Source organism: Sporosarcina sp. FSL K6-5500, assembly GCF_038005665.1.
GTDB lineage: Bacteria > Bacillota > Bacilli > Bacillales_A > Planococcaceae > Sporosarcina > Sporosarcina psychrophila.
This window is the reverse complement of record NZ_JBBOTP010000001.1, coordinates 2,525,519-2,735,000: the sequence shown is the minus strand read 5'-3', so window position 1 is coordinate 2,735,000 and position 209,482 is coordinate 2,525,519. Positions and strand designations below refer to the sequence as shown.

Sequence of the window (209,482 nt, the reverse complement as noted above, 5' to 3'; positions counted from 1 at the left end):
GGTTACATCTCTATCTTTTTAGACAATAGATAGTTGTAAGTATAACATGGTAATTAAGAGAGGACATTACTAGGGGGGAACGATTATGACTTGGATTGCAAATGAAGCGATGTATCCCGAAGTGTTAATTAAAATCACGCTCGCTTTAGTTTTAAGTTTAGTTATTGGTGTGGAGAGGGAAATAAAGAAGAAACCGATTGGATTAAAAACGAGTGCTGTTATCGCCACTTTTAGCTGCCTTCTGACTGTCGTCTCTATAGAAGCAGCTTATCTCGTTCCAGCGCGGAATGATATTAACGTAACGATGGATCCGCTCCGCTTAGCTGCCCAAATTGTCAGCGGTATCGGATTCCTCGGAGCTGGAGCCATCCTGCGTAGAGGTAATGACAGCATTACTGGGTTAACGACGGCAGCTATGATTTGGGGAGCGGCAAGTATCGGGATTGCTGTTGGGGCCGGTTTTTATATTGAAGCTGCGTTTGCTGTACTAGCCGTGATGTTTGTCATCGAAGTCCTTGCACCTGCACTTGATAAATTGGGGCCAAAGAGACTTCGTACAAAAGAAGCTTCCTTCATTGTAGTGTTATCGGACAAATCAAAGATTGAAGATCTCATTACTTACCTGAAGATAGAAAGCATGACAATCGAGAATTTGCGGATTCGGCAAATTCTATCAAGGGATCTTCAAGTACAGCACGAACTTCATTTTCGAATCTCAGCACTTCCCAAAAGACATACGTCTAATTTGTATATCGAGTTGTCGACACTACCTTATATCGAATCGGTTGAAATCGAAATATTCCCATAACGGAGGAGAATTATGAGAGACATACTAAAACTTTTAAAAGAAGGCAACAAGCCCTCACTACTCGCAGCAATTGTTAACACAGTAATCGCTTGTTTAAAAGCCATTGCATTCTTCTTCACTGGAAATGTGGCTATGTTTGCAGAAATGATGCACTCATTTGGTGATGCAGCGAACCAGTTTTTCGTTTTCGTTGGTTCTGCTCTTTCGAAAAAAGCACCCACCCCGAAATATCCTAATGGATTCGGCCGTGTCGTAAATTTAGTTTGTCTGGGCGCTGTCATTATAGTTGGAATCATGTCCTATGAGGCTATCATAGGCGGGTGGCATCATATCGTAAATCCATCTGAGTCAGGCGGAATGAGAAATTTAATTATAAATCTCTCTGTTCTTGGTATAGGTATCATTTTGGAATGCATTGTACTTTACAAGGCGGGGAAAGAGATACTTCATGAAGCAGGGATTGATAAAGGTGGGATGGCTCCCATTACACTAGGTTTTAAAAACCTCAATCGTGCTAAACCCGCAACAAAACTCGTATTCATGGAAGATTTTGTCGCAACACTAGGCGGACTTCTCGCATTTTTCGCTGTCCTGTTGGCTCATTTCCTTGGGCTACTTGTAGCGGAAGGCATTGCATCCATTATGATTGGTATGATGATGTTCTATGTGGTTGGTAAAGTATTTCTCGAAAATGCACGTGGTGCAATCGGGGAAACGGACGAGGAAATGCTCAATCACATTTCCCTACTCGTTGCTGAAGATCCCGATGTAAAAGATATTCAACGTATTGAAGTTATCAAAGAAGGCGAATTCCTTCATGTTGAAATTGTCGCAGAAGTTGACCCATCCCATACAGTCGCCTATGTCGACGATGTGCGGGACCGACTCATGACTATTATCCTCAATCAAAAAGGTGTACAGGACGTTTTAATTTCTTTTGATGAAGATGACGGTGTGTCAACATGGAAAAAGTCCAATTCCACTGATGCAATTAAGCAATTCGGTTCAAAATTCCCTGAATAACAAAAACGTCACGCCGGAGATAACCCCGGCGTGACGTTTTTAATTCTCTTATAATGAAGCTTTTAAAATTGATAGTACATCCTCTTTATTTAGATTGCTGAATTGCCCAAGTGGCTCGTTGACTGTTGCTTTTTCTGCCATCAAATCCAGTTTCGAATCATCGATGTCATAATGGGCAAGCGTTTCAGGCGCTCCAATAGACGTCCAAAATGCTCTTAGACGTGCGATCCCTTCAAACGCGACCTCATCCTGCGTCTTACCTTCTGGTGCAACTCCAAATACGTTGACAGCAAGCTTGGCAAATCGCGCAGGATTAACGTTAACATTATGATTCATCCAATGTGGGAAAAGAATCGCAAGCCCACCTGCGTGCGGGATATCATAAACCGCGGACACAGCATGTTCGATATCATGTGACGCCCAGTCTCCTTGATAGCCCATTTGAAGGAAGCCATTCAACGCTATAGTACCCGCAAATAAAATCGTCTCACGTAAATCATAATTCTCCAAGTCTTCGACAAGCTTTGGTGCATTATCCATTATTGCACGTAGCACACCTTCACACATCTCATCTTGTACAGGCGTGTTCTTTGCATTATTGAAGTATTGTTCAAAAATATGGGACATCATATCAACAATCCCATAAATCGTCTGGTCTTTGGGTACAGATAATGTATAGGTTGGGTCAAGAATAGAGAATTTCGGGTAATTAAACGGACCGCCCCATCCATATTTCTCTTCCGTTTCTTCATTAGTAATAACAGATCCGGCATTCATTTCCGAACCTGTTGCTGCAAGTGTCAAAACTGTACCAAATGGGATTGCATCTTCCGCGAACGCTTTCCTTGTTACAAGATCCCATGCATCACCTTCATATTTCGCTGCCGATGCAATAAGTTTTACACAGTCGATAACTGATCCTCCGCCAACTGCTAAGATAACGTCGATGTCTTTTTCCTTACAAATCTCCGCACCCTTTCGCGCAGTTGACACACGCGGATTTGGCTCAACGTCTGAAAGTTCATGTACCTCCATATCATTCTCTTTTAAAATCGCCATTACTTCATCATATAGACCATTTCTCTTGATGCTGCCGCCGCCATAAACGACAAGCACCTTTTTACCGTAATTCGCTAGTTCTTGTGATAATTTCTGAAGTTGGCCTTTTCCAAAAATAAGCTTAACTGGATTATGGAATACAAATTCATTCATTCTATATTGCCTCCCTTTATTCTTTCATTATCCGAAACAATAAACCATTTTGCAAAAATAAAGGTGCGCGTATGAAAATCAGTCTTCTGGGCATAGTAATTTAAGGAGGTGTTGCAAAATGAGTAAAGTTCATAAAATAGCTCTAGCACTGACAATTATCGGTGCACTCAATTGGGGAGTAGCAGGAATATTCCGTTTCGACGTTGTTGCACAATTCGCAGGTGGTTCCGCGGAACCGCTCGCACGATTTATTTATATCATCATAGGAGTTTCAGGTCTCATCAACCTTGGCTTGCTATTTAATCAGCGGCAGGATCACGATGAGGTAATTGTTTCGGTTCCTGAAAAAGTATAAAGGCATCTCCCGTTTAAACCGGGAGATGCCTTTATTGTTTTGATTATGCCCAACCACGGAAACGTGATGCTTCCGCAGTTTTACGAACACCAATCATATATGCTGCTAGGCGCATGTCGATATTACGAGTTTCCGCAGTTGTATATACGTTCTCAAATGCTTCAACCATTTTTTTCGTCATTTTTTCGCGCACTTCTTCTTCAGTCCAATAGTAGCCCATGTTGTTTTGGACCCACTCAAAGTATGAAACTGTTACGCCGCCCGCACTTGCAAGAACATCGGGAACAAGTAGAATTCCACGTTCTTTAAGAATTCTAGTTCCTTCAGTTGTAGTCGGCCCATTTGCTGCTTCAACAACAATCGTTGCTTTGATATTATGTGCATTTTTTTCAGTAATCTGATTAGAGATTGCCGCAGGCACAAGAATATCGCAATCGAGTTCAAGTAATTCTTGGTTCGAAATCGTGTTATCGAAAAGTGTAGTAACTGTTCCGAAGCTATCGCGACGGTCTAGTAAGTAATCGATATCAAGACCCTCTGGATCATGAAGGGCACCATAAGCATCGGAAATTCCGATTACTTTCGCGCCAGCATCATGAAGGAACTTAGATAGGAAGCTACCCGCGTTTCCGAAACCTTGAATTACGATACGTGCACCTTTCATATCAATTCCACGACGTTTCGCCGCTTCCTCGATAATGATTGTTACCCCTTCGGCAGTCGCACGGTCACGACCTTGCGATCCACCAAGAACGATTGGTTTACCTGTAATGAAGCCAGGTGAGTTGAATTCGTCAATACGGCTATATTCATCCATCATCCATGCCATTATTTGCGCATTTGTGAAGACGTCTGGAGCTGGGATATCTTTGTTAGGTCCCATTACTTGGCTTAAGGCACGGACATAACCGCGGCTTAGTCGTTCAAGTTCACCCATAGACATTTCACGTGGATCACAAACGATTGCACCTTTACCGCCGCCATATGGTAGGTCGACGATGCCAGCTTTTAATGTCATCCACATAGAAAGTGCTTTTACTTCTTCTAACGTTACTTGCGGGTGATATCGTACGCCACCTTTTGTTGGTCCAACTGCATCGTTATGCTGTCCACGGTAACCCGTGAAGACTTTTACTTTGCCATCGTCCATTTTTATAGGAATACGTACTTCAATCATACGAAGTGGTTCTTTTAGAAGTTCGTACATTCCTTCATCGTAGCCTAGTTTATCAAGTGCATCTTTAAAAAGAGCTTGTGTAGACGTAAACAGATTCAGGTTTTCAGTCATTTAATGATTCGCCTCTTTGATTCATAATGTTTTCTATGCATATATTGTAACATATCGGACACTTATATTGTTAAGTATTTTAGTTAACGAAAACTTTTTTAATTTTACCTATTGCCCAGTCCAATTCTTCTTTTGTGATAATGAGTGGCGGAGCAAAACGAATCACTGTATCGTGTGTTTCTTTACATAGTAATCCAAGCTCTTTCAACTCTTCACAATATGGACGAGCAGCTTCAGTTAACTCAACACCTATGAACAATCCGCGTCCGCGTACTTCTTTAATCGACGGATGTTCAATTTTCTTTAACTCTTCCATGAAATAATTTCCGAGTTCAAGAGATTTTTTCGCCAGTTCTTCTTCTTCCAGCACTTCTAAAGACGCGATTGATACTGCACAGGCCATAGGATTTCCACCAAAAGTTGAACCGTGTGATCCTGGATTGAATACTCCAAGAACAGATTTGTCAGCAAGTACACAAGATATTGGGAATACGCCGCCACCTAGTGCTTTACCTAGGATATACATATCCGGATCCATGTCTTCCCATTCACATGCAAACATTTTTCCAGTACGGCACAGGCCGGCTTGAATTTCATCTGCAATAAATAGAACGTTATTCTTTTTACAAAGTTCACGTGCTGCTTTCATATAACCTGCTGGCGGAATAATAATACCTGCTTCACCTTGAATCGGTTCGATAAGGAATGCAGCAGTATTTGGTGTAATTGCTGCTTCAAGTGCTTTGATATCTCCGTAGGGAATAAGGTCGATGCCTGGAAGCATTGGACCAAATCCACGTTTATATTCAGCATCTGAAGATAGTGAAACAGCTGTCATTGTACGACCATGGAAGTTGCCTTCACACGCAATGATTTCTGCTTGGTCTTCTGCGATCCCTTTAACGTCATAAGCCCAGCGGCGTGCTGCTTTAATAGCTGTTTCAACAGCTTCAGCTCCTGTGTTCATAGGAAGTGCCATTTCTTTGCCTGACAGTTCACAAATCTTTTCATACCATGGACCAAGTTGGTCATTGTGGAAAGCACGGGAAGTAAGCGTTACTTTATCAGCTTGGTCTTTCAATGCTTGAATAATTTTCGGATGACGATGCCCCTGGTTTACTGCTGAATACGCGGAAAGCATATCCATAAATTTATTACCTTCAGGATCTTTTACCCAAACCCCTTGTGCCTCAGAAATAACGATTGGCAGTGGATGATAGTTGTTTGCCCCAAATTTCTCCGTTTGAACAATTACTTTTTCTGATACCGACATACATTTCCCTCCCCTTTATATGTAAAGACAGACCCACCCAAATAGATGGGTCTGATAAATCAGTGTCTAGCTCCGGGCGCCAGATGCTCGGGTCATAAGTCAGCCCAGCTATGCGGGGAGTTCACCGCTTCGCCGGTCCGCCTTATGCCTGTCGCGGGCCTACAGGATGTAGGTCATGCAGCTGTTGCCACAGGAAGTGGCACACTTAGGCTGCATTCCTTTTTGTGCAGGCGCCCTCCGCTTTTCTTAGTGTCTAGCTCCAGCGCCTAGCTCCTCGAGTCGCTTCAATCCTTAAGTTAAAGGCAAAGAGCGCATTTATCTTCAGGCCCTCCAGCGCTTTTCGGGTCTACCAAGGCGCTTACGCTTTTCTTATAGTGTTTCTGAAGTTGTTTTACCTTGCATATGAAGTTGTAGGTAATCCGGTCCGCCAGCTTTTGAATCTGTCCCCGACATGTTGAATCCACCAAACGGTTGGTAACCAACGATTGCACCAGTGCAATTACGGTTGAAGTACAAGTTACCTACATGGAAATCTTCACGAGCTTGTTCGATGTGATGACGGTTGTTTGTGATGACAGCGCCAGTTAGGCCGTAATCCGTGTTGTTTGCAAATTCGATAGCTTCAGTGAAGCTCTTCGCTTTCGACAAACCGACAACTGGGCCAAAGATTTCTTCTTGCATAACGCGCGCTTTTGGATCAAGATCCGCAATAACCGTTGGTGCAACGAAGAATCCTTTCGAACTGTCGCCTGTTCCTCCTGCGATTAAACGACCTTCTGTTTTACCGATTTCGATGTAGCTCATAACTTTGTCGAATGACGCTTGATCGATTACTGGGCCAGTGAAGTTTGATAGCTCAGTTGGATCACCGTACGTCAATTCTTTTGTCAATACGCCAACACGTTCAACAACTTGGTCATAAACGTCTTCGTGAATGATCGCACGTGAACAAGCTGAACATTTCTGTCCACTGAATCCGAATGCAGATTTCACGATTGATTGTGCAGCAAGTTCTAAATCTGCTTCATTATCAACAACAATTGTATCTTTACCGCCCATTTCAGCGATAACGCGTTTCAACCAGATTTGGCCTTCGTTCACTTTAGCCGCGCGTTCGTAGATGCGTGTTCCTACTTCACGTGAACCAGTGAATGACACAAAGCGTGTTCTTGGGTGATCAACTAGATAGTCGCCCACTTCAGCACCAGAACCTGGGATGTAGTTGACAACGCCTGTTGGCATGCCCGCTTCTTCAAGTACTTCGATGAATTTGTATGCAACAACTGGTGTTGTCGATGCAGGTTTAAGAAGTACTGTATTTCCTGTTACAAGAGCAGCAACTGTCGTTCCCGCCATGATTGCGAATGCAAAGTTCCATGGAGAGATGATAACGCCAACTCCAAGAGGAATGTAGTCAAAACGGTTGAATTCGCCTGGACGGCTTTCAACAGGGATACCATTTTTAAGTTCAAGCATTTTACGCGCATAGAACTCTAGGAAATCGATTGCTTCAGCTGTATCAGCATCTGCTTCATTCCAAGGTTTACCTGCTTCTTTAGTAAGTAATGCTGAGAATTCGTGTTTGCGGCGGCGGATAATTGCAGCAGCTTTGAATAATACGTCTGCGCGGAATTCAGGTTTAACTTTCTTCCACGTGTTGAATGTTTCGTCAGCAACTTTCATCGCTTTTTCAGCAAGGTCTTTGCTTGCTTTAGAAACGCTACCGATTACTTCTTCTTTGTTCGCAGGGTTTGTTGATACTAATTTTTCTTCAGTCATGATGCGCTCTCCACCAATAATAAGTGGATAGTCTTGACCAAGGTATCCTTCAACTTGCTTTAAAGCTTCAAGGAAAGCTTGTTTATTCTCTTCTACCGTGAAATCTGTGAATGGTTCGTGTTTATATGGAATCATATTATTCCTCCTCTTTAATTATGAAACGCAAATATTATTTGCACTTAGTAATTGATTACATATATAATAATGCAAAAGATTGTTGCAGATATCAAGCATTATTCATTAGTTTTTCAAAAAAAGTATTTGGAAGGTGATTATTTTGAAGAATATAGACGATTCACTCTTCCCTTTTTATGAGTTTGCAGTGCGTCGTGCCGCGGTTGGTATACATGCCGTTGACAACAATGGTCGAACTGTCATCTATAATGAAAAGATGAAAGAAATCGAAGGACTTGCACTCGAAGATGTGGGTGATCGTTCAATTTTAGAACTTTTCAATTTCGACCAAGAAGAAAGTACACTGTTAAAAGTTTTGCAAAGCGGCAAAGAACAACTAAATGTAAAACAAACGTACTGGAACCGAAAAGGTACAGAAATCACATCCATTAATGACACATATCCAATCTTTAACCAACAAACTCTCATTGGAGCTGTTGAATTAGCCCGTGACGTAACAGCTCTCGAGAAATTCGTTCTTCAGCCATTTCGAAAAAGTAGTGATCCTGTAACATTCAATCAAATAATTGCTTCCTCCCCGCCTATGAAAGTGGTTATTGCGACTGCAAAAAAAGCAGCGAAAGCAAAATTACCGGTATTGTTAATCGGTGAAACAGGTACAGGTAAGGATCTTATCGCTGAAAGCATACATAATGAATTATCACCTTCCAGCACCGTACTCTATACCCTGTTCTGTCATAGTTCAGACCCAATCCTTATAGGACGCTTAGATAAAGATTTAAATGTAGAGGATCCTCTTACATTATTTTGTGAAAGAATCGATTTATTATCCATTCCATTACAGCAAAAATTGCTATCGATTCTTTTGAAATCACCTAACAGTAATAAGCAATTCATCGCAAGTATCGGGGATGACCCTGTCGAATTAATCGCTTCGGGCACATTATTAAAAGACTTATATTATTTCTTTGCTTCATTTACAATTCGAATTCCGCCTCTGCGAAAACGAAAAGAAGATATATTACCGTTCATTTCTGCTTATTTGGAACGGCGCAATGAACGCTACGGTTCCACACTTAAAGATATTACACCCGAAGTTGAACATCTTTTCCTCGGGTATGAATGGCCTGGAAATACCCGGGAGCTCGAGTTTCTTCTCGACGAAATCTCTTCTCTAGCGATGACCGAGACTGCCATTACCTATGATTTGCTTCCATTCCATTTCAGGATGAAAAGCGCGGATATCACCGACGAACCGACGCAGGCTGCTGATTTCATCGTCCAACCTGGCAAAGAGCTACTACCGCTTGAACAGTTTTTGCGTGAAGCGGAAGCCTATTACTTACAAAAAGCGATGAAACTCAATGATAAGAACGTCACAAAAACTGCAAATGCGCTTGGTATGAGCAGGCAGAATTTGCAGTACCGACTGCGGAAATTAAAAAAGTGAGGAAAAAGGCGATTATGCCTTTTTCCTCACTTTTTATTGTCTAGCTACAGCGCCCAAACGCTCGGAGGCTCACAGGATGTGAGTTACGTAGCCATTGCCGCAGGACGCGGCGAACTTAGACTGCCTTCCTTTATCTGCTTATGCCTGTCGCGTCTGAGCGGCCGCCTCCGCTTGGGCCTACAGGATGTGGGTCATGCAGCCATTGCGACAGGACGTCGCGAACTTTGGCTGCGTTCCATTACTGCCCAGACTTTTCGATCCAGTCTTGAAGTTTGTCTTTCAATGAATTGAATCCTTCTGCATCACTTTCGTCAACACGCGCTTGCAGTGACTTGCGCGGATGGTCTTCTTTTCGTGTTGCAGCCGGTGCTTCTTGAAGAGCACGAATTGATAGACTAATCTTACCTGCAGCTTCGTCGACTTCCAGTACTTTCACTTGGACCTCTTGCCCCACAGTTAGATATTCATTAATGTCTTTTACGAATCCGTATGTGATTTCAGATATGTGTACAAGTCCTTGTGTTTCACCATCGAGTGCAACAAATGCACCATACGGCTGGATACCTGTCACTTTGCCCGAAAACTCTTCGCCTACTTCATATTTTCGCGCCATTTAAAACAGCTCCCAATCTATTTTGTTATCGATTCTGCCCTTAAGGCCACTTAAAATTATATCATGTTTGCAAGTCTCGAGCAAAAAGTAGATGAAAATATTTGGTAGTTTTTTCCTGAACTACTCAAAGTTCTCCCTCTTCGATGACGATTTTTTCCACTTGCCATACTTGGTCTTTCGCATAAGTCATCCAAACATTGTAATACATTTTTCCATTTCGTTCGAATTCAATTGGCACAAGTACTTTGTGGCCATCATCCATGATCAATGACGGATTGTATCTGATTGAGTCAGTGACATCCAAAAGAGCAATTTCCTTCACCCAATCGTTTGTTTCATATTCATCTAGACTCGCCTCACGGGATGCTGGCTCAGTTAAATGCCACATCATGACTGAATCTTCCTTGTCGTTTGCGTAATAATATAGATCCAAGATTAATAGGGGGTGAACATTTTTCAGGACATCCCTGTCATATGCATCCGAAAATTCATTAAATAAATTTTCAATCTCGACATTGAATTGATCGTTGGGCAGCCTAAAAGTCAAATCATCATACATTTCCTTCAAAGGTTTCATACCAAAGTGTTCCAAGTTCCCCTCTACCGCAAGTGAATAAGCTTCATAAACTCTCCAATCGTCTAGCGAACTATACAATTCAGAGCGTTTCCAATCGGACTCCTCCATCTCCTCGACAACCTTTGCCATGATTACCCCTAATCCCGAATCAGGACCGAGCGACGCGAGCTGTTTCCATGCGTTGCGATGTACTTCACTAATTGAACCATCGCTACTTTTGAATTCTTCAATTGTTCTGCCTTGAAGTATCATTTCAAGGAGGTTAATCATGGTTCCTTCTACGACATGTCCCAACCATTGATTTTGCCTCGCCGCGACAAGTGTTTTTTCCATTTCCTCCATAATTTCAATGGTTTCATCAAGTGAATACAACAGTTTTTCGTTCATGATAAACGGTTCCTTCTCGTATTGCGTAAGATAGCTACCGGCCGCTTCATGCAGTGCAGCTCGAAGACGTCCAATGAATACACTATCCATTAGTCGAATAGTGCGTTGTGTCGTTGAAGTGATAGGAAGTTGAGGTAACGCTAAATCTTGATTTATTAGAGCCGCAATTGCACTACGGGTACTTTCAGAGTACTCGTCTTTTTGAGACAAAATGACTTCGGCATCAAATGTTCCATTTGCAAGCGATTCTTGCAGCTTATCGTAATCATCAGCGAATAATTCGTAAAGTGAATATTTAATTCCATCTGCTTTTCTAAGATAATGTTCAGCAAACATCATACTTTTTTCTACATCGTTTACGAGAGGAGCCGCAAATAATTCGTCTGCAAGCTCTGATGGCAATTTCATCATTTCATTTACCTCAAGCAACTTGTCATCCGCTAATTGGCGGTCGATTTTTCCACCTTCACGATTTTTATTCTCAAGCCCCACTAGCATGGTATTTACTTGTTCATTAGCGTCCGCAATAAAAGGGATTTGGTTAAATATATCCTCACTTACGCCTAAAATTGCTTTCTTTTCATCAACCTTCTTAGCATATTCTTTTTTCAACTTGTCAATATACTTACGGTCCGACCGTAGTTCCCATTCTTCACCTGTAAAATATGTACTCCCCACTATACCAATCAGCAGGAAACCAAGAATAATGACAGTGATCCATCCTTTTCGGCTTAACTTCTTGCTTTCATTAATGACTGGAGTATGTTCCCCCCTACTTACATTGACCACATTAAAAAGTAGAGGAAGACGATCATATGACATCCAAAGAAACTCGACGCGTTTTTTGAAAACATCTTGCGGCGGATAGCCTATTGCTTCTCTTAGCAATTCTCTCGCGGCTTGAATATTCGCTACTACTTCATCAAGTGGAATAGCCATAACTTCATTAATCTCTTCAAAGCTAAATTCATGGAATAAATGAAGAACAAGTGGCACACGGTATTTTTCATCAAGCTTTATTATTTCCGAATGAAATTCAGCGTCTTCCTTAAATGGAATAGGACTAGCCAGCCGTGGATTCGTTTGTTCAACTTGCCCAAGCTTTTCCAAAGCAGTTTTATAAATGTATCGCTTACCATCAGCCAGTTTCTCTAAATTGGTGTAAATTGTATGAAATGTTTCCTCGGCTACTTCTGCAGCTTCCACTAAAGAACATCCATACTGAAACGCAAAACGTTCAATGTCAGGTGAATACATATCCACCCACTCTTCAAACATAACCAAATCTCCATCTTTTACCTTTTGAATAAAATTTGATTCCTTAATACAGAGTCAACTCCTTTTAAAAAGTACACAGGTAACTTATTCAGACTTCATAAAGTTTAAATCAATATGTTTAATTTTCCATCCAGCAGTCTCATCCAATACCATCTCAGCATCAAAAAAATTCATACTTCCTCGCTCAAATCCGATTGAACCCGTCGAAGATTCCCTTCCGTCAAACAATAGACTCTTCATTTCGTAAAGATTGACATCCACTTTTCTCCATCCACTTATATACTCTTCGAGAGTATGTAAATCATCCTCGGGATTATACAGATGCCACATCGTTTCCGGATCTTCATGGTCATTCGCAAAACAATAAACTGCAAAAACGACCAATGGATGTACATCTTTTAACACAGCAGAATCATGACCTGTTGAGTAAAGTTCGTAAGTCTTCTCAACTAAATCCTCAAAAGAAGAATCGGGAAAAGTGACACTACTAAGACCCCTATCCGATTGTAGAATTCCGCTCATCTCAAAGGTATGAAGTCTTCCCTTCCTGGCAAGTTCCACTGCATAACCAAGATGGTATAGATTTAAATGGCTTTGTGTTTCAGATTCTGTCCATCCGCTCGCTTCCATTTCGTTTATAACTTTTTGCATTATAAAAGCAGATGGCGATCCTTCTCCATTAGCAGCAACTTTCATCCAAATAGATTTAACTTCTTCTGTTACCTTTCCGTCGAAACCAACGATCTGATTCGTTTCAGAGCCGACGACCATTAAATAAACTAACCAAGAGTAATAATCCTCCAGCGATGTATAAGGAATTTCAATTTCCACATTTGCTAGCAGTGTGTTTTCTATTTCTACCAAATTAGCCATTAGTTCAATATAGGAACTAGCCGGCTTCGAATAATAATCGATTGATGAGGATTCTAAAAAAGCTATATAGCCTTTAAAATCTTTATGAATCGAAGCTTTAATTTGAGCACTTAACTCAGTTTTGGCATAACTCGAATAAAAAGGTAACAGATAAAGATTTTGTTTCTCCATACTATTTAACGCCTTCTGTAATTCTTTAGGGTAGGACTCTTTCATTTCAAGATACTTTTCAATATTAACGGTTTCGTCAACTGTAGCTTCATCAATAAATTGATGATATCTAAAAAAAAATGTACTGTAGGCATTTTGTATTTCATTAATCTGTTTCACGTACTCAATTATAAATTCCGCACTTTTTTCTTTATCACTTGTGAGAGGACTTTTAACGAGCTGTTCGACCATTTTAGATGGCAATGTCAGTGTTTTAACGATTTCGTCATACTGTTTACCAATACTTTTTTTATCAATCCTGCCAATTTCCGCAATAACTCGTTCTTCTCTTTGGATCATCACTTCAAAGTCCTCCCGTGCTTGTTTGCCATATCCAAAATAATAATACTCTTGTTTATCTTCTTCAGTTGGTTCCGTCAAACCCAATACAGCATGGCGACTCGCTATTTCTTCCTCAAAAGATACTTTAAGCTGTTCCACGTATTTTTCGGCTGACGCTTTTTTATACTCCTCCCCCGTCACAGCAGGAAGCATAACAAGTAACAATAAGACAATAATTCCGGCAATCCATGAAACCATAGCTTTCTTTGATATCTTTTGTTTCAATTTCTTAGTAGCTTGTATTTCCTTTTGTGGTTTCGCGAAAACCTGATCTTTTCTGAATGAAGAACTAATTCTCCCATATGATTTATGAAGGAATTCCAGCCGTTTCTCCAAAAGTAAGCTGTCAATTTCAACAGTCAGTTGTTTGACCCCTTGTGCGATGGACTCTTCGACAGCATCTGCGGAAATACCCGTAATCGTTGCTATCTCTACTTCATTCATTCCATGAAATTGGGAAAGAATTAACGATAGCTTAGCTTTTTCTTCAAGATTCATAATCTTTTCATGCAATTGCTGATCCTCTTCAAACGACAAAATGGACTCTTGTAAAGGCTCCCTCCGTTGAATATGTACAAGCATTTCTAACACCATTCTATATAAGTCATACCGGAGCCATTCCTCATCATTCAATTTTCCCAAATCCGTAAAGAACGTTCGAAACGTCTCTTCCGTAACCTTCCCTGCCGATTCTCGTGTACAGCCACATTGAATGGCAAACCGTTCTAAGTTGCCTGAATGAAGATCCATCCATTTTTCAAATGCCGCAAGATCTCCATTCTTTGCTTCTTCAACCCCACCGGATTCTTCCATGTACGAAGTCCCCCCTTATTCAAAAAAACATCAAACTTAAAATAATCTGCTCGATTTCCCATACGAAATCTTCATTCAAAGCCATCTGCGTACTAACAGAAAGAGTATTTCCACGCTGAAATCCGATTGAACCCGCCGTTTCTTCGCTACCATCAAATTGCAGACTATCGAAACTATAAAGATCTATATCAAATTGACTCCATTCATCAACGAATTCTTCAAGTTTGACTACATTTTTTGTTTTACTATAAAGATGCCACATCGTCTCTGGATCTTTTTGTTCATTCGCGTAAAAGTAAACACCAATAATAACCAAGGGACTGACTCCTTTTAATTTAGAAAGATCATGATACAAGGAGAATGAATAATATGTCTCTTGAACTACGTTCTCAAAGCTAGGATTGGGAAGCGTCACAATTTCCATACCCGTTTCAGTTTGCATAATCCCGCTTATGCTAAACGATTCAAGTTTTCCTGCTTTCGCAAGCTCCAATGCTTGATGAACGTCATATATTCCTAAACGATTGAGGCTTTTTGACTCCGTCCAATCTGTTGCATCCATTTCGGAGATGATCATTTGCATAATATAAGCTGCTGGAGAGCCTTCACCGGCAGAAGCGATTCGTTCCCATCCTTCGCGAAACTCCGTTTTCACCTTGCCATCATCGCCAAATATACGATCAAGTTCCGCCGCCCCGACGATTACATAAAAGAGTTCGTTGTAAGTCCAACTGAGCATGTTAGTCTTTTCATCATTGATAGTTGTTGACAACAATGTTTTTTCCATGTCCAATAAAAAAGCAACCGAGTCTTCTAAGGAATGCGCTAGTCCCGGATACGATACGAAAGGTGCAGATTCCAATAATGTGAAAAAACCACCAAAATCTTCGTGGATTGAAGATCGAATCTTTGCGCTGAAGTCATTCTTACCGTAACTTGGAGCTAATGTGCCAAATCCCTTAATAAAAGTTGGATAGATGTTTTGTTTAATCATCCCATCTAATGCTTGTTGCAAGTCTTCAGGATATGTATCTTTCTTCTGAATAAACTTATCGGCAGCAAAAGATTCGTTAGCGATTGCATCTGCGGTAATCTGTTCATGTTTGATAAATGTCATGAAATAAGCTTGTTGGAGTACGTCATACTTTTCCAAATAGCCCTTCATGAATTCTCCACTTTTCGCTTTATCGTTCGCAAGCGGTTTTTTTACTAATCGGTTAGCCATTTCAGATGGTAATTCCAATTTGTTAATTATTTTTCCATACTCATCCTCTATCTTCTTTTTATTCAAAGTACCAGTTTTGTCAATAACGCCCTCATATCTTTTTATCATCGACTCAAAATCAGCGCGTGCTTGATTGCCATACCATATATAGTTATAGTCTAGTTTGTCTTCCTCGGTCGATTCAATAAGGCCCAGTTCAGAATAGCGGCCCCCTATTTCTTGCTCAAATGACTCCTTCAACCGTTCTACATATTTTTCAGCTGAAGTTTTTTTGTATTCTTCCCCTGTAACTATAGGAATTATTACAAGCGACAGCAGCACTATGATTCCGGCAATCCAGGAAATCATGGCCTTCTTTGATATTGTTTGTTTCAATTTTCCAGTTGTCCGTATCTCCTGTTGAGGCTTTGCAAAAACCTGCTCTTTTCTGAACGAAGACTTCATGCGCCTATATGACTTATTGAGGAATTCCAACCTCTTTTTCAATTGCGCATCTCCCAAATCACGGAATGCCACCGTGATAGCTTGTTCAACTGTTTCTAGGGAGGTGTCTGTAATTTTCACAATCTCTGAATCATCCAGCTTGTGGAATTGTGAAAGAATGAACGGTACTTTATATCCCATTTCAAGGTTTACAATCTGGTCATGCAATTCCTGATCCTCTTCAAATGGAAATATCGTTTCATTCGGCGCATCAGTTTGTTGAACAAATGCCAGACTTTTTAATGCCTTTTTATATAACGTGCACACGAGCGACTCTTCATTGCTAATGGAATCTAACTGGCTATGTAAATTTCTAAACGTTTCTTCCGCTAAATCAGCTGCCTGTTTTAACGTACAACCATACTGGATGACGAAACGTTCAATGTCTCCTGAATAAATGTCCATCCATTTTTCAAAAGCATCCTTCTCTCCAGCTCTCACCTTTTGCATCAACTCAGATTCTTCCACAGGCAACCCACTCCTTCATTACAAAATGTCTAATTATTTCAATTATACCAAAGATAGATTGACATCGTAATTTGTTTCAAATTACCATGGTATTCGTTTTTAGTTAGTGTACAATTAGAAAATCTGTATCCTAATGAAATGAGTGAATATCTATGAAACAACGTGATCAATGGTCGTCAAAAATTGGTTTCGTTCTCGCTGCTGCCGGCAGTGCGATCGGACTCGGTGCAATATGGAAATTCCCATACATGGTAGGGATGAACGGCGGAAGTGTTTTCATTCTACTGTTCATTATTTGTACAATTGCAATCGGACTTCCAATTTTGCTTGCAGAGTTCGTCATCGGACGTATGGGTCAGGCTGATGCAATTACATCACTAAAACGATTGGCGCCAGGTAAAAAGTGGCCTTTGATTGGCTGGATGGGACTTGCAGTTTCATTCATTCTCCTGTCATTTTATAGCGTGGTCGGGGGTTGGATTCTTTCCTATTTAACACGAGCTATTTTCTTCAAACTCGATGCTACGAATCATGGCGATCTTTTCAATACAATCATCGCCAATCCAGTAGAAGTTCTATTTGCTCAGGCCGTGTTCATGGGGCTGACAATTTGGATTGTACAAAGTGGTATTAAGGGAGGTATTGAGCGGGCGAGCAGGTGGATGATGCCAATGCTGTTCATATTCTTCATCATTCTTGCAATCCGTTCATTAACATTGGATGGTGCAATGGAAGGTGTTCGATTCCTATTTGTGCCTGATTGGTCTCACTTGACAGGTTCTACGTTTTTACTTGCACTTGGTCAAGCTTTCTTCTCACTGAGCGTTGGGGTGACAGCAATGATGACCTATGCATCTTATTTACCGAAAGAAGAAAAGTTAGGGCAATCGGCAATGAACGTTGCGATTTTAAATATTACCATTTCAATTTTAGCTGGTATTGTTATATTTCCCGCAGTGTTCGCACTCGGCCATTCACCTGAAGAAGGACCGGGGCTAATTTTCGTCGTTTTACCAGCCATTTTTAGCCAGATTCCGTTTGGCAATATGTTTATGATTATTTTCTTCATCTTGATGCTTTTCGCTACACTTACTTCATCGATTGCGATGCTTGAAATTGTCGTGTCAAGTGGGATCCGCGAGAAAATCGAGCGTAGAAAACGTGCTGCATGGGTATTTGGAATTCTTATCTTCATCGTTGGTATTCCAAGTGCGCTGTCATTCGGTGTCCTGTCTGACGTGAAAATATTCGGCGGTTCCATCTTTGACTTTGCAGACACATTGACGAGCAAAATCGGTATGCCTTTAGGTGCGTTATTCGTTTCGATATTCGCGGGCTTTGTGTTGACGAAATCACAAACAGACGACGAGCTGCGCATGCATCCTGTGATGAACAGCCTTTGGAAATTCCTTGTCAGGTATGCCGCACCTGTCGCCATCATCGTCATTTTCATCGTATCGATTTTCGGACTTTAATGGTACTGCAAACACCCGCAAATCCAGTTACTGGATTTGCGGGTGTTTTTCACGTCTGTTGATTAACCATTTAGCTGCATAAAATACTGGTGAGAAGGACTTGACGACCTTCATTTTCACTGGATCATTTCCGGTACGCTTTCGGCGAACTATTCATGACAGATTTACTGAGGGGTCCTAGTGTAGCTCTGTTGGGAATAGTTACCTGCCACGTTCCTGCACTATTCAAGTGAAAAACGCAGTTGTTTTGGAAGAAAAAAGTAGATGATATTCTATAAAAAAATATGTAGGGATGCGACTTTGTCGTATCCCTACATATCCAGACATCTCGGTAATCGTATGGAAGTCATTCAATCCAAAGCAACCCAAAGTCAACTATACACGTAGCGCCCAGTTGGTAATCATGTTATTCACTGGTTACTTTTGGTTAATCAACAGGTTTCGTGTTTTATTGTATAAAAAGACTGTACCCGTATTAAAATGGGTACAGCCACATCAAAATCAGACGATACATTTCGCCTCGTATTTAATCGCTAACAGCTTATAAGAAATTTGAACACACTTTTCGATTGGAATCCATAATTTATAAGATTGTTCGTAAATTTCCCGAATTCGTTTTGCAAGGTCGGTTGGGTGATCAAGACGTTGTAAGTCCGATACGACATCAACGATTTCGTGTGCATACGCTTTTGGTCCTACGTCAAATGGGTCCCATTGTTCAAGAAGTGCTACTGCCTTTTTGTTCATTTCTATAGTTTGCACAATGAGTCACCTTATTTTTCTCAATAGTCTAGATTATGATAACATAGTAGAGAAAAAAGGAAAGAGGAGATTTCCATGAATAACTTTGAACAAGTAATTGAACGACGTAAATCACGTTCTGTAAAATGGGACCGAATGGAAATGATCTATGGAATCGAAGATGCATCCGATATTTTACCGATGTGGATTGCAGATATGGACTTTGCTGCACCGGAAGTGGTTATCGATGCGCTGAAAGAACGTCTCGATCATCCCGTTTTCGGCTACTCATATATTTGCGAAGGCTGTAAAGACGCAGTAAGTACATGGCTTGCTGAACGCCATGCATGGGAAACCAAAAATGAATGGATGTTATTCCACCATGGTGTAGTTCCGGCAATCGCTTCAGTCGTTGAAACGTTTACGAATCCAGGTGACGGCATTCTTGTCACATCTCCAGTCTATCCGCCCTTTTTCCAAGTCCCTAAACGTCAAGGACGAAATATGGTCGAATGTATTATGAAAGAGGACAACGGTGTGTACTCCATCGACTTTGAAGAATTCGAGAAATGCCTGCAACAAAACGTAAAGCTATTCATTTTATGCAATCCGCATAATCCTGGTGGAATTGTCTGGACTGCAAGCGAATTGAAAGAAATGTTACGACTGTGTACAAAATATGATGTCTTGATTTTATCGGATGAAATCCACGCCGATCTAGTCTTCTCAGGGCATAAACATATTCCGCTCGCAACGCTTGCTGACGAAGAAGCAGGACGTATCATTACGTGTGTTGCACCTACAAAATCGTTTAACCTCGCAGGTATCCAAGCAGCATTAATGATCGCTACAGATGAAGGTGTGAGAGAGAAACTTACGTTGAATGCAATGGCACATGGTCAAATGGATTTGAGCTCTTTTGCAGCCGCAGCTTTGACTGCCGCCTATAAAGATGGAGGCCCATGGCTAGCACAATTACTGGAAACAGTTTCTACCAATATGGACTATGCAATTCATGAACTAACAGCTGCAATTCCTGCCTTAAAAATTGCTAAGCCGCATGGTACATACCTTCTGTGGATTGACTACCGTGGTACTGGATTTACCGAGTCGGAAATAATGGACAAGTTGTTGAATAAAGGTAAACTCGCCCTTGATCCAGGTACAAAATACGGCGAAGCAGGACGCGGCTTCCTTCGCATGAATGTCGCAACACCGCTTTCAGTTGTTCAAGACGGCGTTAACCGTTTTATCACTGCATTAAATGAGTGATTTAGCACAGTTGTGATTACAATCACGGAGTTGACGTTACGATCGCGACGTTGACGTTACAATTTTTTAAAAGAAAACGAGCATCCTCAATTTTGAGGATGCTCGTTTTCTTTTTGTTCGCGGCGTTCACGTAAAATACGTTCTTCAAATTCTTTCGCTTCTAATTCCTGTTTCTTCGACTTGCGTCGAATCCACATGAATGTAAGTACCAATAGAATCGCAAAGAAAAACATTGAAATCGCGGCTGGTATATATTCTGATTTGTCTTCAGGAAAGTAAAGGAACGGCATTAATAGTGCGTTCACTTACATCCACTTCCTCACATTGTAAATTTCTATATGATTCGAATTACTTTTGAAGGATTTCGATTGATTCAATAGAAATATCTTCAACAGGCTTATCTTGACGCCCTTTTTTAACTTTAGCAATTTTGTCGACAACATCCATGCCTTCAATAACTTGGCCGAATACTGTATGTTTTTGGTCTAAGTGAGGAGTTCCGCCCATTTCGCCATATGCTTCAGCGATGTCTGCTGGATATCCACCTTTTTTCAGTTGATCAACTGAAGCAGGTACTTCTGAAGCATGAACGATGAAGAACTGGCTGCCATTTGTTCCTGGACCAGCGTTCGCCATTGAAAGAGCTCCTTTTAAGTTAAATAGATCCATAGTAAATTCGTCTTCAAATGTATCGCCGAAAATACTTGCTCCGCCCATACCAGTTCCTGTTGGGTCGCCGCCTTGAATCATGAAGTCTTCAATAACACGGTGGAAGATAATACCGTCATAATAGCCGTTTTCTGCATGTGTTAAGAAGTTTTCAACTGTTTTTGGTGCTTGTTCAGGGAAAAGCTTGATTTTGATTGGCCCCATTGTTGTGTTCATAATAACTAATGCTTCAGTTGCTGCTACTTCTTTTGATAATTGTGGATACATTGTTGTTGCCTCCTCTGAGTTCTTCGTGCTATTTTCTTCCACTGGCGCTTTGCCAGCAGACACTACTTCTTCTGTTTTTTTGTTCTCAGACGTACTATTTCCGCAAGCGGAAAGTAAGACGAGACCAACGATTGTCAGAAGGGAGAAATACATTTTCCTCATTAACATTCACCCTGAATCAGTTTATCATATTGAACAATCTATTTCGACGAATAAGCATGATACTTCCTTCGTTTTCCGAATTGTTTTATACTGAATGAAAAGCACGACACAGAAAGAAGGTTTTCTAAATGGACGTGCAAAAACGGAATTTCATCATCATTTGGATTTCCAACGTCCTCGTTGCAGGGACAATGACGATGATCATGCCCTTCCTATCCCTTTATATCGAAACATTTGGCGATCATCCCGAAGCATATGTTCAAAAATGGTCTGGCCTTATTTTCGGCGCTTCATTTGTCACGGCTTTCATTATGTCACCGATTTGGGGCCGAGTTGCCGATAAATATGGCTTTAAGCCTATTCTTATCATCAATGGCTTCGGGATTGCAACATCCGTTTTTCTAATGGGATTTGTAGATTCCGTAGAGATGTTCTTCGTGCTTCGGCTACTGAATGGTGTTGTCACAGGTTTCATACCAACTTCACTCGCGTTTATCTCTTCTCAGACTGCGAAGAAGGAAGCTGGAAAAATGCTAGGGACTCTGCAGATGGGCAGTGTGACGGGCACATTATTCGGCCCTGTATTTGGAGGTTTACTGGCAGATGCATTCGGTTTCCAATATACCTTTGTCATTACATCCATCTCCGTAATTGTCGCTACACTTATCGTTCTCTTCGGCATCAAGGAACAAAAACGGGTAAAAAATCCGAAAGCTATCCAGTATTCCCGTAAAGCGATTATTAGCGGCTTGCTACATCACCGGCTCATGTTGAACGTTATGATTGTTACGGCACTTATCCAAGTAGGCAACTTCAGTATCCAGCCGCTTCTGTCGCTTTACGTTTCTCATTTGACGGATGCAAAAGACGTAGCTTTCCTAGCTGGGATTACCTTCAGTGCAGCAGGGGTCGGCAATCTATTATTCGCACGCCGCTGGGGCAAGCTTGGTGACGACATTGGCTACGAAAAAGTGTTGTCAATTCTGCTACTCCTATCATTTATCTTTATCATCCCACAAGCTTTTGTAACACAGCTGTGGCAACTTATCTTTTGGCGATTGCTGTTCGGTATTGCGCTCGGTGGAATGATCCCTATAACGACTGCACTAGTTAGACGTGAGGCACCAGTCGATATTCAAGGGGAAGTCATGGGTTATAATACCAGCTTCCGTTTTCTCGGGAATATTATAGGTCCAATGTTTGGCGGAATCGTCAGTGGTTTCATCGGTATTTCGTCTGTCTTCATCGTCACTGGCGTTCTATTCCTGGTTGGGTTTGCCTTTCTCTATTATGCCAAACGAAAACCCGTACAGGACTTTGAGGACTTTCTTGCTGCTGAGGATAAACGGACACATAGTTAAGAAACAGCACACTTCACTAGACGGAGTGTGCTATATTTTTGTTAGTGAATGATTTCTTGAACGGAGTGCAAATCCATTGAAACATGTTATTGGTTTCATCTTTATTCTTCTAACCATACCAATTCTCTTTATTGTCCAAGAAGCCATTGCAGTCGAATTGAAAAGCGCTGGATCCTTCAATGACCAGATCAATGATTCCATTGAACTGTCATCCCCAAAGATCAATGTCCCCGTGACGTTGAAAGATGGCAATGGGCTCATTTTTGCAGAAGAATATATAGAGTGGCGAGATCCACTCCCGCTGTCGTCCATTCCCTTATTCGCGCGTCAACTGTTCCTAGAAAGTGAAGACACGGGTTTTTTCGAGCATAAAGGCTATGATGTAGCCGCAATCGTGCGTGCATTCGCTGTCAATACCGCAACGGACGATGTCAGACAAGGTGCTTCTACCATTACACAGCAAGTCGTGCGAATGCGTTTTCTATCGACTGAAAAGACCTATGAACGTAAGTTGACGGAACTTTTTTACGCAGCCGAGCTTGAAAAACAATCGACAAAAGATGAAATCTTGGAAATGTATATGAATGAAATGTATTTTGGCCATCAAGTGTACGGCATTGGTGCCGCTGCGACATATTACTTCAGCAAACCCTTAGATGCACTGAATGAGGCGGAGATGGCCTTCCTTGCGGCGATCCCAAACAACCCTTCTTTATATGATCCACTGAAACATTTCGATCAGACAAAAGTAAGACAGGAACGCCTATTGTCTATACTGACAAAAAATAGAGTTCTGACTTCCGAGGAATCTAAAGTGCATAAAAACACAGCTATCCAATTAAATCTGAAGGAAAAAGCGAATGCCTTTCCTGCCTACAGTACATATGTACTTGCGGAACTTACTGATCTCATAGCACAGTCCGAAGGTTTATCTGAAAAAATGACGTATGCGAAAGATGATGCAGAAAAAATAGCCCTTGAAGCGATTATTAAACAACGGACAGCTGAAGTGTTGTCCAAAGGATTGATTATCGAAACGGCACTTAACCCTGGAAAGCAGCGCCGAAATGACCAAACGATCTCCTCCCTTTTACACCCTAAAGGCGTGCAAGCAGGTGCCGCGGTTATCGACAATGAAACCCGTGAAATCATCAGCCTATTCGCCGGTAAGAACTATAAAAAAGCTGATTTTCACCGTGCATTCCAGGCTGTCAGACAACCTGGTTCGGCTATGAAACCACTTCTGGTCTATGCTCCACTGTTTGAAAGTAGTTCCTATACAGAAAACACCCCCATTAACAGTGGTGCTATTTGTATCGGCTCGTACTGCCCGACAAATATCGGCGGTTACGTTTATGGCAATGTTACGGTAAAAGAGGCTTTTCGACAAAGTCATAATACAGCAGCGGTCAGATTGCTTCAAATGATTGGAGTGGAAGAGGCATTCAGCTATATAGCACCATTCGGATTCAAATCAGTTACACAACAGGATATGAACTATGCAGCTGCTCTCGGTGGGTTTGCAAAAGGGATGACGCCGCTTGAACTTGCGGGGGCTTATTCGAGTTTCATTGATGGGCAATATACCCCTCCCCATGCCATACGCGCTGTAAAGGATAGAGCTGGGACTATTTTATACGAATGGCCTGATGACAAAGAGGACGTTTGGTCTCCTACTACTGTTACCAAAATTCGCGGCATGATGTCAGATGTCGTATTGAACGGAACTGGCCGGGGTATCCCCTATACAACTTCGTATACGGGAGCAAAAACCGGCACCACAGATCATTATAAAGATCTATGGGTTGGAGGGTTGAACGATAACTATACAACCGCTGTCTGGGTCGGCTATGATAGTCCGCAATCTCTAAAGCTCTTGAGCGATCAGAAACTTCATTTGCGTATATTTTCCACACTACTCCAGGACTAGCCATTCACAAGGCTAGTCCGTTTTACTACCAATGAAAGGCAAACTCGCAATTACCCCATTATAAAGCTTCAACAGAATATAGATGATGGTTGAAACTAGTATCGCCCAAACCAGAATTTCAAAAACGAGAAGTCCAATCGTGCTGACGATTGTCATGTATTTGCTTAATTTGAAAACGACATACACGAAGTAGATGAACGTTGTCAGTAAAAATACAGCTGTTAATAGGCTAATCGAATTGATGCCACCTACCGATGCAAGCGCGCCGAAAAAGTAGATGACATTGCCTCCGCGAGCTTCGCTATACGATTTCCCCTCCACATCCTTCGAAAAGAATAACATCGCGGTTTCATGAATCGTTTCCGCAATCAATTTTAACGCTGAAAAAACCATAAAAAATAACAATGCATAGATAACTAGCAGAAAAATACGTAATTGTATATCGGTCAAAAACTCTCGCATGCCGGCATACAAACCAATTCCTTTAAATAGTTCCACTGACACGCCAACTGTGTATACTCCGAATGTTAAACTGAATAAGACAATTGTTACAAACGGTAAATAACCAAATATGTATGGATTTTTCATTTCTAACACCTCAAACGCAAATTAGTTCTTCGTTTCTATACTATAAGAAGAGAGACCGAATAGGCAACAAAATCCAGAATCGTCCCACACTTACTATTTTTCAATTAGACAACTTCCGCATGCTGTGATATAGTTACCTCAATCAAATAAATGAACGTACTTGGAGGAGTCTGTCACCAGGGGGTATCTATGCCCTTTTGTGATGGACTTTTTGCATTTTTTGATTAAAACAATGAAAGGAAGAAAAGATAAGGTAATCGTAACAATTTTAAAATTTACCGTCCCGACGTTGAAAATGATGTATGAATTCAGAACAGCCAATGACTATTAGATCCCTTTTGCTTAGCATCACGTTTATACATAACTGTTTCATTCATTAGGAAGGAGGATTTTCTTGAATTTTGTATTACTGATTTTCCTGCCGATTGTGGCAGCCCTATTCGTTCCATTGCTAGTTAGGAAACTGAAAGACATACACACTGGGTGGTTCGTTTTACTCGTCCCTGTCTCCCTCTTCATTTTTTACATAGGATTTCTTAAAACAACAATGGACGGCGGGCATGCTATAGCAGAATTGCAATGGATTCCTTCACTCGGCATTTCGTTCGTGTCGTATATTGATGGACTCAGCCTGCTGTTTACCTTGCTTATTACAGGCATCGGTGCACTCGTTGTGCTCTACTCCATCTTTTATCTTGATAAGCGTAAAGAAAAGTTGAATCACTTTTACGTTTACCTGCTCATTTTCATGAGCGCCATGTTAGGTGTTGTCCAATCTGATAACGTTATATCCCTTTATTTATTCTGGGAGCTAACATCCATTTCGTCATTCCTACTTATTGGCTATTGGAATACACGTGACGGTTCACGATTTGGTGCATTGAAATCAATGATGATCACTGTATTTGGTGGACTAATGATGCTTGGAGGATTCGTTCTGTTAGGGATTATGGGAGATACGTTTTCCATCCGCGAACTTATCGCTAACGCCCCCACTTTTGTAGGACATGAATTCTTTACATTGGCGCTCGTTCTCGTACTACTTGGTGCTTTTACAAAGTCAGCACAGTTCCCGTTCCATATTTGGTTACCGGATGCAATGGAAGCGCCTACACCGGTCAGTGCCTATCTACATTCAGCAACGATGGTGAAAGCAGGTCTTTACCTCGTCGCCCGATTTACACCTATTTTCGCTGTTTCTGAAGTTTGGATTTGGCTCGTAGCTGGTATCGGACTTCTGACATTATTCTGGGGATCTTTCTTTGCAGTGAAACAGACTGATTTAAAAGCGATTCTTGCTTTCTCGACAGTCAGTCAGCTTGGACTTATCATGTCTCTGCTCGGAGCAGGTGCGCTTGCCTATCACTCGGATGACCCCATTTTCAAATTCGCAACATTTGCAGCGATCTTCCATTTGATCAACCACGCAGTCTTCAAAGGGAGCTTGTTCATGATTGCCGGTATTGTCGATCATGAAACGGGTACGCGCGATATCCGAAAACTCGGCGGATTGATGAGCATTATGCCCGTCAGTTTCACGGTTGCGTTCATCGGTTCAATGTCGATGGCAGGTCTGCCGCCATTCGGCGGTTTCCTGAGTAAGGAAATGTTCCTTCAGTCGATGCTGGCCATTCGCCATTTTGAACTGTTCAACTTTGCAACATGGGGAATTATCTTCCCTGTTATCGCTTGGATTGCCAGTGTTTTCACATTCATTTATAGCTTTTACTTTGTATTTAAGACGTTCGCTGGAAAACAAAAAAGTGAACCTCTTCCTACTAAACCGCATGAAGCGCCTGTCGGGATGCTTGTATCTCCCGTCATTCTTGCTACGCTCGTTGTTGGCATCTTCTTCATACCGAACTTGATTGGAAAATGGTTTGTAAAACCAGCTGTCATGGCTGTCCAGCCTGATTTATACAGCCATCCTTCTGAAGTTGCCGTTCACGTCGCAGCATGGCACGGAATTGCTGCTCCAGAATTATGGATGACGGTTTCGCTTGTCGGAGTCGGTCTCGTTCTATTCTTGACCTTGGCGAGATGGCAGAAACTGTATGACATTCAACCTGAATACTTGTCATTGAATGCCCTGTATGACTCAGCCATGTTCGTTAGTGAAGGTGGAATGAACAAACTTTCCCGCTTCTATATGACTGGTTTAATCCGCACATATCTGATTTATATATTTGCTTTTATTGCTGCCATTACAGCGGCGACGTTATTCATCAAAGAAGCTTTCATAGTTGATATGGAGAGTTTTGCCCCTGTCAACTTATATGGAGTTCTGACTGCTATTGTTCTGGTTATCGCAGTTTGTATGGTTCTACTTGCGAAGACAAGACTGTCAGCAATCATTGCTCTAGGTGCCGTCGGTTATTCGGTTGCTTTATTCTTCGTTATTTTCAAAGCACCGGATTTAGCGCTTACACAACTCGTTATTGAAACGATATCTGTTGCTTTATTCTTGTTAGCCTTTAAACATCTACCGTCTCTGAACAATCACGGCCAAACAAAACGCAACAAGATTGGCAATTTGATTATTGCGGCTGGTGTCGGAATAACGGTGACATTGGTTGCCTTATCGGCTCATTCACAAAAATTGATTCCATCTATCTCGCAGTATTACAAAGATACAGTTTATACAGAAGCGGGTGGCGGGAATATCGTCAACGTTATTCTTGTAGATTACCGTGGATTTGATACATTATTTGAAATCACCGTTCTATCAATCGTCGGAATCGCCGTCATTGCAATGATTCGCCTGAAATTGTCAAAAAAGGAGGAGAATACGGATGAAAACAAATGATGTCATTTTACAAACTACAACAAAAATCGTATTCTTCATCATCTTCCTTTTTTCAATCCACATTTTCTTTGCGGGACATTATACACCAGGTGGCGGTTTCGTTGGAGGATTGCTTACTACTGGAGCAATCGTTCTTCTCTTACTCGCTTTCGATTTGAAAACGGTACAAAAAGCACTGCCTTTCAACTTCACGATTATGACAGGCATCGGCTTATTGCTTTCTCTAGGAACGGCAGCAGGCTCAATTTTTTTCAACGTTCCTTTCTTTACACATGCTTTCGACGATTTCACTTTGCCGTTGTTCGGAACAACTTCCCTTCATACAGCAATGATTTTTGATGCAGGTGTCTACCTTGTTGTCGTTGGGGCAGCCGTTACAATGATTCAATCGATTGGAGGAGATGCGTAATGGAGTTTATAATGGCCATCGTCATCGGAATTCTTTTCATGGCAGCTGTCTATCTGATTCTTTCCAGGAGTATCCTCAAAATCATACTCGGGACAGGCCTATTGAGCCATGGTGCTCACTTGCTCATTCTTACAATGGGCGGTCTTGGTGGCACCTCTCCGCCAGTCGTGGCAGAAGGCGTAACAGATTATGCAGATCCTTTGCCACAGGCGCTTATTTTAACAGCGATTGTTATTAGCTTCGGTGTGACAGCATTCATCCTTGTATTAGCTTATCGGACGTATGCTGAGCATCAGACAGACAATATGAATCTTATGAGGGGAAATGACGAACATGATTAATCTACTTCTATTTCCAATCATTTTGCCATTCCTGTTCGCAATTATTCTTCTGTTTTTCAAGGAGAACGTCAGGGTACAACGATCATTAACATGTGTCGGCCTGCTTATTAGCTTGGTTGCTGCACTTTTCCTAGTTGCAAAAGTGAAAGCGGATGGTGTTCAGGCAATTACACTTGGAAGCTGGCCCGCACCTTTCGGAATTTCAATGGTTTCCGATATGCTGTCTGCATTACTTGTTACCACAACAATCTTGATCACACTTTTTGTTGTACTATACAGTTTCACTGCAATTGGCGAAGAGCGGGAGCGCTTCTTTTATTACCCCGCCATCCTGTTCATGATTACAGGCATCAATGGCGCATTTACAACAGGTGATATTTTCAATATGTTCGTATTCTTCGAAGTACTGCTCATCGCCTCTTACCTATTAATCGTTTTAGGCGGCGAGAAAAAACAACTTCGTGAATCAATGAAGTACATACTCGTCAATGTCATTTCATCTGCATTATTCGTTATTACAGTTGCTTACCTCTACTCTGTTATTGGTACATTAAATATGGCCGATATTTCAGTGAAGATTGCAGAGATTGGACAACCCGGTATTATAACCGTGATTGCAGTGCTCTTTTTAATCGTATTCGGCGTAAAAGGATCCCTGTTCCCGCTTTACTTCTGGCTACCAGGATCTTATGCAGCGCCTCCAATACCGGTGCTGGCACTATTCGGTGCATTGCTGACTAAAGTCGGTATCTATGCAATCATCCGAACGTATACGCTGTTCTTCGTACACGATATCGGATTTACACATGGTTTATTATCTGCACTGGCATTGCTCACGATTATTGCCGGCTGCATTGGTGCCCTTGCCTATTTCGATGTAAAACAAATTATTATTTACAATATCGTCATTGCAGTGGGTGTTATTTTATTCGGTGCTGCACAAATGAACGAGGCTGGTTTAACGGGTGCCGTTTTCTATTTGATCCATGACATGCTCATTAAAGGGGCTTTGTTCCTTCTGATCGGCATTATTGTTTACGTAACCGGAACCTCTAACTTACGTAAGATGGGTGGGTTAATGAAAACCCATGCGCCACTTGGCTGGATGTACCTAATTGCTGCATTTGGACTAGCGGGCATTCCGCCATTAAGCGGTTTCGTCGGTAAGCTTCTTATTGTTAAAGGGGCATTCGAGGCAGGCAATGTCTTGGGGAGTATAATCATCCTGGCATCCAGCCTTGTGGTCCTGTTGTCTGTCATCCGGATTTTCATCTATGCATTCTGGGGAGACCCCACAACTGTGGAATTGCCAACGACAAACCGACGGACATACCGGAAGATGATGATACCTGCTGTAGCATTAGTCATTCTCTCTGTGCTCTATGGGGTTGGTACTGAATGGCTCATTCCCTATATGACGGACGCAACAGACGTATTACTACAACCATCCATCTATATTGATGCGGTGTTAAAGGAGTAGATGAACGATGGCATTTCAACTATTATTGAACTTTTTCATCGCTCTCGTCTGGATGTTCATGAGCACCTCATTCACCGCTTCAACATTCATCATTGGGTTCTTGATTGGTCTGCTTTTGATCATTATGACGAGACGCTTTTTCCCTGGTAGACTTTACATCTGGCGACTTTGGGCAACGTTTAAACTAGCACTACTCTTCTTCAAGGAGCTGACTTTGTCTAATATTTCAGTGCTGCAAGTCGTCTTACGGCCGAAGATGAATATTCAACCTATGATTTTCGCTTTGCCAACTGACCTTGAACATGACTGGGAGATTACATTGCTATCGAGCCTGATCACATTGACACCGGGAACAATTGTGTTGAACGTTTCTGATGATCAAAAAACGCTTTATATCCATGCCATTGACGTCGATGATGTTGATGACGCAATTGATTCAATCAAAAATTCATTCGAAAAAGCCATTAAGGAGGTAAGCCGACCATGACGACATTCATATGGGTTTGTCTAATCCTTGTCCTGCTGTCGATTGCCGGTATGTTGTACCGTGTGTTCCGCGGTCCTTCTATTCCGGATCGGCTCGTCGCACTGGATGGGATTGGTGTCATGCTTATTTCAGCAATCGCTCTACTATCAGTCATCTTCGATACCGGATTTTTCATGGAAGTCATCTTGCTTATTGCGATTATGTCATTCATTGGAACCGTATCATTCTCAAAATTCATTGAGAAAGGAGAGATAATCGAACGTGATCGTACTAGCTAATAGCCTCATCGTCCTTACAATCGTCGTTGGCATCGTTTTCACTATCGTAACCGTCATTGGCATCATTCGTTTACCGGACGTCTATACGAGGGCGCATGCCGCTTCTAAGAGTGCAACTTTGGGTGTGCTTAGTATTCTGCTAGGTGTGTTTTTTCACTTTTGGTTGAAGGAAGGCCATTTTAGTATTCAACTTCTACTGGCAATTGCATTTCTGTTCATTACCTCTCCGATTGGCGGACATCTTATGAGCCGCGCAGCTTATATATCGGGCGTCAAACCGACAGAACTAACTGTTGGTGATGATCTTGCAGAAGTTATCAAGCAAGCTAAACTAAAGAATCCTCCAACTCATCAGAAGGAAGACTAAGCTTTGAATGAGTGAAAAACGCACCCCTTATTAGATAAGGGGTGCGTTTTTTGGATGATGATAGTTATGCTCGGCATGAGGTGGGTTATGCTCGCCATGGATGACTTTATGACCGTCATACCGATTTTCCCCACTAAAAAAATGCCTGCCAGCCGAAAACTCAGTTGACAGGCATTTTCATCTTTTTAGTATGGCCCGTAATATCCGTATGGTTGATACGGATAGTATGGGTATGGATACGGTGGGTATGGATAGGATTGGTATCCGCCGCCATATCCGTATCCGCCACCAGGAAACAATGCACTTCCTAATAAACTACCAGCAAATCCGCCAATGAAAGGTCCGCCAAAGTCACCAAAACCGAATCCTCGACCGAAGCCACCGCGACCAAAACCACCACGGCCAAAACCTCCACCTCGACCTCGACCATATCCGCCACCACCGTGAAATCCTCTAGTCATAATCATTCCCCTCTCCTACTTATCCTATTCAAATAAGACTAATAGGAAAGAGGCAATCGCCTATTACACTTCTCTATCGGTTTCGGCTAGCCGTTCAACAAGCGTCGCTAGCGTCCGTACCATGACTCCAGTTGCACCTTTAGGCCCTAAATCATGTGCAGCAACCGCATCCGATGTCCCCGCAATGTCAAGATGTATCCAAGGCGTGTCGCCAACAAACTCCCCTACAAATCCACCGCCAAAGATCATATGTCCGTCTCTTCCTGGCGAGTTATTCAGGTCTGCCACATCACTTTTACGTAGTCTTTTCTTATCGTTTTCCGTTAACGGAAGTCTCCAGACGAATTCATCCGTTTCCATGGATGCCTGCATGAACTCTTCGAAGAATTCTTCATCATTTGTAAGCGCCCCTGTCTTGTCCATACCAAGCGCGACGATAACGCCGCCTGTCAGTGTCGCAACGTCAATCAGACAGTCTGCGCCTGCCTGCTTAGCGTATGTAACCGCATCTGCAAGAACAAGACGTCCTTCAGCGTCTGTATTGAGCACCTCTATCGTCTTCCCACTAAGTGATGTGATAACATCATCTGGTTTAAAAGCATCCCCGGAAACCATATTGTCCGTTGACGCGATCACAGCGATGACATTTTTCGCAGGACGCAGCTCTCCTATGATTGTCATTGCCCCTAGGACTGCAGCCGCACCGCCCATATCACCTTTCATACCAACCATTCCGTCTTTCGTTTTCAATGAATAGCCGCCTGTATCATAGGTAATTCCTTTGCCAACAAGACCGATAACATCTTCCCATTTTTCAGTTGCAGCATACTTCATGACGATTAACTTAGGCTCTTCCACTGAACCTTTATTGACTGCTAGAATAGCGCCCATACCGAGTTCTTCCATTTCTTTCTTACCAAGTACCTCAATTTCAAAATCATATTTTTCAGCGACTTCACGTGCATAGTCAGCCATTTTAGTCGCCGTTAATATATTAGGCGGCATATTAACTAGATTTCGTGCTTCATTAACCGCGTATGCATGTACTTTCCCTACTTCAAAGGCCGCTTTCAGCTCATCTTCATCAAATGAAGATAAGAATGACAACGTTTCAAGTGCAATATCGCGTTCATTTGAATCCGTGCGGTATCCTTCAAACTTGTACATGCCAAGTCCAATACCCTCCGTTGCCGCAAAAACAACATCCTCACACGTTAACTTGTCATTCGTGAATGGAGCCGTCCAAATAGCGGCAGAGGCCGCTTTCATGCTTGCAAGCTCTTTTCCGACCGCCGCAAATACTTGACGCAAACGATCCTCCGTCAATTCCTTATGCAAACCAAGTCCGATAAATATTACACGCTTGTAGCCTCCAGTTTCTACGGATGGCATTTTAACAATACTTTTGAACTCAGTTTTAACATCTCCAGATTTAACCCATTCTGGTAAACGGGAACTGAATGAACTGACGAAGCCGTCCCAGCCTGTTATATTTTCCGGATGTTCGGGTACACCAATTACAAGTACTTCTGCTTCTACATTATCAAAATTCGGTTCCAATATTATTGTTTTCATTTGACAACCTCCAATTTTACCTACATTCTTTAGTATAGCCTAAATTTTCAGCCCTTCGTAGTAATTCATTCGGAATCCGTACTAACTTGTTTTTATAGCACGTCATTATGGTATACTGAATACACAATTTTTGTACATTATAGAGGAGTCGAAGTAAATGGCCTTATTACAAAATACCCCGTTAATTGCGGCATTATTCGGTATTATCTTTGCTCAATTCGTCAAAATCCCGATTCATTATTTCCTGGAAGGTAAACTTGACTGGAAATTAATGACTTCAACAGGAGGGATGCCCAGCTCTCATTCGGCTGCAGTTACATCATTGACGACTGCAATCGCTTATGAAGAGGGATTAGATTCACCTATGTTTGCCGTGTCTGCCATCTTTGCTGTCATCGTCATGTTTGATGCAACGGGAATTCGTTACCAGGCAGGACAACAAGCACTGATTATCAATCAAATGCGAGTAGACTTCCAAACGTTCGTTCAAGAAGCAAAAGGCTGGCAGCAGAAAGATGGACAACAAAAAATTCAAGAGTTAAAAACGTTGCTAGGTCACAAACCAAGTGAAGTGTTTGCAGGAGCTGTAACTGGTATCCTTATCTCTGTTATTATCTATTCATTCATTATCTAACTACGAAAAAAGGTGTGTTCAAGCATAATCGCTTGAACACACCTTTTTCTTAAAACATTTGGTAACCTTGTTTTCTTAATAACTTAATAACAAAACCTGAAATAATCGCTCCGACAAGTCCACTTGCTAAAATGAGGATATCAGCTGTATGAAGTGCCATAGCTTTGTCACCAAGAAGCTGGAACGCGTATTTCGGTTTCGTGACATATTCATATACACGTACTTCATCAATAATTAGTATGACGACAATTGGATAAATGATGGCCATCAACCATGTCATTCGAAGAAGCATATTCAATAAGAATCCTATTCCAAAAAACATTACTATGAAAATCATTATAGATAAAACGACGTGCGTTAATGAAATCGTTCCCAATGTGACTACCTCCGTTTTCCATTCACTATTTTACAGGAACGAATGAACGCTTTCAACATTACACGACTCGTTCAATAATTTGTCGATTTTATCCCTGTTGTAATAGATCACTTTTTGAAAAATAGTTTATAAGAAGTATAACCGAATTGATCGCCCGGGTTGATATTTTCAATTTCATCAAACCCTGATTCGATCACCTTTTCCGCAATTTCATGAATCATCACAGAGACGTCCTTATCTTCCTTTAAATCGAATGGACTCTTCCATGCGACTTCTGAAATCTCTCTTAACTCCGGAATTAATATCTGTCCTTTAGTAGTAGGCGTCAACAAGAATATGGCCATGTTGTCGCTCACCTCTCCATTCAATACGCCTGTACGAAACCCAATCATTCCTTCGAGCTGACAGACAACACCTGTTTCTTCCTTTACTTCACGAATCGCTGCGCAATCTGCAGTTTCATCACCATCAACAAATCCTGCCGGTATGGACCATAAACCTTTTAAACCACCGTAGTTTTTCCTAACAACAAGCCACTGTCCTTCGCTATTCACAACAAGCCCTGCCGCGCCAAGCCATACATTACCTCGCATTTTTCGTGACATTTAGGATCCTCCTCATAAGAAAAGCGTAAGCGCCTTGGTAGACCCGAAAAGCGCTGGAGGGACAGAGGAAGGCAGCTTAAGATCGCAGCATCCTGTCGCAACAGCTGCATGACCCACGTCGTGTGGGCCCAGGGGCTAGGCGCTGGAGCCTAGACACCTAGAAAAGCGCAAGCGCCTGGTAGACCCTCGAGTCGCTAGAGTCTAGACAATAAGAAAAGCGTAAGGCGCCGTCCGTCCCCGACAGGCATAAGACGGTTTGCGAGGAGGCGTATTTCTGCCTCCACAGCAAAACGGCTTATGACCCGAGGGGTTGGCGCCTGGAGCCTAGAAACCACTCCAAGTGAATAACTAATACTTTCTTATCTTTTAAAAAAGCACCCGCCGTCAAGGACGGGCGAGTGCTTCAGAAGTGTTTTATTTAAGTAAGTTGAATTTACCTTTTTTCAGTGTAAGACCTACTCCGCCAATCATGAAGAGCGCACGATTATCAATCATTTTCTTCATGAATGAAGCTTTAGTACCCGTTACTTTTTTACCGAATACGACACCAATTGCATCGCTATCTCCAAGTGAACAAACGCTACCTTTTAAATCAGGTGTAAAGTCAGAAGTTGGTTCACCTTTCATAAGTGCGATGATGTTATTCGCACACATGTCACCTTGTTGCATAGCAATTTGTGCAGTAGGTGGGAATGGACGGTTCACTGCTTCGTTAATCATAAGTGCGCAGTCTCCAACGATGAATACATCGGAATGACCCGGTGCACGAAGATCTTTGTCTACTTTAACACGAGCACGCATGTTTTCGATACCCGTTTCTTCGATTAGACGGTTACCACGGACACCTGCAGCCCAAACGACTGTGCCAGCTTTGACGAATTCAAATACGTCTTCGCCTTTTTTAATATTAACGCCTTCAGGAGTAGCTTCTACAACTGGCGTACCAATCGAGAATTCGATTCCTTTAGAGTTCAAATGCTTAACAGCATAATCTACAAGCTCAGGGTCAAATCCTGGAAGAACCATTGGCGCTGCTTCTACGCATAGTACGCGTACCTTTTCTTGTGGAACGTCGAACTCTTTGCAAAGTTCAGGTACACGGTTACCAAGCTCGCCAAGGAACTCGATGCCTGTGAAGCCCGCTCCTCCAACGATAATTGTCAGACGGCTATCGTCTTTAACTTCTTCAGTTGACCAAGTCGCAAATTGATATTCGATATGTTCGCGAATTTGACGTGCTGCTTTAACGTTGGCAATAGAAAATGCATATTTATCAAGACCTGGAATACCAAATGTTTCGCCTTCAAAACCAAGTGAGATAACAAGGTAATCGTATGTATGTGTACCAACATTTGTCGTTACGACTTTCCCAGTAACGTCGATTGCTTGAACTTCAGCTTGGACGAATTTTACTTTATTACTGTTAATAACATCTTTGATATCATAACGCACTGATTCAGGAGACATTGTTCCTGCAGCTGCTTCATGAAGCCATGTCGATTCATAGTGATACTCATTTTTGTTTATAAGAACGATATCTGCATCGTCTGCTCCAAGAGATTTTTGCAAGTTAACAACTGTTGTTAAACCGCCATAACCCGCGCCTAATACTAAAATTGTCGGTCTTTTCACGAAGATCGAAACCACCTTTGATTTTTTTATGTGCCCGGCCCACGTGAAATCGGTACACCGACGATTTACACAGTCCCGGCCTTTGTCATTTTTTCGACAAACTTCTATCTCTTATAGTAGCCCTTTTGATGGGGCTTTTCAATAGTATATTTGAAATAGCAAATATTTGAAAATACTGACTAAAAAAACACAACTATAATTCGACAAAAAAAGCTCTCCTAAGTATGATTTAGGAGAGCTAGAAAAGGAATCAGCAGTCCGCTGGAGTTCCTTCTTTCTTAGCTGTTCTGAATGACGTTCCACAACCGCAAGAAGCAATTGCATTGGGATTATTTATGGTAAATCCGCCCCCCATAAGGGACTCTTTATAATCGACTTGTGTGCCTTCAAGAACGCCGGCATCTTCACTAGAAACGAGAATTTGTAAACCATGCTGTTCAAGCAGAAGATCATCCGGTGACTTTTCAGTTTCAAAACCCATTCCGTATGTCAAACCACTACATCCTCCGCCGTTCACAGCGACACGCAGGAATGACCCTTCTTCCTCATTATGACGCATCATTTCTCTTACATGAATTGCTGCAGCTTTAGTAACCTCAACAACTTGTGTCATTCGTGTTCACCTTCCCTTTGTTTTCTTCCTTCTATAATAGCAATTAAATCGAGCAAAACGCAATCATATTAACTCCAGTGTTGAAGGATATACGCTATAATGAGTTAACTAGTACGAAAGGTGGGTCTACATGGAAATCAGCCCTTTTTATGATAAAAAAGTTGCATGCATTTATTGTAAGCAAAACTTCACTACCACAAAAATTCGCTCAAGATTCATTCGGGTTTCATCCCACGAAAGTGACTTCAAACCTGTCTACTCAAATCCAGAGGTAAATCCAATCTTTTATAACGTTGCAGTCTGCCCTCACTGTGGCTTCTCTTCTACCGATGATTTTTCCTCTTATTTTGCTCCTGGCACAGAAGAAGACATAGCTGCACGAATCACATCTCAATGGAATGGCCGATCTTTCAGTGCAGCACGTGATATCAATGAAGCCATTGAAACTTATAAACTTGCCTATTTAAGCGCCATGTTCAAAAAGGAAAATGTTCTTACACTGGCAGGACTTACCTTACGAATTGCTTGGTTATATCGTGATAAAGGAGCGGAGGTAGAAGAACAGCGTTTTCTAACAATCGCACGAAATTTCTATACTACAGCGTTTTCAGAAAGAGATTTCACTGGAACCCAAATGTCAGAAACAAGGGTATTGTATTTGATTGCAGAATTATCTTGGAAAATCGGTGATGAGAATGAGGCAATAAAAAGCTTTTCGCGCATTCTAGAACGCCAACGCACATCCTCTGAACCGAAGCTCATCGAGATGACAAAAGAACGATGGCAAGATATTCGGGCAATAAAATAGAAAAGACGGACCGAAATTCGGACCGTCCCACTTAAAATCAAAATACTTGTTCTACCTCAACGACACCTGGAACTTCTTCCAAAAGTGCTCGTTCGATCCCTGCTTTTAGTGTAATCGTCGAGCTTGGGCATGTACCGCAAGCACCAAGAAGGCGAAGTTTCACGATGCCATCCTCGATATCCACAAGTTCACAGTCTCCCCCATCACGTAGGAGGAATGGACGTAATTTATCTAATACTTCTTGTACTGGTTCAGTTAACGCTGTATCTGTCATTGTTTTTTAACTCTCCTTTCCTTATACTTATTATAAACTGGAAAGAAGAAAAAATCCAACAATCAATCGGGAGGGGACAATTAATATGAGTATCACTACTACAATCATTGAAATTTATGGTGCAGATATCATCTGTGCAAGCTGTGTCAATTCACCTTCATCCAAAGACACATACGAATGGCTTCAAGCTGCTATCGATAGAAAGTACCCGAATCAGCCATACGATATCACTTACATTGATATCGAGTCTACTGTTTCCGACGACAAACACAAAAAAGTTGTCCAGCAAATACAGGACGATGAGTTCTTCTATCCGCTAGTCATGATCAACGACGAAATGATTGGTGAAGGCTATATTCAATTAAAACCGGTATTTGCTGCGCTTGAAAAGAACGGCTATATAGCTGAATCTTAAACTGATAAAATTTCAAGATAAATGAGAAGAACAAAAGCGCTGAAGTCTATATGGTCGGTGCTTAATAAATAGAATGTTCTTCCAACACCGCTTTGTCGCTTGGTGATGGCCTCAAGCAATAAGCCCGCCAGAAGATCCCTTGGGAGGGATTGAACTGCATCCCTCCTTGGTCTTATTGCTTCGACTCACACTTGTCGCTCCTTCGCTAGATTTGTTCGTTATACTGATGAGGTTTATCACCTAGTTAATTCTAAATAAGTAGTGACGAATATATAGACGTAAAATCTCTACGTTACAACTTGCCCACAATACGAGATTTATAATTTCCTAGACAATAAAAAAAACCTTATTCGCGACTATGCGAATAAGGTTTTTTTGTCAACCATTATGCCATTTGTACATCCAGAGCACACCAGACTTCAACAATCGTGCAATACGGCCTGTTACAGTACGGTCAGCAAGGTATGCAAATCCTTGCTTCTTACCAAGGGATCCGAGGAACCCTTTCAGCTTGATTTCCGGCATAGTTTCCGGAAGTGGTTCGTTGTTCCAAACGTTACGTAATATGCGTACAATCTGTTCCGCCTGTTCCTCAGCTACTTGCGCACTTGGAGCATAAGGAAGCGCCGCACAGTCTCCTACGATATAGACATCGTTAAATTCAGGCAACTGATGATACTTGTTCAGTACAACCCGACCTGATCCGTCTTTTTCCGTATCAATTTTTTCCACAGGTGCAACCGGGCGAATCCCAGCTGTCCAGACAACCGCATCAACCGCGATTGTTTCTTCGTGGTTAAATAGGGTCGTCGGTTCCACTTTTGTAATGTTAGAACTCGCAACGACGTCTACATTATGTTCGTCAAACCACCCTTTAACATAATTACTAAGTCTCTCAGGGAAGTCCCTCAAAATCCGGGGGCCGCGATCGAACAGCTTAATGTTCAAATCGGGTCTACTTTCCCGGAGTTCGCTAGCAAGTTCGATCCCACTTAAGCCGGCTCCAACAATACCAATCGTTGCACCACTACCAAGACCAAGAAGTTTTTCGTACGTAACCCTGGATTTACCAATCGTCTGAATACTATACGTGTACTCTGCCGCTCCTGGTACGTCATGATAGTTATCTTCACAGCCAAGCCCAATTACCAATTCGTCATACATGATTTGCACGCCATCATCAAGATAGACGCACTTCTCATCCGGCCTGATTTCTATTATTTCTCCGCCAACAACTTTCAGCCTATCATGTTCCGGAAGTGGAACACGCACGACTGAGTCCGATACAGTTCCAGATGCAAGCGCATAAAATTCCGTCTTCAAACTATGAAACGGAGTCCGATCGACAAGCGTTATTTCGACATCACTCGGCAATTCTTTTGTCAATAAACGTAGTAAAATGCGCATATTCCCATATCCGGCACCTAATAATACAAGTTTTCTCATAAGTTTTCTCCTTCGTAATCCATTAATCCGTTGTTTTCCCAATTACGATTATATCAGTTTGTGACATGCTTCACAATGATTCACGGTAAAGTGCAATTTTAATCAACATGAATAATTTCTTTATGATTTTAAAAAACCTTTAAATCAGCTTCGACTCCCCCATACAAGGTCATCTACGCTGAATTTATGAAGGTATTCACACGTTCAACACATATAATTATTTAGTCTCACCCCATAGAACGTGGTTAATTTAGTCGGTCCATCCGGTAATGCCAGATTGTTGACGTGCGAAGAAAAAAAGAGTAGGATTTCAAATAGGTGAGGTGATCATCGTGAATCCGATTGTCGAATTTTGCATGAGTAATATCGCAAACTATTCGCAAGAAACATTTGAAAAATTGGAGAAAGATCCAAATCTTGATGTTCTTGAGTATGGTTGTTTAAGTTACTGTACAAAATGTTCAGAATCGCTGTATGCAATTGTCAATGGTGAAATCGTCGAAGCAGATACAAACGACGAGCTGACCGAGCGCATCTATCAATATATAGAAGACAATCCGCTCTTTTGAGCATTATGGCTAACCGCCCTTTTCAGGCGGCTAGCTTTTTTATATTATCCAATCAAGTAATGTCTGGTACGAATAAGTCGGTTGCTGCGATTTCAAGAGTACTTCTTTTGGCGAAGTGACGCCTCCTGCAACATGTATCGTATCAATGCCAAAACGAATTCCCGCTTGTATATCCGTATCGTAGTTATCACCAATCATAACCATCTCTTCTTTTCGAAAGCCGTTTTCTACCTGAATGAATTCAAGCATATGCGGCTCAGGTTTCCCAACAAATAGCGGCAATACCCCAGTTGCACTTTCCATTAAGGTGACAAACGATCCATTCCCCGGAACAAGTCCTCTTTCCGTGGGAAATGCTTTATCACTGTTTGTTGCAATGAAATGCGCGCCTCCCCGTAACGCCAGACAAGCATCCGCCAATTTCGCATACGTTATACTTCGGTCAATCCCCATGATAACAACATCGGGATTCGTTGCTGTGATTGCTATCCCTTCAGACGCTAATGCTTCTTCCAACCCTTTTTCACCAATCATCATAACAGATGCACCGCTATAATTTTCTTTACAGTACTTTGCGGCAGCAATCGCAGATGTCATGATGCGGTCAGAATCTGCGATTATTCCGAATGATGCCAGTTTCTCCCGAAGCTGCACACGTGTCATTGAAGAATTATTTGTGATGAAATAGGGATCGATTCCATTTTGTTGCATATTTCCAATGAAAGAGACCGCTTCCGAAATCGGTTCAGTCCCACGGTAAACAGTTCCATCTAAATCAAGACAGATTGCTTTGTATTTATCCATAATCATTTCTCTTCCGGTAAGAAGGCAGATACTGGACCAAGCTCATTTTCAAGATAATGACGCACTTTTTTTGGAAACTCAAGGAGTTCATCCATTGAGGCATTCAATACTTCGATTATCATCCCAACGTCTACCTTAGTGAACTCACGCACAATCATTTTTCTAAGTTCAATTACCACTTTTAACGGTCCTGCTATTTCGGAAGTGATAACACGCTCGTCTTCCATTATGTCAATAATATCTTCGTAACTCCCTGGGTCACGCATGATAAAACCGTCAATCATCGAATTTCCGACGTCAATAATCGACTCGATAAGTACATTCGCTATCCGTTCAAGCGCAAGTGAATGGATAATATCCTTCTGCCACTCTTTTTCATTTCTGTACAATTTAAGTAAAACTTCCATATGATTTAGCGATTCACTGATTTGGTTTCGGTCAACAAAATACATGGACTTTCCCTCCTGATTGTTCAACTATTTTCATCTTATGATACCATATTTGCGATACTAGATATTTTGAAATACAGATATCCCCTTGTAAGGCGCCTCCGCTCAGTATATATAGGTATTCATTTGTTCTATATATAGGGGATAATGAAAGCGTAAGCGAGACTAATTTTATATATCCCGCAAAACGAGCATTAACATACCGAGAGCAATCATATATACACGCAAACGAGCATTAACTTCCCGCGACCAATCATATACACACAAACGAGCATTTACGTCCCGCGACCAATCATATATACATTCCAACCTAAGAACCTCCAGGCGCAGGATTCTGTTCGTGGACTATCATTTTTCAAAGGTTATCCATAGGTCGTGAATTTTATCATTTTCTATACAACAAAAAACTCGCGGGCAGATTCAAGATCCACGCGCGAGCCTAGTTATTCAGATACTTCAGGAGTTTCGGGAGTCTCTGCTTCCAGTTTAACCCGGCCTGATTTTTTCAATACAAAATAGGCACAGCCAAAATTACAGTATTCGTAAAGATAATCCTGTAAGGTGCTGATTTTTGTTTCATACGTTGCTTTCTGGTTTGTATCTTCGAAAAACCCTTTTAAACGGAGTTGTCCGTATCCCCAGTCCCCAAGTATGTAGTCGTATTTGAGGAGAACATCACTGTATCTTGCAAGCAAAGCCTCTTCATTAAATCCCTCACGGTAGTCTGTCAGTATATCAAATTGCCAGTTTTCTAAAATTATCAATCAACTTTCACCGCCAATTTAACTTTGCAGTGTTGTTTCAAGTTGTTCATCACCTTGACGCTGCCTTTCTTTTGCAGCCGCGTTCACCTGCTCATCAGCATGGTAACTCGAGCGTACGAGTGGACCTGCCTGACAGTGTGAGAACCCTTTGGACATTGCAATTTTTCTCAACTCGCCAAATTCTTGCGGCGAATAATACTTTTGTACTTTTAAATGTTTTTTACTAGGCTGTAAATACTGGCCTATTGTCATTATATCAACTTTATGCGCAATAAGGTCATCCATTGTCTCGAGAATTTCTTCATGTGTTTCACCAAGACCAAGCATCAAAGAAGATTTTGTAGGAATATCAGGTTGCATTTCTTTTGCACGAAGCAATAGTTCAAGTGAACGGTCATATGTCGCTCGCGCACGAACCCTTGGTGTTAGGCGACGTACCGTTTCGATATTGTGATTCAAGATATCTGGTTTAGCATCCATGAGTCGCTCAAGGTTCTCATAAACGCCGCCCATATCAGATGGCAGAACTTCAACTGTTGTAAATGGATTTTTTCTACGAATTGCACGGATTGTTTCTGCAAATACCGCAGATCCTCCATCTTTCTGATCATCACGCGCTACTGCTGTAACAACTGTATGCTTTAAATTCATAAGCGCAACAGAATCTGCAACGCGTTCTGGTTCTGCAAGATCTAGTTCTGTTGGTAAACCTGTTTTAACGGCGCAAAAACGGCATGCACGTGTACAAACTGCACCAAGAATCATAAATGTAGCAGTACGGCGCTCTCCCCAACATTCATGGATATTTGGACAACGAGCTTCTTCACATACAGTATTTAAATTATTCTCACGCATAATTTTTTTAAGGCCTGTATAGTTATCATTCGTATTTAGCTTGATTTTCAACCAATCGGGTTTTCTAACGTGTTCCGTTCTGTTTCCCTGTTCCGGTTTGCATGACACGACGACCGACTCCATTCCTACAAACTTATAAAGTGTTTTCACTACTGTTGCTAATGTATCATATATTCAGACTTCAAACAACCATCCCTAGGGTCTAATTCGATTACCTTTACAAAGAAAGAGACAGTGCCAGTTACCAAGCACTGTCTCTTTTCAATTAATGGCCACCTAAGTAAGCATTCTTGATTTCTTCACTGGCATGCAGCTCCTCAGCAGTCCCTGAAAGAATGACACGCCCCGTTTCAATAACGTACGCACGGTTAGCAATTGACAAGGCCATATTGGCATTTTGCTCTACGAGGAGAATCGTTGTTCCCTCTTGATTAATATCCTTGACGACTTGAAAAATCGTCTTAACCATTAGTGGAGCCAGTCCCATTGAGGGCTCATCCAACAACAACAATTTCGGTCTTGCCAGGATAGCCCTACCCATCGCTAACATCTGCTGCTCTCCGCCAGACAGCGTTCCCGCTGATTGTTTGCGTCGTTCATGCAAGCGTGGAAAAATCTCATAGACTTTTTGGAAATCTTGTTGAATACCCGCTTTATCTTTTCTTAAAAAAGCACCTAATTCAATATTCTCTTCAACGCTCATATCTGCAAACACTCGTCTTCCTTCAGGTACATGGGAGATTCCTGCTTTTACAATGGCTTGGGCTTGCTTACCCGCTATTGAATCATTCAAATACTCTATAGTGCCTTCTTTTGGTTTTAATAAACCTGATAATGTTTTCAACAACGTACTTTTCCCAGCACCATTCGCACCAATCAATGTCACAATTTCTCCTTGATCTACATGTAATGAAACACCTTTAAGCGCATGAATACTACCATAATAGACGTTGAGGTTGTCAACTTTTAGCATACTCATTCGTCAACTTCCTCCCCTAAATAAGCCTCGATTACTTTCGGATTATTACGGATTTCTTCAGGAGTTCCTTCAGCAAGAAGTACACCATGATCCAATACGTAAATACGTTCACAAATCCCCATTACCAAATTCATATCATGTTCAATTAATAAAATAGTTAGATTGAATTTCTTACGGACAAATGCGATTAACTCCATTAGCTCTTTCGTTTCCTGCGGGTTCATCCCAGCAGCTGGTTCATCAAGTAGTAACAACTCCGGGCCTGCGGCTAATGCCCGTGCAATTTCAAGCCTCCGCTGCTTCCCATATGCAAGATTTTTTGCATCTTCATCTTTATATTTATCCAATTCAAAAATCTTGAGGAATTCCATTGCTTTTTCTTCCATTTCTTTCTCCCCAGAAAAATGGGATGGAAGGCGTAGCATAGAACTTAGAACTGAATGCTTCGCTAATGAGTGATAAGCAACTTTAACATTATCCAAAACGGATAGTTCATTGAACAACCTAATATTTTGGAATGTCCGACTAATTCCCCTGCGTGTTACCTGGTAAGGAGCCATACCATTAATGCGTTTCCCTTTGAATAAAATATCGCCTTCCGTAGGCTTATAAACACCTGTCAATAAGTTGAAACTCGTTGTCTTACCCGCTCCATTTGGACCAATGAGCCCAATAAGTTCACCTTGATTGATTTCCATATTGAAATTCGAAACTGCCTTCAGCCCGCCAAACTGTATACCTACATCTGTCACTCTCAGTAACGGTTCACTTGTCATGCTGGCTGCCTCCTTTCGAACCTCTCCATAACTTGAAGTAATCCGTTATTTCCATTGTGCCCATTAAGCCTTTTGGACGATAAAGCATAACAATGATAAGTACTAGACTATAGATAATCATGCGTGTTTCAGGATAACTTTGTAAGAATGTGGAAACGATTGTTAATAATATTGTTGCAACAATTGCTCCTGACAAACTTCCTAAACCACCCAACACAACATAGATCAAAATATCGATTGACTTTAAGAATCCAAAGTTAGCAGGTTGAATAATGTAAAAGTTATGTGCATACAAAGCCCCAGCAACTCCCGCAAAGAAAGAACCAATTGCAAACGCTAATACTTTGTAATACGTTGTATTGATTCCCATAGCGTCCGACGCAATTTCATTCTCTCGAACTGAGATACACGCGCGGCCATGCCTTGAATTTGTGAAATTGACGATAACTACTATTGTAACGAAAAGACAGATAAACGCAGAGGTCCATGTAGTTAAATGCGTCACTTGCATCCCTGCCGCTCCACCTACATATTCAATATTCAAGAAAACAATACGAATGATTTCCGCAAATCCAAGTGTAGCAATTGCTAGATAATCGCCGCGTAGCCGTAAACTTGGAATCCCAATGATTAGCCCTGCAATTGTAGCAATAACCCCTGCCGCTAAAATTGCAACTGGAAATGGCAGTTGGAATTTCATCGTCACGATTGCCGAAATATAGGCTCCCACTGCTAGGAATCCTGCATGACCAAGTGAAAACTGTCCTGTAACACCAATTACTAAGTGCAAACTGACGGCCAACATAATATTAATTGCCATAAAGATTAATGTATTAGAATGAAAATCATTTAATATACCTACACTGATGAGCACTTGAATAACCGTATAAACGATTAGAGATGAAGCAATAAATGACCAAAACTGTTTTGACTTTTTCATGATATTGTTTCACCTACACTTTCTCACGTGTATTTTTACCAAAGAGTCCCGACGGTTTGAAGATGAGTATTAAAATCAAAATGACGAATGCCGCAGCATCTCTCCAAAGAGAGAAACCAAGCGCACTGACAAATGTTTCTACTACTCCAAGCACAAGACCTCCAGCCATGGCTCCGGGAATAATTCCAATTCCACCAAGGACAGCTGCGACGAATGCTTTCAAACCAGGAATAATACCCATTAACGGGTCAATCTTTGTATAATAAATACCGAAAATAACGCCCGCTGCACCAGCCAAAGCTGATCCAATCGCAAACGTAGCCGAGATTGTGTTGTCAACATTAATTCCCATCAGCTTAGCTGCTTCAGCATCATAGGAAACAGCTCGCATCGCTTTTCCGATTTTCGTTTTATGTACAACAAATTGAAGAATGATCATCAATGTGACAGAAACAGAAAGAATTAGGATTGACTGACTGCTTATTTGAGCACCGAAAAAATCAAATGATTTATTGCGTAGTACTTCTGGATACGCATTAGGTTGCGCACCACGCATATAAATGACACCATTTTGAATAAGAAGTGACACCCCAATTGCAGTAATCAACGCCGCGATTCTTGTCGCATTTCGTAATCTTTTGTAGGCTATTCGTTCGATAAGAACGCCAATAACTGCGCAGGAAGCCATTGATAATAGTAGGGCAGGGATGAATCCAAGACCCCAACCCGCGATGGAGTAATACCCAATAAATGCACCAATCATAAAGATTTCACCATGTGCGAAGTTTATGAGTTTGATAATTCCATAAACCATTGTATAGCCTAGTGCAATTAACGCATAAATACTGCCGAGTGAAATACCGTTTATTAGCTGTTGTAACCATTCCATTAACTTTTCACTCCTTTTCCAGCTTTAAAATAAGGCTTAAAAAAGGAATGAGGGGAGGACATCCTCCCTCCATTCCTACAGTTTTAACTTCATTCAGCAGAAGTTTACCACTTCTATTAGTTGCGTGATTGATTTAAGGATTAACTTTTGTATTGAAGACTTGTTCGCCGTCTTTGTATTCAAGAATAGTAGCCGATTTGACAGGGTGATGGTTTTCATCAACCGAATACAAGCCAGTTACAAGCTCAAGATCTTTTGTTTCAGCTAGAGCATCTTTAATCTTCACAGAATCTGGACCGCCTGCACGTTTAATAGCATCAGCTAATAGATAAACCGTGTCATAACCAAGGGCATTAAATGCGTCAGGTGATTTACTATATTTGTCATTGAACTTTTTGTTGAATTCTTGAATGATACCGTCTGGATCTTCAGATGAATAGTGATTTGTTGTAAATGTGTTATTCAATGCTTCTGCACCGGCAAGTTCAAGTAGAATTGGAGAATCCCAACCATCTGCTCCCATAAGTGGAACAGTGATACCCATTTCACGAGCCTGTTTAACAATCAATCCTACTTCTTCATAGTATCCAGGGATGAAAATGAATTCAGGATTTGCTGCTTTAATGCGTGTAAGAGTTGAACGGAAATCAGAATCTTTACCTACGTAAGATTCTTCAGCAACAATTTTACCACCTGCAGCTTCAAAATCTTTTTTGAACGATGATGCAAGACCTTTTGAATAATCGCTTGCATTATCAGAGAAAATCGCTACGTTTTTAACACCAAGATCATTCGCTGCAAAGTTTGCTGCAACCGTTCCTTGGAATGGGTCAATAAATGACGTACGGAATACGAATTCATTAACGTCCCCGTTATCTTTAACTGTTACGTTCGGGCTTGTCCCAGATGGGCTGATAAGTGGAGTTTTGTTGCCATTAGCGATTTCAGCCTGTGCAACAGTAGCACCACTTGTAGCTGCTCCGATGATTGCAATTACTTTATCCTGAGTGATCAATTTAAGCGCTGCACTCGTTGCTTCGGCAGGCTCAGACTTATTATCGACTTTGACAAGTTCAATTTCCTTGCCATCAATACCGCCTGCAGCGTTAATTTCTTCAACTGCAAGTTCAATTCCCGATAGTTCGGAAGTACCGTAAGAGGCAACAGCACCTGATAATTCAAGGTTGACTCCGATTTTAATCGTATCGCCGCCCTTAGATCCACCTGTGCTTCCTTCCTCAGCTTTGTCCCCTGCACCACACCCTGCCAACAATCCGACTGCTAGAGCGGAAGCGGCAAATACACTTGCAAACTTTTTCAATTTCATATAAAATCCCCCTTTTGATTGATACTTCCGACAATTTAAATCGAACTAGTACGACAAACGATTTAGCATTCCGAAAGATATCATTTTGTTTCCGCTTACATGCTTATTGTAAAACAAACTTTCTATTCGGTCTATAGAGAGTTTTCAGTTCTCATCTTTCGAAGTTTAATTTCTTCGAATAAGTCTAACAGTTAATAGAAAGATCAGTTATACAATATCATCCTTTCCTAATACTTTTAACTAATCATTGAATGGAAGTTCACCATTTTCTGATTACTTTAGTCTTAACGCCTAGTATATATACCTATCTGACTATTGTCAAAACATTTTTTTGTTAGAAAACTATTTTAAACATAATAAAGAAGCGGTAAAAAGTTCACCGCTTCCAATCATTTACTATTATAAAGACAGCTGTGTTGCCTCTTTTTTAGCTTTCATCGTCCAAACAGAAAACAATACTACAAGAATAACAATAACACCAACTAGACCTATCCATATGGAGCCTGTGATACCTAAGATGATATAGCCCATTGTGGCCACCAATGCACAGATTAATGCATAAGGAAACTGTGTCGCAACGTGATCTATATGGTTACAGCCTGCACCTGTAGAAGATAGAATCGTTGTGTCAGAAATCGGTGAAGCATGATCGCCGAAAACTGCTCCCGCAAGTACTGCTGCAAGTGCTGGCAGTAACATTTCCGGTGCCGCGTCAATCATTATGGTGCCTGCAATCGGCATAAGAATACCAAATGACCCCCATGAGCTACCTGTCGAAAAGGCCATAATACAAGCAAGGATAAACATGATGACCGGCAGGAATGAAACCGATATATTCGATTTCAACACAAGCTCTGATAAATATAAGCCTGTTTCCAATTTTCCTATCAGGAATGATAATGACCACGCAAAAATAAGAATCAGCACAGGTGGCATCATTGCTTTCAATCCATTTATAAAGGCACTGCCAATAAGAGAATAGCTTGCCGTTTCATTATTTTTCATCTGTTGCATATATAATACTACCGCTATTAGCGTGGCGATAATTCCACCCGACAGTAATGCAAGAGAGACATCCGTATTTTCAAAAATTGACAAAAGGTTCATTGATCCGCCGGCTAAATAACCTGTCCAAATCATAACCGCAAATGTCACTGCAACAAGTGTGACGATTGGTGCGACTAAATCCCGAACGCGGCCATGTGCGTGTACTGGGAAGTCTTCTTTTAACTGACCTGGAATTGTTTTAGCAGGATCAAATAATTGACCTGTTTCTGTAGCAAGTTGTTCATGTCTCTTCATTTCGAATAGATCGAAATTGGTCCACGCAAGGAAAAACACCATTGCAAGTGTTGCAATAACGTAAAAATTCATAGGCGCCATCATAATGAAGGCAGATAGTGGTGAATAGCTAATCGCTGCAGCACCACCAAATATAAGTGCAAGTTGGCCTATTAAAAAGGCACCCCAACTTGAAATTGGTGAAATGACACAAATCGGTGCTGAGGTTGAATCGATAAAATAAGCTAGTTTTGCTCTTGAAACTCGATGCTGATCTGTAATCGGACGAGCAATTTGGCCAACTGCCAATGCATTGAAATAGTCATCCACAAAAATAGCTATACCGAGAAATACTGTGAGCAGTTTTGCACCACGTTTTGTTTTGATGTGCCGCACTGCCCATTCTGCAAATGCCCTGCTTCCACCGGATAAACTAACAAATGCAGTGATAACCCCTAATAGAAGGATGAAAAGGATAATGTAAATGTTCCCTGTATTCAGTCCACCATCCCAAAATGTAGCCTTAACTGACTCCCATAAATTTTTTAATGATTCAACAGGTCCGAACGACGCCGCCAGCAGAGCACCTGAGACTATTCCTGCTCCGAGCGACAACAGCACCCGTTTAGTTGCAAACACCATAATAATTGCGATTAGTGGTGGTAAAATTGATACCCATGTTCCTATCATCTACTATTCCTCCATTTAGTCGGGTTGAGGCCCTGTATAGGGGGAATAAAAAAACGGCTACTAATTACACTCAGCAGAGTGCATCAGGAGCCGGCTTTATCTACGTTTCGTTTGTTGGATAACTAATACTGCTTATCTAACTCACGACTTGTAGCTCATCATACATGTTCAAAAATGTATGACAGTGTTATCCCTATTCGGAATAACCCCAGCCTGATAGATCCCGACGATCTTACCAAACTTCGGCAAAGCTTCCTTTTACACACGGTCATCGGTGTCAATCTCGCGTGTGTGACTAATAAGCAATGCAGCCTCTACCCAATCGATATTTCAATCCTCTACTAGCCTATCAGTTATCCACACCATTTTCAAGTCCCTTTTCATTCCTCTATCGCGGGAGGGGCTGGAACTTCGACCGATGGCGGATCCCCACCACCAGTCGTATAGATTTGAGGTACTGTTGATTGAATTAGTCCCATAGCTACCGGAATCTTCTGTGTCACTACACTTTGCTTTGTTGCAAGTGGGACAATGATTTGGACATTTACTGTTAATAATATATTCACTTCAACAACGGCATTGTTAATACCAAATTCACTAATTTTTGTATCTATAGTCGCTTGTACTTGACCTATGACATGAAAACGAATCGGTATTTTAGGCCCTAAGTTCCCTAGTAGTGGAATATTTGCCGCTTGAGCAAGAGGGACAAAAAAGACAATTCCCTCTTCACGTTTCATTGCTTGCGAATCAAATTCTATCTCATCTGTTGGTAATAAAGCTAGATTGCCCGCTTCAGCCTGTTGAAGATGGGACTCGACAAGACCATGTGTCTCCGCTAATACTCTGTTGATGATTTCAGTGTTGAATTTCACCATCCCTTTAGAATCGTTCGGGACGTTTACAATGATATCATTGACATCAAGTACATTGGCAGTCCTGGAATTGATGGCTTTATTGATAACATGGGCCGCGATTTTTTCTGTCTGTACCTCTGCATATTGAATATAAATTGGGGCAAGCCTTGCATTAATAATGTAAATAAAAAGGGCAATTGCGATAAGAATTGCAGGAATAAGAAGGGGTAACAATTTGCGTTTTTTCTTCCTGGATTTTCTAGTAACTTGGCCGTGAAATCTCAAGACGACTCCTCCTACTATACGTTATGCAGGAAGGTAGTCGTTCATTCTTTAATTAGTGTGGTTCCGTACCAACCAAGCACATCCCTGATTAATTCAGGCATATAGTACTCTATTTCTGCATGTTTAAGCGATGGAAAGAAAAAACCGAAAGTAAACATATCCAGTGTTGCAAGTGTATATTTTTGACCTGATACAACCTCCCGATTGCCCGCAAAAAGCTGATCATTTCTATTTTTATAAAGTCTTTCATGAATCATCGCACCCATTAACGAGCCACGGAAACCAAGTCCTTTGATTTCAATTTGCGGCCACTCTTTCGTTAATGACAGCTCATAGACTTCTTTCAATTCTGATCCATCGAGTGTAATGAGACATAAATTGATTGGATGAGGTAGAAGTGAATGTAAATCCTCTTTTGTCACCCACCCCTTTTCGAGACTACCTAGAAATATTCCTGCGTTAAACATGGCACAATCCGATTGAGAATACGCAATGAGCGCTCTACCAAAGAAAGAGGACAGCGAACTAACATCAAATAGATTTTGAGATAAGTGAGAAGGATTATAAAAAACTTGTTCCTCCATTGCCTGCTTTCCTATTTTGATTAGATCATTTACTTTTTCAATATCTTTTTCATTGCTTTCAATCGAATCTGTCCTGACAAGTTCCGCATCCATTTGTAAAAGTTCTTTAGCATCCGTGTTAAATTTCACGGTTACATGACCAACATACTCACCGTATTTACCTGTTGCAGCCAAAAGTGTATTACCAATCAATTTGCCGTCATGAAATAGATGATGCGTATGCGCGCCTAAAATGACATCGATTTCTGAACATTCTTCTGCAAGCTTTTCATCTTCATGGATTCCCATATGTGATAGACAAACAATTACATCCGTCTCAGCAGCAATGCTTTCAGCAACAAGCTTTAAATTTTGGCGAGGCGCCGTCACTTGCCAGCCGAGCTTCAAATAGAAGGCTTTATATTCTGCAGTAGCTCCTATAACACCAATTCTTGTCCCTTGCTCAGTAACGTAGATTCTATAAGGTAACAACCATTTTGGACGACTACCATCTTCTTCGTATAAATTACTTAGAATGACATCGAACTTGGCATCCTTATAAAGAGTAGATAAAGCCTCTTTCGACATGGTAATTCCTTCGTTGTTGCCGATTGTTACCGCATCATAGCCTGCTTCATTCAACAATCGGATGTTTCCTTGACCTTTCGTCCCTTCCGTAAATGGATGAGAACGATCAACGTGATCTCCGATGTCAAAATGATAACAAGCATCTCCTTCTATTAAATGCTCGCGCTTTTTGTCACAAAGAAGCCTACTAATTTGCGGCCAGCTTTCAAAATGACTGTGGATATCATTTGTATGATAGAAATGAATTGTTTCAACCTTGTGATTCATATGTCACCCCATAAGTCCGTCAATAATCGATCTGATTCCTAGTAAGAGCAGGATAATTCGCAGTGCAACAACAAGCGTTTCCGATTTCATCTTTTGATTTAACCGAGCACCTATTTTAGCCCCGATATAAGCTGCTGGAATGACTGGAATCGTATAAAGCCACGGTACATTGCCAAGAGAAATATGCGTGATTGAATTGACGAGAGCTGATAAAAACACCATGAACATAGATGTACCGACTGCGACATGCGGTGGGAATAAGAAGAGTAGAATCATCGCTGGTACGAGGATTGAACCTCCTCCGATGCCGAAAAGACCCGATGCAAATCCGACGCCAAATGTCAGCAATAATGCAAACCAAACAGGGTACCCATAAATAAAAGTCTGATCTGTATTATCCGTGAAAGTTCTTTTTTTGCCGTGATTGACAAACCAGCTGACCGGTTTCAAATATTTACGTACCAGAAGAAGCGTCGATAATAGAATAAGTAAAATACCAAAATAGAGATTGAATGATGGCAGGTCAAGTCCTTTATTCACAAATGCACCGATAAGTGTCCCGGGAACACTTCCTAAGAAAAAGATGAACCCACTTTTGAAATCAATTGTTTTTGTCTTCATATAGGAAATTGTCGACGCCAAGCCCGTAAAGATCATCATAATAACAGATAGCCCAACGACGGTTTGCGGTGTAATTCCATCGATTAAGCCAAGGTTAATGCCAACGTAAAGTGTTGCTGGCACCAGAATGATACCACCACCTAATCCGACAAGTGCCCCAACAATTCCAGATGCTAGACCGATAACGGCCAATAAAATAAATTCCATCAAAATTCTCCTTCAAAAAAGTCAAGCTGCTTCGGCGTCAGACTTTCGTAGTTGATATTGAGCATTTTTTGAAAATGTTTCGCGTTTTGTGCTGCATGTCCGCCGGAATTATTGTTAAAAATGACGAAAACCTCATTCGTTTCTTGTTTTAATTTTTGAACAGCTGATTGAATCTCCTTCAGCTCAGTGTCATTGTAGTTATACAGATATCTAACTTTACGCCATGCTTTATCATCACCCGTAGTGTTGCGCCACCCTGCTACATTACGGCCGTGCAATCTAACAAGAACCTTATCCGGACGAGTGGTATTTGCTATTAGCGGAATACTCCCATGCCCTGCTTGCGGTTCATCGCACACCGAGTGAATTACGTTCAGTTTCTTCAAAAAAGACAGAGTTTCTAGTTGAAATTTGGGTGAATACCATGACTGATGCCTAAATTCAACGGCGATATCGAATCCATGCAATTTAGCGCAAACGAAGCGAATTTCCTCAACATTCTCTTTTGTACAGTCAAACCATGGAGGGAATTGGACAAGAATCATCGCTAGTTTGCCTGCTTCTTGAAGTGGTGTAACCGATAGCCGGAAAAGATTGTACATTTCATCCACAGATGCATACGGGAGTTCACCCCGATGATGCCCAGTCATACCCTGGTATGCCTTGACAATGAATCGGAAGTTATCTGGCGTTTCTTTAATCCATTTGCGAATATTACGCTCCGGCTGAATGGCATAAAAAGTAGCATCCAGTTCGACGATTGGAAAGTGTGCACTATAATCAATTAATTTTTCTTTCTTCGAAGAGGAAGAGTTATATACGTCCGGATGGTCACCCCAACCGGTTAATCCGATTTGGATCATTCCTCTGCCTCCTTTCAAATGAATCGGTACTATCTATATTAACATATTTAGACAACAGATTTGATGAAGTATACCACCTAGTTAATTCTAAATAAGTAGTGCCGAATATCACGTCTGTTGATTAACCATTTATTTGCATGAAATATTGGTGAGTAGGGCTTGGGAAAATCCATTTTCACTGGATCATTTTCGGTTCGCTTTCGGTGAATTATTCATGACAGATTTACTGAGGGGGGCCTAGTGTAACTAGAAGTGACTCCGTCACTTCTAGTTACACTTTTTTCAGTAATCTTGTTGTGAATAGTTGCCTGTCGCGTTCCTACAATGTTCGAGTGAAAAGTGCAGTTATGTTTGAATGAAACGAATAGTTGACTTTCTATAGTGATTGTAAGTGCCCGAAGATGCAATTTCGGGCACTCTTGCACATTGTACAATGCGTTTCTTGCTTACTTTTAGTTAAGAGTATAGAAGTCATTCAATCCAAAGCATTCTAAAGCAACTATACACGTAGCGACTATGGTGTGGCCGAATATATATGTAAAGACGAAAAAACCGACCCTAGTGGCCGGTTTTTCGATATGATAATTACCCGATTGAACCTTCCATCTCAAACTTGATAAGACGGTTCATTTCTACAGCATATTCCATCGGCAATTCTTTTGTGAATGGTTCGATGAAGCCCATAACGATCATTTCAGTTGCTTCAAGTTCAGGAACTCCGCGGCTCATCAAGTAGAAGAGCTGTTCTTCTGATACTTTAGAAACTTTCGCTTCATGTTCAAGTGAAATGTTATCATTCAGGATTTCGTTATATGGAATCGTGTCAGATGTCGACAAGTCATCCATAATCAGCGTGTCACACTCGATGTTCGCGCGTGCGCCATCTGCTTTACGTCCAAAGTGAACGATTCCGCGATACGTTACTTTACCACCGTGTTGTGAAATTGATTTCGACACGATTGTAGAAGACGTATTTGGTGCAAGGTGATGCATTTTCGCTCCAGCATCCTGATGCTGACCTTTTCCTGCTAGTGCGATAGAAAGTGTCATACCACGTGCGCCTTCGCCTTTAAGAATGATTGCAGGATATTTCATCGTCAATTTAGAGCCGATGTTCCCGTCAATCCATTCCATTGTTGCGTTTGCGTCACAAACTGCACGCTTCGTTACAAGATTGTAAACGTTATTTGCCCAGTTTTGGATTGTTGTATAACGGCAATACGCATCTTTTTTAACAATGATTTCAACGACAGCACTGTGAAGTGAATTCGTTGTATAAACAGGTGCAGTACATCCTTCAACGTAATGGACGCTTGCTCCTTCATCAACAATAATCATAGTACGCTCGAACTGACCCATGTTTTCCGAGTTAATACGGAAATAGGCTTGAAGTGGAGTTTCAACTTTAACGCCCGGTGGTACATAGATGAACGAACCGCCTGACCATACAGCCGAGTTCAATGCAGCGAACTTGTTATCTGAGTTTGGAATGATTGTTCCCCAATACTTTTTGAACAGTTCTTCGTCTTCCTTTAGTGCTGAATCTGTATCTTTAAACACAATTCCAAGGTCGACAAGTTCTTGTTTCATATTATGGTAAACAACTTCAGATTCGTATTGTGCAGAAACACCTGCAAGGTATTTTTGTTCAGCTTCAGGAATACCAAGTTTATCAAACGTACGCTTGATTTCTTCTGGTACTTCATCCCAAGAGCGTTCCGCCCCTTCAGAAGGTTTAACATAGTAAGTAATCTCGTCAAATTTAAGGGAGTTTAGATCTCCACCCCATTGTGGCATTGGCATTTTGTAGAACATTTCCAATGATTTCAGGCGGTAGTCAAGCATCCATTGAGGTTCGTTCTTCATACCTGAAATTTCTTCAACGATTTCCTTTGTCAAACCACGTTCCGAACGGAAAATGGAAACGTCTTTGTCAGCAAACCCATATTTGTAATCGCCGATATCCGGCATTTTTTTAGCCATTACTATTCCTCCGTCCTTTTAGTTACTGTTCGGAGTCATTTCCGACTCCCTTTTCCATCGCCTTCCATGCCAATGTTGCACATTTAATACGGGCAGGAAATTTCGATACTCCCGCAAGTGCTTCAATATCACCTAGGTCGATGGAGTCGTCAACATCTTTGCCCAGCATCATGTCCGAAAAGATAGAGGCCGCTTTTAATGCTTCATCTACTTTTTTACCTTTAACAATCTGCGTCATCATCGACGCAGATGCCATTGAAATTGAACAGCCATCGCCTTCGAATTTTGCATTTTGAACAATGCCATCATCTATTTGTAAAGTCAGATGGATCACATCGCCACATGTCGGATTATTCATATCGACAGTTATGCTACTTTCTTCGATGACGCCTTTATTTCTAGGGTTTTTATAATGGTCCATGATGACCGAACGATATAACTGATCTAATTTGTTAGTAGACATCTGCGAAATACTCCTTTGCGATACGGAGTCCGTCCACGAGGCGGTCAACGTCAGCTTCCGTATTATAAATATAGAAGCTTGCGCGTGCCGTGGATGATACATTGAGCCATTTCATAAGCGGCTGAGCACAGTGGTGACCTGCTCTGACGGCAATACCATGCATATCGAGCACGGTTGCAACGTCATGTGGATGGACATCGTTCAGATTAAAAGTAACAAGTCCGGCACGTTTCTCAGGATCGAGTGGACCGTAAATCTTAAGTCCATCGATTTCCGACATCCGTTCCATTGCATATTTAGCAAGTTCGTGTTCATGCCGTTCAATGTTATCTAGCCCGATTTCTTCAAGAAAGTCGATTGCTGCGCCTAAACCAATTGCACCTGCAATTATCGGCGTACCGCCTTCAAACTTCCAAGGAAGCTCTTTCCATGTCGATTCATACAAACCAACGAAATCAATCATTTCGCCGCCGAACTCGACCGGCTCCATTTTGTTAAGTAAATCTTTTTTACCGTACAGAACACCGATACCGGTAGGACCGCACATCTTATGTCCCGAAAAAGCGAAAAAGTCACAATCTAGTTTCTGTACATCGATTTTCAGATGCGGAGCAGCTTGCGCACCATCGACAACCATAACAGCTCCATGTGCATGTGCAATTTCTGCAATTTCTTTAACTGGATTCATCGTACCAAGTACGTTCGATACGTACATGATGGACACGATTTTGGTCCGGTCTGTAACAACTTCTCGGACTTTTTCAAGTGATAGTGTGCCGTCTTCCTCAAGGTCGACGTACTTCAACACTGCCCCTTTTTCTTTTGCCAGCTGTTGCCATGGAATAATGTTTGAATGATGCTCCATGTATGTGATGACGATTTCATCACCTTCACCGACATTCGCCCGTCCATAACTTTGTGCAACTGTATTTAAAGCCGTTGTCGTACCGCGCATGAATATGATTTCTTCAGTCGACTTCGCATTGATGAAGTTGCGCACTTTCTCGCGCGCTCCTTCATACCCTTCCGTCGCACGATTACCAAGCGTATGCACACCACGGTGGACGTTTGAATTATCAAAGCTATAATAATTGCTTATTGCTTCTATTACTTGGCGCGGCTTTTGAGAAGTCGCAGCACTATCTAGATAAACGAGCGGATGCCCGTTTATCTCTTGGTCCAATATAGGGAAATGTTTGCGGATGTCTGTACTGAGCATTAGCGCACTTTCCTTTCGATAACCTCCGTCAATTGTTTCTTAACGCCTTCAATCGGCAATTTGCTGACTACAGGCGCAAGGAAACCATGAATGACAAGGCGTTCTGCTTCATGTTGAGTAATCCCACGGCTCATCAAGTAAAATAGTTGCAGTGGATCAACACGACCAACAGATGCCGCGTGTCCTGCTGTTACATCATCTTCGTCGATAAGAAGGATTGGATTTGCGTCTCCGCGTGCCCTTTCACTTAACATAAGGACGCGTGACTCTTGGACAGCGTTCGCTCTTGTTGCACCTTTTGCGATTCTTCCGATACCGTTAAAGATACATGTAGATTCTTCTTTAACAACACCGTGTTTCAAGATGAATCCTTCTGTATCCGTTCCCCAGTGAACGATTTCAGTTGTGAAGTTTTGGCGCTGTTTACCGCGTCCAACAACAACTGTCTTCATGTCGCAATGAGATCCGTTACCAACAAGATGCGTGATATTTTCAGAAATCGTATCACTGTCATTCATCAGTCCAAGTGCCCAATCAATTCGGCTATCGCGTCCTGTAACTCCACGACGATTCACATAAGTTGTAAATCCTTTCGCAAGTACATCAACCGCACCGTAAGTAATTTGTGCATTATCACCTGTGAATACTTCAGATACGATATTAGCTAATCCTTTTGCTTCTTCTACAGTCGATAAATAGTTCTCGACATACGTCACTGAACTATTCGCTTCTGCCACAATAAGAACGTGGTTAAAGAGTGAAGCTTGTTCATCATCATGTAAAAACAACACTTGAATTGGCTCTTCTACAACAACATTTTTCGGAACATATACGAAAACGCCACCGTTTATAAGTGCTGCATGAAGTGCAGTCAGTTTATGCTCGTCTACCTTCACACCGTCTGTCATGAAATATTTTTTCATAAGATCACTATGTTCACGTGATGCTGTGAAAATATCTGTCATGATGACACCTTTAGCTTTCAACTCTTCAGATAAAAACAAGTAAGCTGGTGTGTTGTTGTGCTGTACATAAATACTGTTCTGTTGCTCTTTATCAACAAGTGCACGCGCTTCTTCAGAAAGCTCGTCCAAGGAAGCATACACAGTACTCTCTACCGTATGGGCAGGGAATTCCGTAAAGTTCCATTTGTCAATTTTCGTTTTATCTGGTCTTGGCATTGGAAGCTGTTCCGCTCTCACTAATGCGTCTGCGCGGAAATCCGCCATCCAATCTGCTTCATTCATCTTAGCGGAATAGGAACGGACGTCCTGTTCGGTTAATGCCAACTTTGTTTCAACCGTCATTTTGAATCGTCCTCCTTTCTTAAACTTCCTGCCCGACAGTTTCGTCTTCGATGCCAAGTTCTTCTTTAATCCAGTCATATCCTTGTTCTTCAAGTTTATGTGCTAATTCAGCTCCACCGGATTTAACAACTTTACCTTGCATCATAACGTGAACTTTGTCTGGTGTAATATAGTCAAGAAGACGTTGGTAATGAGTGATGATTAGGCAACCAAAATCTTCGCCGCGCATTTCGTTGATGCCTTTTGAAACAACTTTCAATGCATCGATATCAAGACCGGAGTCAATTTCATCAAGCACTGCAAATTTAGGCTTCAACATTGTAAGCTGAAGAATTTCGTTACGTTTCTTTTCTCCACCTGAGAAACCTTCGTTTAAGTAACGTGTAGCCATGTCTTCGTCCATTTCAAGGAATTCCATTTTGCTGTCGAGTTCACGGATGAATTTCATCAATGAAATTTCGTCGCCTTCTTCACGTTTAGCATTGATTGCAGAACGAAGGAAGTCAGCGTTTGTTACGCCTGTAATTTCGCTTGGATATTGCATGCCAAGGAAGATACCCGCTCTAGCGCGCTCGTCCACTGCCATTTCAAGTACATCTTCACCATCAAGTTTGATTGTGCCAGATGTCACAACATATTTGGGATGCCCCATAATCGCTTGCGCGAGTGTAGATTTACCTGTACCATTTGGACCCATGATTGCATGGATCTCATTTGTATTAATCGTCAAATCGACGCCTTTCAATATTTCCTTGCCTTCAATTTCAACGTGAAGGTCTTTAATTTCTAAAGTAGCCATTCCAATACCTCCAATATATTAAAGATGAACGGATATCCATTCTCAATTTAGTATCATTCTAATCTTAACGTAATAAGCATTGCCTTGCAAATCATTGAGAATCGTTTCATTTGAAAGGAATGCCCTTAATTCAAGACTTGTATGCATACATTCTTCTAGACTTCGCTCATTTTCAATTATCCAGTTTTAATGAGAAACCACACAATTCAAAAAACCGGCACGTAATGTACCGGTTCAAACTCGAATTATTAGTATTGATCTGGCTCTAAATTTGTTTTAGCATCGTCACTATCCGTGAATCTGTCAACGATAATAGCGAGTGCGCCATCACCTGTGACGTTCGTTGCTGTTCCGAAGCTGTCTTGTGCCATATAAAGTGCAATCATAAGTGCAACCATCGTCTGATCAAAACCTAGCATCGAAACGAGTAGTCCAGTTGCCGCTACTACTGCACCTCCTGGGACTCCAGGAGCTGCAATCATTGCAACACCTAGCATGAAGATGAATGGAAGATAATCACTGAATTCAACTGGCATTCCATTCATAAGCATGACACCGATTGAACATGATACAAGTGTGATTGTACTTCCCGATAGGTGAATTGTCGCGAAAAGTGGAATCGTGAAATCAGTCACCTTGTCCGACGCACCTGTTTTACGTGCTTGACTTAACGTAACCGGGATAGTCGCTGCAGACGATTGTGTCCCTAGTGCAGTGAAATAGGCAGGTGCCATCGTTTTCATCAAGAAAAACGGATTGCGTTTTGAAAGAGAACCAGCAATCGTATATTGAATCGTTAGCATGATGAAATGAAGAACGATAATCATAACGAATACCAGCGCAAACACGGAAAGAACCTTCGCAACTTCACCGGTATATGTCATATTTAGAAAAATCCCGAAAATATGGAATGGTAACAGCGGAATGATAACGAATGCAATCACCTTTTCTATTAGAACATTCAATTCCTCGAATACAGAGAGCATTGCCTTACTACCAATGGATGCCATACCTATACCTAGTACGAATGCGAGAAGGAGCGCTGACATAACACCCATAATCGGTGTCATTTCAAGTTCAAAAAAGGATTCCGCGGCAGCTCGACCTGCTTTTTCTACCTTGCCGTCTCCAAGACTTCCGATAAATCCTGGCAATAATGCTGTTGCCGAAAAATATGCAATAATACCAGCTACAATTGTAGATATATATGCAAATGCTGTTGCCAGTCCAAGGAGCTTACCAGATCCCTTGCCAAGCTTAGCGATTCCGGGCGTGATGAACGCAATAATGATTAGAGGCACTATAAAGTTCAGGAAACCTCCAAAAATCATATTAAATGTTGCGGCAAGACTGACAAACCAGTCCGTAAAGGCTGCTCCGATTGTCGGTATCTTCGGTAGAAGTACACCGAGTACAATTGCTAATCCAATGGCAATAACGATACGCCATATTAGACCAATTTTGAACTTCAAAACCATATCCCCCTATGATAAATATATGTATTTAAGAGACAACAATACCATAATATTTTTGCTATTGGAACATCTATTTGTGATTAACATCTATTGGAAAAAAGAAAACTCCACCGAGTTCAAAATCTTCGGCGGAGTTTTCTTCATACTTATTTTACCGGAACGACTGTGCCATCCCATTCTTTTAAAATAAAGTCTTGAATTTCTTTTGACTTCAATACTTCAATCAAAGCTTTGATCGAATCTTTATCTTCATCACCTTTTCTTACAGCGATGATATTTACATAAGGTGAATCCGCGTCTTCGATAGCAATAGAATCTTTAATCGGATTTAAACCCGCATCGATTGCAAAGTTCGAGTTGATCAGCAATGCATCGCCTTCATCATTTGAGTAAAGCTGCGGCATTAATCCCGGCTCATAGTTTGCGTCAAATTTGATGTTTTTAGGGTTTTCAACGATATCTTTCAGTTCAGCAGCTGTTTTATCTATACTTTCGTCAAGTTTGATAAGCCCTTTTGATTCAAGCATCGCAAGCACTCGTCCGTGATCAGAAATAGAGCTACTCATTAAAATCGTCGCACCATCTGGAAGTTCATCAAGTGATTTATACTTTTTCGAATAAACGCCGATTGGCTCAATATGAATGCCGCCTGCATTTACAAAGTCATATCCCGCATCTTCAATTTGTAATTCGAGATAAGGAATATGCTGAAAGTAGTTTGCATCGAGTTCGCTGGATTCAAGATCTTTATTCGGCAACACATAGTCTTGATATGTTTCGATTTGAAGGTCATAACCTTTTTCCTTCAACAATGGTTTTGCTTGTTCTAGAATGATCGAATGCGGTGTATTGGAAGCTCCGACAACAATCTTAGTTGTTTCTTTTTCGCCTACATTATTGCTGCCGCTAGTGTTTTTTGTTCCGCAAGCTGCAAGCGCGAGTATCAGTACTGCTAATAAAACACCTGTTAGAAATTTCTTCATTTCATAATCTCCCTTTTTTCTAAGATGACAATCTAGGTGATGGGTAAAGATAGTTGTCCACTTTCATCATCAAATCACTTCACAGGAATGACGTCGCCGCCCCACTCTTCGAGAATGAAGTCTTGGATTTCTTTCGATTTCAACACGTCAACCAAAATCTTAATTGCTTCAGTATTTTCATCGCCTTCTCTTACTGTGATGATGTTTGCATATGGCGACTCTGTCTCTTCAATCGCGATAGAATCGTCAAGTGGATTCAAACCTGCATCGATTGCATAGTTTGCGTTGATAACTACTGCATCGCCTTCATCATTTTTATACAATTGTGGTAAAAGTGATGGTTCGTAATTCGCATCAAATTCCAGATTTTTAGGGTTGTCAACAATGTCTTTCACTTCAGCTGTTACTTTATCTACTCCGTCAGCCAATTTGATTAACCCAGCCGACTCTAACAAAGATAGGACACGGCCATGTTCAGCTACTGAGTTACTAAAAATAATAACTGCACCGTCTGGAAGTTCATCAATTGATTTATATTTCGTCGAGTAAACAGCCATCGGTTCGATATGGATAGCTCCTGCATTCGCAAACTTATAACCGTGGTCAATTACTTGTTGATCTAAATAAGGAATGTGCTGGAAGAAGTTCGCATCCAATTCGCCTGATTCTAGATCTTTATTTGGCAAAATATAGTCTTGGTATGTTTCAATGACAAGTTCAATTCCTTTTTCTTTCAATATCGGTGCTGCCTTTTCTAAAATGATTGCGTGCGGTGTGTTAGATGCACCAATGACGATTTCCGTTTCTTCAACAGTTTCTTTGTCAGCTTTGTCTTCCCCACTTGTACTTTTATCATCGCTGTCATTTTTCGCTCCGCAAGCTACCAATGCCAATACAAGTACTGCTAATACTATTCCCCCTAAAAGCTTTTTCATGATTTTTTCTCCCCTTTTTCTATGTTTTTATATAATTTACAGGCTAGGCCTGATATTACTGTACTAACTATTATCTCTTGTCGAATTTCCTCACCGCAAAATCCCCGATGAATTGAATGATGAAAACGATAATTAAAATAAGGATTGTTGCAGCAAGTGTAACGTCTTCCCGGCTACGCTGGAAACCATCTAAGTATGCAAGAGTCCCAAGTCCACCTGCTCCGATAATCCCAGCCATAGCAGTGTACCCGACGAGTGCAATCGCTGTTACAGTAATTCCTGAAATAAGTGCAGGCATCGATTCCGGTATAAGAACTTTAAAAATAATCGTTCTCGTTTTCGCTCCCATTGACTTCGAAGCTTCAATTACACCTTTATCAATTTCCTGTAATGCAATCAACACCATTCTTGCATAAAACGGAGCCGCTCCAATAATAAGTGCCGGCATCGCTGCATCCGGTCCGCGGATTGTACCAAGAAGAAATTTCGTAAACGGAATAAGTAAAATGATTAATATGATAAACGGAATGGATCTAAAAATATTGACGAATGCTCCTGATATAATATTGACCAACTTATTCGACCAAAGTTGACCGGGACTAGATAGGAAGAGTAAAATTCCAAGTCCTAACCCAATAACTAAAGTGAACAATGTAGAAACCGCAGTCATATAGAGTGTTTCCACTGTTGCTTCCCACATTTTAGTCCAGTCGACATTCGGAAAAAGGTTTTCAATCATTACCGATCACCTCCGTCTGAACATCATTTTCATTGAGGTATTGAATTGCTTCCTCAATGATTGAGGAATCTCCAAGCAACTGAAGTATCAGTGTGCCGTATGCCCCGCCATGTGTATGGGATATGTTTCCCTGCACGATATTCACATCGACAGTGAATTTCCGAATAAGACTTGCGAGCACAGGTTGTTCTGTCCGCTCCCCTACAAATACAAGCTTGATAAGCGTGCCGGCAGGAAATTCTTCCTTAATATGCGCCATTGCCTGCTTCGCCTCCACGGGTTCCGTCACTTGAGAGACAAACCGCTTTGTGATCGGTTCCTTCGGTGATTGGAACACATCCAGGACATCTCCCAACTCAACAACTTTCCCTGCCTCCATAACTGCAACTCTGTGGCAAATTTTCCGGATAACGTGCATTTCATGTGTGATAAGCACAATTGTCAGTCCAAGTCGTTCATTAATTCCTGTTAGAAGGTCTAGTATTGAATCCGTTGTTTCTGGATCAAGGGCTGAAGTCGCTTCGTCACAAAGAAGGACTTCAGGGTCGTTTGCAAGCGCACGAGCAATCCCTACGCGCTGTTTCTGACCTCCAGACAATTCGGATGGATATGCATTTTCACGACCAGCCAAACCAACTAATTCAATCAGTTCCGCCACTTTCTTATCACGCTCGGCTTTTCGTACACCCGCGATTTCAAGAGGGAAAGCGATATTCTCCTTCACTGTTCTAGACCACAGTAAGTTAAAGTGTTGGAAAATCATACTCACTTTTTGTCGTGCTTCCCTTAGCTCTTTCCCTTTAATTGCTGATATTTCTAGACTTCCTATTTTAACACTACCTGACGTTGGCATTTCAAGACCGTTCAGTAGTCGAATCAACGTACTTTTTCCTGCCCCACTATAGCCGATGACTCCAAAAATCTCACCGTCAGTAATTTCAAGCGATACATTTTCGACTGCTGAAATACTGCCTGGCCCTTCACCGTATCGTTTATTTATATCCGTTAAATAAATCATTTTTTTCACCTCAGAAAAATTGTTTTGTTACTAATTTCGTCTAGCTTCAGACGCCAGATGCCTTCTGCTTTTCTCGTTGTCGAGCTGCAGGCACCTTCCGCTTTTCTTGCTGTCTAGCTTCAGGCGCCACCCCCTCGGGTCACAAGGCAGTTCGCTGTGGTGGCTTAGGTACGCCCCCTTCGCAATCTGACTTGTGCCTGTCAGGGCTGAGCGGCGCCTTCCACTTTTCAATACAAAAAAGCCTTCCTGCAGACGGGCAGAAAGGCTTGACGTTATCGAAAATAAACGTTGTCCAATCTCTCATCTTTCAAAGCGTATGCTTTGTGTGACTTGGCACCATTTCACTTACGTGACGGTTGCCGGGCTTCGCAGGGCACTATCCCTCCACCTCTCTTAATAAGAGCGACCTATTCAATTGAATGTTAAGACGAAGTATATCAAAGTTCCATATCTATTGTCAATCTATTTCTTCAAGTAGATACGGTACTGATTGAAATGCATAAATTTTATGGGTTAAAACGCCATCCTTTTGTATAAGAAGGCAAGGAACGCTTTCGATTTCATAGTCAATTGCAATATTTTGTACGTAATTCAAATCTGCTTTCCCGATTGGTATTCCCGGTCTCATGACGGTAATAACTTCCATCATTTTAGATGCGACTGCACAAGTTCCACACATTGGTGTATATAAATAAAACGCTGCCACTGAAGACTCTTTCAAAGCCATCTCCCATTGTTCGCGTGTCCAAGTTTCCATTAATTCTACATCCTTTAAATTAGAAATTCCGGTCTGATTTTAAAATCCGCACCTTGTAGTATTGTAGCCAACACTTTGTATGGGGTCGTCTCCACTTCCCGATAAACCTTTTCTGTGTACAAATGGATTGCTGCCGGGAACTCTCTTTTGAATAAAACACGGGTCTTTTCTCCATCTTCATCCGCATCAACGAAGACAAATAGTTCATGTTCTTCGTAAGGTGCAAGCAATTCTTCAAGCCGATAAGGACTTACTGTGCCGTTCGTACAAATAATTTCGACAGGCTCAACAAGTATTCGTGCCAAACGTTTCTTATCCGAACCGCCCTCGACGATAATTACTCTTTCATCCGACACAAGAAGCCCCTCCTTCGCTCTTTTTTATATAAAGATGCAAAAAACGCCGAAAAAGTACCGGCGCCTTGTCTTAGTTATTCTCCGACAGTCATTTTTTCATACGCTTCAGCTGACATAAGTTCATCCAGTTCAGAAACATTTGAAGGTTCAACAACGATCATCCATGCATTTTCATACGGTGATTCATTGACAAATTCAGGGCTGTCTTCAAGTCCTTCATTCACTTCAATTACTTTTCCGCTGATTGGTGCATAAAGTTCTGATACTGTCTTAACAGATTCAACGCTTCCGAAAGGCTCGTCCGCTTTGATGTCATCTCCGACAGATGGAAGTTCAACGAATACGATATCGCCTAGTTCAGATTGTGCAAAGTGAGTAATACCGATGCGGTAGTTACCACCTTCGTCTTTTACCCATTCATGCTCTTCAGAATAACGCAGATCTTTTGGTGTGCTCATTCCGTATCCCTCCAAATAAATAGTTTCATTCTCTTCAATTCTGTCATATTTCTCGAATAAAGACAAGATAGGAAATCAGTTAGTCCATACTTTGTCGAACTCTTCTTCCTTGAATCCGACAGTCACCTTACCATCACCGAAGACAATTGGTCTCTTAATCAACATACCGTCAGATGACAGCAAGCTAATTTTCTCTTCATCTGTCATTGTGAGCAATTTGTCTTTCAAGTTTAGCTCTCTATATTTCGTCCCACTAACGTTGAAAAACTTTTTCAACTCCAAATCCGATGCCGCAATCATTTTGCCAAGTTCTTCTACTGAAGGAGGAGCTTCCGCTATGTTCACTTCCTGAAAGTCCAAGTTGTTCGTCTCAAGCCATTTTTTTGCTTTCCTGCATGTCCCGCACTTTGGATAACCGTAATAAACTAATCCCATACCGCAACGCCTCCATTTTCGCCATTATAACAGAAAAAACACCTTGGCGCCTATTGGTACCTGGACGTCAAAGTGAGATCGGCAATTTTACTTCATTAAACAATCAAGTCTGTCGATTAATTATTGACTTGCATAATACGATAGCGAGCAGGGCTTGAAAACCGCTATAACCCTTTACTATTTTCGGCCCGCTTTCGGCGAATTAATTACGATATTATTACCGTGGGGCAGGTGCTTTGAAAGAATAGAAAAGATGACTTTCTATAGAGATTGTAAGTGCCCGAAGATGCAATTTCGGGCACTCTCGTACGTTGTACATTTCGTTCTTTGCTTACTTTTGCAAAGATTATGTGATGCCTTATAGGAAATTGACACTTCCTTAAAATAAATATGGAGATACTATAGAGAAGGATTGAGCGGTCAAAATTATATCTTTGACCGCTTATCTTTAGGTGAGAAGCTAGCCATTCTTTCGTCCAAAAAAGCTTCGGCACTTCTTGTATCAATGTCTTTCGAGAGCGGCAAATGAACAAAAACCATGCGATTACCGAAAGAATAAGTAGGGATGCGACAGAGTCGCATCCCTACTTATCAATACATCTCGATAATGGTATTGAAATTGTTCAATTCAAAGCGATACAAAAACAACTACACGTAACGCCCAGTGTGTGATCAAGGTAATTTTAATCTACAGACGTGTTATACGATATACTTCTCCGCTTCGATTAGCTTAACTGAAGCTTCGCGTTTTTTAGCGATGATATTATACGGATTCGAGCGAGTCAATTTACGCAGCGCTGAAATCATCATGCGTTGATTATCACCATCGACAGCCGCAAGAAGTGTTTCTTTTGCATCTCTTTCAATCTCTTCAAATGCTTCTTGGCAGAAGATTTGTGTGTAAAGGATTTTCTGTTGCGCTTTTTCTTCTCCGCTGCGTGCAATTGCTTTTTCTGTACGTAGAAGTGCAGACTCCATCGCAAAAACATTATTAGCGATATCTGCAATATTTACAAGTACCTCTTGCTCTGCTTCAAGCTTCGTGCCAAAACGTTGTGCAGCAAGACCAGCAGCAAGCAAACCGATTTTCTTAGCATTTTTTACAAGTGCTTTTTCTTGTGCAAGTGCTTCGTCACCGATTTCTTCAGGCATCATCATAAGAAGTTCTTCTTGAAGTGCTTGCGCCTGTTGAAGCAATGGCAATTCACCCTTCATTGCTTTTTTCAGGAATGTACCTGGTACTAGCAGACGGTTGATTTCATTCGTCCCTTCAAAAATACGATTGATGCGTGAATCACGATAAATGCGCTCTACTTCATATTCTTGCATGAAGCCGTATCCGCCGTGAAGCTGAACTGCTTCGTCAACGATGTAATCCAATACCTCAGATCCCACGACTTTATTGATAGAACATTCGATTGCGTATTCTGCGATTGCTGCCGCAATTGCTTTACCATCTTTTTGCTCTTCAAGACTCAACTGGCTTTGACGCTCTTCAAAGTAACCAACTGTACGGTAAATCAAGCTTTCAGCTGCATACAGTTTAGATGCCATTGTTGATAGTTTTTGTTTCGTCAAGTTGAATGAAGAAATTGGTGTTTTGAACTGTTGACGTTGATTTGTATAAGTAATTGCAAGCTCAAGCGCACGTTTAGATCCGCCCATTGTGCCGACTCCTAATTTGTAGCGACCGATATTCAAGATATTAAATGCAATAATATGTCCGCGACCGATTTCACCTAGCAAATTTTCAACTGGTACTACTGCGTCTTGTAAGATTAGCGTACGAGTAGATGAAGATTTGATACCCATCTTTTTCTCTTCGGCTCCGACAGATACACCTGGGAATTCTTTTTCAACAATAAAAGCAGAGAACTTATCGCCATCGATTTTCGCGTAAACAACAAAAATATCTGCAAATCCTGCGTTCGTAATCCACTGTTTTTCACCATTTAAGATGTAGTGTGTTCCAGCAGCATTCAATTTTGCATTTGTTTTCGCACCCAATGCATCAGAACCAGAGCCTGGCTCAGTTAGTGCATATGCAGAGATTTTGTCACCTGATACAGAGTTTGGCAAGTACTTTTTCTTTTGTTCTTCATTTCCGAAAAGTACGATTGGTAGGGTTCCGATACCAACGTGTGCGCCATGAGTAATCGAGAATCCACCTGCTACGGACATCTTTTCAGAGATAAGTGCAGACGCAATTTTGTCGAGTCCAAGACCACCATATTCTTCTGGTACATCCGCTCCTAGAAGTCCAAGATCCCCCGCAGTTTTCAGTAGTCTTACAGAGTGCTCGAATTCATGGTTTTCAAGATTTTCGACAACAGGTTGAACTTCATTTTTCACGTAGTCTTCTGCTGTTTTCGCAATCATTTTCTGTTCATCAGTAAAATCTTCAGGCGTAAATACACGGTTTGCTTCAATGTCTTCCGTTAGAAAAGCTCCACCTTTAATCAGTTCGTTTGTTTTTAATTCAGTCAATGTTGTTTCCTCCTTTTAATCTTAAGGGTTTATATGTCCACTATTAATATAAAATTCACTGGTTTGTTTACTAGATAGTCAGCACTTAATAAATAGAATGTTCTTCCTACACCGCTTTGTCGCTTGGTGATGGCCTCACGCAATAAGCCCGCCAGAAGAGCATTGTCGGTCTGATTGCTTCGGCTCACACTTGTCGCTCCTTCGCTAGAATTGTTCGTTATACTGGTGAGGTATATCACCTAGTTAATTCTAAATAAGTGGTGCCGAATATATAGTGTTTACAAAAGCTCAAACACGCCGGCTGCGCCCATTCCGCCGCCGATACACATTGTAACGACTCCGAACTGTTTACCTTGACGTTTTAATTCACTCATCATACGAATTGTTAAGATAGATCCTGTTGCTCCGAGTGGATGCCCGAGGGAGATTGCTCCGCCGTTGAAATTCACCTTATCTATATCAAGGCCTAGATGACGGATAACTTGAAGTGACTGAGACGCGAACGCTTCGTTTAACTCCCATACATCGATATCCTCAATAGAAAGCCCTGCAATTTTAAGTGCTTTTGGAATGGCTACAATTGGGCCGATCCCCATCACTTCAGGTGGCACGCCGCCTACAGCAAATGACAGGAATTTCGCGATTGGCTTCAAGCCTTGCGCTTCTGCCACTTCGCGGTCCATCACAAGTACTGCGCCTGCTCCGTCTGATGTTTGTGACGAGTTACCTGCCGTAACAGTACCTGTTACGGAGAATGCCGGACGCAATTTCGCTAATCCCTCTACGCTTGTTCCGTGACGGACTCCTTCGTCCATTTTAAATGTGAAATTCTTCTCACTATATTTTCCGTTATCATCTACAGAACGCTTTACGACTTCGACTGGCACGATTTCATCATCAAATTTTCCAGCTGCAATCGCTGCACCTGCTTTTTTGTGAGACAGCACAGCAAATTCATCCTGTTCTTCACGCGTGATACCGTATTTTACTGCAACTTGCTCAGCAGTGTGACCCATTCCCATATAATATTGTGGAGCCGTTTCTGCTAAGTGAGCATTCGGTCGGATTGTATTCCCCATCATCGGTACCATACTCATTGACTCGACACCGCCTGCAAGTATCGCTTGCGAGTGACCGAGCATGATGCGTTCAGCTGCATAAGCAATTGATTGAAGACCTGATGAACAGAATCGGTTTACCGTAATTGCAGGCGTCGTATCAGGAAGACCTGCAAGTGCACCAATATTTCGCGCAACGTTCATCCCTTGTTCAGCTTCAGGCATCGCACAACCAATAATTAAGTCATCAATTGGGCCATCATAGCCCCCAGCACGTTTCAACGTTTCTTTAATTACAAGTGCCCCTAAGTCATCCGGGCGTACGGTTACAAGAGAACCTCTACCCGCTTTTCCCACCGGTGTCCGTGCACCGGCTACTAGTACTGCTTCACGCATTGAATTTCCTCCTCTTTGCTATGCACTTTAAATCAGTTACGTAACGGTTTACCTTTTACGAGCATGTGTTGCATACGCTGTTGTGATTTTGGTTCCGCCACAAGGCTAAGGAAAGCTTCACGTTCAAGGTCCAACATATATTGTTCGTCAACAAGTGTTCCGTATGGTACTTTTCCGCCGGATAAAACAAACGCCAGCTTCTTCGCGATTTTCAGATCATGCTCGCTGATAAAGCCAGATAGGAACATGCCCTCTGCCCCGAGAAGCATCGTTGCATAACCCGAATCACCTGTAACAGGGAATTTCTCACGTTTAGGCGCTTTATAACCCATGTCAAACAATGCAATAGCTGCCTGTTTCGCATCATAGATTAAGTGATCTGCATTGACACTAATACCATCTGCGAAATCGAGGAAGTTATTTTCACGTGCTTCGTCTCCCGAAGTAGACACTTTTGCAGTCGCGATTGATTCGAAAACTTTATTGGCAACAAATTGATAGTCAATGTGAACGCCCTTTGGCAATCCTTTTAAATGTTTCGTATAAAGTCCTACGTTTCCGCCACCACCCGGTATCAAACCAACGCCGACTTCAACAAGTCCCATATACGTTTCCATTGAAGCTTGAATATGAGCTGCCGGTAGACAAACCTCAGTCCCTCCCCCAAGCGTCATTGCAAATGGCGCTGCAACAACAGGTTTTGAGGAATACTTGATTTTCATCATGGCGTTTTGGAATGAGCGAACAGTGAAATCAAGTTCAAAGATATTGTCATCCTGCGCTTCCATAAGAATCATTCCTAGGTTTGCACCCACACAGAAGTTTTTGCCTTGATTTCCAATGACAAGCCCTTTGAAGTTTTTCTCAACTTCATCAACGGCGAAGTTGATCATTTGAATGATGTCAGGACCAATTGAATTCGATTGTGAATGGAATTCAAGAAGTGCCACACCATCGCCAAGGTCGATTAAACTAGCGCCTGAATTCTTTTTGATAACACCATGTTTTTGCTTATAGCGCTTCAAGTCGATTACTTTTTCATTAACAGGAACAAGCTTGTAATCTTCTCCATCGAAGAAGTAAAGTTCATTGTCTTCTTCTTTATAGAAAGTTTCATAGCCTTTGTCGAGCAAACTTTGAACGAATGCTGGAACTTTCCCGCCTTCATCTTTCATCTTCTCAACAGATTTTGCTACGCCGATTGCATCCCAGATTTCAAATGGTCCTTGCTGCCATCCAAATCCCCATTTCATGGCATTGTCGATTGCAACGATATCATCTGCAATTTCACCGTTTAGTTCTGCAGAATAAAGCAATGTTGGTGACAGGATACTCCACAAGATTTCACCAGTGCGATCATCCGCATAGACGAGCGTTTTCACTCTATTAGCAAGTCCTTTTTGTTGTTTAGCCATTTCAATAGAAGGTGTTTTCAACTTTTTAGCTGGACTGTATTCAAATGTCTCTGTATCTAGTTCAAGAATCTCTTTACCTTTTTTGAGATAAAATCCTTGTTTTGCCTTGGCACCAATCCAGCCATTATCAATCATTTTCTTCATGAATGGCGGCAATTCAAACACTTTTTGCTCTTCGCCTTCCGTCTTGTCGTAAACGTTTTTCGCCACATGCATGAACGTATCTAGTCCAACAACGTCAAGCGTACGGAATGTTGCCGATGTCGGACGGCCAATCAAGGTACCCGTCACCGAGTCAACTTCTCCAATCGAATAGCCGCGTTTCTCCATCTCGCGTAATGTGATAAGAAGGCCATATGTACCGATTCGGTTCGCGATGAAGTTCGGCGTATCTTTTGCAATGACAACTCCCTTACCAAGCGTATCTTCACCAAAACGGGTCATAAACTCTATAACTTCCGGAGCCGTTGTGCTCGCTGGAATAATCTCAAGTAATTTCAAGTAACGCGGTGGATTGAAAAAATGTGTGCCCATGAAATGTTTTTGGAAATCTTCCGAACGTCCTGCCGCCATCGCTTCAATACTAATACCCGATGTATTTGAAGTGATGATTGTACCCGGTTTACGAACTGCATCTATTTTTTCATACAAACCTTTTTTAACATCAAGATTTTCAACAATCACTTCAATAATCCAGTCAACATCTTTTAATTTATCCAGATCATCTTCGAAATTCCCTGCTTCTATAAGGGACAGATTACTTTTCTTCGTTAGGGGTGCAGGTTTTTGTTTCACTAGTTTCTGCAAAGCACCTGCTGCAATTTTATTTCGTACAATGCCATCTTCAAGCGTAAGCCCTTTTGTAGCTTCCTCTTCAGTTAACTTTCCAGGAACGATATCCAAAAGTAAAACTGGAATTCCTATATTAGCGAGATGAGCTGCAATACCCGAACCCATAACGCCTGAACCTAAAACTGCCGCTTTTTTAATTTGATAAGTCACTTGCGAAGCCTCCCTTTTTTCGTTTGAATGAACACTCATTCATTTAATGGGCAAAAAAAATAGAAACCGTTTCTATATCTCTCAGTGTAGAACATATTGCTAGTTTTCGCAATATTTAAATCTAAATTTTTTCAACTTCCTATCTGAAACATATCATTACCCGACTAAAGTGATTACGTTGTACACTGTCCATATAAAGGGGGTCAATATATATTATGAAACCAATTACAACAGTTGAACAGTTTAATGAAATTATTGCCGGCGATTCTAAAGCACTTGTAAAATTCCAGGCAGGATGGTGCCCTGACTGCAGACGTATGGATATGTTTATTGATCCAATCGTCGAGAAATATGATGAATACACATGGTATGATGTCGACCGTGACGTGCTGCCGGAAATCGCTGATAAGTATGACGTCATGGGAATTCCTAGTTTACTGATTTTCCAGAACGGTGAAAAGCAAGCGCATCTGCATAGTGCAAATGCAAAATCGCCATCACAAGTGACGGATTTCCTTGAAGGCGTAAAAGCGTAACTGTATAGAAGCTTTACCTAAACGGATGGACTTATGTCTATCCGTTTTTTCATTTTCGGTGCACCTTTTATCTAGATGAAGTATACTAGAAAAAATGATAACGGGGTGTGTATTAGTGGACTACGAGAATGAAATCCAACTGCTTAAAGCTAAAATTGCTTCCTATGAAAAGATTATACTAGAAACATCAGCACCAATCATTCCTTCAATCGTCGAAAATACGATTCTCGTCCCGATTTCGGGTCACACCGGCCAAGATCGTTTTAATTTGATCCGCACCCGCGTCCTCGATTATGTTGGAATTCATAGAAGTACGGTGTGTGCAGTATTCGATTTCACCGGGGTAGGCCACAAAGACGTTGAGGAATATGATTTTAATATACTTACTCTTGAAATCAATCAACTGAATAACACGTTGAAACTGATGGGGGTACGTCCAATTTTTGTCGGTTTTAATCCGAGGATTGTCAGAGAAATCGTATCCGCCGGCATCCACTTGGAAATTGAAACCTATGTAAACTTCAGAACTTCATTAGCAGTACTACTTAACGAAACAGAAAACTCACTTCAATTGTTTTAATGAAGTGAGTTTTTTTCTACCAAATTTGAATACCTTCACTTGCTACCAGGAAGACTATACTGTATTGCAATAAGTATTTCAACGTACAAACTTTCGTGTTATCACCGTGAGAGCTACGGTGATAATCTACTAACTATATATGTTGAATTACAGAATCCTATTGAATCTGCCGTGGCGCTCAATTAATGAGAGAGATGTTATTCGGTTTTTGGATTGTAGATCGCTTGGCGCTTTGGGGATGCCTCTCGCCCTAAGCCTGGATTAGCGCTTCGCATCCAGTCTTACGGCTTCGGCGACCCCTTTGCCGCGCCTGCGCTAGGGTATTCATTATCGAGAGAAATGTGATTTTGAGATGTATATACCGAGACTTTAATGTGATTTCTAGTTGATACTCCTTATAGTCAAGAAAGATGCACTCCAAGGTTGCAGATTTTATCACAGATATCGAAATGCGCTTTCGCACATAGTTAATCCTGCGAAGGCGCGTCTTCGTGGTAGCCGGAGCGATAAGACTGAAAGCGTTCTTCTTTCTGGCCTATCGCGGGAGGCATCCACAAAGCGTCAAAGCGGTATTGGCAGGAATTCTAATTAGTTCTAAGTATTAGAACTTTTTCAGTGATCTCACGCTAGGTAGAGCTCTTTTTTTCTGGAGGCAGATGAATGAAAACTATATTGAACGTCAAAGGAAAATCCCAATTTGATGAGGATGTTGAACAATCGATTCGATCATCAGCATGCGGACCGGTAACAGCATTTGTAATGACTCAACATCTTTTTCCACAGGGGTGCCCTTACACAACAAATGAATTATATCGTCTCCTAGGTAGCACAAAAATTGGTTTATTCAAATACCGCTTCATCCGAAATATGCGCAAAGTGCTTGGAGTAGAATGGACAGTTGCGGGGTGCACTATTGATGAAGTGAAAAGACAACTCGACAACGGCCGGCCCGTCGCTGCAAAATTTGATAAATGGTTTACATTTCGTTGGCGCGGCAAGTATGGATTCGACTATCATTGGGTACCTGTCATAGGCTATGAAGAGACAGCTGACGATATTTTTCTCTTTATTCATGACAACGGGGGAAGAAACCGGGATAGCCAGGTCCGGCATATTTCATATAAGATGAATAGGTCAATTTTATCTTTTATAAAGATTGAGCCTACTGAATAGTAAATCCAAAAATCCCTACCCGAATCAGTTTCCGACTCGGATAAGGATTTTTTCATTTTTCTATATACGCTAAAGTCTGCTTCAGCGTGGCCAAACTTTTGATCCTAGCTGTACGAGCGTTTTATGGTTGCGGGAGGCATCCACAAAGCGGCGAAGCGGCATTAGTGGGAATCCTAATTCATTCTAATTACTAGGTCTTTTTCAGTGGCCTCCCAAAAGCCCTTGTAAAGCGTATACGTCGTATTCATTTGTTTAACATATATAGTTCCTACCTTTTTTAAATTAGTTAACCAACTGATCATGAGTTACTACAACACTATCCTGACATTATTTCACATAATGCACTATTTACTATGTATTTAATTGTTAAATTTAGAAATATATTGATTCATTGACGACCTTAAATAGTTAATAGGTTTAACGCATCTAAAGAAATTGTAAATATAAATATGGAGTATTGTGTTAGATTTGAAAGTGCTCTAATTCCAGTTCGAATGCTGCATCCCCCCTAGTAGACATAACACCCGTTCTCGGCAGTATTTAGCTTTGTTACTCAATAAGAAAAACATCAATTTGTATAGTACGATTAGGTAAATACCCCAAAAATTGCTATAATAATCTTATAGTGATGATGGTTATGATGAAAAAAGGTGGTAATTATAGTAACAATTCTATTAATCGTTTCTATTTTAATAGTGAATTATTCCGCATTAGTCGAGGGACAAGTCAATTCACCTAAAAAACTATCATTGAACATTTATCAGCAGCTTTTGAAGTGAGTCCAACAAATAATGAAAATCAAAACGACTTTTACATCATTGTTTCAAATGTCACGAGTGGTTTATATAAAGTCATTATTACTGCCACAAATGACTACACTTATGAAAGTGAAGAACTAAATCGCGATATCATAGTACCTTCAACAAACATCGAACCTAATGAGAAGCGACTGACCTTATTAGATTTCGTGATTCTATTACAGTAGGTTAAACAAGTAATGTCTTCAAGAAAATATGATAGTAATGCTATTTGTGAAAAGCGAATTTTTAATTTCATAGGCAAAAGAATATTTTATAGTAGATTCGGATAATCTATGCTTTTCAATTAAAACAGATGAGGAAGTACTAATTTTTATGAAAAATAGTAAAATTAAACTTATTTTAGTATTATCTGCTATCTTGTTATTGTTGTTTACAAGTTTAAATGTCTTTACCTCTTATGTGAAGATAAAAAAGACAGTTGAAGAGTCAATCGCCAATCAAAGTCTTGCAGCAGCAGAATCCATTGCGTCTGCGATAGACAAAGAAACGTATCAGAAATTTTTGAATAATCCTGCAAAAAACGACTATTATTGGGAATTAACAAACTACCTAGTTGATGCAAGAGAAAAACTGGGTGCATTATTTGTGTATACACTGAAAATCGATAATCCAATAGTATCGAACTCAATGATAGGCGGATTACCCAAGGAATTAGAAGAGAGCTATAGCATTGGATCGGTTGGTACAGTGCCCGAAAAGCAGGTCAAAATAGCCTTTGAAGGAAATACATATATTACAGATGTAATTGAGGATGCCGTTTATGGCACTTTTCTTTCTGTTGGAGTGCCTATAAAGGATGAAGCAGGAATTGTCATGGGATACTTAGGTATCGATATTAGTGTTGATACACTTGATTATATTAAAGGGACAGTACTGAAAAATAATATCCTTCTCTTCGTCTTTAATGGTGCCTTTATTTTGGTCGTAATCGGATCTTTTTTATTTTTGCAAAGATGGTATCAACAAGAAGTGGCAAAGGAAGTCGGCTATACAGAAGATACATACCAAGCTGAACTTAAAACGTTAATCACTTCCATATCTTCTTTAAGACATGATTTCACCAATCATATTCAGGTTTTACACGGACTACTTCAACTAGGGGAATCTAAGCAAGCTCAGCAATACATATCATCTTTGTCTAAAGAAGTTCTGGCGCTAGAAACTCTAAAATTAAATATAGATCATCCTGGTCTATCAATATTACTGCAAACAAAGAAACTGGCTGCACAAAATTATCATATTGATATGAATTTTACGGTTTCTCATGATGCATTCGATAAAATAAAAACAACAGATTTAATCATAATACTGTCGAATTTAATTGATAATGCAATTGATGCAACAGTTGCATTACCTGTAGCTGAACGTAAAATAACAATTAGCTGTCAAACGGATGTTACGCAGTATCTATTTAAGATAACGAATACTGGACCTAAAATTAGTGAGAATGAACATATTTTTAAACAAGGATATTCAACAAAAAATGCAGAACAAGGAAAGATAAGAGGGCAAGGTTTATTTATAGTGAAGGAAGTTGTGAATAGATATAATGGGGAAATCTCAATTGATTCAATAAATGATTTAGAGACTATAGCTCTTGTGGGAATCCCTCTAAAGTAAATTTGAATGAAAGTGTAAACTCCCTACTACTAGTTGTGGGGAGTTTTTTCATTTATCTCGCTGGTTTATGCTACTAATTTTCTTATTTTGTGCTTTCTTAATTCGAATGATTATTCATATGTATTCCGTATTCAATGTGTAGACATAACACCAATTCACGGAAGTATTTAGCTCCATTTCTTAAACTAAAGTAATCCTTTAGTTACTTCTCTTTTGGCACGGATTAGTGTACTCTTAACAGGATGGCCGCATAATAATCGAAGTGAACGAGCAATTAAGCCCTTCGTGATTGGTCGAAAAAATTGCTTTTCTCTCAATCGAAGAAAGACGCAAAAGCAATCGCCTATAGTATCGTGGAAGCTGCCAAAGAAAATCACTTAAATCCGTTGATTTACGTAACCTACGTATTTGAACAGTTGCCTGTAATCAATCTAACGGGTTCCAAAGCGCTTGATCAACTGCTCGCCAAAGACCCTACCAACAGATTGCCACGTCCCAAGTAAAAACAAAACAAAGCATATCACGGTACGCATGACAAATAGCCGTCTATACGATTTTTTTAATCGTATAGACGGCTATTTTATTTAGTGCTACAAGTGGCTTTAATGTTTTTCGTTGAGGGCAAGTACTGAACTAAAACCTCATCATTTGTTGAATACTTAGAACCGTTAAAATTTTCTTAACATCCTCATAGAATTCGATGCCCTTGCTTTTAACCGTTTCTGCAATGCTCAAACAAATCGCGTTCGCTTTTGCACCATGGCGAAATTCCTTCAGTGGGTCGACACTTCGCCTTTCTTTGTAGAAATGCCCTCAGACAAGTAGCCCAAGCTTGAACTATTTTCTTGGCTTCCGCCGCGATTTTTATGCGCATATATTGTAAACTTTTTTCACACGCATCCCCCTCGTATATTTATAGCAATAGCGAATCCGCTTGTCTAACAATCATGGAATAACCTTCTCTATCTATCAGTTCCCTTACAACTCCATCATAAACAGGTATTTTCAGGGTTTCGATTGGATCATCCATTTTTAATTCACAATGGATTTCTGCAAGTTTTTTGGATAATAAGAGCATGTCCATCTCTTCCTCGATTTTCTTGCGTATTGCCGGCGTCAACTCATGCAATGATTGAATCACGCCTTCCACCGATCCATATTCTTTAATGAGTTTAAGTGCAGTTTTTGGTCCGATGCCTCTCACTCCAGGATAGCCGTCACTTGTATCCCCAGTGAATGCTTTTGTGTCAATAAACTGGATAGGGGTAATTCCATACTCTTCAATGAAACGTTCCTCTGTGTAAATATCGTAAACATTAAAACCTTTTTTCGTAAATGCAATACGGACACCCGGTCTAAGCAATTGCAACATATCTTTATCGCCAGTCACGATTGTAATCTCCGCTTTCCCCTCCCAAGCCTGAACGAATGAACCAATCAGATCGTCTGCTTCCATGCCTGGCACTCCGTAGTTTTTCCAACCAATTAATTCAGAAACACTTCTTGCCATATCAAACTGCGGTACGAGCTCCGGCGCCGGTGCAGGCCGGTTTGCTTTATATCCTTCAAATAAGTCATTGCGGAACGTTTGCGCGCCCATATCCCAACAAACCGCCATATGTGTAGGTTTGAATATCGAGGTCGCTGTCATAGTATGACGGGCAAACCCCTGCACTGCATTCGTCGGAATTCCAGCGTCATTCGGGAAATAATGCCCCATCGCCGAAGTTGCAAAAAAGGAGCGGAATAAGAGTGCCATTCCGTCGATTATTAAAATATGTGGTTTTTCTTCTATAGTCATTTAATCTTCTTCCTCCATCTGCCAAACTTTATTAGTAGAACTTCATCAATGATAACATGCTTTCAATCAGTAGTTTGGGGGTAAAGAATAATAGATTTCATAGAGGAGGTTGTAAGTATGCATATTCACGAAGGTTCATTGTATTGGCCAGAAACGATGCCAATTCCCCCCGAACGAAAAAAAGTAGAAATCGCGTCACATTATGATGTCATTATTGTAGGTGGAGGGATGTCGGGAGCTCTTTCGGCACTTGCATTGGCTGACAAAGGTCATTCGATCGCAGTGCTAGACAAGCGGCAGATGGCTACTGGCAGCACAATGGCAAATACGGGATTGCTTCAATATTCAAATGACATCATGCTCCATGAATTAATCGAACAAATTGGAGAAAAGGATGCTGTACGTTTTTATCAGTTATGCTTGGAAGCAATGGAAAACCTAAAAAAGACAGCTGAACGACTGCCGCTTAACCCTGATTTCATCAGTCGGCCAAGCATTTATTATGCAAGTGACGAAAATGATTTAAAACGCATTAGGAAAGAATATGATACATTAACGCATTATGGATTTCCTTGCGATTTTTGGGACGAGGTAGAAATCTGCAAGCATCTGCCGTTTTCGAAACCGGGAGCAATCGTGACATACGGTGATGCTGAAGTGAACCCTTACAAATTCGTCAACGGACTATTACAATTGGTCGAATCAATGGGCGTCCATCTCTTCGAATTTACAGAAGTGACGGACATAAACGACGAAAATGGACTGTTGCACATTTCCACATCTGCAGGGGATTTTTATGCGGATAATGTTCTTTTTACAACTGGATACGAGACCCTTCCTGTAGGAAAACGAATTGGTGCCGACATTAACCGTTCGTACGTCATTGTCACTGAGCCACTAGATGCTTCCCCGATTTGGCATGAAAATGCGCTCATTTGGGAATCAAAGCGTCCGTATCTCTATATGCGGACAACGGAGGACAACCGAATCATTGTAGGTGGGCTCGATGAGGACGAACCCCAAGCCCCTCTTTCAAATGAATCGATTATGAAGCACGGTGCAATCTTAAAAAAACAGCTGCAAGAACTTTTCCCCGAACTTCCGATTGAAATTAACTACGCTTATTGTGCAACATTTGGAGAATCTCTGGACAACTTACCATTCATCGGAGAGCATCCATCAAAAAGAAATCATTATTATCTACTTGGCTATGGAGGTAATGGAACTGTTTACAGTATGCTTGGTTCAAAAATTCTCGCTGATATTATGACGGGCAAAGCCAATTCTGATGCGCATATCGTTCAACTCGAACGCTTCGCAACCGCTTTAGCTGGTGGAAGAAGCGGGATTGCCTGACCAATGAACATGATGATAACGAGTAAAAAGTTCAAAGTTCTCAAAGAGAGACAATACAAAAAACCGAAGCCTCCTAAAATCCGCTTCGGTTTTTTGCTAGTTATCAGACTAGAAATTGAGCAAGCTTTTCAATATCCGGCGTAAAAATACGATCTTCTTCAATTGGTCGCACGATTTCCAGCAATTGATCGAACTTGACACGGGTTTTTGGTGCCATTTGTTCTGCCCCTCTAATGGAACAGCCTGTCAGTGCGCAAAGCGCTTCAATTGCGAGTACATTTCTCGCATTTTTTATGATGGAATGTGCATGCCTGGCACCGATTGTTCCCATTGATACATGATCTTCCTGGTTGCCAGACGATGGAATCGAGTCAACGGACGCCGGGTGTGCAAGTGTTTTATTCTCAGAAACAAGGCTGGCTGCTGAATATTGTAAAATCATTGCACCCGATTGTAACCCCGGTTCTGGACTTAGGAACGGCGGCAATCCTTCATTCAACTGTGGATTAACGAGCCGTTCAATACGGCGTTCGGAAATACTTGCGAGTTCTGCCACGCCCAGCTTCAAGAAGTCCATCGCAAACGCAATCGGTTGACCATGGAAGTTACCTCCAGACACAACCGTATCTCCATCATCGAAAATAAGTGGATTATCCGTCGCGGCATTCATCTCAATCTCTAGCTTCTCTTTTACATAACCAAGTACTTGCCAACTCGCGCCGTGCACTTGTGGAATACAACGAATTGAATAAGCGTCTTGGACACGTTTTTCGCCTTGAATGGTTGTCAGACGACTCCCTTTCAACCAATCCAGCATCCTCGCCGCCACATCCACTTGTTCCGGATAACCGCGCGCTTCGTGAATCGCCGGATGAAATGCGTCCGTAATTCCATGGAGCGCTTCCATTGTCATTGCCGCAATCCACTCGCTAGCATACGCAAGTGATTCTGCCTCCAAATAATTGACAACGCCTTGCGCAGTCATTGCTTGCGTCCCGTTAATAAGCGCTAGCCCTTCTTTCGCTTCGAGCACAATCGGCGACATGCCATGTTCATTCCAAATAGTTGCAGCTGGAACGTGCAAGCCCTCTTGCCAGACAAATCCTTCGCCAAGTAAAACAAGCGCGAGATGGGACAATGGCGCCAAATCACCTGATGCACCAAGTGAACCTTGCTGTGGAATGACCGGGTGAATGCGATTATTCACCATATAAGCAAACCGTTCTAGCACTTCTGTACGGATTCCGGAGAAACCTTTTAAAAGCGCATTCAGGCGAAGAACGACCATCGCACGCGAAACGTTTTCAGGAAACGCTTCTCCAACGCCGCATGAATGCGATCGGATCAAGTGTAATTGCAATGCTTTCGTATCCTTTTCATCGATTTTAACGTCGCTGAACTTACCAAACCCCGTATTAATCCCGTATACGGTCCGGTCTTCCCTAACAATTTTCTCGACCGCAGCCCGGCTTTTATTGACACGTTCCAAGGCTTCATCGTTCAATGAAACCCCGATTTTTTTATATATGATGTCGTTCATTTGAGCCAGATTTAGTGACGATCCTGTTAATTCAATCATGACAACCATCCTTTAATTAATATTAATCATCCAACGACTTTTACACCTTTTTTCCAGACGGACTTAACATGGTTCACCCCGAACAAGTATTGAAGTTCTTGGTAGTTTGAAATATCCCATAGAACGACATCCCCTTGTTTACCTATTTCCAATGATCCTGTTTTATCTGCCATTTGGATTGCACAAGCCGCGTTATACGTCGCGGCAGTAAGCGCTTCTGCCGGTGTTAGTCGCATCGATATACACGCTAAGTTCATAACAAGTGACATCGATGTCGTCGGTGAAGATCCGGGATTACAATCTGTCGATATCGCGACCGGTACGCCAGCGTCAATCATCTTGCGCCCTTGTGCTGCTTGCTCCCTAAGATATAAGGCGGTTGCTGGCAATAAACAAGCGATTGTTCCGGCATCTGCCATCGCTTTAATTCCTTCATCAGACGCTTTCAATAAATGCTCTGCTGAAATCGCTCCAACTTTCGCCGCCAGTTCCGCGCCGCCATAGGGTTCAATTTCATCCGCATGGATTTTTGGTATCAGACCATACTTTTTCCCTGCTTCTAAAATCCGTTGTGATTGTTCAGGTGTGAAAACACCGACTTCACAAAATACATCATTGAAGACTGCTAGCTTTTCATTGGCAACGGCAGGAAGCATTTCATTGACGACAAGATCTATATACTCGTCTTCCCGTCCTTTGAATTCTGTCGGCACTGCATGTGCACCCATGAACGTTGGCACAAGGTCAATCGCATGTTCTTGCTGCAAGCGTTTCATGACACGGAGCTGTTTTAGTTCCGTTGCCAAATCTAAGCCGTACCCACTTTTCCCCTCGACAGTTGTGACGCCGTGTTTCAGAAACGAATCAAGGCGTTTCTTCGTCTGCTCAACAAGTTCATCTTCAGTTGCTTCACGAGTCATTTTTGTTGTCGCATGAATACCGCCACCTGCATTCATAATTTCCATATAGGTCGCGCCTTCAAGTCGCATTTCAAATTCACGTTCGCGACTGCCACCATAGGCGACATGTGTATGCGGATCGACGAGGCCTGGAGTAACGAGATGACCAGTTGCGTCTGTGATTTCCGCTTCATGGGCGCGGTCTTTGAACTGCTCTTCTAATTGTTGAGTCGTGCCGACTGCTCTTATGATCCCATCTTCTATCCAGATACTGCCGTCTTCTATAATTGATAAATCATTCATCGCTTCTTTTATTCGCGGGGCTGTACCAGCTTGGGCTAACGTCGCAAGTTGCGCTGCATGTTTAATCCATATAATTTTTGTCATTCTTCAATCGCCTCTTTTGCCATCATCGGAATGTTGACCCCTTTTTCCCACGCCGTTTTTTCGGCAAGTTCATAGCCCGCATCAACATGACGGACGATACCCATTCCTGGATCTGTCGTTAATACACGTTCGATTCGAGCTTCTGCTTCTTTGGTTCCATCCGCGACAATAACCATACCTGCATGAACCGAATAACCCATCCCAACGCCGCCTCCATGATGAATGGAAACCCAAGTAGCTCCGCCGACTGCGTTAATCATTGCATTCAACAGCGGCCAGTCAGCTACTGCATCCGAACCGTCTTTCATCGCTTCCGTCTCACGGTTTGGCGATGCAACTGATCCCGAGTCGAGATGATCTCGCCCAATGACAATCGGTGCTTTTAATTCGCCCGAAGCGACCATATCATTAATGATTTTTCCAAAGCGGGCACGTTCTCCGTACCCTAGCCAGCAAATCCGTGACGGCAGTCCTTGAAACTGAATTTTATCTTGCGCCATTCGAATCCAGTTGCACAAATGTTTGTTATCACTAAATTCACGTAAAATAACTTCATCTGTTTTATAAATATCTTCAGGATCTCCTGATAGAGCAACCCAGCGGAATGGCCCTTTTCCTTCACAAAACTGTGGACGGATATAGGCGGGAACAAATCCTGGGAAATCGAATGCACGAGTTACACCTTCATCTTTCGCCACCTGACGGATGTTGTTACCGTAGTCGAACGTAATCGCACCTTTATCCATCATGTCTAGCATTGCTTCGACATGTTTTGCCATCGATGCTTTCGACCGTTTGATATACGCCTCCGGATTTTCCGCTCGCAGTTTCGCGGCTTCCTCTAGTGACATACCAGATGGGATATAACCGTTTAACGGATCATGTGCAGATGTCTGATCAGTTAACACATCTGGGATAAATCCAATCGCAAGCATCGCAGGAAGCACTTCCGACGCATTACCTAACAGACCGATTGACAGTGCACGGCCCTCTTTTTTTGCTTCTTCAGCAAGACGGATCGCCTCTTCAAGTGAATCTGTTTTCACATCGGTATAGCGTGTTTCAATTCGGCGATCAATTCGCGTTTCATCTACTTCGATACCGATACAGACTCCCCCGGCCATCGTTACCGCTAGCGGCTGTGCAGCCCCCATCCCCCCGAGCCCAGCAGTTAGTGTAATCGTGCCTTTCAGCGACTCTCCAAAATGCTGTTTCGCCAGTTCCGCAAACGTTTCGTATGTCCCTTGCACGATTCCTTGTGAACCGATATAAATCCAGCTTCCCGCCGTCATTTGTCCGTACATCATAAGTCCTTTTTTATCGAGCTCATGGAAATGTTCCCAGTTGGCATAGGCCGGGACTAGATTCGAGTTCGCAATCAATACTTTTGGTGCGTCTGTATGTGACTTGAATATCGCAACTGGTTTCCCCGATTGCACAAGTAATGTTTCATCATTTTCAAGTTCTTTCAACGAGCGGACAATTGCGTCAAACGACTCCCAATTTCGTGCCGCCTTTCCAATGCCACCGTAAACAACAAGGTCATCCGGATGCTCAGCCACTTCCGCGTCTAAGTTATTCATCAGCATACGAAGCGCCGCCTCCTGCTGCCACCCCTTCGTGTTCAATTCAGTCCCACGGTAACGAATAACCTTTTCAGATGCTTTCCCCACTATGAACCCCTCCTTACTATTCTACTAGTATCGTACACGATGAAAGCGCTTTATTGTTCGGTATTCAGAAAATTTAGTCCGTGCTAATAGGGTGCTATTGTAGTGAGATAAAGCAGTGAAGTTACTATATTGTCGGCACTTAATAAATAGAATGTTCTTCTAACACCGCTTTTTCGTTAAACTAGCGAGGTATGCAACCTAGTTAATTCCAAGTAGGTAGTACCGGATATATAGTTGGAGTGGCTTTGATAAACTGAGTAATCCATAGCACGCACCGTGCAACAGGAGTTGGATACTCTACAACAGCGACAATTCTATATCGACAAAACACGTCTGTTGATTAACCATTTTCTTTCAAAAGATACTAATAAGGTAGGCGCAAAAATTTTCATTTGGACCAGTACGTTTTCGGCTCGCTTTCGGCTAAACTAATCACGACAGTTTTACCAATTGGGGAGGAATTGCAGTTCATTCCTCCTTGGTCGTCTTGTCGCGTACCTACAACGTTCAAGTGAAAATTGCAGTTGCTTGCTATATTCAAGAAAGACGCACTCCAGGTTGCGAATTTGATCACAGCTAATGAAATGCGCTTTCTCAAATAGACCATCCAGCGAAGGCGCGTCTTCGTGGTAGCCGTAGCGATAAGACTAAGGAAGGATGCAGTTCAATCCCTTCCAAGTGGTCTTCTTTCTGGCTTATCGCGGGAGGCATCCACAAAGCGGCGAAGCGGTATTGGTAGGAATTCTATTTCATTCCAAGTATCAGAACTTTTCAGCGACCTCTGGAAAGCCCTTGTAAAGCCCAAACGCCGGATTCATTTGGTCAACATCTATAGTAAGCATTATCATTTCCCGCAATCTCTTTTCCCACCAATTCCAAGTCAGTCCAAACCCACCCCCATTCCCTTTGTCAGATTAGTCCGGCGAAACTAAAAAACCTTCCGAAAAAAAAAGTCCATTCCCTTTCACCCATCGTCGCATAGGATAAAGAGAATCGCTTGGAAGGAGTGAACGAATGGTCAACATGCAACCAGGTGGTCAAGGGGAACAGCAATGGTACCCTAAATTACCTGAAGGATATGAAGCAAACCGGGCGCAAGATACGTCTGGGTATGCGAATGATAGCTGGTCACCAGGTATGGGAATGTCCGGACAGGGGATGCAAGGTTTTTCATCTGGGCAAGGGATGTCTGGACACGATATGCAAGCTTTCTCTCCAGGGCAAGAGATGCAAGGTTATGACATGCAAGCTTTCTCTCCAGGGCAAGAGGTACAGGGCTACGACATGCAAGCTTTCTCTCCTGAGCAAGAGATGCAAGGTTATGACATGCAAGCTTTTTCTCCAGGGCAAGAGGCACAGGGCTACGACATGCAAGCTTTTTCTCCAGGGCAAGAGGCACAGGGCTACGACATGCAAGCTTTTTCTCCAGAGCAAGAGATGTCAGGTTACGGGATGCCTGAACAGGAAATGGTTGCTTTCCACTCAGGACACGACATGCAGGGGTTTGCTCCGCCAGGACGGCCGCCGGGCCAAGGAATGCCCGGATTTGGTCCGCCGGGACGACCACCTGGGCCAGGAATGCCCGGATTTGGTCCTCCAGGACGACCGCCGGGCCAAGGTAGTCCTGGATTTGGTCCTCCAGGATGGCCACCGGGACCAGGAATGCCGGGATTTGGTCCTCCAGGACGACCACCGGGCCAAGGACAACCGGGCGGACAACAAGCCCCATCATCTCCGCCACCAAATACCATACCAGCTTATCCAAGTACCCAGTTGTTTGCAGTAGATCCAGGTGCAATCCGTGGTTGTCTCTACCGCTATACCTATGTCTGGCTATCCAGAAGACAAGGTTTTTGGTTTTTCCCAGTCTTTGTCGGACGTACTTCTGTCGCCGGTTACAGATGGCGTAATAGGCAAAGAAGATGGGAATACATGGGGATCGACCTTAATCGAATCGACAAGTTCTCCTGTTTTTAATTAGCTACTTTCTATTATCTATGCTCACTTAATGAAAAAAACGATTCCATCACCGATGGAATCGTTTTTTATTGAGCTTATCTGTTTAACAATGACAGAGAGAGGGAATGTAATTAGAGGTGCGTGCATGGTAATGAAGAATAATGGACAAGATTAGTCTAAATGATGTGTACCATTATCTTATAAGAAAAATAGGTGATTTGATGAAAAAGGTATCAGGTGTTTTTTGGATTTCGGTCGGTCTAATAGGTTTGATAGTTTTATTCGGAGCATTTGCACCTGAAAGCTTCGAAAACGTAACAGAGAATATGAAAAACTTCATAACTTCATCATTCGGCTGGTATTATTTACTCGTTGTCACTGGAATTGTACTGTTCTGTCTGTTCTTTATCGTCAGTCCAATTGGTCAGATTACGCTCGGAAAGCCTGATGAGAAGCCTGAGTATTCTCGAATGAGCTGGTTCGCAATGCTGTTTTCAGCAGGAATGGGGATTGGACTTGTCTTTTGGGGAGCAGCCGAACCTTTATCCCATTTTGCTATAGACCCCGCAACTGAACTGCCAGGAACCGACGCTGCTTTTCGTGAATCGATGCGCTTCACATTTTTCCATTGGGGTATTCATGCATGGGCGATTTACGCTGTAGTTGCCATGTCACTTGCGTATTTCCAATTCCGTAAAGGGGAACCTGGATTGATTTCCTCAACTTTGAAGCCGCTTTTTGGAGATCGGATGAACGGTCCTTTAGGCACATTGGTCAATCTACTCGCTATCTTCGCGACGGTAGTAGGGGTTGCAACGACTTTAGGATTTGGAGCTATTCAAATCAACGGCGGATTATCTTATGTATTCGATATCCCCATCAATTTTACCGTTCAAATTATCATCATCATTATCGTAACAATTTTATTTGTTGCTTCTGCTTGGTCAGGTATAGGTAAAGGAATTAAATATTTATCTAATATCAATATGGTACTTGCGGTCATCTTACTGATACTTGTTATCATACTTGGACCTACTATGTTAATCTTCAATACATTTACCGATACAATCGGTCTTTACTTGCAAAACTTACCCCGTATGAGTTTCCGGGCAGCACCGCTTGATGATGCCAATCGTACGTGGATTAATGGTTGGACTATTTTTTATTGGGCGTGGTGGATTTCATGGTCCCCATTTGTTGGTATCTTCATTGCCCGCGTATCACGTGGAAGAACCATCCGGGAATTCTTAGTTGGTGTCTTGATGCTCCCCACATTGCTTAGCTTTTTCTGGTTTTCCGTTTTCGGTGCCACGGCAATGGATGTACAAATGAAAGGAACTGACTTATCTGGATTGAAAACGGAAGAGACACTTTTCGCCATTTTCAATGGGATGCCAATGTCAATGTTTCTATCGATTTTAGCAATTATCCTCATTGCCATCTTTTTCATCACATCCGCAGATTCTGCCACATTCGTGCTCGGAATGCAGTCAACTTACGGATCGCTTAATCCGCCAAATATTGTGAAACTGACATGGGGTGTTGCACAAGCAGCAGTTTCCATCATTCTGCTCTCTGCCAACGGGCTAACCGCACTGCAGAATGCATTGGTTATTGCTGCATTCCCCTTCTCCTTCGTCATCATTTTAATGATGATTTCGTTTTATAAGGCTCTTGATAAAGAACGAACGGAGATGGGACTGATGGTGAGACCTTATTCGAAGAAGAGGAAATAGTAATTTGAAAAGCCAAGACTGAGCCGTGTGCTCAACCTTGGCTTTTCTTTTTATGTTCTCCAACTTATTTAAACGCCTCTCCCACATTATTGCTTTGAAAGTTGTACTTCATAGATGCGAGCAATCTGCATATATTTCGTAGAGAGGTTTTACGAATTATAATGGGTAGGTGATGAAAGTGAGTGCAATATTACTTGGCAGTTTTCTTTTTTTAAGTGTAAGCTTCGGAGGTGGAATTGCTTGGCTAGTATCTAAACTATTCCACAATTCAACCGCAGGATTATCACTCCTATGCGGTGGATTTTTAGTAGGATTACTGGCACTTGATATCATTCCAAGCGCATTGAAGATGTATAAGTCTTTCGGTATCATACTGGGGGTATTCATTGGATACCTATTTTTTCTAGTGCTTCGCAATTTATTCCACTCATCTGCAGGTCAAAGTCCTTCCGTTTACTTGCTCATGCTTGCCATACTCATCCATACAATCCCGCTAAGTATGACCATTGGCAGCTTAATGGAGAGTTCAATAGTCGGCATCACAATTACGGCTTCTGTAATTCTGCATCATCTTCCAGAAGGTTTTGCACTTACAACTGCTTTTCTTTCGCAAAGGAAAAAGCCATGGAAGTTATTTTTAGGTTTCCTCAGCTTATCGCTATGCTTTAGCCTATTCATCTGGATCGGGCATTACGTAAATCTGTCTACCAAAGAGCAAGGTGTTCTAATGGGGATCTCCATTAGCCTCATTGCAACTACAAGCATTAGTGAATTCATCCTGCATAATCTAAAGCTGGTACCTCCAAGATCTTTTATCACCTATATTTTTACGGGTTATTTACTAAGTACTCTATTTCATCTGTTGTTATAATTTTAGGCAATATGGATGAAAGATAGCCGACTCTTCACTTAAGCACCTGTTAGTTAAATGAGAAATTATTCAGAAAATATATCAGCTACTAAATTACTAAATTCTCTTAAATAATAGAGATAATTTTTCCCGTCAATTCCTTCATAGTTATATCTTTTGTTATACATCTTTGCAACAACAACATTATATTCAGGTATTACTAATAAAGTTGGACCTGTTACCCCTATTATTTGAAAAGCACCTTTAGGCACTCGGTCTCCAATCTCGCTTTTTAATGACGGAGTTCCTTGAACAAACCAAAACGCACCATTCAATGGAGTTTCTTCATTTTTATATGTAGGGCTTTGAACTTGTGTTGCAATTTCAATTACTTCTTTTGGAACAACTTGTTCTCCATTTATATTTCCTTTTCTTAAATGAAGATTGCCCCAATGTGCAAATTCTCGAGCAGAGACATAAAGGTTAGACTCAGTTCCATCATTTGAATTGCCCAGTTTAGATGTTGCCTCTTCGTTAGGATTAACAATAACTTTAACTAAATTTTCATTTTCTTTTGTTTGCCAAGCTGTTTCCTTATAACCTAAAGGTAAAAAGATTCTTTCGTGTAACAATTCAGAAACACTTTGGTTGTATAGTTGTTTAATTAATTGTGTCATCATTAATACATTAATCCCTCTATACGCCCACCCTTGACCTGGGTCAAACTCCCTATAAACCATTCCATACTCGTCCTCATTTAAACCATGAGAATGCGTAATTAAATTTCTAATGGTTGTTCTACCAAGTAATTCTTTATCAAATTCTTCAAAGTAATTTACTGCATAATCATCAAGACTTTTAATTTTACCTTCATGGATTGCATATGCAACAGCTAGCCCTAAATAACTTTTTCTCGCCGATGCAACATTAAACTGTGAAAATTGCGTTATAGGCAATGAACCTTCTCTATTAGAGTGGCTTCCACTGTAATGCTCTAGTACCATTTCATCATCCTTAAGTATAAGCAATGCCGATGCGGAGCAGTGATTTAGCTCCTTTATATCTTCAACCCATGAGATTAATTTTTGATATCTAATATCCAACTTTGTGCCCTCCTTTCTTTTGTCAAATTCAACAAAAAATAGATTAAACCATGTTGAACGAACCTACCCCGTTAGTTACAATAAGCACCTATTAATTAAGTGTGAATTCTTTTTCAAGAAAAGTAACTACATCTTTCCAATCTACTATTGGTGAATGTTCTTCATATTCAAATGCTCCCAAATTCACATTAGCATCTGGTTCATCTTCATAAAGTGAAAACTCTCTTATTAACGTACCATTTTTTATTACTATAAGTTCTGCATTTAAATCTTCATCATAGTAAGCATAGATAACAGATCTACCATTTGCCAGTTTCGTCCATGCCTGATTCGATAAACCAAAGAATGCTCCTCCTTCAAAGTCCACAAAATATGTCCATCCATCTTCAGTTTCAGAAATGTGTACTGATTTATCAACACAATCCCCGTACTCATCCAACTCAAATTCAATCTCTTCATTCATCCAACTACAATATTTTTTTTTAGCTTCTTCTAAAGATAAATTAATTTTAAAACAACATTCTTTCATTTTTATTCATCAGCCTCACTTCACTTTACAATGCACCTTAACTTTTCATTCTTATTAAACAACCCTACCTGTTAGGCTAACTCCAACGACCATGATGCATCACAGACTGTCGCACCCAATACGAGTAGCGCTTACGGGCGATTAATCCTCCCTTGCTTATTGCACCAGCCTTGCCTATATTCTCTGAAGAATGGGGCTGTTTTTTTATTTTCATGGGAGTTTAGTAGAATACTTCACAAACTTTTTTCTCCTCCAACTTATCATTTCCTTTTACTTTTAAGCGTTTTTGCAAATACATAACCACTTAATCCTAGTGACGCACTAATCACATAGCATTTATAATTATTCTTTTGTAAGTATTTTTCGAGTTCATTCGTATCATCGTAGCAAATCGGCCAAGCATATAATTTATGGGACTTAAATTGTTCTCTGTTCCCTACGAAAAATGTATTCAAATCTACTTCTTCAATATCAAATAAAATACTTCCCGCCTTTACATGATCGAAATAATGTGCTAAGTAATCCTCGAATGTAACTGTTACAATTTCATCTGCCACCGTTTCGATATCTAATAGCAATTCATTTTCAAGAAAATTTACTGAGTACCCAATTAACACACCATCGTGAATAGATATTGTCATTCACTTCCTCCTATATACTGCCGCGTTGTATGAAAAATCAATTAGAATTACCCATGGCAATCCTACGATACTTTACTAAAAAACCTGGATTAAATGCTTTTCTATTTTAAATTTAAATTCTCTAATACTTAAGTTTGTTTCTGCGTCGAGAATACTTATTTCTATTGTTATCGTATCCCAACTTTCCAAATATGTACGCTTCACAAAGCTTTGAAAACCTCTTATTTCAGAGTATTTCTCCATATACTGGGGCTTTTCATGGGATAAATCATTAATACTTTCATCTATTTCCCATTTGCCGAATTGAATATTTATGTCTCGATCAAGTTTATTTTGTGTATCAAAACCAAAAAACATGTCTCCTGTTTCTTCGTTATAATAAATCCCCATTACTTTCAAATAAAACTTAGTATCATTAATCAACAATAGTTGAATTCCTATATTATCCTCTGGATCCCCAACCCATTCCTTCCACTGTTCTTTAGTCCACATGTCCATTTTACTTGTATCAAATGTGTTCATAGTGAAATCAACATTAATATTTTCTTTTGTCATTTCCTTCGCACCCCTTAATTATCTTAATATAGTTAACCCTTTCAGTTAACTTGCTGCGTTAGTTGAAGTAGAAGGTAAAGGATTGTCTCCATGAGATCAAACCTTATACATCTCCAATCCAGATCAACTTAAAATCCGTTCATGGAAATATTTAACTTCATTACTCAATAAGTTATGACACATGCAATAGATAAAAGTCTTCCTATGTAAATGAAAGAGGGACTTTTCGCAAATCTAACATATTTATATTGTGTTTGATTCATAACTTTTTCAAGCAGATCTAGTAGACGCAATGCCCGTTTTAGGAAATATTTAATTTCATTAAGAAAAAGCTGCCCTGTAAAGGCAGCCGATTGTTTAACTAAAGTAACTTGTTAGTTGAAGAAATTATATTTCAAGAAAAATATTCTCAGATCAAAATTATGTCTATCATTTTATTTAGGTGGATTTAGTTGCCACGAAAATCCAAGCTATTTTTATTTAATGTGTAATTCTACCGAAAAGGGGTTTTTGCTGTTTTTGGAAACCTTAATACTTGAGCTGCCCATTTTTTGGATAATCTCGAAAATAACCTGCCCCTTTACATTTGACACGTCTATTCTATAGACTTTTTCTGCATCAGGATCTAGGGTATCTATATGTGCAGGTTGATTATCGACATAAACAGGTAATAATTCCTTTGTCGGTGAATTTTTACTGTATGCATTTATGGTGAATTGACGACTAAGTTCTTGGTTCTTATTTTTAACTTTTACATATAGGTTATCGCTATCTTCCTCCGTAGAAATCATACAGCGTGAGACATTTGTTTTTGTCATGTAGCCTCCTCCGATTCTTTTCTATTCTTTTTTGAGAGAATTAATAGCGTCAAGGATAGCTTTGCGATTACTATATTCACTTTGTAATAACTCATTCATTATATTAGTGAATTTAGAAACTAGAGGTTCTATATTGTCTGAATTCTGGTTACCCATTAAGCTTTCCATCATAATAAGATTAGATAGAGTCATAGCCATAAATCCAGCACTATTATCGGTTACGTTGATAACGGTATTGTTTCCATTTGTAAAGGTATTGTTTCCAGCGTTTGCGGTAGCAGTTGAGTCAGCATCTCCAGTTGCATCGGAATCGGCGGTTGCATCGGCATCTCCAGTTGCATCGGAATCGGCGGTTGCGTCGGCATCACCAGTTGCATCAGCGTCTCCAGTTGCATCGGCGTCTCCAGTCGCAGTTGCATCACCAGATGCGGTTGCATCGGCGTCTCCAGTTGCATCAGCATCACCAGTTGCATCGGCGTCACCAGTTGCGTCAGCGTCACCAGTTGCATCGGCATCTCCAGTTGCGTCGGCGTCACCAGTTGCGTCGGCATCAGCAGTTGCATCGGCGTCACCAGTTGCGTCGGCGTCACCAGTTGCGTCGGCATCAGCAGTTGCATCGGCGTCACCAGTTGCGTCAGCGTCACCAGTTGCGTCGGCATCAGCAGTTGCATCGGCGTCACCAGTTGCATCGGCGTCACCAGTTGCATCGGCGTCACCAGTTGCATCGGCGTCACCAGTTGCATCGGCGTCACCAGTTGCATCGGCGTCACCAGTTGCATCGGCGTCACCAGTTGCATCGGAATCGGCCGTTGCGTCAGCATCTCCAGTTGCGTCAGCATCTCCAGTTGCATCAGCATCTCCAGTTGCATCGGCATCTCCAGTTGCATCGGCGTCACCAGTTGCATCGGCGTCACCAGTTGCATCGGCGTCACCAGTTGCATCGGCGTCACCAGTTGCATCGGCGTCACCAGTTGCATCAGCATCTCCAGTTGCATCGGCGTCACCAGTTGCGTCAGCGTCGGCAGTTGCGTCGGCGTCACCAGTTGCGTCGGCGTCACCAGTTGCATCGGCGTCACCAGTTGCATCAGCATCTCCAGTTGCATCGGCGTCGGCAGTTGCGTCAGCGTCGGCAGTTGCGTCGGCGTCACCAGTTGCGTCGGCGTCACCAGTTGCGTCGGCGTCACCAGTTGCGTCGGCGTCACCAGTTGCATCGGCATCTCCAGTTGCATCGGCATCTCCAGTTGCATCGGCGTCGGCAGTTGCGTCAGCGTCGGCAGTTGCGTCGGCGTCACCAGTTGCGTCGGCATCTCCAGTTGCATCGGCATCTCCAGTTGCATCGGCATCTCCAGTTGCATCGGCATCTCCAGTTGCATCGGCGTCACCAGTTGCATCGGCGTCACCAGTTGCGTCGGCGTCGGCAGTTGCGTCGGCGTCACCAGTTGCGTCGGCGTCACCAGTTGCGTCGGCGTCACCAGTTGCGTCGGCGTCACCAGTTGCGTCGGCGTCGGCAGTTGCGTCGGCGTCGGCAGTTGCATCGGCGTCGGCAGTTGCATCGGCGTCGGCAGTTGCATCGGCGTCGGCAGTTGCGTCGGCGTCAGCAGTTGCGTCGGCGTCGGCAGTTGCGTCGGCGTCTCCAGTTGCATCAGCATCTCCAGTTGCATCGGCGTCACCAGTTGCATCGGAATCGGCCGTTGCATCAGCATCTCCAGTTGCGTCGGCGTCACCAGTTGCGTCGGCATCAGCAGTTGCGTCGGCGTCACCAGTTGCGTCGGCGTCGGCAGTTGCGTCGGCGTCGGCAGTTGCATCGGCGTCGGCAGTTGCATCGGCGTCGGCAGTTGCATCGGCGTCGGCAGTTGCATCGGCGTCGGCAGTTGCATCGGCGTCGGCAGTTGCATCGGCGTCGGCAGTTGCGTCGGCATCAGCAGTTGCAGTAGCGTCGGAGTCACCAGTTGCGTCGGCATCAGCAGTTGCGTCAGTGTTAACTATCCATGGATACCGAGCATCGCATCGTCTGCAAAATTTATCGAGATTTTCACTCTTGTATTGACAATATTCACATTTCCAATTACTCATTTTGTATCTCCTTTCTAAATAATGATCAAGTTAAAAAATAATAATTAACCTGTCTCGATAGCATATGACTTAATAAATTATTGAACTAGTTAATCTGACTAACTAACTAAATCAATAATTTATTAGTGTGAACTCCCTCACTTAACAGACCTTACGTTCTATTTGAAGTGGGGGCTTCTCGACTTACCATTTCTTTTACTAGCCAACGAAAACAGACCGAGCTAACCCTCTTGTTCCAAAAGTTTATATTTGTATGATTTATTTGGCAGCCAACAAACGAATTCCTTCCTTTTTGATATTTAAGGCAGAGTTATAGTCTCTATTAAGCACAGAACCGCATGAGCAGTTATAGACTCGCTCCCGTTTGCTTAATAAGATAACAGCTCTCTTGTAAGTGAATGCTTTACGAATGAACCTCTTTCATAATTATCATCCTTTTAATTTCTTTTGATTTTCAATAAAATGGCCTGATAATGAAAATCCAGGCCCTTCTTTCTTCCATTAAAAAAACTCCCTTTTACGGGAGATCCTTTATGTTGAACTATTGAAATTAAGACTTCAGTAGTTGAAAAAAACAAGTTTCTGTATAACTAGTTAGGATAAAAAAATTAAAAATCAACGGTCTCTTTGATAGTTGACCATTGAATTTCGGGATTAAATTCATTGCTAGTCATCATCGTTCCAACAAATATATCATCGGTATTAGTTATGTTATTCAAATAGTGTTCAATAGTTGAACTGATAACTTTTGAGGTGTATAAACCTGATAATTCATTCTTAGAAACCCAAAATAATTCCCCTTCGTCTGAAGGAATAAAGTTCATATGCTTTGTTTCTCCAAAGTAGACATATTGCTGACGTATTTCCCCGCTATTCTTCTCAAGCAGTATGTATTCAAGCCTGAAATTTTTGATGTCATCCTTTTTAAATCCTGTCTCTTCTTCAATTTCCCTGTAACTTGCCGTCATTGGAGAATTAAGTTCATCGGATTCCATATGACCTCCAATTCCACCCCAAAATTCAAAATTAAAGATTTTACTTTTTTTCTTTTTCATCATTAGTACACTTCCTTGATGAATTAAGAATGCAGTAGCCATTTGTCGGACTTCCAATAATACCATCCTCTCTAATTCTACAATTATTTTTTAAACTAAAAGAGCATTATACGATCAAAAATCCTACTACATATAATGGCCCTTCAATGGAATAACATTATTATTACTTAACAGGTACCTGATCTACAGGTAAAACCGAAATCCCTTCTATATAGAGATAGGAAATTCCGGTTCACCTTTTTCATAAAAAATTTGATCATTTCAATAAGCCTTCTTCAACTGAACTACCCCTTTAGTCTTCCCCGCCACTTCGATAAGACCGGTAATTCAGACTTTTATAATACTGAGTTCCCAGGTTATTCATTTTAAATGATGATTTTTCTTATCCAAAATGCCATGTACTACAACTAACACAAGAATTGTTATGATTAAAATTTTGTATATCAACCGTTGATCTAAATAAAAATAAGCTATTAAAGACAAAATGCCTAAACAAATTGCCAAAATCTCTAACTTCTTTGGCTTACTCAGCAGACTCCCTAACAGAGCAAGAGTTGAACCACTTATCATAAGTATAGGAAGGTAGTTTGCATACGTATCTTCTAAGTCAAAAAACGGTCCTAAAGCAATAAGAATAAAACCTAACCATTGAAGCACTTTTCCTAATTTGTTCATCCTTGAGAACCCCCGGTCATTTGACACTTTTCTTCAACTAACCGCCATACATGTAGCGCAAAATCAGCGCTACACCACAGAAGTTGAAAATATGTGCAGAACTGTTATTGGATACTACGGCTTGCGAAGAAGGTCGATGAACTATGGTGCCATAGAACCCTATCCGTTAGTTATACTCCAACGACCACTGTGGCATCACAGACTGTCGCACCCAATACGGGCAGTATTTCCGGAAAATAAATCCTATTATAGTTAATGTACCAGCCTTGCCAATATCGAACAAATTTTGTAAAAAATTCGATATAATTACGTAGACAAGACGAACTTTGACAATTCAATAATCGGGCTATTTGATTTAGTATTCGGTATTCAGGAGGGGTAAGATAGATGAACTCAATCTATTCTAAATCGTTGTTTGTAAACCTGCTTTTACTATTGCTTACAGCTTGCAATGAAATAACGGAAATAGAAAAAGAATATATGGATGCGGAACCAGCTACGAAACTATTAAGAGACTACTTGACAGATCACCGCGCTGAACTAGTAGAGGAAAGAGTAATTGTAACAGCGTATGGTCCTGATGAACTTAATAATGTTCTCGAAGTAAATCTCATAAAATTGAACAGGAAGAAGGAGAAATAATTTAAAAAGATATTGCATCAGGAAGTAAGACGGAAACTGGAACAGGGAGGATACCTCATAAGGCAAGAAACATTTACAACAAATTAGAACAAACGAATGTATGATCTTCCAGAGATGAAAAATTATTGGAAATGTATAACTTGTTAAGCTATCAGGCGCAATTGTGGCACAACATAGCTATAAAATGAGCAACCTTCATTTTAATGCCTCACCTCACGCATTTTAACGCCCCCCCAATCTAACTTAAGTTAATTCTAAAATGCGTTAAGTTAGATTCAAATGAGCACCGAAAAAAATGGATGGCTAAAAAACAGCTTCATCCCCTATGTAGCAAGAGCTGAGGCAGTCTTTATGAATCTAACATAGTTCTATTGTGTTAGATTCGCAAGTTTTTTTAAATACACTTATACCGATGTTTTATTTCAATAAATCGTTCGGAATCCGAATCCTTCCTATAATTAGTGTTATACATTAAAAAACGTGTAGCCATTAAATTCTGTTTTTGGTAAGGGGTTCAATTTTAATCCAATCGTTTGATGATCAAAAGCGATTCGTACCAGTCCACGAGTCATATCAGCAACATTCATTGATTCCATTTCCTCCAATGAGAAAAAGCCTGCACCATCTACTTCAACTTCATCTGGTTGTGGCTGCCCTTCTAAATATTCCATCAAAAATCCAATATAAATATTATGTACTCGACCTGGATAATCCCCCAACATTACGATCGATTTCACTTTTGTAGTTACACCTGTTTCTTCTAATACTTCACGTATGACACTTTGTTCAATAAGTTCTGTTTGACCAATATAACCACCGGGGTTTGTCCATTTCCCTTTCCCAGGATTATCTTTACGGCGAACGAGTAACATTTTTTCATCTTTTATGACTAAAGCTCCAACACTTACACTGTAATTTCCCCAATGAATAAATGAACAGCTTGAACATGCTTTATACTCTTTATCATTAATGACACGTATTTCTAACACTTCTCCACAGTTCGAGCAATAATTCATTCCCATATAAAAACCTCCATATAATTTGTCATAACTATTTTTTCAGATAAATAACAAAAGCCCGAGGATACTATGCTCCAAGGACTTTTATATTTATTTAGCGTTGTTACTTTTTGATTGAAATAAATTAAGATAAATAGTCGGGCTATAAACCAATATAAAGTTTGAATATATGCTTCCTCATTCAGATACTTTGATTACGATTTTACCGAATGCTCCACGACCCAGATGCTCATAGGCTTGGATTGCATCAGAAAAGGGATAAACTGTGTCAATCACGGGTTTAATGTTCAGTTCATTAAATGCTTTGTTCATTTCATCGAAAGCTTTCCGATGCCCCACAAAGATACCTTGTATACGCGCTTGTTTGGACAACAATGAAAACAAATTTACTTCTGCCATCATACTCTTCAGGAACCCAATGACATAGATATTTCCTTGTTGTGCAAGAGCATCAATGGAACGGTTAATACTATCTCCACCAACAACTTCTAAAATATGCTGAGCTCCCTTACCATCCGTGAGCTTTAATACTTCTTTTTCCCAATCCGGTGTTTTCACATAGTTTATAACTTCTTTTGCTCCTAGAGCCCTTACTCGTTCGCCCTTTTCGTCACTGCTAGTTGTGACAATAACTCTTGCCCCTAGTGCAGAAGCGATTTGAATCGCATAGATTGATACTCCCCCCGTACCAAGAATAAGTACTGTATCGCCGGCTTTTATTTTTCCATATTCAACTAAAGAAAACCAAACTGTTAAGGCTGCAATCGGAAGTGTAGACGCTTCTTCATCTGTCATATTAGAAGGTGTCATTACCGCTGCGTCTTCGTCTAGGAGCATATATTCCGCAAGACCACCATCATTAGGTCCACCCACTGCAGTTGGGCCATAGTCCTCGGTTGGTGCTCCATCAGTCCATTTTGTGTAAAGATGGGAAACCACCCGGTCACCTTCATTAAATTTTGTTACCTCTGAACCCACACCGATTACAACTCCAGCTGCATCCGATACGGGTGTGAAAGGTTTACTCATTAAGTCTGGTAAATAATCACCATCCATAATTGATTTATCCCGGAAATTGAGGGATACAGCCTTCACACGTATCAACAGTTGTTTAGGACCTGGTTTCGGAATATCCACATCTACTAATTTTAAGTTTTCCAATCCTACGCCTTGCTTTTTCCATGCTTTCATATTCATCTTTTCCTCTTTCCTTAAATATATATTTGCAATAAGAATATTATTTATAACCACTTATTAGTCTAAACGACTCGCAACACAGAAATACATATCCCGAATTGTCGATGTGTAAGTGATAACAATAACCAAATTCATAACGGAATTTGGTTATTGTTATAGTTCTGTTTGAATGAATATACCAAGGTTTCTTATGGCTTCCTCATCCCTTTTGTAATAAGTCCATTTACCTAACCTTGTGGCCTCAATTAAACCCGCTTTTTGTAAGGTTGACAAGTATTGGGAAGCAGTAGATTGAGTCATGTTTAACTTATTTGTTATTTGACTAACGCAAACACCAACTTCAACTAAATCAATCCCATCCTGTGGTTCAAAATGATCCGAAGGATCTTTAAGCCATTCTAGGATTTGCAGCCGAGCATCATTTGAAAGTGATTTAAAAATATTTATCTTATCCATGTTCACATTATACATCGACAAAAACCAATTTGTCAATTTAATAAACATTAATATCTCTATAGGTTGAAATCTATCTCCCCCCAAAACCGTTCCTGACCTTTTATCGGTCTATTTATGACACCTCCAATAATTTAAAAAGTCCCCCTTTCTTAATAAAAGAGACTATTTACAAATCGATATAAGCTAGGTAAAAGAAGTACGATAAAAACAGCAGACAGTTTAGAATTAGCAAAAGAACTACAAGTAGCAGTTAAGGCTGGTGAAGAAGAACTATTAATGTTTAATGGTCAAACTGTAACCGTCAAGTAGAATTGAGCAGTTTTCACAAATTAAGTTTGATCAATTTTCCACAATTAAGTTTGAGCACTTACTTCGGGAAACAAAGTCTTTCTGTACTTCATACGCATACTTTCTTCGTCTTCTCCGAAGGAAATCACCTCACTTCGATGTAGAAGGCGATCCAATATAGCGGTTGTCAGTGAGGTATCTCCTAAAAATTTACCCCATTCATTTGGACCCTTATTCGAAGTTAATATAAATGCGGTTTTATCATACATGTCATATATAAACTGGAAAAACAGGCTTGCTTCCTTTGGATCTACAGTCATATACATAACATCATCAATAATTATTAAATCTGATGTTGTAATACGTTTATAGCGTGTCTTTGATTTACTAACGTAATCACGGCTTTTTAAAATATATATTAGTTCTCCCATTGAAACGAAGGTCACTTGATATCCATGTTCAATAGCCAAAGTGCCTAGTCCTACGGACAAATGTGTTTTGCCTGTCCCAGGTGGGCCCATTAGAATTAGGGTAAACATCTCTTCAATCCAATTTAAATCTTTTAATAATTTAAACTGTCTATCGCCAATCGCATTTTGTTCTTCCAGTCGATAATCTGCCAGTGTTTTTGGATAGGGAAAGTCTGCCCATTGCATTAGTCGATGAATGGTCTTTTTTTCTCTGCACACCATTTCATGGGTAAGGAGTTCATTAATAAACTCGTGATAAGTCCAACTGCCCGATTCTGCATTACGCAAAAGAGCGGGAAGCTCTTTTGCGGTTTCAGCGAGTCTCAGGGTTCTACATTTTTCTTGTAATAGTTCAATAGGAGAGGTCATGACCTTTTACCCCCAGATAATAAATCGGTGTAGTAATCTTCTGATCGTTCTGCTGCCTTATATTCTTGATATTTTGGTGAATTGGTACTTACTTCTTTTACTTGCGTCTGTGATTCTTTATGTAGCGTGAAAGCGACATCTCTGAAGTCATTAGCACTAATCATATGCAAAGTTTTCACAGTTTCCAGCGCTTCATTTATATGCTCTGGATGATTTCGAATGACCATTTGTAATACTTTCAACTGGTCTAATAAGTGTCTTGGATACTTCTTATTCAATTCATCTAAAAACCAACAAATCAATTCTTTATTAGAAAACCTAATCACAATTTCGTCTCTCAATAGCGTTTTCTTTGGACTTGGTTTCTTATGATGAGTTGGATCATAAACTAACTGTCCTTTCGAACTACAGAGTAAATGTCTCGCGATTATTGCTCCAGATGTCTGTAATCGAATATTTAGGTGGTCATCTGCGGTTACTTCTAAATATGCCATGTTTTTAGTTTTCGCATCGTACGTACCTGTAGGTACGGAATAACGATTGGATTCAAAGCGTATGACATTGTCCTTTTGAATTGTTCTTGTTATACTTTCTATTAGGGAATTCTCGAAAGAGAATTTTGAAGAGACTTTTCTTAAGTGCAGTTTTTCGACTGTATGCACTTCAGAAGGTCTTTTTTTTGTATTATGATGCACTTTGTAGTTTCCGGTTCTCTCAAGCCATTGAATGGCTTGTTGATTCCACAAATGGATGTCTTGAAATTCACGATTCTTCATGAAGTTATGCTTCACGAACTTGACGACTTGTTCTATTTTCCCTTTTGATTCGGGATCGCTTTTTCTACATAAATAAATAGAAAATTTTCTTAGTTTACGGTAATTATCAAATTCCTTGGTAAATAATAAGTCACCCGCATTTTCACTTACAGCTAGTAAAGCATCTTGGTCATATACCATTTCTTCAGGCATGCCTCCAAAAAACTCAAAAGCATTTTCATGACAGCGGACTAAATCTCTTGTATGGAAATGTCTATCTAAGAATTCAATGTACTTATACCTAGAATTGGATAATACAAACCCAATAAAATAAAGCCTTCTTCTCATTCCGTCATTACAAGTCACCAAATCTTGACCGAAATCTACTTGTGCTTGAAAACCCATCGGACTATCCGGAACTGCTTCATAAACTCTTTGTTCAGACACTTTCGGTATATGGTATGCAGTACGTAACTCATTCACATAATTCCTAGTAGTATTCTCCACAATATTATCTTCATTCAACCCCTGATTCTCTTTCAACCAGTCGTAGACCTGGGCACTACTCATATCAGGGTATTTCTTCAACCATCCAACAATGACATCCCTGTAGGGATCCAACTTCTTTTTACGTGATTGTAAGGAGACTAAATAATCCTCAAATTCTTCAGATGTACTCTTTAGATATTTAGAAACGGTATTTCTTGAAATGTCCAACTTTCTCGCAATTGCCGACTTAGAAAAGCCCATTTCGGATAACTCGCAGATTTTCATATAAACCATGATTTTCTTCACTCCAGTTTCCTCACTTCCTTTTACACGTTTAGTATAAAGGAAGTGAATTATTTAGAGGGAAACTGCTCAATCTTATTTGTGGAAAACTGCTCACTTTAGTTTATCGTTTACACAAACTTTTAATTACCCAAATGAAAAAGGTGACCATTTAATTGAGGTAAATCTTACTGCTGATTTTGGAACGGCTAAATATGTTGGAAATATTTTAGTGAAGTAATATTAAATACTTTAGAAAAAACTACTATGTAGAGGCAGTCCCTTCTTCAACTAAAGCCCCTGTTAGTTGAAGAAGGTCTACATAAAAAAACTTACTTTATTTTTAGTGTACTATTTTTTCGATACAAACTTTGCACAAACCAGATGCTCCATTTAATTACCTCAATAAGCACTTTCTATAATTAACTAAAACTAAAACTATAGCCACTAATAAATATATTACAGAGGTAACTGTAAGAGTATTAAGTACGTTTCCAACTTGAATGACCAAAAAATAATTGAAAAGTTGGTGAATCACAATAGGAATAATGAGATTATGATTCAAGTTATAAAATGCAGTTATGATGATTGATACAGCAACAATGCCACACAAGAAACAAATGATATATTGCACCAATTGTAATCCTGAGTATCCTGACATAAGCCATAACGGTGTATGCCAGAAGCCCCAAGCCAATCCAACGATAATGGCTGATTTTAATGGACTGAATCTTTTTTGCAAATCATTTAATACAAATCCCCTCCACCCTAATTCTTCCCCGAGTGGTCCAAGAATTAAATTGTAGCCAAATAAGATAAGAAGTGAAGTCCATGAAGCAGTAAATTGTTCATATACGGGCACATTCCATACTTTGTTTGTCATTAATAAACTACCAATTAAAAGCAAAAATTGAATAAGAACGACACACAATACAGTCGATATTCTGATTCTTTCCCTAAATTGGCTTTTTATAAAGTTCCATAGGTTCCATTGGGGATAGATTTTACGGAACATTGTTACGAAGACAAATGTAGACGTCCATGATGATAGCACGAGTAATATATCTACTACGGGCTGAGACTTAAAAAAAAACATCGTCAGCCCTATGACAAGAAGAAATACAAAGAACATGACATAGGTCCATATAATATACTTTTTTACCATTCCACTCAAACCAAACACCCTCCTATATATATAAATAACCAATAGAACAGTTTGCACTTGTTCCATTGGTTATAAAGATAAACTATGGTGTTACCCCCAGGTCAATATCAATAAAAAGTATTTTACTCTTCTTCAACAGGAACATATATTTCTAAGAAGGCTCGTTCTTTGTTATCAAGATATGTAATAAGACGAGTATTAACAAAAGCAACCCCTTTTGGTTTAAGTCCTTGTTCGTTTCCCCATTCCACAGTAGATTCAAAAACTTTATATTTAATATCACTATTTCCATTTTGATACCTGCCATCCTCAACAATTGTATAGATGCATTTAGAATATTGTAAATAACATCCGATATTTTCCTTATGTATCGTTTCATGCTTTTCAACAATATACATCTTGGAATCTAGAAACCCGTTTTCATCAAAAGTAAATTTCCTCATGATTTTGCTAAGAATATCATCCTTCATCATATCCATATTTTGCAATAAAGCAGGATACTCCAGAAAGGAATAAAAGTCAGAAAACTCATCAATTACTTCATAGGTTGGGAATTTCCTTATGGAGTATTGGTTTAAGTGTTCTTTTAATTCCTCACAGAATACTTTTGTTTCTTTTATTTTTTGAAGCATGAATTTTTTATTTCGTATGGTTTCTTCTAATTGTTCGGCTTTTACTTCTAATAAAGTTTCCAGTTCTTCTATTGCTCTTCCTTCTTGTAGTTTTCTAACTTCTTTCATCGATAAGTTTCTCTTTATATAAAAATCCGCTACCAATAATGTATATATATCATAATCATTATACTGTCGATAATTATTTGATTCATCATGGTTTGGTTTTACAATTCCTTGTTTCTCGTAATACCTAAGTGCATCTCTTGATACACCTAGAATTTCAAATAATTGACTTGTTCTATAAGTATTCCTTTCCATTCCATATTGACCTCCTAAAGATATAATATTCATTGAGTAATTTTAAATAATTACTATACAATCACGGACCTTATTAATATGACCGAATATTTATTCTCAATCTTCATAATTATGTTAACATAAATATTCAATTAAAGTTTATCTCCCCTCTAAGCCATCCTTTAGAGGGGAGATAACTTTAATCATTTTTAAAAAATAATAAATCTTTATTTATATAATCAAAATTCGTATTAAATGAATAATCTTTTTAAAAACTATAAGTAGGTTTTCTTTTTATTCTTGTTCAACTAACCTGCCCAGTTAGTTGAATAAAAAAAAGCTTTACTCATTAATGAAGTAAAGCACCTGTTAGTTCAACATTCAGTATTAGGTTATCTATTTTACTTCACACAAGAAAAAGCCAGTACAATAGGAATTCGTTGTCTTCTAACAAATTCATCTTCACTACTAAAATGTTCACGCTTTGGTGTACCCTCGCGTAAATCTAGAACTGAAAAACCAGCTTGTTTAAGTGCTATAAAATAATTTTCGATTGTTCGATGATACTTAACCACTATTTGGTCAATCCAAGGCTCTTTTCTTTCCCCCTCCTGGAAGTAGTCATCGACAATCCAATTACCGCGTTTATCTCCAGATTGCTTACTAGCAAAAGACGAAGTTGTAAGTGGATGCTGGATACTAAAAACAAATCTCCCGTTTTCTTTAAGTGTTTTATGAACATCTCTAAACAGGCGATTAATGTCTGAAACATAATGGATTGCAAATCGAGATGTCACAAGATCAAATACTTCTTTTGGATAATCATAAGATTCCATTGTTTCAAAGTGTATTGTCCCGTTTTGTTGAAGTATGTTAGAGCGTGCCACTTCCACCATTTGTTTCGAACCTTCTACTCCTGTGTAGTTTTTTGCTCCTAAATGTAAGAGTTCTTTTCCAAACGATGCATCACCACACCCTAAATCTAAGACGCTACTATCTTGAAAACTCCCAATTAACTCATAGATAATTGGTCCTTCAATTGCATTATTTGGACTATCGTTTCTCTTTCTTCTAATCATATAATTTTTCAAAAAATCGGTTTGATCATAGACGCTAGGTCCTTTAAATTCCATCGAAACGTCTCCCTCTAAAACTTGAGATGTCGGGCGAATCATCGCCACATACACAAATTAATTTATTCTATCAGTTGTTTTCTAGAATTGACAATTAGGCAGTTATTTACTTTTCAATAAAATTTATATAAAAAATTTCGCTATAACGATTCCTTATTGAACTCACCTGCCGCGTTAGTTCCAGAAGAACAAAGAGCTGCATTTGGTTAGGATACGCTAACATAGAATGGCATTATAATGCTTTTGGTGTTTTTTCCAATAACGACCAAATTAACAGCTATCTATTCGATTTGTGGTGTACTTATGTATATACTTGTTCTTTTATTGTTTCTCGGATATCTAAGGACTTTAAAAATCGTAAAGAACGCAAATAAATAAGAATGAACGTTATTTTTTTTCTTATTGGTTAAAGTAAACAGTCTGCCCTTAACGGACGCGATTGTCGAACAATGTACATGCGCCTTTTTACTAGCCAGATCCGAATAGTTCTTTAATAATTGGATGTAAATATATACAAAACCCAGCAAACTTCACATGAGATTTTTGCTGGGTTTTAAAGTTGGATGTGCAAAATGACGCCAAAAGTGACAGCCATAGCTTCTACACTATCTTATTTTTTAAATAGATTTTTTTTATGCCACTTGAAATAAGGCTTGTTCTCCTCAGTTCGGGCGATTTTCATTTTTGAATGCATACTGTACTTTTCATAATCCTCTTCCGAAATCTGTGATGAAATATGCAATCTACCTTGTCCATCGAATGCGATAAATCCATTCTCATAGAGCGCATCATGATTACAACATAGAAGGACACCATTATAAGGATCCACTCTTTCAAAACTCGTACCGTCTTTCCATGGCTTAGAGTAGCTTGCGCGAAGCAGTGCAGGTAACTCAATCTCACAAAGAACACATTTGTGATCCCAGAGTGGTAGTAAACCTTCCCTAAACTTTTGTTGCCCTAAACGAATCTTTGTTTTCAATTCCGATTCTGTTTCAGCAATCATGGGAATGAATGTGTTACGTTCTGTTTGAAGCACCGTACCAATTGCTAATTCGAGCTGCTCTTCATCTACTTGATAAATATTAAGGTCGCCAATTAATTCTATTAACTTTATTGCTAATTCCTCATTGCAAGGATATAAATACCCTTGATTACCATTTGCATCTGTTTGAAATGGTGAATACTTAATTGGCAGAAGCGGCAAAATGTCATCAAATTTCGAGAGTACATTCACAGGTACTTCAAGTTCATGATAGTCCAATTCCACTAAATACCCATCATCAATCAAACGTTCTTGATTTTGCATAGTTGACGGATTACTCGCTATCAAGCATCCTGTTTTAGCAACACTAATCGCCACAATATTTCCTTTTACATAATGAAATATGCGATCCCCTTCATTTACCTCTATCATTCGTAGCCGTGAATGACGTTCTTTCCCACTACTGTCTTGTTGCAGTGACCAAATGATTCCTAATTCTTTTTCTTCTTGATATGTCTGACCTTGCATCACAACGAAACTTTGCATGTATGGAACACTCCCTAAATCGCAATTCAACTAGCTCTATACTCATTATAGCTGTTTTTTTCCTTTAGGCTGCTTATTGTAGTTTCAAATTGACCTGAATGAGTAAAAAAATGATTTCTGCACAACCAAAAGCCACGATCGCCGAATCATCTTCGGTAATCGTGGCTTTTAATTTTTCATCGTAATTCTTAAGACTTCACAGTAACTACTTTACCCTCTTTACGTTCCTTAGCATATTCAGCTGTAGCTGTGAACAGTACGTCAGAAGATGAATTCAGTGCAGTTTCACAAGAATCTTGAACAACACCGATGATAAAGCCTACGCCAACCACTTGCATAGCAATATCATTTGGAACTCCAAATAAACTACACGCTAGCGGGATAAGCAAAAGTGATCCGCCTGCAACACCTGATGCACCTGCTGCAGACACAGCCGCAACAACAGTAAGAAGAAGTGCAGTCACAAAATCAACTTCAATCCCAAGCGTATGGACTGTTGCGAGAGTTAGTACAGCAATTGTAACGGCTGCACCTGCCATATTAATAGTAGCACCTAGAGGAATTGATACTGCATAAGTATCCTCATCTAAGCCAAGTTCTTCACATAACTTCATATTTACAGGAATATTTGCAGCTGAACTGCGTGTAAAGAATGCCGTGATACCACTGTCTTTTAAAACCTTGAAAACAATTGGATAAGGATTTCTGCGTATATAGACATATACGATTAACGGATTCACTACAAGTGCGATAAACAACATACATCCAACTAAAATTAAAACTAATTTACCGTATACAAGTAAAGCAGAAAAGCCAGTTGTTACAATAGCATCAAAAACAAGCCCCATAATACCAAGCGGTGCTAAATTGATCACCCATTGCACGACTTTAGTAATTGCATCTGAAAAACTACCTAACACATCTTTTGTATTTTGATTGGCATTTTTCAATGCAAGTCCAAGAACAACTGCCCACATTAAAATACCTAAATAGTTAGCATTGAGTAATGCATTAACTGGATTCGCAACTATGTTAAAGAGTAATGTTTCAAGAACTTCAACAATACCTTCTGGTGGAGAAAGCCCTTCTGCTCCTGTTGTCAATGTTAGTGTAACCGGGAACATAAAACTCACAGCGACAGCGACAGCCCCTGCTAGGAGTGTACCAATCGCATAAAGCCCAAGAATCGCTTTCATATTCGTTTTCGTACCGCTTTTATGCACGGAAATTGCGTGCATAACTAAGAATAATACTAAGACTGGTGCCACTGCCTTTAATGCACCGACAAATAAAGAACCGAAAATGGATACCCAACTTGCTGCAGTAGGAACGATTAAAGCTAAAATAAGACCGGCAATAATACCAATAACTATCCTTTTTACTAGACTTATTTGATTCCATTTAACAAATAAATTTTTCATTATACTATCCTCCAGATTTTTCTTTAAACTCGTATTATAAAAAATGCACAATCACTTCTCCACGTTGAGGCAAAATGTACTTATTTCACCTTGAAGTAGACTGAAACTTTATTTTAACACATCCTTTTTAGAATTGTGCATTATATTAGAATACTTTTTGTGGTTTACTATTAAAATCGTTTGGGCGCTAGTCAAAGATTTTGGATCATATGGACAGTGTAGGTACATAATGAAAACAAAAAAACAACAATCACTGAATTTCCTTCAGTAATTATTGCTTTAAATCCCATAAATTACATTCAATTTCACGAATGTTTTTATGGATATGGTGGGAATTGGGCCCGCCTAGGACAGTAAAAAAGAGAGCCATTATAACTCTCAAAAATACGATTAATAACCAGATCAAATAATATTTCGAGTATCGAATCTTTGAAATCTCACCCACTTAACCTATTTAACGCTACTCTATGACATCTCATTCGATAAGAGCAATCTGTACAGGTTCTACGTGTAGTTCATCATAAATGATTCTAAGACACTTAAACCTGCTCGTCTCGTTGAAATAACAGGTAAACAAACTGGCTAGGCTTACTCACTTCCCTACACCAATATTTGTAAATAAGTTATACTATATCATGAACTGATATGCCCGTTGTTCAACTAACGAGGCACGATAGTTCAACAAGGATAACATATGAACAGTGGTGGATTATTGAATGTTAGAAAACCTTAAAGGGGGCAGGGATTAAATTATGTGGAAGAATTACATTGAGAAAATATCGAAAGAATATCATTTCAAAGCACCAGCAACCAATTCTGAAATAACTTTTATAAAAAAAGAATTAAATATTGAATTACCAAAAAAATTATTAGACCTATTAAATGAAACAAATGGAGTATTTGACAAATTTGATTGTCCTTTGATTTGGTCAACTGGAAAAATAGTAGAAGACAACTTGTTTTTTAGAAATTTTGATGACTATAAAGATATTTATATGCCATTTGATAATTTAATGTTTTTTTCTGATGGGGGAAATGGGGATTTGTTCGGTTTTGCCATATTAAATGGGAGTATTCAAAAAGAGGACATATATGTATGGAATCATGAGGATGATAGCCGAACTTGGATTGCTTCTTCGTTAGAAGATTTTATAAAAGGTTGGATTACTTCCGAAATTTCTATATAAATAGGAGGTTTCGTTCTTAACCAAACGGGTGTTTTGCTTCAATTAGGGGTTAAGCACCCTTTTCTTATTCAACTAAAAGAGCAGAATAGTTCAATAAGTGGATTGGATTTATGTGGTGAAATTAATTATTCAACTTACATGGCAAGGTAGTTTAATAAGAAGGAGACAAGGTAGGATAGACTAATTACGATGAAAAGGGAGGACTATAATTATGGATCGAATTTATTTTGTAGACAATCCTTGGCCTAATGGTCATCGAATAATCAACTTTAAGTGGAGTGCACATTTCAAATATGAAGAAGAGGAAGTATTGAAAGAAAGAACAGGATTGTATTTCGATTTACATTTGGAAACTACAGATTATTATGAGGAAGATTTAGATTTAGATGAGAATGACGATGAAGAAGTAGACGATTGGCGCGCTAAGATTGTATGGAACAACTATCATAGTTGTACTATGTCATCTCAAGAATGGGATTATAAAGGTTTTCATGTAGGAAGTGATAAGGCACCATTTGACCTAGAGACACTAGATGGAAAGGCATATGAAATTGACTTTCTATCCAAGGATGAACAGAAAAACTTGAATCTAGATTTGACTGCATTTGATGTTTATTTGCTCGGTCACGATGCGACAGCCTATCATATTATTAAGTTTACTAAGGAAGAAGGCCAGTCTTATCAAATTGATTGGAAAGGTAAGTTGGCGCTGGCTTATACAGGTGATTACGAGTTCAGATATGATTTTCATGCATTAATTTCTTCTACGTCATTTAGCGGAATTACTATTCCTGATGAAATAACGGATTATAGGGCCTATGAGCTTCTAGAGCGCTTCGTTAGTAAACCAACATTATTTGAATTGCAGAATGACAATGGTAAGAGAAAATTTATATTTAAATAACGATATGACTTGAATATTTATGGGATGTTACGTTTTATAAAGGCTTTTCGTTGCTATTAGGCAGTATTAGCAAAGGGGATCGATAGTAGCTCAAAGGTGAAGCGATTGAGCTTATCCGGTCGTCTGCTGTTACGGTCAATCTATCTCGTTGAATATCTTCTTTTTATTTACCTTGCCGTAGTTTTTGTAAATAAGAAAGTCACAGTTTAATAGGGGTGTAATTTATGTTAAGAAAATGGATTTTATTAATTGGTGGAGCTGCATTAACTTCTTTAATACTTAGTTTGTTTTTTGTTAATAGGGCTAGTGAAGATCCCATGCTCGCTAGAAAGATTTTAGAGCAGGCGGAAAGTGGTACAACAGAAATCTCACTGTCTACTTTAACTGATTTTGACTGGGAGAAGGCATCAGTCTATGGACCATATACAACAGTAGATGTCATAGAAGAATCATTGAATGTTGAATTTAAGGGTAGTATCAATGGAATTGATTTTAGAGAAGATATTTTTCTACTCGTATTTGCTAAGGGAAACCATGCTATAAAAACGGTGGTACTTTCAAGAAAAGTAGGTAATTATTACGAAAAGAACGGTATGCTGACACCAAAGAATGATCTATTAATTATTAAAAAATAGCTGATATTGACACTTTACTGGTCTGGTCTGGTCTGGTCTGGTCTGGTCTGGTCACGCCCCACCCCCAGCCGCCGCAGCAGACTGGGCTGCTTTTGCGCAGTCAATCGCCACAACAAGCGACACGAGAAGTGGTTCCATCTCATCCTCTACAATTATTAACTGGTAGCTATCGCCCCATGTGAACCACTTTTTGCTGACAGCACCAATCAGTTCCCCATTTCGGTATACTTCGAAATCCATATCCCACCAATTCCCCTGTACTTCTATCCCTGCCACGTCAATTGAATACCGTGCTTTTAAAAAAGAAAATTCCTTCTTTATCGTTACCATTTCTTGGCCATGTACTTCGACAAAAAAAGTCGGTAGAAAACTAAACGTTTTTTTCGTGATCATCGCCACTTCTTGACAAGCCACATCCATAATCGAAAACGTCTTCGGTATTTGCATAAAGCTTCCTTCTACGAAATACACTTCATTCTCTTCTTGATCCTTCACCGAAAACTTGCCGCTCAAACTAAATACCTTTTGCTTAATATACAACTGTCTCATGTAATCCCCCCTGTACTAGAAACCCCTTTTCAGTAAAACCCGTTCTCTCTACTACGTATCGGATGACAATACGTTTCACTTTCTCCATAAATATATGGGGAAAACATATAGTCTTGCTACTCTACTCAAGCCCGCATCCGTGCCAACACCCGCTCCCCCGCCCTAGCATGTCCTAAATAATTCGGATATGCGACAACTTTGTTACGGTGGAAGTATAATATATTCGCAGCATCCATTTCATCGAAATGAAAAAGCTTCGGCATTAAATGGGAGGCATTGGTCATTCGTTTTGGCGTCTCTCGGAACATGTCCTGATGGAGTGCGTGCGCTTCCAAAACATTCTCACTGTAATAAAATGCGAATAGTTCTGGCTCTCTAGTTTCAATGACGTACAGCTTAATCTTGCCAATACTTAACTGATTTCGTGCAACCATTTTCGAAATTGCCTCGTCGTCATAGTCGATGGCATCCAGTAATTCGGAATCTTCCTCCACTTTCACTTCCCCCTCGGCAATTGCCCAAAAAGTCCGATGGGCCAACTGAAACAGGTCTTGTACAGTTGCGATGTTTTACGATATTTATTTCTAATAGGCCCGGCATATCTGTTTCTTTATTATAGTAATTGTAACGGTATAAAAAACCGATCACATCCGCATCATTTCTCACAATGTAAATATCATTATCAGAATACCCCTGTGTTTTTAACTCGTCGATCTTATTCAAAACCTCAGTTTCATTTTGGAATGTGCCTACAAACTTTTTGTAAGCCATATCAATTTGCCTTCTAAGATTTTTATTATTTTACGCTTACCATGGTTCCATCAAAAGCCGGGAGTTATTCAACAAAAATCCAGTAATATATCATCATGAAAAGCCCCCAGCTGAAATATTCAATAAAAAAGTGTTAGTGTTGGATAGAGAAATTGAGTAAGGAGCAATGGTAAATCGTAGGATTGTTAGAGGCTGTGTATAGCTTTCTTATGATGAAAATGTTATTTTGAATAAAATAAATTTAGTTTTTGTGAAAAGTTTGGGATAGTGTTTAGATTATTAACATTGATTTGATCAATATTGCATACATATATATGAAAACTTAAAGTAGAGGTATTGATTAGTATGAATGAGAAGTTACTAAAAAATGCCGATGCATGCTATCGGTTGGCTGAGCAGGAGGCTGCTCATTATTTTAAATCACTTTCTGAACAGCTCGTGCAAAACATGGTTGCCCCTGTTTTGATAAAAGATATACAGTCTTGGAAACAGAACCATATTCATCCTTTCCCGTTATTATCTATTTTTTCGCGTGGAAAGGGAAAAACTGGTTCAGAGGGGTATCACACTTATATCCAATGGCTGGATTACACAGGTAAACTAGATAATTATTTGGATCGGAGCATTTCCTATATTTACATGCGAGATTTGGGTAAAGCCTTGGACTCACCTGACACACAGGCCAGGGTTCAACGTACAGTTGATAGTTTAAAAAATCACCTAATTGATTCCAATCCGAAAAACCCTGGAAGTAAATTGGAGATGTTTACTATGGCTGGGATGTATCGGCTTGCCCAGAAGGAAGGCGTTGAATCCACCATGATCTGGGTGATGGACAAATTAAAGACTGTATCATCCCATATTCCAGAGGGGATGGATGCTGAGGAAGCCAAGCGGAAACTTATCAAAATCATAGTCGGGGTCATCCTGCATGTGGTTGAAGAGATGGACGCTGAGATTACGCCTGAAGAACGTACCCGGAAGCTCGAAGAAGCGATTAGGCTGGGGTATTCCTATGGTCTGACGTATCCATTCATTGACGACCTTCTGGATGCCGGTGTTTTATCAAATCAAGAGAAAAAACGATATTCCGATTTAATACGGTCCACACTTATCACAGGATCTGTTCCTGAATTGGATCAGTGGACTGGAAAAAACGCGGAATTCATCAGATTTGCCCATTCGGAACTCCGAGATGCCTTTGAGTATATTAAGAGCCTTCAACGACCAGAGACAAGAAAAAGTTTTTTCGAGCAGTCTTATGTGTTTTTCAATTCCCAGGAAGTGGATCGCGTAAAGGTTCTATCCAATGCGAATTACACCAATGAAGAACTTTATATACCTGTCATTTTAAAATCCTCTTCTTCACGCTTGATTACCCGTTCAGTCATAAGTGCTCCTGAGGATGAGGGCTTCCATAACCGAACATTTTTATATGGCATTTACAACCAGCTAGCGGATGATTTTGCGGATATGTTTGATGACTTAAATGAAGAAAGAGTAACACCCTATACCTATTATTTGAAATATCACGATAAGCGCTCGGACCTCATAAATCCCTTTGAATTGTACTGGGCAGTCATCTATAATTTGATCCATAATGTCTATCGCTCTGATAGCAAGACGCGTGAGGTGATACTCGATCGTGCCATAAACGGGCTGAAACGATTTAAAAAACGAATGGGCACTAATAAATACAACGAAGTTATGAAGTTATTTGCTTCGGGAAATCCTACATTCAACAAAGTCATCCAACGTATGGTTCGAAAAGCGGATGATGTGGATTTCTTTGATAAACTGCTTCGAGATCATATGATTACGAATCTGAAAAGTGAACGGAAAGAGCAGGAAGCCTTTTTAGATACAATCGAAACTGTACGTGACCAGATCAACGACGTATTATCTATTTCCGAAATAGGAAATACCTCTTCGATGAGTGAACCGATAATCGATGCGGCAAATTACAGTCTGAAAAGTGATGGAAAGCGACTAAGGCCAATCATGACTTGGGTCATGGGTGTGAACGAATATGGATTGGATAAGTCATCAATCGTCCCGCTTCTGAGATCATTGGAATATATGCATACGGCATCCCTCATTTTTGATGATATGCCATCCCAAGATAATGCGCCCAAGCGTAGAGGGCGTCCAACCTTACATCAGGTGTATGACGTTGCCACAGCTGAATTAACTGGACTTTTCCTGACCCAAAAAGCGGTTGAAGAACAAACATCTCTTGACCAGTACGATCCAAAAACGGTGCTACGCTTGATTCGATATTCGTCCCAAATTGTAGGGGATATGTGTAGAGGACAGGCGATGGACTTGGATTCCAGAGGGAAACAATTGACGCTGGAACAATTGAATACGATGTGCTTTTATAAGACCGGAATCGCATTTGAAGCTTCTCTTATAATGCCTGCAATTCTGGCCCATGCAACGGAGTTGGAAATGGAAGCTTTGAAAAGATTCTCCCGTCATGCCGGCATTGCATTTCAGATTAAGGATGATCTGCTTGATGTGGAAGGAGATCAGAACGTACTCGGGAAACCCATTGGAAAAGATGCTGAAAACAACAATACGACATTTGTATCAATCCTAGGTGCTATCGGTGCCAGAAAAGCGATGTGGGAACATTATTGTTTTGCAATGGAAACGTTACAAGAAATTCCACGTAATACGACTTTTTTGAAGCATTTATTGAATTATCTCGTGAACCGAGACCGTTGAGTTTGTTGGTTTCCAACAAACTCTTCGAAGTCTTCAACCAAAGCCCTGAGCTGTCCAACGAACTCAGCCGAGTGTCCTACCAACAACGAGGTTTCCATCAAACTCTTCGAAGTCTACAACCAAAGCCCTGAGCTGTCCAACGAACTTGGCAAAGTGTCCTACCAAAGCTTCAAAGAGCCCTACTAACAACGAGGTTTCCAACAAACTCTTCGAAATCTACAACCAAAGCCCAGAGCTATCCAACGAACTCGGCCAAGTGTCCTACCAAAGCTTCAAAGTGTCCTACTAACAACGAGGTTTCCAACAAACTCTTCGAAGTCTACAACCAAAGCCCATAGCTGTCCAACGAACTCGGCAAAGTGTCCAACCAAAGCTTCCAAGTCTTTAACATGGAGGGGGAGAATTGTCCCTTAAGGTTTTGATCATTACCTGCTGTGGCCAAACTATAAACATTAAAGTACAGCAAGAAAAAAAAGCCGTCTCCTCGATTTTTAAAAATCGTAGTAGACGGCTTTTTTCATAATTCGGTCTTACAGTTCAGTCTCGCATCTCAAGATAAGATAGGGATACTTTCAAATTCGCGTTGCGTACACGAATTTCATTCAGCAAGTCCTGATCTTTTGTATCGGTCTTGCTTCGGATGGCAAATGTATAGAGAATCATCGTCCCCAAGTTCGTTGTTTCAACTTGTCGAAGTTGGAAGTATTCGGTTTTTTCATTCAAGATATCGTCGAATAAATTTTCGTGATTTAGATTTTCAGGGACAGTTACTTTAAGGATTTGCATATCTTTCCCTTTTCCATAGTCCACTTTGTATAGTATATAGAAAATCAGACTGGAGAATAACGTCAATGCAATGGCCAGAGGGAATTGAAACAGTCCTGCTGTCATCCCGACACATAATCCGAAAAAGATGTAGGCGATATCCTTGGCGTTCGTCACGGCACTTCGGAAGCGGATGAGGGAGAATACGGCGAATAAACCAAACGCCACACCGGCATTTCCGCTTACTACGTTCATAACAACTGACACGACAACACTCATCATAATGATTGTATGGACGAACGCTTGTGAATAGCGCTCTCCTGTAAATGTAATTTGATACACTTTCGTAATGATTAAACTGAGGACCGCAGCAAGTGCCATCGCGGTAATACTCATCCACATGGTCGGAGTGGCTCCTTCCAATCCATTAGATGAAAACAAGTTCGTGATCTGAGCCATTTTCTATTCCTCCTGTTAGTTGTTTTTCCAATTCTTTCGGTTCAAAGTATCCTACCTGCGGTAATACATCTCCACTCAGCAGTTCCATACTGGTACAAAACTTTGATGCACTGCGCTGCTCACACTGAAGCTCCTGTAAAATACGTGTTAGCCAAAGCGGCACACTGTGATCGACTTTCACTTCTAACACGACGAGATCTGGATCGATGAAATGCGTTCCGTACGAACCATTCTCGATATGCAGATCTTCTTTACGGCAACGTAAGTCGAAATCGAAGGTAATTCGCAGTTCTGAATCATGAATACCGTGCAATGCGTGACGGCTATACGATACGACCATTTCGGGACGTAACTGATAGAACTTACGGAAGTAATCAATTTCCTTCATGACTTGCGAATTGGAAGTTTTGTAGTGATCCAAGCCCGCTTGACCGTCTTCCTCTAAATAGCGATACGCCTCCCCTAGCGGCAAAAGCATCCGTCTTTTATTGACGACTTTCTTATGTTTCTGCTTCACTTCAAAAAATGCCACGCTTTTAAGATTTGCATCGTCGTATACGCGTAAACGTAATTTCTGGCGGTATTTTAGTTTGTTTTTGGTCTCAAAATAAATGCCTTTCTCCGCATTGTCAAAGTACAGGCTAGTGACTGAATATTTTCCATCGACGCCATTCTTATCATTTCGCATCTCTGGTCCAATCCGTTCCACAAGTTCTTCGTATTGGCGGCGAGTGATTAAATACTTTTGCTCTTTCCGACTGAAGATTTCGATCGCCATATCTATCTACTCCTTTTTGCTGTCGCTCTATGAACTAAATACTAAAAGAAGAACCTTAAACAAACCTTAAAACAATTTAACAACACAAAAAAAGAGATCACGATGATGTGATCTCTTACTTTGGAAGTTTGACTATAAAAGTGGTTCCTTTATTCTGGTTACTTATCACATGAATCGTTCCATTGTGCATCGATACGATCCACTGGGCGATGGACAATCCTAAGCCCATGCCTCCAGTTTCCCTAGTTCGGGCTTTGTCTTCTCGGTAAAAGCGATCGAAAATATATTGGATATTTTCTTCTTTGATCCCGATCCCCGTATCGCTCACTTCAATTACAACTTTCTGATCCTCGCCATATGTTTTCACACGAATACTATCGTTTTCGCTCGTATATTTTAAAGCATTGTCCACTAAAATTACTATCAGTTGATGCAGCCGAGTTTCATCTGCTTCTATAGTAAAAGGGCTTTGACAATTTAGCGAAAAATGCTTATCCTGCGACTCAGCAATTTCCTTATAAGGCGTACATACGCTTCGGATGAATGTATCGATATGAATGGATTGCTTCATAATCTGTGTTTCTGCCGAATCTGCTCTTGCCAAGGTCAATAAATCCGAAGTGAGTTTGGACAAACGCCTTGTTTCAGACAAGCTTAGGGCTATATTTTCAAACCTATCTGAAATTCTTTCTTGCGGTGCTGTTAGGAGAAGCTCCAGCTTATTTTGAATAATCGTCAAAGGCGTCCTGAGTTCATGTGAAGCATTTTCAACAAACTCCGCCTGCTTATTCCAAGAATGAATAATTGGTTTCATCATCTTTTTAGATAAGATGAAACTTGCAGAAATAGAGAGGACGATGAAGATGACCGACCAGATAATGAACAGTTTCTCAAAGTTGGAAATGATGGTTTGTTCAGCATCCACGTTGATCATCAGTTGTGTATAGGCAATTTCATCCTCATCATTATGGTATTCAAAAAGAATATATCTAAAGTGATACAGTTCACTGATTTTCGTCATTGTAATTTTGTCCATAGTTGTTTTATCCAGCTTATAATCGGTTAGATAGTTTTCATAAAATAAGGTTCCGATTTCATTTTCATTACGTATATTTCCTGCGTTATCCCAATGCATGACAATCACCCTGGGATTTGGTGCATTTTTCCGTCTTTCTTCATCCGGCACAGGCTGATCTAAGTCTCCATCTTTAAGAGGCGGCCGTAACCCCTTTGGATTGTTATCCGTCATCATTTCTTGAAATGATAACAGTTCCTCGTCTGTCTTCGAAAATAATGTATTTTGAACTTGGCCGAAAATGATAATACTAAAGATCGTGAAAATCACAGTAAAAGCAATCAAGTTGAAAATCATAAATTTTAGCTGCTGTTTCTTGAAAATTAGTTTATTAAACATTCCCTTCACCATGGTCTTCCAGCATATAACCTAGCCCACGGAAGGTTTTGATGTATTGATCATAACCAAACTTCTTGAGACTTTTTCGTAAATTACTGGCGTACACCTCTACAACTGTTGTAGAAGTATCAGACTCAAATCCCCAAATTCGATCAAAAATCTGTTCCTTAGTCAAAATAGCGTTTTTATTGTTCATCAAATACTCCAGTAAATCAAATTGTTTTCCATTCAATTTAAGTGTTTCCCCATTAATTTCCACAGTTTTATTTTTGATATTCAAATGTAGTTCCTTAAAAGTTAGAATATTTTCCTTTAATAAACCTCCTGATCTCCTTATCATTGCCTCTAGCCGAACTAATAGTTCTTCTCGATGGAAAGGTTTCACTAAATAGTCGTCTGCTCCCATTTTAAAACCCTTAATCTTGTCATCAATTCCATCTTTGGCTGTCAGCATAATGACAGGAGTCGTGATATTTTGCTTTCTCAAATTTTCTAATACCTCATAACCGTTCATATACGGAAGCATAATATCTAAAATAATTACATCAAAAATATTTTGCTGTGCAAGAAACAGTCCTTCCTCTCCATCGAAAGCCTGCTCGGTATCGAACATTTCCTTTGTTGTTTCACATATTGATTCAGAGAGATACTTGTCATCTTCAATGATTAGTAATTTCATATAGTGCCCCCCTTGTATCATTTATCAACGTTTTAACTTAATTCAACAGAAGTCCCCCACTTCTATAAGTGGTGAGATGAATGCTAGATATGCCTTCAAAATCTGGACGCAATCACGCCGAGGCGTGATTGATATCGTTACGATAGATTATAGGTCCAACTGAAATAAAAGCAAACTTTAATTTCGCATTTCCTTTTTTAAGCTTTGTTTAAGGTTCATCCTAAATAATAGGGTTCTTAGCAAAACATCATCTGAAAAACGGATGAAATTTCATTTGCAAGAAGGAGCTTATGTTGAAAAAACAAAATTCTAAATTTATGAAGGTAGCCGCCTCTCTTATGTTCACCGCATCTTTGTTTGCTTGCAGCAATGATTCAGAAAAGGTAAGTACCAATAATGCGTCTACTGCAAAAGGTGAAAGCTTAAGTACGATTGGGGATCAAGAAATAGCTAGTGTTATTAGCGAGTATGTAAGCTATTCCGATGAAGATTTTTACGAGGATTGGGAAAACGCAACGTCTATTCAGTTGAATGGAAGTGGTGCCAGCTTTGAAGGGGATGGCGGAGTAGTCATCGACAAAAGCATCGTCACGATAACAACTTCAGGCGTGTATGAAATCCAAGGAAAACTGGATGATGGGCAACTCATTGTGGACACAGAAGACGATGGCATCGTTCGGCTCGTTTTGAATGGTGCGGAAATCCATTCTTCCTCTACTTCAGCAATCTACGTGAAACAAGCAGAAAAAACGATTGTTTCATTAGAAGAAGGGACTGAAAACGTTTTATCCGACGGATCTAAGTATGTTTATGAGAATTCAGAGGAAGATGAGCCAAATGCAGCGTTATTCAGCAAAGACGATCTCACCATTAACGGCAGTGGGAAACTAATCGTGCAAGGCAATTACAACGACGGAATCACCAGTAAAGACGAATTGAAAATTACAGGAGGAACAATCCAAATTAATTCAGCTGATGATGGATTAAAGGGAAAAGACCTCCTCGCTGTTAAAGATGGCAATATCCGTATCGAAGCGAGTGGCGACGGCATGAAGTCCACGAATGACAAAGATGCTTCAAAAGGGGTCATCGCCATTGAAGGAGGCAGTTTCGATATCAAGGCAGCTGATGATGGCATTCAGGCTGAGACTTCACTTCTAATCGCAGACGGAGAGTTCAACATTTCATCTGGCGGCGGCAGTCCTGAAAAAATAGCAAATGCTGAAATGGGTCGGCCTACCCCTGGAGAAACGGAAACAAGCACAACTGACGCTAGCTCTGAGACATCTAGTGGCAAAGGGCTTAAGGCAAATGAAGAAGTGGCAATTGGCGGGGGAAGCTTTCAACTGGATTCATTAGATGATGCGATACACAGCGACAACTCGATCACCATAACTGGTGGCGATTTGAAAATGGCTACCGGCGATGACGGCATTCATGCAGATACGTCCATTCTGATCAAAGGCGGGAACATCGACATCACGAAGAGTAATGAAGGGATAGAAAGTAATTCAATCACAATCTTGGACGGGAAAATTCATGTTAAAGCAACTGATGATGGCATTAACATTAGCGAAGCCGACGATAATTCTGACACGACTACTGAACAAGCGAAAGATCCTCTGCTTTCAATAAATGGTGGCTATGTTTATGTCGATGCAGCCGGTGATGGACTCGATTCAAATGGTTCCATATCCATGACAGGCGGTACCGTGATCGTTAATGGACCTACGAATAATGGCAATGGTGCTTTGGATTATGACGAAGACTTTGAAATAAGTGGCGGAGTTCTCATCGCTACTGGAAGTTCTGGTATGGCGATGGCCACTTCAGAAGACTCATCACAGCATACGATCTTGATGACTTATCCGGAGACACAATCTGCAGGAACCAAACTGCATCTAGAAGATAGCGAAGGAAATGAGATTGTGACATTTGCGCCCGCAAAAGACTATCAATCGGTCGTCATTAGTTTGCCAAAACTAACGAAAGATGCTTCCTATACCCTTTACTCAGAAGGGACAACGTCTGGTAAAGAAAGTGATGGTCTTTTTGAAGATGGTGACTATCAAGGCGGCACGAAAGTTGTGGAGTTCACAATTTCCGACACCGTAACATGGCTTGATGAATCTGGAATCACCACTGCAAAAACTTCTGGTCCTGGCGGTATGGGAGGTCCAGGTGGTAAGGGAGCGCACGGGGATATGGTACCACCGGAAGGGATGGAAGCTCCCGAAGGTATGGAACGACCAGAAGGGATGATGGAGCCATCAGAAGGGATGAAAGCTCCCGAGGGTATGGAGCCAGAAGGAAAAGGAAATATAAAAAGTTCTATAAAATAAATTAAAGGGTTCTCTTCAGAGGTCCAAACCATTTAGAAACAATAGAAAAGGGACTCAAAACCGCGATGGTTTTAGTCCCTTCTTTTTATTGTTATAGCAATGTTTACAGTTATTTCATGCTTAATTGGTATGTGAATTAACAGGCTAATTAACATCGTTACATAAAAATGGTTTACCGGAGTTTGATAAGCCAATTCCATACATCTTGTATTATTTTGATAATGCAATTTTTATATGGGCTAAGTGGTGCTCTTCGTGCCAAGCTAATTTTGCAACTTTTGTTGCAACTGTTATTTCACCGTTCTTCTGGTGTGTAAAAGCTCGATTTAATTGCTCTTCAGTTAAACTATATCCTAAAGATACGATGCGCTCATTTATACCTTCTAACATTTTAATCGAACTTTCTATTGGAAGCTTTGTATCCGGTTGAATGGCCCACTTTTCTTGATCAAAATCTGGTACTGTTGGATTCTCATCTGTTAAAGCCAGCTTCAAACGTTGATACATGTTCAACTGAGAGTCTGCAATGTGATGAACAAGTTGACGAACTGTCCAGCTACCATCCCGATATGTTCTGCTTAACTCATCATCACATAATGGATCAACAGTTTCTCTTAATCGAATCGTGTAAGTTTCGATTTCCTTTAGCCATTCTTGACTATTTTCTACTGTACCTTTTTCAGGAACTTGTAATTCTCCAATTGGAAATCTTACATCCATTTTCAATCCCCTTTTCCAAATTCGTTATTTCTCTTTCTATATATGTTGACATAAAGAATCCTCTCAACATCGCTTGGGGATGCCTCCCGCAATTAAGCCAGACAGAAAACCGTTGTCAGTGTTATTCAAGAAAATGGCCCGTTTGTGGAAGTTTAGCCTTGTACGTTAGTTTGCTTTAGAACTGGACATTTTTATGTATTTTATCAACCTCCGTGTTCTTCAATTATCCGCATTGCAATGCCCGTTAACTCCCCATGTTCAGTAAATCGTTCACTAAGCATATCCGTAAGAATATGTTCTAGGAAGTATTCTACACAGTTCATATCTTGAAACAGCAGTATTGTCCTTAATGCTTCTTCGTATATCTCTAAAAACAATGGTTCTGGATTATCCTTTTGAATCTCACCAAATGCTTCATAAAGCAAATCAACTTTATCAGCCACAGATAAAATGCGCCCCTCCAATGTCTCATCTTTACCTTCTTTAAGTCGTTCCAAATAAATGGCTTGAAACTCAATTGGAAGTTCCTTTTCTACAAACTTTCTTGTCATTTCTTCCTCTACTTCACTGAAGAGTTGCTTCAACTCTTTCGATGCATATTTTACAGGCGTCTTAATATCTCCTGTAAAAAGTTCCGCGTAATCATGGTTCAATGCTTTTTCATACAAGATTCTCCAATCCACTTTCTGCCCAGATTCCTCTTCGACTGTTCCAAGAAATTGCGCAATTTTTGTCACCTTAAATGAATGACTGGCGACGGAATGCTCCTGATATTTGAACTTTCCTGGACAACGAATAATTTGTTCTAAATCAGATAAACTTTTAAAATATTGATGTACACCCATCCTACTCATCACCTTTCTATATTTTTCAGGGCTTTCGTATAAAAAAATAGTCACACAGACGTTCATATTTACGACTAGAATAACACGTTTTTTTAAAAAAACAGAGCTATGTTCACTTTAAGCACTGTCTATAATTACTTTCCCTAATTCTAACTAAATTATGCAGGAAAGGGATTAACAACATACAACAAAGAATTTAATCGGTCAATTTAGTCAAATTGACGTGCTTCGGTAGTCTGTTCTGCTACTTCTCACTATTATGATTAACTGGGGCATCTGGATTGTTTCCTTTTTACAAATACAAAAAGACCAACTTCTATTTTTGATTATTATTGCCATTTTTTCAGAATCTTCACTCCTTCTCAGTATTTTAAAAGGACTATCTAACCCTTTAACTTTCAATAGGAACCTTCTAATTCCCTTTTTTCTTCGACTATCTGGCCCGAATCTGAAGGACGTAGTTTTTATTCAGTTACCCCACTATTATTCCGGATTAACAAATAAAATAGTATTAACAATTCTTTACACTATCAATATATAGGGTTAACAAACCTTATATATTAAAATGTTATAGTGAAATTACTGTCCATGAGGATGGACTATTACAATATAATTGGAGGATGATCTTCTTGAAAATCAAAAAAAAAATCATCTCAGTTGCCCTAGCTTTATCCATAGTGGGCGGAGTTGGCAGTACGCTCTCTTTTGCAACAGATAGTCCAAATCATACTGAAGTCAGCAAGGTAACTGTCACATTTAAAGGGGATACGACCAATTCTAAGGGACTCACTTGGTATACATCACTAGATTACAAGAATAGTGATTTGCAGGTAGTGAAAAGGAAAGGAGCGAAGAAACCTGATTTTAATAAAGCCTTGAAATTTTCAGGTACTGCTTCCCTCTCTACTAATTCCAAGAAAGAGTATGTACACAAAGCTGAAGCAACTGGGCTTAAAGCAGATGCTGAATACTACTTCCGTGTTGGAGATGAAGAACTCAATAACTGGAGTGAAATGGGTTCATTTAAGACATCTCCAAAAGATGGAACTTTTACATTTATTGATTTGGCTGATACCCAAGCTAAAACAGAAGATGAAGCAATTCTTTCATCCCAGACTATCTCTAAGGCTCTAGATACTGTCCCTAATGCTGAGTTCATTGTTCACAATGGCGACTTAGTTGACGATGGAGTCAAAGAGGAACAATGGGATTGGCTTCTAGGACATTCACAGGAAAGTTTGCTAAACACGACGTTTGCACCATCCGCAGGGAATCACGAGGATGAAAATTTTGCTTTTATCGATCATTTTAACTTTGATACACCTGAAAATTCTGCAACTGAGACAGGTGCTTATTATTCTTACGATTATAGTAACGCTCACTTTGTCGTACTTAATAGCAACGAAGACTCCGAAAAATACGCCAATTTTTCAGAAGAGCAAATTGAATGGTTGAAGGATGATGTGAAGGCAGCCAAAGCTGATGGAGCTAAGTGGGTTATTGTCAATATTCACAAGGGTCCTTACACGACATCTAACCATGCAACAGATGATGATATCCTAGATCCAAACGGTGTGAGAAATCAGGTGGCACCACTCATGGCGGAACTAGACATCGACTTTGTTCTTCAAGGACATGACCATATCTATGCACGTACTAAGCCTATCAAGAGTGATGGTACGGCTTCAGAAACCGAAAAAATTATTTGGACTAAAAAAGGACAAACCGTAGAATATACCGTAAATCCAGATGGTACGATTTATTTGATACCTGCTACAGCTGGACCAAAAGTGTATTACAAAAATCAAGCGCCCGAACTTGGATCAGCTTACTATAATCTCTTTGAAGTGGCAGATGAGAATCATGCAGCTATCTATGGTCCAGATCCGAACGATAACCGCCGTCCAGTACGCGGCCAAATTCAAAACTTCGTCGGTATCACTATTAATAAAGACAAATTGACTGCAATAACTTACGAGATCGATCAAAGCAAAAATAATGCAGAACCTTACATTGTCGATCAATTTGGGATTATCAAGAAATAATAACCCTTTAAACATACAATATGAAACTGTGTATAAACACCGACTTTTTTTCTTGCTTGCTATATTAATTCTTGATTTCTACAACAAATTCTTTCATTAACGTAACTGCTTTTTAGTTGAAGAAGAAAAGAGTGCTTCAATCCTATTACTTAGCGGTTTTTATTGTCGCCTCCAATACAACTGATTATTCTAACAGTTCATTGACATATATCAGCATAAACATTACTATAAAAAAGAACCTAATGTTCATTCTTGATTTCTAAGGAGGATTAAAGGACAATGATACTGTTTTTACAAAACCACTTTCAAAATTAATAAATTCCCCGCGAGTATTGTGATTACATCGTCACTTTGCCATTTGCAGTACTACATTTGAGGGAGTTAAAAAAATGAATGATAAAATAGTAAATAATACGGATAAAACAAATTTGCGTTTACTTTTAGACAAAGCTATTGAATTGCGTGAAGATGGGCGTGCTAAGCAAGACCAAGACATTCTGAAGGAAGCACGTACTCTCCTTTTAGAAATGGTTGCTACCTATCCAGATCATGCTGAAGTCAACTATCAGGCGGGAATTGCTCATGATAATTCTGGATTAGGCAAGGAAGCTATCCCCTATTATGTAAAGGCTCTCGAGCAAGGTCTCGCAGGACCAGATCTTCAAAGATGTTTACTCGGTCTTGGCAGTACCTACCGTGCTTTGGGTTACTATCAAGAAGCAGTTGAAACTTTACGTCGAGGTGTGACAGAGTTTCCTGAACACCGCGGCCTTCAAATTTTTTACTCAATGGCTCTGTACAATTCAAAAAACTATAAACAGGCAATGGAAATTGTTCTGACTAATTTGATGGAAACAACGTCTGATGAAAATCTTCAATACTTCAAAAGAGGGATTTCGTACTATGCTGATCACCTTGATGAAACCTGGTGATGATTGAAAATTATTAAGACTAGATGTTCTGATTTGAATCTAATTCGTTCTCTTTTAGATTGTTAAATAACTTATTTTAAAATAATTAAATTAAAACGCAGTGCAATTCATGAATGAATTCCTACTGCGTTTTTTTATGTATACAAAAGTTTTATAAGGGTTGTTTTCAACAAACGTATCGAATTAAAACCACTATTCCACAAAATGTCCCGTTTGTTGAACAAGAATATAATTATCTTCATACGCGAACCATCGATTCGCTCGCTGAATGACCTTGCATACGCTATGCACACCAGGTAAACATAACACCGAATCACAGAAGTAGTTAACTCCAATACGCAACAAGAAAAAAGTGTCTTGTAAAGGTAGTCAACTCTTCAACTAAAGCATTCCGTTAGTGCAATAAGAACACGAGTTACCTACGCAGTCCGTGTTCTTCGGCTAAAGACCATTCTTCCTAATCCCATGCATGAAATCATGATTATAATTGAAATAATGTATCCCAGTTTCCAACTATCAGGACTTTTGATTAGCATGAAAGTGATTAGGACAACTAAGAATATTCCTATTAAAAATAAGGGTATTCTTAATTTTGGTTTGTAGTTTTGTACAGTTATCATATCACTTGCAAGAAAAATATTGCTAATTGTCAAGTAACTTGCAGCCTCCACTAAATGAAATAAGGCAAAAGAATAAAAAAAGAAAATTAAAATAGAGTTATTAAACTCAATGTTTAGGAAAAGGAAGGATATAGGGATACCAATAAGAAGATTCACTATTATTCCCGCTATACCAACATTAAAATACTGTTTACTAGTTAGAGTTTGTGCCTTTTTTTCATCAACAGGCTGGGGAGTAGAGAAGAATAAATAGAATGGCACATGAACTTTAAAAGGATTGTCTTTGCATTTATATTTTGCATATACGACCCCATGTCCAACTTCATGTAACCAAATCACTAAATATAAAGCACAATAGCCAACTATAAAATATAAGAAAGTCATTTATTATCACCTACTCCGTATGCATACTATTATTTCTTCATCCTAAATAAAGTACTTCGACACCAATCTAAATATAACCTGCTTGTTCAACTAAACTGTCCCGTAAGTTAAGAAGGAAAAAGAGCTCGCTAAGGAGCTCCTGTTGTTGAACTAAAGCTACGGTTAGTTTAATAAGAACAGGAACTAACCAATCCTTTTAGAATAAAATCACGAGGAAACGGAATGCTCTTTCTTCTGTTTCCTCTTATAAAAATAAAGCCAAATAAAAAAGATTGTCCAAGATATTGAAGGAAATACTGGAATTACAGTAAATTGCATAATTAATATTTCTGCTATTACAGCTGGCACCATAATAATCAACCACATTCTAACTACCTTGTTTTTAAAACTTAGTTCAAATCGGTCACTCATATACCTCACCCCTTTTATCTTTAACTGAACTGTCCGTTACTTGAATAAGGTATCTTTCTACTACTAATACGTTCATTGCGACTGGAAAGTTTCACCAATTCAAACTAAACAGTTACTCTCTCATAAGTTGAACAGGGCTATTTTTTAATAGGGGGTACACCGTTGCAACGGCTGGAGTACATACTTTTCTTCAGTTGAATGACGAAAGGGCTGCCGTACGTCCTACAACGCCAACTGAATAGACAGAAAGGATGTTAGTCAGCATTTTGTAAAGTTTGTACAATAATTGAATTACAACAAAAAAGTCGAATTCCTATATATTGAGGAATCGACTTTTCTTATTGAATCTTGTTACAGTAACCCCCCCGTTAGTTGAACAACCTCGATAATTATTAAATCATAAATTTTGTAAACCATGCTACATATTTAGCACCGGGTATAAATAATACCTGTGCAAGTAGAGTTCCAAATAATCTTGAAGCAATCATCATTAAAGAAATGCTCTTTAGTGTAAAGTAGCTTCCCCTTTGATTAACTACATCGTCAGCATGAACAGAAATTTTGGGGTCAATAAATATTACAAGAAGAATAGTCGCAACACCATTTATGAGTCCAGATGCCATAATGGCTGTTGAAGCTCTATCTGGTGCCAATAATGATGCGTACAAAGCAGATAGTACCCCAATGGTATATATTGCAGTGATTATCATATTTACAAAAAATAATTTTAGAGGAATTTCTTTTATCCTAATATCTTTCAAATAACTTAGCTTAGGTAAACTAAAATGTTTTATCCCACGCTTTATATATTCAAAGGATATTCCCTTTTTAACTAAACTTGGAATTGAACCTCTTTCTTCTGATAAATGGATTATAGCTCTTGAAAATATGGCAATAAAAGTGGGTAATAAAAGGATACCAACTAATGTCCCAAATGTTGAAGCGCTTATAAGTATTCTATATTGGCTCTCTACAAATTCTAAAGTATTTTCAGTAGGTGCAGTATCTATAAGGCTTCCTGTAAAAGGTTGCTGCATCATATTAGCTAGTCTTGAAATAATAACCATTAAATTAAATAGAGATAGAGCAGAAGCAATCAATCTTACTCTTGCACCTGATAACCTAACAGCATAAGCGAGGGTTTCTATTGAGTGAATTACAAAAATAAACAAAAATATAAACAATAACTTTTCTGAAATAAATTCCAAATAAATTCCCCTACTTCAGCTTTTATAATTACCTAATAATACCACATAATCAAATTTCTTGTTTAACTCAACTGCCCAGTTAGTAAAAATGCGCCTCTACTTGTTGTAGAAGCGCACCCGTTAGCTTACTAGTTAATGATTACAACCTGCTACTTCTCCCAAAGCTCGATCAATCGACCTTCAGGATCTTTAATCCAAATGAACTTTCCAAATTCACTAATCTCTTTTTTCTTTGCAAGAGGTACACCAATATGTTCAAGATGCTTTATAGTCTCGTTTAAATCATGTACTTGGAAATTTAACATCACTTGTTGTTCTGTTGGAAAATAACTGTCATTCTCCGTAAAGAATGAAAAGATAGTCTCATTTCCTAATTGAGGTTTTATCACAGCCCCATTCCAATTGTCTATTTCAATTTTCAACACTTCACTGTACCATTTTTTCACAATTTCAAGATTATTAGTTCTCCAAAATATTCCTCCGAAACCTTTAATCATCGTCTCTAACTCCTGTCTGTCATCAAATTTTAGCTAACCGATTACATTAGATATACGAGATTTAAATTATAGTTCCTTTTTCTACAATACTGCCCCTGTAGTTGAATTGAAAAGGGTGTTTAGCCCCTAAATGAAGTAAAGCCCTCGTTTTTTTAATAACTAATCTTACGCATAACTCCCTCGTAAAAGCAGATAATATGGTGAGGTGATTAGAATATGTTAAAAACAAGGATTGGTTATATTGTTTGTTTTTCAATTATTTTAAGCTTATTTGTTTACAGTAAGTCCATAAATACAAAATCGATGGAGTTATCTTTTTCGCAACCGAATAGTGATAAAAATGAACAGGAACGAATTCACGAATTGGAACAACGTTTAGATAGTCTCGAACCACCCGAGCCTACCACAATTCTTGATTCACCTTTTCCATTCGAAAAAGGAACAGAGGTGCATTTCCCTACTGATGTCATCCCTATTTCACAAGTGTTAAAAGAAGGAACAAAAATCCCTTTTAAAGTAATTAAAAGCGCACCGAACTATATTAGACCAATATATGAAGAAAACTGGCATAGCACATATTGGGGTGGAAGATGGAGCTATATTCCTTCTCGAATACACTATTCTCTCCACCGGATATTCCCTTTTTATGCCATTGGTATTTCAGCTGAATTAAATTTCCAACAGGATGTAGGTATTGCTTTTAATACTGCTACAAATGAATCAGACCTTGATCTGTATATAGTTGTGTTCCAAACAAATATCACAGATGTTTATACAAAAGGAAATCAAGTTGTTGTTGTTGGGACACCTAAACGAACAGGAGTTGAGGTTATAAACATTAAAACAGCAGATATATACCCGAGTAATAAGGAGAAATATTTGTTAGTTCAGTTAGCAACTAATGGAGCCGAACTCGATTATTCTTTAATTAGTTATCAACCACCCGATTTTTGGTTAAAGCTAAAACAAAAAAATGAACGTGAAAAATCTAAAAAACAGTGAACCATTGCCTTATCATGTAAGTTGATAAGGCTGTTCTTTTACTCGGACTAAAATAGATTGCAATAAAATCAATCTCCTTAACTCTTTCCTCTAACGCTACCGCACTTTTACCTCCACTCTTTGTTAACTCAGAGTCGCTCCAACCTTGCATCCTTTTTTGTGGATTCCATATAGTCTCTCCATGTCTGGTATCCTTTAGAACAGTCCCATTGCCTTAAGAAAATCTATTCGATTTTCGCACTCTTTAACGGAAATTCGCCTACCGGTAATCTGATTTTTATAGCTTAAGTACAAGTTTTGACAACAATCTTCCTTTCAAAGTAAGTAAAATGACGCATTACTTATTTTTATTGATGAATGTATCTAACATCCATTCATTAAATTTTTCTTTCTCTTCAAATTGTGGATAATGTGCTGATTTCTCGAAAGAAATAAATTCCTTATGTTCGGCTTCAATCATATCAAAATACTTCTTTGCTGCATTAGAGGAAGTCATATAATCGTATTTACCCATGACGAAATACAAAGGAATTTCAAGTTTTGTTACAATGGTAGGTATTGGATTTTCTAATAGATCACTTAACAACTTTTCTTGGGAATACCCCATACCATAGTTGTGACGAATAACGTCCAATAAGTTATACTCGCTGCTCAATAAAACACCTATATTATCACCATCGGGGTTATCAATGAGTCTAACAGCCCCGCCGTATTTCATAACATAGTTTCTTGGTGTAACCGTATCGCCATTTTTAATTTGCTCGGTGAGTCCTTGTAAATCTAAAACATCATCCGCATTACCATCCTTTTGGGCCTGGCTAATAGAGTATTTTAAACTTTCAATCTCACTTTCCTTTGTTTCACCCATTTGCCCAATCCCAATATATGCTTCATATTTTTTGGGGGATTTATAAGCAGCTTGTATTCCAATGTATGTACCAGAAGAATGCCCCATCAGTATAACCTTTTCTTTTTCAAGCCGTTCTGATATATATTCGGTCAAAGCTAATAAATCATCTACCAATAAGTCTGTTGAAAGAGTAGAATAGTCCTCAAAAAAGTGATATGATTTTCCACTTGCCCTTTGATCGTAATTAACAATTGTGAAATTGGCTTCCAATAAGTCTGCGTATTTAGTGGCATATGGTATTTCCGGAGCCCCAGGTCCTCCATGTACGACAATGATGACAGGATTATCCTTATCGTTGCCACGTATCATAATTTCGTGACCACTTCCATTTATCTCTACTTGTTCTAATGTACTTATACTGTTATCTCCTTTTATATTGGGTGTCCATGTAGGAAAGAAGAGCGCTATTACGAGTACTGTTACGATAGTGATTGCAATATATTTCATTAATTTCTTTATACGTTTCATCTAATTTAGTTTATTCCCTTCTATTTAACACCATCCCAATATACGATTGAACAAAACTTGCTCTTAATAAATGTGATGGATATTGATTATTTTTGAATTTCTTTTGCAAAAGGTGCCATAATTTAATAAAGAGTAATTTGTAGCTGATTGAACAGAGTTAATTAGAATGATTGGTAAGCCTTTGAATTTATCACCAGTTTTCGCCGCTAATAGCCTAGCTTATACCACGCAATATCTTACCAATCAGTGTGCTACTCGACGCAAGAGGAGCCTTTCAGAGCGTTACCTCTTCATTCGACTCCTCGACATCCCCCTTCAGTTTTAGAACACTATAACTGTCTAACCTTTACCGAAATTGTGTGACCACATTTCATTTGAGCCAGGAACGTTTTGCACCCAGAATCGCGTCCATTTTTTGAATTTCGCTATTCAAACAGGCTAAATATTATATCTGCAATGTAAGTTTCTGAAAATGCAGCCATAATAATTAACGGTAAAATTAAAATGGTGTAAATCTTTATAGTCTCTAGAACTTTTTTAATAAGAGATGTTCCTACTTCCTCTGCCTTAAATACATTTCTTATTTTGCTACAGCGAATATAAAAAAAATAATTGATCTTTTAAATCCAGTTTCACGAATTATATTTGCTATAGTAATCACCCCACTCAATTGATTTTTACTCAACCTTCGTACCCGATTGTGGAAGATTATCGTACTCGTCTTGTTCAACTAACAGCGTAATTTTAATGAGCAATACCGTTATTACTAATTTCCATAGGACCTAAAACTCTACACAAAATGGTTGAATACTGTTATCAAGACAGTGTTCTATTCTTTGCCTGAAGTTCCCAAAAGTTACCATTTCAAAAACTTGCTCAATAGGGAAGAATCCCACTTCTAAACTTTCTGGCGAAGTTGTTAATTTACCACCAATCGGCTTAGCTAAAAAGAGTGTATTACAAATTGACTTATCCACGTTTTGAAATATTCCGCAGAATTTAAGAACTTCAATATCAATACCTGACTCCTCTTTAGTTTCCCTAATTGCGGCATCCTTCAGAGACTCACCTTCCTCGACTATTCCACCTGGCATTTCCCAACCTCTCTTTGGTCCTTTAATTAGCAGAATTTCCTTTTGATCGTTGAGTACAATCGTTGCAGCTGAAACAAAGTGCTTAGATGGTGTGTAAATATGTGATGTGTTTTGTCCCAAAACGTTGCCCCCTCTTTTGTGTTAGTTAACTTTTCATCTCCATCAGTTCAATAATTCTTCCTCCAGTAACTGCTCTATTCAATTGAAGTAAAAATTACTCAAACTTAAATTCATAACCTATATAGTTAAATACATTTCTGAATCCTATACTCTTTGCGACCGCAATTGAAGGTTTGTTAGATTCCATACAATCCCAATAAGGAACAAGATTATTTTCCAAACAATCTTTTACAAAAGCAATGGCTACTTTTTGTGCTAACTTTTTACCTTGATGCTCTTCCAAGGTTTCAATATCAACACCATGTACATTATCAACTACAAAACCCGAAAAACAGACGCTAACAATTTTACTTTTACAAACTATACCGTATCCAAAGCCTTCATTAAAGAACCTTTCGGGTGAAGACCAGAACTCTACTATTTTGGAATGTAAAAACTCAATATTTTCAATTGATTTATCACTGTTTTTAAAAAGTGTTTTACTAATTTTCACAATTTTATATCCTTCTTCAATAGTAAGTTTGAAGTTGCCTTTATAATCTTTTTTTTGTAACGTATAAACCCTCTGATTCCAACTTCCTAAATTGCGGTTTTCAAACACCTTTATAATAGTCTCATCCCACTTATTATGATTACCAATCCCCTCAAACCAAGTTAATCCCACCTTCTTTGCTTCTAGAATGATTACTGTATCAATAAAATGATTTAATTCGGTATTGAACCCTTCGTTTCTTTCATCTCCAATAAAGAAAAAACCGTCATTATTACCTAACCAAATAAGTCCCGAAGCAGGAGATTCAATATCATCTACAAAAATACGACCTGGATTTATCCCTTCGACGACTGCTTTAGCTTCTAATTGACCTTGCTCATATAACATATATCTGCATTTAAAAAATTCTGACTTTTTTAATTCTGATATCATTACTTACCTCCTTATCTGCCGGAAATTAACTAATTCAGGAACCTTTTCTTTTTTAACAATCCTTCTTTGTTTGTTTAAGTACATCCCTTCACTTTACAATCTACCTGTTCTTCAACAATATGGCCCATTTGCTTTATACGGTTCGCTTTAGGGCAGCCCCATCGCCGAAGATGTTCTATTCAATAATCACGCCCGTTCATTTAATAAGCTGCTAATCCATAGTTAGCCAGTAAATATACAGAAATGAGATAGGCATGTCCTATGAGGATGAAGCCTTTCAAGAAAAGATATTAAAATATCAGATCGTGTACTTCCCCAGTAATAACCATGATTAAGCCGATCAATGAAAGCATTATACCTACGTAAAAAGGCCAAGGATTATCTTCTTTTTCTTTATCAAATGTAAAAAAGGTAACTATGCAAAAGATAAGGGTAATAACAGGAATAAAACCATACTGAGGTCCAAATGTGAACGCAATTCCACCCAATATCATTCCTATAAGCCCATAAGGATTTTGAGATTTTTTTCTGTCTATATATTCTTTATCATCATTGGATAAGCCCTCGTTTCTGTCCCCCCATATGTCGATGACTTTCATTCTATTTAGGAATTCGATAATTTTTTTAAATGCCTTCATAAATCGCACCTACTTTCCCGTTAATCCAGCCTCTATCATTTAATTACAATCTTTTGCACTCGTTTTGTTCATTGACATTCCTTAACTCTTTCAGTTCATTTCGATAGTCCTTAAAAAAGATAGGATCCGGTTTAAAGGCAATTGGCTTATATATACTAAAAAAAGAATACGGAAAAATCAACGTCATCAAAACTAAGCATATGATTACAATTAACCCTAACGTTCTTTTTCTTCTCAATTTGAAGCCTCCTTGAAGTGCCAGGCACCCGTTCGATTCTGGTTGTTCGGTTGCCTAGTGTTTTTCAAACTACGTTTTCAATAATCGCGCCCGATTGTTCAATGTTGGCACTAACCTTTATCCAAGGATTTCTCCCTGTTAGTTAAGTTAGGATATACTCCTTTGTTTATACTCTTCCGAAAAATTAGTCCAATATAAAATGAAAAACTGTTAATTTGTAGGAGTTTCGATTTTCTGCATATTTCCACTCCATATCTATTCTAGCTAATTCTGTCCAAATACTAAGTATTAACAGCAAAAACCACGTTTCAAAAAACCAAATCGAATCCATTGGTAATCTGGAGATACTAATAATAAACGATAATGATGAGGACTATGAAGGTAATTCTAATTTTCCTACCTATTTTCGATTGTTTTTCATTGACATGGTAATTTCAAGTCCCCGATAGCATTGCTCGACAGTAAATAAAAGTAATTACAACCTTTATAAGTATAGTAATCTATATGAGTATACAGTAAAATGCTCCTTCTGTAGAATAGATACTGACAACAATATCAGTTCCCTACACTATAAATGAAGGAGTATTTCATATGTAATGTGTAATGTGTAGACCAAGACATAGTCTTTCGTCAATACTAATCTCTATTGCCCCGAGGCGTATTGGCGTGTCCATTAGTCAATTATGTCTATGACAAGTTATCTGAATACACATTAGTCAAATCCTTGATTCTTGCAACTATATTCCGTTGGAGAAGTTGTGAGGAAATTGAACAAAGAATCCGCGCTAAACTGGCTACCTTAATCGAAATGGAGCTGGATTCTGTCACGCGCTTTGACCTTGTCTCCATACTAACTCGCCCGGAAATACTGCGACTGTTTAAGTTTACGGACAAGGAAGGTTCCATATATAGCCTGCTAACCAGTCGATTGGAATTGACTGAGAAATAGATATTGGACATGTTTAAAAGTCGTTGGTATATCGAGCTAGATCATCTGTTCAGCCACTCACCTAAAGGGATCTAGAACCAGCTTTTCATTGCTTTAATTACGGTAGGATTGGTTGAAATCATGCGCGTCGAAAAGCAATCTAAGAATACTGCATGAGAATTTCATCAACTTATCCAACACTATTTATTAGAGCCATGGGAAAAGACTCTAGAGGAATTAAACCGTAAAATAAGCCTAGTAGTGGAATATTTGTCAATAGTAAGTCCGTTTTCTAAAGTCCCTTTATTTCATCCATGTTCATCTGTATGTCCTCCCTTAGTTTGTGGTAGAACTGTTTTGTTAATTTCAGTGCAGTATGTACTGATGGTAGCAGTGAACTTTCAGCCGGACCGGTAACACGCATTACGAAAAGCAGACATGCTGAGCATGTCTGCTTTTTTAGTAGTCCTCATTCAATCACATATACGTGTCGATCGATTCATATATCTCGACATGAATAATGGGACCCAATTCCTGAACACGTACACCGATATTTATAAGATCAGTCTTTTTGTGGTCTGGTAGCTTAATATCGAAGGAGCCTGTTTTCTTTGCTACTGCATGGAACAAGTTGGTTCCCGCGTCTCTTGTGACCGTGGCAATTTGCTCAGCATCTTTCGGTAGTATATGCTTTCCTATGTTGTATGTCGCTCCCAAATCTACTGACGCAGTCGGCTTCTCCTCCAATACTTGGAGGTTATAGTAAAAGTTCGGAGCAGAACTTATCGCTTCGATCCCGTACCTTACTTCTTCTCCGCCAGCGAAATGGACAGTGGCAATATATAGACCTGGCTTATCGATCGGAATGCGGATATTATTATACTTACCCTCAGTATCGGTCTGATCGGTATCGCGGCAAACAGAGCGATTGGTCGAAAGACATTTTCTGAAATCCACATTGTCAGACAGCTTCTTTCCGTCCATTGTGGAGAGCGAAACGTTCTGGACTTGTTTTTTAACACTGATTATAGCTGGTGTAGTTAGAAAATCGTCTGTCTCTTCCAGTGTCAACTTCAGCTCGCCATCCACTTCTTTGATGTGCACATAATACTTTTGGTAGTATTTCTTATCCGGATTTCCCGTATACACTAAAGCGACACTAAATGTTCCCGTCCCTTCTTGGAGCGGGACTAAATGGATTTTATCCGCAGTATAGCTATTTGCTGTATCGCGTCCTACAACCGCATTGAACAAACCGTAATCCTCATGATTGGAATCGTACATTTTAAATTCTTCCCATTGGTAGTCGCTAGCCCGCAACGTAACAATCGGCGACTTTGCTTCCTCTGTAGCCTTCAGCATTTTAGCCGCTTGTCCTCTTGTGATGGACTCGTTCGGGCTGAATCTGTCAGTAGACGTTCCTGTCGTGATGCCGAGTCTATAGATGATAAGAATGTTCGGATCATGACCTGCCCCTCGTTTAACATCCTCGAATGGACTTTTATACGACGTGAAGTCATAGCGTGGCAGATCGAACGCTTTGACAAGTATCGAAGCCATCTGTGCCCGCGTAATAGGATCGTTCGGACCGAAACGTCCATCTCCATAGCCGCTGATGATGCTTTTTTCTGCCATAGCTGCGATGGCTTTGTAGTAGCCGTTCGCTTTCGAGACGTCTTTAAACCCCGGATTCTTTGCATTCGAAGTGTCCAATTTAATCATTTTTGCGATGATTGCGGCCGCCTGTCCTCTCGTGATAGAATTGCCGGGTCTATATGTGCCGTCCGGATAGCCTCCGATAATATTGCGTTCTGCCAGATCATAAACAGCTTCTGCAAAATGCTTTGATGACGGTACATCTGAAAATCGCTCTGTGCTTGCAGCGAACGTGCCGGATAAAGGCAGGCTATATACCAACAATAGTGCACAGAATAGAATAAGTAGTTTCTTCTTCATTTGCTCATATCCTTTCAGTCCTGTAAGTAGTTTTCATTGTATAGGAGGCTGCCGTCTAAAACGACTGCCTTTCAGACTAGATTGTGGTACTATGTATTCGTTCACTCTATTCATCTAACATATCACTGGTGTAATTAAGTATCGCCAAAATAGAGTAAGCGCATATTTGACGCTTACTCATCAAGGTTCTTAAGGTATATAACTCCAGGAAATACCAGTCTATTTTTTCATCAATTAGCACATTTCTTTTTATATTATCAATTAAAACTTCTTGAACTTTCATCAACATCACCTCAAGAACTGATAATAATTTATTTTAGAAAACCTTACTTATAAAAACTATAAATACTGTAGATCATCACTGAATATAAGCTGTTTTTAAACATAAAAAAGAAGTAGTGCTTAACTTTGCAAGCGTTAAGCACTACTTCTTTGTATACTGTATATAAGCATCTGTTGGCTTAGTAGGAATATATATGTTGAAAATAACATAACGAAATTCAGCAACCGGGCAGAAAGTTGAGCAATTAAGGGAGGAAAAATTATGTCCAATAACGTAAGAACAAGAAAAATAATTTTAGATTTAGCAGTTACTTTAGATGGTTTTATTGAAGGGAAAAATGGGGAAGTTGATTGGTGTGTCATGGATCCTGATATGGGGCTTAATGATTTCCTAAATCAAATTGATACTATTTTATATGGAAGAAAAAGTTACGACTTATGGGGACAATATACTCCAAAAAATGAAGATACTAATACTGAAAAAGAAATGTGGGAATTGGTTCACAGTAAAGAGAAATATGTGTTTTCCAGAACACAAACAGGGATTGATAATAAAGCAATATTCATAAATGAAAATATACCAAGGGAAATAAACAAATTAAAGAATAAACCCGGTGAAGATATCTGGTTATACGGTGGAGCAAGTCTTATTACAACTTTTATCGATTTAGGACTTGTTGATGAATTTAGATTATCTGTACATCCTGTTGTTTTGGGAGAAGGAAGACCGTTGTTTATTGATATAAAACAGAGGTTGAATTTAAAATTGATTAATACAAGAACTTTCTCCTCCGGCGTTGTTCAACTAATCTATCATTTGAATAGAAATTAATAATCTATTTCATAAGGAAAAAATCCATTTTGATCATTTTTTTCAAAATGGATTCTTTTTATTTTCCCCAGAATGAGTTTTTTCGGGATACTATTAATTAAATTTTATTCCAATGCTACAAGTGTTTCTTCATATTCAATTATTATGTCCGCAAAATTTTCTCCATCGTTTTGCCATTTGCTAACTCATCAATCAGCTTATCCAAATAGCGAATTTCCCGCATAGTTGGTTCTTCGATGTACTCCACTCGGACACCGCAGACCACACCTTCGATCAAAGCCCGCGAAGGATTCAGTTGGGGAGCTTCTGCAAAGAAGGTCTCAATGTCTGGCTGATTTTTTAGCTGCGCTTCAAACTCTTCCTGGCTATACCCTGTCAACCAACGGATGATTTCGTCGACTTCTGTTTTCGTACGTCCTTTTTTCTCCGCCTTCGTAACATAACAGGGATAGACTCTTGCGACACTCATTGTATAAATCTGATGTTTCGCCATGATACATCCTCCCTAAATGATTTCTATAAATGAAAAAGAGCGCTGATCTTTATTCGAGATAAGCGCCCGTTTGTAAAATATCTCACACTCCATTGGCAACCAGATTACTCTGGCAAGTTCAACTGCCAGGATATGCCAAATTGGTCATTCAGCCATCCGAATTTTTTGCTGAACCCATAGTTATTGATAGGCATGAGTGCTGTGCCATTTTGCATCATTTTATCGTAAAGGCTGTCAATTTCTTCTTCGGTCTCACAAGTAAGATAGATAGAAAAAGACGGGGTAAACGAAAACTCATGGTCAACATGACTGTCGATACACATGAACTCCTGCCCCTTTAACGAGAATACAGCATGTATAACTGTACCTTCTTTACCAGGTCCTTCAGCCCCGTATCGAGCAATGCTTTTAATTTCTGAATCCTCGATGAGTGATATGTAGTATTTCATAGCTTCTTCTGCAATACCGCCTTGAAACATTAAAAATGGTGTTACGTTTTTCATATTTAACTTCCCCTTCTTCACATAAATTGTAATGTTGCCTCCCTATTTCAACTAATTACTCAAACGGTTTTTAACCTGTATAGCTGACTTTCCCTGTCTCAACTAATTCTTTAAGTCCCATAAACATATAATTCCAGCCATGTTCAGAGCCATCATGCGTTTCGCCAAGAGCTTTTTCTACATCTGACTCTGTCCAATTCTCTTCTTGAGAAACATGGATCACTTGTGTGAACGTCATCTCACAGCCTTGCTGGAGTTCTTGTAGTTCAACTGTAATCGTATCTTCTAATTCGCTAAATTGTGGCATCTTAAAAGTAAACGCAATTTTTTTCGGAGGATCAATTTCGAGATATTCCCCAATCGCACGGTAATCTTGTCCTTCCCGATGGTCAACAATTTCCCAAGTACCGCCTACTTGAGGATTATTTCGTGTCACCTTATTCGTGCCTTCCAATGTAAAAAACCATTTTCTCATCATTTCTGGGTTCAGCCATGCGTCGAAAACCCTTTCACGTTTTACATTGAATTCTCTTTTCATTATTAATGTTCTTGTTGAGATGTTGTTCATAAAATTCCCCTTCCCATGATTTAGTGTTCTCTATTCTTGGCTTTCAATAACTCACTTTCCAGAATATCAAAACGATTACTCCAAAATTTTTCATAAAAACGGAGCCATTCAGAAGCTCGAGACAGTGACTCTGCATTTATGCTACATATATGCGTTCGTCCGGTTATGTTCCTTTCTACTAAATTTGCTCGTTCAAGAACCTTTATATGTTTAGAAATAGCTGCTAAAGACATATCAAAAGGCTCTGCTAACTCTGAAACTGTTCTTTCTTTTTGAGCCATCATATGAATGATTTCTCTTCTTGTTGGATCAGCTAAAGCATGAAATATTTCATTTAATTGATTTTCATTATGGTTAACCATGTAGTTTAATATATCAGTTCCCACTTTCACATTCAACCATTTAGTTAAATGATTTCAATATAATACATTCTACCTTATCAAAATTATTACCCTTTTAATAAAGTGTTATGCATTTTGGTTCCTTCACAGTGTCGAGTGCCAGGTTCTTAAGCAATTCAGAATTGAACGAGAACCTGGTACCTTTCACTATAGCCAATATAAACAGTATCCCTAACCAAAATTTTGGTCCAATACCATACATACATCTCTTCATAAACTCCAATTATCTTTCTATATAAATGTGAGAAAGCTTTCCCCAACAATCGTGCCGTTTGTTTAATACAGATAAATATAAGCGACCATTCCGAATATCCCCATGGCAATCATAGCAATACTTTTCAACGTACTTTTATTTCTGTTTACCAATTCCTCCACCCACGCTACACACCAACCAAGGAACACTAAACCCATTCCCGAATGTTGTAAGACTTTTATTCCCGGTGCCGAAACAGAACCAGTAAAAAACACAAGCAAACCAATAGTTATAGGTGCAGCTCCAAAAATAAATAAAGGTTCTTTAATTTCTTTTATAACCACGCGCCGTTTCTCTTCTTCCATTTTGTTGAAAGAACGCCACGCAAATAGAATGGGTAGCCCCCATAGTAACACTATATATACAAACTGAATTAGTCTCATATCAGTACCCTTTCTGATCTCCTGATTTCCATTTATAATCTGGGCCAATTCTAGATGTCCCAGTTATTATCCAGTTATCGCACCCCATTGCGAGATAGCGAGATATTCTATTTATTATCTTTCTTTGCTGATTTGTTCATCCATGCGAAGAAAATATAACCAAAGAACGCAAATATAGAAAGTCCAATATTGTCTACCCAGTTTATCTCTGGTTTGAATAAAAATTGTAAAACTGTTGGGAATATAAAAAACGACACACTATAAACTAAAGCCTGCTTGATCATACTGTCCTCCTATATTTTTAATTGCACCCTTAGTGAATCGACACTTTCTTTTACAAATAATTATATCATAGTTATTTTTTGGTTGTTTCTGTGATAAAATCCCCCTCTGCATCGCAGTTTTTTTCAATTAGCACGCCCGGTACACTATAACACCATTTGAAATATCTCCCATATACAATACCGTGCGAAAAACGACTTCTCTTTTGGGTTCATATTTGGGAAGTGTATCAGTGCATCCAACTACAAGAAATGATAATATGTATAATGGGCAAAGGATTATGCAATCGATAAATATGGTTTTTATTTGTTGCAACAGGAGGATATAGAATGAATAACGAAGATAATTTTTGGCTTGATTTACCGAAGCCGTTTTTTATATTAGCACCAATGGAAGATGTCACAGACGTGGTGTTTCGCCACGTCATTAGTGAAGCAGCAAAACCCGACGTATTTTTCACGGAATTCACAAATACAGAAAGTTATTGTCACCCTGAAGGAAGAGACAGTGTACGTGGTAGGTTAACGTTTACAGCAGATGAGCAACCGATTGTCGCTCATATTTGGGGCAATAAACCAGCATTTTTTGAACAGATGAGTATTGATATGAAAAAACTAGGGTTTAAAGGTATCGATTTAAACATGGGATGCCCCGTACAAAACGTCGCAGCCAATGGTAAGGGTGCTGGATTAATACGACATCCTGAAGTTGCAGCAGAAATTATTCAAGCAGCAAAAGCAGGTGGATTACCAGTTAGTGTTAAAACAAGGTTGGGTTACACAAATGTTGACGAGTGGCTCGATTGGTTAGGACATGTATTGAAACAAGATATTGCGAATCTTTCCATTCACCTTCGTACAAAAAAAGAGATGAGTAAAGTAGATGCACACTGGGAACTAATCCCTGAAATCAAAAAACTACGCGATGAAATTGCTCCAAATACGTTGTTAACCATTAACGGAGATATTCCTGATCGCGCAACAGGATTAAAATTAGTGGAACAATACGGCGTTGATGGTGTCATGATTGGCCGCGGCATTTTCACCAATCCATTTGCTTTCGAAAAAGAACCTAAAGAACATAGTGTGAAAGAGTTTCTCACTTTATTACTTTTACATTTGGATCTTCACGATAAATATTCAAACGAAATCGAACCTCGTTCATTTAAACAACTTCATCGCTTTTTCAAAATCTACATTCGAGGATTTGAAGGCGCAGCTGAATTAAGAAACCAATTAATGAATACAAATTCAACAGATGAAGTCCGTCGTTTAGTACAGCCAGTTTTAGAATTAGACTAAGTCAAGCACGAGACACGGAGACAGGTTCCGCGTCCCAAATAATACTAACTAAATACATTGGAAGAGTAACTGGAGGCGATGACGATGCAAAAGCTCTATTTTGAACCTGCATGGGACAAAACAATTGCCCCTGCTGATCGCGAAAAAATTACTCATCATTTCCGCCAACAAACAAAACAGCTACATGACGGTGTCCATTTGTCATTTTTATGGAACGCACGCAATTATAAAGGTGAACAACTGATTGCCGTACTCATTCACAATTTTGAGGACATAAATCTCCGCTTACACAATACAGTCATTTCCTATTTTGAACAAGGCAAACAACGGGCCAATGCTACGTTTAGCTTACCTTGTGAAATTGCCGGCAATACTTCTATGCCATGGACGTTTATATTTTCAGAAACGGATGAAACAAATGCAGACCCGCAATATATAATTTGGAATTAATACAAAATGGGGTCTACTAGGTTGCACTTAAAATAAAAGCTAAACAAATTTACACTAGTAGCACAAACCACGGACATGGTTTGTGCTACTATTTTTAAAATACTCAATGAAATTGTATGATATAAAAAACGTCAAAAGCCTTGCTGAATCAAGGGTTTTGACGTTAATTGAAAATCAATGAAACAAACTATGCAGACGGCGCGGGGGGCGAACCAATACCTCATGAAAACATTGCACAGCACTTTTCATAAGGTTTTCTACTTGGAATTAAAAATCGAGGGGATATCGACAGAGCGTTATATAATCGATATCCGCCGTTTATTTTATGAAATCGTGATGAATATCCTCTCACAGGCACTTTCCACTATCGAATTCTTTTTGCAAAAAGTTTTTTCTTTATGTTTAAGTAGTTTTTCATTTCAAAAATCAAATAAAATAGATTCGCCCGTATTTCAAATTCTTCTCTTGTCTTCGGCAACTCCATCTCGCGAATTAAGGCATTTAATTCCTCTAACTCATTTAATGAAATGTCCGTTGTATCTCCCGAATGAACGTTTCGACTTAAGTTCTCCAAGAACTCTGCAAACATTTCTTTCTGTTTAACGTCTAGGCTGAATGAAGAGAAAATAGCAACGATTTTCATCATATGTTTTAGAAGTTCCAGTTGATCCTCTCGCATTTCCAGATAATAATAATCTATATTTTGTTTTCGCAGCAGACGATTTTCTACATCTTGAATGGCAATGCTTTTAGATTGATTAATCAAATCTTCTACCTCAAGAATCTCTTTCCCATCCCACTTCCGCATACTATCCCTTAAATGGGCAGAGAATTCAAAGAGAATAATTTCAAACTTTTGTTCAATCTCCTTCTTAAAGTTTTCAATATCTCGCTTGAAATTTGGCATGAAACTATTGACGAGAAGAGCAATTCCCATACCGATGAAAATAATATAGACCTCATTCAGAAACAGAACCCAGGTAGCATCCTTTACCGTATAAACATGTAATACGACAACCATACTTGTGACAAAACCAGCCTGGATGTGAGCTCTTACAAGGATTGGAACAAATAATAAAATAAATAAGGAAAAAACAATGGGATTATAACCTAATACTTCAAAAAACAAAGCACCAAGAATCAAAGATAAAAGAGAGGCCAAGAATTTATCCTTCATTGTAATTAATGTCTTTTTCTTCGTTTTCTCGATACACATAATAACAATAATTCCTGCAAATGTTGCAAATTCCAAATCCAATAAACTCGCAATCCAAATGGCCAGCCCTGCTCCTACAGCAGTCTTTATCGTCCGATAGCCCATACCAATCATGGAAGCACCATCCTATTATTTTCTCTGTAAATCCTTGCAGGTTTCCTGTTTTTACAAATATACGCGTTAATTCACATATATGTACAAGCATAGACACCATAACAGGATGGAATCAACTTTGATGAATATCAAACCATTTATAGTGTATTCTAAGAATATTTTTTGGACTATACCTCGAAATTCATCTGCCTATAGTTTAACACGTTGCTAATGAATCGTGATATCTATCTGACGCATTAAGAAGGATATTCGCACCTTCTGTTGTCTTTATGTAGAATGTCCGAGCTTAGGAATTTCCAAATTTTCAAAGTACCTGGTTATAAATAATCTGAATTGCTTTTAAAAACAGTGGTCGACCCAAAAATTAAGGTGAACAGCTGATTAGCGTACTCAATCACAATTTCAAGGAAATAAATTTCTGCTTACACAATACAGTCAATTCCTATTATGAACAAGGCAAAAAACCGTCCTAGGATAAATTTAGTGTACCTTGTGAAATTGCCGGAATTGTTATAGAGGACATGCTAATCAAGATTGAAACGATGTTTCTTGTAGGAAGTGAATTGGTCATGACGTTAGCCGTTATGTTACGTGGAGTACGGTGGCGACAAGGAGAGTACCGAAGCTTTATCTGAGTGCGTAATACAGTTGGTTATCGAACCGTCTGGAAGAGTACCCCTAGATATGAAAGAAGTAATTGTAGAAACCGATTCGGCGGCTGTGAAACTTTTGTTGGTGAACAGTTTTAAATTCCATGAAATTGACGATGCAGGGAAGTAAATTCTATAAAATCATTGAAGGTTCCATGCATTGACAGCGACAGCTGTTGTAGCGATGATTGCATAATCCATCAATAGAAAAAGTAACCACTCCGCTTCCGACCAAGAAGCTGAATGATTACTTTCTGTGACATTTTTTAACTATCCGCACTTCATTTAAATGTCAGCCACATTATATAAAAGGATCCGTCACCTCAATAAGTAAAACCTTCTTTACCGAACCGACAACTTTTCCTGTTTAACTTGGCGTGCAATTTTCTCTGTTAAGCGTGTTGTCACTTTCGGCAACACCATTTTAATAACAGGTGTCAACACAGCGCCTGTTAAGCCGCCTGCATTTACTTCAACTGTCCCTGTCATCGTTGTTTGCCCTGCCGTTTCATCGGCAGTAAACTGGCCACTACCTGTAAAGTTGTCCGTTAAACCTTTTAACTCGAACCGAATCATCGATGGCTCATGAAATTCAGTGATGTTTAACTCCATTTTTACAGCCTTTTTAAATCCTTTAATATTCCCTTCGAATGTCCAAACCGACTTTTGTTCATCGATTTGTTCATGCTCTTTATAGGCAGGAACCAATATTGCCCAGTTTTCAATTTGACTAACGTATTCCCATACGTTCTCTTCAGGTGCTGGAATGATTACAGAATGCGATGCAATTGCCATACATTTCACTACTTCCTTCTTTATGTATTTATAATGTGAATCTACTACTAACATAATAGCATTTTTACTGTATTGATCCACATTTAATCCCCTTCCCAAAAGAAGTTTAATAAGTTAAATAATGAGTAAGGAAACCTTAAAATTGAAGGTTTCCTTTTTAGGTGAGCCCAAGATGGACATTATATATAATTTTTTAAATGATACCTACATCTGCTGGGTACAAAATGGTACCTATTAATAACTTCATGTAAAATGATAAATATTGGAAGGGGTATGTAAAAATGAAAAAAAGATTTAAAGTAAAATTAAAAGAACATCTAAGCGGAGGCCTTATTAAAATTGTAGTGGATACTGAAACAGGTGTAAATTATCTCATGACAAGTGGTTTGGGATTGAGTGGAATGACTCCTTTACTAGATAAAGATGGGAAGATAGTGATTGATTAATATCTAAATAAAAGTTTCTTTGGATTCTTCTCTTGGCTACATTAACGCAAATTATAGATGGTTTCACTCGTCGCATTTAGCATCAGTTAGAAGCTAGAAATTCCGAGTACTAGCGCTAAAATAATTTAGAATTAAATGAGAACCTGGTCACCTTCACTACCACTGGTTGACAAAAAGTGTACCAATGAATGACAGCCTTTTTACCATTTAGTACCTTCTAGATGATCAAAGATGAAAACTCATATTTCAGGAATAACAATGGTAGACTTGTGATATAATTTTGACTAGTTTTCAATAAAACCCCTCTTCCGCAACGAACCAGATTTCTTAGTAAGACCCATAGAGTTACCTATAGCAGGATAGTTGCGGGAGGAATTGCCCACTTATAAATTAATTACTTCTATACGAAAGAGATGATGTTATGACAAGATTTATTATGTTCTTTATCGCTATTGGGCTTTTATTAGTTGGGTGTAGTCAAGATAAAACAAATGGTAACTACGATAAAAATTCGCCTGTAGTCTCGGAAGATAGCAGCACGGAACAGCATGTAGTACCAGATTCCCCCGAATATTTAGCTAAAAATGAAGGAGAACTATCTGTTGAGGATTCTGAAACGGCTTATGAAATGTGTGTGAGGGCGCTGACTGACTATTATAAAGCGGTCTGGAACGGCTCGGATATCGAATTGGATACATTTATCGATAACGATCACCTTAAACAGTATACGCAAAAGAAGATTCAATCCCAATACGATCTGTATGTAAATATTTCAAAGAATTCTGTTCAGGATATTGATATTGGCGCTTGGGAAGTGGAGTATACGGATGCTGGGGATGGAGGTTTTCTCTATTTACATCTACCTGTGGAAATTATTCAAAGTGTAGGTAGTTATGGTGAAGGTACTGAATTTCTTGTACGTAATGTAAACGACAAGTTAGTCATTGTTGATTGGTATAATGGTGCAAAAGATAGTTATGATTTCATGGTGCGTGGAGAAAATCTAACGATTGACAACCCTACTATTTGGAATGATAGTGAATGGCTAAAGAATCTAAATAGTAAACAGCTTGAATTTTCTAGCTCGACTCGATAGTAAGTTATTTACAGCTAATTTAGCAATCAAAGTGAAGTGGGCAGCAATAAACAAGTTATTGCCCCTCCCATTCTTAGCAAACACTCCAAGCATAAGTACCGTGTTTGCGTAGTAATATACCTGGTTTGAAAATATATGAGGTAAAAATGTCAACACCGGGGAAATCATAGTTACCACTCACTGAAAAACACCTTTTAATACTCAAGAATAGGACATGATTGCGTATATCCCCTACAATCAGCCCGGATTATAGTGAAATTTGCCATTTGCATTAATGATGTAGGTTAACTGCTTATAGAGGAACACTTAAACTCGCCTGCCCCTTTACTTTAATATGTTTAAACGAATAAATGTTCCAATTTTCCCCTTATTGAACTAAAGCTCCGCTAGCACAATAAGAAAAGCATTACTGTTGTTACACCAAAATACCAGTTAGTTGAACTTTACTTCTATTAAATTAATCATAATGCATTAACTCCAACGAATAAAATGAATAACGAAGTGCATAAATAGAAGATCCCCCACATTAAACTCTGTGTTTTTTTGTATTCTCGTATTCCTATTATAAGGAACATTACACTCATAACTATTAAAGTCAACGGTAGTAAGTTGTATTTTTCCGTAACCTTACTGTAAATAATAAGGAACATAAAAAGTATTGCAAAAAATATTTGAAATAACTTTAAAGTATCAAATTTTCTTTCTTCCATTTTTATACCTCCACTGATAATCTATCAACTTCAATAGATACCTTTTTAAGCTAAACTACCGCGGTAGTTGAATGATAAAATGGATATTTAATATATTTCCAATTCATCAATCTTTTCGCATATATCTTTAGCTCTTTTAGACCTAAGGAACTCATCTATACACCAAAATAGACTTGATGATAAAAGAGCGGTAATTAAAACTAAGCGATTAAAACTCCTTTCCATTTCTAAGATTGGCATTAAAACAAACGAAGCAGCAAAGAATAAATGAATGAATAGCGCCAAACTGCCTCTGAGCAATCCTCTTAGTCTTTTTGTAACGAAATCAGAAAGAATAGATACTAGCACTCCATAAATCAAAAGAATGGGTAAGAGATAAACACCTATTAAGAGGACAAATCCAGACTGTTCTAATAGAAAATAAATTAACATGAGCAAAATACCAGCAATTAATCCCGAAAAAAGTTTTCTAATAATCAAGTAGATCCCCACAATCAATTTATTAGTGAAATTCTCCAATAGTCTACTTCTTATTGAACTAATCTGTCCGATAGTTTAATAGGATAAAAACTGCCTGAGTGTATGGTACCTGCGCAATAAAAAACAAGTAACAACTCACACAATTTCTTAAAAAATCAATAGAGATTAGGTTATCATGTACCTATCTAATCTTCAGTTCATAAATATGTAATTTAAATTAATTACTACAATAGTTTCGCACACAGGTACCTGAAATTTTTAAAAATATAAATAGAATATATTTTGTTTGGGTCTTACAATAATCACCAGTTTAATAACTATCTTATCACTAAATCACATCAACCCAAATACAATAAACATCATGACGATTACAAGGGCAAAAAATATAGATAGAATGCCTAATAACCTTGGATTTTTTATATCCTTTCCTTCGTGTAAATTTTTCATATACGTCAACTGACACACGTAACCACTTGTTCCCAATAATGCCCCTAGTACAATCCAAAAAAATTCCATACAAAAACCCCCTCGTACTTTTATTAGAACGAATAAGTATTTACCAAAGAAATAACTACTTATAACCCATCGGTAAAATGATAGACACCATCCATTATATACCTATACGTAGGAACACCATCATAGGGTTGCGATTCCAGTGTTTCATCTGTGGAAAGATCTTTACCGTTCCTACTGATCGCAATTCCGCTAATTGATTGGAAAACAGCACCGAAACTGAAATAGATGACATCTTTATCTACAAAATCATAACCATATACGCCAGCGGACTGTTTTAATTTTTCCATTTTCTTCACAATTTCATTGCTAGAAAAAACAGAATCCGTGTTTTCTAAATCGCTTGTGTTAGATGACCATGAAGAAAAATGATCTCCAACTGATACTTTACCATCGTCGTACGCTTGAAAAACCGCATCTGAAACGGCATAAAAATCGTTTTGATATAATTTGAATTTACCCTCTGATTTTAATGACGGTACAAAAACAATGATAATTGTCATCGTTATGGAAAATACAATCGCACGAACTATTTTCTCACTATCTTTTCCTCCATTACTTTTCACAACAATAATAATCAACCCAATTACGGGAATTCCCACCAAAATCATCGCAGGTAAATAAATAATTGACGTTAAGAAGGGGTCACCCACTACAAATTTTGCATACAGAAACAAGAAATCGCCTGCCCATAACATAAGAAACAGAGCAATCATCCCCTTGAAATTCCCTTTCCCACAAATCAATACTACCGCTGCTCCAAGTACTAACGATAGTGTAATAATAATAGCTAGAGCCATATCTTTCACCTCGCAAAAATGTATTTTAAAGGATAGCATTCCATCACTATATCCATAATTGTCTAAAACCCTTATTTAAACTATGTTTTCAGAAGGTAAACAACATCATACTCTTCCAACTCACTCATATGACCATCAACATCTTTATAAAAATCGTTAGGAAGGCTACTCATAACACTTTCATCACTTGAAAACTATCCCCACGAACATCCACTTTAGGCGTTTGATAGCCTGTGTCATTCATGAATAAATCCTTGATTTCCTGCATGTCTAATCCCGTACGCTCTTCCTTGATTTCTGCACAAATCATGCGTAATTCTTCGTAGCGTTCGATATCGTAAATATTACTTAAAAAGGCTAAGCTGGATTGCGATAAGGCTTGAATGAGTTGTGCCCATCCCAACCATTGATAACCCATGAAGTGCACCTGCTTTCGTTGTTTGATCCGTTATCTAGACGATTCACTCATTTCTAAAGTTGCAAACTTTTCTTGTAATTAAGCGCCTCATAAAAAATGAGCTGAATTTTATAGATCTCAGCCCTTTAAACTATTCGTATAATCCGACAATATACGGAGATCTTGAATTTCTCAGGTACCTGTGCGCAGAACTAATTAGTTAATTCACTATAATTGTATTATAATATAGTAAAAATCAGAAAAATTGTAGAACGTCTGCTTTTTTTATATTAATTCAGAGGTGTGAATTGCTTGTATCTGTGTGGCGCACAGGCACCCGATTTATTATACTTTTATATTGGCTTTTTCCTCTAACTCTTTCGCTAGATTTTCTTCGTTTATTCTTTCCCAACAAGCATTACATCTATTAGTCTTCTTGCCTTTTTCATTCAAGTGAAGGTCATTATGCCTTGTAGTTTTACCACAAATGGAACAATTCTTATACAGAGCGCAAATTATTTGAGTAAACGGATCTTCAGATGTAGTGGCTACGATATTTTTTATGTTTTTCACAAGAAGTTTTGCTGTGTTAACCGCATCATCACCAGCAGAGTGAAGTTCTCCATCTTGTTCAATTCCACTCATCGTTAATGCTTCTTTCAGTGAAATTTGTCTATTTTCTTGAAAAACATCCACACATATAGGTCTTTGTATATCATTAAAGTTTTTTACCCACGATAAATCAAATCTTTCCTTCGCATAGTGATTGACAAGGAGTCGAAGGTCGCTATTGCTCCAACTACATAGATAGTAATCCTCCTCTCCTATCCACTTACGAAATCTTTGCATTGCCTCTACCATGTTCGGTGAATCAATGAACTGATCAGTAGTTAGCCCTACAAACTTCAATGTTCTCTTATCAAGTAAATCCATTTGTGGGGGTTTTACGTAAGACTGAAACCTATCAATGATTTTTAATTCACCTTCGACATCCGAGACTTTGGCAGCTCCAATTTCAATTATATACTGTGGCATATCTGTTGTATGTGACATCGTTGCCTCTAAATCGAAAACTATATATTGCATAATAATACCTCTTTCATTTTAGCTTGTAACAAGCATATCTCTTTTCCAGATATAATGTTAGGTACGCTGTGCAACTGACAAATAACAAACAATTCACACACTTATATAAAAAAACAATAGAGATTAGATTATCATGTACTTTTTTTCCTTGGAGTAAGAAGTCACTTTCAGTAGAAGACGAATTTATTATAGAGCTGTGAAAAGTACTAGGTCTCGGATTAACGCCCACTTAATTACAATAAGTATAAAAATATAAAGAAGCACTTGTCGCCTATTACAGACAATCAAGTGCTTTAAGTTCATATTTTTTCTAAGTTTATTAATATCTTCAAGTTTTTATTATGTGATTTCCATGTTTTTCATATTGACAATACGACATCATGACTGATCCTGTCTAGTAAAATGTCATCTCGCCTTATTCTCGTTCCTATTGCCTTAATATTAAATACCATTGCCACTCCTTGAGGAGGCATAACCTTTATGTGTCATTAATTCAAATTCCAGGGTATATTTAACAGTAAACAATTTAAAGGTTATTATTTTTTATCTCCTCAAACCACTCATTAGCAATATCATTAGCAGTTTTAATATCGTCATTAGTATAAACTAAATCATACTTGTATTCAGCTTTGAAGCTTCCGCTTTTAACATCATATATTAATTTCATCTCAGTGGGCATATCTTTTTCATATTCTTTGCATAATTCTTCGATTTTTTCGATATCATCATTGATTATATCTAGTACCATAAACTGTCTTTTTGGAGACACATCATATCTTTCGTCTCCATTCTCCAATGCATCATTCACTTTATGACGCTGTACATACTCATTATTAATTAAATAATAGAAACTACTCGAAATAACTCCTTCTTCACATGATGCATAAACATACACTTTATCCGCTCTATCTGCCACATATTCCATACATATGGATATCATATCTGCTTGCAATTCACTAAATCTAACTTCATACTTTTTCATACTATTTTTCACTCCTTGGATTAATTTTTAAAATCTATAGAGTCCGACATACCATCAATAGTGTATTTGACTTTAAATTTGTCTGGACGCATATTATCCCCGTCGTATTTGATTTCAACATCAACAGTTACTTTTTTGGGAGGTGTTTCTTTTAAAGCCGCAGCCCATTTATCTTCAACTTTCTTATATCGCTTCAAATTAACATTTGATAATTGTGAAACCAAATTGTCAATTTTAGGTGAGCCTCCACACCTATCAGCTGCAAAATGCCCTGCATGGTCTTGCCCTTTTACTTTACCTGGTGTATTTCTGCTGTGTGACAATCTGTCATCTCTCTTTGTTAACTGCAAATTATCTGTTTCAAATTTAGAAATCCTACCCAAATGAGTACCTGGTACCCGATACTTATATAAGCCTTGTAATTCATACAGCTAGTCAGAATTTTAGATATTTGGATTTTATCTCTTCCCATTTTTATTATTTACATAATTTCGCACAAACTGTCTGTTTATCTCACTTTGAGGTAGCAACCCTAAATGTTGATTTTCAAAAACCATTTGTCGCTGTGTTGGAGATATAACCGAATTTATTACGTCTTCATAATCATAATTAATTTTTATCTTTCCAGGATACTTCAATATTAGTGTTATATTCGTCCAAGGCTCTTGATTATTATCAATAAATATCTGTCTTAAATCATGAAATTTAGTTTGTAATTCTAATAACAAGCTATCATAGTTTTTTTCACTTACATTATATTTTGCAGGAATATAATGAGAATATATAAAATCTTCATTCTCGTAAGTATTGAAATAAAAGAACACTTCTCTAGAACCATCCAAAATTTCAGCATATAAGTAAATCTCATACCAATTACCATCAGGTATCATACCAAGGATATCCTCTGCTATCACGGGGTACATCTGATTCATCAGTTGTTCCATAAGTTTACTAAACCCCATTCTGATTTTGGACTGTTACCTTTTTACCCTACCACCATCGATTGAATACTCGACTATAAAATTATCTGGTCTAGCGGAACTACCAGTGTATTGAGGTTTTATTTTCACTTTCGCGCTACCTCCTTCTCTACCTAAAGCTGATGCCCACTCTTGTTCCATCTGATGCCATTTCCCACCTGCTTCATTTATTTGGGAATTCATAGGCACCAAATTATCAATATCTCCGGTACCTTTAAATTGACTACCAATTAAATGACAGCCATCATCTCTCTCTGGATAATTACCTCGGATTCGGTCTTTTTCCCCCACATTACTTTGAGCATAACGATTTCTCGTTCCTTTGCCAAGTTGTAATTCAGCATCGACACTATCAATACGACCAAATTCATTTGTTTCATAAGTGTATCCTTCTGTTGTTTTGTACTTTACATTCGTTTCTAATACCTTTCTATTACCAACTTTACCAATGTGCGCTCCATAAGGAACCTCAATTCTACTACCTTTAGCCGCACCTATACTCGGGATCTCTGTTTTTGCTGGTGGCATATTGATTGCAAGGGCATTTGGCGTACCCAATTGGTAATGAGTGTTAGTTAAGAGATCTAGTTGATTTTGAGTTTTGCCCAGCGGACTGTTGACGACATCTTTGTAAATTGGAGAATAGATGGACTCCCTCTTCTCTGTACTTACCACTTTTCTTACTTGATTTAAATCGTTTCCTTTTAAGGCTAATTTTCCACCCGTACTTGCCCAGCCAGCAACTGGAATCATCGCTCCAAAAGAAAGGGCCGCATTTAATGTATCCCCTCTCGCCGTATAGATGACACCATTTACGCCATCTGCTGCTTCACCAATAACAGGGACAAGCCCTGCAATATCTAATCCAATCTGAAAATAATCTAGTACTTTGTTTTCTTTGGGTTTGCAATATGTGTACATTATGATACAACCATTTCCATCTCTAGTGATTGCTTGGGGTCACTATTTATCCCCAACTAGACTCACAGAGGTGCAGTAGTAAATTATTATCCAAATAGAGTGAGTTACATAAAGAACCAATCCCTAGTTAATGAGGTAATATGTTACGAAAATACCGCCTTAATTGATTATTGTTGATTATTTCCCTGTTTTCTTACTTTTGAGTGTAGCCGACGTTATAGCGGTATTTTACGTCTTAACAGGTGTTGTTTCTGTTTATTAATATCGGGAGTGTTTTTGTCTCGTGGAATAACAGAACTCAATATGCATAGGAGTTCTGCTCTGATCTGTTTATATATATAATAAAGAGCGTATCCGTGATGGGAGTACACTCCATTGTTGAATTACCGTCGACAATGATTCAATTATTTAGCTAACGCATCCTTGTTGCTACCAACAACTAGGAATTTTTTTATTGCGTTTATATCATGCAAGTTACCATTTACCGTAACCTTACCCGCAACGTCACCAATACTATCACTTTTCTTCTCTACAACATCATCAGCTATTGTAATATTGGTGCCAGAGCCCTCTTCTATAAAAAAACCTAGATTAGCATTAGCCATTTAATGCTTTAATCATCATTGTGTAAGTTGTTTTCTCACTTTATGTGTTTCTAAATCTGCTAATCTAACAGGAATAGGTAAACGACTCTCTTTATTGATACAGTTCATAACCATTTCGGTGCTTGTATCTAAATCAATCCAGTTTCCACAAGAAACAAAGATGAGTTTAACACTTTTTGTCATCCTTAAGTGTTCTAAGCTGTATAACCTATAACCCTTGCTCTTCCTCTTCTCCCTCAAGTTGTGCATTAAAATAATCAGCATAGGTCTCCCATTCATCTGGTTTTGAGGTAAAAGATTTTTTTTCTAATTCAGAAATTTCCACTGCATCAAACCAAATAACTGAAGGAGTATTTTTTGTATCCATGACTATAAGACTTTCTGATGGCTCAGCTAGAACGACAAATCTAGTTGGCAAATTTACAGACTCTCTCAATCTAATCGTTTCATCGATGATATTTAAGCTGTTACCTACCCTGGAAAAAGAATAATTACTTATACTACCCAAATATCCCCCACTAAAAAATGTTGATACTTCGCAATAATTTTCTGGCAATTCTATTTCTAACATTTTTTCTATTTCAATTAACTCTTCATTGTTAATTCCATCATCAGAATAAAGAGCTTCGTATCTTTTTTTCATTTCTAAATTTTCTTTATTCATAATACAATCCCTCTCTACAATTTATTTATTTTCTACTCTCAATTTCCAATATTCTCTTGTATCTGCATTGAAATTTTTTCGCTCTATAGGAAAACTAGGATTAGGTTTACTTTTACCAAACCGGCTGTGTAACTAGATTATGGTATCTACTAGGCATCTCAATTATTGGTCCCTCAACTTTTTGTTCAGTTACCATTAACAATACCCTTCATGAGTTCTGAATTTCAAGCTGGTCTCATTCATTGTTTTATACTTAAATTTCTCACAAAAAACAACACCTGCTGCCTAATGAACTGAACCCCAAATGGTAGACACTTTTAAAAAGTGACACCATTTGGGGTTTTCTCTGTCTAAAAGCTTAGGTATACTGAAGATAAATATCCTGACAGGAGTGTTTTCAATGAGTAAAATACTTTTCAATGAACACCAGCGTAGATTATTAGAAGCGAATCCTAATGTGAACTCAGTTTCAGATCGCTCTATCCAATATAAACCTGAATTTAAAGTATTAGCTGTCAAAGAGAATCAGAGAGGTAAAGGTCCTTCTCAAGTTTTTATTGAAAATGGATTTGACTTAGAAATGATTGGTACGAAGAAAGCGAAAGAATCACTTAGTCGTTGGAGAAAATCCTATCAGCTTCATGGAGAAGACGGATTCTTTGAGGAGCGTCGCGGAAAAGGAAGTACTGGTCGTCCATCAACTGAAGGATTATCTCCTGAGAAAAAACTTGAAAAAGCTGAAGCCCGTATTAAATATCTTGAAGCCGAGGTCGAATTGTTAAAAAAGCTCGAGGAACTAGAGAGGCAGGCGAAGAAATAATACTAACATCAGCCGAAAAATATCAGGTGATTAATGAAGTGATTCGTAAGTTTCAATTACATAGGTTCACAGCTCACCTATGTAAAGTCGCAAAAGTACATAGAAGTGGCTACTACGCATGGCTCGAAAAAACTGAGGTCCATGCTATACGTGAGGAAAATGATTATCAAGACTACCTTTTACTTAAATGTGTTTATGATGCGTTCAAAGGGAAAATTGGATATCGTGGCCTTTACATGGCGTTAGTGGAATTACTCGAGATCCCCATGAATCATAAGAAGATTCTTCGTTTAATGCGCAAATTTAATCTCTTTGCTAAAATACGAAGAAAAAACCCTTATAAGAATATAGCTAAGGCTACCCAAGAACACCATACGGTGCCAAACCTCTTGAATCGGCAATTCACTCAAGATGAACCTGGCAAAGTTTTTGTTACCGACATTACTTATCTACAAATGAAAACTGGACAGACTGCTTATCTTTCCTGTGTGAAGGATGTAGCTAGCCGTGAAATTATCGCTTACGAACTTTCGGTTAGCTTAAGTATGCGTATTGTCTATCGAACTTTGAGGAAGCTTAGCGAAGCATTAGCAGGAAATGTACATCCAGAAGCGATGATTCACTCTGATCAAGGTTTTCATTATACGCACCCAGAATACCAGACACGTGTTAAAGCGATGCAGCTCACACAGTCAATGTCCCGAAGGGGAAATTGTTTGGATAACGCACCTATCGAATCATTTTTCGGTCATTTTAAAGACGATGTAGACTACAAGGAAGCATCCAATCTGTTAGAGTTGAAAAAAATGGTAGATGAATACATGGAACACTACAACTGTACGCGTAAGCAATGGGATTTAAAAAAGATGACTCCGGCTCAATACCGAAGTCATCTCATAGCAGCATAGACTAAAACGTCGCTTTTTTTAAACTGTCCATTAAATGGGGTTCAGTTCATAAAAGGCAATCAGGTGCTTTATGGTTAGCTATATAAAGTAATTCATTACTAATTCTATCTGTAAACCCACGAACTTATTTAATTACGTAAGTTTTGGCTGGTTCCCTGCAACAATATTTCGTATGTTTCAAATGTCATATCGCCAGTTATCATATTTATTTTTCATAACCCAAGTATTCTTTGGTACAATCTACATGAGTTATTGATTTTGACTAACCTCAGTAAGATTACTTTGTGAGTGGTAGACTAATAGAATATTGCTATTTCTAATTATTTGCATGATTTTTTAATTATCTTGAAGCCCTATTACAATCCATTCATCTACAATATCCCAAAAATCCACATTATATTCAGGCTTATCATTGGTAAACCATAATGTCGCTACATCATCGATACAGTTGTTTAAATCTATAGCAACATATCCTCCCATGCCGTTTTCAAAAAAACCATATGTTGTAGCCATATTAATTCCTAATGGTTCATCTAATTCTTCAAGTATTCCCCATTCATAATCCTCAAAATGAGTACTGCATTCCACTGGTACTAGCCCCATAGCTCTACTTGGCAGATAATAAAACCCATTGTGTAACTTTTCATAGAACCTCTTAATAGATTCTGGAACATTTGACCAATCTTGTTGCATTTCTGAAATATCAATAGAACTGGTCGGTATACCACCTTCGTAATAAAGAATTTCTTCATTTTCACTCTTTACGCTGTATAGTACTGCATATTGTCCATTATCTACAATTAGTTCAAATTCTAATAAATTCTCTTTCAAGTACGAAATAGTATTGCTCAATTCTTTTTCACACACATCATTCCATAAAGCTATTAATTTATCTTTCTTTCTAGTTTTATCTGTTTCTTTAAATATCTCCATCCATTTTTTAGGAATATTTTCCTTTTCTATATTGAGTAAGTCTTTGTTAGATACAAACTCTATACTTTTTCTGTATTGTTTTAATGAAGATAGCTTATCCACCCGAAATCACTCCTTTTTATTTATCCTATTAAATTCATCTGTCATCTTTTGTATCTCAATTTCTAGTTCTTTTTCTTTTAATATCATTTTTTCCCTAAATACAGGATTTACTAAAATATTTTCTTTTTTGTAGATGTTCCAATCTGCAAATGATTTTGAACCTTTAGATGTATTAGCTGCTTCACTAAGACCTTTAAAATTCTCTACAAAATTGGAAATTTCCTTCTGTTGTTGGTAAGTCAATGTCTCAAAACCTTCCAAACGAGCTATTTTCTTTAGAGAAACAATATGATCTGCATGCAGTTTTTTTTCAATTATTTTTCCGGGTAAAGCAAAATCCTCAGTTCCAATAATATCATCAATATTTTTATTAACTTCTTTTTGTATTTTAGAAGATGGCGATGCTCTTCTTAATTTAGCATATGTCTCATCGGAAATTTTCCTTTCCCCATATCTTGCACCTTGCGTAATGTTTTTACCCGTCCCCTTAGCCCCAACATCCACATTCTTCACTTCAACCTTAACATCTCCAACTTTGATACTCGTAGGAATATCTGTTTTTGGGAATGGCATATTGAATGCAAGGGCATTTGGCGTACCCAATTGGTAATGAGTATTAGTTAAGAGATCTAGTTGATTTTGAGTTTTGCCTAGTGGACTGTTGACGACATCTTGGTAAATTGGCGAATAAATGGACGCCATCTTCTCTGTACTTACCACTTTACTTACTTGATTTAAATCGTTTCCTTTTAAGGCTAATTTCCCACCCGTACTTGCCCAGCCAGCAACTGGAATCATCGCTCCAAAAGAAAGGGCCGCATTTAATGCATCCCCTCTTGCCGTATAGATAACACCATTTACGCCATCTGCGACTTCACCAACAACAGGTATAAGCCCTGCTAAATCTAATCCAAACTATAAAGAATCAAGTAATTTGTTTTCTTTGGGTTTGTCGACTTTAACGGTCTCTTCTTCCCTATAGTCAACTTTGGAAACAACTTCATAGAAAACTGTTTGGCCTACAACATACTCTTTAATGAGTAAACCATTTTCATACATATGGTATTTTATATTTTCATCCAGATTCTCTTCCACAGTGTTCACTTTTTTCCCTTCAAGGGTTTGAAAAGTCGCTGGAGTAATCATCGTACCAATCAGCTGTTGATGTTCCTTTACCCATAAGTCATTTGGATTTAAGTACACTTTTGGGAACAGTTCTGTTCTAATTTCACTTCTAAATGTCAGAACATTCCATTGGCTCGGCACGAAGCTGATGTCCTTTACTCCTGCTTGGAACAGTCCCTCCATATCCGTAAGCCACGTGTTCATCGTCTGCAAATCTTGTTCAATGGGATGTAGTGTAGTAGTCTGAGTTGCATCAAATTCATACAGTTGTGAGTTGGTATCATCACGTTTTCTCTTAGAACGAATGACTCCCTCCTGCACTCCGCTATCATCTAAGTGGGGCAGTCCGACAATATCACTCACCTGATCCATGATACTGTTTGCCTCATCCGTCAAACTATCCGTGAGATGACCAATAAGCGTAAGGCCCTGTTCTAGCTCTCCCTCAAGGAATTGTTCTACTATGTACCCAGATGAATCAGGTTCGAGTGAATGAAGTGCTGCCTCCATCTGCTGAAGCACTTGTTTGAACTGTTCGGAAAACAACTGAAAAAAATGAAGAAATGGTAAATGACATTCCTGGTAAAAGGAACGGATGGCATTACCCCCGGCTCCTTTAAATTGTTCCTCCATCTGCACTAGACCCTCCACTGCATGGTGGATCGCTTCCATCTCACCGCTTAACCTGTCTAACATAGTAATGTTGCGCTGCAGCCCTTCTTGAAATAAATCTACGTCCAATATTTTCATAGGCATTGCCTCATCAAGCGTTTAAAAAAGATGGAGTTATTGTTCATATCTATTCAAAGCGGATTCACGCGATCATTAATGGAACAAACAAGTTTGTGTGAACTTTCATGATTGAATGAGTGACTTGTCCCGTAAGCGTCAAATAGGCGCTTACATACTTATTGTACTCGTTTGATTGAATTTCAAGAAGAACTGTCTTCAATAATCGGGCTAAATTGTGGTATAATTCGGATAAATTTGAATGAAGGGGATGAGTTTTTCTATGTTATGGATTTCTACACAAGATAAGCACAGTTTGATAAATGTAAAAGAAGTTACTGTAAACGGGAAAAAAATAAAAGGTTTTGTTAGCGGTTCGTCTTTAGACGAATGGAGTAAAGATTTAGGGAAGTATGAATCAAATGAAAGAGCATTAGAAGTTCTTAATGAAATATTTAAGAAAATCGAGGAAATCAATGGTATTTCTGCGACATACGCTATGCCTAAAAAGTAAGTTTCAACTTGTTCGATAAATAGGCTCTTTTCTAGAATGAGGTACTGCACCGAATTAGTAATAGAGTCATTTTGTTGAATAACGCAGGAGTTTCTCAAAAACGTGCACGATAACGAAATAAATTTGTGCAGTAATAGGACCATTTAATGGAGAATGTATGTTATATTTCACGAAAAATATTTCCAATACTCAAAAAGGGGTGTGTATGTTGAATAAATATCAAGAACGTACGGTTTACATTTCAATTGTAGCACTTGCTTTTTTCTTAGTATTATCTTTAATTACACATAATTGGGGATTCTTTTTATGGAGTATATTGCCTGTTTTTATAGTTTTGATGTCTACATTTTTCACCAATAGGGACAAGAAAGAAAATAGGTGAGGAACATACTTATTCAATCATCGGGTGCTATTGTTGAAAATGATAAGCCTTAGTTTTGTCTGCCTGTGCATCACTAACTAAGGGAAAACCGCAAACAACACAAAAAAAGAGTAGCCAAAGCTCCCCTTTCAAAAAAGTATTTAGCCAACAATCGCGCTCATTTGCTTTATTTAATCTACTTAAAGTAATTGTTCCTATGAAAAATATTCTAACCAGAAGATGAATCCAAATAAGGTAACAAAAGTTAAGGTAAGCTGGATTAGTGTTACCTGAAAGTCTTTTCTGTTATCCGAAAATCTCCATTCTATATATGCTTGAACACCTATTTGAGTTAGAATGAAAAACCAAAATACTATATATGTTATAAAGGGCTGACTAGTAAAAAGGGGTGCACCAGTTATTAATAAAATCACAAAAACTATACGGAGTGTCCAATCGACTTTTTTATGAAATTCATTTATATGATTATATGAAAACCATTTCTTATTACTTGCACCCATTCTATAACGAAAAACAGCTGGAATAACGCCAACCAGTAAAATAGCAACTGATAGTATTTTAATAAGTTCTACCCAAAACCCGGGTGGCATTCCAGGGTACCCCATTTAAAATCATCTCCATTCTAAATTCCTTCCACATCTACCACTAACTATATTATTACAACGTACACAGGCAGCACTTACTCAATATGCCAATGGTTCAGGAATAATTGCAAGGGGAATAGCCCCGTACCGCCTACCCCAATATATGAACTTGCTAAAACCACATTTATAGGGGTTAAACGGGTGTCACAAAGTGCTATTATCGCTATAAAATGTTACTTTTATTTTCTATTAGATAACTCTTTCCCCTCCCATAAATTCAGCTTTTTAATATGTATCCTTTTCAGAATCTTTATACTCTGTAATAAGAAATCCAACTTTAGATGTTTGATGGTTTCGACCTTTAAAGTCTCTTCCATCAATACCATAGGCTGACCATCCTTCTTTCCCAATGTAAAAAGTCAGTATGTTCTTGTATCCGAACTTTTTAGCTACTTGATCTTCACTGATGAATTTTAACTTGTTTTGAGTTAGAAACTTACAGATTCTCTCTTGTGAATTATCCATTTTTACTCATCCTCTCATTTTTAAATGAAATGTTCTTTTATTGTTTGGTGGGAAAAGAGTTGCGGATTGACTCCTCTTCTACAAGAGTACCAGTTGCCCACTAGCGTTGCATAGCAGTAAAATAACGTAAAAAATGATTGGGATTAGAAATAAAGTTAAATTAATACGAAAAAAAGGGCTCCTCCTGTAAAATGAAACTGTCGACTAATCAGTTATCTATTCTACAGAAAGGAGCTTTCTTATGATATGTGTAGACGAAAACTTAATCTTTCGTCAATATTTATCTCTATTGCCAGTTAACATTTTGGCTTGTCCATTGATGTAAAGTTTTGTCTGCCTGTGCATCACACAATTCGAATTAATTCTGAATCGTGTCTGAATTTAACAGTGCACAGGCAGCACTCACTGAATTTGTGAGCATATTCATCAAAATCCAGATTTTTATAAGGGAAGAATCCTTGATAGATTATTTATAACTCGCTTGTATAAACATTTATACGAGACGCTCCAAGTAAGCTTTAAAAATGAAGCACTTTCAACCTTTACAGCATTCGGAACAATCGGGTACTTAACGATATGGATTGATGAAGATTTCCATACATCCGTTGAAGACACGGCAGCAGGCTTAACAAGCATTAGTAAAATGGCGTATCGAGTGAATGGTATATAAGATTTTGTCGCATTTCAAAACGGGAAACAAAACGAGTGCCAGGTACCGCAAAATTTCCAAAACAAAAAACGACCACATCAAAAGATGAAATCGTCTTTGTTATATATGTTGTTGCCATAATGATGCCACACATCGCTTAAACGTTGCTGTGACATCAAATATGTAGACAGCGGGAGTCGAACCTGCCTCTAAAGACTTACATATTTAAATAAATATACTTGCAAATGTTGACTATCCACTACGCTAAAATCAAATCGCATTTTTTAAAAACTGTCATAAAAGTTTCTTGCACAGATATGCAATATTCAAAAAAGAAATGCATGGCTAAACCAGCATATCCGCATCCTATCCATTTGCCTATCTTACTTTTTATCGATCTTCCTATTAAACTTTTGCCAAAACCTTTTTTTCCCTTTATGATCATCAAGAAAAGCCCAAATAGAGAATGCACTCACAGCAATCAAACCAATATAAACAGACAATTCCCAGTATGTAAATAACAGAAGGTAATCCCATATAGAATTCCCTCGAACAAACACATCATACGGATCGGCATTTCGATAGCTAATTGGTAGTTTGTCTCCTATGCCATATTGCCGATAGGTGTGTCGCGTTACGTCTTTGGCCATTTCAAAAGTTCTGCCCGTATGATCTTTATAAGAGATGGTTAAATCCCGAATTGAGTCTTCGTATTTCCTATAAGTCGTATACTCGAATCGGTCAACGATTGTAGCTTCCGTTTTTGTCTTTCCGAATGGCTGCACTGTTCGAATCAGGTTCACTACAAAACTTTTGGCAATGAAAAGAAAAATTGCAATGACAATACCTGCATTTCTCCAAGCCCTTTGTCTCGAATCTACTTTTTTCTTTCGTTTCTTTTTCCTCATTCTTTTCCTTTTTTTAAATCGCTCAGAAGATATCTTCTCTTCTAAGCGCTCCAATGCAGGAATGGATAAGAAAAAGGCCACGAGTAAACAGAAAGCTATATACGCAAAAACAAAAATAGCAATAAAGTAATAGAGGCCATCAATGAGTATATCGCGCAGTGTCGAAAAGGTTGTAGCACCTGTCAAATAACCATTAATCGTATCGCCAATTTCAATGTTCTCTATCTGACTTTTGGAAACACGGTTGCGATATTTAATCTCTTCTCCGCCGGCAAGTTCGACCCAAACAAAATAGGTAGGAGGGGTGAATAACCCTTTGCTTGCTGTTTTTTCAATGACTGTCGCTTCCGCTGATCGAATTGAAGCTAAATCGTACTCATCCAGATAAGAATCGATCATTACCCAAGTGAAAAGGCTGAAAAATAAGCCTAAAACTAGAAGCCCAACTAATTCTTTGATGTTTGTCATAATTTCCTCCATAACCATCCTTCCACCACCATATCAAACAGACGTTAAAATACAAGCATAAATAAACTACCAGCAAATGCTCTGATGGCAGGTCTACTTAAAATTCACCGTAGGGTTATTTCAAAACTTCTGCACTATAGAATCATCCTTTACAAGAAGTTCTACTTCTTTAGTGTCATGACCATAACCGTCTAGAATGATATTCAGAGAATAGTTACGATTCACTATTGAAGTAGCACCCTCACTTGCATGTTGAATGATTTCTTCATCTTTTAGTTCGTTCATTTCTTCAATTGTTAGCGTTGTGTAGCCAGAGTATGTTGTTAGATCTTGATTCGCTATGAACCAAACTGGATACTTTTCAAAACCCTTACTTAACAGTATAAATTCATTTTCTCCAGCTTCATTTACTTTTGTAGTGTCTGTTTTCGTTGTATTTTCAGTGCTTCACGTCTCCGCCTCCACAAGCTGTTAAAAACAACGTAGTAGTAATAACCATCAATAGCGCGAACCTTCTTTTCTTTAAATACATTTCACGCCCTCCATTTTTCAACAAGCTAAGCTTCATAACTCGTTACATAAAACACATTAATTAATGCCCCGAAGCCTTCATACCCATTATGTCAGAGTTGCCCCATTCAACTTTGTCACCCAGTTTATTATTAACAAATTAACGTGCCACAAAATGTGTTTCTTTTCCTAAGCAATAAAAATAGGGATATTGCACAGGAGTTTACCTCCCGTTCAATATCCCTACTCTCTAAAACCGTTAATACGACTACATTATCAGCCATATCTCTATGGAGACGGCGGGAGTCGAACCAACCGTCTCGTAAAACGCTATAATACCAGTGTTTTCAAGGGTTTATAGCTACTATTGTAAATGTATGACTACGCTTTTGACTACGTTTAATAAATAAATGCGTTGCGGGGGCAAAAATTATAGATTTCAACTTTGCAATTCTTCAAGTATATTCTTCTCAACCTAAAAGAGAGAATATTTTTAGTTTATCATCATCCCACATCGATAAAGACAGTCGTTTATTTAAATAATTTTATAAGTTATTATTCATCATTGATTGAAGTAAAATCGATATCTTTTATAAATCTGGATGGTACTTTACTATACCCATGCAAACTTTTTGACATCAAGAAATAACATATTGACTTAGCTCTTGTCAACGAAACAAAAAATATTCTTTTTTCCTCTTCGATATCAGATTCTTTTACTTTATAAAATGGAAATGTGCCTTCTTCCATAGCAGGCATAATAACAACTTCATATTCCAACCCTTTAGAACTGTGCATAGTAAGTAATGATACAGTATCGCCTTGAACACCTAAATTCGAAAATTTTTCAATATCCATTTTATCTTTATTCTCTTTTATATAATATACAAAATCCCTTAAATCTTTAGCATCATCTATATGTCTTGAAGAATTTATAATGTTTTCTTTTATATTTAGTTTAATATAGATAAATTTTATCCAATTCATAAAATCTGCTATTTTCTCTTTAGAACTTACTAAGGATAAGTATAAGAACACTCTTTCTTTATTAAATGTATTATTCGGTGGGGTTGTATCATATTTAATAGAAATCCATTCATTTAATAGATCTTTAAAGTAAATTTTACGGTTATTTAAAATCCAAGCAGCACAGTCCTCTAAAAACTTAATAAAATTGCCTCTGTTAAAGTCAAATACCATCACATAATGTGGAATACCATTTTGTTCAAGAATTTTTTGACATTCCAATACTTTATTTTTTGCTCTAATAAGAATTGCAATCTTGCTGTATTCTATGCCATTTTTTATACAAGTAGGAATTATTTCATTCGCAATATATTGATATTGAGCAATATGATTCCCTTTAAGTTTTATAAGGTTAATTTCCGGCTCTTTTTCCATCGTTTTTTTAGCATTGAAGAACCCAACAGGTAAGTTCATAGTATTTGACGATATATCTAGTATTTTTTGATGGCTTCTATAATTATTTTTTAATTCTACACTTTCCAATTTATCTATCTTTTCGAGTTCTAATAAATATGTAGGTTTAGCCCCATTAAACCCATAGATAGTTTGGTTTGGATCACCTACAACAACTATTTTTATATTTGTTTTTTTTATCAATGTTAAAACCATCTCGTGAAGAGGTTTTCCTAAGTCTTGATATTCGTCTATCAATATATAAGGAAACTTTGCTTCTAAACATTTCCTGAGATAGGGTTCTTCTTGTATCATATTTGTAGCTATTTTTACCATTGAAATAAAATCAACCATATTGTTATCTAAAAGCTTCGCTTCATAAGCTGTTGCAACTTGTAATGCAATATCAAAAATTTCAACAGTTACTTGGCTTTCGCCTTCTATCATATAGTTTCTTTCTCTATCGACCTCTGTAACACTCAACAAATCTGGGCGAATTGATAAATTGTTTTTAATTTCTTCAATCCAATTTTTTTTATCTTCCTTAGAAATAATTTTAAAATCTTTGCTTATACCATAATCAAATAACTTTATATATGGTTTTAATATTTTTGATAAACAAAAAGAGTGAATAGTACCTATGAAAAAGTTATTTTCATCATAATCGATTAACTTATTTACACGTTCTTTAATTTCCTTAGTCGCTTCATTGCTGAAAGTTATGCAGGCAACTTTTCTAGGAAACTTTACTTTTTCCTTTAGTAACTTAGCCATCTTTAAAGTTAAAACGTTAGTTTTACCGCTTCCTGGTCCTGCTTTAATAACAATTGATTTGTCAGAGTTATAAGCTATTTTTTGTTCTAAATCATTTTCTAGCATTTTTAGTTTTTTTAAGTAGATACCATTCACCTTAATCACCTGATATTTTTGAAATTAGATTTTTTAAACCGTTCTCAATATACGATGGAACCAGCATGTTGGGGTATGTAGATAGCCTTTGGGCATATCTTCCTTTACCCACTTTATTTTGGCTACTTTCGATTTTCCTTAAACAACTATAGAAATCTCCAGATTTGTATTCTTTTTCGAAATTTTTCTTCTGTTGTATTCCTCCTATTGTTAATTCATTAAATGTTTTGCAAATAAAACTGGAGGCATTAGCATCTGTAGAATTTTTAATCATTAAATCAATTTCTAAAGTATAATCACTAAAATAATAACCTTCCCTATTAAATTCATCTTCTGTATAATCTTCTTCTAATTTAAATATCTTCAATTCTTGCAATGTAGTTAGAGCTAATTCTAAACCTAAAAATCCATGATTCTCATGACTTTTTTTATGTAATTCGTGATATACCCGTTCAGTTTTGGTCTTTCCATCATCTTCAACTTCTATTTCATAAAAATAATCACCATCTGTAAAAATTATATAAGGTATATCAAGTTCTTTAAGCAGTACAATAAAAGGTTTAAAATTTGTAGAATTAATATTACAGCATAGAATTCCATAAAAATCTAAATCTATTCCCAAATTTAAAGCTAATCTTGGTACCAAGTACTCTTCTGCTATTCCTTCGACTAAAATTACACCTTTTCCGAAATATAATTCACTTCTTTTTACATCCATATATCTTTCTAAATCTAACTCTTCTTTTTCACTTAAATTAATATTTTTAGTAGAATTTATAGCTACTGAATCCTTTTCAAATCTTAAATGGACAATAGAGTTAATTGGAGATACAGAAGTTATATCAGTAGAATGAGTTGTTAGAATAATAGACATTGGCTTACGCATAACATCTCTAAAAATACATCTTTGTAGAATTGGATGTAAATGCGCCTCAGGTTCTTCAATCACTAGAATTGTGTGACTCTTATCAGCATCATAATAATTACTAAAGAATTTATATAAATCAAGAGAGATTTCTTTTTTTTGAGATAATTTATAATATCTTTCACCTTGCACTTCATAATACTCATCTAGGAGATTTTCTGAATCTATTTCTTTTAATTTATCTAATTCTTCCTTAAAAATTAAAGTAGGAACAGTTTTATCCTCTAAGGAAAGTAACACTAATGATATATAGAGAATATTTGTAACACCTAAACTTACTTCTGAGGTAGGACGTTGTTTACTAGCGCCAATCATTAACTTTAAAGTATTTAAAATTTTATCAGGATTAATATCAACAGTTTCTAAAGAAATATTAGAATATGAAGTTTGATTACCAACAATTTTTATAATATTATTATTAACTTTCCCTTTTAAGTCTAGTAACTCTTCAAAACTCAAAATAGCATTACCTTCTACTTTCATATTTTGAGCTATCTCTTTTAGTAACTCTTTATCAAAATCGTATTGTTTAAGCAATTGATTTAGAGGTGATTTTCTGGAATTTTTAAAATCACTATTTGCATCCCTTAATCCATTAATAACTTTTAAATTCAACATTTTACGATGTTGATGAGTGAAGGCAAAACTCTTGTCGTCGCCCAAATAGATTATATAACCATATTCTTTCTCACTAATCGGTGAAAACTCATATGTAATTTTTATAGTTGGTGGATCTGTGTTAATAGTTGCATCACAAAATGTCGCTAAAAGTGCTGTGTTATGTTCAAAACCCTGAATCTCTATAGAAATTTCTATTACTTCTTTATTCTCAAATGGATTTTCTATTATATCATTGAAATCCGTTTCCTCTAAATACCTATCAGAGTCAGATAAACTAGGATCTAATATTAGTTGTAAAGCTCTCACAAAATTTGTCTTTCCAATATTATTCTCTCCCAGAATTACTTGTTTATTAGTTAATTCAGCTTCTTCATTTATGAAGTTTCTAAAATTTTTAATAATAACTTTTGATATGAATGGATATTTTATCATTTCTTTTCCCAAAATATTTCACCTCTTCAATAATCTTAGCATAATAGATACATAATATCCTAAATAAGTTAACAAAGATCAATATACAAAAAAACAAATTCAACATCCAAAATTCATTTATTCATAGTCGGTGGTTGTCAAGATAGTTGTCGGATATTACTCTTTTCCTTGATTAGCTATTTAGTTGATTTCAATTCGTTTTCAAACCGTTCTTTTCTTGCCTAACTATTAAAAGTAGAGAATTTATATGTAATACAAGTGTCGTTTACTGGCTTTGAGATATACATGAGATTGCTATTTTCTACAATTAATATTTTTATAATATAAAATACAAATTGCACTCTCTTTTAAAAGAACTCTTTTGATCTACCTCTTTTGCAATGACATTACATCTTTTTTTCAAAGGCTTGTTTTACCATTTTCAAGTATTTTAGTTTAATGACTGGATTTTCAGTATGTTCTTTATTACCTTCAATATCGTTTGTATTCACCTTACAAAGAACCACATCTGAAGATAAATATCCTGACAGGAGCGTTTTCAATGTATTCATCAGAATTAAATTATCGGGCAGTTCCTTTTAACTAAAGCTATTCATATCAGGATCTGTTTATGGAAGTTCACCATCCTTCACAATCCCCAAGAACGGAATAATTGTTTTATATCATCAAAGCCCATTTTGTTGATATATCGATCAAAATTCAATCTTGTAACGAACCGCATGGAAACCACTTGCCAATACGACCATCGCTTTCATTTTTGATTGCTAGGTTTTTAATTAATTCAAATTGCAATGAGAACCTGGCACTCTTCACGTTTGTATTACATTTATTCCACCTCATCTTTTTCTTCGAATACAGTATAGGCCAACTACAGCTTCGCAGTTGGCCTATAACTATTTAGATTTTGTTTATTTACTTCAAAGCGACTTCATCTCAACTCATCCCCAAAAGGTACAATAACCTCATTCAATACACTTATCCATTCACGCTTCATCTCAGGTCCATATTTCAATGGTTTGGCACCTGGATTTACAGCTTTGTATTTATCGAATTCCTTGCTGTCGAGTATTCCTCTGATATTAGGGATGGTTTCTGATCCAACCACATATTGAATTGCAGACAAGTGCAGTTCGCTCTCTTTTACAAACCAAGTATTCGATAACTCTTCTATGCTGTTATCATAAGCTTTAGTGAAGTAGCGTCGCTTCACGGCAAGAATATCTTCATCGGCATCTACTTCCTTAGTATCAATGGCGTTTAGAATATCGTTATAGACATTCTTCACAACATCTGATTTATTAAGTTTTTGAAGGGCTTTTTCGATTTCATCACGGATATCCTGATTATTGGCTGCGTATGTTTCCAATAGTCGGTCGATATACGTCGAGTCGATATCATAAATCTTAATCGCATTTTCCCCAAAGAATTCGATTCCTGAAAAGTCTGGTTCAGGTCCATCTGGTCCTACTGGTTCAGTTTCATCTATTAATGAACCTTTCACCGTGTGGTATACGCCGATGTATTCCTCTAACCTTTTCACCTGTTCTCGAAGTACTGTAGATTTTTCCATGTCGTCGTTGTAATCATCATAGGTAACCAATGCTTCATAGGCATTATTCAACTCTTGGAAGGCCTTTATAAACTCAATACGCTCTTCGATAGGCGAATGTTCATCAATGTCCGTTGGATTGGACACTGACGTTGAAAATACCTTGTGAGCCTTCTTGAAGCGTTTCTTCGATTCATCGTAGGATGGGTACACCAGATTGTTTTCTTCTTGTGCTTCGGAATATAACTTCGTTGCCACTTTCACATTATGTTCCATTGTCGCAGGTTTTCGGAAGGTGACAATCAATCCTTTCGTCTTTCCTGGATAGGTACGATTGGTTCGAGAAAAGGCTTGAATCAGATTCGCATAACTTAGATTGCGGTCCACGAATAGTGTCTGGACAGTTGGCGCATCGAATCCTGTCAATAGTCGGTCTACAACAATGACCAGGTCCACTTGTTTCCCAAGCATTTTGAACTCCGCTCGCTTACGTGCTAGGCGATTGTTGATATCGCCATTATATCGGTCAATATCCTCTATCGACCAGGCAGTGTCATAGTAATCGTTGTAGTCCTTGATGATTTCTTTCATTTCATCTTGGGTTTGCTTGGAATCTTCTTCGTTTTCTTGTAATGAATAGGTAATAGCAACTCGTGGAAATTCAGTATCTTCAATGGTCCGTCCTTTTCGAATAGGATGTCCGATGAATTCATTCGTCAACCATTCGGGATCTTTGGTCATCTTCTTGATGGCTTGATAGTATCGTTTCGCCATATCAATGGAACTCGTTGTTAAGATCGCAGACTTTTGTGGACGCCCATTTTGGAAATCAAATTTTATATAGGCGTTGTCTGGACGAAATATCTTACGGAGGACCTTTTGAATATGGTCATCACTTTCAAAAGACGATGATTCAATATAGGCTTCCTTATCTATCCAATCCATTTTATCGATCGTATCATTAAGTTCATTATCGCTTTGATCCTCGGATTTTCCCTTTGGACGCATTTGATTAAAAATGTAGTTGTTCAGTGATGTGGGGTCAATCGTATCTTCATGCTCTACCTGAAACCCTAAAACAGCCCCATCATCCAAAGCATTCTTGATGGTATAGGTGTGCAAGACTTCTCCGTATTGGTCATGTGTCGTACGAGCTAGACGACCCTTCGCTTGTTTTTTATTGTCTTCAAATATCGGAGTACCTGTAAATCCGAACCATGTAGAGTTAGGGAAGAACTGCTTGATCGCTTCCATCCCTTCTGCGCTTAACGCTCGGTGGCATTCATCAACGACAAAGACAATATGCTGACTCATGAGCTTTTTGAAACGCTGCGTACCTTTTTGTTCCTCTTGTTTCTCCGCATACCGTAGCGCTGCTTCCAACTTTTGACGTGTAGTAATAATCACGGTATTAGAATTAGCACTTGATAGCAGCGTGTCACTTAACTCTTTGGAACTTCCGGTACCGATAATCAAACTGTTCGACTTCGCATTACCAGAAGAAATACCTGTATTGAATTCGGAAGCAAATTTAGTGAATTCATTTGTTGTTTGGTTGTCCAAGTCTTTGCGATCAATGAGCATGACGGTACGGTCCACGCCCGGCTTGCGAGCAAGTAGCTTTGTGGACACAAAGCTCGTTAACGTTTTTCCTGAACCAGTAGCATGCCAAACATAGCCTGATTCGTGTTTCATAGCAGAGGTAAATAAAGCTTCAATCGCATGAATTTGATAAGAATGTAGCACCATTAGGGCTTTATTGTCCTGATCCTCGCTGACGATTGTATAATTCGCTATCAATCGATGGGCATCAGGTATATTTAAGACTTGTTTTACAAATTCATAGAGGTTGTCTACTTTTCGATTGTCTGTTGTGCGCCAACTAAAGACCAATTTCTTATGCATATCTTTCGGCATCGCATTGGCAAAATAGCGAGTCGTCTGCTCATTGGAAATGACAAACAACTGAAGGGTGGAAAAGATATTATTCCTGAACATCCCTTCTTCCGCATATTTTTTTATTTGATTATACGCTTGAAAGACTCCATCTTTAGAGCTGACCTGTTTTAATTCAATTTGAACAATGGGCAACCCATTGATTAAAAGCGTCACGTCAAATCGGCGATCACGACCGTCAGCATCTACTTTTTGTTTCGCAATCTGATGAACCACTTCATATGTAGAGATGCCACCCCCAATATCTTGATTGGAATACAAAACTAAAGACATAGAACCCAGTGATACAACTTCACGTTCTATCGTGATACGTGCAATACCATTCTCCCCTTTGAGCCATCGAGCAGCATCAAAAGGGGTCTTCGTTTTCGACAGCAATTCGATTTTGATCGTGTCGAATTCTTTATCGGTCAAAGGGTGTTCCCCAATTTCCGATAAGTTATTTTGCGTAATTTTTAACCGTAAGTTTTTCCATAGGTCAGCTTCCGACTTTAGATCGGAACGATAATTCCACTGGTTATGCCCTTCTCCTAAAACTTGAATCAAGCGACGTTCGACTTCCGCCTCATCGTTATGCTGTATCTTTGTCATGGTTTGTCCTCCTTTCTATCAGTTTAGACAAACATCTTTTGTAGGAAAGCTTTTTTGGTTTCTTGCAAGACATCTAATTCTTGGCGATGTAGAGCAATCGTATCATCGAGATGTTTAAAGAAATTACCGATTTTAGCTTGCTCATTTATTGAAGGTATAGGAATAGGGACGTCTTTTAATTGTTTAATAGGTAATTGTTTAAGTGCGGTACCTGTAGTTCTTGATAACAATTCTTTTTGTCCTATATTTCCAAGTAAGTATTGACTCAAAAATCCACCGAGTAATTCTTTCTTATCAGTCCTAATAATCCCTAATTGGGAGTTGATATTCCACCCAAAATTTTCTTTTTTGACATACCCCAAAACTCCTACAGATCCACGAACAGCAATAACAATATCATCAAACTCTAAGTGTCCTGATGTTAATTCTCTATGTTTTTCTTTTGTGATGTAATTAGAATTTGATACATCAAGAAAACCATTTTTCAGATCACTTCCACGTAAAAATGGAACACCATTAGAGGAATCACTCTTATCTTTTTCTGATGGGTAAGCTTCACCATAATTTCCGTCAGTAAAGAATGTATCTGTATTTCCTAACTTACGCTTTGCCCAATCTTCAGTAAATCCTGGAAAACGAATCTCTGGCACAGACTCTTCTTCTTTTGGAAACATTTTTTGCAAGAAGCCTTGCTTTGTTTGTTGGAGGGTGATTAGTTCTTGTTCTTGAAGAGCGATAATATCATCTAGGTTTTTGAGAAAATCACCGATTTGATTTTGTTCTTTAATTTTCGGAATATTAATATCGATCCCCATGAATTCATCATAATTAATATTCAGTAATCCATCCATTCTTGCACCTGAGGAAACTAATTTAGCAAGTTCCCGATCAGGTATTTTAGTTGCAAACATATATTCAATAAAAGTAGCGGAAGCTTCAATGGTGGTTTTGAAACTATGATAAATTCTCGGTACAAGTGCTTCTTCATAGGTTGTTAATTCAAATACCACTCCGTATTTTGCAAGTTTTGAGTTCCCGTGATTATAAGACAGGTGCCCTTTTGATAGAAGTGTATAATTTTTTTGTTCTTTACCCGCAATATTCCCAGAGAAACGATCACGCTGATCTAGCCAACCTACACTCGCTGAAATTGTAAGCGTTGGCAAGTCCATTCTACCGTCGTTTCCACGAACTCTAATAGATATATCACTCAACTTACGCTGTTCCCAGTCTTGAGCAAACCCTCCAAATCTAATTTCTGGCATAAGGTTATTTTGCACGATTAAACACCTCTAATGCACCTTTAACCCACTCGGCATTTTCTTTATCGAATTCTAGCGAAGAAACCATGTCGTATATTTTAGATTCTAGTTCTGCTTTTTCTTTTCTAATATCTTTGATAGTTGAACTAATTGAAGCCATATCTATAGGATCTTCTTCTTCAAAGGTATCTACATATCTAGGTATATTCAAATTAAATTCATTCTCTTTGATCTCATCAAATGTAGCAACGTGTGCATATCCCTCAACACTTTCTCGTTTGCTGTACGTTTCGACAACCTTATCAATATTTTCTTCAGAAAGCTTATTTTGGTTCTTCCCCTTTATAAACTCGTTACTTGCATCAATAAATAACACATCACGAGTAGTACGGTTTTTCTTTAAGATGATGACGGTTGTTGGAATCGATGTCCCATAGAATAGATTCGCTGGCATACCAATAACAGTATCTATACTGCCATCTTCTAATAACTTCTTACGAATGACACCTTCTGAAGCGCCGCGGAATAAGACACCATGAGGTAGAACGATTGCCATTGTTCCTGAATCTTTCAAGTGATAAAGTCCGTGCAATAGAAAAGCAAAGTCTGCTTTTGATTTTGGTGCCAACCTACCGTACCGGTTGAAACGAGAGTCATCTAAGAACGTATCGTCCGAAGACCATTTTGCTGAATATGGTGGATTCATCAGAACGGAATCAAAGGTGTAGGGTTCATCTGTCGGCCAATCTTTGTTCAATGTATCTCCATTGCTTAAACGCATATCTTCTTTATCAACACCATGCAAGATCAAGTTCATCTTCGCTAAATTATAGGTCGTAGTATTTAATTCTTGTCCGTGGTATTTCACACTCTCCGGATGATTGATATAGTTTCGGATATTCAACATCAAAGAGCCTGAACCCATGGTCGGGTCATATACGCTAAACAGCTTTTTGTCCTCTTGACCTATTGCGGCAATACGAGCCACCATGACAGATACCTCATGAGGAGTATAGAATTCTCCAGCTTTCTTACCAGCTTCTGAAGCAAATTGGCTGATTAAGAACTCATAAGCATCCCCAATCACATCACCACCGTGTCCTAGTAGATTGATTGGATTTAGCTTCTTTATCACTTCTGTAATCGTAATATTTCGTTGTTGGGCATCTGATCCGAGTTTCTTTGATGTCAAGTCTACATCATCAAACAGGCCGTTGAATTGATCGTATTTCGTTGATAGATCGATGAATGCCTTATTCAGATCATTCAACTGAAACGTATTTTGTTTCGCTTGATCAGTTAATACGTTGAACAGATAATCCGGTTCGATATCGTAGCCCAGTGTATCGACCAACGTTTCAATCAGGTCATTCTTTACATCTTCATCCGCTAATAATTCTATATACAGTTGAGTTTGTTTTTCTGCTATATCGTATTCTTCCGGAGACTCATCTGCAATTTCAACTACTTTTTCCAGTAATCGGTCAGACAAATACTTATAGAAAATTAAGCCTAATAAGTAGTTTTTGTATTCTGATGCATCCATTTTGCTTCGCAAGTTGTCTGCCGCACTAAATAATATTGAGTTCAATTCAGCCATGTTTTGTTCCTCACTTTTCTGTTGTTAGTCTAAATTCGATATTAACCTTTTTATCATCTAACCTTTTAGTGGACCTAACAATACACTTGCCTTCAATTTTTTCATTCTTACCATCTTCTATTATATTGTAGTAGCTTGAAGAAAGGGTCCACTTGTTCTTATGATACCATATCTAAAATATGTCACTGTAATAGTAAAAGAAAAAGCCCCTACAAAGTGAGGAGCTTGCTACTTTATATCTTGATAGCGATATAGTGGCCCTTCCTACCTTGGAATGAGGTTATAGGGAGGGTATTTTTGTGTATATGGAGCAGTTTGTCAGTGGAATAAATTTCTTTGTCTTATCCTAAAGTATTCCTCTCAAACACTTACTTTTTTATTGAGCTTTCTACCTCTGAAATAAATCAAAGTTATAACCTTTTTGCTCAGCTATTCTAATTAGTGTTTCCCTTTGATTATGGAAGGTTTCCTCAGCTCCTCCTTTTTTCCTTTCTAGACTTTCTCGCATAAAGTGCTATCTTTAATTCTATAGCATTTTGATTTCTCCTCCTTATTTGCTCTAAGCATCAGTCTTTAAAATACTCACTACTAAAATTAGATAGGTTTTTAAAACTGTGACATGATGTCACAGTTATTCATTTAAGAAGAATGAACTGTGTTTTACTGACAATTTGGACCGTTCCCAGATAGCATTATTCAATGAGAATTAAGGTTTTAAATTATCTTAGGAGTGATAAAGGCATGTATTTAAATTTAGTAACCAATCTCGATCAAATAAAACAAAACCTAAAACAATACAACCATGAACTACAAAATGGCGAGATGACACTTCGTACAAATGGTGTTCAGCAATGGTATTACATGATGGAACTAGATCTTTTTGGACCAAGTCGATATATTGGCTATGAAGGTGTAACGATTCATAAGCACAGCCAAGCATTTGAATTACATGGTGGTAAAACAACGAGCGCACTAAACAAATGGTTCCAATTATGTGATGATCCAGAATTACTTTTGAAAATCACTGATAAACTATTGGACCATCTTTCCCAATTAGATATGGATGTGCGTCGTAACAAGGAAGAGCAACCTGTATTTAAGTTAAATTTACTAAAAGAAGATATTCCGAAACTAAAAAAACTTTATTTAACTGAAAAAATTATAGTCGATGATAGTAGCTGTCACACTTGTCATAAACCTTTCTATAAAGAACCATTTTTCGCACACAATGATCGAGGGCCATTTTGCTCTCGAAAATGTTTGCCCATTGATATGCATGGTGAATACAAGGCGATTGACTATGTAACTTACGTCGAAAAATATCGAGAGTTTGTTGAACTCTATAACGAAATCGAAAATATAGATGGGCAAAGAGATTTACATAATGAACTTGATATAATTAAAATTTCAATGGAAGAATACGTAGAGCAAGAACCTGAATCGGACTATATTTTATTTATCCAGCGTTTAAATGTAAAGTTTATAGAGTTACAACGAAATACGCATGATTTTTATATTGATGAAACTCACCTAGATAGACAAAAGGCTATCCATATTAACTGGGCTACATTTGGTGATGACGAATTTATCGAAGAGCAGCTCACGCATTTAATTGATTATTTACATGAGCAATTATCTGATCAGTCGGTAGAATATAAATTACTTGGTTGCTCAAAGCTACTTGTGGATTTTGCTACAACAAATACGGTTTATTTCACTAGTGGAGACGTCTCACTAGAAACAGATAACATATTAGAAAAAGTTTATACTCACGTCCATGAATTTTTAGATGATTATGATTTAGGTTATGATATATCTGCATATATACAAAATTCACTCGTTGCAGTTTGTCCAAAATGCGGTTCATATGAATTAATAGATCATTTTTCAAAAGATGAAGAAGATATATTTTGCTGTCAACATTGTTAACCCAGTGAAACCGCTGTATTACCCTTGCTTTCGGATAGAACTTTCCTATTATAATGATGAAAACTAAAAAACTTCCTAATGAGTATCACGTAATTCTCATTAGGAAGTTTTATAATTTACAACACTAGTTCTTTATATACCCTGATTTACATTCCGCATTTTCCCATAACCACTACTAAGCTATCTTCGATTCGATGACAATCTACAAAAAACACCTTCACTTGCACACCATCGCCACTGTTAAAACAGATTTCCTCATTCCCCTTAAATTCATCGTTAATCGGATAAAGAAGCCATATCTCATTGGTACCGTATTTCTTCGCATAAGCATACATTTGATACATATCTGCCTGTGAAATACCGTAATTACTGTTTGGCGCATTTTTCAATAACTTCCACTTCGTATCAATAATGATCATTCGTCCATCTATTTTATTTCTTAAAACAATATCCGGCCTTAATGCAAACTGTTTCTCGAATAAATGATACTTTCGATCTTGCAAAGAAATCGACCATTCCTTTTGTGAAATCATTCGTCTCAAATTCCGCCCAACATAATCCTCAAATACTCGATCCATTGGAAATAAAAGTGCTTGCACAAATGAAATACCAGCGAACGTCGTGAAACTTTGATTGCGTAAAAAAACCTTAGACCAATTTATTACATTCTCATAGTCCTTTGAATTCCGATCGATTTTTACTTGAGCGAAGTCCTTTTCAACATTAGGCGATGGCTCAACTAATTCAAAATTCGCTAGTAGTTTCCGTAATTCTTTCACATTTTCGGCGCTCTCAGATTCTTTTGTCAGCTTTACTAGTGTTGATTTAATCAATCGATTTTCTGGTCGGTTCAATCCAAACTCATCATACTGTACATAGAACCGTTCCTTATGCACCAAATTATGTTTAATTTGCTGTGAGAAATTCATCTTCCCTTTAAACACTTTGAGATTATCTTCCACTCCATAATAAGCCGATTTCAATCCCCGTTTAACAAGATGCTGCACTTCCTGGATATACAATCGAATAAATATCTCAAATATCGGCATTTTTTCTGTATTTAAGTTTGATTCATTAAACGTTTTGCTTGGAAAATCCTTTAGTGTCTTTAACATTTTTAAGAATGTCTTTTTCGAATCATCCTGTGTTCCCCCGTGAATTTTCGGGAGTATTTGCAGCTGTACACCATTATTTAGCTGCAGCACACCAACATAGTTTTTAGCACGAATTATTTTACCGACATTTCTTTTTGATGAGATTGTCAAAAAATCAATTGCATCCGCTTCGTTTGATTCGTTGAAGGTTAATATTAGGTTTTCTAATTGACTAAACGAAGCCTTGTCTAAATAGACTGCCCCCGTCTCTTTACTCATTTCTTTATTGCTTATGATGACATCATATTCCTTTAATTCTACTAATCTTTTCTTCATATGACTTACTCGTAAATTCCAATATAACTAGCTTGCTCTTTAAATGCTGCTATTTGAATCGAATACTTATTTTCAGGGATATCGATGTCGGGATTCCCCTTAAATACTGCGTTCATTTGTACTGGTGTATCTAAAATAAACTTTAAATCATCGACTTTTGCATTATCTCCGAGGACCAGTTGAATTTTGCTGTAGTCCTCATAGAAGTATTCTTGTAGAAGCGGGATAATCGCGTTCTTAAAAATATTCTCTAGGTTTTCAATCGTCGGTTCACTTTTTAATCCCATGAAATAAGCATGGCCAATTGTATGTTCACGATCGTACAGCACTTCTATTCGTTTGTTAATGGTGTCGACCATCTTTTGAATATTGATATTACCGACTTTAATTTCTTTTAGAAGTTGCACATCTGGCATCATTTCGATAAAACGGAAACGTCTTCTTAATGCCGTATCCATCATCGCAATCGAGCGATCAGCCGTGTTCATTGTCCCTAATAAATAGACATTTTGTGGCACGCCGAATTCTTCTTTAGAATATGGCAAACGAACTTTCATTGACTCTGGAGCACCAAGGCGTTTCGTTGGTTCAATTAACGTAATGAGTTCACCTAAAATTTTCGAGATATTACCTCGATTGATTTCGTCGATGATAAAGACATAGTTCTTATGGTTTTCTTCCACTGTGATTTGTTCATCTTGAGAATGCTTTAAAATGAGCTGGTTAACACTATCAATGGACATTCTTTTCAATTCATATACAGTTCGTTGCGTTAAATTTTTCTTGCCGTTTAAATCATACACATCTACTTGAATATTTTTAGCAATCCATTTTACAGAACGACTGCGTTTGTAGCGTTCTTCATCACCTAACCACTCGGGTTCACCCGTAATAATGCCAATTGCATCGACATGCTTTTGGTCACCCAATGAAAAAACAACGTCCCCAATACTCATGTCATCGTAAAAACTATACAAAATATCTTCTACTGTACCAGCTGGGTATTCTTCACCTTGTGTTAAATCCTCACCAAATTCATCCCATCCAATGCGAATCCGATTATTTTCGAAACAATCCTCTTTTACATCATTCATACCACTTCCACCTAGTGAAACTTTCCACACACGTGCATCAATCCCTAACGCCTCGTTACCATTTGTAACTTTAAGCTGCTGAGCATTCTCACAAAAATCCTTAAAAATGCCCGGTTCGATCTTGTACTGAAGTTGTTCGTCTTGATCTTCATCTAAAGCAGGTTTGATTCCCTCAATAAATTCCTCATAACCAAATGATTGATGGAATGTAGTGAAATTAATTTGTCCTGATTTTTTATAATCGTTATAACGCTTTAAAATAGCTTGATAATCTTCTTTTAATAACGATTCGATGGAGCTATTTTCGATAATCGCTACAGCATAAATTACCGTTTTATACGTTTTCCCTGTACCTGGCGGACCGTATAAAATCATATTTTTATCGAACATTGTAAACTCCTCCTTATCAGGTAGATTACTTTCAACTTTGCCTATGACTAAATTGTAGTATGCTATTAAATTTCCAAAAGCACCATCTAATTTTTGATAGATCATCTCATTAGTTAACGACTGCGATTGAATTTGTTCATCCGTCAAATGATAGACGATTTGCACCTTTTTATACTCGCCATCTTGAATTTTCTTTTGGATTTCAGGTGCTGGTTCATATGAAACTTCAGAATTCCAACCTCTATTAGCCTTTATGTAGTAACAGTACTGTTCGTCTTGAATTAATGGCTTATTTAACATCTTATGATGTCGATCGAAGTCCGATTGCTCTGCCCTCTTTTCATCTAATTCAATAGAAATTCTAAATTGTACATCTTCATCATTTTTCTCTACAAAAATTGAAATACTCGTTAAGACATCCTTATATTCTTCATATTTCAACTGATTCCATAAATATCTTCGAACAACATCATTTCCACCAGTAAGCCATTTCGATTTATTTTTATTTTTAACTCCATACTTAGCGGCAAAACTATCTGCCAATTTATTCAACTCATTGACTGCAGCGCTCCCGCTTTCTCTTATGGCTAAATATTTCTGTTTTTCCTTTTCTTCTAATTGATGAGGGCCTTTATAAGCATGATTTGCATAAGTATATAAATGCGTTATTATTTTTTTGAAATCAATTTCCGGGACAAATGTATCCGACTCTTTATTATCAAAGAAGGCACGGTAGTCAGTTTCAACAAAATCAACTAACTGGTCGACTGTGATTTGTTCACCACTTGATAATGTCAATGAATCTTGAACATTTAAATCGGGTCTTTCTTTCTCTCCATTAAACTCGCCAGGATAGCATAGCCTTCTGTTTTTCTCATTTATTTGTCTAAAAAAGTTATTTGTTTTATTTACGTGATCCCCATTAAAATGCTGAGAAATTCTAGCATTCTCCACATTACTATCTGTTAAACTTTGCGCTCTATTTTTAATATCTGTTTGCACAAGGGCTATATCTGCCATCGATTTTACTTGATTCTTATTAAATCGTTCATAAGTCATCATTGCTGCGGCTAACCAAACTGCTTGATTTACGGTTAAATTCACATTAAGCACCTACTTTAATTCATTATTTTTTACTCATTAAATTAAATTTTGGTAATGCCCCTCCATATACTCCAACTGCTTTTCAGTTAACTCAACACGTAACCCATCATTTACATTCATAAATATTCTAGCTGTCTCATCAAGCGTTTGTGATATCACAATCCTTCCCTGCATATCAAACGAAATTAACTGTTTATCAAACAAGGCATCATGATTCGGACATAGTATTAATCCGTTATTCACATCAAGTCGTTCTTCATTTGTAGAAGCGCTCCACGGTTTAATATGACTCGCAATTAAAATACGTCGATCTATTACACCGCATAGTGCACATTTACATTCACGTTGGATCAGTAACTTTTTAAATTTCCCTTGGCCAATTCGCGCTTTGATTAGACGTTCTTTTTCAGTTTGTGGTATAGGTAAATTTTCAACTTGCTGAATTTCCTCAAATTCTTCTTGCAACTCCTGTTTATCATGCGTTGCTGATGGTAGTTTCGTAAACTTCGCATCGCTATCCTTTAAACGTAGCGGAAAAACCCAAACGAGGCGCTGTCTGCCATCTTGATCATTTTGCTGATCCTGATATGGCTCCCCCGCGAGCTCCACTTGCCCTCGATATGTATATTCTCTTGGCTTCATCACCTCAAAGAAATGAATATCCACGCCATTACGATCTGATTCAGCTAACGTTAAATTCTGACCAGCCATTTTTTGATCACCACTCTGTCCCATACCTGTGTAATGATAAATATCCCCAACAACCCGGTCATCATAAAGCTTCGTCTTATCTGAAATAAGCGTCAACGTATTAGTACGGTTCGACTTACGCATGCCTCCCTGCGGCGCACATAAAAAAACCTCACAAAGCTGCTGATTATTTACAACTTCATTTATTGTTAATGGACGTGTCATCTTCATAGAATAGCCTCCAAATTTATTTCAATCTTATTATTAAGTCTATTGTACTATAGTGTGAAATATTGGGCTATAATATAAAGGATAGCAAACATTTACATTCTAGCAGTATAGGCTTTCTGCCAAATAAATAATAGAGGTGATTTCTATGTGGCATGGTAGTATTCGTCAATTTTTGGACCTCGAACCTGAAGAATTACTAAATACACTATGTTCAGCAATCTATAAACAAACTTATGCAGAAGCACTGTTACGTCCACAAGAATCAAGCACCCTCCCACAAATCCGAGCCTGGCAAAATTCCATTCAAGATTTAAAGCAACAATTACTGCCGTTTCAAGATGTAAATGGCTATGTCATTTTTGAATATGAGATCCCTCGCAGCGGTGGTCGTCGTCCCGATGTTCTAATGCTACTTCCTGGTGAATTACTTGTATTAGAATTTAAAGGCTATGATGCAATTAGTGATGCTGAAAAACATCAAGCTTCTCTTTATGTACGTGATTTAACTGAATATCACTCTGCGGTTCAAGGTTATGACTTGAATGTTCGTGGCTCGATTATTTATTCAACAAATGCTACTGCTGATATAAAACCGGACTTTGATTATCAAATTTATTTAGTACCCAATAATAGATTATCAACGATGATTCAGAAATTTAATCGTGACGGAATTTGTGTTACACCGGAAGAGTTTTTACAAGGGGTTTATCAACCATTACCATCAATCATTGAATCCGCACGGCATATTTTTCACAATAAGCCACTTGAAGAAATTCGTAATATTAAAAGCAGCAATTTTGATGAGGTTATTCATAGCGTCCACGCCATTATCCAGCAAGCACAACAAACGAATTCACATCATTTAGTATTAATTTCCGGTGTACCTGGTGCTGGAAAAACGTTTGTCGGCCTAACGCTTGCCTATGAATCACCAAGCGCTGTTTATTTATCAGGAAACGGTCCTTTAGTTGATGTATTGCAAGACGCACTACAAACCACAACCTTTGTACAAGCTTTGCGCAATTATAAAGGTGATTTTAAAAACGACTTGCCGTTAAATGAACACGTCTTAATTTTCGATGAGGCCCAAAGAGCTTGGGACGCTGTAAAAATGAAAGGTCCATATAGCGAGCCGGATGTAATGATTCAAATTGCGAAACAAAAATCTTGGTCTGTAGTAATTGGTTTAATCGGTGAGGGGCAGGAGATTCATACCGGTGAAGAGCAAGGCATTCGTTTATGGAATGATGCGATTTCAGGACAAGATTTTACTGTCCACGCCAAACACAATCCGGAAGCTTTTCCTAATGCAATGCACTATTACGAAAATGCCCATTTATATTTGAGTACCTCACTACGTACCCATAACGCTTTACAGTATTTCAATTGGGTAGAATCATTTTTAGCGGGAGATCAAGTGACTTACCGCGCGATTGAACACCAACTTCAAAAAGAGCGATTTATTCTAAAACGCATGACTTCGCTGAATGAAGCAAAGCGCTATGTAAGAGAAGTGTATCAAGACTCCAATAAAACATACGGACTTGTGACCTCTTCAAAAAATCGTACAGTACAGCAAATTCCCTTTTCGCAACCGCGCGATCAAATCAAGCCGCATGTTGCTTATTACAATGATCCGAGCTCACTGTACTACTGTAAAAACTTACAATATGCGGTGACTGAATTCCACTCGCAAGGTTTAGAGTTAGATATGGCCATTGTCGTCTGGGGTGATGATTTAACATGGGGACAAAACGGCTGGCAATTTAATCAATACGCTCTGAATCATCAAGCTGAAAACCCCATTCAAATGAAGCTCAATGCTTACCGCGTACTGCTAACGCGTGGGCGTGATGGGGTTATTATTGTCAAATCTTAAGGCCTTGATATTTCCGACCTACACATCGCGATCAATGAAATGTCTGTTTATCATACGAGGACACTCAAAATCATCTTCAGATGAAATTAAATACTCAGTGTATTACTGTCTAGGCGGCGTAATGGGCAATTATATGTATGTTCCGCTACACATTAAAGCTGCTATTCAGTTTTAATTAGGTATTGGGGTTGTTGCGCTTCTAAAGTCTACTTTATGTTAACCATTCGTATTTACTAACAAAATAAATATATATTATTAACTTGAGAAAGCCCTAAGATTATTGATGATCTTAGGGCTTTCTCTTTTCACATAAAACATATTATGGAGGAATTCAAATGAGATCATATGAATCACAAACGCACAAGCAATTAGAACTAATAAGAGAGATCAGTACGGAAAAACAAACAAAAACACTTCCTGCAAAGCGTGTGAATATTGTACAAGTAAAATTAGTAAGAGAAAAATCATTACTCTACAAAGATCGCAAAATCCGTTCTCCGCGTGATGCGTATGAGCTAATACGAGAGTTTTTAGGAGATGTAGATCGAGAACACTTCATCGTTCTTTGTCTAGACATAAAGAATCAACCTACATGTATTCAAGTAGTTCATATTGGAAATCTTAACTCAAGTATCGTTCACCCTAGGGAAGTGCTGAAATCAGCTATTCTAAGTAATGCAGCCTCAATAATTGTCGCGCACAACCATCCTAGCAATGTCTCTGATCCCAGCCCCGAAGATATAGAAGTTACCAAACGATTAACTCAAGCTGGAGAAATTTTAGGAGTTGAACTACTTGATCATCTTATACTTTGTACTGATTCATTTCATTCGTTAAAAGAATCTGGATATCTGTAGGATAATAATACTTGCAAAGTTCACTTAAACTTAAACATAGAGAACAATAGGGGATGTTGTAGCCACTGCCAAAAAAGACAGTCATTAATATTGCTAGGTGACTGTCTTTTTTTGCTATAACAATTGATTAATTTGAACGTAGTGAGGTTGTTATAATATCTAAGACCCCATATATACCCTCAACTTCATCTACCACACCACCTTTATATTACATCCGCCCAATGTTGTAGTAGCCATTTTCTAATGGATACGAATATACTCCCACGTGTGATAAGTGTCAAAGCCTAATTTCCTCTGCTTAATATCCTCCTACACTAACAAACTGACCGTAATTCTCCCAGACCAAATCCTCAAACATGTCTGCCCTAAAAATTCACTAATATAAAATCCGGGAATTTCTTCAAGTCTACCATTCGTAACATCTACTACCCAGGAGTTTATATCTTCGTCATCAAACACTTCTGATTCGCTTTCATGTATTTTTTAATTTAAAGTAAAATATTTCAATTATATATCATAGTAATGAAGCTATGCATGATAGCGGTCCCCTACATTTGTGTCAGGATAATCATTCAGGGTGAAACAAGGTGAACAATAACGTAACAAAACGAAAGGAAGTGTTGCACTATGTTTCACGATTTTGATGACATTTTAACTATAGATGAACTGGCCGAATTATTAAAGATTGGGAAAAATACTGCCTATCGACTAATCAACACCGGTCAAATTAAGTCGATTAGGATTGGTCGGACTCATCGGATTCCGAAGAAGAGCGTGATTGAGTACATTATTTCCAAAAATCGCTAAGCTGTTCTCCTTATTAATTAATGGATTTCTTGCACTATAAAAGCTTTTATACGCATAACCATAAGCTCCGAATAAAGCTCTCTCTAATAGTTCGTCATCTGCTAAAATTCCGTGTATCTATATTTCATAATTACTAACAAACTCCACGGTATAAACCAATTGTTCCGTTCTTTTGCAAATAAATGAAGGAATTCATGTAGAGCACTTTGATGAAGAAACGGATATCTACGCACAACACTCTACGTCTGGTTTCAACTCGACTTCCTGTCATCATATTTCGCATATATTTTAATGAAGCCTGGCGATAACAGCTTTTCTCCCAAACTAATGGATTAAATAGACGGGCTGATGATCCAATTCAAATGAAATTGAATGCTTATCGCGTCCTTTTAACTAGCGATCGTGATGGAGTTATTATAGTTAAGCAATGCCTAAGTCGCTAATCTAAAAACTTCAATTATATATTATTAACATGACTAAGACCTAGTATCCCTTACTGATACCAGGTCCCGTTTCCATATTATAGGAAGAAAATAAAATGAAGCAATACCAGTCAAATTCAACAAAGTTCAAGAACAACTTTAGTTTCACTAAATAAATTTTAAATTTACAAAATTTTTCGTATATAATAGAAAGTATAAAAAACTAAATAGAAGGATATTTCTAAGGGGTGACAGGATGGGTCAAAATTTTAATATATTTGGTCAGAATCTAGCTTTTGAAGATAAAGAATTTTTGGCATTTGAAATTAAAAGTCATTTTCGGTCGTTAGGAAAAAAATATAGTCAAGCTTTCTATGAGCAGTACAAACAGTGGAATTCGGCAGAGAACGTCGTGAAAAAAGGCGAAGACACAGTATTTTCATACGCTGAAGAAGTAGCTGGGGAAGCAGTGAAAATATTTTTAAATTTAGACATTTATTCAATCAGTAAAACCGTATTGTTAAATGAGCATATGGATCTTTCTAACTTTTATGAGGCTTCTGATAGATTTAACCAGGCATTACGAAGTATTTCACGAAGTACTGCAGAAGCCGCTAGGTATCGAGAATCACGGAAAAATAGTCGTGGTCGTTTAGTTGGAGGTGGATTTGGTCTTGGAGGTGCAGCAAAAGGAATTGCTACTGCTGGTGCAGTAAATATGGCTACAGGAATTCTACACAGTTCAGTTAATGTATTTGGTAATATAATGTCTTCGATTGATGAAGGAGACAAAGTTAACAATCTTTATGCCGATTTCAGATATGCTTTTGATTTTACAAAAGCTATTTCATTGGATTTTGATTTATTTGGATTAAAAGTGATTGAGCTAATTAATCGTTCAACTAATCTTAATTTAAGAGTAGCGCTCACCGAGGATCAATTGAATACGTATACAAGCTACTTTGAAAATATAGAACTTATTTCAGAAAAAGAAAAGAGAACACAAATTGCAATCAAATTAATTCATATGAATCCAGAAGACTTTACTATGTATAAAAAACTAATTTCCTTGTTTGGAGATAAAAATGGCGAATTGACAAGGTTAGCCAATGTATTTGGTATTCCTTTAGAATCATGTATTGAATCCTATGTTAAAGAAACGATTGAAGGCTTTAAATCAAACAAAGAGGCAGATATTATTGAATACGAAGCGACTGTGACAAGAACTTTGAGTGACTTTCAACTTAATGATTCTTTCAAAATAGAGATGCGAAAGATAGCAGCAGGAATCATTGAGGAACTAAGGTGTGAGGATTATACATATGTCCTACGTAAACATTATCAAAATTTAGAGATTGACCAATCGATGACAATCAATAATGCAATAACTGTGATTTTGCAAAAGTACACGCCTGAATTACTTAAACAACTTGCAACTACTACCTTAAATAAGTCTATGTACAATAAATATTTGAAGAAATTTTCAAGTTCTATTACGGATAATGAATATCCATTGTTACTCATTTCTGATAAATTTCAATTTAATATCACCCTAGTGACAACACAAAATATTTACTGTAAAGATAAAAATTCAAGTTTTTTCGGCATTAAAAATAATCAAATCTCGCAGATTGATCTGTTTGCCGTACGATCTGGCGATTTTAAAATTAATGATAAAGACTTTTATTTTGATATGATACCAGAGGTTTTATCAAAAGATGTTCAACTCTTGATAAACGATATTCTCGGAACAATTCGTTTTGGAAATTTACCTATTGAACATCATCAAAGCCAAGAAGTAATCTTAGGTCAAATTCCGCCAAAAGGTCCTACGAAAGCTACTTCGGAGAAAGACTATAAAAAGATGATTTTTGATTTCTTACAAGCGCATGATTTTACTGGTCTATTTTCTAATGCAGATTTATCAAATCCTAAAGTTGCGAAACGCTTTAAAAATGCTTACGAAAAATATGCGTATGTTACACCAAATGAGGAGGCTTTGCTTCTTTATGATACAACGATAATGGGAAGCGGAAAAACTGGATTTGTATTGACTAATACAAGAATCCATATTAAAACTGCTTACCAAAAACCAATATGTATTGAACTCTCAAATATCAACTTCGTAAATGTAAAAAAAGATTCGATTTTTGTCAACGGTGAAGAAATCTCAATGATTGGTAGAAAAGATGTTATTAGCTCTTTCGTTGATATTCTATCGAATTTCAAGTGATCTAGAAAAGAGAGAATTGTATTTCAACTCTATAAGAATCACTAAAAGTGATCAAAATTCAATCCCAATCAATAGTTGAATTAATCACCTCCTGGGATTATAGCTATTAGAATCACCGTCCCTATGAAGCACAAAATGAAAGCATATGGTATTACAAACAAGTAAAATATTATTGAACCATTTAGTGCTGGTTTTGACATTCTATCGTAGTTTCACTATAAGTAGTGAGACATGGTAGCTACTTACGCAAGATATAGATCCCCTTGTTAAGGCAAACTTGTTGGCTCAGTGATCATGCCGTATCCAAGTTCCAACATTTCGTACTTATCATTCTACTGATTACGGCCACGTGAATGCACCACTTGTGACATAGTTTTTTACCATTGAGTGCCATGAAACTTACCACACAATGCCCAGGTATGTTGTTCCAATACGTGCTCACGCATACCGACTGGGGATAAAGCATCGTTTCAGTACGACCGCAAAGCATAATGTGAGAGATGACAGAGCCCCTACAGGCATGAGTTTCAAGCTAGGAAAACCCTGTGACACTTACTGGCTTCTCCCGCCAAGGATATCATTCACTGGTACATTTATTTGTTGCCACTCGGTCGTACATAACATATCAAGGGTGATACATTCCATTAGCTGTAATATAAATTTGACACCTACGCTTGGATGAATAGTAAAAGCCCTAACATCTGTAATAAAGATGTTAGGGCTTTTACTAGAATATCTTTCAATTAAAACGGTTCACATTGGAAGCCTAGACTCTAGCATCGTCCACCCACATCAAATACCAATGCTAACTTTACTTATTAATGCCTCTGTAATAATCATCGTAAATAACCGCCCAAGTAGCTTCTTCCACCAAGTCTAATAGACCTACTTCATCATTTAATCATTTCCGCTGATCCTCTCTTATCATTCGTTTATTCAATTTGTAAATTGCTTTATATGTATAATAGTAAACCTCATAATACATTCTTTCTTCAAGCTTTTCATTTGATAAATCCGTTAAATGTACTTTTTCAGAAACTCCTTTTAAATACTCTTGATAAGGTTCTTCATTCAAAAACAATTTATATACAATATAATCACTCCTAATTCCCTCTGGTATGGCTTTATACTTTTCATCTTCATTAAACGTATTGCTTATCTTCTCCTTAAAACTACCCATACAATTCGCGAATAATTCATTAAAATATACAACAAATTTTTCAGAAGAAAAGTCATCGTCATTAATATGCTTTTTCATAATATTATTTTTCAATAGAATTCCATCAACTTTGGAAATATTTACAACACTATTACAAAAATCCTCTTTCGCTACATACTTTATTTTACTAGATAGATTTTCATATGCCTCATAAGGATGTGTTTTAAAGAACTTCAGGGTTAAAGAATTTTTAAAAATTGCATTGCTCATGCTTTGTAAATCATGCAAATTAGTTAATGTATTAAATACATAAAAGTTCAATGAACTATTTTCCGTAGAAGTCAGTATCATAATAAATTCATCAAACAGTACTTGACTATTTATTACTTTTTCATCTTCTTCCTTAGGATAAATATCCTCTAACGCTTTCAATTTTAGGCCTGTTTCGTTATTTAACAACTTCAGCATGTTGTTCTTAGATAATATATTAAGATTCATCAAAACGTATGCAGCTACAGGCATCAATACTTTTGGGACCTGTAAATGCACATAATCATAATATAAATCTATCTTTTCAAGAATCTTGTCCTTTTTGCAATCTTTAAATTCATAAAACTTCTCCAGCATTTTAATTACTTCTTTTCTAAAATCGGGAAATTCATAAAACAGATCCTTCTGTACCGCTTTATACTTTTCTCTCTTTCTTATAGGCAATGAATTGATTAACGCAACTATATCAAGAAGTGATTTAGCAGTTTGTGACACGATGACATCTGTTTGAAGTTTGTTCAAAAATTCAGTATATTCCCCTTCACTCCCTCCACATAAATCTTCTTTAATTAAATCCTTTAAGTTTTCATCTATAACTTCCAATTGCCATTTGCTATCTATAAATTCCCATGAAAAGTAATTTACATCTGATTCAAGTTCACTTTTTTGATTTTCATATTCATATTCATCACTTGTATCTACTTCATATATTCTTTCTCTCATTAGAGAAGTTAAATGGAATTCAATACGATCTTCCAATTTAGCAACAACCTTATCACTAATTAACTCCGCTAACTTTTCTAAGTCTTCACTTTTTAGATCAGCCATTGACATATCTCCTTTATAGTTCACCCTGTTCAACCTGTTCATCCTAGTTTTCTTATTAAGAAAGAAAATACTTCATCATGTTAATTATAATGAATAAACATCAAATAGCATCAAATCTTTTCAAATGAACAAGTTGAACGCATTGAACGCATTGAACCCTTTTGAAAATAGATCATATACCAATCGAAAAGTCAATGCCACCCAACTTAGAAAGCACTTTCTTATTTCTAAGTTGGGTGCTATTACTTCTAATGGCGATTACGAATACAATTTGAACTGTTAGCAGAAAAAATTAATTCAGAGGAGTGCTTTTAATGAGCAAGAATAAGCAAAGCGAAATGGAAAAAAAACTAAAAAAGATTTTAAATTTAAGCCAAAAAAACTCACAAGGTGTAAGCTCAATTGCTTTCAATAACGAGGATGTAATTGCTTATGGCCTAGGATCTAATCCAATCAAACCTACTACGGCAATTTATTACAGTAATCTAGACGGTTCACCAGAATTAAGAGGACACATCAACAAATCTTCCATTGTTCACAACAATAAAAGTGAATCTACTATTTTTGCAATTGATAATCGAGATACAAGTAAATCCACATTATATGTATCAAATAAAAATAAAGTAGGAAAAATAAATCAAAAAACTAATCTATCCAAAGAAGATCTTGTAATACTTTATTGGGAATACGGTCCATATACTTTTTTCATCTTCAGTACTAAAGATCCGTTTTCAAAAGATACAATCGTCGAGTGTATTTTCAGTGACCAACCTGCAACGCAAAAAGCATGTCGGTACCTATTCCTTGGCTTATTACCTTCACAAAAAGCTGGTCTCTTAATAGAAAAGTTTCAATCTTCATTAATTGAACCACAGTTAGAGGTCGAAAACGATGACCAAAATTAAAGTTACGTTCCCACCAACAAATATTCGTACCGGATTCGATATCATAAATCAAAGCAGCGATTCAGTATTCGAACGGTTAGATTTCAATGCACGTAAACGAGATATCCTTAATATAAATGAGGATTTTGAGTGCCTAGATGTACAAGACATAAAAGTTGCTTCCCGGAAGAAAGAAAAACCGGGACCAATTTTCAATAATGATTTAGCATCAATTGTTATGAATAATAACATTTTCATAACTGTAGAGGATGTTTTATACCATTGGCACGAAGAAAGGGGCTATTATATCGGTGTAACTCCAGAATATGCGGACAAATTCATTCGACAGAATATTCCTGACAAATACAAAAGTAAAATCTCCAGTAATAGCATTAAAGAAATTATCCAATGGATTAAATCGGATAGAAATATTGCAGCTACTGACAACTTGATTGAAAAGAAACTGCATTTAGTAGCCTTCTCTAACGGTATATTCGATACAAAAAAGAATCACCTTTTTCCCCACGACCCTTCTTACTTTTTCACATCTGTCATTAATGCAAATTATCGAGAAGGACAAAGTAAAGGCGGATCAAATTTCGAAAACTTTATGTCTGATATTACAAATAACAATCAATATTTGTATTCACGTATACAAGAGTTATTTGGGTACATCATTTCGGAAGTAAGAACAGTTAAGTACATTCCCTATTTATTAGGTCCAAAAGATACGGGAAAATCAATCATACTAAAAACTCTAGAACATCTGGTTGGTAAAGATTCATTTATTAATTTAAGTTTTGAGCAATTGAATAAACCTGAATATCTAGCTCAACTATTAGGAAAACGTTTAAATACGTGTGGAGAAACTTCAGAGTTTCGATTAAACAAACTAGATGTCTTTAAAAAGTTATCTGGAGGCGACTACGTAACCGCTCGACCAATTTATGGTCAACCTATAAATTTCATAAATAGTGCAGTCCTACTGTTCGCGGGTAATCACTTACCTACCATAAATGGTGTAGATAAATCGAACGCCTTTAGCCAACGCATTGTTATCTTCCCGTTTAATAATCAAATTCCGAAATCCAAACAAGATACCCAGCTTTTTGAGAAGCTTTTAAAAGAAATGGATTATATTGCGAAATGGGCAATTGAAGGACAAAAACGTTGGAAAGAAAAAAACTATCAATTCACAAACTGTAAAGAGATCTTGGAAATCACAGAAGCCTATTATGAACAAAATAACTCCATCGATAGTTTTATTACATCTTATTGTGATATGCACCATAGTTCCCAAATTTATAACACTACGTTTGAAGAAGCATACAATCAATACTGTTTTGACATCGGGGTTATTCCAGAGTCAAAGCAAGCAATTCATAAGTATCTAAAATCTCTCTCGAACTTATCTTATAGTAGATTCAGAGATGGTAATGGAAATAATAAATATGGGTATAAAGGTATTCAATTAAAATGATAAAGCTACATTGGAGGAACTTACTATGCAAAAGTCCATTGAATTTCCAAAAGGGTTAGAAAACCGATTAATTGAGATGATTATTACTTGTACAACGCAAGCATTAAAATCCCAACAATCCGTATTGAAGGAGTGGTTCAGTTTGTCAGAGGCGGCTCAATATGCTGGAGTTTCACATAATACTTTTGTGAAGTTTCGTCAAATGGGACTTAAAATCTGCGAAATTGACGGTATCAAACGTGTCTCCCGGAAAGAAATCGATCGTTTTTTTGAAGATTATAGCTTCTAACGACTCCCGGAGAGGATATTCCCATAGTGAAGTTATATATTATATCTATGAGGATTAATCCTCTCCTTTTATATCTTGCCCCCGCAACTGATACAGGAGGAATTATCATGGTAAAGAAAAAAGTATCACCCATCAAAAGCTACAATCTCAAAAACGGTGATTTACGATACAAGTTTCCCGCCTATTTAGGTGTTGATCCGCTTACTGGTAAACAGAAGCGCACACTGAAACGTGGCTTTAAAACACGTAAGGAGGCGGAATTAGCATTAGCTCGTATTAAACTAGCTGTTGCAAACGGTACGTACAAACAAGAACGTGCTGAAACGTATCAAGAAGTTTATGAACTATGGGTAATACAATATGAAAAGACGGTTGAGGAAAGCACATTTGTAAAAACTACAGGGCTCTTCAAAAATCACATTCTGCCTGCGATGGGTGCTTATAAAATCGAAAAAATACATGTCGATATATGTCAGAAGCATGTGGATGAGTGGGCCGCGAAGTTAAAGAATTTCCGCATGGTAAAAGCGTATGCTGCGAAGGTGTTGGACTTTGCGATTAAGCGTAGCTATATCCAAACTAATCCGTTTGCACACGTAGATATGCCCGCCGCCACCACTAAGAAGGCTATTGTAAATGATGAAGATGAAGCGGAGAACTTCTACACTCGTGAGCAGCTTATTGAGTTCCTATCATGTTTAGAACAAGAAAGTAACCACAAAGCATACGCCCTATTCCGATTACTAGCTTTCAGTGGTATGCGTAAGGGTGAAGCATTAGCTCTTACGTGGAATGACCTGAACTTCACAACAAACCAGTTACGCATTAATAAGGCCCTTTCACGGGGTAAAGATAACAAGCTATATGTGAAATCTACGAAAACAGGTGTTGCTCGTACAATCAAAATGGACGACAAGACAATGGCTGTTTTAAAAGTGTGGAAGAAAAAGCAGAAGCAAGATTATTTAATACTGGGCTTCAATACGTTACAACCAAAGCAACTTGTATTCAGCAACGAGCACAACGAATACATGCAGCCTACAAAAACTCGTAAGTGGATCTTGCACTTACAGAATAAATATAAGCTAGGCACAATCACAACACATGGTTTACGTCATACACATTGTTCATTGTTATTTGAGGCTGGCGCAAGCATTAAAGAGGTACAGGATCGTTTAGGACATACTGACGTACAAACGACAATGAACATCTACGCACACGTTACGAAGGAAGCAAAAGAAGAAGCAATATTGAAGTTCGCCAACTATATTGAGAAGTAGATAAATGACTACGTTCTGAATACGGTTTTGAATACGGTTGAATACGTTTCAACGAAATCTAATGAACTAAGGCAAAAGAAAAAACCCTTGATATACAAGGGTTTTGACGTTCATTGATACTCAATGAAATTGTAATATGGAGACGGCGGGAGTCGAACCCGCGTCCAGAGGCTCTAACACTTAAGCATCTACGCGTGTAGATTGTCTATTTGGATTCGCGTGGCATTATGCCGGCAATCAGGGCGTCATGTACGCTATCTTGGAAGTCTCTTCCGACTGCCTCAAGAGGCAACAGCCGTCGTATCCCACTAAAGGTTGAGCCCTACAAATGCCACATGGGCGATGGAAATGTAAGGCAGATTCAACAGCTTACGCTGCGAATGCTAGGTTGTTGTTAGTTTTGCCTGTTATTATAAGGTGCCGTTTCTGACGGAGCCGAGCCCTCCGACGCGCAACTCAAGCTAAGACGACCCCTGTCGAATCCGTAACGTCCCCAAAGGGATGTCAGGAGAACCTATTTAAAGGCTTCTGAACTACTTGAACATTAATTAGTATACCACATTTCCATCAAAACTTCAATATTTCTGTCTATCTCTAAGTGCACGATCGATTTCACGCTTCGCATCTTTTTTCTTCAGATCTTGGCGTTTGTCGTAATCTTTCTTACCTTTACCAACACCAATTAACACTTTTGCAAAGCCGTCTTTTAAATACATCTTAATCGGTACAATCGCAGATCCCTGTTCTTTCGTTTGTCCAATCAATTTGCTAATCTGTTTTTTATGAAGAAGTAACTTTCTAGAACGCACCGGATCATGATTGAACTGATTCCCATGGTCATATGGGCTAATGTGCATATTGGTAATCCACGCTTCGTTATTGCGGATTCTTATAAACGCATCACGCAGTTGAACTTTACTAGTACGGATTGCTTTGATTTCAGTACCTTGTAGAACAATACCTGCCTCAATTGTTTCTTCGATTGCAAAATCATGATTCGCCTTTTTATTAACGGCGACTACCTTCCCCTGGCCTTTCGCCATTTCTTTCACCCCTTAATCAATTACGCCCCGGCGTAATTGCATCCAAATTTTGAATAGCGCTTATGCCTGCTGGACGCAGGTAAGCAACCTTTCAAAGTTTGTGACAATACAGCCGGAAGCAAAACTGCGGAGCGGCCTAGACCGCTCCTTCTTTACTTTTTCTTTTTAGGCTTAGGTTTAGTACCCGCTTTTTTCGCTGCGCCTTCATAGAACTTTTTCTTTTTACTATATGTGCCTGTTTTCTTTTTATCTTTTGATTTATCTCCGGATTTATTATCGCCATCCTTTTTCTTTGCATGGATGACTTTCGGAGTTTCTTTACGTGTACGACGGAAGTCTTGTTTCATGCCAACGATTTCAAAATCGATTGTCGATTCTTCAGGCTTCACAGCAATCACTTTCACGGTTACTTCGTCGCCGAGTCTGTATTGTTTGCCAGAACGTTCACCAATCATCATCATTTGTCTGTCGTCAAATCGATAATAATCATCTGTCATATGACTAACGTGAACAAGACCTTCGATTGTGTTTTCCAGTTCGACAAACAAACCAAAGTTTGTAACCGATGAAATAACGCCTTCGAATTCTTCGCCAATTTTGTCGAGCATAAATTGAGCTTTTTTCAGTGACTCTGTATCACGTTCTGCTTCAACTGCACGACGTTCCCGTTCAGATGTATGCTCTGCAATATCAGCTAATATCGCACTCCAATGCGCAAGTGTCTGTGTCGACATGTCTTTTTCAATTAGATATGTCCGGATCAAACGGTGGACAATCAAATCTGGGAAGCGGCGGATTGGTGCCGTGAAATGAGTATAGAATTCTGTGGATAAACCAAAGTGACCCAGACTTTGATCTAAATACTTCGCCTGTTGCATTGAACGCAGGAGCATTGTCGAAATAACTGTTTCTTCAGGTAGTCCCTCAATTGATTCAACGATTTCCTGCAACGCTTTTGGATGGACCTTATTACCCGTTCCTTTTACAACAACACCAAAGTTCGTTAGAAATTCGAAGAAACGTTGTAATTTCTCAGCTTTCGGATCTTCGTGAATTCGGTAAATGAACGGTACTTTAAGCCAGTGGAAATGTTCCGCGATTGTTTCGTTCGCAGCAAGCATGAATTCTTCTATCAGGCGTTCTGATACAGTACGCTCCATAATGACAACATCCGTTGGCCATCCTTTTTCATCAACAAGGATTTTCGATTCCTTGAAATTGAAATCAATGGCTCCACGATCTTCTCTCTTCTGTTTCAAAATAGCCGCGAGGTCTGCCATATGGTTAATCATAGGAACAACATGTGCATATTTCTCTGAAAGTTCTTCATCTTTTTCTTCGATGATTTTATAAACTTCATTATAAGTCATACGTTCTTTCGAGCGAATAACACTCTCAAATATTTCGTGCTCGACGACTTTCCCGTTGCGATCTATCGTCATTGTGCAAGATAACGTAAGCCTATCGACACCTGGATTCAATGAACAGATTCCGTTCGATAATCTATGCGGTAACATTGGGATAACTCTATCCGTCAAGTACACACTTGTTCCACGGTCATAAGCGTCATCACCCATTGCAGAATTCTCCGTCACATAATAACTGACATCCGAAATATGAACAGATAATATATAGCTACCATTGTCGTTTTTCACAACTGAAATGGCATCGTCAAGGTCTTTGGCATCCGCGCCATCAATTGTAATCGAAAGTTCTTCACGGAGATCACGACGTTTGAACAAATCTTCTTCCTGAACTTCTTCAGGTATTTTATTTGCCTGGTCTAGTACTGCTTGCGGAAAGTCAACTTCAATTCCATGCTTATGAATAATAGACAAGATGTCCACGCCAGGATCATTTCTGTGACCAAGGATTTGTGTCACCATACCTGTTGCTGATTTCCCGTCTACAGGCCAGTCTGTTATTTCAACAACGACTTTGTGACCGTCAACCGCATCAAGTGAATCTCCTTTACCGATGAAAACGTCCATTGGTAATTTTTTATCATCAGGAACAACGAAACCGAAGCCTTTATTGTTCTGGTACATGCCCACTACCTTTGTTGTTTTGCGTTCCACGACACGTGTAATTGCCCCTTCACGTCTACCGCCTGATGTGGCATTAACGACACGTATGAGGACAGTATCTCCATTCATCGCGCCATTTACTTCATGTGGTGGTATGAATACATCATCCATTCCTTCTACATCCGGTGCCACAAAACCAAATCCTTTTGCATGCCCGATGAATTTTCCACGAAGGAGATTCATGCCTTCTGGCACGCCATAACGGTTCGATTTCGAGCGAATAATTTGCCCTTTTTGTTCAAGGTCAACAAGCATTTTCACTAGTTCCTTAAACTCCGCCGCCTGTTCAAATCCCAATACTTCCTGAATTTCCTGTACGGTTAGCGGCTTATACGATTCTTCTTTCATTAGAGACAGCAATTTTTGCTGTATGTCTTGTTCTAAGCTATCCAATTGCATCACTCCTTATAAGTCTATAGTATGGTCATTGGTCTTATCTTTCACTCATTCCAGTCCAATGTTTCCAAGAATTTCAAAATATCTTCATGAAGTTTCACTTTTTCGGGTCCGAGTGTAATGACATGTCCCGATTGTTCATACCATTTAATATTTTTTATGTCTGATTCGGTATTGTCATAAATAATGTTTGCGGAATCGGTATCGATAACATCATCGTTTGTGGCCTGCACAACAAGTAGCGGTGCATAAATGTGATCTATATGATCTCGTACATCATAGACAAGTGCACGAAGTTCTTCGAGAGAAGGCATATTTTGCGCACGTAATGCCTCTATATCTCTTTCGATGTCTTCTTCGGCTTTCCCTTCAAACTTCTTATACTCCCGTGCATATTTAAGGACACCTTCATACATAATGTCAGTTGTTCTCATCGACATCGGCGCGCACATTGTAACAATACCCTTCACTGGCTTGTTATACCCTAATTTGAGCGAAAATACGCCTCCTAATGACAATCCGGCAACTGCAATCTCATCATATCCAGCTTCCTTTAATTGATTATAACCCGTAAGAACATCTTCCCACCACTCTTCGGGACCTGTGTGGATCAATTCTTCTGGGGGAACACCGTGGCCTTTGTAATGGGGTGCAAGCGAGGTGTAGCCTTCCTTTTCAAGAAACCGTCCCAACATCCGTACGTCCGCTGAGGTACCTGTAAATCCATGTAGCAGTAAAACTGCACGCTTCCCTCTTTCGAAAAAGAATGGTTTCGGTTGTGCAATTCTCATTTAGATCATCCTTTCTAAGAAAAGTGCAAGGCGCCGTTCAGCTCCGACAGGCATAAGACGGGCGGGCTAAGCGGCGTTCTTTGCCGAATAGTCTGACTGACTTATGTCCCGAGGAGTTGGCGCCTGGAGCTAGACACTAAGAAAAGTGCAAGGCGCCTTGGTAGACCCGAAAAGCGCTGGAGGGCCTTAAGATAATGGCCCTCTTTGCCTTTAACTTAAGGACTGAAGCGACTCGAGGGGCTAGGCGCCTGGAGTCTGGACACTAAGAAAAGTGCAAGGCGCCCAAAAGGATAGCAGCTTAAGTACGCCACTTCCTGTGGCAACAGCTGCATGACCTACATCCTGTAGGCCCGCGACAGGCATAAGTCGATCCAGCGACGTGGCGCTCTTTGCCACATAGCTGGATTGCTTATGACCAAGCGGCTGGCGCCTGGAGTCTAGACACTAAGAAAAGCGTAAGGCGCCGTTCAGCTCCGACAGGCATAAGACGGGCGGGCTAAGCGGCGTTCTTTGCCGAATAGCCTGACTGACTTATGTCCCGAGGAGTTGGCGCCTGGAGTCTAGACAACGACCCCAGTAGAAAACTTATACTTCCCTACTTTTAATAAAAAACGCCCGACCAGTCGGAAGGTCAGGCGATAATGGTCTATTTAAGATTATACTTTCATAATGACGATTGCCAATACGATAAACAAAACGGCAAGTACAACAGTGACCCGTTGAAGTACGAGGTCAAGTCCACGTGCTTTTTGTTTTCCGAAAAGTTGTTCGGCTCCGCCAGAGATGGCTCCTGATAGACCTGCGCTTTTCCCAGATTGCAATAATACGACTACGATCAATGATAGTGCTACGATTACGAGCAGTGTCATCAGCAAAGTATGCATTTTGTTCCACCTCCCGATTCGAACTTCACAACAGTTCTATTTTACCAAAAACAGACTGGTGTTACAACCTATTGTTCTAATTTTAAGACAGAAGTTCTCATAGTCACTCAGTGAGTTTCCACTCAATCTATTAAAAACCAAAGAAAAACCCGCCGAAGCGGGTTTTTAGCAATAATTATTTCTTCAAGTTATAAAACGTTTTAACACCAAGATACTCAGCAGTATCATCTAGCTGATCTTCAATACGAAGCAATTGGTTGTATTTCGCAACGCGGTCCGTACGAGATGGTGCACCCGTTTTGATTTGTCCAGCGTTTGTTGCAACTGCGATATCAGCAATTGTCGTATCTTCTGATTCACCTGAACGGTGGGAAATAACTGCCGTATAGCCAGCGCGCTTCGCCATTTCAATCGCATCAAACGTTTCCGTCAATGTACCGATTTGGTTCACTTTGATAAGGATTGAGTTACCAATACCCTCTTCAATTCCTCGTGCCAGTTTTTCTGTGTTCGTTACGAACAAGTCATCTCCGACAAGTTGAATTTTTTTGCCTAAGCGGTCCGTCAATAGTTTATGACCCGCCCAGTCATTTTCATCCAAACCATCTTCGATAGAGATGATTGGATACTTACTGCAAAGCTCTTCATACCAATCAACCATTTCTGCCGATGTTTTTACGATACCTTCGCCAGCAAGATTGTACGTACCATCTTCTTTATTGAAAAACTCAGATGCTGCAACGTCCATTGCAAGGAGAACTTCCTCGCCTGGTTTGTAGCCTGCTTTTTCGATTGCTTCAAGGATAATAGACAAAGCTTCTTCATTGGAAGATAAGTTCGGAGCGAATCCGCCTTCATCACCCACTGATGTATTCAAGCCTTTTGCCTGTAGAACAGTTTTAAGGGTATGGAAAATTTCCGCGCCCATACGAAGACCTTCGTGGAATGAAGTAGCGCCGACTGGCATTACCATAAACTCTTGAATATCCACGTTGTTATCCGCATGCTCGCCACCGTTTAGAATGTTCATCATTGGCACTGGCAATTGTTTTGCGTTAATGCCGCCTAGATATTGATAAAGGGGAATATCAAGATAATCAGAAGCAGCATGTGCGACAGCTATCGATACGCCAAGAATTGCATTTGCGCCCAATTTACCTTTGTTGGCAGTACCATCAATTTCAATCAACGCTTTGTCAATCGTCACTTGATCAAGAACTGAAAAAGCATCTTCCAATTCCGCCGAAATAACTTCATTAACATGGTCAACCGCTTGAAGAACACCCTTGCCCAAGTAGCGATCCGGATCACCGTCACGTAGTTCTACTGCTTCATATTCGCCTGTTGAAGCGCCAGATGGAACGATTGCCCGACCAAATGCACCGCTTTCCGTAAATACTTCAACCTCTACTGTTGGATTTCCACGTGAATCAAGTACTTCTCTCGCTTGGATAAGTGTAATGATTGGCATGTCATTCTCCCCTTTTTAAAATAATGGTGTGCCGGTCATTTCTACCGGTTGTTCTACTTGTAACAATTTTAGCATTGTTGGTGCCAAGTCTGCGAGTTTACCGCCTTCGCGCAAACTAATTCCCGCCTTTGTAACGATAACCGGAACCGGATTCGTTGTGTGCGCCGTCATCGGAGCCCCGTCTTGCGTAGTTACTTCATCAGCATTTCCATGATCAGCCGTTACGATTGCCGTACCGCCTTTAGCATGGATTGCGTCGATAATTTTGCCAAGGCATATATCAACCGTTTCAATCGCTTTGATGGTTGGTTCCAGCATTCCACTATGCCCGACCATGTCGGGATTTGCGAAATTGAGAATAATTGCATCAAAACGATTCGCCTCAATTCCTTCAATAAGCGATTCCGTCACTTGGTAAGCACTCATCTCCGGTTGCAAGTCATACGTTGCAACTTTCGGTGAAGCTATCAAGATTCGTTCTTCACCTATGAACTTGTCTTCTCGTCCGCCACTCATGAAAAAAGTGACATGTGGAAACTTCTCGGTTTCTGCAATGCGCAGTTGTGTCAAACCGTTGCGGGCGATAACTTCTCCAAGAGTGTTTTCCAAGTTGTCACTACTATAAGCGACATCTGCAACAATGTCGTCACTATAATGTGTGAACGTCACAAACTTCAAATCTTTATATCTTTTCGTTCCTGTTTCAAATTCATCAAAAGTAGAATCTGTTAAGGCGCGTGAAAGCTGAATGGCACGGTCCGGACGGAAATTAAAGAATACAACCGCATCCCCATCTTCAACCGTCGCAACCGGTTTACCAAGTTCTTCAATAAGGAAAGGTACAACGAATTCATCATGAACGCCTTGCTTATACGACGCTAGTACGCCTGCAGTCGGCGTAGCTGCCGTTAAAGCAGCGCCTTCAACAATTGCACGGTAGACCTTTTCCAAACGCTCCCAGCGCTTATCACGATCCATCGCATAATACCGTCCTGAAATACTTGCAAACTTGCCAACACCCAACTCTTGCATGAATGTTTCAGTCTTTTCAATGTAATCAAGAGAAGATTGTGGGCTCACATCACGACCATCCAGGAAGGCATGGACAAATACTTTATCAAGTCCATTCAACTTCGCTAGGCGAAGAAGCGCGAATAGATGCTCATAATGGCTATGTACACCACCGTCGGATAGTAACCCCATCAGATGGAGTGCTGAGCCGTTTTCCTTCGCGTGTGTAACTGCTCTCAAAAGCGTTTCGTTATCGAAAAAGTCAGCTTCCCTGATTGACTTATTAATACGAGTCAAACTTTGATAGACGACGCGACCAGCTCCAATATTCAGATGCCCTACTTCAGAGTTACCCATCTGTCCTTCAGGAAGACCTACCGCCTCCCCACAAGCTGTCAGCGTTGAATGAGGGAAGTTGTTCCATAATAGATCGTAATTCGGCTTGTTCGCCTGTGCAACTGCATTTCCTAGCTTGTCATCACGAAGGCCAAAGCCATCCAAAATGATAAGCGCTACCGGACTTTTACTCATGTGCTCCAGCCTCTAGCAATTTCAAGAATGATGCAGGATCCAAACTTGCGCCGCCGACAAGTGCGCCATCGATATGTTCCATTGTGAGAAGTTCTTCAATATTGTCCGGTTTAACGCTACCGCCATATTGAATACGAATTTTGTCTGCAACTGTTTCATTATATAATTCGCCGATTGTCGTACGGATTGCTCCACATACTTCATTGGCATCTTGTGCAGTTGCTGTTTTACCTGTACCGATAGCCCAGATTGGCTCATAAGCTATGACTGCTTGTGCCGCTAAATCAGCGCTGACGCCTTCGAATGCTTTTTTCACTTGTCCTGCTACTAATTCAACTGTTTGTCCACTTTCCCGATCTTCAAGTGATTCTCCCACACAGACGATTGGCGTAAGCTTGTAGTCAAATGCAGCATGGACTTTCTTGTTGACGGATTCATCTGTTTCGTTGAAGTATTGACGACGCTCAGAATGACCCAGGACAACATAGCCAACGCCGATTTCTGACAGCATCGCTGGACTGATTTCGCCCGTGAAAGCACCTTCTTTTACGTCATGCATCGTTTGTGCACCAATACCTACCGCTGAACCTTTTGTAATTTGTACAAGTTCTGAAAGGTATAAAGCGGGTGGACAGATAACCGCTTCCAATTTTTCTGAAGCTGCTGCTTTTTCTTGCACTTCTATCGCGAAACTTTTCGCTTCTTCAAGAGACTTGTACATTTTCCAGTTACCCGCAATTATTCGTTTTCGCAAAATGTTTCCCCCCGATCATTTATCGTTCAGTGCAGTGAGGCCCGGTAGGTCTTTTCCCTCCATGAATTCAAGAGAAGCGCCTCCACCAGTTGAAATGTGATCCATTTTATCTCCTACGCCGAACTTTTCGACAGCAGCGGCTGAATCGCCCCCACCAATAACTGTATATGCTTTTGTTTCAGCCATCGCTTTTGCAACTCGTTGTGTGCCACCCGCGAACGGCTCCATTTCAAACACACCCATAGGCCCGTTCCAAATGATCAAGTTCGACTCTTTAATAACGTCCGCGTAAAGTTCAGCTGTTTTTGGTCCAATATCCAGACCCATCCATCCTTCTGGTATGGAATCGATATTCACGTTTTTTGTCTTTGCATCTTTTGAAAACGCATCTGCTATGACAACGTCGATTGGTAAGTATAAATTAACGCCTTTTTCTTTGGCTTTTTGAATAAATGAGTTCGCCAGGTCGATTTTATCTTCCTCAAGGAGCGAATCTCCTATTTCATGGCCTTGTGCTTTTGCAAATGTATATGATAATCCGCCGCCGATAATCAAGTTATCCACTTTGTCTAATAGATGATCGATGACGCCAATTTTGTCTTTCACTTTAGCTCCGCCAATAATTGCTGTGAACGGACGGTCAGGCTCTGATAATGCCTTACTGAGAATATCCAATTCTTTTTCAAGAAGGAGGCCAGATACAGCCGGAATATGTTGCGCTATGCCCGCAGTAGAAGCATGTGCACGGTGTGCAGCACCGAATGCATCATTGACGAAAACATCAGCGAGTTCCGCAAATTGCTTCGCTAGTCCTGCATCATTCTTTTCTTCTCCAGCATGGAACCTAACATTTTCAAGCAGAATGATATCGCCATTTTTCATTGTCGAAATGGTTTCTTCCACTTCTTTCCCAATGGATGAATCGAGCTTTGTTACCGGCTTGCCAATCAATTCCGCAAGTTTTTCGCCTGCAGCAGTAAGCCGCATGTCTTCATTCACTTCGCCTTTTGGACGTCCTAAATGACTCGCGAGAATAACTTTCGCACCCTGAGCTACCATATAATTGATGGTCGGAATTGCTGCACGGATCCTTGTATCATCCGTTACATTCCCATCTTCCATAGGTACATTGAAATCTACCCGGCAAAAAACACGTTTCCCTTCAAGCTGCATATCTTTCATCGTCTTTTTCGACACCATGAAAACGCCCACCTCCATTTATAATTTAGAAAAGTGCAAGGCGCCTGCTTAGACGCGACAGGCATAAGTCGATCCAGCGACGTGGCGCTCTTTGCCACATAGCTGGATTGCTTATGACCCGAGCGGCTGGCGCCTGGAGTCTAGACAACGACCCAAGTAGAAAAAACTAATACTTTATCTTAAAAAAAAATGAGGAACGGGGTAACCCCCCGCTCCTCTTACCCAACTACATTATAAGGGGTTTTATTGTTTATGGCTATATTTAACTGAATTATAGACCTTTACCAAACATATAAAGTGCCAAGTCCACACAACGTGCAGAATAAGCTGATTCGTTGTCATACCAAGTAATTACTTTCACCATGTTGTCTTCAAGGACCATCGTTGAAAGACCATCTACAGTAGATGATGAAGTATTTCCGTTATAATCTTTAGAAACTAGTGGGAGTTCATTATAAGCCAAGAAACCTTTTAGCTCATTTTCAGACGCGTTTTTCAATGCATTGTTCACATCAGCAATTGTCACATCTTTCTCAAGTTCAGCGACAAAGTCAACGAGTGAAACGTTTGGTGTTGGAACGCGGACAGCCATACCGTCAAGTTTACCTTTCAATTCAGGAATAACTTTTGTTACAGCTGAAGCTGCGCCTGTCGTAGTTGGAATCATGTTTTCTGCAGCTGCACGAGCACGTCTGTAATCCGAATGCGGTAAATCCAAAATGCGTTGGTCATTTGTGTACGAGTGAATTGTTGTCATTAGACCGCGTTTTATACCGAATTCGTTGTGAAGTACTTTTACAACTGGAGCAAGACAGTTTGTCGTACATGATGCATTCGATACGATGTTATCATTTGCCGGATCGTATGACTCGTGGTTAACACCCATTACAAGTGTCGTGATATCGCCTTTTGCCGGTGATGACAAGATAACTTTTTTCGCACCCGCTTCAAGGTGTTTGTTCAGTCCAGCTCTGTCCGTAAATACGCCTGTCGAATCAACGACAACGTCAACCCCAAGTGTGCCCCATGGTAGCGCTGCTGGATCTTTTTCTGCATATACTTTCACTCTTTTGCCATCGACAATAAGCGTGTCATTATCAAAACTGACTTCCGCGTCAAATACGCCATGTACAGAGTCATACTTCAAAAGATGTGCAAGCATTGCTGCATCCGTCAAATCGTTCACTGCTACAATTTCAATTTCCTCTTGTTTCAAAGCTTCGCGGAATACTTTACGCCCAATCCGTCCAAATCCGTTAATCGCAAGTTTCAAAGTCATAATATATTCCTCCATGTTGTTTTTTTTAGTTTATAGTGAGAAAAGCGCAAGGCGCCGTCCAGCCCCGACAGGCATAAGACGGTTTGCGAGGAGGCGTACTTCAGCCACCACAGCAAAACGGCTTATGACCCAAGGGGTTGGCGCCTGGAGCCTAGACACCGTTCTCTATTAAAAAATTTCTTATAGCTACATTTACACAAAGCCCATCTAAACCTATTCCCTGAAAATACCCGTCTTAGTCATTTATGCGTTTATTTATTGACGAGTATTTTCAGCATTTCAGTTGCTGCACCTTCATCAGTTACTAAAATCGTTTGTTTAGGCGCACTTGCCATATAAGCCAAGATAGCTTCAGCTTTACTGCTGCCGCCTGCGACTGAAATGATAAGCGGAATCTTCTCGAGATGGCCAGTTTGGATACCGATTGTCCGTAATCTGTGGACAACGTTACCATCCTGGTCAAAATAATAACCGAATGCTTCGCCTTTAGCTCCATTGTCTTGGATCATATCTCGCTCTTCTGTAGGCGAA

General features: G+C 38.9%; 193 protein-coding genes, 1 other RNA gene, 3 pseudogenes and 2 riboswitches (1 of these 199 only partly in view). Of the genes and pseudogenes, 56 read left to right on the top strand and 141 right to left on the bottom strand.

Going from position 1 to position 209,482, the window contains the following annotated elements; all coding sequences use genetic code 11:
- Nucleotides 1-85 precede the first annotated feature (85 nt).
- Together MKX62_RS13065 and MKX62_RS13060 are read left to right on the top strand one after the other, a co-directional pair.
- Nucleotides 86-808 carry an MgtC/SapB family protein gene (locus MKX62_RS13065; RefSeq protein ID WP_067206468.1) on the top strand — a complete coding sequence of 241 codons (723 nt, stop codon included), beginning with the start codon at nucleotides 86-88 and terminating at the stop codon, nucleotides 806-808.
- 12 nt (nucleotides 809-820) lie between these two features.
- Nucleotides 821-1,831, top strand: a complete 1,011-nt coding sequence (locus MKX62_RS13060) for a cation diffusion facilitator family transporter (RefSeq protein ID WP_340741599.1) — start codon at nucleotides 821-823, stop codon at nucleotides 1,829-1,831.
- Between the two features lie 48 nt (nucleotides 1,832-1,879).
- Here the strand turns inward: MKX62_RS13060 and MKX62_RS13055 are convergent, their stop codons facing one another.
- A complete protein-coding gene (locus MKX62_RS13055; RefSeq protein WP_340741598.1) occupies nucleotides 1,880-3,043 on the bottom strand; it encodes an iron-containing alcohol dehydrogenase in 1,164 nt (387 codons plus the stop codon).
- A 118-nt stretch (nucleotides 3,044-3,161) separates the two neighbouring features.
- On the opposite strand from MKX62_RS13055, the gene MKX62_RS13050 reads away from it, so the two are divergent.
- A complete protein-coding gene (locus MKX62_RS13050) occupies nucleotides 3,162-3,398 on the top strand; it encodes a DUF378 domain-containing protein (protein ID WP_067206459.1) in 237 nt (78 codons plus the stop codon).
- Between the two features lie 43 nt (nucleotides 3,399-3,441).
- Here MKX62_RS13050 and MKX62_RS13045 read toward each other — a convergent pair whose 3' ends face one another.
- The 3 genes from MKX62_RS13045 to pruA form a co-directional block, all read right to left on the bottom strand.
- Nucleotides 3,442-4,686 (bottom strand): Glu/Leu/Phe/Val family dehydrogenase, encoded by a 1,245-nt coding sequence (locus tag MKX62_RS13045; RefSeq protein ID WP_067206457.1) that lies wholly within the window; start codon nucleotides 4,684-4,686, stop codon nucleotides 3,442-3,444.
- 79 nt (nucleotides 4,687-4,765) lie between these two features.
- The gene (locus MKX62_RS13040) at nucleotides 4,766-5,959 is read right to left on the bottom strand and encodes an ornithine--oxo-acid transaminase (RefSeq protein WP_067206454.1); all 1,194 of its coding nucleotides are present in this window, start codon (nucleotides 5,957-5,959) and stop codon (nucleotides 4,766-4,768) included.
- A 369-nt stretch (nucleotides 5,960-6,328) separates the two neighbouring features.
- Nucleotides 6,329-7,873, bottom strand: a complete 1,545-nt coding sequence (gene pruA, locus MKX62_RS13035) for an L-glutamate gamma-semialdehyde dehydrogenase (protein WP_187046931.1) — start codon at nucleotides 7,871-7,873, stop codon at nucleotides 6,329-6,331.
- Nucleotides 7,874-8,006: 133 nt separating this feature from the next.
- Here pruA and MKX62_RS13030 point away from each other — a divergent pair, with 133 nt between their 5' ends.
- Nucleotides 8,007-9,323, top strand: coding sequence for a sigma 54-interacting transcriptional regulator (locus MKX62_RS13030; RefSeq protein WP_335339516.1), 1,317 nt, complete (start codon nucleotides 8,007-8,009; stop codon nucleotides 9,321-9,323).
- A gap of 238 nt (nucleotides 9,324-9,561) precedes the next feature.
- Here the strand turns inward: MKX62_RS13030 and yugI are convergent, their stop codons facing one another.
- The 4 genes from yugI to MKX62_RS13010 all read right to left on the bottom strand — a co-directional run bounded on the left by yugI (nucleotide 9,562) and on the right by MKX62_RS13010 (nucleotide 16,592).
- Nucleotides 9,562-9,936 carry a S1 domain-containing post-transcriptional regulator GSP13 gene (gene yugI, locus MKX62_RS13025; protein WP_067206445.1) on the bottom strand — a complete coding sequence of 125 codons (375 nt, stop codon included), beginning with the start codon at nucleotides 9,934-9,936 and terminating at the stop codon, nucleotides 9,562-9,564.
- A 124-nt stretch (nucleotides 9,937-10,060) separates the two neighbouring features.
- Nucleotides 10,061-12,178 carry an RNA polymerase sigma factor gene (locus MKX62_RS13020; protein ID WP_340741597.1) on the bottom strand — a complete coding sequence of 706 codons (2,118 nt, stop codon included), beginning with the start codon at nucleotides 12,176-12,178 and terminating at the stop codon, nucleotides 10,061-10,063.
- 84 nt (nucleotides 12,179-12,262) lie between these two features.
- Nucleotides 12,263-14,416: an RNA polymerase sigma factor gene (locus MKX62_RS13015; RefSeq protein WP_067206436.1), complete on the bottom strand. Its 2,154-nt coding sequence runs from the start codon at nucleotides 14,414-14,416 to the stop codon at nucleotides 12,263-12,265.
- Nucleotides 14,417-14,435: 19 nt separating this feature from the next.
- Entirely contained in the window at nucleotides 14,436-16,592 is a 2,157-nt protein-coding gene (locus MKX62_RS13010) for an RNA polymerase sigma factor (RefSeq protein ID WP_340741596.1), read from the bottom strand.
- Nucleotides 16,593-16,744: 152 nt separating this feature from the next.
- On the opposite strand from MKX62_RS13010, the gene MKX62_RS13005 reads away from it, so the two are divergent.
- The gene (locus tag MKX62_RS13005; RefSeq protein ID WP_187046925.1) at nucleotides 16,745-18,067 is read left to right on the top strand and encodes a sodium-dependent transporter; all 1,323 of its coding nucleotides are present in this window, start codon (nucleotides 16,745-16,747) and stop codon (nucleotides 18,065-18,067) included.
- A gap of 501 nt (nucleotides 18,068-18,568) precedes the next feature.
- Here MKX62_RS13005 and MKX62_RS13000 read toward each other — a convergent pair.
- Nucleotides 18,569-18,829: a DUF1871 family protein gene (locus tag MKX62_RS13000; RefSeq protein ID WP_338653350.1), complete on the bottom strand. Its 261-nt coding sequence runs from the start codon at nucleotides 18,827-18,829 to the stop codon at nucleotides 18,569-18,571.
- A gap of 75 nt (nucleotides 18,830-18,904) precedes the next feature.
- Between MKX62_RS13000 and MKX62_RS12995 the strand changes: the two genes are divergently transcribed.
- A complete protein-coding gene (locus MKX62_RS12995) occupies nucleotides 18,905-20,080 on the top strand; it encodes a MalY/PatB family protein (protein ID WP_340741595.1) in 1,176 nt (391 codons plus the stop codon).
- Between the two features lie 86 nt (nucleotides 20,081-20,166).
- Here the strand turns inward: MKX62_RS12995 and MKX62_RS12990 are convergent, their stop codons facing one another.
- Together MKX62_RS12990 and MKX62_RS12985 are read right to left on the bottom strand one after the other, a co-directional pair.
- The gene (locus MKX62_RS12990; RefSeq protein WP_231885773.1) at nucleotides 20,167-20,385 is read right to left on the bottom strand and encodes a hypothetical protein; all 219 of its coding nucleotides are present in this window, start codon (nucleotides 20,383-20,385) and stop codon (nucleotides 20,167-20,169) included.
- Between the two features lie 43 nt (nucleotides 20,386-20,428).
- Complete coding sequence (locus MKX62_RS12985) at nucleotides 20,429-21,178, bottom strand: peptidylprolyl isomerase (protein WP_340741594.1); 750 nt, start codon at nucleotides 21,176-21,178, stop codon at nucleotides 20,429-20,431.
- Nucleotides 21,179-21,306: 128 nt separating this feature from the next.
- Here MKX62_RS12985 and MKX62_RS12980 point away from each other — a divergent pair, with 128 nt between their 5' ends.
- Both MKX62_RS12980 and MKX62_RS12975 read left to right on the top strand, forming a co-directional pair.
- Nucleotides 21,307-22,539 carry an MFS transporter gene (locus MKX62_RS12980; RefSeq protein WP_340741593.1) on the top strand — a complete coding sequence of 411 codons (1,233 nt, stop codon included), beginning with the start codon at nucleotides 21,307-21,309 and terminating at the stop codon, nucleotides 22,537-22,539.
- Between the two features lie 76 nt (nucleotides 22,540-22,615).
- Nucleotides 22,616-24,469, top strand: a complete 1,854-nt coding sequence (locus tag MKX62_RS12975; RefSeq protein WP_340741592.1) for a transglycosylase domain-containing protein — start codon at nucleotides 22,616-22,618, stop codon at nucleotides 24,467-24,469.
- Nucleotides 24,470-24,481: 12 nt separating this feature from the next.
- On the opposite strand, the gene MKX62_RS12970 is transcribed toward MKX62_RS12975, so the two are convergent.
- Nucleotides 24,482-25,057 carry a YufK family protein gene (locus MKX62_RS12970; protein ID WP_338653359.1) on the bottom strand — a complete coding sequence of 192 codons (576 nt, stop codon included), beginning with the start codon at nucleotides 25,055-25,057 and terminating at the stop codon, nucleotides 24,482-24,484.
- Nucleotides 25,058-25,451: 394 nt separating this feature from the next.
- Here MKX62_RS12970 and MKX62_RS12965 point away from each other — a divergent pair, with 394 nt between their 5' ends.
- Genes MKX62_RS12965 through mnhG form a run of 7 tightly spaced genes read left to right on the top strand, consistent with a single transcriptional unit; the run spans nucleotide 25,452 to nucleotide 31,225 of the window.
- On the top strand, nucleotides 25,452-27,863 hold the full coding sequence (locus tag MKX62_RS12965; protein WP_340741591.1) for a Na+/H+ antiporter subunit A: 2,412 nt from the start codon (nucleotides 25,452-25,454) through the stop codon (nucleotides 27,861-27,863).
- The gene (locus tag MKX62_RS12960; protein WP_067206416.1) at nucleotides 27,850-28,272 is read left to right on the top strand and encodes a Na(+)/H(+) antiporter subunit B; all 423 of its coding nucleotides are present in this window, start codon (nucleotides 27,850-27,852) and stop codon (nucleotides 28,270-28,272) included. Before MKX62_RS12965 ends, MKX62_RS12960 begins: the two co-directional genes overlap by 14 nt.
- Complete coding sequence (locus tag MKX62_RS12955) at nucleotides 28,272-28,613, top strand: Na(+)/H(+) antiporter subunit C (RefSeq protein WP_067206413.1); 342 nt, start codon at nucleotides 28,272-28,274, stop codon at nucleotides 28,611-28,613. The genes MKX62_RS12960 and MKX62_RS12955 overlap by 1 nt, the downstream gene beginning before the upstream one ends.
- Nucleotides 28,606-30,093, top strand: a complete 1,488-nt coding sequence (locus MKX62_RS12950) for a Na+/H+ antiporter subunit D (protein ID WP_067206410.1) — start codon at nucleotides 28,606-28,608, stop codon at nucleotides 30,091-30,093. Before MKX62_RS12955 ends, MKX62_RS12950 begins: the two co-directional genes overlap by 8 nt.
- Before the next feature lie 7 nt (nucleotides 30,094-30,100).
- On the top strand, nucleotides 30,101-30,580 hold the full coding sequence (locus MKX62_RS12945) for a Na+/H+ antiporter subunit E (RefSeq protein WP_067206407.1): 480 nt from the start codon (nucleotides 30,101-30,103) through the stop codon (nucleotides 30,578-30,580).
- A complete protein-coding gene (locus MKX62_RS12940; RefSeq protein WP_067206405.1) occupies nucleotides 30,577-30,858 on the top strand; it encodes a Na(+)/H(+) antiporter subunit F1 in 282 nt (93 codons plus the stop codon). Before MKX62_RS12945 ends, MKX62_RS12940 begins: the two co-directional genes overlap by 4 nt.
- A complete protein-coding gene (gene mnhG, locus MKX62_RS12935) occupies nucleotides 30,842-31,225 on the top strand; it encodes a monovalent cation/H(+) antiporter subunit G (RefSeq protein WP_067206403.1) in 384 nt (127 codons plus the stop codon). The genes MKX62_RS12940 and mnhG overlap by 17 nt, the downstream gene beginning before the upstream one ends.
- A gap of 185 nt (nucleotides 31,226-31,410) precedes the next feature.
- Here the strand turns inward: mnhG and MKX62_RS12930 are convergent, their stop codons facing one another.
- Together MKX62_RS12930 and MKX62_RS12925 are read right to left on the bottom strand one after the other, a co-directional pair.
- Nucleotides 31,411-31,686: a hypothetical protein gene (locus MKX62_RS12930; RefSeq protein WP_187046919.1), complete on the bottom strand. Its 276-nt coding sequence runs from the start codon at nucleotides 31,684-31,686 to the stop codon at nucleotides 31,411-31,413.
- 63 nt (nucleotides 31,687-31,749) lie between these two features.
- Nucleotides 31,750-33,261 (bottom strand): leucyl aminopeptidase, encoded by a 1,512-nt coding sequence (locus tag MKX62_RS12925; RefSeq protein WP_187046918.1) that lies wholly within the window; start codon nucleotides 33,259-33,261, stop codon nucleotides 31,750-31,752.
- Between the two features lie 157 nt (nucleotides 33,262-33,418).
- Between MKX62_RS12925 and MKX62_RS12920 the strand changes: the two genes are divergently transcribed.
- Nucleotides 33,419-33,895 carry a divergent PAP2 family protein gene (locus tag MKX62_RS12920; protein WP_187046917.1) on the top strand — a complete coding sequence of 159 codons (477 nt, stop codon included), beginning with the start codon at nucleotides 33,419-33,421 and terminating at the stop codon, nucleotides 33,893-33,895.
- Between the two features lie 49 nt (nucleotides 33,896-33,944).
- On the opposite strand, the gene MKX62_RS12915 is transcribed toward MKX62_RS12920, so the two are convergent.
- The 4 genes from MKX62_RS12915 to MKX62_RS12900 all read right to left on the bottom strand — a co-directional run bounded on the left by MKX62_RS12915 (nucleotide 33,945) and on the right by MKX62_RS12900 (nucleotide 37,121).
- A complete protein-coding gene (locus tag MKX62_RS12915) occupies nucleotides 33,945-34,271 on the bottom strand; it encodes a YuiB family protein (protein ID WP_257722502.1) in 327 nt (108 codons plus the stop codon).
- Nucleotides 34,272-34,378: 107 nt separating this feature from the next.
- Nucleotides 34,379-34,876, bottom strand: coding sequence for an NUDIX domain-containing protein (locus tag MKX62_RS12910; protein ID WP_067206392.1), 498 nt, complete (start codon nucleotides 34,874-34,876; stop codon nucleotides 34,379-34,381).
- Between the two features lie 414 nt (nucleotides 34,877-35,290).
- A complete protein-coding gene (locus tag MKX62_RS12905; protein WP_067206389.1) occupies nucleotides 35,291-36,508 on the bottom strand; it encodes an NAD(P)/FAD-dependent oxidoreductase in 1,218 nt (405 codons plus the stop codon).
- 250 nt (nucleotides 36,509-36,758) lie between these two features.
- Nucleotides 36,759-37,121, bottom strand: a complete 363-nt coding sequence (locus tag MKX62_RS12900; RefSeq protein WP_067206387.1) for a HesB/IscA family protein — start codon at nucleotides 37,119-37,121, stop codon at nucleotides 36,759-36,761.
- A gap of 130 nt (nucleotides 37,122-37,251) precedes the next feature.
- On the opposite strand from MKX62_RS12900, the gene MKX62_RS12895 reads away from it, so the two are divergent.
- The gene (locus MKX62_RS12895; protein WP_340741590.1) at nucleotides 37,252-37,929 is read left to right on the top strand and encodes a DUF2225 domain-containing protein; all 678 of its coding nucleotides are present in this window, start codon (nucleotides 37,252-37,254) and stop codon (nucleotides 37,927-37,929) included.
- A gap of 37 nt (nucleotides 37,930-37,966) precedes the next feature.
- On the opposite strand, the gene MKX62_RS12890 is transcribed toward MKX62_RS12895, so the two are convergent.
- Nucleotides 37,967-38,203, bottom strand: a complete 237-nt coding sequence (locus MKX62_RS12890) for a NifU family protein (protein WP_187046915.1) — start codon at nucleotides 38,201-38,203, stop codon at nucleotides 37,967-37,969.
- An 85-nt stretch (nucleotides 38,204-38,288) separates the two neighbouring features.
- On the opposite strand from MKX62_RS12890, the gene MKX62_RS12885 reads away from it, so the two are divergent.
- Nucleotides 38,289-38,618: a YuzD family protein gene (locus tag MKX62_RS12885; protein WP_340741589.1), complete on the top strand. Its 330-nt coding sequence runs from the start codon at nucleotides 38,289-38,291 to the stop codon at nucleotides 38,616-38,618.
- A 378-nt stretch (nucleotides 38,619-38,996) separates the two neighbouring features.
- On the opposite strand, the gene MKX62_RS12880 is transcribed toward MKX62_RS12885, so the two are convergent.
- Nucleotides 38,997-40,064, bottom strand: a complete 1,068-nt coding sequence (locus MKX62_RS12880) for an NAD(P)/FAD-dependent oxidoreductase (protein WP_187046913.1) — start codon at nucleotides 40,062-40,064, stop codon at nucleotides 38,997-38,999.
- 332 nt (nucleotides 40,065-40,396) lie between these two features.
- Between MKX62_RS12880 and MKX62_RS12875 the strand changes: the two genes are divergently transcribed.
- A complete protein-coding gene (locus MKX62_RS12875) occupies nucleotides 40,397-40,633 on the top strand; it encodes a YuzB family protein (protein WP_067206374.1) in 237 nt (78 codons plus the stop codon).
- Nucleotides 40,634-40,672: 39 nt separating this feature from the next.
- Here MKX62_RS12875 and MKX62_RS12870 read toward each other — a convergent pair whose 3' ends face one another.
- The 31 genes from MKX62_RS12870 to MKX62_RS12720 all read right to left on the bottom strand — a co-directional run bounded on the left by MKX62_RS12870 (nucleotide 40,673) and on the right by MKX62_RS12720 (nucleotide 73,923).
- Complete coding sequence (locus tag MKX62_RS12870) at nucleotides 40,673-41,437, bottom strand: TIGR01457 family HAD-type hydrolase (RefSeq protein WP_067206371.1); 765 nt, start codon at nucleotides 41,435-41,437, stop codon at nucleotides 40,673-40,675.
- Between the two features lie 2 nt (nucleotides 41,438-41,439).
- Nucleotides 41,440-41,889, bottom strand: coding sequence for a DUF86 domain-containing protein (locus tag MKX62_RS12865; protein WP_340741588.1), 450 nt, complete (start codon nucleotides 41,887-41,889; stop codon nucleotides 41,440-41,442).
- 440 nt (nucleotides 41,890-42,329) lie between these two features.
- Entirely contained in the window at nucleotides 42,330-42,650 is a 321-nt protein-coding gene (locus MKX62_RS12860) for a YutD family protein (protein ID WP_067206367.1), read from the bottom strand.
- A gap of 18 nt (nucleotides 42,651-42,668) precedes the next feature.
- Nucleotides 42,669-43,628: a lipoyl synthase gene (lipA, locus tag MKX62_RS12855; RefSeq protein WP_067206365.1), complete on the bottom strand. Its 960-nt coding sequence runs from the start codon at nucleotides 43,626-43,628 to the stop codon at nucleotides 42,669-42,671.
- 142 nt (nucleotides 43,629-43,770) lie between these two features.
- On the bottom strand, nucleotides 43,771-44,478 hold the full coding sequence (locus MKX62_RS12850; protein WP_067213852.1) for an ABC transporter ATP-binding protein: 708 nt from the start codon (nucleotides 44,476-44,478) through the stop codon (nucleotides 43,771-43,773).
- Between the two features lie 2 nt (nucleotides 44,479-44,480).
- Nucleotides 44,481-45,260: an ABC transporter ATP-binding protein gene (locus MKX62_RS12845; RefSeq protein ID WP_338653368.1), complete on the bottom strand. Its 780-nt coding sequence runs from the start codon at nucleotides 45,258-45,260 to the stop codon at nucleotides 44,481-44,483.
- Nucleotides 45,250-46,200, bottom strand: coding sequence for a branched-chain amino acid ABC transporter permease (locus tag MKX62_RS12840; protein WP_067206360.1), 951 nt, complete (start codon nucleotides 46,198-46,200; stop codon nucleotides 45,250-45,252). The genes MKX62_RS12845 and MKX62_RS12840 overlap by 11 nt, the downstream gene beginning before the upstream one ends.
- Before the next feature lie 13 nt (nucleotides 46,201-46,213).
- Nucleotides 46,214-47,089 carry a branched-chain amino acid ABC transporter permease gene (locus MKX62_RS12835; protein ID WP_067206357.1) on the bottom strand — a complete coding sequence of 292 codons (876 nt, stop codon included), beginning with the start codon at nucleotides 47,087-47,089 and terminating at the stop codon, nucleotides 46,214-46,216.
- 133 nt (nucleotides 47,090-47,222) lie between these two features.
- Entirely contained in the window at nucleotides 47,223-48,416 is a 1,194-nt protein-coding gene (locus tag MKX62_RS12830) for an ABC transporter substrate-binding protein (RefSeq protein ID WP_187046910.1), read from the bottom strand.
- Between the two features lie 399 nt (nucleotides 48,417-48,815).
- On the bottom strand, nucleotides 48,816-50,387 hold the full coding sequence (locus MKX62_RS12825; RefSeq protein WP_340741587.1) for a Na+/H+ antiporter NhaC family protein: 1,572 nt from the start codon (nucleotides 50,385-50,387) through the stop codon (nucleotides 48,816-48,818).
- A 143-nt stretch (nucleotides 50,388-50,530) separates the two neighbouring features.
- A riboswitch (Lysine riboswitch) is annotated at nucleotides 50,531-50,712 on the bottom strand.
- Nucleotides 50,713-50,767: 55 nt separating this feature from the next.
- Nucleotides 50,768-51,529: a sporulation protein YunB gene (gene yunB / locus MKX62_RS12820; RefSeq protein ID WP_067206351.1), complete on the bottom strand. Its 762-nt coding sequence runs from the start codon at nucleotides 51,527-51,529 to the stop codon at nucleotides 50,768-50,770.
- Nucleotides 51,530-51,570: 41 nt separating this feature from the next.
- Complete coding sequence (locus tag MKX62_RS12815; RefSeq protein WP_340741586.1) at nucleotides 51,571-52,947, bottom strand: bifunctional metallophosphatase/5'-nucleotidase; 1,377 nt, start codon at nucleotides 52,945-52,947, stop codon at nucleotides 51,571-51,573.
- A gap of 3 nt (nucleotides 52,948-52,950) precedes the next feature.
- Nucleotides 52,951-53,775 (bottom strand): sulfite exporter TauE/SafE family protein, encoded by an 825-nt coding sequence (locus MKX62_RS12810; RefSeq protein ID WP_067206346.1) that lies wholly within the window; start codon nucleotides 53,773-53,775, stop codon nucleotides 52,951-52,953.
- Nucleotides 53,775-54,638 (bottom strand): DUF72 domain-containing protein, encoded by an 864-nt coding sequence (locus MKX62_RS12805; protein ID WP_340741585.1) that lies wholly within the window; start codon nucleotides 54,636-54,638, stop codon nucleotides 53,775-53,777. The genes MKX62_RS12810 and MKX62_RS12805 overlap by 1 nt, the downstream gene beginning before the upstream one ends.
- 585 nt (nucleotides 54,639-55,223) lie before the next feature.
- On the bottom strand, nucleotides 55,224-56,621 hold the full coding sequence (gene sufB, locus MKX62_RS12800; protein WP_067206342.1) for a Fe-S cluster assembly protein SufB: 1,398 nt from the start codon (nucleotides 56,619-56,621) through the stop codon (nucleotides 55,224-55,226).
- Nucleotides 56,622-56,643: 22 nt separating this feature from the next.
- Entirely contained in the window at nucleotides 56,644-57,084 is a 441-nt protein-coding gene (gene sufU, locus MKX62_RS12795; RefSeq protein WP_067206339.1) for a Fe-S cluster assembly sulfur transfer protein SufU, read from the bottom strand.
- Nucleotides 57,074-58,303, bottom strand: a complete 1,230-nt coding sequence (locus MKX62_RS12790) for a cysteine desulfurase (RefSeq protein ID WP_067206336.1) — start codon at nucleotides 58,301-58,303, stop codon at nucleotides 57,074-57,076. The genes sufU and MKX62_RS12790 overlap by 11 nt, the downstream gene beginning before the upstream one ends.
- Nucleotides 58,303-59,610: a Fe-S cluster assembly protein SufD gene (gene sufD, locus MKX62_RS12785; protein WP_067206333.1), complete on the bottom strand. Its 1,308-nt coding sequence runs from the start codon at nucleotides 59,608-59,610 to the stop codon at nucleotides 58,303-58,305. Before sufD ends, MKX62_RS12790 begins: the two co-directional genes overlap by 1 nt.
- 19 nt (nucleotides 59,611-59,629) lie before the next feature.
- On the bottom strand, nucleotides 59,630-60,409 hold the full coding sequence (gene sufC, locus MKX62_RS12780; RefSeq protein WP_067206330.1) for a Fe-S cluster assembly ATPase SufC: 780 nt from the start codon (nucleotides 60,407-60,409) through the stop codon (nucleotides 59,630-59,632).
- Nucleotides 60,410-60,657: 248 nt separating this feature from the next.
- Nucleotides 60,658-61,881 carry a dicarboxylate/amino acid:cation symporter gene (locus tag MKX62_RS12775; RefSeq protein WP_067206328.1) on the bottom strand — a complete coding sequence of 408 codons (1,224 nt, stop codon included), beginning with the start codon at nucleotides 61,879-61,881 and terminating at the stop codon, nucleotides 60,658-60,660.
- Between the two features lie 149 nt (nucleotides 61,882-62,030).
- Entirely contained in the window at nucleotides 62,031-62,867 is an 837-nt protein-coding gene (locus MKX62_RS12770; protein WP_067206326.1) for a MetQ/NlpA family ABC transporter substrate-binding protein, read from the bottom strand.
- 74 nt (nucleotides 62,868-62,941) lie between these two features.
- Nucleotides 62,942-63,802, bottom strand: a complete 861-nt coding sequence (locus tag MKX62_RS12765; RefSeq protein ID WP_067206323.1) for a MetQ/NlpA family ABC transporter substrate-binding protein — start codon at nucleotides 63,800-63,802, stop codon at nucleotides 62,942-62,944.
- A gap of 70 nt (nucleotides 63,803-63,872) precedes the next feature.
- Nucleotides 63,873-64,541 carry a methionine ABC transporter permease gene (locus tag MKX62_RS12760; protein ID WP_067206320.1) on the bottom strand — a complete coding sequence of 223 codons (669 nt, stop codon included), beginning with the start codon at nucleotides 64,539-64,541 and terminating at the stop codon, nucleotides 63,873-63,875.
- On the bottom strand, nucleotides 64,534-65,559 hold the full coding sequence (locus MKX62_RS12755) for a methionine ABC transporter ATP-binding protein (RefSeq protein WP_067206317.1): 1,026 nt from the start codon (nucleotides 65,557-65,559) through the stop codon (nucleotides 64,534-64,536). The genes MKX62_RS12760 and MKX62_RS12755 overlap by 8 nt, the downstream gene beginning before the upstream one ends.
- 297 nt (nucleotides 65,560-65,856) lie before the next feature.
- A riboswitch (SAM riboswitch) is annotated at nucleotides 65,857-65,962 on the bottom strand.
- A gap of 54 nt (nucleotides 65,963-66,016) precedes the next feature.
- Entirely contained in the window at nucleotides 66,017-66,316 is a 300-nt protein-coding gene (locus MKX62_RS12750) for a thioredoxin family protein (RefSeq protein ID WP_067206314.1), read from the bottom strand.
- Between the two features lie 14 nt (nucleotides 66,317-66,330).
- Nucleotides 66,331-66,672, bottom strand: coding sequence for a toprim domain-containing protein (locus MKX62_RS12745; RefSeq protein WP_067206312.1), 342 nt, complete (start codon nucleotides 66,670-66,672; stop codon nucleotides 66,331-66,333).
- A 74-nt stretch (nucleotides 66,673-66,746) separates the two neighbouring features.
- Nucleotides 66,747-67,130, bottom strand: coding sequence for a glycine cleavage system protein GcvH (gene gcvH, locus MKX62_RS12740; protein WP_067206310.1), 384 nt, complete (start codon nucleotides 67,128-67,130; stop codon nucleotides 66,747-66,749).
- A 75-nt stretch (nucleotides 67,131-67,205) separates the two neighbouring features.
- Nucleotides 67,206-67,565: an arsenate reductase family protein gene (locus MKX62_RS12735; protein ID WP_067206307.1), complete on the bottom strand. Its 360-nt coding sequence runs from the start codon at nucleotides 67,563-67,565 to the stop codon at nucleotides 67,206-67,208.
- Between the two features lie 699 nt (nucleotides 67,566-68,264).
- Complete coding sequence (locus tag MKX62_RS12730) at nucleotides 68,265-70,052, bottom strand: acyl-CoA dehydrogenase family protein (RefSeq protein ID WP_187046785.1); 1,788 nt, start codon at nucleotides 70,050-70,052, stop codon at nucleotides 68,265-68,267.
- A 278-nt stretch (nucleotides 70,053-70,330) separates the two neighbouring features.
- A complete protein-coding gene (locus MKX62_RS12725; RefSeq protein ID WP_340741584.1) occupies nucleotides 70,331-71,506 on the bottom strand; it encodes an acetyl-CoA C-acetyltransferase in 1,176 nt (391 codons plus the stop codon).
- A gap of 32 nt (nucleotides 71,507-71,538) precedes the next feature.
- Nucleotides 71,539-73,923: a 3-hydroxyacyl-CoA dehydrogenase/enoyl-CoA hydratase family protein gene (locus MKX62_RS12720; protein ID WP_340741583.1), complete on the bottom strand. Its 2,385-nt coding sequence runs from the start codon at nucleotides 73,921-73,923 to the stop codon at nucleotides 71,539-71,541.
- Nucleotides 73,924-74,138: 215 nt separating this feature from the next.
- Here MKX62_RS12720 and MKX62_RS12715 point away from each other — a divergent pair, with 215 nt between their 5' ends.
- The 6 genes and pseudogenes from MKX62_RS12715 to MKX62_RS24455 all read left to right on the top strand — a co-directional run.
- Nucleotides 74,139-74,459: a thioredoxin family protein gene (locus MKX62_RS12715; RefSeq protein ID WP_067206296.1), complete on the top strand. Its 321-nt coding sequence runs from the start codon at nucleotides 74,139-74,141 to the stop codon at nucleotides 74,457-74,459.
- Nucleotides 74,460-74,574: 115 nt separating this feature from the next.
- Complete coding sequence (locus tag MKX62_RS12710; protein WP_067206293.1) at nucleotides 74,575-75,039, top strand: histidine kinase; 465 nt, start codon at nucleotides 74,575-74,577, stop codon at nucleotides 75,037-75,039.
- Between the two features lie 660 nt (nucleotides 75,040-75,699).
- Nucleotides 75,700-76,212 (top strand): C39 family peptidase, encoded by a 513-nt coding sequence (locus MKX62_RS12705; protein ID WP_067206291.1) that lies wholly within the window; start codon nucleotides 75,700-75,702, stop codon nucleotides 76,210-76,212.
- Between the two features lie 775 nt (nucleotides 76,213-76,987).
- Nucleotides 76,988-77,197 carry a hypothetical protein gene (locus MKX62_RS12700; protein ID WP_340741582.1) on the top strand — a complete coding sequence of 70 codons (210 nt, stop codon included), beginning with the start codon at nucleotides 76,988-76,990 and terminating at the stop codon, nucleotides 77,195-77,197.
- Nucleotides 77,198-77,345: 148 nt separating this feature from the next.
- Nucleotides 77,346-78,653, top strand: a complete 1,308-nt coding sequence (locus MKX62_RS12695; RefSeq protein ID WP_340741581.1) for a sensor histidine kinase — start codon at nucleotides 77,346-77,348, stop codon at nucleotides 78,651-78,653.
- A 252-nt stretch (nucleotides 78,654-78,905) separates the two neighbouring features.
- Nucleotides 78,906-79,156: pseudogene (locus MKX62_RS24455) on the top strand (IS66 family transposase); the annotation flags it as partial.
- A 410-nt stretch (nucleotides 79,157-79,566) separates the two neighbouring features.
- Here the strand turns inward: MKX62_RS24455 and MKX62_RS12690 are convergent.
- On the bottom strand, nucleotides 79,567-80,454 hold the full coding sequence (locus tag MKX62_RS12690) for a 5'-3' exonuclease (RefSeq protein WP_067206286.1): 888 nt from the start codon (nucleotides 80,452-80,454) through the stop codon (nucleotides 79,567-79,569).
- A 117-nt stretch (nucleotides 80,455-80,571) separates the two neighbouring features.
- Between MKX62_RS12690 and MKX62_RS12685 the strand changes: the two genes are divergently transcribed.
- Nucleotides 80,572-81,810 (top strand): NAD(P)/FAD-dependent oxidoreductase, encoded by a 1,239-nt coding sequence (locus MKX62_RS12685; protein WP_340741580.1) that lies wholly within the window; start codon nucleotides 80,572-80,574, stop codon nucleotides 81,808-81,810.
- 103 nt (nucleotides 81,811-81,913) lie between these two features.
- Here the strand turns inward: MKX62_RS12685 and hutH are convergent, their stop codons facing one another.
- Genes hutH through hutU form a run of 3 tightly spaced genes read right to left on the bottom strand, consistent with a single transcriptional unit; the run spans nucleotide 81,914 to nucleotide 86,348 of the window.
- A complete protein-coding gene (gene hutH, locus MKX62_RS12680; RefSeq protein ID WP_340741579.1) occupies nucleotides 81,914-83,389 on the bottom strand; it encodes a histidine ammonia-lyase in 1,476 nt (491 codons plus the stop codon).
- 26 nt (nucleotides 83,390-83,415) lie between these two features.
- Nucleotides 83,416-84,675, bottom strand: a complete 1,260-nt coding sequence (hutI, locus tag MKX62_RS12675; protein ID WP_340741578.1) for an imidazolonepropionase — start codon at nucleotides 84,673-84,675, stop codon at nucleotides 83,416-83,418.
- Nucleotides 84,672-86,348, bottom strand: coding sequence for a urocanate hydratase (gene hutU / locus MKX62_RS12670; protein WP_340741577.1), 1,677 nt, complete (start codon nucleotides 86,346-86,348; stop codon nucleotides 84,672-84,674). Before hutU ends, hutI begins: the two co-directional genes overlap by 4 nt.
- Before the next feature lie 1,014 nt (nucleotides 86,349-87,362).
- On the opposite strand from hutU, the gene MKX62_RS12665 reads away from it, so the two are divergent.
- The 3 genes from MKX62_RS12665 (at nucleotide 87,363) to MKX62_RS12655 (ending at nucleotide 90,914) form a co-directional block, all read left to right on the top strand.
- Complete coding sequence (locus MKX62_RS12665; protein WP_255428594.1) at nucleotides 87,363-88,325, top strand: hypothetical protein; 963 nt, start codon at nucleotides 87,363-87,365, stop codon at nucleotides 88,323-88,325.
- Between the two features lie 203 nt (nucleotides 88,326-88,528).
- Nucleotides 88,529-90,043, top strand: a complete 1,515-nt coding sequence (locus tag MKX62_RS12660; protein ID WP_067213849.1) for a glycine betaine uptake BCCT transporter — start codon at nucleotides 88,529-88,531, stop codon at nucleotides 90,041-90,043.
- A 172-nt stretch (nucleotides 90,044-90,215) separates the two neighbouring features.
- Nucleotides 90,216-90,914, top strand: a complete 699-nt coding sequence (locus MKX62_RS12655) for a ZIP family metal transporter (protein WP_340741576.1) — start codon at nucleotides 90,216-90,218, stop codon at nucleotides 90,912-90,914.
- 65 nt (nucleotides 90,915-90,979) lie between these two features.
- Here the strand turns inward: MKX62_RS12655 and MKX62_RS12650 are convergent, their stop codons facing one another.
- From MKX62_RS12650 to MKX62_RS12610, 9 genes are all read right to left on the bottom strand, one after another.
- Nucleotides 90,980-91,990, bottom strand: a complete 1,011-nt coding sequence (locus MKX62_RS12650; protein ID WP_399633078.1) for a serine hydrolase domain-containing protein — start codon at nucleotides 91,988-91,990, stop codon at nucleotides 90,980-90,982.
- A gap of 97 nt (nucleotides 91,991-92,087) precedes the next feature.
- On the bottom strand, nucleotides 92,088-92,525 hold the full coding sequence (locus tag MKX62_RS12645; RefSeq protein WP_067206270.1) for a hypothetical protein: 438 nt from the start codon (nucleotides 92,523-92,525) through the stop codon (nucleotides 92,088-92,090).
- A 260-nt stretch (nucleotides 92,526-92,785) separates the two neighbouring features.
- The gene (locus MKX62_RS12640; protein ID WP_340741575.1) at nucleotides 92,786-93,166 is read right to left on the bottom strand and encodes a hypothetical protein; all 381 of its coding nucleotides are present in this window, start codon (nucleotides 93,164-93,166) and stop codon (nucleotides 92,786-92,788) included.
- 75 nt (nucleotides 93,167-93,241) lie between these two features.
- Entirely contained in the window at nucleotides 93,242-93,721 is a 480-nt protein-coding gene (locus MKX62_RS12635; protein WP_340741574.1) for a hypothetical protein, read from the bottom strand.
- A 476-nt stretch (nucleotides 93,722-94,197) separates the two neighbouring features.
- Nucleotides 94,198-94,539 carry a hypothetical protein gene (locus MKX62_RS12630; protein ID WP_067206265.1) on the bottom strand — a complete coding sequence of 114 codons (342 nt, stop codon included), beginning with the start codon at nucleotides 94,537-94,539 and terminating at the stop codon, nucleotides 94,198-94,200.
- A gap of 218 nt (nucleotides 94,540-94,757) precedes the next feature.
- The gene (locus MKX62_RS12625) at nucleotides 94,758-96,500 is read right to left on the bottom strand and encodes a hypothetical protein (protein ID WP_340741573.1); all 1,743 of its coding nucleotides are present in this window, start codon (nucleotides 96,498-96,500) and stop codon (nucleotides 94,758-94,760) included.
- Between the two features lie 370 nt (nucleotides 96,501-96,870).
- Nucleotides 96,871-96,990 carry a zinc ribbon domain-containing protein gene (locus MKX62_RS12620; protein ID WP_435531918.1) on the bottom strand — a complete coding sequence of 40 codons (120 nt, stop codon included), beginning with the start codon at nucleotides 96,988-96,990 and terminating at the stop codon, nucleotides 96,871-96,873.
- A gap of 230 nt (nucleotides 96,991-97,220) precedes the next feature.
- Nucleotides 97,221-97,709: an NUDIX hydrolase gene (locus MKX62_RS12615; protein ID WP_340742578.1), complete on the bottom strand. Its 489-nt coding sequence runs from the start codon at nucleotides 97,707-97,709 to the stop codon at nucleotides 97,221-97,223.
- A 318-nt stretch (nucleotides 97,710-98,027) separates the two neighbouring features.
- Nucleotides 98,028-98,342, bottom strand: coding sequence for a hypothetical protein (locus MKX62_RS12610; protein WP_067206261.1), 315 nt, complete (start codon nucleotides 98,340-98,342; stop codon nucleotides 98,028-98,030).
- A gap of 387 nt (nucleotides 98,343-98,729) precedes the next feature.
- Between MKX62_RS12610 and MKX62_RS12605 the strand changes: the two genes are divergently transcribed.
- Nucleotides 98,730-98,984 (top strand): hypothetical protein, encoded by a 255-nt coding sequence (locus MKX62_RS12605; RefSeq protein WP_340741572.1) that lies wholly within the window; start codon nucleotides 98,730-98,732, stop codon nucleotides 98,982-98,984.
- Between the two features lie 464 nt (nucleotides 98,985-99,448).
- Here MKX62_RS12605 and MKX62_RS12600 read toward each other — a convergent pair whose 3' ends face one another.
- The 10 genes from MKX62_RS12600 to sstT all read right to left on the bottom strand — a co-directional run bounded on the left by MKX62_RS12600 (nucleotide 99,449) and on the right by sstT (nucleotide 110,470).
- Nucleotides 99,449-100,006: an NUDIX hydrolase gene (locus tag MKX62_RS12600; RefSeq protein ID WP_340741571.1), complete on the bottom strand. Its 558-nt coding sequence runs from the start codon at nucleotides 100,004-100,006 to the stop codon at nucleotides 99,449-99,451.
- A gap of 174 nt (nucleotides 100,007-100,180) precedes the next feature.
- Entirely contained in the window at nucleotides 100,181-101,194 is a 1,014-nt protein-coding gene (locus MKX62_RS12595; RefSeq protein ID WP_340741570.1) for a zinc-dependent alcohol dehydrogenase family protein, read from the bottom strand.
- 159 nt (nucleotides 101,195-101,353) lie between these two features.
- Nucleotides 101,354-101,656, bottom strand: a complete 303-nt coding sequence (locus MKX62_RS12590; RefSeq protein ID WP_067213845.1) for an ArsR/SmtB family transcription factor — start codon at nucleotides 101,654-101,656, stop codon at nucleotides 101,354-101,356.
- 353 nt (nucleotides 101,657-102,009) lie between these two features.
- Nucleotides 102,010-102,783, bottom strand: a complete 774-nt coding sequence (gene istB, locus MKX62_RS12585) for an IS21-like element helper ATPase IstB (protein WP_338656273.1) — start codon at nucleotides 102,781-102,783, stop codon at nucleotides 102,010-102,012.
- A complete protein-coding gene (istA, locus tag MKX62_RS12580) occupies nucleotides 102,780-104,333 on the bottom strand; it encodes an IS21 family transposase (RefSeq protein ID WP_338655197.1) in 1,554 nt (517 codons plus the stop codon). The genes istB and istA overlap by 4 nt, the downstream gene beginning before the upstream one ends.
- A 373-nt stretch (nucleotides 104,334-104,706) precedes the next feature.
- Complete coding sequence (locus tag MKX62_RS12575; RefSeq protein ID WP_340741569.1) at nucleotides 104,707-105,192, bottom strand: CPBP family intramembrane glutamic endopeptidase; 486 nt, start codon at nucleotides 105,190-105,192, stop codon at nucleotides 104,707-104,709.
- A 404-nt stretch (nucleotides 105,193-105,596) separates the two neighbouring features.
- Nucleotides 105,597-106,406 carry a MerR family transcriptional regulator gene (locus MKX62_RS12570; protein WP_187046767.1) on the bottom strand — a complete coding sequence of 270 codons (810 nt, stop codon included), beginning with the start codon at nucleotides 106,404-106,406 and terminating at the stop codon, nucleotides 105,597-105,599.
- 380 nt (nucleotides 106,407-106,786) lie between these two features.
- Complete coding sequence (locus tag MKX62_RS12565) at nucleotides 106,787-107,518, bottom strand: class I SAM-dependent methyltransferase (protein ID WP_340741568.1); 732 nt, start codon at nucleotides 107,516-107,518, stop codon at nucleotides 106,787-106,789.
- A 610-nt stretch (nucleotides 107,519-108,128) separates the two neighbouring features.
- Nucleotides 108,129-109,049, bottom strand: coding sequence for an HNH endonuclease (locus MKX62_RS12560; RefSeq protein WP_187046765.1), 921 nt, complete (start codon nucleotides 109,047-109,049; stop codon nucleotides 108,129-108,131).
- A gap of 188 nt (nucleotides 109,050-109,237) precedes the next feature.
- The gene (gene sstT / locus MKX62_RS12555; protein ID WP_187046764.1) at nucleotides 109,238-110,470 is read right to left on the bottom strand and encodes a serine/threonine transporter SstT; all 1,233 of its coding nucleotides are present in this window, start codon (nucleotides 110,468-110,470) and stop codon (nucleotides 109,238-109,240) included.
- 752 nt (nucleotides 110,471-111,222) lie between these two features.
- Between sstT and MKX62_RS12550 the strand changes: the two genes are divergently transcribed.
- From MKX62_RS12550 to MKX62_RS12540, 3 genes are all read left to right on the top strand, one after another.
- Nucleotides 111,223-111,657 (top strand): SMI1/KNR4 family protein, encoded by a 435-nt coding sequence (locus MKX62_RS12550; protein ID WP_340741567.1) that lies wholly within the window; start codon nucleotides 111,223-111,225, stop codon nucleotides 111,655-111,657.
- Nucleotides 111,658-111,868: 211 nt separating this feature from the next.
- Nucleotides 111,869-112,561, top strand: a complete 693-nt coding sequence (locus MKX62_RS12545) for a hypothetical protein (RefSeq protein ID WP_340741566.1) — start codon at nucleotides 111,869-111,871, stop codon at nucleotides 112,559-112,561.
- Between the two features lie 224 nt (nucleotides 112,562-112,785).
- Nucleotides 112,786-113,196 carry a hypothetical protein gene (locus MKX62_RS12540; RefSeq protein ID WP_187046761.1) on the top strand — a complete coding sequence of 137 codons (411 nt, stop codon included), beginning with the start codon at nucleotides 112,786-112,788 and terminating at the stop codon, nucleotides 113,194-113,196.
- Nucleotides 113,197-113,247: 51 nt separating this feature from the next.
- Here the strand turns inward: MKX62_RS12540 and MKX62_RS12535 are convergent, their stop codons facing one another.
- From MKX62_RS12535 to MKX62_RS12525, 3 genes are all read right to left on the bottom strand, one after another.
- Nucleotides 113,248-113,745 carry an LURP-one-related/scramblase family protein gene (locus tag MKX62_RS12535; RefSeq protein ID WP_340741565.1) on the bottom strand — a complete coding sequence of 166 codons (498 nt, stop codon included), beginning with the start codon at nucleotides 113,743-113,745 and terminating at the stop codon, nucleotides 113,248-113,250.
- 125 nt (nucleotides 113,746-113,870) lie between these two features.
- On the bottom strand, nucleotides 113,871-114,239 hold the full coding sequence (locus MKX62_RS12530) for a hypothetical protein (protein WP_340741564.1): 369 nt from the start codon (nucleotides 114,237-114,239) through the stop codon (nucleotides 113,871-113,873).
- Nucleotides 114,199-114,516 (bottom strand): general stress protein, encoded by a 318-nt coding sequence (locus MKX62_RS12525; protein ID WP_067206226.1) that lies wholly within the window; start codon nucleotides 114,514-114,516, stop codon nucleotides 114,199-114,201. Before MKX62_RS12525 ends, MKX62_RS12530 begins: the two co-directional genes overlap by 41 nt.
- A gap of 345 nt (nucleotides 114,517-114,861) precedes the next feature.
- Between MKX62_RS12525 and MKX62_RS12520 the strand changes: the two genes are divergently transcribed.
- The gene (locus MKX62_RS12520) at nucleotides 114,862-117,246 is read left to right on the top strand and encodes a polyprenyl synthetase family protein (protein WP_340741563.1); all 2,385 of its coding nucleotides are present in this window, start codon (nucleotides 114,862-114,864) and stop codon (nucleotides 117,244-117,246) included.
- A 537-nt stretch (nucleotides 117,247-117,783) separates the two neighbouring features.
- Here the strand turns inward: MKX62_RS12520 and MKX62_RS12515 are convergent.
- From MKX62_RS12515 to MKX62_RS12500, 4 genes are all read right to left on the bottom strand, one after another.
- Complete coding sequence (locus MKX62_RS12515) at nucleotides 117,784-118,470, bottom strand: DUF4956 domain-containing protein (RefSeq protein WP_340741562.1); 687 nt, start codon at nucleotides 118,468-118,470, stop codon at nucleotides 117,784-117,786.
- Entirely contained in the window at nucleotides 118,439-119,248 is an 810-nt protein-coding gene (locus MKX62_RS12510) for a polyphosphate polymerase domain-containing protein (protein WP_187046757.1), read from the bottom strand. Before MKX62_RS12510 ends, MKX62_RS12515 begins: the two co-directional genes overlap by 32 nt.
- 115 nt (nucleotides 119,249-119,363) lie before the next feature.
- Nucleotides 119,364-120,662 carry a sensor histidine kinase gene (locus MKX62_RS12505; RefSeq protein WP_340741561.1) on the bottom strand — a complete coding sequence of 433 codons (1,299 nt, stop codon included), beginning with the start codon at nucleotides 120,660-120,662 and terminating at the stop codon, nucleotides 119,364-119,366.
- Nucleotides 120,655-121,341: a response regulator transcription factor gene (locus MKX62_RS12500; RefSeq protein ID WP_340741560.1), complete on the bottom strand. Its 687-nt coding sequence runs from the start codon at nucleotides 121,339-121,341 to the stop codon at nucleotides 120,655-120,657. The genes MKX62_RS12505 and MKX62_RS12500 overlap by 8 nt, the downstream gene beginning before the upstream one ends.
- 293 nt (nucleotides 121,342-121,634) lie before the next feature.
- On the opposite strand from MKX62_RS12500, the gene MKX62_RS12495 reads away from it, so the two are divergent.
- On the top strand, nucleotides 121,635-123,683 hold the full coding sequence (locus tag MKX62_RS12495) for a carbohydrate-binding domain-containing protein (protein WP_445683530.1): 2,049 nt from the start codon (nucleotides 121,635-121,637) through the stop codon (nucleotides 123,681-123,683).
- 210 nt (nucleotides 123,684-123,893) lie between these two features.
- On the opposite strand, the gene MKX62_RS12490 is transcribed toward MKX62_RS12495, so the two are convergent.
- Both MKX62_RS12490 and MKX62_RS12485 read right to left on the bottom strand, forming a co-directional pair.
- Nucleotides 123,894-124,403 carry a YfiT family bacillithiol transferase gene (locus MKX62_RS12490; RefSeq protein WP_187046753.1) on the bottom strand — a complete coding sequence of 170 codons (510 nt, stop codon included), beginning with the start codon at nucleotides 124,401-124,403 and terminating at the stop codon, nucleotides 123,894-123,896.
- A gap of 203 nt (nucleotides 124,404-124,606) precedes the next feature.
- A complete protein-coding gene (locus MKX62_RS12485; protein WP_067206211.1) occupies nucleotides 124,607-125,248 on the bottom strand; it encodes a YfbR-like 5'-deoxynucleotidase in 642 nt (213 codons plus the stop codon).
- Nucleotides 125,249-125,868: 620 nt separating this feature from the next.
- Between MKX62_RS12485 and MKX62_RS12480 the strand changes: the two genes are divergently transcribed.
- Nucleotides 125,869-127,293: a purple acid phosphatase family protein gene (locus tag MKX62_RS12480; protein ID WP_187046752.1), complete on the top strand. Its 1,425-nt coding sequence runs from the start codon at nucleotides 125,869-125,871 to the stop codon at nucleotides 127,291-127,293.
- A 389-nt stretch (nucleotides 127,294-127,682) separates the two neighbouring features.
- A complete protein-coding gene (locus MKX62_RS12475; RefSeq protein WP_340741558.1) occupies nucleotides 127,683-128,225 on the top strand; it encodes a tetratricopeptide repeat protein in 543 nt (180 codons plus the stop codon).
- A 419-nt stretch (nucleotides 128,226-128,644) separates the two neighbouring features.
- On the opposite strand, the gene MKX62_RS12470 is transcribed toward MKX62_RS12475, so the two are convergent.
- From MKX62_RS12470 to MKX62_RS12460, 3 genes are all read right to left on the bottom strand, one after another.
- The gene (locus tag MKX62_RS12470; protein WP_340741557.1) at nucleotides 128,645-129,229 is read right to left on the bottom strand and encodes a hypothetical protein; all 585 of its coding nucleotides are present in this window, start codon (nucleotides 129,227-129,229) and stop codon (nucleotides 128,645-128,647) included.
- 803 nt (nucleotides 129,230-130,032) lie between these two features.
- Entirely contained in the window at nucleotides 130,033-130,848 is an 816-nt protein-coding gene (locus tag MKX62_RS12465; RefSeq protein ID WP_340741556.1) for a lipid II flippase Amj family protein, read from the bottom strand.
- Nucleotides 130,849-130,997: 149 nt separating this feature from the next.
- Complete coding sequence (locus MKX62_RS12460) at nucleotides 130,998-131,345, bottom strand: VOC family protein (RefSeq protein ID WP_067206194.1); 348 nt, start codon at nucleotides 131,343-131,345, stop codon at nucleotides 130,998-131,000.
- A 216-nt stretch (nucleotides 131,346-131,561) separates the two neighbouring features.
- Between MKX62_RS12460 and MKX62_RS12455 the strand changes: the two genes are divergently transcribed.
- Nucleotides 131,562-132,347, top strand: a complete 786-nt coding sequence (locus MKX62_RS12455; RefSeq protein WP_231885768.1) for a hypothetical protein — start codon at nucleotides 131,562-131,564, stop codon at nucleotides 132,345-132,347.
- Here MKX62_RS12455 and MKX62_RS24450 read toward each other — a convergent pair.
- The 8 genes and pseudogenes from MKX62_RS24450 to MKX62_RS12425 all read right to left on the bottom strand — a co-directional run.
- A pseudogene (locus MKX62_RS24450) lies at nucleotides 132,334-132,525 on the bottom strand (histidine phosphatase family protein); the annotation flags it as partial. The gene MKX62_RS12455 and the pseudogene MKX62_RS24450 sit on opposite strands and share 14 nt — an antisense overlap.
- A 159-nt stretch (nucleotides 132,526-132,684) precedes the next feature.
- A complete protein-coding gene (locus MKX62_RS12450; protein ID WP_340741555.1) occupies nucleotides 132,685-133,725 on the bottom strand; it encodes an alpha/beta fold hydrolase in 1,041 nt (346 codons plus the stop codon).
- Between the two features lie 782 nt (nucleotides 133,726-134,507).
- On the bottom strand, nucleotides 134,508-134,939 hold the full coding sequence (locus MKX62_RS12445; RefSeq protein ID WP_340741554.1) for an NUDIX hydrolase: 432 nt from the start codon (nucleotides 134,937-134,939) through the stop codon (nucleotides 134,508-134,510).
- 94 nt (nucleotides 134,940-135,033) lie between these two features.
- Complete coding sequence (locus MKX62_RS12440; protein ID WP_340741553.1) at nucleotides 135,034-135,864, bottom strand: GNAT family N-acetyltransferase; 831 nt, start codon at nucleotides 135,862-135,864, stop codon at nucleotides 135,034-135,036.
- Nucleotides 135,865-136,154: 290 nt separating this feature from the next.
- Nucleotides 136,155-136,502 (bottom strand): cell division protein FtsK, encoded by a 348-nt coding sequence (locus MKX62_RS12435; RefSeq protein WP_067206180.1) that lies wholly within the window; start codon nucleotides 136,500-136,502, stop codon nucleotides 136,155-136,157.
- 422 nt (nucleotides 136,503-136,924) lie between these two features.
- Complete coding sequence (locus MKX62_RS24445; protein WP_435531917.1) at nucleotides 136,925-137,086, bottom strand: DUF4181 domain-containing protein; 162 nt, start codon at nucleotides 137,084-137,086, stop codon at nucleotides 136,925-136,927.
- A 1,059-nt stretch (nucleotides 137,087-138,145) separates the two neighbouring features.
- Nucleotides 138,146-139,624, bottom strand: a complete 1,479-nt coding sequence (locus tag MKX62_RS12430; protein ID WP_187046740.1) for an S-layer homology domain-containing protein — start codon at nucleotides 139,622-139,624, stop codon at nucleotides 138,146-138,148.
- 106 nt (nucleotides 139,625-139,730) lie between these two features.
- Nucleotides 139,731-139,907 carry a hypothetical protein gene (locus MKX62_RS12425; RefSeq protein WP_338653442.1) on the bottom strand — a complete coding sequence of 59 codons (177 nt, stop codon included), beginning with the start codon at nucleotides 139,905-139,907 and terminating at the stop codon, nucleotides 139,731-139,733.
- Nucleotides 139,908-140,168: 261 nt separating this feature from the next.
- Here MKX62_RS12425 and MKX62_RS12420 point away from each other — a divergent pair, with 261 nt between their 5' ends.
- A complete protein-coding gene (locus tag MKX62_RS12420) occupies nucleotides 140,169-140,738 on the top strand; it encodes a dihydrofolate reductase family protein (protein WP_340741552.1) in 570 nt (189 codons plus the stop codon).
- Nucleotides 140,739-140,880: 142 nt separating this feature from the next.
- On the opposite strand, the gene MKX62_RS12415 is transcribed toward MKX62_RS12420, so the two are convergent.
- From MKX62_RS12415 to MKX62_RS12395, 5 genes are all read right to left on the bottom strand, one after another.
- Nucleotides 140,881-141,231 (bottom strand): DUF2200 domain-containing protein, encoded by a 351-nt coding sequence (locus MKX62_RS12415; protein WP_067206172.1) that lies wholly within the window; start codon nucleotides 141,229-141,231, stop codon nucleotides 140,881-140,883.
- A gap of 104 nt (nucleotides 141,232-141,335) precedes the next feature.
- The gene (locus MKX62_RS12410) at nucleotides 141,336-141,734 is read right to left on the bottom strand and encodes a VOC family protein (RefSeq protein ID WP_067206169.1); all 399 of its coding nucleotides are present in this window, start codon (nucleotides 141,732-141,734) and stop codon (nucleotides 141,336-141,338) included.
- Nucleotides 141,735-141,804: 70 nt separating this feature from the next.
- Nucleotides 141,805-142,302: an SRPBCC family protein gene (locus MKX62_RS12405; RefSeq protein ID WP_067206166.1), complete on the bottom strand. Its 498-nt coding sequence runs from the start codon at nucleotides 142,300-142,302 to the stop codon at nucleotides 141,805-141,807.
- A 20-nt stretch (nucleotides 142,303-142,322) separates the two neighbouring features.
- Nucleotides 142,323-142,688 (bottom strand): ArsR/SmtB family transcription factor, encoded by a 366-nt coding sequence (locus MKX62_RS12400; protein ID WP_231885767.1) that lies wholly within the window; start codon nucleotides 142,686-142,688, stop codon nucleotides 142,323-142,325.
- A 291-nt stretch (nucleotides 142,689-142,979) separates the two neighbouring features.
- On the bottom strand, nucleotides 142,980-143,339 hold the full coding sequence (locus tag MKX62_RS12395; protein ID WP_156475960.1) for a hypothetical protein: 360 nt from the start codon (nucleotides 143,337-143,339) through the stop codon (nucleotides 142,980-142,982).
- A gap of 611 nt (nucleotides 143,340-143,950) precedes the next feature.
- Between MKX62_RS12395 and MKX62_RS12390 the strand changes: the two genes are divergently transcribed.
- Nucleotides 143,951-144,922: a tRNA dihydrouridine synthase gene (locus MKX62_RS12390; protein ID WP_067206162.1), complete on the top strand. Its 972-nt coding sequence runs from the start codon at nucleotides 143,951-143,953 to the stop codon at nucleotides 144,920-144,922.
- A gap of 84 nt (nucleotides 144,923-145,006) precedes the next feature.
- On the top strand, nucleotides 145,007-145,372 hold the full coding sequence (locus tag MKX62_RS12385; protein WP_340741551.1) for an SLAP domain-containing protein: 366 nt from the start codon (nucleotides 145,007-145,009) through the stop codon (nucleotides 145,370-145,372).
- Nucleotides 145,373-145,736: 364 nt separating this feature from the next.
- Here the strand turns inward: MKX62_RS12385 and MKX62_RS12380 are convergent, their stop codons facing one another.
- Nucleotides 145,737-146,702, bottom strand: coding sequence for an aromatic acid exporter family protein (locus MKX62_RS12380; protein WP_338653453.1), 966 nt, complete (start codon nucleotides 146,700-146,702; stop codon nucleotides 145,737-145,739).
- 992 nt (nucleotides 146,703-147,694) lie between these two features.
- Nucleotides 147,695-148,228: a CoxG family protein gene (locus MKX62_RS12375; RefSeq protein WP_340741550.1), complete on the bottom strand. Its 534-nt coding sequence runs from the start codon at nucleotides 148,226-148,228 to the stop codon at nucleotides 147,695-147,697.
- 200 nt (nucleotides 148,229-148,428) lie between these two features.
- Between MKX62_RS12375 and MKX62_RS12370 the strand changes: the two genes are divergently transcribed.
- Nucleotides 148,429-148,593 carry a DUF6440 family protein gene (locus tag MKX62_RS12370; RefSeq protein ID WP_197485368.1) on the top strand — a complete coding sequence of 55 codons (165 nt, stop codon included), beginning with the start codon at nucleotides 148,429-148,431 and terminating at the stop codon, nucleotides 148,591-148,593.
- A gap of 421 nt (nucleotides 148,594-149,014) precedes the next feature.
- Nucleotides 149,015-149,689, top strand: a complete 675-nt coding sequence (locus MKX62_RS12365) for a hypothetical protein (RefSeq protein WP_340741549.1) — start codon at nucleotides 149,015-149,017, stop codon at nucleotides 149,687-149,689.
- Nucleotides 149,690-150,150: 461 nt separating this feature from the next.
- Here MKX62_RS12365 and MKX62_RS24440 read toward each other — a convergent pair whose 3' ends face one another.
- From MKX62_RS24440 to MKX62_RS12305, 13 genes and pseudogenes are all read right to left on the bottom strand, one after another.
- Nucleotides 150,151-150,273, bottom strand: coding sequence for a DUF3953 domain-containing protein (locus MKX62_RS24440; protein WP_445683551.1), 123 nt, complete (start codon nucleotides 150,271-150,273; stop codon nucleotides 150,151-150,153).
- A 213-nt stretch (nucleotides 150,274-150,486) separates the two neighbouring features.
- A complete protein-coding gene (locus MKX62_RS12360) occupies nucleotides 150,487-150,879 on the bottom strand; it encodes a hypothetical protein (protein WP_340741548.1) in 393 nt (130 codons plus the stop codon).
- A gap of 333 nt (nucleotides 150,880-151,212) precedes the next feature.
- The gene (locus MKX62_RS12355) at nucleotides 151,213-151,395 is read right to left on the bottom strand and encodes a hypothetical protein (protein ID WP_067206147.1); all 183 of its coding nucleotides are present in this window, start codon (nucleotides 151,393-151,395) and stop codon (nucleotides 151,213-151,215) included.
- 59 nt (nucleotides 151,396-151,454) lie between these two features.
- Nucleotides 151,455-152,192, bottom strand: a complete 738-nt coding sequence (locus MKX62_RS12350) for a hypothetical protein (protein ID WP_340741547.1) — start codon at nucleotides 152,190-152,192, stop codon at nucleotides 151,455-151,457.
- 169 nt (nucleotides 152,193-152,361) lie between these two features.
- The gene (locus MKX62_RS12345) at nucleotides 152,362-152,610 is read right to left on the bottom strand and encodes an NUDIX hydrolase N-terminal domain-containing protein (RefSeq protein ID WP_067206142.1); all 249 of its coding nucleotides are present in this window, start codon (nucleotides 152,608-152,610) and stop codon (nucleotides 152,362-152,364) included.
- 324 nt (nucleotides 152,611-152,934) lie between these two features.
- Nucleotides 152,935-153,675: a 3'-5' exonuclease gene (locus MKX62_RS12340; RefSeq protein WP_340741546.1), complete on the bottom strand. Its 741-nt coding sequence runs from the start codon at nucleotides 153,673-153,675 to the stop codon at nucleotides 152,935-152,937.
- A gap of 526 nt (nucleotides 153,676-154,201) precedes the next feature.
- Nucleotides 154,202-154,657 (bottom strand): immunity protein YezG family protein, encoded by a 456-nt coding sequence (locus MKX62_RS12335; protein ID WP_340741545.1) that lies wholly within the window; start codon nucleotides 154,655-154,657, stop codon nucleotides 154,202-154,204.
- A 20-nt stretch (nucleotides 154,658-154,677) separates the two neighbouring features.
- Nucleotides 154,678-155,040: a DNA/RNA non-specific endonuclease gene (locus tag MKX62_RS12330; RefSeq protein ID WP_340741544.1), complete on the bottom strand. Its 363-nt coding sequence runs from the start codon at nucleotides 155,038-155,040 to the stop codon at nucleotides 154,678-154,680.
- A gap of 75 nt (nucleotides 155,041-155,115) precedes the next feature.
- Nucleotides 155,116-155,601: an antitoxin YezG family protein gene (locus tag MKX62_RS12325; protein WP_340741543.1), complete on the bottom strand. Its 486-nt coding sequence runs from the start codon at nucleotides 155,599-155,601 to the stop codon at nucleotides 155,116-155,118.
- 33 nt (nucleotides 155,602-155,634) lie between these two features.
- Nucleotides 155,635-156,558: a DNA/RNA non-specific endonuclease gene (locus tag MKX62_RS12320; RefSeq protein ID WP_340741542.1), complete on the bottom strand. Its 924-nt coding sequence runs from the start codon at nucleotides 156,556-156,558 to the stop codon at nucleotides 155,635-155,637.
- Between the two features lie 404 nt (nucleotides 156,559-156,962).
- Nucleotides 156,963-157,163, bottom strand: a complete 201-nt coding sequence (locus tag MKX62_RS12315) for a hypothetical protein (protein ID WP_340741541.1) — start codon at nucleotides 157,161-157,163, stop codon at nucleotides 156,963-156,965.
- A gap of 15 nt (nucleotides 157,164-157,178) precedes the next feature.
- Nucleotides 157,179-157,352 (bottom strand): annotated as a pseudogene (locus MKX62_RS12310) (endonuclease V); the annotation flags it as partial.
- A gap of 19 nt (nucleotides 157,353-157,371) precedes the next feature.
- Nucleotides 157,372-157,827, bottom strand: a complete 456-nt coding sequence (locus MKX62_RS12305; protein ID WP_340741540.1) for an SMI1/KNR4 family protein — start codon at nucleotides 157,825-157,827, stop codon at nucleotides 157,372-157,374.
- A gap of 400 nt (nucleotides 157,828-158,227) precedes the next feature.
- On the opposite strand from MKX62_RS12305, the gene MKX62_RS12300 reads away from it, so the two are divergent.
- A protein-coding gene (locus MKX62_RS12300; RefSeq protein WP_340741539.1) for an IS3 family transposase occupies nucleotides 158,228-159,555 on the top strand; the annotation gives its coding sequence in 2 pieces (ribosomal slippage) (nucleotides 158,228-158,600 and nucleotides 158,600-159,555; 1,329 coding nt in all).
- A gap of 336 nt (nucleotides 159,556-159,891) precedes the next feature.
- On the opposite strand, the gene MKX62_RS12295 is transcribed toward MKX62_RS12300, so the two are convergent.
- From MKX62_RS12295 to MKX62_RS12285, 3 genes are all read right to left on the bottom strand, one after another.
- Nucleotides 159,892-160,590 carry an SMI1/KNR4 family protein gene (locus MKX62_RS12295; protein ID WP_340741538.1) on the bottom strand — a complete coding sequence of 233 codons (699 nt, stop codon included), beginning with the start codon at nucleotides 160,588-160,590 and terminating at the stop codon, nucleotides 159,892-159,894.
- Nucleotides 160,591-160,596: 6 nt separating this feature from the next.
- Nucleotides 160,597-161,388, bottom strand: coding sequence for a hypothetical protein (locus tag MKX62_RS12290; RefSeq protein WP_340741537.1), 792 nt, complete (start codon nucleotides 161,386-161,388; stop codon nucleotides 160,597-160,599).
- A gap of 117 nt (nucleotides 161,389-161,505) precedes the next feature.
- On the bottom strand, nucleotides 161,506-162,465 hold the full coding sequence (locus MKX62_RS12285; RefSeq protein ID WP_340741536.1) for a ribonuclease YeeF family protein: 960 nt from the start codon (nucleotides 162,463-162,465) through the stop codon (nucleotides 161,506-161,508).
- 262 nt (nucleotides 162,466-162,727) lie between these two features.
- Between MKX62_RS12285 and MKX62_RS12280 the strand changes: the two genes are divergently transcribed.
- On the top strand, nucleotides 162,728-162,958 hold the full coding sequence (locus MKX62_RS12280; protein ID WP_187046715.1) for a hypothetical protein: 231 nt from the start codon (nucleotides 162,728-162,730) through the stop codon (nucleotides 162,956-162,958).
- A gap of 576 nt (nucleotides 162,959-163,534) precedes the next feature.
- Here the strand turns inward: MKX62_RS12280 and MKX62_RS12275 are convergent.
- A complete protein-coding gene (locus MKX62_RS12275; protein WP_340741535.1) occupies nucleotides 163,535-163,930 on the bottom strand; it encodes a DUF4181 domain-containing protein in 396 nt (131 codons plus the stop codon).
- Nucleotides 163,931-164,209: 279 nt separating this feature from the next.
- Entirely contained in the window at nucleotides 164,210-164,449 is a 240-nt protein-coding gene (locus MKX62_RS12270; RefSeq protein ID WP_338653502.1) for a hypothetical protein, read from the bottom strand.
- Nucleotides 164,450-164,930: 481 nt separating this feature from the next.
- Here MKX62_RS12270 and MKX62_RS12265 point away from each other — a divergent pair, with 481 nt between their 5' ends.
- Complete coding sequence (locus MKX62_RS12265) at nucleotides 164,931-165,119, top strand: hypothetical protein (protein ID WP_187046693.1); 189 nt, start codon at nucleotides 164,931-164,933, stop codon at nucleotides 165,117-165,119.
- 362 nt (nucleotides 165,120-165,481) lie between these two features.
- On the opposite strand, the gene MKX62_RS12260 is transcribed toward MKX62_RS12265, so the two are convergent.
- From MKX62_RS12260 to MKX62_RS12230, 7 genes are all read right to left on the bottom strand, one after another.
- Nucleotides 165,482-166,474, bottom strand: a complete 993-nt coding sequence (locus MKX62_RS12260; RefSeq protein ID WP_340741534.1) for a DUF3592 domain-containing protein — start codon at nucleotides 166,472-166,474, stop codon at nucleotides 165,482-165,484.
- Nucleotides 166,475-166,594: 120 nt separating this feature from the next.
- On the bottom strand, nucleotides 166,595-166,759 hold the full coding sequence (locus tag MKX62_RS12255; RefSeq protein WP_156475956.1) for a hypothetical protein: 165 nt from the start codon (nucleotides 166,757-166,759) through the stop codon (nucleotides 166,595-166,597).
- Between the two features lie 780 nt (nucleotides 166,760-167,539).
- Complete coding sequence (locus MKX62_RS12250; RefSeq protein WP_340741533.1) at nucleotides 167,540-169,312, bottom strand: ATP-dependent helicase; 1,773 nt, start codon at nucleotides 169,310-169,312, stop codon at nucleotides 167,540-167,542.
- Between the two features lies 1 nt (nucleotide 169,313).
- The gene (locus MKX62_RS12245) at nucleotides 169,314-171,302 is read right to left on the bottom strand and encodes an ATP-dependent nuclease (protein WP_340741532.1); all 1,989 of its coding nucleotides are present in this window, start codon (nucleotides 171,300-171,302) and stop codon (nucleotides 169,314-169,316) included.
- A 916-nt stretch (nucleotides 171,303-172,218) separates the two neighbouring features.
- Nucleotides 172,219-175,386, bottom strand: a complete 3,168-nt coding sequence (locus MKX62_RS12240; protein WP_340741531.1) for a type I restriction endonuclease subunit R — start codon at nucleotides 175,384-175,386, stop codon at nucleotides 172,219-172,221.
- A gap of 23 nt (nucleotides 175,387-175,409) precedes the next feature.
- On the bottom strand, nucleotides 175,410-176,666 hold the full coding sequence (locus tag MKX62_RS12235; protein WP_340741530.1) for a restriction endonuclease subunit S: 1,257 nt from the start codon (nucleotides 176,664-176,666) through the stop codon (nucleotides 175,410-175,412).
- Nucleotides 176,656-178,248: a type I restriction-modification system subunit M gene (locus MKX62_RS12230; protein ID WP_340741529.1), complete on the bottom strand. Its 1,593-nt coding sequence runs from the start codon at nucleotides 178,246-178,248 to the stop codon at nucleotides 176,656-176,658. The genes MKX62_RS12235 and MKX62_RS12230 overlap by 11 nt, the downstream gene beginning before the upstream one ends.
- A gap of 741 nt (nucleotides 178,249-178,989) precedes the next feature.
- Here MKX62_RS12230 and MKX62_RS12225 point away from each other — a divergent pair.
- Nucleotides 178,990-180,177: a hypothetical protein gene (locus tag MKX62_RS12225; protein WP_340741528.1), complete on the top strand. Its 1,188-nt coding sequence runs from the start codon at nucleotides 178,990-178,992 to the stop codon at nucleotides 180,175-180,177.
- Between the two features lie 146 nt (nucleotides 180,178-180,323).
- Here the strand turns inward: MKX62_RS12225 and MKX62_RS12220 are convergent, their stop codons facing one another.
- The 3 genes from MKX62_RS12220 to MKX62_RS12210 are packed head-to-tail and all read right to left on the bottom strand — an operon-like array spanning nucleotide 180,324 to nucleotide 185,116.
- Entirely contained in the window at nucleotides 180,324-181,607 is a 1,284-nt protein-coding gene (locus tag MKX62_RS12220; RefSeq protein ID WP_340741527.1) for an McrC family protein, read from the bottom strand.
- Nucleotides 181,608-181,612: 5 nt separating this feature from the next.
- Nucleotides 181,613-184,195: an McrB family protein gene (locus tag MKX62_RS12215; protein WP_340741526.1), complete on the bottom strand. Its 2,583-nt coding sequence runs from the start codon at nucleotides 184,193-184,195 to the stop codon at nucleotides 181,613-181,615.
- A gap of 36 nt (nucleotides 184,196-184,231) precedes the next feature.
- The gene (locus tag MKX62_RS12210; protein WP_340741525.1) at nucleotides 184,232-185,116 is read right to left on the bottom strand and encodes an HNH endonuclease; all 885 of its coding nucleotides are present in this window, start codon (nucleotides 185,114-185,116) and stop codon (nucleotides 184,232-184,234) included.
- Nucleotides 185,117-185,261: 145 nt separating this feature from the next.
- Between MKX62_RS12210 and MKX62_RS12205 the strand changes: the two genes are divergently transcribed.
- From MKX62_RS12205 to MKX62_RS24435, 5 genes are all read left to right on the top strand, one after another.
- On the top strand, nucleotides 185,262-186,995 hold the full coding sequence (locus MKX62_RS12205) for a DNA/RNA helicase domain-containing protein (RefSeq protein WP_340741524.1): 1,734 nt from the start codon (nucleotides 185,262-185,264) through the stop codon (nucleotides 186,993-186,995).
- A 335-nt stretch (nucleotides 186,996-187,330) separates the two neighbouring features.
- Nucleotides 187,331-187,852 carry a JAB domain-containing protein gene (locus MKX62_RS12200; protein WP_340741523.1) on the top strand — a complete coding sequence of 174 codons (522 nt, stop codon included), beginning with the start codon at nucleotides 187,331-187,333 and terminating at the stop codon, nucleotides 187,850-187,852.
- A 627-nt stretch (nucleotides 187,853-188,479) separates the two neighbouring features.
- Nucleotides 188,480-188,659 carry a helix-turn-helix domain-containing protein gene (locus MKX62_RS12195; protein ID WP_340741522.1) on the top strand — a complete coding sequence of 60 codons (180 nt, stop codon included), beginning with the start codon at nucleotides 188,480-188,482 and terminating at the stop codon, nucleotides 188,657-188,659.
- A gap of 678 nt (nucleotides 188,660-189,337) precedes the next feature.
- Entirely contained in the window at nucleotides 189,338-191,314 is a 1,977-nt protein-coding gene (locus MKX62_RS12190; RefSeq protein WP_340741521.1) for a hypothetical protein, read from the top strand.
- A gap of 712 nt (nucleotides 191,315-192,026) precedes the next feature.
- The gene (locus MKX62_RS24435) at nucleotides 192,027-192,194 is read left to right on the top strand and encodes a JAB domain-containing protein (RefSeq protein ID WP_445683529.1); all 168 of its coding nucleotides are present in this window, start codon (nucleotides 192,027-192,029) and stop codon (nucleotides 192,192-192,194) included.
- Between the two features lie 21 nt (nucleotides 192,195-192,215).
- Here the strand turns inward: MKX62_RS24435 and MKX62_RS12185 are convergent, their stop codons facing one another.
- Nucleotides 192,216-193,571, bottom strand: a complete 1,356-nt coding sequence (locus MKX62_RS12185) for a hypothetical protein (protein WP_340741520.1) — start codon at nucleotides 193,569-193,571, stop codon at nucleotides 192,216-192,218.
- A 314-nt stretch (nucleotides 193,572-193,885) separates the two neighbouring features.
- On the opposite strand from MKX62_RS12185, the gene MKX62_RS12180 reads away from it, so the two are divergent.
- From MKX62_RS12180 to MKX62_RS12165, 4 genes are all read left to right on the top strand, one after another.
- Nucleotides 193,886-194,476 (top strand): hypothetical protein, encoded by a 591-nt coding sequence (locus MKX62_RS12180; RefSeq protein ID WP_340741519.1) that lies wholly within the window; start codon nucleotides 193,886-193,888, stop codon nucleotides 194,474-194,476.
- Nucleotides 194,463-195,935 carry a DNA primase family protein gene (locus MKX62_RS12175; RefSeq protein WP_340741518.1) on the top strand — a complete coding sequence of 491 codons (1,473 nt, stop codon included), beginning with the start codon at nucleotides 194,463-194,465 and terminating at the stop codon, nucleotides 195,933-195,935. The genes MKX62_RS12180 and MKX62_RS12175 overlap by 14 nt, the downstream gene beginning before the upstream one ends.
- A 25-nt stretch (nucleotides 195,936-195,960) precedes the next feature.
- Nucleotides 195,961-196,224 (top strand): DNA-binding protein, encoded by a 264-nt coding sequence (locus MKX62_RS12170; RefSeq protein WP_340741517.1) that lies wholly within the window; start codon nucleotides 195,961-195,963, stop codon nucleotides 196,222-196,224.
- 107 nt (nucleotides 196,225-196,331) lie between these two features.
- Complete coding sequence (locus MKX62_RS12165) at nucleotides 196,332-197,504, top strand: site-specific integrase (protein WP_340741516.1); 1,173 nt, start codon at nucleotides 196,332-196,334, stop codon at nucleotides 197,502-197,504.
- A gap of 134 nt (nucleotides 197,505-197,638) precedes the next feature.
- Here MKX62_RS12165 and ssrA read toward each other — a convergent pair.
- From ssrA to MKX62_RS12110, 11 genes are all read right to left on the bottom strand, one after another.
- Nucleotides 197,639-197,999, bottom strand: a transfer-messenger RNA (tmRNA) gene (ssrA, locus tag MKX62_RS12160).
- Nucleotides 198,000-198,079: 80 nt separating this feature from the next.
- The gene (gene smpB / locus MKX62_RS12155; RefSeq protein WP_067206031.1) at nucleotides 198,080-198,547 is read right to left on the bottom strand and encodes an SsrA-binding protein SmpB; all 468 of its coding nucleotides are present in this window, start codon (nucleotides 198,545-198,547) and stop codon (nucleotides 198,080-198,082) included.
- Between the two features lie 152 nt (nucleotides 198,548-198,699).
- A complete protein-coding gene (gene rnr, locus MKX62_RS12150) occupies nucleotides 198,700-200,982 on the bottom strand; it encodes a ribonuclease R (protein WP_231885816.1) in 2,283 nt (760 codons plus the stop codon).
- A gap of 92 nt (nucleotides 200,983-201,074) precedes the next feature.
- A complete protein-coding gene (locus MKX62_RS12145) occupies nucleotides 201,075-201,821 on the bottom strand; it encodes an alpha/beta hydrolase (protein WP_340741515.1) in 747 nt (248 codons plus the stop codon).
- A gap of 656 nt (nucleotides 201,822-202,477) precedes the next feature.
- Complete coding sequence (gene secG / locus MKX62_RS12140) at nucleotides 202,478-202,705, bottom strand: preprotein translocase subunit SecG (RefSeq protein ID WP_067206024.1); 228 nt, start codon at nucleotides 202,703-202,705, stop codon at nucleotides 202,478-202,480.
- A gap of 175 nt (nucleotides 202,706-202,880) precedes the next feature.
- Nucleotides 202,881-204,176 (bottom strand): phosphopyruvate hydratase, encoded by a 1,296-nt coding sequence (gene eno, locus MKX62_RS12135; RefSeq protein ID WP_187046684.1) that lies wholly within the window; start codon nucleotides 204,174-204,176, stop codon nucleotides 202,881-202,883.
- Nucleotides 204,177-204,191: 15 nt separating this feature from the next.
- On the bottom strand, nucleotides 204,192-205,718 hold the full coding sequence (gpmI, locus tag MKX62_RS12130) for a 2,3-bisphosphoglycerate-independent phosphoglycerate mutase (protein ID WP_067206019.1): 1,527 nt from the start codon (nucleotides 205,716-205,718) through the stop codon (nucleotides 204,192-204,194).
- Entirely contained in the window at nucleotides 205,711-206,472 is a 762-nt protein-coding gene (gene tpiA, locus MKX62_RS12125; protein WP_340741514.1) for a triose-phosphate isomerase, read from the bottom strand. The genes gpmI and tpiA overlap by 8 nt, the downstream gene beginning before the upstream one ends.
- Nucleotides 206,473-206,487: 15 nt before the next feature.
- Entirely contained in the window at nucleotides 206,488-207,669 is a 1,182-nt protein-coding gene (locus tag MKX62_RS12120; RefSeq protein WP_340742577.1) for a phosphoglycerate kinase, read from the bottom strand.
- Between the two features lie 274 nt (nucleotides 207,670-207,943).
- On the bottom strand, nucleotides 207,944-208,951 hold the full coding sequence (gene gap, locus MKX62_RS12115) for a type I glyceraldehyde-3-phosphate dehydrogenase (protein WP_067206007.1): 1,008 nt from the start codon (nucleotides 208,949-208,951) through the stop codon (nucleotides 207,944-207,946).
- A 251-nt stretch (nucleotides 208,952-209,202) separates the two neighbouring features.
- A protein-coding gene (locus tag MKX62_RS12110) for a sugar-binding transcriptional regulator (protein ID WP_082786484.1) crosses the window boundary here: on the bottom strand, nucleotides 209,203-209,482 show its end. It continues 755 nt past the right edge of the window; only the last 280 of its 1,035 coding nucleotides appear in the window; the start codon falls outside the window, past its right edge — the gene reads right to left on this strand; it ends in the stop codon at nucleotides 209,203-209,205.

Coding starts and splice junctions, on each gene's coding strand:
- MKX62_RS12405 (WP_067206166.1), bottom strand. CDS start 142,302: ATGAACAACATCTCAACAAGAACATTAATAATGAAAAGAGAATTCAAT.
- MKX62_RS12635 (WP_340741574.1), bottom strand. CDS start 93,721: ATGACAAAAGAAAATATTAATGTTGATTTCACTATGAACACATTTGAT.
- pruA (WP_187046931.1), bottom strand. CDS start 7,873: ATGATTCCATATAAACACGAACCATTCACAGATTTCACGGTAGAAGAG.
- MKX62_RS12920 (WP_187046917.1), top strand. CDS start 33,419: ATGGCCTTATTACAAAATACCCCGTTAATTGCGGCATTATTCGGTATT.
- MKX62_RS12340 (WP_340741546.1), bottom strand. CDS start 153,675: ATGCAATATATAGTTTTCGATTTAGAGGCAACGATGTCACATACAACA.
- MKX62_RS12510 (WP_187046757.1), bottom strand. CDS start 119,248: ATGGCGATCGAAATCTTCAGTCGGAAAGAGCAAAAGTATTTAATCACT.
- MKX62_RS12890 (WP_187046915.1), bottom strand. CDS start 38,203: ATGACAGATACAGCGTTAACTGAACCAGTACAAGAAGTATTAGATAAA.
- MKX62_RS24440 (WP_445683551.1), bottom strand. CDS start 150,273: ATGAGTGTAATGTTCCTTATAATAGGAATACGAGAATACAAAAAAACA.
- MKX62_RS13060 (WP_340741599.1), top strand. CDS start 821: ATGAGAGACATACTAAAACTTTTAAAAGAAGGCAACAAGCCCTCACTA.
- MKX62_RS12165 (WP_340741516.1), top strand. CDS start 196,332: ATGGTAAAGAAAAAAGTATCACCCATCAAAAGCTACAATCTCAAAAAC.
- MKX62_RS12220 (WP_340741527.1), bottom strand. CDS start 181,607: ATGAAGAAAAGATTAGTAGAATTAAAGGAATATGATGTCATCATAAGC.
- MKX62_RS12305 (WP_340741540.1), bottom strand. CDS start 157,827: ATGAATAAAGAAAATTTAGAAATGAAAAAAAGATACGAAGCTCTTTAT.
- MKX62_RS12850 (WP_067213852.1), bottom strand. CDS start 44,478: ATGCTAAAAGTTGACAACCTCAACGTCTATTATGGTAGTATTCATGCG.
- MKX62_RS12270 (WP_338653502.1), bottom strand. CDS start 164,449: ATGGATAATTCACAAGAGAGAATCTGTAAGTTTCTAACTCAAAACAAG.
- MKX62_RS12945 (WP_067206407.1), top strand. CDS start 30,101: ATGGCATTTCAACTATTATTGAACTTTTTCATCGCTCTCGTCTGGATG.
- MKX62_RS12435 (WP_067206180.1), bottom strand. CDS start 136,502: ATGAAGGCATTTAAAAAAATTATCGAATTCCTAAATAGAATGAAAGTC.
- MKX62_RS12365 (WP_340741549.1), top strand. CDS start 149,015: ATGACAAGATTTATTATGTTCTTTATCGCTATTGGGCTTTTATTAGTT.
- MKX62_RS12205 (WP_340741524.1), top strand. CDS start 185,262: ATGTGGCATGGTAGTATTCGTCAATTTTTGGACCTCGAACCTGAAGAA.
- MKX62_RS12930 (WP_187046919.1), bottom strand. CDS start 31,686: ATGACTAGAGGATTTCACGGTGGTGGCGGATATGGTCGAGGTCGAGGT.
- MKX62_RS12515 (WP_340741562.1), bottom strand. CDS start 118,470: ATGGCTCAGATCACGAACTTGTTTTCATCTAATGGATTGGAAGGAGCC.
- MKX62_RS12520 (WP_340741563.1), top strand. CDS start 114,862: ATGAATGAGAAGTTACTAAAAAATGCCGATGCATGCTATCGGTTGGCT.
- MKX62_RS12980 (WP_340741593.1), top strand. CDS start 21,307: ATGGACGTGCAAAAACGGAATTTCATCATCATTTGGATTTCCAACGTC.
- MKX62_RS12240 (WP_340741531.1), bottom strand. CDS start 175,386: ATGACAAAGATACAGCATAACGATGAGGCGGAAGTCGAACGTCGCTTG.
- MKX62_RS12695 (WP_340741581.1), top strand. CDS start 77,346: ATGAAAAATAGTAAAATTAAACTTATTTTAGTATTATCTGCTATCTTG.
- MKX62_RS12910 (WP_067206392.1), bottom strand. CDS start 34,876: ATGTCACGAAAAATGCGAGGTAATGTATGGCTTGGCGCGGCAGGGCTT.
- MKX62_RS13015 (WP_067206436.1), bottom strand. CDS start 14,416: ATGGAAGAATCCGGTGGGGTTGAAGAAGCAAAGAATGGAGATCTTGCG.
- MKX62_RS12995 (WP_340741595.1), top strand. CDS start 18,905: ATGAATAACTTTGAACAAGTAATTGAACGACGTAAATCACGTTCTGTA.
- MKX62_RS12230 (WP_340741529.1), bottom strand. CDS start 178,248: ATGGCTGAATTGAACTCAATATTATTTAGTGCGGCAGACAACTTGCGA.
- MKX62_RS12285 (WP_340741536.1), bottom strand. CDS start 162,465: ATGAAAATATTGGACGTAGATTTATTTCAAGAAGGGCTGCAGCGCAAC.
- eno (WP_187046684.1), bottom strand. CDS start 204,176: ATGCCAATCATTACACTTATCCAAGCGAGAGAAGTACTTGATTCACGT.
- MKX62_RS12570 (WP_187046767.1), bottom strand. CDS start 106,406: ATGGAAAGGAATACTTATAGAACAAGTCAATTATTTGAAATTCTAGGT.
- MKX62_RS12180 (WP_340741519.1), top strand. CDS start 193,886: ATGAGCAAGAATAAGCAAAGCGAAATGGAAAAAAAACTAAAAAAGATT.
- MKX62_RS13005 (WP_187046925.1), top strand. CDS start 16,745: ATGAAACAACGTGATCAATGGTCGTCAAAAATTGGTTTCGTTCTCGCT.
- MKX62_RS12895 (WP_340741590.1), top strand. CDS start 37,252: ATGGAAATCAGCCCTTTTTATGATAAAAAAGTTGCATGCATTTATTGT.
- MKX62_RS12475 (WP_340741558.1), top strand. CDS start 127,683: ATGAATGATAAAATAGTAAATAATACGGATAAAACAAATTTGCGTTTA.
- MKX62_RS12725 (WP_340741584.1), bottom strand. CDS start 71,506: ATGCGTGAAGCAGTACTAGTAGCCGGTGCACGGACACCGGTGGGAAAA.
- MKX62_RS12735 (WP_067206307.1), bottom strand. CDS start 67,565: ATGGGATTAGTTTATTACGGTTATCCAAAGTGCGGGACATGCAGGAAA.
- MKX62_RS12505 (WP_340741561.1), bottom strand. CDS start 120,662: ATGTTTAATAAACTAATTTTCAAGAAACAGCAGCTAAAATTTATGATT.
- MKX62_RS12260 (WP_340741534.1), bottom strand. CDS start 166,474: ATGACAAACATCAAAGAATTAGTTGGGCTTCTAGTTTTAGGCTTATTT.
- MKX62_RS12280 (WP_187046715.1), top strand. CDS start 162,728: ATGTTATGGATTTCTACACAAGATAAGCACAGTTTGATAAATGTAAAA.
- MKX62_RS12985 (WP_340741594.1), bottom strand. CDS start 21,178: ATGAGGAAAATGTATTTCTCCCTTCTGACAATCGTTGGTCTCGTCTTA.
- sufB (WP_067206342.1), bottom strand. CDS start 56,621: ATGGCTAAAAAAATGCCGGATATCGGCGATTACAAATATGGGTTTGCT.
- MKX62_RS12410 (WP_067206169.1), bottom strand. CDS start 141,734: ATGAAAAACGTAACACCATTTTTAATGTTTCAAGGCGGTATTGCAGAA.
- MKX62_RS12750 (WP_067206314.1), bottom strand. CDS start 66,316: ATGGAAACTTGGACACGCGAACAATGGGAGATGGCTTTGAAAGAGTCT.
- sstT (WP_187046764.1), bottom strand. CDS start 110,470: ATGAAAAATTTATTTGTTAAATGGAATCAAATAAGTCTAGTAAAAAGG.
- MKX62_RS12425 (WP_338653442.1), bottom strand. CDS start 139,907: ATGAAAGTTCAAGAAGTTTTAATTGATAATATAAAAAGAAATGTGCTA.
- MKX62_RS12595 (WP_340741570.1), bottom strand. CDS start 101,194: ATGAAAGCATGGAAAAAGCAAGGCGTAGGATTGGAAAACTTAAAATTA.
- MKX62_RS12640 (WP_340741575.1), bottom strand. CDS start 93,166: ATGACAATATCTATTCACGATGGTGTGTTAATTGGGTACTCAGTAAAT.
- MKX62_RS12440 (WP_340741553.1), bottom strand. CDS start 135,864: ATGATATCAGAATTAAAAAAGTCAGAATTTTTTAAATGCAGATATATG.
- MKX62_RS12665 (WP_255428594.1), top strand. CDS start 87,363: ATGGTCAACATGCAACCAGGTGGTCAAGGGGAACAGCAATGGTACCCT.
- MKX62_RS12335 (WP_340741545.1), bottom strand. CDS start 154,657: ATGAAAAAGTATGAAGTTAGATTTAGTGAATTGCAAGCAGATATGATA.
- MKX62_RS12715 (WP_067206296.1), top strand. CDS start 74,139: ATGAAACCAATTACAACAGTTGAACAGTTTAATGAAATTATTGCCGGC.
- MKX62_RS12885 (WP_340741589.1), top strand. CDS start 38,289: ATGAGTATCACTACTACAATCATTGAAATTTATGGTGCAGATATCATC.
- MKX62_RS12940 (WP_067206405.1), top strand. CDS start 30,577: ATGACGACATTCATATGGGTTTGTCTAATCCTTGTCCTGCTGTCGATT.
- MKX62_RS12705 (WP_067206291.1), top strand. CDS start 75,700: ATGAAAACTATATTGAACGTCAAAGGAAAATCCCAATTTGATGAGGAT.
- MKX62_RS13020 (WP_340741597.1), bottom strand. CDS start 12,178: ATGTTTGAAGAGTGGGTGGATATGTATTCACCTGACATTGAACGTTTT.
- gcvH (WP_067206310.1), bottom strand. CDS start 67,130: ATGAGCACACCAAAAGATCTGCGTTATTCTGAAGAGCATGAATGGGTA.
- MKX62_RS12645 (WP_067206270.1), bottom strand. CDS start 92,525: ATGAAAGAATGTTGTTTTAAAATTAATTTATCTTTAGAAGAAGCTAAA.
- hutI (WP_340741578.1), bottom strand. CDS start 84,675: ATGACAAAAATTATATGGATTAAACATGCAGCGCAACTTGCGACGTTA.
- MKX62_RS12545 (WP_340741566.1), top strand. CDS start 111,869: ATGGATCGAATTTATTTTGTAGACAATCCTTGGCCTAATGGTCATCGA.
- MKX62_RS12600 (WP_340741571.1), bottom strand. CDS start 100,006: ATGGGAATGAATTATTGCTCGAACTGTGGAGAAGTGTTAGAAATACGT.
- MKX62_RS12970 (WP_338653359.1), bottom strand. CDS start 25,057: ATGAAAAATCCATACATATTTGGTTATTTACCGTTTGTAACAATTGTC.
- MKX62_RS12195 (WP_340741522.1), top strand. CDS start 188,480: ATGTTTCACGATTTTGATGACATTTTAACTATAGATGAACTGGCCGAA.
- MKX62_RS12840 (WP_067206360.1), bottom strand. CDS start 46,200: ATGAAAAAGTCAAAACAGTTTTGGTCATTTATTGCTTCATCTCTAATC.
- MKX62_RS12415 (WP_067206172.1), bottom strand. CDS start 141,231: ATGGCGAAACATCAGATTTATACAATGAGTGTCGCAAGAGTCTATCCC.
- MKX62_RS12610 (WP_067206261.1), bottom strand. CDS start 98,342: ATGAACAAATTAGGAAAAGTGCTTCAATGGTTAGGTTTTATTCTTATT.
- MKX62_RS12485 (WP_067206211.1), bottom strand. CDS start 125,248: ATGGGTGTACATCAATATTTTAAAAGTTTATCTGATTTAGAACAAATT.
- MKX62_RS12200 (WP_340741523.1), top strand. CDS start 187,331: ATGAGATCATATGAATCACAAACGCACAAGCAATTAGAACTAATAAGA.
- MKX62_RS13055 (WP_340741598.1), bottom strand. CDS start 3,043: ATGAATGAATTTGTATTCCATAATCCAGTTAAGCTTATTTTTGGAAAA.
- secG (WP_067206024.1), bottom strand. CDS start 202,705: ATGCATACTTTGCTGATGACACTGCTCGTAATCGTAGCACTATCATTG.
- rnr (WP_231885816.1), bottom strand. CDS start 200,982: ATGAAAGAAGAATCGTATAAGCCGCTAACCGTACAGGAAATTCAGGAA.
- MKX62_RS12765 (WP_067206323.1), bottom strand. CDS start 63,802: ATGAAAAAGCTTTTAGGGGGAATAGTATTAGCAGTACTTGTATTGGCA.
- MKX62_RS12925 (WP_187046918.1), bottom strand. CDS start 33,261: ATGAAAACAATAATATTGGAACCGAATTTTGATAATGTAGAAGCAGAA.
- MKX62_RS12525 (WP_067206226.1), bottom strand. CDS start 114,516: ATGGCTTACAAAAAGTTTGTAGGCACATTCCAAAATGAAACTGAGGTT.
- MKX62_RS13040 (WP_067206454.1), bottom strand. CDS start 5,959: ATGTCGGTATCAGAAAAAGTAATTGTTCAAACGGAGAAATTTGGGGCA.
- MKX62_RS12450 (WP_340741555.1), bottom strand. CDS start 133,725: ATGAAACGTATAAAGAAATTAATGAAATATATTGCAATCACTATCGTA.
- MKX62_RS12655 (WP_340741576.1), top strand. CDS start 90,216: ATGAAAGTGAGTGCAATATTACTTGGCAGTTTTCTTTTTTTAAGTGTA.
- sufD (WP_067206333.1), bottom strand. CDS start 59,610: ATGACGGTTGAAACAAAGTTGGCATTAACCGAACAGGACGTCCGTTCC.
- gpmI (WP_067206019.1), bottom strand. CDS start 205,718: ATGAGTAAAAGTCCGGTAGCGCTTATCATTTTGGATGGCTTTGGCCTT.
- MKX62_RS12830 (WP_187046910.1), bottom strand. CDS start 48,416: ATGAAATTGAAAAAGTTTGCAAGTGTATTTGCCGCTTCCGCTCTAGCA.
- MKX62_RS12355 (WP_067206147.1), bottom strand. CDS start 151,395: ATGGAATTTTTTTGGATTGTACTAGGGGCATTATTGGGAACAAGTGGT.
- MKX62_RS12550 (WP_340741567.1), top strand. CDS start 111,223: ATGTGGAAGAATTACATTGAGAAAATATCGAAAGAATATCATTTCAAA.
- MKX62_RS13065 (WP_067206468.1), top strand. CDS start 86: ATGACTTGGATTGCAAATGAAGCGATGTATCCCGAAGTGTTAATTAAA.
- MKX62_RS12605 (WP_340741572.1), top strand. CDS start 98,730: ATGAACTCAATCTATTCTAAATCGTTGTTTGTAAACCTGCTTTTACTA.
- MKX62_RS12395 (WP_156475960.1), bottom strand. CDS start 143,339: ATGAGACTAATTCAGTTTGTATATATAGTGTTACTATGGGGGCTACCC.
- MKX62_RS12480 (WP_187046752.1), top strand. CDS start 125,869: ATGATCTTCTTGAAAATCAAAAAAAAAATCATCTCAGTTGCCCTAGCT.
- MKX62_RS12590 (WP_067213845.1), bottom strand. CDS start 101,656: ATGGATAAGATAAATATTTTTAAATCACTTTCAAATGATGCTCGGCTG.
- smpB (WP_067206031.1), bottom strand. CDS start 198,547: ATGGCGAAAGGCCAGGGGAAGGTAGTCGCCGTTAATAAAAAGGCGAAT.
- MKX62_RS12225 (WP_340741528.1), top strand. CDS start 178,990: ATGTATTTAAATTTAGTAACCAATCTCGATCAAATAAAACAAAACCTA.
- yugI (WP_067206445.1), bottom strand. CDS start 9,936: ATGGCGCGAAAATATGAAGTAGGCGAAGAGTTTTCGGGCAAAGTGACA.
- MKX62_RS12770 (WP_067206326.1), bottom strand. CDS start 62,867: ATGAAGAAATTTCTAACAGGTGTTTTATTAGCAGTACTGATACTCGCG.
- MKX62_RS12755 (WP_067206317.1), bottom strand. CDS start 65,559: ATGATTTATTTAACGGATATAAATAAACGATACGGTGAAGGGCCAGGC.
- MKX62_RS12470 (WP_340741557.1), bottom strand. CDS start 129,229: ATGACTTTCTTATATTTTATAGTTGGCTATTGTGCTTTATATTTAGTG.
- MKX62_RS12290 (WP_340741537.1), bottom strand. CDS start 161,388: ATGATTCCAGTTGCTGGCTGGGCAAGTACGGGTGGGAAATTAGCCTTA.
- MKX62_RS12380 (WP_338653453.1), bottom strand. CDS start 146,702: ATGATTGGTATGGGCTATCGGACGATAAAGACTGCTGTAGGAGCAGGG.
- MKX62_RS12790 (WP_067206336.1), bottom strand. CDS start 58,303: ATGCTCAGTACAGACATCCGCAAACATTTCCCTATATTGGACCAAGAG.
- MKX62_RS12825 (WP_340741587.1), bottom strand. CDS start 50,387: ATGATAGGAACATGGGTATCAATTTTACCACCACTAATCGCAATTATT.
- MKX62_RS12255 (WP_156475956.1), bottom strand. CDS start 166,759: ATGAACGAACTAAAAGATGAAGAAATCATTCAACATGCAAGTGAGGGT.
- MKX62_RS12560 (WP_187046765.1), bottom strand. CDS start 109,049: ATGCAAAGTTTCGTTGTGATGCAAGGTCAGACATATCAAGAAGAAAAA.
- MKX62_RS12805 (WP_340741585.1), bottom strand. CDS start 54,638: ATGATCCAAATCGGATTAACCGGTTGGGGTGACCATCCGGACGTATAT.
- MKX62_RS12170 (WP_340741517.1), top strand. CDS start 195,961: ATGCAAAAGTCCATTGAATTTCCAAAAGGGTTAGAAAACCGATTAATT.
- MKX62_RS13045 (WP_067206457.1), bottom strand. CDS start 4,686: ATGACTGAAAACCTGAATCTGTTTACGTCTACACAAGCTCTTTTTAAA.
- MKX62_RS12540 (WP_187046761.1), top strand. CDS start 112,786: ATGTTAAGAAAATGGATTTTATTAATTGGTGGAGCTGCATTAACTTCT.
- MKX62_RS12490 (WP_187046753.1), bottom strand. CDS start 124,403: ATGGATGTAAGATTTCCAATTGGAGAATTACAAGTTCCTGAAAAAGGT.
- MKX62_RS12385 (WP_340741551.1), top strand. CDS start 145,007: ATGCAAAAGCTCTATTTTGAACCTGCATGGGACAAAACAATTGCCCCT.
- MKX62_RS12960 (WP_067206416.1), top strand. CDS start 27,850: ATGAAAACAAATGATGTCATTTTACAAACTACAACAAAAATCGTATTC.
- MKX62_RS12345 (WP_067206142.1), bottom strand. CDS start 152,610: ATGGGTTATCAATGGTTGGGATGGGCACAACTCATTCAAGCCTTATCG.
- MKX62_RS12660 (WP_067213849.1), top strand. CDS start 88,529: ATGAAAAAGGTATCAGGTGTTTTTTGGATTTCGGTCGGTCTAATAGGT.
- MKX62_RS12325 (WP_340741543.1), bottom strand. CDS start 155,601: ATGGAACAACTGATGAATCAGATGTACCCCGTGATAGCAGAGGATATC.
- MKX62_RS12950 (WP_067206410.1), top strand. CDS start 28,606: ATGATTAATCTACTTCTATTTCCAATCATTTTGCCATTCCTGTTCGCA.
- MKX62_RS12460 (WP_067206194.1), bottom strand. CDS start 131,345: ATGATTAAAGGTTTCGGAGGAATATTTTGGAGAACTAATAATCTTGAA.
- MKX62_RS12815 (WP_340741586.1), bottom strand. CDS start 52,947: ATGAATCACAAGGTTGAAACAATTCATTTCTATCATACAAATGATATC.
- MKX62_RS12575 (WP_340741569.1), bottom strand. CDS start 105,192: ATGACAAACAAAGTATGGAATGTGCCCGTATATGAACAATTTACTGCT.
- MKX62_RS12865 (WP_340741588.1), bottom strand. CDS start 41,889: ATGTATTTTGTTGACCGAAACCAAATCAGTGAATCGCTAAATCATATG.
- MKX62_RS12685 (WP_340741580.1), top strand. CDS start 80,572: ATGCATATTCACGAAGGTTCATTGTATTGGCCAGAAACGATGCCAATT.
- MKX62_RS12175 (WP_340741518.1), top strand. CDS start 194,463: ATGACCAAAATTAAAGTTACGTTCCCACCAACAAATATTCGTACCGGA.
- MKX62_RS12900 (WP_067206387.1), bottom strand. CDS start 37,121: ATGACACAAGTTGTTGAGGTTACTAAAGCTGCAGCAATTCATGTAAGA.
- MKX62_RS12190 (WP_340741521.1), top strand. CDS start 189,338: ATGGGTCAAAATTTTAATATATTTGGTCAGAATCTAGCTTTTGAAGAT.
- hutH (WP_340741579.1), bottom strand. CDS start 83,389: ATGATTGAATTAACAGGATCGTCACTAAATCTGGCTCAAATGAACGAC.
- gap (WP_067206007.1), bottom strand. CDS start 208,951: ATGACTTTGAAACTTGCGATTAACGGATTTGGACGGATTGGGCGTAAA.
- MKX62_RS12535 (WP_340741565.1), bottom strand. CDS start 113,745: ATGAGACAGTTGTATATTAAGCAAAAGGTATTTAGTTTGAGCGGCAAG.
- MKX62_RS12185 (WP_340741520.1), bottom strand. CDS start 193,571: ATGGCTGATCTAAAAAGTGAAGACTTAGAAAAGTTAGCGGAGTTAATT.
- MKX62_RS12500 (WP_340741560.1), bottom strand. CDS start 121,341: ATGAAATTACTAATCATTGAAGATGACAAGTATCTCTCTGAATCAATA.
- MKX62_RS12455 (WP_231885768.1), top strand. CDS start 131,562: ATGTTAAAAACAAGGATTGGTTATATTGTTTGTTTTTCAATTATTTTA.
- MKX62_RS12955 (WP_067206413.1), top strand. CDS start 28,272: ATGGAGTTTATAATGGCCATCGTCATCGGAATTCTTTTCATGGCAGCT.
- MKX62_RS12760 (WP_067206320.1), bottom strand. CDS start 64,541: ATGATTGAAAACCTTTTTCCGAATGTCGACTGGACTAAAATGTGGGAA.
- MKX62_RS12145 (WP_340741515.1), bottom strand. CDS start 201,821: ATGAGAATTGCACAACCGAAACCATTCTTTTTCGAAAGAGGGAAGCGT.
- MKX62_RS12615 (WP_340742578.1), bottom strand. CDS start 97,709: ATGGCTACTGCATTCTTAATTCATCAAGGAAGTGTACTAATGATGAAA.
- MKX62_RS12315 (WP_340741541.1), bottom strand. CDS start 157,163: ATGGCTAATGCTAATCTAGGTTTTTTTATAGAAGAGGGCTCTGGCACC.
- MKX62_RS12835 (WP_067206357.1), bottom strand. CDS start 47,089: ATGGAATGGTTACAACAGCTAATAAACGGTATTTCACTCGGCAGTATT.
- MKX62_RS12430 (WP_187046740.1), bottom strand. CDS start 139,624: ATGAAGAAGAAACTACTTATTCTATTCTGTGCACTATTGTTGGTATAT.
- lipA (WP_067206365.1), bottom strand. CDS start 43,628: ATGGAGTCGGTCGTCGTGTCATGCAAACCGGAACAGGGAAACAGAACG.
- MKX62_RS12690 (WP_067206286.1), bottom strand. CDS start 80,454: ATGACTATAGAAGAAAAACCACATATTTTAATAATCGACGGAATGGCA.
- MKX62_RS12275 (WP_340741535.1), bottom strand. CDS start 163,930: ATGCCACCCGGGTTTTGGGTAGAACTTATTAAAATACTATCAGTTGCT.
- istB (WP_338656273.1), bottom strand. CDS start 102,783: ATGACCTCTCCTATTGAACTATTACAAGAAAAATGTAGAACCCTGAGA.
- MKX62_RS12810 (WP_067206346.1), bottom strand. CDS start 53,775: ATGGAATTTATTTTATTGGCCGTTATCGGTCTAGCATCTGGAATTGTT.
- MKX62_RS12210 (WP_340741525.1), bottom strand. CDS start 185,116: ATGAAGATGACACGTCCATTAACAATAAATGAAGTTGTAAATAATCAG.
- MKX62_RS13050 (WP_067206459.1), top strand. CDS start 3,162: ATGAGTAAAGTTCATAAAATAGCTCTAGCACTGACAATTATCGGTGCA.
- MKX62_RS12625 (WP_340741573.1), bottom strand. CDS start 96,500: ATGCCGACGCAACTGGTGACTCCGACGCTACTGCAACTGCTGATGCCG.
- MKX62_RS12880 (WP_187046913.1), bottom strand. CDS start 40,064: ATGAGAAAACTTGTATTATTAGGTGCCGGATATGGGAATATGCGCATT.
- sufC (WP_067206330.1), bottom strand. CDS start 60,409: ATGGCTACTTTAGAAATTAAAGACCTTCACGTTGAAATTGAAGGCAAG.
- MKX62_RS12390 (WP_067206162.1), top strand. CDS start 143,951: ATGAATAACGAAGATAATTTTTGGCTTGATTTACCGAAGCCGTTTTTT.
- MKX62_RS12565 (WP_340741568.1), bottom strand. CDS start 107,518: ATGGAATTTAAAGGACCTAGCGTCTATGATCAAACCGATTTTTTGAAA.
- MKX62_RS12320 (WP_340741542.1), bottom strand. CDS start 156,558: ATGTACACATATTGCAAACCCAAAGAAAACAAAGTACTAGATTATTTT.
- MKX62_RS12845 (WP_338653368.1), bottom strand. CDS start 45,260: ATGACAAGTGAACCGTTACTGAGAGTGACAGATGTAGGTATACAGTTT.
- MKX62_RS12420 (WP_340741552.1), top strand. CDS start 140,169: ATGTCCAATAACGTAAGAACAAGAAAAATAATTTTAGATTTAGCAGTT.
- MKX62_RS12630 (WP_067206265.1), bottom strand. CDS start 94,539: ATGACAAAAACAAATGTCTCACGCTGTATGATTTCTACGGAGGAAGAT.
- MKX62_RS12870 (WP_067206371.1), bottom strand. CDS start 41,437: ATGGATAAATACAAAGCAATCTGTCTTGATTTAGATGGAACTGTTTAC.
- MKX62_RS12370 (WP_197485368.1), top strand. CDS start 148,429: ATGAAAAAAAGATTTAAAGTAAAATTAAAAGAACATCTAAGCGGAGGC.
- MKX62_RS24435 (WP_445683529.1), top strand. CDS start 192,027: ATGTTAGGGCTTTTACTAGAATATCTTTCAATTAAAACGGTTCACATT.
- MKX62_RS12350 (WP_340741547.1), bottom strand. CDS start 152,192: ATGGCTCTAGCTATTATTATTACACTATCGTTAGTACTTGGAGCAGCG.
- sufU (WP_067206339.1), bottom strand. CDS start 57,084: ATGTCTACTAACAAATTAGATCAGTTATATCGTTCGGTCATCATGGAC.